The following is a 228,685-nucleotide window of genomic DNA, read 5'->3' on the forward strand; positions in this document are numbered from 1 at the left end:
CAAACCAGAATCGAGCAGCGCGGTGTTTACCGTCGCCTGCCATTCGGCCTGTAGTTCACGCGGATCGACGGCGATCCCTTGCGCAATTAATTCGATCTCCAGCTCATCGGCCAGGAACAGCTCGCCGGTGAAGCGCCACAGGCTGTCCACCGCTTGCTGCATCAGGTTTGCCGAGTGTTCGGTGCCGTTACCCAGACGCTCCAGCCAGCCGCGGCTAAAACGCTGGTGATAGCGCACTTCTTTCAGCCCTTTGGCGGCGATAGCGGCAAGCTGCGCGTCACGGCTGTTCACCAGGCGGCTGAACAGCGCCACGTGCCAGACGTCGATAAAGAACTGACGGGCGAGGGTGTCGGCAAAGTTGCCGTTCGGCTGTTCGACCAGCAGCAGATTGCGGAACTGGCGTTCATCGCGACCAAAGGCCAGCGTGTCTTCGTCGCCGCTGCCGTTGAGTTCGGCGGCATAGCTGAGGAAATTACGCGCCTGACCCAGCAGGTCGAGGCCAATGTTTGCCAGCGCGAGGTCAATCTCCAGCTCCGGCGCATGACCGCACCACGCGCCTAAACGCTGGGCCAGCACCAGGCCGTTATCGCCCAGACGCAGAGCATAGGTGGCAACGGGATTCAGGTTATTCATCGTTGCCTCACATATGTTCCATGCCGTCCGGCACGGTGTAGAACGTCGGGTGACGGTAAACTTTGCTCTCTGCCGGGTCGAAAAACGCACCGCGTTCTTCCGGTTGCGAGGCGACAATTTCGCTCGCCTTCACTACCCAAATCGAACAACCTTCGCTGCGACGGGTGTAGGCATCGCGCGCGTTTTCCAGCGCCATCTGGTCATCGGCGGCGTGCAGGCTACCGACGTGACGGTGAGACAAACCTTGTTTGCTGCGGACAAACACTTCGTATAACGGCCAGTATGTTTTGCTCATCTTTATTCTCCTTAGGCGGCGCTGCGGGCCTGCTGTTTTTCGGCATGCGCCAGCGCGGCTTCGCGCACCCATGCCCCCTCTTCCCAGGCTTTGCGTTTTGCGCCCAGACGCTCGTGGTTACAGATGCCACGCCCGTTGATGACTTCGTTAAGTTCCTGCCAGTCAATTTCGCCGTAGCGGTAGTGACCGGTAGCTTCGTCCAGTTGCAAAGCGACATCCGGCACCTGCATGCCGAGGATTTCCACCTGCGGCACGGTGTTGTCGACAAAGCGCTGACGCAGTTCGTCGTTGGAATGCAGTTTGATTTTCCACGCCATGCTGCGGGCGCTGTTCGGCGAGTTGTCATCGCTCGGGCCGAACATCATCAGCGCTGGCCACCAGAAGCGGTTGATGGCGTCCTGCAACATCTGGCGCTGCGCTTCGCTTCCTGCCGCCAGCGCCATGCATGCCTCAAAACCCTGACGCTGGTGGAAGCTCTCTTCTTTGCAGATTTTGACCATCGCCCGGGCATACGGGCCGTAGGAGGTGCGACACAGCGCCACCTGATTGACGATCGCAGCACCGTCGACCAGCCAACCGATAACGCCGATATCGGCCCAGGTCAGGGTTGGATAGTTAAAAATGGAGGAGTACTTCATCTGCCCGTCGAGCATCTTCTGATACAGATCTTCACGGGCGCAGCCGAGGGTTTCGGCGGCGCTGTAGAGGTACAGGCCATGTCCGGCTTCGTCCTGCACTTTCGCCAGCAGAATCGCTTTGCGACGAAGCGTTGGGGCGCGGGTGATCCAATTACCTTCCGGCAGCATGCCAACAATTTCCGAATGCGCATGCTGACCAATCTGGCGAATCAGCGTTTTGCGGTAGGCATCCGGCATCCAGTCCTGTGGTTCGATGGCGGTATCCTGCGCGATGCGCCGGTCAAAGCTATGTTCTTCTGTCACGTCATCACCTTATGATTCCGATAAATTCAACAAATCATTTTTTGCGAATCACTTTGTTTTATAAAAGTTACATCTTAGTTAAATAAAACCACAAATTTTGTTTGTGAATTTTGTGATGAGTACCGCAAAGGGTTTTAGTAATCCTTTTATAAACAGGCTTGTATCACTATCAGGGATAGTGTCCCCGATCGCATTGTTAACAAATTATTAAAATCAGACTTGCATTTTATGATTCAGAAAAGAACTATTTATAGCGATATTACGTAACACATCTGGAGAATAATCATGCAGCAGTTAGCCAGCTATTTATTCGGCACCTGGCAGACCGGCCGGGGCCGCACCCGCACTATTCATCACGCCATCAGCGGCGAAGCACTGTGGGAAGTCACAAGCGAGGGGCTGGATATGGCGCAGGCGCGCCGCTTCGCCATCGAGCACGGCGGCAAAGCGTTACAGGCGATGACCTTTATTGAACGCAGCGCAATGTTAAAAGCGGTGGCGAAACATCTGCTGGAGCTGAAAGCCGATTTCTATGCCATCTCCGCCGAGACCGGCGCGACGCGTGCGGATAGCTGGGTGGATATTGAAGGCGGTATCGGCACCCTCTTCAACTATGCCGGACTGGGCAGCCGTGAACTGCCGGACGATACCCTGTGGCCGGAAGATGAGCTGATCCCGCTGTCCAAACAAGGTGGCTTTGCCGCGCGTCACGTGCTGACCTCAAAATCCGGCGTGGCGGTGCATATCAACGCCTTTAACTTCCCCTGCTGGGGCATGTTAGAAAAGCTGGCCCCCACCTGGCTTGCCGGGATGCCCGCGATCATCAAACCCGCCACCGCCACCGCGCAGTTAACCCAGGCGATGGTCAAAGCGATTGTCGATAGCGGGCTGGTGCCGGAAGGCGCGATCAGCCTGATTTGCGGCGGCGCGGGCGACCTGCTCGACCAGCTTGATCATCAGGACGTGGTGACCTTTACCGGCTCGGCAAAAACCGGGCAACAGCTGCGCGTGCATCCGAATCTGGTGGCGAAGTCTGTCCCCTTCACCATGGAAGCGGACTCGCTGAACTGCTGCGTGCTGGGTGACGATGTGACGCCGGAACAGCCAGAATTTGCGCTGTTTATCCGTGAAGTGGTGCGTGAGATGACCACCAAAGCCGGGCAAAAATGTACCGCTATTCGCCGGATTATCGTGCCGCAGGCGCAGGTGAAAGCGGTGAGCGAGGCGTTGATTGCCCGTCTGCAAAAAGTGGTGGTCGGCGACCCGGCGCAGGAAGGTGTGAAGATGGGCGCGCTGGTCAATAGCGAACAGCGTCAGGACGTGCAGGATAACGTCAACCGTCTGGTGGAAGCGGGATGTGACGTGCTGCTGGGAGGCAAAGCCGATCTCAATACCGCCGGGGCATTTTTCCCGCCGACGCTGCTGTTCTGCGCGCAGCCGGATGAAGTGGCGGCTGTACACGCAATTGAAGCATTTGGCCCGGTGGCGACGCTGATGCCGTATCAGAATAGCGAGCACGCGATGCAGCTGGCGCGCGCCGGTGAAGGTAGCCTGGCGGGAACGTTAGTGACGGCAGATGGCGCACTGGCGCGTGCGTTTATTCTCGGTGCTGCCCGCGCCCACGGGCGTATTCAGGTGCTGAACGAAGAATCTTCTGTCGAATCCACCGGCCACGGTTCCCCGCTACCGCAGCTGGTACACGGCGGTCCGGGACGCGCGGGTGGCGGCGAAGAACTCGGTGGCCTGCGGGCGGTAAAACACTACATGCAGCGCACCGCGATTCAGGGCAGCCCAACCATGCTTGCGGCTATCGGCCAGCAATGGGTGCGCGGCGCGCAGGTGGCGGAAGACCGCATCCACCCGTTCCGCAAATATTTTGAAGAGATCCAGCCCGGTGACAGCCTGCTGACCCCACGCCGCACGCTGACCGAAGCGGATATCGTCAACTTTGCCTGCCTGAGCGGCGATCACTTCTACGCCCATATGGACAAAATTGCCGCCGCGGAGTCGATTTTTGGCGAGCGTGTGGTGCACGGTTACTTCCTGATTTCTGCCGCCGCCGGGCTGTTTGTTGACGCGGGCGTCGGCCCGGTTATCGCCAACTACGGCATGGAAAACCTGCGCTTTATCGAGCCGGTAAAACCGGGCGATACTATCCAGGTACGCCTGACCTGCAAACGTAAAACGGTGAAACGCCAGCGCAGCGCTGAAGAGAAGGCCACAGGCGTAGTGGAATGGTCAGTGGAGATTTTCAATCAGCATCAGCAAGCTGTGGCGCTGTACTCGATCCTGACGCTGGTCGCGCGCCAGCAGGGGGATTTCCCGGCGTGAACAAACCCGATGGTGCGTTCCAGTCGCACCATCGGGCATTTAACGATTTACTGCTTCGCGCCTTCTACCGCTTCGCGAGCCAGTTTGGTAATGCGATCGTAGTCACCCGCTTCCAGCGCATCCGCCGGAACCAGCCAGGAGCCGCCGATACACAGTACGCTTTTCAGCGCCAGATAGTCACGGTAGTTGGCCGGAGAAATACCGCCGGTTGGGCAGAAACGCACCTGGGAGAACGGACCCGCAATCGCCTGCAGCGCTTTTGTCCCGCCGTTCGCTTCAGCCGGGAAGAATTTGAATTCTTTCAAGCCGTAATCCATGCCCAGCATCAGTTCAGAAACGGTGCTGATGCCTGGGATCAGAGGAATCGTCCCTTCGGTTGCCGCTTTCAGCAGAGGCTCGGTCAGTCCTGGGCTAATAGCAAACTGCGCACCAGCTTCCGTCACTTCCGCGAGCTGCTGCGGGTTCAGTACGGTACCTGCACCGACGATCGCATCCGGCACTTCTTTGGCGATAGCACGAATGGCGTCCATCGCACATGCGGTACGTAAGGTCACTTCCAGAACACGAACACCCCCTGCAACCAGCGCTTTTGCCATCGGCACCGCGTGTTCCAGTTTATTCACCACGATAACCGGTACAACCGGGCCAGTGGTCAGGATTGCTTCTGCACTTGTCTTCCAGTTTTTCATCAGAGTTTCTTCTCTCGCCTGATTACAAAATGAGTCTTAAAAATCGATACAGGTTGCGCCCTGCTCCGCACCGGACAGCTTTTCGCGCAACGCACTGAACATCTCACGCCCTGTTCCTACCCGCGATGCGCTGAGGTCAGGAATGTGGGGCTGACGAGAGGCAAGTTCCTCTTCATCGACCAGCAGCGTCAATTCACCTGTCTGTCCATTCACTCGAATGATGTCGCCATCGCGTACTTTTGCCAGTAGCCCGCCATCATAAGCTTCCGGTGTTACATGGATTGCTGAAGGCACTTTACCTGAAGCACCTGAAAGTCGTCCATCGGTAACTAACGCAATTTTGAAACAACGGTCCAATAATACACCAAGAGGCGGCATGAGTTTATGTAATTCTGGCATGCCGTTCGCTTTTGGCCCCTGATGGCGAACGACCACCACGCAGTCACGGTCAAGCAGGCCCGCATCAAAGGCCGGTAACACATCATGCTGACTCTCAAAGACAATTGCCGGGGCTTCAATGATCTGGTTTTCAACCGGTACCGCGGAAGTTTTCATCACCGCGCGCCCCAGGTTGCCGCTCAGCACTTTGGTACCGCCATGATGCGAGAACGGCTGGTCAAAGGTAGCAATCACGCTGCTATCCAGCGACTTCTCAGCCCCTTCTCGCCAGTCCAGTTCGCCGTTGTTCAGCCACGGTTCCTGGGTATAACGCGACAAGCCAAAGCCCGCGACGGTGTTGACATCTTCATGCAGCAGACCCGCATTGAGCAGCTCACGCATCAACACCGGTACACCGCCCGCGGCCTGGAAGTGGTTAATATCAGCCGGACCGTTAGGGTACAAACGCGCCATCAGCGGCACGATATCGGACAGATCGGAGAAGTCATCCCAGTTGATGAGAATGCCTGCAGCGCGCGCCATCGCCACCAGGTGCATCGTATGGTTGGTTGACCCCCCGGTCGCCAGCAGGGCCACAATACCGTTCACCACCACTTTTTCATCAATCATTTTACCGATAGGCATCCACTCGTTGCCGTTACCGGTCAGGCGTGTGACCTGACGCGCCGCCGCCGCGGTCAGCGCTTCACGCAGGGGGGCATCAGGATGCACGAAAGAGGAGCCCGGCAACTGCATGCCCATAAACTCCACCACCATCTGGTTGGTGTTTGCGGTACCGTAGAAAGTACAGGTTCCCGGCGCGTGATAAGACGCGGCTTCGGATTCCAGTAGCGCCATACGGTCAACTTTGCCTTCGGCATAGAGCTGGCGGATACGGACTTTTTCTTTGTTCGCCAGACCACTCGCCATCGGGCCTGAAGGGATAAAGATGGACGGCAGATGACCAAACGACAGCGCCGCCATCACCAGCCCCGGGACAATTTTGTCACACACGCCGAGGAACAGCGCGCCATCGAACATGTTGTGAGACAAGCCAATAGCCGCCGACATTGCAATCACTTCGCGGCTCAGCAGGGAAAGCTCCATCCCGTCCTGTCCCTGAGTGACGCCATCACACATCGCCGGCACGCCACCCGCAACCTGGCCTACCGCATTGGCTGCATGCAAGGCTTTGCGAATGATATCCGGATAATGCTCATACGGCTGATGCGCAGAAAGCATGTCGTTATAGGAGGTAATGATCGCGATATTGTTACGCAGCATGCTTTTCAGAGATGCTTTATCTTCTGGCTGACAGGCAGCAAAACCGTGGGCCAGATTCCCGCACGCCAGCTGCGAACGATGAACGGTGTTCGTCTTGGCCTGTTCGATACGGGCGAGGTAGGCAGAACGCGTCTTTTGAGAACGTTCAACGATGCGTTGTGTTACGCGTAACAAATTCGGATTCATAGAGGCTCCTAAAATTTATCTGTCAGAGCATCAGGATTAACAATGCGTTTCAGCAAGGTAACACCATACTGAATAGCTTGCTGGCCGTAGCTCAGGGGCAAAATCGTTTCAGGCAGTGTAATAAAAAAAGCCCCGCGGGTGAATCCACGCGAGGCTTAAAAGTGCAAAAATTATTCTACAATCTGTGTTAGATCATGTTACCGGTAAAATAACACCTAATGGCTAGATGGAATTTTACTCGAATTCGTTCCAGGAACGACCGTCACGGGTGATCATGGCCACCGAGGCAACCGGTCCCCAGGTCCCAGCCTGATACGGCTTCGGTGCGTCGTTGTCCATCGCCCAGGCTTCGGTGATGGAGTCCACCCACTTCCATGCTTCTTCGACTTCATCACGGCGCACGAACAGCGCCTGAATGCCGCGCATAGTTTCCAACAGCAAGCGCTCGTAGGCATCTGCCAAGTGCGTTTGATTGAAGGTTTCGGAATAGCTCAGATCCAGCTTGGTTATCTGCAGATTATGCTTGTGGTCCAGACCCGGCACTTTGTTAAGCACCTGGATATCGACACCTTCGTCCGGCTGCAAACGGATGGTCAGCTTGTTCTGCGGCAGATCCTGCCAGGATTCTTTAAACAGGTTAAGTTCAGGCGTTTTGAAGTACACCACCACTTCAGAGCACTTGGTCGGCAGACGCTTACCGGTACGCAGGTAAAACGGCACGCCCGCCCAGCGCCAGTTGTCGATATCCACACGGATAGCGACAAAGGTTTCGGTGTTGCTGCTCTTGTTCGCACCCTCTTCTTCCAGGTATCCCGGTACTTTTTTACCTTGCGCAAAACCGGTGGTGTACTGACCACGCACCGTTTTTTCACGCACGTTCGTACGATCGATACGGCGCAGTGATTTCAGGACCTTCACTTTCTCATCACGGATGCTGTCGGCGCTCAGATCAGACGGCGGCGACATGGCGATCATGCACAGAATCTGCAGCAAGTGGTTCTGGATCATGTCGCGCATCTGACCGGCCTGGTCAAAATAACCCCAACGGCCTTCGATACCCACCTCTTCCGCCACGGTAATTTCGACGTGATCGATGGTGCGGTTATCCCAGTTGTTCACAAACAGGGAGTTGGCAAAGCGCAGTGCCAGCAGGTTTAGTACCGTTTCTTTGCCCAGATAGTGGTCAATACGGTAAACCTGACATTCTTCAAAATATTGACCGACCTGGTCGTTAATTTCGCGGGAGGTTGCCAGCGACGTTCCCAGCGGCTTTTCCATCACCACGCGCGCCGGTTTAGCGTTCAATTTCGCTTCCCCTAAGCCTTTGCAGATCGCGCCAAACGTGCTTGGCGGCATGGCAAAGTAGTTAATCGTGGTGCGTGCTTTTTGATCCAGCATGTCGCCCAGACGGCTAAAGGCAGCGGTATCATTGACGTCCAGGTTACAAAACTCCAGACGACCACTGAGGGTTTCCCACAAACTTTCATCGATTTTTTCTTTCATGAAAGTTTCGAGCGCTTCGCGTACAACCTTGGTATAGGCTGCTTTGTCCCAGTCAGCGCGGCCAACTCCAATAATGCGGGTGTCCGGGTTAATCTGGCCGGCTTTTTCCAGCTGATACAGGGAAGGCAGCAATTTTCGACGTGCAAGGTCGCCCTTCGCGCCGAAAATGACCAGGTCACATGCCTGGGCTGTTTGCGTTACCGCCATGTCATTCTCCTCAGTTGAGTGTCGGGTATTCATGCCCGACACTGAATGTAATTTTATTACAGTGCACTGTACTGCTTTTACGTGATTCCGTGAACCGTAAACGCTTATCCAGCCGTGCTGTTACCGTGAACAGCGGCGTTATTGACGTTTACCGCCGCAAAATGGATAAAAAAGTCGCTTTTTTACGTGACCATGAAGACGTAAGAAAACCCGACTCCGATCATGTATTGAAAAAAAACAACAACTTTTCTGTCCATTTTGCCCCGAATGTGGGTTCACAGGGGTAATATCTACCAGAGTTACCGCTCGATTTCCCCATATCGCTGAAATCGTTTTTGCCCATGGCCGATGAGTCTACTCACATCATGAATATGCTGGAAAAAATCCAGTTAAAACTGGAACATCTGAGCAAGTCAGAACGTAAGGTCGCCGATGTTATTCTGACCTCACCTGACCGGGCTATCCATTCAAGTATTGCCACGCTGGCTCTGGAAGCCAACGTCAGTGAGCCGACCGTGAATCGCTTCTGTCGCAGCATGGACACACGAGGCTTCCCTGATTTTAAACTGCATTTGGCACAAAGTCTGGCTAATGGTACCCCGTATGTTAATCGTAATGTCGATGAGGATGATAGCGTCGAGTCCTACACCGGGAAAATCTTCGAATCTGCCATGGCAAGCCTGGACCACGTCCGTCAGTCGCTGGATAACGCGGCGGTCAATCGGGCGGTAGATTTATTAACCCAGGCAAAGAAAATCGCCTTTTTCGGTCTGGGTTCGTCCGCTGCCGTGGCGCACGACGCCATGAATAAATTTTTCCGCTTTAACGTACCGGTTATCTATTCCGACGATATTGTACTGCAACGTATGAGCTGTATGAATTGTAGCGATGACGACGTCATTGTCCTTATTTCACATACCGGCAGAACAAAGAGTCTGGTTGAACTGGCGCAGCTGGCGCGGGAAAACGATGCCATGGTGATCGCCCTTACTTCCCCCGGAACGCCGCTGGCGCGTGAAGCCACGCTGGCAATTACCCTGGATGTACCGGAAGATACTGACATTTATATGCCTATGGTCTCTCGACTTGCTCAACTGACCGTGATAGATGTGCTGGCTACGGGATTTACTTTGCGCCGTGGTGCAAAATTTAGAGATAACTTGAAGCGTGTCAAGGAAGCGCTCAAGGAATCGCGTTTTGATAAAGAATTACTCATCAAGAGTGATGACCGCTAAAAGCAATAACGATGTTCTACCCTTTTATCATCCGGGTCGTTCATTTCTACCGTTATGTTTCAGAACGGCCGGATCAATGTTCACACGCAACACCTAGTTGTTTCAGTCAACGGAGTATTACATGTCCAGAAGGCTTCGCAGAACCAAAATCGTTACCACGTTAGGCCCAGCAACTGACCGCGATAACAACCTTGAAAAAATTATCGCCGCGGGCGCAAACGTTGTACGTATGAACTTTTCGCACGGCTCTCCAGAAGATCACAAACTGCGGGCGGATAAAGTCCGTGAAATTGCCGCCAAACTGGGACGTCATGTCGCTATTTTGGGTGACCTGCAGGGACCTAAAATACGCGTATCAACCTTCAAAGAAGGCAAAGTATTCCTCAATATTGGCGACAAGTTCCTGTTAGATGCCAACCTGGGTAAAGGCGAAGGCGATAAAGAAAAAGTCGGTATTGACTATAAAGGCCTACCTGCTGACGTAGTGCCGGGCGACATCCTGCTGCTGGATGACGGTCGCGTACAGCTCAAAGTACTGGAAGTTCAGGGCATGAAGGTCTTCACCGAAGTGACCGTCGGTGGCCCGCTTTCCAATAACAAAGGCATCAACAAACTGGGCGGCGGTCTCTCTGCAGAAGCACTGACCGAAAAAGACAAAGCTGACATCATCACCGCGGCGCAAATCAGCGTTGACTATCTGGCCGTCTCCTTCCCGCGCTGCGGCGAAGATCTGAACTATGCCCGCCGTCTGGCGCGCGATGCAGGCTGCGATGCGAAAATTGTTGCCAAGGTGGAGCGTGCAGAAGCCGTGTGCGACCAGAATGCGATGGATGACATCATCCTGGCCTCTGACGTCGTGATGGTTGCTCGTGGCGACCTGGGCGTTGAAATTGGCGATCCAGAGCTGGTCGGTATTCAGAAAGCCCTGATCCGTCGTGCGCGTCAGCTGAACCGTGCGGTCATTACCGCCACACAGATGATGGAGTCGATGATCACCAACCCGATGCCGACCCGTGCAGAAGTGATGGACGTGGCGAACGCCGTACTCGACGGCACCGACGCCGTTATGCTGTCGGCAGAAACCGCCGCAGGCCAGTATCCGGCTGAAACCGTTGCCGCCATGGCGCGTGTCTGCCTGGGCGCGGAAAAAATCCCGAGTATTAATGTCTCCAAACACCGCCTCGACGTGCAGTTTGATAACGTTGAAGAAGCGATTGCCATGTCCGCAATGTATGCAGCGAACCACCTGAAAGGGGTCACCGCCATCATCGCGATGACAGAATCCGGTCGTACCGCGCTGATGACGTCCCGTATCAGCTCCGGCCTGCCGATTTTCGCCATGTCGCGTCATGAGCGTACGCTGAACCTGACCTCCCTGTACCGCGGCGTTACTCCGGTTCACTTTGACAGCGAAACCGACGGTGTGGTTGCCGCCAGCGAAGCGGTGAACCTGCTGCGTGATAAAGGCTATCTGGTTTCTGGCGATCTGGTGATTGTCACCCAAGGCGACGTCATGAGCACCATTGGCTCCACCAACACCACGCGTATTCTGACCGTAGAATAATAACCTCGCTGAATGCCTGATGTTGCTTTGCTCATCAGGCCTACAGGTGGTACCTGATACAGAAAGCCTCTCAAGTGAGAGGCTTTTTTTATTTCTTCTTTTTATTTCTTCGGGTAGAGATCTTTACGTTTATACGGCTCAATCTCACCGGGTTTGCGGGTTTTCAGCAGTTTTAAAATCCAGGTGTACTGCTCGAGGTGCGGCGCGACAAAAATCTCCACCTCTTCATTCATGCGTCTGGCAATGGTGTGGTCATCTGCGGTCAGGATGTCATCCATCGGCGGGCGGACCTGAATCGTCAGGCGATGTGTTTTCCCGTCATACACCGGGAACAGCGGCACAACACGCGCATGGCAAACCTTCATCAGGCGACCAATCGCCGGCAATGTTGCTTTGTAGGTGGCAAAAAAATCAACAAATTCGCTGTGCTCGGGACCATGATCCTGATCCGGCAAATAGTATCCCCAATAGCCCTGACGCACGGACTGAATAAAGGGTTTGATGCCATCATTACGCGCATGCAAACGACCACCAAAACGACGGCGTACCGTGTTCCAGACGTAATCAAAAACAGGATTACCCTGGTTATGGAACATCGCGGCCATTTTCTGGCCCTGCGAGGCCATCAGCATAGCTGGAATGTCGACACCCCAACCGTGCGGGACGAGAAAAATGACCTTTTCCTCGTTGCGCCGCATCTCTTCTATGATCTCCAGACCTTGCCAGTCAACCCGGTTTTGGATTTTCTCCGGGCCACGCAGGGCAAGCTCTGCCATCATCACCATCGCCTGCGGAGCCGTTGCAAACATCTCATCGACGATGGCTTCGCGCTCGGCTTCACTGCGCTCTGGAAAACACAGGGATAAATTAATCAGCGCTCTGCGGCGCGAACTTTTCCCCAACCTTCCGGCAAGACGTCCCAGCTTCGCCAGCACAGGATCGCGAAACGATGCGGGCGTTAACGCAATCCCTGCTATCGCCGCCACACCCAGCCAGGCACCCCAGTAGCGCGGATGGCGGAATGATTTATGAAATTCAGGGATATATTCAATATTCTTTTTTTTCGTTTCCATGCTCTTCCAGTGTCTGGTACCGCGAAAAATAAATCTGTTGATAGTGTAGCGGCGCGTCGTGCCCCGTACAAAATAAAAAAGCCGGCACGCATCGCGTACCGGCTTTGTCAGTATGCTGATTAATCGAAGCGCAACTGAGGCAGAACCTCTTTCACCTGCGCCAGGTACTCGGTACGATCCGAGCCGGTCAGCCCTTCTGTACGCGGCAGCTTCGCCGTTAACGGGTTCACGGCCTGCTGGTTAACCCAGACTTCATAATGCAAGTGTGGTCCAGTTGAACGTCCGGTGTTACCTGACAGCGCAATACGATCGCCGCGTTTTACTTTTTGTCCTGGTTTGACTAACAGTTTACGCAGGTGCATGTAGCGGGTGGTGTAGGTACGACCATGACGCACCGCGACATAGTAGCCTGCAGCGCCGCTGCGCTTCGCAACAACGACTTCACCATCACCTACCGACAGTACCGGCGTACCCTGCGGCATCGCGAAGTCGACGCCTTTGTGCGGCGCCACACGTCCGGTTACCGGATTCAGGCGACGCGGATTAAAGTTAGACGAGATGCGGAACTGTTTCGCTGTCGGGAAACGCATAAACCCTTTCGCCAACCCGGTACCGTTACGGTCATAGAACTTACCGTCTTCGGCACGGATCGCGTAATAGTCTTTACCTTCAGAGCGCAAACGAACGCCCAGCAGTTGGCTTTGCTCACGTTTGCCGTCCAACATTTCGCGAGACATCAGCACCGAGAACTCATCGCCTTTTTTCAGTTTGCGGAAGTCCATCTGCCACTGCATAGCCTTAATCACCGCACTGATTTCAGAACTGGTCAGCCCGGCCTCTTTGGCGCTGGCGACGAAACTGCCGCCGACGGTGCCCTTGATACGGCTGTTAACCCAGTCGCCCTGCTGCATTTCACTGCTCATTTTGAAGCCCGTCGCAGTACGATCGTACGTGCGGGTTTCACGGCGAGAAACTTCCCAGGTCAGGCGCTGCAAATCACCGTCAGAGGTCAGCGTCCAGGAAAGCTGTTGGCCAATCTTCAGGTTACGCAACTCTTTGTCCGAGGCGGCAAGCTGGCTGATATCGCCCATATCGATACCATACTGGTTCAGGATGCTGCTCAGCGTATCACCGGTCGAGACTACATATTCGTGAACGCCCACCTCACCGGAGGTTTTGTCATCCAGTTCATCCTGAGGAATCGCTTCATCTTCCTGAGCAGCCTGATCGATAGGTTCACTGGCCTCAGGCAACAGCGAACGAATCTCGCTTTTTTCAAGTTCGATGGTTTTGACAATCGGTGCAGCATCGGGATGGTAAACGTAAGGCCGCCAAACGGCGACGGCCAATGTAAGAACGGTCAGCGACCCCAGCATAACGCGATGGGGTCGGGGCAGATTATTAAATGCCAGAGCGACAGAGCGGGCTATCTGTTGCACGTATTCACTTCCTCATTAATCTCCTTTCAGGCAGCTCGCATACTGGTTGGCTAATTGGTTCAGAAACGCAGAATAGCTTGTTTTACCCAGTTTGATGTTTGTTCCGAGGGGATCCAACGTTCCCATTCGAACGGATGTCCCTCTCGCAACGGCTTCAACGACCGCTGGCCTGAACTGTGGCTCAGCAAAAACGCAGGTTGCTTTTTGCTCAACCAACTGTGTTCTTATTTCATGTAAACGCTGCGCACCAGGTTGAATCTCAGGGTTCACGGTAAAGTGACCAAGCGGTGTTAGTCCGTAATGTTTTTCGTAGTAGCCGTAGGCGTCATGAAAAACGAAATACCCTTTCCCCTTGAGCGGTGCGAGCTCGTTACCTACCTGCTTATCGGTTGCGGCTAATTGTGCCTCAAAATCCTTCAGGTTGGCGTCAAGTTTGGCTCGACTTTGCGGCATAAGTTCCACTAATTTTTCATGGATTGCAACCGCTGAGGCCCGCGCTATCTCTGGGGAAAGCCAAAGATGCATGTTGTAGTCGCCATGATGGTGATGTTCGTCACTTTTTTCACCGTGGGCGTCATTGTGTCCATGATCGTCATCATCATCGTCGCCCCCTTTCATGAGCAACGGCTTCACGTCATTGAGTTGCGCAATCGTTACCTGTTTCGCGTTAGGAATATTCTTGACAGATTTTTCCATAAACGCTTCCATCTCGGGGCCAATCCAAACAACTAAGTCCGCGCCCTGTAAGCGTTTTACGTCTGACGGACGCAATGAGTAATCATGTTCGGATGCGCCATCAGGCAGGAGAACCTCGGTATCCGTAACCCCATCAGCAATCGCTGAAGCGATAAACCCTAACGGCTTAAGCGAGGCAACGACGGCGGCATTTGCTGCCTGTGTTGCACTCCCCCAAAGAGCAGCGGATAATGCTGCGAAAAGAAGCGTATTTTTATGTAACATAATGCGACCAATCATCGTAATGAATGTAAGAAATGTGATATTATAACATTCTATAACTTCTGCAAGACTAAAATTGATATGACGACTTTGGTTTCACTGGAAAATGTCTCGGTCTCTTATGGTCAACGCCGCGTCCTTTCTGACGTTTCGCTTGAACTACGGCCCGGCAAAATTTTAACGCTTCTTGGTCCGAACGGTGCCGGGAAGTCTACGCTGGTGCGCGTTGTCCTCGGGCTGGTAGCAGCAGATGCAGGCGTTATCAAGCGTAACGGACAGCTGCGGATTGGCTATGTCCCGCAAAAACTGTATCTCGATACCACGCTGCCCCTGACGGTCAGCCGCTTTTTGCGCTTACGTCCGGATACAAAGAAGGACGATATTCTCCCGGCGCTCAAGCGCGTTCAGGCCGGACATCTGATGGATGCGCCGATGCAAAAACTGTCCGGCGGGGAAACGCAGCGCGTCCTGCTGGCTCGCGCATTGCTGAATAAACCACAGCTGCTGGTGCTGGATGAACCCACTCAGGGTGTGGATGTCAATGGTCAGGTCGCATTGTATGACCTTATCGACCAGCTTCGCCGTGAACTCGATTGCGCCGTACTGATGGTCTCGCATGATTTGCATCTGGTGATGGCGAAGACCGACGAAGTGCTGTGCCTCAACCACCATATTTGCTGCTCCGGCACGCCGGAAGTGGTCTCTATGCACCCGGAATTTATCTCTATGTTCGGACAACGCGGTGCCGAGCAACTCGGAATTTACCGTCACAATCATAATCATCGCCATGATTTACAGGGTCGTATCGTATTACGCCGGGGAAATGGTCACTCATGATTGAATTGTTATTACCCGGTTGGTTAGCCGGGATCATGCTGGCCTGCGCCGCTGGCCCGCTGGGATCGTTTGTGGTCTGGCGTCGGATGTCTTATTTTGGCGACACGCTGGCGCACGCGTCACTGCTGGGTGTGGCCTTTGGTCTGCTGTTAGATGTAAACCCGTTCTATGCGGTTATCGCAGTCACTCTGATGCTGGCAGCGGGTCTGGTGTGGCTGGAGAAGCGCCCTCACCTCGCCATAGACACCTTGCTCGGCATTATGGCGCACAGCGCTCTGTCACTGGGCCTGGTGGTCGTCAGCCTGATGTCGAATATCCGTGTGGATTTGATGGCCTATCTGTTCGGTGACCTGCTTGCCGTGACGCCGGAAGATCTGATCTCCATCGCCATTGGTGTTGTCATTGTGCTAGCCATTCTCTTCTGGCAATGGCGCAACCTGCTGTCAATGACCATCAGCCCGGATCTCGCCTTTGTCGATGGCGTGAAGCTGCAACGCGTGAAGCTGCTGCTGATGCTGGTCACTGCGTTAACAATTGGTGTGGCGATGAAGTTTGTCGGCGCGCTCATTATTACGTCGCTGCTGATTATTCCTGCTGCCACCGCACGCCGTTTTGCGCGTACGCCTGAGCAGATGGCCGGTGTTGCCGTGGGCGTGGGGATGATAGCGGTGACGGGCGGCCTGACGTTCTCAGCGTTCTATGATACGCCAGCAGGGCCCTCCGTGGTGCTGTGTGCCGCGCTGATGTTTATTTTCAGCATGATGAAAAAGCAAGCGAGCTAAGAGTGTGTTGCCTGATGGCGCTTCGCGTATCAGGCCTACGTTCACAGGTAGGCCTGATTAGGCAAGCTGCCATCCGGCATAAAAAACTTAAGGCATTTGCGGCGGCGTAATACCAAAATGATTCCAGGCGCGCACCGTCGCCATACGTCCGCGCGGCGTACGCTGCAGGAAGCCCTGCTGGATCAAATATGGCTCCAGCACGTCCTCAATCGTTTCACGCTCTTCACCAATAGCGGCGGCCAGGTTATCCAGCCCTACCGGCCCACCGAAGAATTTATCGATCACCGCCAGCAGCAGCTTACGGTCCATGTAATCGAACCCTTCAGCGTCCACATTGAGCATATCCAGCGCCTGGGCGGCAATGTCTGCCGAGATAGTGCCATCATGCTTCACCTCGGCGAAGTCACGCACGCGACGCAGCAGACGGTTGGCAATACGCGGCGTTCCGCGCGCACGGCGAGCAACTTCCAGCGCGCCCTCCTCGCTCATCTCCAGCCCCATATAACGCGCACTGCGCCCTACAATATGCTGAAGATCGGCAACCTGATAAAACTCCAGTCGCTGCACGATACCAAAACGGTCACGCAGCGGAGAGGTTAACGACCCGGCACGGGTTGTCGCGCCAATCAGCGTAAACGGCGGCAGATCAATCTTGATCGAACGTGCAGCAGGCCCTTCGCCGATCATGATATCCAGCTGATAGTCTTCCATCGCTGGATACAATACCTCTTCCACGACCGGCGATAAGCGATGGATCTCATCGATAAACAGCACGTCGTGCGGCTCGAGGTTCGTCAGCATTGCCGCCAAATCGCCCGCTTTCTCCAGCACCGGGCCGGAGGTGGTACGCAGGTTTACGCCCATTTCATTGGCGACAATATTGGCAAGCGTGGTTTTTCCAAGACCCGGAGGACCAAAGATCAGCAGGTGGTCGAGGGCATCACCGCGCAACTTCGCCGCCTGGATAAAAATCTCCATTTGCGAACGGACCTGAGGCTGACCGATATACTCATCGAGCAACTTGGGGCGGATCGCACGATCCACAATGTCTTCAGGTATCGTGCTGGCAGCTGAAATCAGGCGGTCTGCTTCAATCATCCTTTACCTCACAATGCAGCGCGGAGCGCTTCACGAATCAGGGTTTCACTGCTGGCATCAGGGCGGGCTATTTTGCTCACCATGCGGCTGGCTTCCTGTGGTTTATAGCCCAGCGCCACCAGCGCAGCAACCGCTTCCTGTTCGGCGTCATCCGTTACCGGACCCGCAGGTGACGTCAGCACCAGATCGGCCGCCGGTGTGAACAGATCGCCATGCAGGCCTTTAAAGCGGTCTTTCATTTCAACAATCAGGCGCTCAGCGGTTTTCTTACCGATACCCGGCAGTTTCACCAGCGCCCCGAGCTCTTCACGTTCAACCGCGTTAACGAACTGCTGCGCCGACATGCCGGAGAGGATCGCCAGCGCCAGCTTCGGTCCAACGCCGTTGGTTTTAATCAGCTCTTTAAACAGCGTGCGTTCCTGCTTGTTGTTAAACCCGTACAGCAGCTGCGCATCTTCACGCACCACAAAATGGGTGAAAACAATCGCTTCCTGCCCGGCTTCCGGCAGCTCGTAAAAACAGGTCATCGGCATATGCACTTCATAGCCTACGCCACCCGTTTCCAGAAGAACCAACGGGGGTTGTTTTTCGAGAATGATGCCTCTGAGTCTGCCTATCACGTGACGCTCCTGCGTTAAGGGCTAAAAAGGTAATGCGCTATCATAAAAAAAGGCTGGATAGATATCCAGCCTCATTTGTCATTAACGTAGTCGACCACGCGCTAAATTCAGCCGGGTATCGCTCATTTGCATGGCGTTCTGACTGACGTGGCAGTGGGTAATGGCGATGGCCAGCGCATCCGCGGCATCGGCCTGGGGATTTGCCGGGAGTTTTAGCAATGTGCGCACCATGTGCTGCACCTGACTTTTCTCCGCACTGCCTATCCCGACGACGGTTTGCTTCACCTGACGTGCCGCATATTCAAACACCGGAAGGTCCTGGTTTACGGCAGCAACAATCGCCACGCCGCGCGCCTGCCCCAGCTTAAGCGCCGAATCGGCGTTTTTTGCCATAAATACTTGCTCAATGGCAAAGTAGTCTGGCTGAAACTGGGTAATGATTTCCGACACGCCGGCATAAATTAGCTTCAGGCGCGACGGTAAATCATCTACTTTGGTACGAATACATCCACTGCCCAGATAGGTCAACTGTCGACCGACCTGGCGGATCACGCCATAGCCGGTGATGCGCGAGCCCGGGTCAATGCCGAGAATAATGGACATCACGCATCTCCTGTTATTTTACCGCTCAACCACGTCATTCTAACGTAGCAGCAACCTCATCGGAGATTTCGCCGTTGTGGTAAACTTCCTGCACGTCATCGCAGTCTTCCAGCATATCGATCAGACGCATCAGCTTCGGTGCTGTTTCTGCATCCATGTCCGCTTTGGTGGACGGGATCATCGTAACTTCAGCGCTGTCCGCTTTCAGACCAGCGGCTTCCAGTGCATCACGCACTTTGCCCATCTCTTCCCATGCGGTGTAGACGTCAATCGCACCGTCATCATAGGTCACAACGTCTTCAGCACCGGCTTCCAACGCGGCTTCCATGATGGTGTCTTCGTCGCCTTGCTCAAAGGAGATAACGCCTTTTTTGCTAAACAGGTACGCAACTGAACCGTCAGTGCCCAGGTTACCACCGGTTTTAGTGAACGCATGGCGCACTTCCGCAACAGTACGGTTACGGTTGTCAGACAGGCATTCAATCATGACCGCTGTCCCGCCAGGACCGTAACCTTCATAAATGATGGTTTCCATGTTTGCGTCTTCGTCACCGCCCACACCGCGCGCGATGGCACGGTTCAGGGTGTCACGCGTCATGTTGTTGGACAGCGCTTTATCGACAGCCGCACGCAGGCGCGGGTTCGCGTCCGGATCGCCACCACCAAGCTTAGCGGCCGTAACCAGCTCGCGAATGATTTTGGTGAAGATCTTGCCGCGCTTGGAATCCTGCGCTGCTTTACGGTGTCTGGTGTTGGCCCATTTACTATGACCTGCCATAAATAATATCTCCAAAAAGCGCGCCTTCTCAGGCGACGTTAATTACAAATTCTTCAATCGCCTGCCGGTTACTCCACGATTTGGTTAACTGTGCAGCTTCCGCCGCATCAACCCAACGATAGGTCAGATGTTCAGTGAACACGATCTCTCGTTCCGAGGGGAGTGCCAGGCAAAACCAGGATTCCGTATTCCGTTCGATTCCCGGTGCGTAGCGATGTCGTAAATGGCTAAAAATCTCGAACTCCACCGTGCGCTGACAGTCAATTAAGGTCAGTTGCTCGCGGGCAACGTCAATGGTGACCTCTTCCTTTACTTCGCGCATGGCGGCTTGCGACGCGGTTTCACCCTCTTCAAGGCTGCCGGTGACCGACTGCCAGAAATCAGGATCGTCGCGTCGCTGTAACATCAGCACTCTTCCGGTGTCCTTTGCATAAATCACGACTAACACCGAGACAGGCTGTTTGTATGTCATATCAGTTATTCTCGGCCTTCTTCACAACCTGAATGCTCAGTTCCGCCAGGGCAGCGTCGTTGGCAAAACTTGGCGCTTCGGTCATCAGGCACGCTGCAGCCGTGGTTTTCGGGAAGGCAATAACGTCACGAATGTTATCGGTACCGGTCAGCAGCATAGTCAGACGATCCAGACCAAACGCCAGGCCAGCGTGCGGCGGAGTACCGTATTTCAGCGCGTCCAGCAGGAAGCCGAACTTCTCACGCTGTTCTTGCTCGTTGATACCCAGAATACCAAACACGGTTTGCTGCATGTCGCCGTTATGGATACGCACGGAACCGCCGCCCACTTCGTAACCGTTGATGACCATATCGTACGCATTGGCAACGGCCTCTTCCGGCGCGGCTTTCAGCTCAGCGGCCGTCATGTCTTTCGGCGCGGTAAACGGATGGTGCATCGCGGTCAGGCCACCTTCACCGTCGTCTTCAAACATTGGGAAGTCGATAACCCACAGCGGCGCCCATTTGGTTTCGTCGGTCAGGCTCAGATCTTTACCCAGTTTCAGACGCAGTGCGCCCATTGAGTCAGCAACCACTTTCTTGTTGTCTGCGCCGAAGAAAATCATGTCGCCATCTTGTGCGCCGGTGCGCTCAAGAATCGCGTCAACGATATCGGCATTCAGGAACTTAGCAACTGGGCTGGTTACCCCTTCCAGACCTTTCGCACGCTCGGTGACCTTAATGTAAGCCAGGCCTTTCGCGCCGTAGATCTTGATGAAATTACCGTAATCGTCGATCTGCTTACGGCTTAAGCTTGCTCCACCCGGTACACGCAGCGCAGCCACGCGACCTTTGGCATCGTTAGCCGGGCCGGAGAAGACGGCGAAATCAACGGACTTCAGCAGGTCAGCAACGTCAACCAGCTCCATCGGGTTACGCAGGTCCGGTTTATCAGAGCCGTAGCGACGTTCGGCTTCCGCAAAGGTCATGATCGGGAAATCACCCAGATCCACACCTTTTACTTCCAGCCACAGAGTACGCACTAACGCTTCCATCACTTCGCGCACCTGCGGTGCGGTCATGAAGGAGGTCTCAACATCGATCTGGGTAAATTCAGGTTGACGGTCAGCACGTAAGTCTTCGTCACGGAAGCATTTTACGATCTGATAGTAACGATCAAAGCCAGACATCATCAGCAGCTGCTTGAACAGCTGTGGAGACTGCGGCAGGGCGTAGAATTTGCCTTTATGGACGCGGGAAGGCACCAGATAGTCACGTGCGCCTTCCGGGGTCGCTTTGGTCAGCATCGGCGTTTCGATGTCGAGGAAGCCGTGATCGTCCATAAAACGACGCACCAGGCTGGTGATTTTGGCACGGGTTTTCAGACGCTGCGCCATTTCCGGACGACGCAGGTCCAGATAGCGATACTTCAGGCGTGCTTCTTCGGTGTTTACGTGGTTAGAGTCCAGCGGCAGCGAGTCTGAACGGTTGATGATGGTCAGATCGGACGCCAGTACTTCAATTTCGCCGGTCGCCATGTCGGCGTTGACGTTTTTCGCGTCACGCGCACGCACGGTGCCCGTAACCTGGATGCAGAACTCATTACGCAGTTCGGAGGCCAGCTTTAACGCATCCGCACGGTCCGGATCGAAAAATACCTGCACGATACCTTCGCGGTCGCGCATATCGATGAAGATCAGGCTACCAAGATCACGACGACGGTTGACCCAACCACACAGAGTCACCTGCTGCCCCTCGTGGGACAGACGTAGCTGTCCGCAATATTCTGTACGCATGAGATATCCCTTAACTTTGCCGCAGGCGGATTGTCACCTGCCTTGCAGATGACGAAGTCGCAGCTTTAGCTGAATGTCACAACTGAATGAAAAAAGGCGGCTATTATACTGGAAATTCTGCCGCACGATAAGTCCGGTACTGACTGTACGCGTGTTTCCTACGCGGGTATTGCGTAATCTCACAAAAAATAACAAAAATTGTCGCCCCTTTCACACACAATCGCGATTAAGGTGTAACGGAATTCTTTTTTGACTGGAGTCACCATGCTGGAACTGAACGCTAAAACCACCGCCCTTGTCGTGATTGACCTACAGGAAGGGATCCTGCCCTTCGCCGGCGGCCCCCATTTGGCAAGCGATGTCGTGACCCGCGCCGCACGCCTTGCGGCACATTTCCGCGCTCACGGTTCACCGGTAGTGATGGTTCGCGTTGGCTGGTCTGACGACTACGCAGAAGCCCTGAAACAGCCGGTAGATGCCCAGGCACCGGCTAAAGCACTCCCTGCAAACTGGTGGGACTATCCGACAGCGCTGGGCAAAAACGCCAGTGACATCGAAGTGATCAAACGCCAGTGGGGTGCCTTTTACGGCACCGACCTCGAACTCCAACTGCGCCGCCGGGGCGTTGACACTATCGTGTTATGCGGGATCTCCACCAACATCGGCGTTGAGTCAACGGCGCGTAATGCCTGGGAACTGGGTTTTAACCTGGTGATTGCCGAAGATGCCTGTAGCGCAGCCAGTGCCGATCAGCATCAAGGCAGCATGACGCATATCTTCCCGCGCATTGCACGCGTGCGCAGCGTGGACGAGATCCTGCAAGCGTTATGATCTATATCGGCCTGCCGCAGTGGTCGCATCCGAAGTGGGTGCGCCTGGGGATCACCAGCCTTGAAGAGTATGCCCGCCACTTTAACTGTGTTGAGGGCAATACCACACTCTACGCGCTGCCAAAAGCCGAGATTGTTATGCGTTGGCAGGCGCAGACTACCGATGACTTTCGCTTCTGCTTTAAGTTTCCGGCGACCATTTCGCATCAAGCTGCACTGCGAAACTGTGATGATTTGGTGCAAGAATTTTTCACCCGCATGTCACCGCTGGAAGCGCGAATCGGGCAATATTGGTTGCAGTTACCCGCCACCTTTTCTCCTCGCGATCTCCCTGCTCTGTGGGCGTTTCTTGATGCGTTACCCGCATCGTTTACCTACGGGGTGGAAGTTCGCCATCCTGAATTTTTTACCAAAGGTGAAGACGAGAAACGGTTCAATCGCGGCTTACACGAGCGAGGGGTCAATCGGGTAATTTTAGATAGTCGGCCGGTACACGCCGCGGTTCCTCACAGTGAAGCGATTCGCGATGCGCAGCGCAAAAAACCGAAAGTTCCGGTCCATGCAGTGGTTACCGCGAACAATCCCATGGTGCGCTTTATCGGCAGCGATAATATGGAGCAAAACCGAACGTTATTTAACGTATGGCTGGCCAAACTGTCTCTCTGGAAGCAGACCACAACACCCTATCTGTTTTTACATACGCCAGACATCGCGCAGGCCCCGGAGCTTGTAGATACGCTATGGGCAGATTTACGCAGCGCTCTGCCAGAGATCGGATCAGCACCGTCTATTCCACAGCAATCTTCTCTTTTCTGAAAATGCCACCTATCATAGTCAATGCCAGCAGCCATTTTAAAAGGGAGTTTGTATGGTAAGCGCGCTATATGCCGTACTGGGTGCGTTATTGTTGATTAAGTTCTCCTTTGACGTTGTCCGCCTGCGTATGCAGTATCGCGTGGCTTATGGCGACGGCGGTTTTAGCGAACTACAAAGTGCGATTCGCATTCACGGTAATGCGGTGGAATATATCCCCGTCGCATTAGTGTTGCTGTTATTTATGGAAATGAACGGCGCGGAAACGTGGATGGTGCATATTTGCGGGCTGATGTTAATTGCTGGTCGGCTGATGCATTATTACGGATTCCACCACCGTCTGTTCCGCTGGCGTCGTTCCGGCATGAGCGCCACCTGGTGCTCGCTGGTGCTAATGGTGCTGGCGAATCTCTGGTATATGCCCTGGGAGTTGGTTTTCTCCCTGCATTAGCGCACAATACGCCACTTTATTTTTCCCGGATTTTTACGTTATGTCTCACCGCGACACGCTTTTTTCTGCGCCTATCGCCAGTCTGGGTGACTGGACCTTTGATGAACGGGTAGCTGAAGTCTTCCCGGATATGATCCAGCGCTCCGTTCCCGGCTACTCCAACATCATTTCGATGATTGGTATGCTGGCCGAACGTTTCGTGCAACCCAACACGCAGGTCTACGATCTGGGCTGTTCATTGGGCGCCGCGACGCTCTCGGTGCGTCGCAGTATTCAGCATGACAATTGTAAAATTATTGCCGTCGACAACTCCCTGGCCATGGTTGAACGCTGCCGCCGTCATATTGACGCCTATAAAGCCCCTATTCCGGTCGAAGTTGTCGAAGGGGATATTCGCAACATTACTATCGAAAACGCCTCAATGGTGGTGCTGAATTTTACCCTGCAATTCCTTGAGCCAGCGGAGCGCCAGGCATTGTTGGATAAGATTTATCAGGGGCTGAATCCTGGCGGCGCGCTGGTGCTGTCGGAGAAATTCAGTTTCGAAGATGCAAAAGTGGGTGAGCTGTTGTTCAACATGCACCACGATTTCAAGCGGGCAAATGGCTACAGCGAACTGGAAATCAGCCAAAAGCGCAGCATGCTGGAAAACGTCATGCTGACCGACTCGGTCGAAACCCATAAAGCGCGCCTGCATCAGGCTGGTTTTGAACACAGCGAACTGTGGTTCCAGTGCTTTAACTTTGGTTCTCTGGTGGCACTAAAAGCTGAGGTTGCGGCATGATCGACTTTGGTAACTTTTATCAGCTGATTGCCAAAAATCATCTTTCTCATTGGCTGGAAACGCTCCCGGCGCAAATTGCGAGCTGGCAGCGCGATCAGCATGGCCTGTTTAAGCAGTGGTCGAACGCGGTAGAGTTTTTGCCCGAACTGACACCGCACCGTCTGGACTTGCTGCACAGTGTCACCGCTGAAAGCGAAGAGCCGCTCAGCGACGGTCAGCTTAAACGCATTGATACATTAATGCGCAATTTGATGCCGTGGCGTAAAGGGCCATACTCACTGTATGGCGTCAATATCGACACCGAATGGCGTTCTGACTGGAAATGGGATCGCGTTCTGCCGCATTTATCCGATCTGACCGGACGGACGATCCTGGATGTCGGCTGCGGCAGCGGGTATCACATGTGGCGCATGATCGGTGCAGGCGCGCACCTGGCCGTTGGGATTGATCCGACCCAGTTATTCCTGTGTCAGTTCGAAGCGGTGCGAAAACTGCTGGGCAACGACCAGCGCGCGCATCTGCTGCCGCTGGGTATTGAACAGCTTCCGGCGTTGAACGCGTTTGATACCGTTTTCTCAATGGGCGTGCTCTATCACCGTCGTTCTCCGCTGGAACATCTCTGGCAGTTGAAAGATCAACTGGTACAAGACGGTGAACTGGTACTGGAAACGCTGGTGGTTGAAGGGGACGAAAATACCGTGCTGGTGCCGGGTGACCGCTACGCACAAATGCGCAACGTCTACTTTATTCCGTCTGCACTGGCGTTGAAAAACTGGCTGGAGAAGTGCGGTTTTGTCGATGTCCGCATTGCCGACGTGTGTGTGACCACTACCGAAGAACAGCGCCGCACCGAGTGGATGATTACCGAATCGCTGGCTGATTTCCTCGACCCGAACGACAGCAGTAAAACGGTAGAAGGGTACCCTGCCCCGCTGCGCGCGGTCTTGATTGCGCGTAAGCCGTGATGGATTGCCGGATGACCGTTACGTATAGCACCGTTTCTCCAAAATAGTTCAAGTTGCAGCAAGGCGGCAACACAGCAAATCCCCGGGAGCGTAGATAACTACGTGACCGGGGTGAGCAAGGCGGCCAACGCGGCTGCGGCTTGAAATATGAAGGAGAAAAAAAGGCCCCTGTAATTGCAGGGGCCTGGTACGAGCAAGCATCATATTGGGCGACATGATGCAACGGTAAAAATCAGCTGGCCCGATGGTGCGCAATAATCGCTTTCATTTCAGCAACCGCCGCCCCGTCTACCGCATAGCGGGAATATTCATCCGCTTGCGCATCCGAAGACATCGACAACCCCGTATTGCGATAACGCATGGGAGAAGCCAGCCATACTCCGGCAGAACTGTGGACTTCCTGCACACCGGCGTCGAGGAATAGAGACAAATTCGCAGCGCGAACCCCCGCTCCGGCCATAATGATTGGAGCACCGGGCTGTGCAATAAGTTCCATTATTTTTGTTAAACCTTGCGCAGCATCTGATTTTTGCCCGGAAGTCAGCACTCGGGCGACACCCAAATCAGATAAACTTTTCAGCGCATTTAAGGGGTTGGCACACATATCAAAGGCCCGATGAAACGTGACATTTAGCGTACCGGCTGCCCGCATAATTTTTTCCATGCGCGACATATCGACGTTGCCATCAACATCTAATAACCCGGTTACCAGCCCGGAGAATCCGAGATCTCTGACCATGGCGATATCATCCAGCATGGCGGCGAATTCACCGTCGGTATAGCAAAAATCCCCGCCGCGCGGGCGGATAATCGGATTGACGGGAATATCAATATGCTGACGAACGGTACGTAATACACCCAGTGATGGGGTTAAGCCCCCTTCTTTGGGTGCCGAACACAGTTCAATACGATCCGCGCCATTTTTTTGTGCCGTCAGCGCACACTCCATGCTGTAACAGCAGATTTCCAGCAGTGCCATGGTTACTCCTGTTGCTCGCTTGCCACAATCGTTTCAATTGACCATGGATGAAACTTGATAGTCACGCTGCCGTCGCTGACCGCCAGCGTCGGGTTCGGTAACCGCTCACGCTCGCCTTGTGGTGAACTGGTTTTCACAAAGATACCCGGCTGACTCAATCCTTCATCAGAAAGCAACGCCAGCGCTCGCGCATTCAACGTTTCCGGCTCGCCCGGCAGAACAATCTCAATATGCTCCCAACCCTCATGTGGGTAGCGTTTTTCACCCGGCCACGGCAACTCCACAATAGAAAACTGCCAGTGCGCCACGCACACCGGCTCATCCAGTTTGAACAGGCAAATCGGTCTGCCATTGATGATATTTTCCGACAACAGTTGGCCGCACTGTTCAAACCCGCGACGCCAGCGCTCTGCGGTAGTGTTTTGATGACAGCGCAGAGAGATGTGATCGGCTTCAAGCGGAGCAATATTCAAACCCAGACGGGTGGAAAGTTCAGTTAACGCCTGAGTGAAATGCCCTAAATCTGCGGAAATATCATGCAGTTCTGCAACGGTTTGCCAGTTCGCCATATTGAAAGCTCATATCCATGTTCAAAGCCGCTAATTTACTCTGTTGCGCAGTACCATCCAACCGCTGATTTTTTCAGAGACAAAATGAATGATTATGCGTCATTGCACTGCGTCTATTTTAGGCCGCGCGCGGCACGCACAATGCTGACGGCAACGGGCATTTGCAGTATACTCCCGGCCTAAATTCTTAATCTGGCGCGGTGTATAGTAAAGCGCTTCATAAATGTAAGGTATTCCGGTGAATATTCAGGCTCTTCTCTCAGAAAAAGTCCGTCAGGCCATGATTGCTGCAGGTGCGCCTGCAGATTGCGAACCTCAGGTTCGTCAGTCAGCAAAAGTACAGTTCGGCGACTATCAGGCCAACGGCATGATGGCAGTCGCTAAAAAACTGGGTATGGCGCCGCGACAACTGGCAGAGCAGGCGCTGACTCATCTGGATCTCAACGGGATTGCCAGCAAGGTTGAAATTGCGGGCCCGGGCTTTATCAATATTTTCCTCGATCCAGCATTCCTGGCGCAGCACGTGCAGCAGGCGCTGGCCTCCGATCGTCTGGGCGTTGCACAGCCAGAAAAGCAAACCGTTGTTGTTGACTACTCTGCGCCAAACGTGGCGAAAGAGATGCACGTAGGCCACCTGCGTTCCACCATCATCGGTGATGCGGCTGTCCGTACGCTGGAGTTTCTCGGCCATAAAGTCATCCGCGCAAACCACGTTGGCGACTGGGGAACCCAGTTCGGTATGCTCATCGCGTGGCTGGAAAAGCAGCAGCAGGAAAACGCGGGTGAAATGGCGCTGGCTGACCTTGAAGGTTTCTATCGTGACGCGAAAAAACATTACGACGAAGATGAAGAATTCGCCGAGCGCGCACGTAGCTACGTGGTGAAGTTGCAGGGTGGTGATGCTTACTTCCGCGAAATGTGGCGCAAACTGGTCGACATTACCATGTCGCAGAACCAGTTAACCTACGATCGTCTGAACGTGACGCTGACCCGCGACGACGTGATGGGTGAAAGCCTGTACAACCCGATGCTGCCAGGCATTGTTGCGGATCTCAAAGCCAAAGGCCTGGCCGTTGAAAGCGAAGGCGCGACTGTCGTATTCCTTGATGAGTATAAAAACAAGGAAGGCGAACCGATGGGCGTTATCATCCAGAAGAAAGATGGTGGTTATCTGTACACCACCACTGATATCGCCTGCGCCAAGTACCGTTACGAAACACTGCATGCCGATCGCGTGCTGTATTACATCGACTCCCGCCAGCATCAGCATTTAATGCAGGCATGGACCATCGTGCGTAAAGCCGGTTACGTGCCGGATTCCGTACCACTGGAACACCACATGTTCGGCATGATGCTCGGCAAAGACGGTAAACCGTTCAAGACCCGCGCGGGTGGCACAGTTAAACTGGCCGATCTGTTGGATGAAGCGCTGGAGCGTGCACGTCGTCTGGTGGCAGAGAAGAACCCGGACATGCCTGCCGACGAGCTGGAAAAACTGGCGAATGCGGTCGGTATCGGCGCCGTGAAGTATGCAGATCTGTCGAAAAACCGTACCACGGATTACATCTTCGACTGGGATAATATGCTGGCCTTCGAAGGCAATACCGCACCGTACATGCAGTATGCCTACACCCGCGTACTGTCCGTGTTCCGTAAGGCAGATATCGACGAAAGTGCGCTGGCCAGCGCGAAGGTCATCATCAGTGAAGATCGTGAAGCCCAACTGGCGGCGCGTCTGCTGCAGTTTGAAGAAACGCTCACCGTCGTTGCACGTGAAGGTACACCGCACGTGATGTGCGCCTATCTATACGATCTTGCCGGTTTGTTCTCTGGTTTCTACGAACATTGCCCAATCCTCAGCGCCGAGAGCGAAGAGATTCGTAACAGCCGCCTGAAGCTGGCACAGTTGACGGCGAAAACGCTGAAGCTGGGTCTGGATACGCTGGGTATCGAAACCGTAGAACGTATGTAATCACCACGAGTGATGTGAAAGCCCGCGCTATGTCGCGGGCTTTTTTATTTTCCCGAATGATCGCCCCCGTAGGTCTGATAAGCGAAGCGGCATCAGGCCTACGAGAAACGGCTACGTTCACTGTAATTTGTTACAACTCACAAGGAATGACACATTTCCGTAGAGGGATGGAACATCTTTTACCTGTTATCCCATTTACACCTCCGTATCATTAGGCGGCGAATTAATCAGGTGTGGGTCCATGACATTCAGAGATTTTGAGGCGGAAGAGAAACTCTTTCAGCGACGGGTAATAGTGGCCTTTGGCCTGGTGGTCATCTGTTTTGGCATCCTGATTTATAACCTCTACAACTTACAAATTCGCGAGCATCAGTATTACACCACCCGCTCAAATGCCAATGACATCAAAATGCTGCCAGTTGCCCCAACGCGCGGCATCATTTACGATCGCAACGGTATCCCGCTGGTGCGCAACGTCACCTGGTACGATATTTCCGTCACTCCTTATAAAATCAACGATATGGATGCCTTGCTAAAGCAGCTAACGCCTATTGTTGACCTGACCCCTGATGAGATTGACCAGTTTCGCCACGATCTGAAATCCAGTAGTCGCTATCGCCCGGTGGTGCTCAAAAATGCGCTGACCGACGTGGAGATCGCCCGTTTCTCGGTTAATCAGTTTCATTTCAGCGGCGTCACCATCAACAGCTATGAAGATCGCCAATATCCGTATGGCGCAGAGTTGGCGCATGTGCTCGGCTATGTCTCTAAAATCAATGACAGCGACCTGAAAGCGTTGGATAAAAAGGGGCTGGCAGAAAACTACGCCGCCGATCACAACATTGGCAAGCAGGGGATCGAACACTATTACGAAAACGATCTGCACGGCAAAACGGGTTATCAAGAAGTCGAAGTCGATAACCACGGACGCATCGTACGCCTGATAAAAGATGTACCGCCTGTTGCCGGAAAGGACATCCACCTGACGCTGGATTTACACTTACAGGAATATATAGAGAGCCTGCTGGTCGGTCAGCGCGCCGCAGTACTGGTTGAAGATCCGCACGATGGCTCGGTGCTGGCGATGGTCTCTAACCCCAGCTATGATCCGAATCCGTTCGTCAAAGGTATCAGCTACCAGGACTACAACACGCTGCTGCAGGATAAAGACCTGCCGTTGATTAACCGCGTCACGCAAGGTTTGTACCCTCCCGCCTCCACGGTCAAGCCGTACATGGCGATGTCAGCATTGCTCAATGGCGTTATCACCCCGCAGACCAGCTTCTTTGGCGCGCCAACATGGACATTGCCCGGCACTGAGCGACATTATCGCGACTGGAAAAAAACCGGTCATGGCATGTTGGACGTGACCAAAGCAATTGAAGAGTCCGCTGATACGTTCTTCTATCAGGTGGCGTATATGATGGGCATTGACCGAATCAATAGCATGCTTAGCCAGTTTGGTTACGGTAAACCCACCGGCATTGATCTTGATGAAGAGTACAACGGGCTGTTACCGAGCCGCGACTGGAAACAACGGGTGCATAAAAAAGCCTGGTATCAGGGAGACACCATTTCGGTTGGTATCGGTCAGGGATACTGGATCGCCACGCCAATCCAGATGGTGAAAGCAATGGTGGCACTGATTAACAACGGGAAAGTGATTGCCCCTCACCTGTTGCAGGCTGAAGAGAGTGGTAAATCTGTTACGCCTTATCATGCCGCCACGGTACCGTCACAGATTGCCTCTCCCTCCTCGCCCTATTGGGGACTGGTGCGCGAGGCGATGTTTGGCATGGCCAATGCGCCGAACGGGACAGGTTATAAATTTTTCCATACTGCACCTTACGGAATTGCGGCGAAAAGCGGAACCTCACAGGTTTTCAGCCTGAAAGAAAACCAGACTTACAATGCGAAGATGATCCCCATCCGCCTGCGTGACCACGTGTTCTACACCGCATTTGCACCCTACAAAAACCCGAAAGTCGCCGTGGCGTTGATTCTGGAAAACGGCGGCAGCGACGGCATTACCGCCGCGCCGGTTATGCGACAAATTATGGATCATCTGTTTGTGCCGCAGGACAACACCGCACAAACAGAGGTAACTCAACAAACAGCGCCGACAGCGACAGCGCCGTCGGACACCGATATTAAAAATACTTACGCAAGTATTCGGTGAGACACAGCATCGCCATCGCCTGGCCGTAAGGCATGGAGGTCAGCGGAATGTTGCGATAGAACTCGAGATTGTGCCCCATTCCGGTACCAAATGAGGTTTGCAGCAGCTCCCCTTCTGGTGAGATATGCTGCACAATGCCTTTGATGGCGAGTTCTGCTACCGCCGCATATTCCTGCCCGACATAACGCTTACGCACCGCTTTCAAAATCCCATAAGCAAATCCGGCGGTGGCTGACGCTTCAAGGTAAGAATGCGGATCGTCCAGCAACGTGTGCCACAGACCACTCTCATCCTGACACTTCGCCAGGGCCGCAATTTGCGCATTCAGTACCTGTACCAGATAGCGACGAACGGCATTATTCTCCGGTAAATCGACCAGTTCGAGGAACTCCGGAATAACAATAGTTAGCCAGCTGTTACCGCGCGCCCAGCGGGCGTTGGCAAAGTTATGATTTCCCTCATAGCTCCAGCCGTGGAACCACAGACCGGTTTCTTTATCCATCAGGTTTTGCACATGTAACAGGAACTGATACGTCGCCTCTTCAACGTACTCGGGGCGGTTGAGCAGTTTGCCAATCTTCGCCAGCGGTAACACCGTCATCATCAACGTGTCGTCCCACATCTGCTGATGATTCTCTTCCGCCAGCGTGATGTGCTGCATACCACCAAAATCGGTACGCGGCATGTCGTGCATCGCCCACTCAGCCCAGGAATCAAGCCACGGCAGATACGCCGGATTGCGCGTTTCTTCATAGCGATACGCCAGCGTCAGAAACGGCGCCATGGTATTGACGTTTTTAGTCGTCGCGCCTTCTGCAAAGCGGTCGGCAAACCAGCCATCGATGATATCGCGCATCGTTTCATCACCGGTTTGCTGGTAATACTGGTACATCCCGTACAGGCCGACGCCGTGCGTCCACTCCCATCCAGCCCACCCTTTGGTGTCAATAACGCGTCCGTCGTCCAGTCGCAGCAAGAACTCACCGCTCTCATCATGAATATTGACCAGATTATGCGTCACCTTCTTGATAAGCGTTTTTAACTCATCTCTGGCAATAAAATGTTCAGGTTGACGTAACAACGGGCTGTGTTTAACCGGATAAACAATCATTTACTTAACCTCTGTGCAATGTCGAATTCAATGCTGAGCCATGTTGCAGTGATGGCGCAGCAGGTTTATTACGATTCAGGTAACCAATATTGTTGTTACCCCAAAGTGATTCATACGGCATGCCTGACAGCATCTCTACCGTTGCACGTCCTTCAGGAGTAAGCCCTTCTGGCATGGGGCAACCTGACTCACGCATTTTTGCAGTCTCTTCACGCAAGGTACTATGTGTTTGCAGATTCAGTTTGAAACGTAGAGACACCAGGAATCCCAACGCCAGTACAATCAACGTACCGCAACTCAGAATGAACAGAATGGTATGGCTGACCGCAGCAGGTTGTTCACTCTGCCCGGAGACAAAACCCGATAACTGCATAACAATGCCGACCAGCATGACGGCCCCCGCCTGCGAGGCTTTGCGCGTTAAGGTCATGATGCCGGCAAAGATCCCTTCCCGACGCTGGCCTGTGATCACCTCGTCGACATCGGCGATATAGGTGTAGGTATTCCACGGAACATAATTGATGCCACCACGTCCCAGGCCCGCAACGGCGGAAACCAGCAGCAATAAGGCGTACACATCACTCAGCCCGGCGTAATACAACACCGCATAAGAGAGAGAACTCAGGCCAAACAGCACCACCACCATCCGGTAAGACGGGGCCGGTCCAAAGCGAATGCACAGCGGGATCATGGCGATAACCGCAATAAACTGGAAGATAGCCATGGTGCCCAGCAGGTTCGACGCCATAGAGGCTTCCTGCATCAACACAAACACCACATAGTAGGTAAAGACCGCGTTGAACACGTCCTGCGCGATATAACCACCAAGATACATGCCCAAATGTTGACGGAAAATGCGGATGCGCATCGTCGAACTTAGCTCAGTGAAAAGACGACTCATGCTCTGACGAAAGGTCAGGCTTTTCTTCTCTTCTTCAGCGCGAAGTGCCGCTTCGCTCCATTCTTCACGCGGGCGTTCCCAGGTAAAAAACCACACAAAGGTCAGCATCAGCGCGCACAGCACCGAAAACACCAGGCTGGCATAGAAAAATGAAACAGGATTGTGTTTACCAAACAGCGTCAACAGTACGCCAGGTAAGAACGAGGCCAGTATGGCTGACATCTGGGCCATAGAAATACGCGCGCCAGAAAACTTGGTTTTCTGTTTAAAATCATCGGTCATTTCCGGTACCAGCGTTTCATAGGGCACCAGAATCATGGTGTAAACCACATCAAACACCAGGTAGGTCAGCAGGTAGTACCAGAATCCCATGTCGCCGACCCACATCAGGGAGTAGCTAAAGACACAGGGAATCCCCAGCAGAATAAAAAACTTACGTCGGCCAAAGCGTTTACCAAGCCAGGTCGATCCAAAATTATCCGTTAAAAAGCCCATTAATGGGCTAACCACCGCATCCAGCACCCTGGCCGTTGCAAAAATAAACGTCGCCTCAATAGGCGTCAGGCCACAAAAAGTGGTGTAGAAATAGAGCAACCATGCGGCGGTCAGCGCCGTGGTCCCTGCGCCTAAAAAGTCACCTGCCCCATAGGCAAAATAATTTACCAACCCAATTTTACGTGTTCTCATTGCCGTTACCCCTGCACATTATTGGGAGGCCCCGCAATCCTCACTTCGATGCAGGACGTCCTTACACGGCCACAGTAAAAGTTAACCGCAAGGGAAACCTTTTTATTTCTGCCAGGGATAATCGCGAAATGGCAACAGCACAAAGAGTCCGGCAACGTAAGTCACCTATTTTATAAAACAGCGTTTCTTTTAAATCAAAGTGGCGGGTCAAAAAATGCGAGACAGCCAGCAGTTTCATCTGCCAGCTGCGATGAAGAAGAGAGAATTAACGGTAGTTGACGATGACCTGATTACTTTGCACCTGTAAGGCCGGGATCAGGCGACCGCCGCCGGGCACCTCCCAGACAAAATGCATCGGCTCCACGGCAGGTACGTTATTAAATCCGTGAGTGGTGCCGCTTTGCCCGTCCAGCTCAACGCAGCGCGACTGCGAACATAAACGTACCCGCAGCCCCGCAGGCGTAGGGCCATTCAGCTCATAGCGCCAGGCTACCAGCGTCATCAACCCCGAGACGGGCTGGCCGGGAACCAAAGGCGCAGACGAGGCAGACTGCCCGCGGTGATTTAACGTAATGCCCATGCCACTAGCCTGCCAGGCGCCTTCTCCGGCGGCCTGCACTGCCAGAGGAAACAATAACAGCCACAGAAACTTACGCATTATTTACCTCCGATGGTCGCGGTCATGCGGATATGGCGGTTATCGGAAAGCTCCATGTTCGACAACACCACCAGCTGCGGTATGCTGCGGCGTAAAAAACGCGCCAGCAGAGGCCTCAATGCATGATTAACCAACAGCACCGGCGGCGCGCCCAACATTTCCTGGCGCGATAACGCTTCCTGAGTTTGCGCCAACAGTCGGTCTGCCAGCCCCGGCTCCAGGCCGCCGCCCCCTTGTAAGGCCTGCAGCAGCAAGCGCTCAAGCGGCGTATCCAGGCCAATAACCTGAACTTCGTCGTTCCCCGGGAACCATTGCTGGGTAATCGCCCTTCCCAACGCCACGCGGACCACGGCGGTGAGTTCATGCGGATCGTTTTGCAGCGGCGCATGTTCAGCCAGCGTTTCGAGGATGGTGCGCATATCGCGAATCGGCACTTTTTCATCCAATAAATTCTGCAACACTTTATGTAGCGTGGTCAGCGTCACCACGCCAGGCACCAGATCCTCAGTCAGTTTCGGCATTTCCTGCGACACGCGGTCCAGCAATTGTTGCGCCTCCTGACGTCCAAACAGTTCGGCGGCAAACTGGCCAATCAGGTGATTCAGATGCGTGGCGACGACGGTACTGGCTTCCACCACCGTGAAGCCCTGGATTTGCGCCTGTTCTTTTAGCGCACTTTCAATCCAGATAGCGTCCAGACCAAAAGCCGGATCAACCGTTTTCTCACCCGGCAGCGATCCCGCTGCCGTACCAGGGTTGATGGCCAGCCAGCGTCCCGGATAGGCATCCCCGCTGCCAATTTCTACCCCTTTCATCAGGATGCGATAGCGCGCAGGCTGCAGATCCATATTGTCGCGGATGTGCACCACCGGCGGCAGGAAGCCCATATCCTGGGCAAATTTCTTACGAATACTGCGAATTCGTCCCAGCAACTCGCCATCTTGCTGAAAATCCACCATTGGGATCAGGCGATACCCCACTTCCATTCCCAGCGAGTCTTCCAGTTGGACATCGTTCCAGGTCGCTTCCACCACCGCATTATTTTCCGGCATTTTGATCGACTGAGGTTCCGCAGGGGCTTTTGTCTCGCGACCGCGCAACCACCAGGCCAAACCCAATAGCGCTGCGGTAAACATCAGAAATACCAGGTTTGGCATGCCTGGTACCAGGCCCAGTAAACCGAGCACCGCCGCACTGAGCACCATCACGCTGGGGTTACTGAACAGCTGGGTGACCATCTGTTCGCCGACATCCTGATCGGTACTGACGCGCGTCACGATAACGCCCGCCGCGGTGGAGATAACCAGCGCCGGGATTTGGGCGACCAGACCGTCACCGATGGTCAGCAAGGTGTAGCTTTCAGCCGCACTGCCCATACTCATACCGTGTTGTAATACGCCTACCAGCAGGCCGCCAACCACGTTAATCACCATGATCAGAATACCGGCAACGGCGTCCCCGCGAACGAATTTACTCGCACCGTCCATAGAGCCGTAAAAATCAGCTTCCTGGGTCACTTCTGAACGACGTTTTTTGGCTTCATCTTCCCCAATCAGTCCGGCATTGAGATCGGCATCAATCGCCATCTGTTTACCGGGCATACCGTCCAGCACAAAGCGTGCGCCAACTTCGGCAATACGACCGGCACCTTTGGTGATAACCATAAAGTTGATGATGACAAGAATGACGAAAACCACGATACCGATGGCAAAGTTACCGCCCACCAGGAAGTGACCAAACGCTTCAACCACCTTCCCCGCCGCCGCCGAACCGGTATGCCCTTCCATCAAAATAATACGCGTCGAGGCAACGTTCAGCGCCAGGCGTAATAATGTGGTGAACAGCAAAATGGTCGGGAAGGCAGCGAATTCGAGCGTGCGCTGGGTGAACATCGCCACCAGCAACACCATGATCGACAACGCAATATTAAAGGTAAACAGTAAATCAAGGATGAACGCTGGCAGCGGCAGCACCATCATCGACAAGATAAGCAGGATGAGGATCGGCCCGGCAAGAATCTGCCATTGTGTGGATTTCAGGTTGCCGGGCAGGCGCAGCATCGCGACCAGATTAGCCATCAGTATTCTTCTCGTTCATAAAATCCAGTGCTTCAGGCACCGGAAGGTTTCCAGGTTGCGGTGGCGGCTTGCCGCCCGCCAGACGCCAGCGTTTTAATTGCCATACCCACGCCAGCACTTCTGCGACGGCAGCATACAGCTGGCCGGGTATTTGCTGACCAATCTCAGCATGGCGATATAACGCACGGGCCAGCGGTGGTGCTTCTAAGGTTGGGACTCGATGTTCCGCGCCAATTTCGCGAATACGCAACGCGACCAGCCCCGCCCCTTTGGCGACGACGCGTGGCGCACTCATTTTGTTTTCGTCATATTGCAAGGCGACCGAATAGTGTGTGGGGTTAGTCACAATGACGTCGGCTTTCGGCACATCCGCCATCATGCGTCGCTGCGCTACCGCACGCTGCATCTGGCGAATTTTGCCCTTAACGTGCGGGTCACCTTCGCTTTGTTTATATTCATCGCGGATATCCTGGCGTGACATGCGCAGCTTTTTCACATGGCTGTAAATTTGGAAAAAAACGTCAAACCCCACCATCGGGATCACCCCGAGCACCACCAGCAGCGCACACATGCCAACTAAATCAAGGGCATTACCCATTGCGGTAATCGGCGATTCGGCCATCAACCGCATCATCTCCGGCCACTTGTGCCAGAGATAGAATCCAGCCACGCTGCCAACCAGCGTAGATTTCAGGATGGCTTTCAGCAGTTCAGCACCGGTTTGCGCAGAAAACATGCGCTTGATACCCGGCAGCGGATTCAGTTTCGAAAATTTGGGTTGCAGCGATTTACCGCTGAAGATCAAACCGCCCAACATCACCGGCGAGATCAATGCCACCAGCACCACGCCAGTAATCAGCGGTAACAGCGCAATCATGGCGTCTTTAATCAGCAGAATGATTTGGCTGAGGATCAGATTAGGGTCGTTGACCATACTGTGGTCAAAACGTAGCCCGGCCGACAGCATACCCGCCAATCTGCGGGCCAGCGACTCCCCGCCGATCCAGATAATGCACACGCCCACCAGCAAAATAAGCAGTGAGGTCAGCTCTTTGGAACGGGGGATCTGCCCATCTTCCCGCGCTTTTTCAAGTCGGTGGGGTGTGGGGGCTTCTGTTTTGTCGTCGTCGCTTTCTTCTGCCACGCATCAGACCCTGGATAGAGACACAGGCGAGAATGATGCCAGAACAGCGACACAGCAATGGCGAGAGTAAGCGGTAAAAAAGACGGGGTTTATGACGTTAACCCCTACAGACGGTAGAGAGTATGCAGACCGGAAGAGAAGCGGTTGCCCCTACATCCGGCCTGCACGAGTCAGAACCCGAGACTGTCCAGCAGGTCGTCAACCTGATCCTGACTTGCCACAACGCCGGCTTTCGAGGTATCAACCTGCGGGCCGTTCAGCAAACTTTCGTTTTCACGTTTTGGACGGGCGCCCTGCTCAGGGATGTTCTCCAGCAGCACCATTAACAGCTGGCGCTCAATTTCCTGAATAACGTCCATCATGCGCTTGATAACCTGGCCGGTAAGGTCCTGGAAATCCTGCGCCATCATAATGTCGAGCAGCTGAGCATTGGTAAAACTGGTGTGTCCAGGGACATCACCGAGGAACTGACGGGTGTCGGTCACCAGTTCACGGGCATCAGACAGTTCAATCGGATTCTCGAACCATTCGTCCCAGCGTTTACTCAGGGTTTTGGCCCCTTTTTCCATTGCGTCCTGGTGTGGCTGCGAGGCTTCAACGCTGTTCAGCGCACGCTCTGCTGCCTGTGCGGTCATCTGCACAACGTAATCCAGACGATCGCGCGCATCCGGGATCGCTTCCGCCGCTTCAGCTATGGCTTGATCCAGCCCCAGTTCACGCAGGCTGTCGCGCAGCATTCGGGTCAGACTACCGATGCGCGCGATGATATCCCCTGCTGAATGTTCATCAACAGGTTTAATTTGTGGTTGCATCATCATCATCACACCCTCACATGCCCAGTTTCTCAAAGATTTTATTGAGTTTCTCTTCCAACGTCGCCGCCGTGAAAGGCTTCACCACGTAACCACTGGCACCGGCTTGCGCGGCGGCAATAATGTTCTCTTTCTTCGCCTCCGCGGTCACCATCAGCACCGGCAGAGAAGACATACCGCCGTCGGCACGAATGGTTTTCAGCAATTCCAGTCCGTCCATGTTTGGCATGTTCCAGTCAGAAATGACAAAACCAAATCCCCCTGCCTGCAGCTTATTCAGGGCATCCACACCGTCTTCGGCTTCTTCAACATTGTTGAATCCCAGCTCCTTTAACAGGTTGCGCACGATGCGACGCATGGTGGAAAAGTCATCCACAACCAGAAATCTCAGCTCTTTATCCGCCATAAAATACTGCTCCTCATTAAATACGTATTGCCTGTCCGGCACTGATTTTCGCCAGCATCTGCTGGCTTACCTGGCTAAGATCGACCACTTCGCTCACACCACCCATATTGATGGCCTCGCGCGGCATGCCGAACACCACACAACTTGCTTCGTTTTGCGCAATGGTCCAGGCGCCTGCCTGGTGCATCGCTAACATTCCGGCGGCACCATCGTTGCCCATGCCCGTGAGGATCACGCCCACGGCGTTGCGCCCCGCCTGTTTTGCCACCGAATGAAACAGCACATCCACAGAAGGCCGATGCCGGTTAACCGGCGGCCCATCATGAATTTTGATCACATAGTTCGCCCCGCTGCGGGCCAACTCCATATGTTTGTCACCAGGGGCGATATACGCATGTCCCGGCAATACACGTTCGCCGTCTTCCGCCTCTTTCACGCTGATCTGACACAGTTTGTTCAGGCGCTCGGCAAATGAGCGAGTAAAACCTGGAGGCATATGTTGGGTGATGATGACCGCCGGACTGGAAAGCGGTAGCGGCTGTAGCACATGGCGTATCGCCTCCGTTCCCCCGGTCGACGCGCCAATAGCGATCAGTTTTTCAGAACTGAGTAACGGCACCGCTTTCAGCGTCTTCGGCGCGGCAATTGGTTTATGCGCCGCCAGACGCGCGCGGGATGCCGTACGCACTTTCTCGGCAATCATCTCGCTGTAGGCCAGCATCCCTTCGCGGATCCCCAGTTGCGGTTTGGTGACGAAATCAATCGCCCCCAACTCCAGCGCCCGCAGCGTGACTTCAGAGCCTTTTCCGGTCAGAGAAGAGACCATCACCACCGGCATAGGACGTAAACGCATCAACTTCTCAAGAAAATCGAGGCCGTCCATACGCGGCATTTCTACATCCAGCGTCAGGACATCAGGATTAAATTTTTTGATCAAATCCCGCGCAACCAACGGATCGGGTGCCGTCGCGACCATCTCCATATCGCTGTGGCTGTTAATAATTTCAGTCATGATTTGACGCATCAATGCGGAATCGTCGACCGACAAAACCCTGATTTTACTCATGATTTATCCTTACCCGGCGCATGCGCATACACCGTTTGTCCGCGCAGGCTAAACTCGCGCACGAGGTTGCTAAAGTTTTCTGAGTGACCGGCAAACAACAGCCCATCCGGCTTCAGGAGTGGAACAAAACGGTGCAAAATGTCCTGCTGCGTCGTTTTATCAAAATAGATCATGACGTTACGACAAAATATGGCGTCGAACGGGCCGGGCACGTTGTATTTTTTATCCAGTAAATTCACGCTGGAGAATTCAACATGGCTCGCCAGTTCCTGACGCACACGCACCAGTCCTTCATGCGGTCCGGTACCACGCATGAAATAACGCTGTAACTGTTGTGGCGACAGCGTTTTCAGTTCATCGAGGCGGTAAATGCCGTTTCTGGCTTTTTCCAGCACTTCGGTATCAATATCGCTGGCAAAAACGCGCCAGCGTCCAGGTGCCATACCCAACGTATCTGCCAGCGTGATCGCGATACTGTAGGGTTCTTCACCGGTAGAGGCCGCGGCGCTCCAGACACGGTATTCGCCGCTGCGTCGACGCGCGTGGTCAGTCAGCACCGGAAAATGATGTCCTTCGCGGAAAAAAGCGGTCAGGTTGGTGGTCAGGGAATTAATAAACGCCTGCCACTCAGCGCTGTTCTGGTTGGCTTCCAGCATGCTGAGATAGCGACCAAAGTCGTCCAACTCCAGGGTACGCAAGCGACGCACCAGGCGGTTATACACCATGTCCCGCTTGTGGTCGGCCAGCACGATACCCGCGCGCTGGTAGATTAATTGACATATCCGACGAAAATGCGCGTCAGACAGCGCGAGGCGCTGTGTCATCTGTAACAATAATGACGTTTGCCCGGAGGGCAGAGATGATGTCATAGCGCCTTCTCAATCACATTCAGGATACAACGGGCACAGCCTGTGCTGCGCCAATTCGTGTTGTGTTACGGTTTGCTCTTCATGCTTAAAAACACGATGCAGGCAGAAAGAGACTCTGCCCGCTCGACTTACTATCCGGTGTTAGCTCCCGGTTAAAATGTTTCCCAATTGCTATCGGGTTCAGTACTTTGCTGGCGCGGGTATGACGCAGGGGCCGCTGTTGAAGATGGCCGTACATCGCGAGATTTAGCCGACAGTGGGCGTGCAGCCAGGCGGAAAGCCGATACCGACTGGGTCAGACGGCTGGCCTGTTCTTCGAGTGCAGCAGCAGCAGCAGCCGACTCCTGCACCAGCGAGGCGTTCTGCTGCGTCACACGATCCATCTCGGATACGGCGAGCGCAACCTGGTCGATACCACGGCTTTGTTCGTCAGACGCTGAGGCGATTTCTCCCATGATGTCGGTGACACGGGTTACCGCATTGACGATGTCATTCATGGTTTCCCCGGCACTCTCTACCAATACCGAGCCGGTATCGACCCGAGAAACGGAGTCTTCGATCAGGGCTTTGATCTCTTTCGCCGCCTGCGCGCTGCGGCTTGCCAGATTACGCACTTCTCCCGCCACCACGGCGAAACCACGGCCCTGTTCACCGGCGCGTGCGGCCTCAACCGCCGCGTTCAGCGCAAGAATATTGGTCTGGAAGGCAATACCGTCGATTACGCTGATGATGTCAGCAATTTTCTTCGAGCTATCCGCGATTTCGTGCATGGTGTTTACCACGCCATCGACTACCTTGCCGCCATGCTGTGCGGTATCGGAAGCGCTTTTCGCCAGTTGCGAAGCCTGACGCGCGTTGTCCGCATTTTGCTTCACCGTCGCCGTTAGTTGTTCCATGCTGGCCGCCGTCTCTTCCAACGCAGAAGCCTGCTGCTCGGTGCGCGACGAAAGGTCGGTATTACCGCTGGCAATTTCGCTGGTGCCGGAATAGATCGCATCGGAACCTTCCCGCACCAGGGTCACCGTTTCAATAAGCGATCGCTGCATATGATCAACCGTGCTGGCCAACTCACCAATTTCATTGCGCCCGCTAACGGTTAATGACGTGGTTAAGTTGCCGCTGGCTATTTCGCGGATATGGGCAATAACGCGGGCCAGGGGGTTAAGCAAGGTATGACGGATGCCGTACCACACCACCATCAGGATCAGCACCAGCACTACGGCCAGAACGCCGAGCTGCCATTGGGCAAACTGGTAATCCTGCGCGCTTTCATCAAACGCCTGCAGATAGAGTTTTTCACTGACGCCAGCATATTTCACGAGCGCCTCACCCAGTGCGTTTTGCATACCCTGGGTCGGCTGAGCAAAAAAACCATCCATGTTGCCGGTTTCCAGAAACTGCACCAGCTCCGTTAATGCTGCGTGATACTGCTGATATTTCTCATCAACGTTACCGCTGGCTTCTGCCATCTCTGGTAATGGCGTGATGCTTTTGAATTTTGCGTAATGCGTTTCTGCCTGCGCCAACGTACCTTTCGCATTCTTCAACAGATCGTTCTTCACACTGCTCTGTTGGTTAGAAGCATCCATCATCATGCGCGCAGAGGATCGGCTCAGGTTAATGCGCGTTTGCAGCATTAAGTCCCATGTTGAGGTGAGTTCACTTTGCTGTTGACGTAAATCGTTAGAAATAACAAAACTTTGCTGATTCTGCTGCAATGAGGAAAACAACAGACCACCGGAAACAAGCTGTAGCAGTGCGAAAACCCCCAGCACCATCATCAGCATTGTGACAACGCGGATACGGTTAAACATAAGGCACCTTCCTGAAAACGAGTTATCAACATTATCGGCACCCGCCCGAATAACTTTACGTTTGCAAAAAGGAAATCCTGCAGGAAAAAGAGGCGTGAAAACGCAGATGCTCAAACACCACAACAAAATGGATAAAAAATTAAAAAAAGTTGTACCGATCCTGACTTTGATTTATATGATGAATGCTTTGCTACCACTTAATAAGTACAAAAAATGTGTAGCAGGGGAATAACTATTACATCATCACAGAGGGATTTTTAGTGGCAAATGCAAACAAACTCACGTTGTTCATCGTGGTCTTTATGCTGGCGGGCATCCTGTCAGGCGCGGTGATCCACTCCTGGGCCTCACCGGGCGTAGTAACCGCCTGGGCTGATAATATTACGCTGCTCACCGACATTTTCTTGCGGCTCATTAAAATGGTCATTGCGCCGTTAGTCTTCAGTACGCTAACCGTCGGCATTATGCGACTGGGAGAGACATCCACCATTGGTCGCGTCGGGGGCAAAGCCATGCTCTGGTTTATCAGTTCCTCCGTGCTGTCTATTTTGGTGGGCCTTTTTGTCGTCTCCCTTGAACAACCGGGGAGCGGGCTGAACCTGGCCATTCCACTGGAAGCTACCGATACAGGCCTCGCCGTTAGCGGCATGAGCCTGAAAGGTTTTCTCACTCACACGATCCCGACCAGCATTGCCGAAGCCATGGCCAATAATGAGATCCTGCAAATCGTGGTGTTCTCGATGTTCTTCGGTATTGGCGGGGCCTCACTCGGTGAGAAATTTAACGCGCCGCTGGTTGCCGCACTGGATGTGGTTTCCCACATTATGTTGAAGGTAACCGGTTATGTAATGTACGTGGCTCCGCTGGCAATTTTTGCCGCCATCTCCTCCGTCATCGCCACCCAAGGGCTGGGAATTCTGCTCAACTATGCCTCGTTCATCGGCGGCTATTACCTGGCGATTGTGCTGACCTGCCTGGTGCTGCTCGCGGTCGGCTACGTGGTGTTGAAAAAAGAGGTATTTCGTCTGGTCAGCATGCTGAAAGATCCAGTGCTGGTGGCCTTCACCACCAGTAGCTCTGAAGCCGCGTATCCCAAAACGCTCGAGCAACTGACGAAATTTGGCTGCTCACGCAACATCGTGTCATTCGTGCTGCCGATCGGCTACTCGTTTAACCTGGTCGGCTCAATGGTGTACTGCTCCTTTGCATCAATGTTCATTGCGCAGGCCTATAATGTTCACCTTTCTTTCGCCGAAATCACCGTGCTGATGCTAACGCTGATGTTAGCCTCAAAAGGGATTGCCGGCGTGCCGCGTTCGGCGCTGGTGGTGCTGGCGGCAACAATTCCCAGTTTTAATATTCCGGTTGCAGGCATTCTGTTACTGATGGGTATCGACCACTTCCTCGATATGGGGCGCTCGGCGATTAACGTGTTAGGCAACGGGATTGCCACCGCAATGCTTGCGCGGAATGAAGGGTTACTGGAAGAAGAACCTGAACTGGTTGAGCAGGAAGCGTAACGGTTGAGGGAGCCGGATGGCGATAGGCATATCCGGCCTACAACGACGATCGTTGTAGGCCGGAGGCGGTTAGGCGACGTGACTTGCAGCAATATCCAGCAATGCCATTTCATCGCTGTTCAGCAACTTCTCGATATTAACCAAAATCAGCATCCGATCGCCCAGTGCGCCCAGCCCCGTCAGGTATTCCGTTGACAGCGTAACCGCAAATTCTGGTGCCGGACGAATCTGATCGGTCGTCAGCGACAACACATCCGACACACCATCCACCACGATCCCCACCACGCGTTGACCCAGATTCAGCACAATCACCACGGTGTTCTCGTTATAGTCAACGTCGCTCTGGCTGAACTTCACGCGCAGGTCAACGATAGGCACAATCACACCGCGCAGGTTGGTCACCCCTTTAATAAAAGACGGTGTATTAGCGATACGCGTGACCTGATCATAACCACGAATTTCCTGCACTTTCAGAATATCGATACCGTACTCTTCATCCCCTAGCGTAAACACGAGGAATTCCTGACCTGACGGTTCGCCGGCCAGTTTAGTTACATTACTCATACCGGTCATATTATTCCCTTTCTCACTCAATCAATCAGGCGGCGGTGATCGCCACACGTTGTTCGCGGTTTAACCCCTGCAATGCAGAGACATCGACAATCAGCGCGACGCTACCGTCGCCAAGGATTGTTGCGGCAGAAATGCCTGGCACTTTGCGGTAATTGCTTTCCAGGTTTTTCACCACCACCTGGTGTTGGCCAATAAGCTGATCGACCAGCAGCGCATAGCGACGTCCCGCACTTTGTAAAATCACCACGATGCCCTGAGTTGCTTCGGTTTTTGCGCCGTCAACCTCGAAGACTTTCCACAATTCAACCAGCGGCAAATATTCACCACGCACTTCAAGCACGCGTTCTCCCCCGGCCAGCGGGTGCAGATCTTCTTCACGGGGTTGCAGCGATTCCATCACCGCATTCAGTGGCAGAATAAACACCTCATCTGCCACGCGCACGGACATGCCGTCCAGAATCGCCAGCGTCAGCGGCAGCAAAATTCGGATGGTTGTGCCCTGGCCCTGCTTCGATTGGATCTCAACATGCCCGCCCATTTCCTGAATGTTACGCTTCACCACATCCATCCCGACACCGCGACCAGAGACATCCGTCACCTGCTCGGCGGTCGAGAATCCCGGCGCGAAAATCAGCATGCCGACTTCGTCATCGCTCATGTTTTCATGGATCGGCATGCCCTGTGAGATGGCTTTGGCCAGGATGCGCTCACGGTTGAGGCCCGCGCCATCATCGGTGACTTCGATGCAGATGTTCCCGCCCTGGTGTTCAGCAGACAGCGTCAGGTTACCGACTGGATTTTTCCCGGATTCAAGTCGTTTTTCCGGCAATTCGATACCGTGGTCCAGGCTGTTACGCACCAGGTGGGTCAGCGGATCGATAATGCGTTCAATCAGGCTCTTATCGAGTTCGGTGGAGCTACCAATTTGCGTCAGCTCAACCTGTTTGCCCAACTTGCCCGCCAGGTCACGAACCAGACGCGGGAAGCGGCTGAAGACATACTCCATTGGCATCATACGAATCGACATCACCGATTCTTGCAAATCACGGGCGTTACGTTGTAACTGACCCATGCTGGTGATGAGATCGCCATGGTTTACCGGATCCAGTTCATTCGAACGCTGGGCCAGCATCGACTGCGTGATCACCAGTTCGCCGACCAGGTTAATCAACTGATCGACCTTCTCAACCGCCACGCGGATGCTGGTAGATTCACTGGCACGCGCGGGTTTTTCACGCTCAACGCGCCCCTGCGGCGGTTCGCTGACGGCGGCTTTAACCAGCGGAACAACGGCAACCGGCAGCGGTTCGTCCATCACGGTCACCGACTCAACGGGGGTAGCCACAACGGGAGTAAACTCAATCTGGTCGGCTTCGATAACAAAACAAAGTACCGCGATGATGTCATCTTCCGCGAGGTCACCGTCAATCGTAGCCGACAGCGTATCGCTGCTTTTGACCACATCCGTTAAGGTCGCCAGGTTCCCCAACTCTTCTTCCAGTAAATCCACTTCTCCAGCTTTCAGACGTGACAGAACGATCCGTTTTTTAACCTCTTCAGCAGCAACAGTTTCCTGCGCCATCGTCTCTTCCTGTATCGCCGTGCCGTCAACAACACTCAATTTTGCAGTGTTGACGACCGCGGGTGCGGTTTCACCTTTTGCTTCGAGCGCTAACTGTCGTAGCGCATGACAAATATACTCAAAGCTGGCAGCATCCGGCTCTTCTGAGCTTTTATAGGCGTCGAGCTGTTCTTGCATAATATCTTTTGTTTCCAAAAACAGGTTGATAATGTCGGCATTGAGCTGCATCTCGCCACGCCGCGCTTCATCCAGCAGGTTCTCCATTAAATGGGTCGTTTCCTGCAAAATAGTAAAGCCGAAGGTGCCCGCCCCGCCTTTAATCGAGTGCGCCGCACGAAAAATGGCATTCAGTTGTTCTGAATCCGGAGATTCAGGGACCAAATCAAGCAGGTGCTGCTCCATGTCAGCCAACAGTTCGTCAGCTTCATCAAAAAAGGTCTGATAAAAATCGCTAATATCCATGCTCACGCTATCACCTCGGATTGGCTGGTGGCGATGTGGGAACGCTTGCCGGCGGAACGACCGCTGGCGGTTGTAAGACACTTACCGGCTCATTCTGGCTTTCAGCGTTTTCATGCAAAATGGCCTCTTCCGCCTGCTTATTCAGCACCAGCAGACTTATACGGCGGTTGATGGCGTCCTCAGGACCGCGATCGCTCAGACGCATCGTGGCGGCCATACCTACCACCCGTAATACTTTCCCCGTGTCCAGACCACCACTGACCAGTTCACGGCGTGAGGCGTTTGCGCGATCAGCTGACAGTTCCCAGTTGCTGTAGCCTTTCTCACCGTTGGCGTATGGAAAATCATCCGTATGACCGGACAAACTAACGCGGTTGGGGATACCATTCAAAACCGGCGCAATCGCCCGCAGGATATCGCGCATGTAAGGTTCAACCTCGGCACTGCCGGTCTTAAACATCGGGCGGTTCTGACTATCGATAATCTGAATACGCAGCCCTTCCTGCACCAGGTCGATTTTCAAATGCGGGCGCAGCGCGCGTAGCTTCGGATCGGACTCAATAAGCTGGTCCAGGTCGCCACGTAATTTGCTCAGGCGGCTTTGTTCCATGCGCTTTCTCAGCTCATCAATATTCGGCTGCCGGTTCACTTCCCCTTGCTGTTGGGTGTAATCATCCCCCCCACCAGGTATCGGGCTTTGGCTGTTTGAAATACGATTTCCACCGGTTACCGCGGTGGCCAGAGGCGTACGGAAGTATTCGGCAATCTGGATCAGTTCTTTCGGACTGGAGATGGAAATGAGCCACATCACCAGAAAGAACGCCATCATCGCAGTCATAAAGTCGGCGTAGGCAATTTTCCATGAACCATGCGCCCCACCACCGTGACCTTTATGTTTTCGTCGCTTGACGACGATAATGGGATGGGCCTGATTTTTCATGCTTCCTCAGTCGTCTGCTGTGCCGTTGGATTTCTCACCGCACGAACATGTTCTTCCAGTTCGATAAACGACGGACGTTCGCTGGAATACAGTGTCTTACGACCAAATTCGACGGCAATCGGTGGAGCGTAGCCGTTCAGGTTGGACAGCAGTGTGATCTTCACGCACTGCATCATTTTGGTCGTTTCGGCACTTTTCTGACGCAACACGCTGGCGAGCGGTGAAATAAAACCATAGGCCAGTAAAATCCCGAGGAAGGTCCCCACCATAGCATGTGCGATAAGCGCCCCCAGTTCAGCCGCCGGACGGTCGGCCGAGGCCAGCGCATGTACTACCCCCATCACCGCCGCGACGATACCGAAAGCCGGTAATGAGTCGCCGACCATCGCCAGGCTGTTAGCTGGGACTTCCGACTCACTTTCATGCGTTTCAATTTCTTCGTCCATCAACGCTTCAATTTCAAACGTATTCATATTGCCGCTGATAATCAGACGCAAATAATCGACGATAAAATCAAGCATTACGGCATCCGCGATAATGCGCGGGTAGCTGGCAAAAATTTCACTTTCTTTGGGGTTTTCGATGTCGCGCTCAAGCGAGAACATACCCTGCTGGCGCGACTTGGCCATCAGGCGATACAACAGCGCCAGCAGATCCATATACATGGCTTTGGTGTATTTTGAGCGACGAAAGAGCAACGGGATCGCTTTCATCGTCCCCTTAATGGCTTTGCCGTTATTACCGACAATGAATGCCCCGATACCCGCGCCACCAATGATCACCAGCTCAGCCGGTTGATAGAGTGCCCCAAGGTGTCCGCCGGTCATCATATAGCCGCCGAAAACTGTACCAATAACAACCAGGTAACCTATTAAGATCAGCACGATATCATCCTTTCGCAATTGACTATGACAGGATGCGCAGTCGGGCAGTTAACTCAAAGGTCGGGACAAAAAAAAGCAGCGGTAATGGCTTACCGCTGCTGGAGTGTCTATCCACACCGTATCAGTTAAACAGCTTGTTCGATCTGTTCATCCAGCAGTTGTGGAATAATATCGGCAGCATTCTGGGAAAGTTTACGTCTTTTTACGGCACGTGATGGCGGCTGGCATAAACTGCAGGCAAAGCTGCCCACGGGTTGGTGCGCGTGAGTAATAAAATTACCGCCGCAGCAGTTGCAGGTAGACAGTTCCAGCAACCCGCTGTCAACAAAACGGACCAGTGTCCATGCGCGGGTTAACGCCAACAACGGCCCTTCAGCTGGCTGTGGGCACTGCTCAAGATACAGGCGATACGCTTTAATGACGGCATCGACACCGCTACACAGGCCCGTTTTGAGCAAAAATTGCCATGCGTTGCAGAACATAGAAGCATGGATATTTTGCTCCCACGTCATAAACCAATCGGTAGAAAAAGGAAGCATCCCTTTCGGCGGAGGGCTACCGCGTAATTCTTTATACAGCTTGATAAGGCGGCCACGGCTGAGTTGCGTTTCGCTTTCCAGCATTTGCAAACGGGCGCCCAGTGTGATTAATTCCATGGCTAACTGGATATCACGTGCTTCCTGAACGATGCTTTTTTCGCTCATCATCACGCCCTTTTCTTACGCGCCGCATCATTGATGTCGCTTAACAGACGCGTTGAAAGCATGATACCTGTGTGAATTTGCTGAAGATCGTCGACACGAGAGTCTTGCGTCAGGCGAGTAACTGTTTGATGATCGTCGAAACGGAAATGGCAGACCAGTTGGTTTGTTTCCGCCAATTTGACCATTTGAGGAAGGGTTAAGGTTCCCAATGTGTCCGCCATCTCTTCGCTGATACCAAGGCGAAACATCGCGGAAGCCTTGTCCTGAACGATTAGACGCTGTGCAAGCAATAAATATGACAAATTTATGTCATAAATGTGTTTGAGCAACTCGGATGTATGCATTATTTGCATCCATAATAACCAACATTATTTTTATGCGGCGTAACCGCACCCCGTGATGTCGCCGGGAAGGCCCGGTAAAAAAAAAGCAAAAGGTCAAATACATAGCAGCGTTACGGCTTACGCGTTGTGTAAACATCCCTTTTTAAGAAGGCCGCGTTCCTTACAAGCTCACATCAATTCTTACAAATGCCTAAGATTTTTCCTAATTCGACGCAACTCTACCCGCCGCCAGTTACACATACAACGGAACCCTGCTGCGAATTTAAAGAATATGTGACGCAGATCACATAAACCAACTAAACGTTTAACATAAATCCATCAGCACAGCTTTTATTTTGGTTATTTTATAGCCAACAACTCACTTTATCGATTCCATACACCCGAATATTCTTGCAATAAAAGCGAATAGTCTTTTGTTTACGACAGTTAATATCACCGCGCGAAATAACGAGCGAGATCACAGATTTACAATAAACTGCTTTCTCATTTTATATCTTTATAAACAATGAGTTAAATATTTAACCTAATTAATTAATACCGTCAGGTAACGATATGCAAAATGTTAATTTATGTTTGTTTTTTATTAACATATTGTTTTCATTAGCCGAGAATTTCACTTAAATTGATTGAACAGATTTTCAGCTTTTGTGATCTGATTATTCTATTTATAAGAATAATTAATGAATAATCATGATGACATTCACACTATTACAGTATGAAAAATTGCAGTATGAAAGAAGCGAGAGTAACGCTTAAAGTCCTCTCATAATTCTTGTATTTAAGGAGCGAGTTATGAGCTACATGCACATTCTTGTCGCTGTTGCCGCCACCCCCGAAAGTCACCAGTTGTTAGCAAAAGCCGTTTCAATTGCGCGCCCTGTCAATGCGCGCATTAGCCTGGTCACCCTGGTCTCCGATCCCGAACTGTATAACCAGTTTGCGGCCCCCATGCTGGAAGACCTGCGTGAGGTAATGCAAGAAGAGACGCTGAATTTTATCGATAAACTCACCCAGCAGGCGCAGTACCCCATTGAGCATACCTTTATTACCTATGGGGCACTCAACGAACATATACTGGATATCTGCCGCAAACACGCCGTCGATCTCGTCATTTATGGCAACCATAATCACAGCTTCTTTTCGCGAGCATCCTGCTCGGCGAAAAGCGTGGTCAGCGCCAGCCAGGTCGATGTGCTGTTGGTGCCGCTGGCAGGCGATTAATGACCGTATCCTCGTCGTCAGGCCAATTTAGGAAAGTCAGCTACGGTGTCATGCGGTTGGCTTTCAGCATGACGTGGCGTGATCTTTTTTAAATCGCGGATAAAGTGAGCCTGCCAGTTGTCGATATCGTTTTTAACGATAATGTCCAGCATCTCAGCGTGGCGGGAAATACGCTCAGCAAGCGGCATGGTTAGCGCGCGGTTTAATGCACCCGCAACATCATCTCTGTCATAGGGATTAACGATCAACGCCGAGGTCAGTTCATGTGCTGCCCCGGCAAATTGTGAGAGCACCAGCACGCCGGGATTGGCGGGATCTTGCGCTGCCACAAACTCCTTAGCGACCAGATTCATGCCATCGCGCAGTGGCGTCACTAACCCAACATCCGAGTAGCGGAAAATTTTCATCAGCAATTTACGATCAAAATACTGATTCAGATAATAAAGCGGCGTCCAGCCCAGCTGCCCATACTTGCCATTGATGCGCCCGGCTTCAGTCTCCAACTGGTGGCGAATATCCTGATAGGCCTGCACTTCTTCACGCGACGTCGGCGCGATTTGGGTATAGCGAATTTTACCGTGGTGCTGAGGGTAATGCTCCAAAAGGGCCTCGTAGGCCTGAAAACGCTCCGGCAAGCCTTTGGAGTAGTCCAGTCGCTCAACCGAAAAAATATTCTGCACATTTTTTAGCTCGGCCTTGAGCTGCGCCATTTTCGGCGGCAGTGGCCCCGCCGCCTGGCGGGCAATTTCATCGGGTTCAATGCCGATAGGATAAACCTGGGTACGGAACGCCTTTTTCCATGCCTGATGATGATTGTCGCCCCGCGAGGTGACTCGGGTTTGTGCACTCAGCGCATCAAGAAACGCCTGACGGTCGTTTTCGGTCTGGAACCCCAGTAAGTCAAAATCGCACAGTTGCTCAAGCAGCACATCATGCGGGGGCAATGCGTTGAATATCTCCGGCGTCGGGAACGGAATATGCAGGAAAAAACCGATACGATTGTTCACGCCGCGTTTCCGCAGCTCGCTGGCAAACGGTAATAAATGGTAATCATGAACCCAGATGATGTCGTCATCATTCAGTAAGGGCCGCAGTTTCTCAGCCAATAATGTATTGACCCGCTGATAGCCTTCCCAAGCCGGGCGCTGAAATTGCACCAGATCCAGGCGATAGTGGAAAGCAGGCCATAAAACGGCATTCGAAAACTGGCAGTAATACTCTTCGTAATCCTGCTCACTCAGATTAAACGATGCCCAGGTGATATTGCCGCGGGTGACTTTTTTTAGTGGTTGGTCTTCATTACCCGTCTCACCGCTCCAGCCAAACCACAGCCCCCCCGCCGTTTTCAATGCCCCCAGCACACCGACCGCCAGGCCGCCAGCACTGCCTTTGTCATCCGGTGAGGCAATTCGATTAGAGACTACGACTAAACGACTCATGGCCATCTCTCCTGTCATTCGTTGCTTTTTGGTCTTGCTGCGGACAGTTGATCTGCTCCAGCCAGCGCCAGACATCTGTTACGCCCGCCAGACGCCACATCGCCTGGGTCGCGCCGCTCCCCACCTTCACGGAAATGCCGTCAGCGCGGTTTACCACAGCGAAACCCGCCTCATCGGTTAAATCATCACCAACAAAAACAGGGGTGCGCCCGGCAAAAGGGGCTTCCTGCATAAATGCAGCAATCGCTTCCCCTTTGTTAGTCCCCTTTGGTTTTATCTCAACCACACATTTTCCGGGCTGCAGGGCGAGCTGGGGCCATCGGCGCGTGATGCGTTCAGCCAGCGCCAGCAGCGCCGCCTCATGCTGTGGGGCCTGTCGATAATGCAAAGCAAACGCCATGCCTTTTGTTTCTAACGTCGTACCGGGCATATTCGCCAGTGCAGCATGCAATAGCACGCTAATGTCGTGTTCGACGTCCTGAGGAAGACGGACAATGTGGGTGTGACCCTTGATGTCGCGGCGCTCAGCCCCGTGCACGCCGGCAAGCGGAAAACGAATGGGATGAGTGAGTGCGTCAAGCTCAGTCATTGAGCGCCCTGAAATCAATGCCAGTGCTCCCGCATTGTGCGTCGCCAGGCGATGTAGTAATTGCAGGATCGTCTGCGGGACGGTGACCTGATCGGGATGCGGTTTTATCTCAGCTAATGTTCCGTCGAGATCAAAAAAATAAGCACAGTTTGCGGATAGTTCAGGGGGTACGGTTCGCGATACTGTCACCCGGTGCTCCTCCTTATCTTTATGCAGCTTGAGGTATGACGGGTATAAGTATAGACAGTGTGACCAGGCTCGCCATTTGCAAAAACAATCGCCAACCGGTATAGCGGCTGGCGATTGGGAGGAGCTAAACTGAAAAGTTGGCCGTTAAATCATCAAATAGTACGCTTCGCTTTTTGCTTGTAGCGGTCGAAGATCACCGCCGCCAGCAGGATTAGGCCACGGACAACGTACTGGGCGAACGGCGAAATGTTCAGCAGGTTCATCGCGTTTTCAACCGTCCCGAGGATCAGCACCCCGGCTACCACATATGAGATTTTTCCGATGCCACCTTTCAGCGAAACGCCCCCCAGCACGCACGCTGAAATCACAATCAGTTCATAGCCAATAGACGTCATTGGCTGACCGCTGGTCATACGCGACGCCAGGATAATCCCCGCAACGGCCGATACCAGGCCGGAAAGAATGAAGATAATAATCTTCGTACGGACTACCGGAACACCTGCCAGACGCGCCGCTTCTTCATTACCGCCAATAGCCAGCGTGTTACGCCCAAAGGTGGTTTTATTCAGCAGTAAGCCAAAAATAATGAAGCAGCCAACGGTTAACCAAATAGGCGCAGGCAGACCCAGCCAGTTCGCATAGCCGAGGGCGAAGAAGCGCTCATCTTCGATTCCAACCGCTTTACCGTCAGAGATAATGTAGGCCAGACCGCGCACAATCTGCATGGTCGCTAGCGTGGTAATCAGTGCGTTTATTTTTAAACGGGCAATCACGAAGCCGTTCACCAGGCCGCAAAGAACCCCCAGCAGCAACCCGGCGGCGACGCCTATCCACAGACTTTCGGTCATGTTGATGACCACCGCGGTGGTAACCCCGGCACAGGCAATTACAGACGCAACGGAGAGGTCAAAGTCGCCGGAGGCCAGGCAAAACAGCATCCCACACGCGACCATTCCCGACATGGAAACCGCCAGGCCCAGCCCCTTCATATTAATAAAGGAGGCAAAGTTCGGCACAAAGAGGGCGCACACCAGAAACAGCACGGCGAACACCACCAGCATCCCGTACTGATCCCAAATTCTGCCAAGATTAAGCGCTGATTTGGTTGCGCCATAACCCGATGTAGAAACGGAAGACATCATACTCTCCTTATTCAGGCTACAGCCTGGCTGACTTTAGGCATAGCAAGGCTCAACGCCTGACGCTCATCCGCCTGTTCGTGGAGCAACACACCGGCAATTTCACCTTCTCTCATCACCACAATACGGTCGGCGACGCCAAGAACTTCCGGCAAGTCACTGGAGGCAAACAGCACGGCAACACCGCGCGCCGCCAGGGCATAAATAACGTTATAAATTTCATGCTTCGCGCCCACATCGATGCCGCGCGTCGGTTCATCGAGCAAAATCACCTTCATATCTTCCGATAACCAGCGGCCGAGAATCGCCTTCTGCTGGTTACCGCCAGAGAGGTTCATGATCAGCTGCTCTGCTCCCGGCGTTTTAATATTGAGTGAGCGGATATGGTGGTCAGCGTTAGTCTCTTCCCAACCGTTGTTAATCAGGCATCCGCCCAGAACATGTTTACGCCGGGCGCTAATATTGATGTTGTTACGAACCGAATGGACCGGAATAATTCCTTCGGCTTTGCGGTCTTCCGGGCACAGCATCATGCCGGCCTCAATCGCGTGGCTGGGTTTACGGATATCAATCGGCTTTTCATCAATAAACACCTGACCTTCGGTGATTCGTGTTCCGCCAAACAGCCCTTTCATCAGTTCGCTACGCCCGGCTCCGACCAGACCAAACAGCCCAACGATTTCACCACTGCGCACCGATAAACTGATCGGCGTACGCACGCCTGGCGCTTTAACCTCATGCAAGCGCAGGCGTTCTGTGCCATACGGTCGAGATTTCCAGCCGTAGATATCGCCGAGGTCACGCCCCACCATGGCCTGCACCAGCGCCTCGTGATCGACCTGCTGCATATCGGTAAATGTCTTAACGTACTGCCCATCTTTAAACACGGTAATCGCATCGCTGAGGGCGAAGATCTCTTCCATACGGTGCGAGACATACAGAATGATGCGCCCTTCGTTGCGCAGTTCGCGAATAACGCGGAACAGATTCTCTATCTCCCTGGCGGAAAGCGAGCTGGTCGGCTCGTCAAATGCGATGATTTTGGCGTTACGCGCCAGCGCTTTGGCAATTTCCACCATTTGCCACTGGCCAATGGAGAGATATTTCAACGGCGTGGCCGGATCGATATCCATCCCCAAATGTTTTAGCTGTAAACCGGCTTCGTAGTTCAGCAGCGAGCGGTTCACAATCCCACCCTTGTGGGGCAGTTGGCCTAAGTAAATATTCTCGGCGACGGTCATTTCCGGCACCAGATGCAGTTCCTGGTAAATAATGGCGACACCGGCGTTCAGCGCGGTGGTGGTGTCCGCAAACGAAACCTCCTCGCCGCGGATCACCAAAGAACCCGTCGTTGGCGCATAGTTACCGCTGAGAATTTTTAATAATGTTGATTTCCCGGCGCCATTTTCACCCATCAGTGCATGCACCTGACCGGCATAGCAGTCAAAGCTAATATCCGTTAGCGCCTTAACGCCAGGGAAGGTTTTGCCAATGCCGCGAAATGAGAGATACGGGGTAGACTGTTGCATAACGTCTCCGTGAATCTAATCTGTTGCCGGATAGCGGCGTTGCCTTATCCGGCCTACTGAGGGCGTAATGTGTTGGCCGGATAAGAGACATTTTGTCTTATCCGGCATGACGTATTACTTGCCGCCTAACCCTTTTTTCGCCAGCTCTTCTTTGAAGTTATCGCGGGTGATCAGCACCACATCTGTCACTTCAGTAAATGCCGGCGGCTCAGCCCCTTTGGTCACCCAGTTGTAAAGCATTTCACTGGATTTATAGCCGTGTACGTCCGGGCTTGGCAGCAGTGAGCCGTAGAAGCCGGTCGCTTCACCTTTAGACAGTTCGCTAATCGCATCGACGCCGTTGATGCCGATACCAATCACGTTTGGTGCTTTAAAGCCCTGCCCTTCGGTCGCACGCACGCCACCCAGCACGGTGTTGTCATTCATGCCGACAATCAACCAGTGTTTAACTTCAGGATGCTGAACCAGCATGGAGTTCGCGGCGTCGAATGCGCCGGGGATATCGTTAGATTTGGTCGGAACCTGATAGATCTGTTTTTCCGGGAAGCCAGCCGCTTTGAGCGCGTCCATTGAACCGGACGTACGACGACGCGCGGTATCAAGTTCGTTGGCGGTTATCGCCATCACGGCAGAAGATTTCACATCCCAGCCGCGTTTTTGCATTTCTTTGTACAATTCCTCGCCCTGACGCTCACCAATTTTAGTGGCCGCCATCATCACCAGCGGCACGGTGTCCATCGGCTTACCTTTGGCGTTGGCAAACTGGTCATCGACAGCGATCACTTTCATGTCATAGCCACGCGCCTTTGCCATAATCGCAGGCCCGAGCTTGGGATCCGGCGTACAAATAACAAAGCCTTTTGCGCCACTTGCCGCAAGGCTGTCGATGGCATTCAGGGTTTTCTCACCATCCGGGACGGCAATCTTAATCACTTCAAAACCAAGGTCTTTACCGGCTTTATCCGCAAATTTCCATTCAGTCTGGAACCAGGGTTCTTCCGGCTGCTTGACCAGGAAACCGAGCTTCATGGATTCAGCGATAGCGGATTGTGACATAACGGCAGCCAAACCGATGGCCGCCAGCGCTTTAGTGAATTTGTGCATGGTTAACTCCAGCTTTAACGTTCTTTTATGTAGGGTAAAATCAGACGATTTTTTGTAATTCGGACGTAAAACAAGGCATTACCTTTTATTGATAAGATCAATGCCAGTGCTGAGAGTAGTTGTAGCGGGAAATTGATTCTCCATAAGAGAGCGGCATCACACCACAGAATTACAGTAATTGCGTACATAAATTCAGTGGGAAATGACATAAAAAAACGCGGTTTTTTTGGTGGGAAAAATGAGGTGTAGCAGATTAATCCATAACGTCAGTCAGTGAATCCTTGTTCCCGAATGCACACATTCGGGAACGCAATGATTACCAGGGGTAATAAATATGTTCGGCATGGTCGCGAACAGGGGCATCATCTTCCAGCAGACGAGCAGAAACGGCAAAAGCAAAATCAAAAATATGACCTAAGCCTTTGCCGCTGATCAGATTGCCATCTTCGACTACCGGCGCGTCGATGTATTCACCCTCCGTGACGTTTTGCCACAAATCCCCTGAGCACACGTAGCGACGGCCCTTCAGCAGGCCGTTGCCTCCCAGAACCCGGGCGGCGGCCGAGCACACCGGACAAATCAGTTTTCCGGCGGCATCATGACGCGCAATAAACTGGACAACCGCATCGCTGGCGGCAAGATTCACGCTGCCCTGCGGCCCACCGGGTAACACGACGGCGTCATACATCGTCTCCAGGCGGGCAGCCAGGGTGCTGTCAGTGACCATCGGAATATCGTGATAGCTCACTACCGCACGGGACTCGGCGCAGGCCAGCGTCTCAACATCAATATGCAGACGGCGAAGAATATCGATGGTGACAATGGCTTCAGCCTCTTCAAAACCGGGTGCCAGCAGCACCGCGACCTTTTTCATACTTAACTCCTCGATTTATCCACATCAATCAAACCATAAATATCGAATTATTAATGTCATTTGATTAATGAAATTCAGTAAAATTGATCAGGCGCAAAAAAAACGTCAAATATTGAGAACTCGCACCGAGGATACCTTGTCGGAAAATTTAATTTTGTGATATGAAACGCCATTTCATTATCTTTATTTAACTTTAACAACTTTAAAATCAGTTCGTTACATTCACTCCCGCTATACATCAAAATATTAAGAGCAAGAATATTCTTATAACAATATGTAAAAAAACATAAATACGAAGATTTAAGGATTTTCTTATGCGTGAGCAGGCGCTATGCTTATTTTCGATCGGCATAGAATTGCCTCAGTGATCATATAAAGGACCGGCAGAACGGATTTATTCTGCTAACAGTATTACGTGTACGTAGATGTAAAGTGCAACGGCAGCCCGTTGTACTGACGTGAGTAACGTACATTTTCCTTTCTGGAAATAAGGATATTGATATGGCTGCAGTTGGAATTGTTCACAAACTCAACACCCAAATGAATCTTGAGTTTTATGCATCAAACCTCTACCTTCACCTTAGTGAATGGTGCTACGAGCACAGTCTGACTGGCACAGCAACGTTTCTGCGTACGCAGGCACAGAGCAACGTCACGCAAATGATGCGCGTGTTTAATTTTATGAAAAGCGCGGGTGCCAACCCCATTGTCAAAGCCATCGACGTGCCAGGCGATGAGTTGACATCTCTTGAAGACTTATTTCAAAAAACGCTGGATGAATATCAACAGCGAGCCAACACACTGTCACGCTTAACAAATGAAGCAGAAGCATTGAACGATGTGCCAACCGTTGATTTTCTTCACGATCTGGAAAAAGAGCAGCAGCAGGATGGTGTGCTGTTGCAAACGATTCTTGATGAGGTTCGTAGCGCCAAACGCGCCGGACTGTGTATGGCGCAAACGGATAAGCATCTGCTAAACGTCGTTAACCACCAGCATCACTGATACTCGGCACTACCCTGTCAGCGCCTCTGTATCCAAGAGGCGCAAAAAAACCTTTCTAAAACCTGAAACAACGGTTTATTTTAGTGAGACTCACTTTGCGGCGTGAACTTCAGTTCGATCAACGCAACGGCTTTTTGAATAGCGCGCATCGTAACCGGATCGCCACCTGCGGGATGACTGGAAAAATCGATGCTTTTCAGCTGGCTGGACATTTTTTCCCGTACTTCGACCGGGGCAATGACATCAATAACATCCAGAATTTGCTTAATAACCAGCTGGCAGGCAACAACGTCCGAGAGCAGTTCCTGATCGGCATTCAGTGTTTGGGACATAATGAGCTCCTTATAGAAAGGTTGTCATAGTACCCATTCAGGGTGCGAAACGATAGCAGTGCGGAGAGTACAGCTGCACTGAAAATAAAAAGATCCCGTGAATTTCATTTGAGATGGCAAGCACAACATGAGTAACGATGTAGCGGTTGAGAATAAACGTGGCCTCTCCCCGGCGGCCTTGCTCGTTGCCGGGGCTTTTTTTATGGAGTTTATCGATGGCACGGTCATCGCCACCGCCCTACCCGATATGGCAAAAAGCTTTGGCGTTGAGGCGGTCGATCTCAACATTGGCATCAGCGCTTATCTGATCACCCTGGCGGTTCTGATCCCTGCCAGCGGCTGGATTGCCGATCGCTTCGGCGCGCGTAAGGTATTTAGTCTGGCGCTGACCATCTTTACCCTCGCCTCAGTGCTGTGCGGGTTATCTACCAGCCTCGAAAGCTTTGTAGCGATGCGTATCCTACAGGGAGTGGGCGGTGCACTGATGGTGCCGGTTGGTCGCCTCGCGGTGCTGCGCACCACGCCAAAGCACCAGTTAATCACTGCCATTGCCACCCTGACCTGGCCGGCATTAGTCGCCCCTATCATCGGTCCCCCTCTCGGCGGGTTTATCACCAGCTATGCCAACTGGCGCTGGATCTTCTTTATTAATGTCCCGTTGGGATTACTGGCGATAGCCCTGGCGTTACGCTTCATCCCCGATATCCATGATGATGAACGCCGCCCCTTCGACATCCCCGGCTTTATTGCCACCTCGGTTGCCATGGTTAGTCTGGTGTATGCCATGGAGTTATTGGGCGCACAACAGCCTCAAGGCTGGCTAACTGCTGGCCTACTTACGCTTGGGGTCGTCACCTTTTTGTTCGCTTTGCGCCATTTTCGCCATGCTGCCTGGCCGATGATTCGTCTCGATGCCCTGCAGGTCCCGACGTTTCGCGTCACGATGTACGGCGGGTCGCTGTTTCGTGCGTCTATCAGTGCGGTACCCTTTTTGCTGCCGTTGATGTTTCAGGTCGGCTTTGGCATGAACGCCTTTCATGCCGGCTCATTAGTGCTGGCGGTGTTTGTCGGCAATCTGACGATCAAACCTGCGACCACGCCGTTGATTCGCTGGCTGGGCTTTAAAAAGCTGCTGTTGATTAACGGTGCGCTGAACGTACTGGCGCTGCTGGCCTGCGCGTTGATTACCCCGCAAACGCCAGTGTGGGTGATTTTACTGGTGCTGTATCTGGGCGGCGTGTTCCGCTCGATCCAGTTTACCGGTGTCAGCACGCTGGCCTTCGCTGATGTTCCCGCCTCGCAGATGAGCTACGCCAATACGCTGTTCAGCACGGCCACGCAATTAGCGGTAGGGTTAGGGATTTCGCTGGCGGCAATTGGCATCAGAATGGGTGATGAAGTCAGCAAGTGGCTGGCGCTGAGCCATGTGCCCGGCATTAACTTCCGTCTGGCCTTTGTGGTAATTGCTATTATTTGCCTGATCGGCATGGTGGATACGTTGCGACTCACTCGCGACGCAGGCTGTGCGGTGTCAAACAAGAACCGATAAGCCCGGACAGCGTGCGCCGCCGGGCCAACAACATTTAGCCAATGATTTCACGGACAAACGCTTCAATCGCTTTGTCCTGGCAGTTTTCAAAGAAGCACTGCTGGAAACGCGGGCCGGATACAGCCGTTTTCACCAATTCAGGATCGATAGCGCGCAGAGTATCAAGATAGTTTTCTTTGACGACCGCCGCTTTAACCTGATTCAGAATACCGGCGTTACGCACCTGTGGCTCTTTACGCTCCGGCGGATAACCCTCGCCGTTACGCCCCGTGAAGGCTTTTTCGAACATATAGCGTACGTTCAGCTCTGCGCCCCAGCCGAAACCTTTCGCAAACGCCAGGGAGAGCGCATTACCGTTGTTGATTTGTGCGAACAGGAACGCATCTGCCGGGTCGAGGCAATAGCCGCACACGACGCCCGGATGGATATTCAGCGACATCATGGCGCCCTGACCCGTACCGCAACCGGTGACGACAAAATCGACAGCTTTAGAATTGAGCAGAATGCTGGCCATAATGCCAAGATGAATATAGGTCAGATGATGGTCATTTTCATCGCTCATCCCAACGTTAAACACCGGGAAACCTTTCTCATCAGCAACGGCTTTAAGCTCGTTATGAATGATCGCGTTTTTGCTTGCCTGGCTGTTTTCCATCATCAATGCAATTTTCATTGTGTCTTCTCCTGAATACGTCGCGGGGGTTCCGCCATGAGTCATAACATGCAGGCCACATTACTATTTTGCAAACTCACTTTCAAATTTAATGAAATTTAGTTTTAAAAAGTAATGATGTGCTCACATTTTTCCTTTGAAACAACCGACTTGCCTCATGCCGAAGACGCCGTTGTGATTACTTGCAGGTGATCGTTAAGTTATTCAGGCCATTGTCAGGCCGCAGTGTATGCAAGGATAGCCTATCACCGAACTTTCAGAGCGATATCATGAAGACCCTAATCCTAACCCTATTGCCGCTCGTGCTGACGGGATGCACTATCACTAAACAGGCACAGGTCAGCGAAGCCAGCCCTATCACCGGTGTAGTGCGCTTGACTTACAACCAGGCCATGCTGCAGACGGCTCGTACCGACGATTATGTTGCCCAGGGTACGGCGACAAAGGAATGTCAGCGGATGGGATACGCCAGCGCGGTGGCGTTTGGCCAACCGGTTGCCACCTGCAGCGTTTATGCCGGTTCCTTGTGCATGAATACCACCATCACGCTCGCCTGGCAGTGCCACGGCGTCGCCGTCCCACAATCCCCCTCTTTTAATTACTAATATGCAGACCAGCATATTGCTGCTGGTCTTTTATTACGCCGGGTTTATTTTTACGATCCAATATCGTTAATGCGTTTTATTCCCATTCGCATTTTTAATAATTAAAATTATTATTTTACCTTTTGCAAATAAATAAATAACAAATTATAGTGATGCCACATCAATATATAATTACCGTTCGTGGAGCAGAACCATGCTGAAAACAGAAATGATCGACCAACTGAATGAGCAAATGAATCTTGAATTATATTCATCCCTGCTCTACCAACAGATGAGTGCGTGGTGCAGCTATCACAGCTTTGAAGGCGCCGCCGCGTTCCTGCGTCGCCATGCGCAGGAAGAGATGACGCATATGCAGCGTCTGTTTGACTACCTGACCGACACCGGCAGCTTGCCGTGCATTAATACCGTGCCATCACCGTTTGCTGAATACGCGTCACTGGATGAACTGTTCCGCGTTACCTATGAACACGAACAGCTGATCACCCAGAAAATTAATGAACTGGCGCATGCGGCAATGACCCATCAGGATTATCCGACCTTTAATTTCCTGCAATGGTATGTTGCCGAGCAGCACGAAGAAGAGAAATTATTTAAATCGGTTATTGATAAATTAACGCTGGCAGGCAAAAGCGGTGAAGGTCTTTATTTCATCGACAGAGAACTGGCCACGCTTGATACACAGAATTAATTCTGTTGGCTAACGGTGGCGCTATACTACCGTTAGCCAGGAATATTAATGGCGGCAGATCTTACTTTCGTGCGTAGAGAAGCCGTCGTCTCTGGCAATAAACTTCCCCTTCGCTGCTAAGAACGCCACCAGCTCAGCCGCCGTCATGCCCTCAGCAGAACAGGTATGAAAACGTGCCTGCTCGCCAAAACGTGCTGTAATTGCCGCTTCAAGGCTGGCATTTGAATACTGTTCGCCAGACTCAATCATCATGTTGAGTACTTCGTGGCCGTGAATAGATTCCATACATTCTCCTCAATAAAGCCCATAGCCTAATGTGAACGGCTTTATGCTGCTTTGCGCTAACGCAGAAAAATGTCATCTGGAATACATCTTAACCACTCACCAAGTGTAAATATAATTATACACGTATTGTAACGGTCATTTGACGAAAATAGCGTTATGCCTTACTCTGCGCCGCAGATACAACTGTTGACTATCTCTGGGACAGAGGAAAGCGTGAAGAATAGAACTCTGGGTAGTGTTTTTATCGTGGCGGGAACCACGATTGGCGCCGGTATGCTGGCGATGCCATTGGCTGCGGCGGGCGTGGGATTTAGCGTCACGCTGGTGTTGTTAGTTGGGCTATGGGCACTGATGTGCTACACCGCGCTGTTGCTGCTCGAAGTGTATCAGCATGTCCCGGCAGACACCGGACTCGGCACGCTGGCAAAACGCTATCTCGGTCGCTACGGACAGTGGATCACCGGCTTTAGCATGATGTTTTTGATGTATGCGCTCACAGCGGCGTACATCAGCGGTGCGGGTGAACTTTTGGCCTCGAGCATCAGTGATTGGACCGGCACCAGCATATCCCCAACGATGGGCGTATTACTGTTCACCTTTGTTGCCGGGGGGGTGGTATGTGTAGGCACTTCACTGGTTGATCTGTTCAACCGCCTGCTGTTCAGCGCCAAAATTATTTTTCTGGTCGTTATGCTGGCGTTGCTGATGCCGCACGTCCATAAAGTCAATCTCCTCACGCTACCGCTGCAGCAGGGTCTGGCGCTTTCTGCCATTCCGGTTATCTTCACTTCATTCGGTTTTCACGGCAGCGTTCCCAGCATTGTCAGCTATATGAACGGCAATATCCGTAAATTACGCTGGGTATTTATTACCGGTAGCGCCATCCCGCTGGTCGCCTATATTTTCTGGCAGTTGGCCACACTCGGCAGTATCAACTCATCAACCTTTATGGGGCTGCTCGCCGATCATGCGGGCTTAAACGGTTTATTACAGGCGTTACGTGAAGTGGTGGCCTCACCGCACGTTGAGCTGGCAGTGCATCTGTTTGCCGACCTCGCACTGGCGACCTCCTTCCTGGGTGTGGCGCTGGGCTTATTTGATTATCTGGCTGACCTCTTCCAGCGCCGTAATACTGCAGCCGGAAGACTGCAGACCGGCATAGTGACATTCCTGCCGCCGTTGGCCTTCGCCCTCTTCTACCCGCGCGGGTTTGTCATGGCACTGGGATACGCAGGCGTGGCCCTCGCGGTGCTGGCGCTGCTGATCCCGTCGATGCTGGTCTGGCAGAGCAGAAAACACAATCCTCAGGCGACGTATCGCGTTGCCGGCGGCGCTCCGGCACTGGCACTGGTGTTTATTTGCGGGATTGTGGTGATAGCGGTGCAGTTTTCAATTGCGGCAGGACTGCTGCCAGAAGTGGGTTAAAAAAAGGGGGCTTAATGCCCCCATTGTCTTAGTGCAGACAGCACTGCTTATATTTTTTACCGCTGCCGCACGGGCACGGATCGTTACGTCCTACCTTGGCATCGACTTTAACCGGTACCTTCGCCGGGGCTTCCTGCGGGTGCGCCATCCAATACGCGTGTAGATCCAGCGCCGCCAGACGGATAGCCTCAACGCTCTCTTCAAACGCCTCTGGGGTCAGTTTTTCCACCACCTCGAAGTTTTCTTCCGTCCCGTGCAGCGCAATCGCCTCAAGCGCGGGTTTTAACGAATCCGGTAATGTGGACCAGTCAGACAACGCCACACCGCGCATATAGCCAAAGCACCACTCTTCCACAATCGTCAGCTCATGGCCTTCAATTTCGCGCAGGCCAAACAACGGTTCAAACTGCTCCGGGAATTCATCCAGACGATCGGCGGTATCCGCCATGTGCTGAAACGCCAGGTTCATAAAACGCGCCATTTCTTTTTCGGATGACCAGCGAGGGACATACTGCGCGCCGCCCCATATCGCGACCAGCCACTGCTCTGGCTCAATTTCAAAAGGTGAACTGAGCACTGCCGTCAGCAAGCCGTCCAGCTCTGAGACATCCAGAATCGCTTTGTCGGTATTGTACTTGGTCAGTACATCATCCAGCCATTCCAGCTCGCTCTCGTTTAACGGTCCCGTTTTCATAACGCTTTTCCTTAGTCAATAATTCCTGCCTGTGAGTATCTTACATGGCTGGCAGAATAACTGATACCAATAGGCATAAACGGCTTACTGTTGCTCAATACGGTTTAGCGTGGCCGTGTATCCGGTTTTCGCCACTGCGTTCAGCAGCGTATCAGTAGAAAAACCGTGGGGCACGATGGCTTCGGCCTGTCGAGTCTTAAGCGAAGATTTGGCTTTGATCACGCCGTCGGTTTCGCGCAGCGCCTGGTTCACCGAAATAACGCACAGCGAGCAGGTCATATTTTGGATATCCAGCACCACTTTTTGATTGGCGGCCTGTACCCATAACGGCAGTAATAACCATCCCAGCAGCATTATTTTTTTCATTCAAACACCTCATAAAACCAGGCCACCAGCGTGGGGTAGAATAACACCGGCAAAATCAGCGCCACGGCGAACCAGTATAGAACGCGCATCTGCGTCAAGGTTAACCGCCCGGTGCACCACAGCCGTTTAGAAAAATAGAGTCGCCAGAAGACCCGTAATAATAACCCTAACGTCAGCACCATCAGGGGGATACGTAAAAATTCAGCCTGGGTGAATACCGCAAAGCCCGCCGCGGAAATACCAAACAGCAGATATAACAGCGGCCCGACGCAGCACAGACCGGCAGTGACAGCCGCCGCAGCGGCCGTCAGCAGGGTTAATCCCGCCCCCTTAGCGTTGTTCTGTTGCGACATAGCGGTAAGAGAACGCTTTAGGGTCATAGAAATTGATCGGATCGCCGTCCACTTCAGCATAAGGGTAACCAAAGTTGTTCATCGCACCCTGCTCGGTTGCCGGATACAGTTCAAAATCGCGTCCGTAGTTGAAACCCACCCAGTTCATTTCCCAGTTACCAAACAGGTAAGCGTTAACGGCCTGGACATCGGCATCCTGATGGGCTTTTTTCTCTGCCAGACGCATTTTGGTCACGTCTGCCGGGTCGCACGGCAACCAGCCGTAGCCGGCCAGGTAGAACTCAGCACGACAGTGCTGTCCACCACTAACATCGGCAACCCCTGCGCTGTCAGCTTTGCCAAACGCGCTTTTCGAATAGCGTTCCAGCTTAACGGCTTTCCCCAGGCGGATGCCAAACAGTTCTCGCGCAGGAATGCCGCTAGCCCGAGCCAGGGCCACAAAAACGGAACTCATGTCGGTACATTTTCCCTTAAGCTTGCCGCTTTTCAGGATCTCTGCGACATCGCCTGTCCCGCAGCCAATCACGTCATTATCACGCTCCATATAGCGACTCACCCACTCATAAATCAGGCGTACTTTTTTCAGTGGATCCTGCTCCGTCCCGGTAATTTTACGCGCGGTTTCCTGAACCAGGCCATCGATGGGCGTATGCGCTGTCGGCAGCAGATACGGTTTGACATCCAGCGGATAAATAATCTGCGCCGGCGCTTGCCAGGTTTTTAGCGCGTCATGTTTCAGCGGTTCCCAGTCGGTCGTTTCAATCTCAATATCGACCTTTATCAGCAACTCACCCTGCGAATCGGGCCAACTGGCAAACAGCGTTTTGGCGCCGTAGGTGTTATTAGTGGTGACGTACGCCTGCTTATAATTGCCGGTAAAGACAAGGTTTGTCATCTGCTGAAACGCGGTGTCTACCGGCAGCGGTATCCACAGCTTCACCACGCCACGCGATCCCTGAGGTGGATTGAGCTGATAGGTTTGTGATAACACAAAACGTCGACGCGCCACCGGCGCTGCTAACGGCTCTGCGGCTTGTACTGTCTGGCTAACTATCGAAGGGCCGACGAATCCGGCGGCAGAAAGGAGTACGCTATTTTTAAGAAACTGGCGACGTTGCATTGCTGTCTGTCCATATTATGAGAGTTGAGCCACGGCGAGCGTAGGCGATCATCACAGCAGACAGACGCTGACGTAAAAAGGTGAGTCGATGGGGATTATTCATCAATAACAGACCTGTTAACTGTGAATGAAAAGAGAACCGATTAAGCCACTTTCGACCACAAGAGTACAGGCGCAATAAGAAAAAAGGCAAAGAATGCATAAAATATGCGAGTCCCTTTATCTGGCTCGCCATTAAATTAAAACATATACACAGGAGCGCCTAATTTGCGGGCCAGTCCTCTTGCGCCCTCGCGCATAACCGTATCGTGATTCCAGCGAAATACGGGGGCTGCCAGCGGGGCAAGATAGTTCATCCAGCGAAGCGTGGTGCGAATGTTCCAGTCGTATCTGACGAGTGTCTCCTTACCTAATTCGACAAAAGACCATACCCCACGACCTTCAACCTCACCGCAGGCTTCTCCTTCGAGCAGAGAACACGGCTGAATATTCAGTACATTAATATCAAAGGTTAAACGATACGGCAGCGCCCCTTTCCAGGTATAGCGGTGCAACGCGCCGATACCCAGCCCATCACCTTTCTTAATTTCGGTGACTCGCTCCAGACTTACCCACCACTCTGGCCACTGGTCCGGATGCGAGAACACCTCCCAGACCTCCGGGAGTGAAGCCTCAACCCGCCAGACGGTAGAAAACTGATATTCGGCCATTACGCTGGCTCCTTCAAGGCGTGAAGAAATTGGCAGGAAAACGGACGTTAACGATCAGTGAGTCCATAAGCACCGTTTCCAGCAGTTTTCCCTCCAGCGTGTAGCTCATCACTTTGGCAGGCAGCCCATAATAGTTATCTAACCAAAGGTCATAGCGATGAACACCATCAACAACCATTGCCTTCGGCCCCACCACCGAGACATAGGTGACCGAGCGCCCGGATAGATTCTCCACGCCAAGTGTGGTGGTGGTTCCCTCACGCTGCAGACGGCGAATATTCCCCAGCAAAACGCCGATGTCAGACCGGTCCACACGATGACCGCGCTCATCCTGAATCAGTGAATTAGTGGGCGACAGCGTCAAAACAGGCAACGTTCCTAACCCAAATGGCCACAACGTCACCTTCCCACTATCGGGGTTATAGGTCAGTACCGCACCAGCATGCGGTTGGGTGAAGTCCATTCGTACATAGCCGGGTTTTTTATAGCTATAGCGAATAATTTTGCTCGCCTCTGTCGTGGACGAGGAACGCATAACAACCTGATAGGATTGTATTTGATCAAACCTTTGTTGATAACGACTGATGGGGTCTTGCGACGGCACAGACTCCACAGCAACGCTCACTGCTACTGGATACGCTATCGCGCTAAAAACGAGTAACGTTGCAGACATCATCGTCAAAGAGAGTAAGCCTCTCATGATCGTCTCCTGCATCAGTAGGGTCTGCAAACAGGAGCTATCACCTGTTACCTGCTTTCATTATAGGGGGGAATTCAGCGGTGCTGACTGGCTGGATAATCATTATTTTCACAGACACAGCGGTAAAATTAATCATACCTACGTCGGGTACCAACGCAGCCAAACGCTATACTTGAATAGCCGCATTTTTATCAGGTATTCATCATGAAACGGCCACGGGTACGTTCATACTTCGCCTTCACCGTACTGTTGATGACGTCATTCTGTGCTATTGCCAGCACCTTACAGGACCAGGCCGCAAGAGAGCGTGAATTAAGTGCGGCGCTGTCTACCGGCAACAGCGTCATCATCGTTGGAGGAACGGAGGATTTCGGTTTCACGCTCAGGTCCCGCAATAAAATCCATCGGCCATTTGCGATTCAGGATGGCATTGGCGATCCCATTATGTTTAACCGTTTTCAGAACCAGAGTTACAATCCCGCCCGAGATGGGTTCAGTAGTAACCCGGCCCGCGGAGGATTTATGATGGGTGCACCGATTCGCAGGTAGATGCCTATTGAAACCTTGCCCTTAGAAACGATACCGATGCGGGTCAACAAATTACAGGCACAACAAAACCACCCGTAGGTGGTTTCACGACACGGCTTATTGATTTAATTATTCAATTAGAATGGGACTTGAATCCACACAAGCCGAACACCAAGGCGAGGTTTTACTGATACAAAACGGAGAACGTAAAGCATGTCGCAAGCGCTACCTCAACTGGATTGCGGTTGGCCGGATGAGTACGGGCATTTAGCACTTTCTAAAAGTGCCTCATCTTGCGCTAGTAGGGTAATCACGTCTCCAGCAATATCAGCCCTGATTCCAAGAGATTTGTGTGCAACATAGGCAGCAACAGCCAACGGCCTCCATTTAAAGCAAGCTGCAATACGCCTGATCTCTTCAATAACCTTGAATGTGTCACATTCTAAGGCCAAGCTTGCACGCGCTGTGTCAAAAGATATTCGCTGAGCATTGGTCAGCGGGGGAAGCCTTTTAAGCTCTGCTGTGATTATTCGCTGAGCTTCAACACCTATAGAAGATCCGCCTTCGACTATCCCCGTCAATCCAACAAGTTTTCCACCATCACTACGGCTATTATCATCTTTGACCTGGAGCGGAACAGTCTGGGCCATCAGCTCGACATCCTGCTGAAGGAGATCGAGCAATTCGGGCATAATTTCAGGGTTAATTACACCTTTCAAAGCATCTACTCGTTTTGCCAAGGTCACAGGAGAGCAACCCAATCGAGTTGACATAGAAATAAGGCGATTTGCTATCATGAAAATGTCATTCAAGCCAATTAAAGGCTCACACTCGCTGCGGAGTATCATATCTTCACGTTGGGCATAATTTTGCTTAATGGGTTTCCTGACCTTAGGTTTTGCTTTTTGACTCGTATAGCCACGCAAAGCATCCTGCGTGCTTTCTATTAGCATGTTAATACTGTTTGTCAGATCTTCACTTCCTTTCAGACTGGAGGTGATCTGATGCATTTTATGAAGCCTTGCCAGCATTTCAGGCGTTGCGCTCCCTGACGCTATACTCTGGCTTATCTCATGCATATTTTTGATAATTCCAGTGGCAATTTGCGATGGATCAGACGCAATCTCTTTAACTTGGTGGCTATTTTGTATTGTACGCTCCATCAGTTTGAGCACGTCTTTCCAATCGGTTTTTACACCACATTTTAGGGCTTCAAGCCTGGAAATCGTATTACGAAGGCTGTGACATTTCGCCAAAGGGATGGCCTCGCCTACGTTTTTACCCATTCTCAGCCAATTAATAAGGGCAATAAAATCGTTTGCTGCAGAATCATTCAACCCTTCAACGACACGTTTTCTCACATCGGGATCAGAAAAGTTCGTTCTTGGCTTCGGAAGGCGATCATTTTTATGGTCGCTTGGTTTCTTCATACCGTTTACTCAGAATATTTTAAAAAATCAAGCGTTGCTCGATATCAGTAGAATAAGGGGTTAAAACAATACAACTCAATCAAATATAAGGATATTTCCCTCATTGAGCAATATTGAAAACGGTCTTTCTCGTACTCTTTCACGGAGCGGTCATCACACATTGCCGTTCTTCAGGTTGGTCAGGTATGGATTCGGGTGAGCCCGTCATCGCTCAGTCCGGACTTCAGTGACCATTGCACATCTCAGTCGCAACTGAAGGAATGCCCACGTTAACGCCCTCTTGAATAGTGGATAAAAACACAGTATAAATACTGTATATTCATCCACCAGAAAGGCAGTGTGCAATGTTTGTGGAACTCGTTTATGACAAAAGAAATTTTGAGGGTTTGCCGGGTGCAAAGGAGATTATTTTAGGTGAGTTGAGTAAGAGGGTTCACCGACTCTTCCCGGATGCGGATGTTCGAGTTAAACCGATGATGACACTACCGGGGATCAACACAGATGCCAGTAAGCACGAGAAAGAACAGATAAGCCGAACCGTTCAGGAAATGTTTGAAGAGGCTGAGTTCTGGCTGGTGTCAGATTAAACATCTCTGATTCATCATACTGGGTAAGTACAACCCGCCGCGAGTAGCAGTCATTCAAGACTCACACTTCAAACATTCGCCAGTCAACCGCTGCCATATCTTTACATACAGTGTGGTGGCGGCAAATTTCCCGACTTTGATTTCCAATTCACTTTTCTCGTTCTGAAAGCAAAAGAGCATTTTGTTGTTATGTTTGCGGTGAGGCAGTAATGCCCTCTTTTTATGGCGAACCTGAATGACGAAACAATGGTCAAAGCAAATTACAAAAACAAAAAACCCACCCGTAGGTGGTTTCACGACACTGCTTATTGCTTTGATTATTCTTTTCTTTCCCATGGTGCCCGGAGTGGGACTTGAACCCACACAGCCTTACAGCCGAGGGATTTTAAATTCTACGCAGATACTGTACGTGCCATCGATATTCATTGCTAATGTTAGCTGATATTGACTAACCATGTTTGCTGTAATTGGCCGGAAATAGATAGTCGTGGATAGATTTGAGCACAGAAACAACACAGACACTCGATAAGGCCTCGCCATGAGGAGAAAAATTGTCTACCAGAGTGTAAACTCAAAAATTGCCGGTACTGAACGTACTACCAGACGACTACTATGGCGGAAAGGAAGCCAATCCCGCACCTGTCCGCGTATCCGGACCCGGCAGGCCTATGTCGCAGCAAGCCGCGACAAGCTTAGTTCTGATATCGGTAACCCCTAATTCAGGTTGCCTTTCTAGCATCATGGCAATCATGCCAGTAACGTGAGGTGCAGCCATGGATGTTCCAGATAGCAGTCGCTGCCCCCCACCGCTATTAGCCGCACATATCTTTATACCAGGGGCACATAACGTCGGAAATGTGACGGATTCGCCCGATGCCCAATTTGCAATACCTGAAGCACTTCCCCCCCAAACATTTAGAACTTCATCAATGGCCCCCACAGATATCACCCCTACTACAGATGAAGGACTCGTAATCGTGCCTATTCCGTTGTTGCCTGCGGCACAAACTACAATTTTCCCTGTTTCGGTTAGACGCGCGATTGCTCTTTGAAGTTTGTCATTCATCCCAGGCAATTCGATAGAGAGATTTATAATCTTTATGTTGTCCATTCCTGCAACATAGTTAAGAGCCACGAGGAGCTGAGCAAGCGTGCACGTGTTATTCGCATCAAGGACTTCGACAGATAAAATACGCACTCCAGGCGCGACCCCCATTGATAGTTCGGGTCTTTTCCCACCTATAATAGAGGCAACATGTGTACCATGAAAATTTTTGTCAGTAGGTAACCCATCCTGGACATTTAACTCACAATCCTCACCGACCGAAATCCGGGTAGGAATTAAACTTTCCTTGAGCCACGGATGATTACCATCAACTCCAGAATCGACTACTGCAACTCCAACACCCTTCCCAGTCAATGCCTGGTACTCAAGTACCCCAATCGCACTAATCCCCCAGTTTGCAATCGGCTGATCGTCAGCCGCGATAGCATATTCAATAGGGTGAACTGACAGTATCTGATCATCGTCGGATCGATCTTCATTCCTAATAAGTGATAAAATTCCCTCTAGATCTGCTAATAATACTAAACCAAGCTTTTCTAATCGGATTATGCGCCTGAGACTTATTGTATTAATTATTGTCGATTCATCCTCTAAATATTTAATGCACCACATTATATCCTCCAGACATAAAATAATTTACAGAAGCGAAAAGGGAACTCTTCTAATACAGACCCTGCTTAATAGCAAAGTACCGATTTAGTATTTTTACTATCAGTGAGTTCTAATTGTATTAGGGTCCCCATAAATCCTGTCCATAAATCGGGTGAACAGGCGTTGAAGGTATCCGATACCCACAGAGACCACGAGGGACTGGTCTTAAACAAGACTAGTAAACGAATTAGACGTTGCAGTCGCAAACGGGCGATAGGTGCATAGTTTTCAATCGCCAATGCCATACGACAAACCTCAATCTGCCCTGCCATTCCATGACACATGCTAAAATCAGCCAAAATATCTTCTTTTTCGAACACTCGAAACAAACTGTCGCGAAAGTCGTTGAGTTGTAATCTCTCACAATCAAGTTGAAGCAGCGCCCAAAGTATTCCCATAGCACCATGGCACCACATATTGGATTTTACTCGCTTTGAGTTTTGGCTAAAATCTAATGGAAATCGCTCATCGTCCGTATACCTAGTGACTAATCCGAACGTTTTGGCTATAATTACCTCGCTTGTCAATTCTCCAATTGAATCATCATATCGTGATAATGCAAAAGCGATCCCAACAGCACCGTGCGCTAATCCAATCTGTGGAAAGCATGCGGGTTCAAGTTTTTCCGCAGACTCCCAGCCACTCGAAGGATCAAATTCGTCTTTAATCGAGCGCACGATTTCAGATACTACTTCAAGGGGTACTTGACTCTCCGTTAACTCACTAATTAGCACTCCAGCATATATAATACCTGCCCGACCTGAGAATAAATCTGCATGCTCAGGAAAATTCTCAACTGAGATCTTAAGTAATTGATGTGCTCTAACCAAATGTCTCGGATCGCGGCTTACCCTAAATGCTGCTGCTAACGCTACAGCGGCCCCAGCATTACCAGTGAAAAGACCCGAATTCTTTGACACAGGACAGTTAAGCAATGACTCAACAGTTGGATTCAATAAGGAGCGAGCTATGGGGTTATTTGAAACTGCGAGAGACAGTAACGTTCCGGCTATTCCAGAATTGATCCCCCCAGATTCTGTTGGCAACCATCCAGTCGAGTATTTCCAGTAAGCATAACCGTTGTGTACATTGACAAATGTAGGCACATTCTGCCAAGCGGAATTCACAACCCCAGATATCTGATCAGAATATTCTGAATATACTATGTCCGTCTCTTTAAACTCTATGGCATCCAAAAATTTGTTAAGATTTGTTGGATTTATTTGCTCGCAGGTTTGCGCCAATTGAATTTCTTTAGTGATAATTTTTGTCGATTCTGATCCAAATATTGCGGTCAATACTTCTAAAACGATTTGTAGAGAGGATTGGAATCGAGACAAATCGGTACCAAGGACAGTACTGATAATTGTCATAAGGAGCGAAAAATGATCTCTCCCCTTAGAAACTTCCCGTGAAAAGTCATCAATATTGCTATAGAAGGGGCTGCCAAATTTTTGTTTTTCTCCGAAGTGGGTACCATGTTCAAAGTCCACAAGGAATATTTCGTCATTTTTTCCGATGATCACATTTGATGGTTTTATATCATTGTGGCTGAAGCCAAGCAGAGACAAATCAAGAACTGCGTCAATAAGTCTTCTCAAAGCCCCAACCCTTCTGGAAGGTAATAGTGTGAGCAGATTTGATGATCCGACATCCGAAAAAAGAGCTAACGTTAGATTATCTTCGGGGATGCTTGCTGTACGGATTACTCTGGGTGCGAATCGATATCCAGCATCCATAAGAGTCTTGCAGAACTTGACCTCGTTCATTGCAAATTCTTTCAGAGTATTTTTCCGGGATTTGAGAATACCCACCTCTCCGCACACTGTATCAATCGCAATAGCAACATCGTTTGCCTCATTCGAGGTTAGTCTTGCTAGCTGAAGAATCCCTGTCGATGCATATATTTTTTCTGCCAAACTTTTTGAAGGAGAAATGAGATGTAATGGTGGAGGTGGTGCCCAATCTGGAGAGGGGGCTCCACGGAAATCAATCACACACTGTCCATCAGGACCATTTAAAACTGCACCTCGGCGGCCTAGTTGATCAACTAAAAATAGGTCTGGTGAAATTGCACCAAAACGTAGGTAAAGGTTCGGATACTCTTTTGATTGCAACTCATCTGGAACTTTCGGGCCACGTGGGAAATCCGCTATCTCACCAATTATCTTCCTCACGCATTGCCATTGTTCATCTTGAGGATAAAGAACTAGTACTTTCCCAACCTGAGTGCGTCCAGCCAAACCACTGTTAATGGCCGCTGCGTCATCTATTGACGCTGCTATTTTAAAAGCTATTTCAAATCTAGCGAGTTCTGGGATAAGATTTTGAAAAATAGTTCCAAAACTATCTGAGGAAATACTAACATGCCCTTTCCACCCCTGCAGAGGCAGGGCAGATTGTGGTGGTATACAAGAAATATACCGCGCTATATAGCAAGGGTTTGAACACGTCAATCGCCAGCCCAACAGCAGCTGCGTCAGGCGTGTCCTTACAGCAACACGACTCAATTTCATATTGATGTTTGTAATATCCATAGGACACTCTTATTTTATAAGCTAAATATAGAAAACAATTATAAAGGCCTCATTGATGAGGCCCTTACAATAAGTTCCAAATTTATTGGGGACCGAAACTTTATCAATTAATCTCAGTAACACAGCAACCTGTGCACAGACAAGTTTCCATACACCCCGCAGCCTCAACAGTACCTATGTCCGAAAGCAATTCATTTTGGAGATCATGGCAAAGTCCACGTCGTGCAAGAAACTCGCGTGGAAAGGACTTAAATGCAGCATCCTTCGCTGGATCCGCTTTTAACTCATCGAGTAACTGTTTAGCAAACTCCTTGACAGCATCCACAGATGGTATAATTGTAGCATTTTGAATATTAACGGAAATATCAGTCATCTTAGTCTTCCTTCTTTAGGTAGGAGCACTTTGTATAGGTAAGTTCGGAGACTACCGTCACGTTGACGACACTTGCAGTTATATTCAAGCATCTTTTTTCGCATCGCGCCTATACGAAATTCTCATGAATTTCCTTTTTATGTGGTTATCCTTCTAAATTTTCGAAGAGGAATTTTCCATTCCCAAATGCTTATAAAGACATAGTTGCTGGTAGTTGCAGCTTTTATTACGTAAGAGTGTGATTGAGATTCATACCGTCCAACCCACCGCTGGCCACTTATCGGTGATAAAAAGCTCTTGCAGATAGTTATTCTGCATCTGTTGCTTTTTCCCGCCGCAACCTTGGGCATTTCCGCGAGGTAAAGAAATTTACTAACGGGATAGCGAACAGCTGTCGCTTTCTACATCGCGGCCAGAAGATATACAGTTGCTGTATTCAGCTGGATGATCTCGTCTTGGAAAATGCTTTTATCTATTAACAGACTTCTTTTTTACAGGAAGGGAACTAAGGGTAGATCTTAGAAGTTTATCCAAATCATTAGCAAATTTAGTCGCCATTACCTTAAAGCCATCTGGGTAGGGGTGGAGTTCGTTTGCCCAGTCTTCTGGTTTAAAGGTACCCTGAGTTTCCACAAGATGAAAATTGTTTTTTGGATTTGATTCTAATCTTTTTAACATATTTCTAAACTCAGCTAATGCTTCGTGAACAATTTTCGTTCCATCAGTAACTGACCAATTACAAAAATCAAGCGAGGGTTTTAACCATGGTCCAGCACATATCGGGTGGGAGCCATTGGGGATAGGGAAGTCATAACAATGACCAATGATTAGAACCCCCGGCACAATACGATCTCGAATTGTGAATAAATTAAGATAACACGCCTCAACCATACCTAACGCTTTTGTAAACCTCTCCATATTCAGACCGACTGATTTTCCATCGTTAAAATCAAGGAAAATGCAAAACTCTTCTCCAGCAATATCATTTCCACCTGCTGAGAAAAGAATTGCATCAGGCTGACCGTCAATCCAGTTCGATTTATCACTGAGTTGTTTTATAATTTCGGTTTGCCGTTTTAACGACATCTCACTTACTGAAGTATCACCAGCAACAGCCAAATTTAAGATAGTTGGCGGCATTGAGCCAATCTTTCTTAGTTGTGCTATGATATCCGTATCACCAAGTAATGGGCCATTGCCATGTAAAGGATAGTCAAACCAGGAATCCCCACAAGCAAACAAAACCAGAGGCTTATTTTTTATCTCCACGGCAAAATTTTGTGCTCCCACTTTTGCAGATTGGAGCCTGGAGATATTTTCTTTATGAATTGCAACCCTTTCCCTAATATCTTGAGTCACGCTTTCTTGAAGTTGTTGACGTGCAGCTAGTTGTTTATCCATGACAGCCTCTTTTGACTATTCAAAAAACATTTAAAATTAGATTTTATTATTCCCTATACATAAACAACTTTGATACCGTATTAATATCAACAAAACTATTTCGTAATTCATACTTATAGATTTTATAGATTCTGATGCACCCCAAGTGCGTTTACATCTCGATCTTAAGTAGTTTAATTCCATGCAAGCAATATAAAGATAGTGCATCTTGGTATAATTGCAAGATATGATTTTACGAATTACACACCTAGTATTTCAACACTCCTTGGGTTTAATTGCATAAATGGAATTTTAGTTGTTATCAAGACTCAGCTTATGGTGACTACATTTCAGATGATACTCAGGGGTAATCCTCTCATTTTGACGGATGTGATAAGTAGTTAACGTGTCCCGAAAGGTATCACATGCGGCCCACAGGGCTTTGATGATTGTATCCTGACTGATTTTGTCGTTCATTAATCATCCTGGTATGAAGAAAAGTCAGCGATACAGGGCGTTGCATCGTAAAAAATTGCGATAGATGGTAATCCCCCCATTTTTAACGGTGGCAATAAGTAGAGTCAGGCCATGCGTTGTATATGCTGCATCGGTGTGTAGCCATTCAACGCCATATTTGGTCGTTCGTGATTATAAAACCATTGCCACTGCGTGGCATAGCTCTGCAATTCATCCAGCGATGAAAACAGATGCTGCCCCAGCCAGTCATAACGCACTGTCCGGTTATATCACTCAATATAGCCATTCTGCTGAGGTTTGTCGGGCTGAATAAAACGAAGGCTTATATTCTGCTGTGCGGCCCATGACATCAGTATCCTCCCTGTATATTCCGGTCCGTTATCACACCGAATGGCTGCGGGTTTTCCCTTCCATGCGATGAGTTGCTCAAGTGTTCTGACTACCCGACTGGCCGGCAGAGAAAAATCGACCTCAATCGCCAGTGCCTCACGGTTAAAATCATCGATAACATTCAGCAGACGGACTGAGCGACCATCCGATCACTGGTCGTGCATGAAGTCCATCGACCAGCATTCGTTGCTGCTTTCAGGCACTGCCAGCGGTTCAGGTTTATCCCGTTTCAATCTTTTTTTCGGCTTGATGCGCATGTTCAGCAATAGCTCGCAGTAAATCCGGTACACCCTTTTGTGGTTGAAGCGGAAGCCTTTTACGTTGCGCAGGTACAAAAAACACAGGCCAAATCCCCAGTTGCGCTGACTGCCCGTAATGCGCAGTAGCCAGTCGGCAATGACCTCATTTTCCTCATTCAGTTGAGGCTGATAGCGATAGCAACTTTCGCTGACAACAAACAGCTGGCAGGCAAAACGTATGCTGACATTCCGGCTCCTGACCGCATCCTACGCCATCAGCTTTCGACGCGATGGCTTCACCACTTTTTTGCCATGGCTTCCTGAATGATTTCGGCTTTGAGGCGCTCTTCAGCATACATTTTTTTGAGGCGGCGGTTTTCGTCTTCCAGCTCTTTCAGACGAGTCATCATGGAGGCATCCATCCCGCCAAAACGCGAACGCCACTTATAGAAACTGGCGTTGCTCATGCCATGTTCACGACACAGTTCCGCCACCGGTGTTCCGGCCTCGGCTTGCTTCAGAATGGACATGATCTGGCTGTCAGTAAAACGTGATTTTTTCATAGAGATCTCCCCGGTTCAGATTACGAGAAAATTCTACTTATGAACACACCGGTTTTTCGGGGGGATTACCGTAGTATCGGGGCTCAACAATCACTTCTTGGCTAATGCGACGATAAGTACTCTGACAGTGATAGATTAAGTGCTATAGGATTTTGTGCGTTATTGAATAATTCTATGGAATGAGACCGAGGAGGGAAGATGACGAATGACTTTGAGATATCCAAATCAAGCAACGTGGGCTTGAGTAGTAAAGAAAGTTACATAGTGACTAGGCATAATATCAGCTACTTACGCATTCTTGGCGCTGATCCGCAATGGACATTAATGACCGCAACAGCGGATGAAGATCATGGGCGCGTCAGGGTATGTACTGAACAATTACGCTTAGCTGGAGCTGCACTACGCCTTGGAGCTGAGCTAGAAACATCCCCTTCAGTCGAAAAGGACTGGGCTGAGCGCGAATATGTGAAGATTTGTTCGTTCTATCAAACTCCAGATCAAAGTGACCAAGATTTAACAAACGAGCTCAATGTCGTTTTACGCCGATTTTTTGAATTCTATGATTCTTGGTCAAATTTAAGTTCCTGTACCTGTGATGAAATGATGGATCTTTACGATGCCCTCGCAACCGATGATATTGGCAGTGACGTATATCTCAGCGATGGAATTTGGCTGAGTAATAATGGCACTCTCAGTGACCGTGGTCGATGACCTGCCTCTATTGCAGACTGGATTAATCTAGAAGCGTGATCCTCCCCGATTTTTACTCCAGTACAGGAGATACGAAAGTAAGGCGCTATTAATTATGCTGCAGACAGTTTTGGTGTTACGTGTGGACGTGATAACTCATTTCACGTATCGACCGTGGTAACCCTATTACTGATAATCAGAAGAATATGACGACCTTCCGGAAAGAGTCTTTCGGGACCACATGATGCACTGACTGTAGCAGAGATATTTTTGGCATCCCTGCCCGGATCCAGACAGGAAGAACCGGGAAAGAGTCATTATGGGAATGCTGGAGATAAAGAAGGGAGTTTTGCATCAGCAGGAAGCACGTTGCACTTCATTGCACCCCGTGAGCACAGGATATGCACAGGGCGTGAATTTCAGGCACAAAAAAACCACCCGTAGGTGGTTTCACGACACTGCTTATTGCTTTGATTATTCTTTTCTTTCCCATGGTGCCCGGAGTGGGACTTGAACCCACACAGCCTTACAGCCGAGGGATTTTAAATCCCTTGTGTCTACCGATTTCACCATCCGGGCTCGGGAAGAAATTGGAGGCGCGTTCCGGAGTCGAACCGGACTAGACGGATTTGCAATCCGCTACATAACCGCTTTGCTAACGCGCCGAAATCTTCAGGCTTTTCAGCCAACACCCGCATATTGCCGATGTTTTAAATTTGGAGCGGGAAACGAGACTCGAACTCGCGACCCCGACCTTGGCAAGGTCGTGCTCTACCAACTGAGCTATTCCCGCATCACCAAGTAATTTTGTTAATCACTTGATTTTACTATCGTCTGGCAATCTGTGCTGCCGTTCGATGCGTTGCATTCTACTTACCTGACGCACTGAGTCAACGATATTTTTCACCACTTTCGATCGTTTGCTGAAATTTGCGTCGAAACGATCACTGATCAAGCAAATCTCCACGTGCAGCTCTCAAATACTGGAACATTGACCACAATGTCAGTATCGCAGCAACGAAGAAAAGCGCGATCCCGGCGTATTCAACCCAGATATTTGGCCGCCACAGTAACCACGCCAGAGCCGCCATTTGTGAGGCGGTTTTGACTTTACCGATCCATGACACGGCTACGCTGTTGCGTTTCCCCAGCTCGGCCATCCATTCGCGCAGTGCTGAAATGATAATTTCACGGGCGATCATCGTCGCAGCAGGTAATGTTACCCACCAGCTGTGGTAGTGCTCCGCCACCAGCACCATGGCGATAGCCACCAGCACTTTATCGGCGACCGGATCGAGGAAGGCACCAAAACGCGTACTTTGGTTCCAGCGGCGTGCCAGAAATCCGTCAAACCAGTCGGTAACCGCCGCGATACAGAAGATCAGCGCACTAACAAAGGGAGCCCAGGTAAATGGCAGATAAAACGCCAATACAAAGAATGGGATCAGAATGACGCGAAACAGCGTGAGCAATGTAGGGATATTAAATTGCATATGACGGATAACTATCTGTTGTCAGTGAAATTACCCCTATGTTGCTACAGAGGGCCTAATGTTTCAACGAGTAGAAGATCTTTTCTGCCAGACCTTGCGAAATACCCGGCACTTTTGCAATTTCTTCGACACTTGCGTTACGAAGCCCTTGCAAACCGCCCATGTACTTTAGCAGCATCTGTCGACGTTTTGGTCCAACGCCCTCAATGGTTTCCAGGGTACTGGTGCTTTTCACCTTCGCCCGTTTTTTACGGTGTCCGCTGATAGCGTGATCGTGTGATTCATCGCGAATATGTTGAATCACGTGCAGCGCAGGCGAATCTGGCGGCAAGCTGAACCCCTCACCTTCCGGTTCAAAGAACAACGTTTCCAGGCCAGCTTTACGATCCGCCCCTTTTGCCACGCCAAGCAGGAGCGGATGGCTTTTATCCCAGGGCACATCCAATTCAGCAAATACCGCTTTCGCCTGCCCCAGTTGACCTTTGCCACCGTCGATCAAAATAACGTCCGGGATCTTACTTGCTTCAATCGCCTTGCCATAACGGCGGCGCAGCACCTGATTCATCGCCGCGTAATCATCGCCGGGGGTAATGCCGGTAATATTATAGCGGCGGTATTCAGCACGTAGCGGTCCATTAGCATCGAAAACCACGCAGGAGGCTACCGTCTGCTCGCCCATGGTATGGCTGATGTCGAAGCACTCCATACGTTTAACCGCCGGTAGCTTCAGTACCGATGCCAGCGCCGTCAAACGTTGTGTAATGGTGGACTGCTGAGACAGTTTGGTGGTCAGCGCCGTTGCAGCATTGGTACGAGCCAGCTTCAGGTAGCGCGCGCGATCGCCGCGCGGCTTCGTCTGGACGTTAATCCGTCGCCCGGCGAGCTCAGACAACGAGTCGGCCAGCAGCGTTTTATCGCTCAGATTAAAATCGAGCAGGATCTCACCGGGCAAAGTGCGCATCTGGCTGCCCTGTAAATAAAACTGTCCGACAAAGGTCTCGACCACTTCGCCCAGTTCCGTTCCCCCCGGTACTTTAGGAAAATAGCTGCGGCTACCCAGCACTTTTCCCTGACGGATAAACAAAACATGCACGCAGGCCATCCCGGCATCAAACGCCACGCCGATAACGTCAAGGTCATCCCCGGTGTTGGAAACAAACTGTTTTTCGGTGACACGACGGACGGCCTGAATTTGGTCGCGAATACGCGCGGCCTCTTCAAATTCCAGATTCTGACTGGCCTTTTCCATCCGGGCGATCAATTGCGTTAACACCTGATCATCTTTGCCGGACAAGAACAAGCGGACGTAGTCAACCTGCTGCGCGTACTCGTCTTCGCTCACCAGACCGGCGACGCAGGGACCGAGACAGCGGCCAATCTGATATTGCAGACAAGGGCGCGAGCGGTTGCGGTAGACACTGTTTTCGCACTGACGAATTGGGAAAATTTTCTGCAGCAGTGCCAACGTTTCACGCACGGCATAGCCGTTAGGGAATGGACCGAAGTATTCGCCTTTGGCATGCTTCGCCCCACGATGCATCGCCAGGCGCGGGTGGGTATCACCGCTAAGAAAGATAAAGGGGTAAGACTTATCATCGCGTAACAGCACGTTGTAGCGCGGCTGGTACAGCTTGATGTAGTTATGCTCAAGCAACAACGCTTCGGTTTCAGTATGCGTCACCGTCACATCAATCTGCTGAATAAGCGCCACCAGCGCTTCGGTTTTACGCGACGCGAGGTTGCTGCGGAAGTAGCTGGAAAGCCGCTTTTTCAGATCCTTCGCTTTACCGACATAGATAACCGTCCCGGCGGCATCGTACATACGATAAACGCCGGGCTGGCTGGTGACGGTTTTCAGGAACGCTTTGGCATCAAACTGTTCGGTCACTGGCTTGTTAACGTCTCCGCATTACACAGGCCATGGCGAATTGCCAGGTGAGTCAGCTCTACGTCGCCGTGAATGTTTAATTTACTGAACATTCGATAGCGATAGCTGTTCACCGTTTTCGGACTGAGATTCAGCTGCTCCGAGATCTCATTGACCTTCTGGCCTTTGGTGATCATCAGCATAATCTGCAACTCGCGTTCAGACAAACTGGCAAACGGTGTTTCCGTTTTCTCCGGCTCAATTTGGCTGAGCGCCATCTGTTGAGCGATATCAGAAGCAATATAGCGCTGTCCGGAATAGACGGAGCGAATGGCGCTAACCACTTCCTGAGGTGCAGCGCCCTTGCTCAGATAACCTGCGGCCCCGGCCTGCATGACTTTTGCGGGCAATGGGTTTTCAGTATGAACGGTCAACATGATCACTTTTATGTCAGCCGTAGAACGCGCAATTTTACGTGTTGCTTCAAGCCCACCAATACCGGGCATATTCATGTCCATCAGCACGACGTCGGCGGAATTTGAGCGACACCATTTCACAGCATCTTCGCCGCAGCACGCTTCGCCGACAACTTTAATGCCTTTTATATCTTCAAGAATGCGTCGTATCCCTGCGCGCACCAGTTCATGGTCATCAACAAGAAAAACGTTGATCAAAGGAATATCTCCAGAATAGGGATAACGCTACCGATAGTTAATCGGTCCTATGTTAACGGGTTTTATCTCAACTTTGAAATGTAAAAAACATCCGTCTTCCGATTTTGCTCTCGTTTTTGGAAATTAGATTGTACGCCGCGTGGAAACATTCACTGCTGACGGCGTTCTGCCGGGGTTATATACGAATCGCTGTTTCAAAATGGTGACAAAAAAATCATATTCTTCAGTTGAATGCTAAATAGGCGGGCAAAGTTGTAACAACAATTAACGAGTAAAAAACTCGAAATATACAAAGAATGGAGAAAATATATGCACTGCAACATCTTGTTTATTTTAATGTCGCGGTTAATGTTTGTGCGAAAAACAGCCACTGATATTTTTAGCCGCGCTTATGGTATACTCCGCCGCCTTAACATTTGCCATCGCACTTTTTCATAGAGACATAACGAGGAAAATAAATGAGTACGCCTGATTTTTCCACTGCTGAGAATAATCAAGAACTGGCTAACGAAGTCACCTGCCTGAAAGCCATGTTAACGCTGATGCTGCAGGCAATGGGACAAGCCGATGCAGGCCGCGTGATTCTTAAGATGGAAAAACAGATCGCGCAGATTGAAGATCAATCCCAGGCTGCGGTATTTTCCAACACTGTTAAACAAATTAAACAGGCCTACCGCCAGTAATAAGAAACCGGCTGATAGCATTGCAATCAGCCGGTTTTGCGTCTGACACTCAGAACGACAACTTATTCAGATAAGCCCGGTCGCTGCAGCATAGCAGGCAATCTGCGTTTTGTTTGGTGCGTTAAACTTCTTCTGCATATTCTTCTGATGGAAGTTCACGGTATTTTCAGAAATCGACAGGATCATCGCTATTTCTGCCGACGTTTTTCCCTCTGCGGTCCATTTCAGTATTTCTTTCTCCCGCTTACTAAACCGCATCTCTGGCGCCATGACCATATCATCTTCCAGTCGCGTCAGAACGGAGAGACTCTCCCTTACCAGCAATTGCATTCTGAGTTCCACCTCATCCTGCGCAAAGCGGCCATTACGCACGCTCGCACACGAGACAGAAAGAAAGCCCAGCGCCCGGTTCGGCAGCATTAAGCATTGCGTCATCCCCTTGCGTAAACCATGATTACGCGCCGCATCCCACAGGGGTTGTGCATCGCTAAATAAGGTATCGTCCCAGGGAAGATGGCCCTGTCTGAAGTTTTCTGGTTTAAGCACGGGGTCAATCGCGAGATAATTTTCGGACTGATAATGTGCCACCCACGCTTTGGGGTAGGTTGTATGAAGCGCCGTCTTAGGTCGGGTAAACGGCACGGGGTGACGAACACAGAGAGCGTAAAAATCAAACTCCAGATGCTGTGTCTGATGTTGTAATTCGGTATAGACGTCATCTGCCGTCGCCATTTCCTGAAAGCGTAACAGCATGCTCCGTCGCCAGGTGAAGAAATCGTGATCCTGCATACTAAGTGGTCATGTCCCTGAGATTGATAATCATCACAAATGAGAATGAAACAAACTAACACATAAATGTATTTTATATATGCAGATTATCGGACAAGAATGGATTTACTTGAGTATTACGCATAATCAGAGCAGGTTGATGCGACGCAGCGTTAATAATAAAGCAGTAATAATAAATAGTTATGCGGCTTGTGCTCACCAAAAATCTATTTCGGTGAGCACCGTAGGGTTATTATTGCATTAAGAATTTTTCCAGAAACTGACGCGTTCTCGGTTGTTGGGGCGCGGTAAACAGCGATTTTGCGGGTCCCTGCTCGACAATGCGCCCCTGATCCATAAATATCGCCCGGTCAGCAACGTCGCGCGCAAAGCTCATTTCATGCGTCACAATCACCATGGTGCGTTTTTCCTGCGCCAGTTGACGAATGGTATTCAGCACCTCGCCAACCAGTTCAGGATCGAGTGCTGACGTTGGTTCATCAAACAGGATCACCTCCGGGCGCATGGCCAACGCCCGGGCAATTGCCACGCGCTGCTGCTGTCCACCGGATAACCGACGCGGATAGCTGGTCTCTTTGCCCGCCAGGCCCACCTTTGCCAGCAACTCACGTGCGCGCGCCGTTGCTTCGGCTTTCGGCTCTCCCTTCACAATCACCGGACCTTCAATAATGTTTTCCAGCACCGTACGGTGAGGAAACAAATTAAAGTTCTGGAACACAAACCCCACATGCTGGCGCAGCTGACGAATCAACCCTTTCTGCTGATTGAGTGAACGCGCCGTATCAATGGTAATGTCACCGACTTTAATCGTGCCCGCCTCAGGCTGTTCCAGCAGATTAATACTGCGCAACAACGTGGTTTTCCCTGAGCCGCTAGGCCCGATAATCGCCACAACTTCACCGGGTTTTACCTCAAGATCGATACCGTGCAGCACCGTTTGCCCGTGAAATTTTTTCACCAGGTTTCTTACTTCGATCGCACTCATTTCGGCTCTCTCTCCTGGCGGTTCAGTTGTTCTTCAAAATAGTTCTGCAGTGCGGACAACACTGTCGCCATTACCCAGTAAATCAGCGAGGCCGCCAGATACATGGTGAACACTTCCAGCGTGCGTGAGGTGATCAGCTGCGCCTGACGGAACAGTTCCGGTACCTGGATTGTCGCCGCCAGCGAGGTGTCTTTCACCAGGCTGATAAAGCTGTTGCTCAACGGCGGCAAAGCCACGCGCGCCGCCTGCGGCAGGATCGCCCGCCGCATGGTCTGCCAGCGCGTCATACCAATACTGGCGCCCGCCTCCCACTGACCTTTATCAATCGAGGAGATGGCCGCACGCAGCGTTTCAGCCGCATACGCTGCGGTGTTCAGCGACAAACCAATCATCGCCGCCGGGATCGGGTCCAGCTCAATGCCAAACTGCGGCAGACCGTAGTAGATCATAAACAGTTGGGCGATAAGCGGTGTGCCGCGAAAAATAGAAATATAGACGCGCGCCAGCCAGCGCACCGGCAGCAGCGGCGACAGGCGCATCAGAGCGAGGATAAACCCCAGCACCAGACCAAAGAACATCCCACCGATACTCAGCTGCAGCGTAAATACCGCGCCTTTAAGCAGGAAGGGCAGTGAATCAATCACCAGTTGGATACTTTCTTGCATTAGCGTTTTTCTACCTTGCCATTACACGTGAGGATGGTAGGCAAACAGCGCAGGTGCCCCACCGGTATGAATAAACAGAACCGGACCTTCATCCTTAAAGCGCTTCTGGCTGATACCGTCGATCAGGCCCGCCATCGCTTTGCCGGTATATACCGGATCCAGCAAGATGCCTTCCAGACGCGCCAGCAGTTTCACCGCTTCCATGCCCTCTTCATTTGGCGTGCCGTAACCCGGCGCATAATAGTCATCCCATAACAGAATATCCGCCGAGGCGGTCAGTTCCAGTTCACGAGCCACGTCCTGCTGCAGGGTCACCACTTTTGGCTTTTGATCGGCGACGCTGCGCGAAACGGTCACCCCTATCAGCTCGACGTTGGGCATCAGCTGTTCCAGCCCTACCGCCAGACCCGCATGGGTGCCCGCGCTGCCTGAAGCAACCACCACAGAGGACAGCGCTACCGCGCCCTCGCACTGCTGGGCAATTTCCAGCGCACTTTCAACATAGCCCAACGCACCCAGCACATTCGACCCGCCGACCGGGATCACATACGGTCGGAACCCTTGCGCTTCAATCCGTGTGGCCAGCGCCTGAAGTTGTGCATTCGGGTCGGTCAGCGCGTCGCACATTTCAACCTGGGTATTAAACAGATCTAACAATAGACGGTTACCGTTGCTGAGATAGTTTTCTGCCGTGGTGCCAATCGGGTTTTCCAGCAGCGCCACGCAGTGCAGCCCGAGCTTTGCCGCCACCGCCGCCGTCTGGCGCACGTGGTTCGACTGAATGGCCCCGGCGGTAATCAGCGTGTCGGCCCCTTCGCGCAGCGCATCTGCCGCCAGGAACTCCAGCTTGCGCAGCTTATTGCCGCCCATCGCCAATGGCGTGACATCATCGCGTTTAATAAAAATGTCGCGTCCGAGATAATCAGAGAAGCGCGGGAGATATTCGAGCGGCGTTGGCGCGCCAATAAATTCCAGACGTGGAAAGCGCGTTAAATTATGCAGCGGCATACAGCCTCCGGTATTCGTTGTTGTGATGTTCTTTTTATTATGCACGTTCAGGCGCAATGAAATAAAAAAAGGCGCTGTTAAAGGCGCCTTTTTTATTCGGATGACGATTATTTCGTCACATCCGCCCCAAACCATTTTTCAGACAGGGCTTTCAGGGTACCGTCTTTCTGCATCTCTGCAATGGCGGCATCGACCGCTTTCAGCAGATCGTCATTACCTTTACGCAGCGCCACGCCGGATGCCTGGCGGGAGAAGGCTTCACCGGTCACGGCCAGCGTGTCTTTGGTTTTCTTCACCAGATCCAACGCGGCCAGACGATCAACCAGAATCGCATCGATACGACCGACGCGCAGATCCTGATATTTGGTCGGGTCATCATCATAGGTACGAATATCAACGCCCTGCACGTTCTGGCGCAGCCACTCTTCGTAGTTAGTACCCAGACCGACACCGACTTTTTTACCTTTCAGGTCTGCCGCGGTTTTAATCACGCCTTCGTTGCCTTTTTTCACCAGCGCCTGGATACCAGAGACCGTATACGGGGTAGAGAAATCGTATTTTTTCTGACGTTCGTCAGAGATGGTTACCTGGTTAATCACCACATCAATACGTTTGGAGTCTAAAGAGGCCAGCATGCCATCCCACTTGGTCGGCTTCAGCGTCGCTTTCACTCCAAGATGTTTGGCCAGTTCTTCGGCAAATTCGACTTCAAAACCGGTCAGCTTGCCATCATCACCCTGAAAACTAAACGGGGGATAGGTCCCTTCGAGACCAACCAACAGCGTACCGCGCTCTTTCACTTTATTTAACAGACCTTCGTCCGCAAAGGTTTTTGCGCTCATACCGGCGACAAGTGCCACAGCCATTACACCCATCAGAGCCTGACGTCCCAGACGTGCTAATTTCATAGTTACCCCGAATATTGTCATTAGTGACTATCATTTATGACAGTAGTGTAGAGCGTTTACCGCTATTTACAAACACGACTCCGTTACACCTTATTCGTTTTTAATATATATCAGAACTGGCTGTCCAGGAGGATTTCTGCATCTGGCCGACAGGTGCATGCGCTTTAAACTGCTCATACTTGCGCAGCGCAATGCGGTAATTATTGGTGCTGGTCTCCGGCAGCCACGGGGCGAGGTTTTCGTCGAGGAAGCCTTCCTGCAGCAGGTCATGGGAGATGTTCTGTTCGGTCAGATGATTACCGAGGCGGCGCAGGCGAACCACATATTCGCGCACCGTGCCGTGGCTCATTTCGGTTTGTTCAAACAAAAACTGTTTAAACCCGATAATGTCAAAAAAGTCGCTCTGTTCCTTGCAGTGTAAATCACCGCAAAAACGGCATAACGCCACCCACTCTTTTTTCTCCTGCTCCCAGGCAGCGGCGTCCAGCAACATATCGAGCCGGGCAATAGCGATTTTATTCACAATCTGGCCGCGGCGGACCAGCGTGATCCTGTCGAGCAACTTATAGCAATGGGCGCAATGCGTCTGGCTGTGTTTGAAATCTTTGAGGTAGCGGCTTAGAGGCCGTCTTTTTGATTGCTGCACCGTCATGAGAACTCCTGGTAGTCAATTCGTTATGCGGCATTGTTCAGGGGCAATGATTACCCCCTATAGCTTACCCAGCTTGGTGCGTAGACGTTTGATGGCCTGACTGTGCAACTGGCTAACCCGTGATTCACCGACTTCCAGAACAGCACCAATCTCTTTCAGATTCAGCTCTTCCTGGTAATACAGCGTCAGCACCAGCTTTTCACGCTCCGGCAATGCGTCAATCGCATCCATCACGCGCTGGCGTAAATTGCCATCAAGCAGTTGCTGTAACGGGTTTTCTTGCTGGTTTTCTTCCGTCACCAGCTCAATACTATCGCCATGCTCTTCCCGCCACTCGTCGTAGGAGAAGAGTTGGCTGTTATTGGTATCAAGCAACATCTGACGATATTCTTGCACAGGAATAGCCAGACGCTCCGCCACTTCGGTTTCCGTCGCGTTGCGCCCGAGTTCCTGCTCCAGTTGTCCCATCGCCTGTGCCACTTCGCGGGCATTGCGCCGAACGCTACGCGGCACCCAATCCCGGCTGCGTAGTTCATCCAGCATAGCCCCACGAATACGCTGCACTGCGTAAGTGGTAAATGCCGTTCCTTGCAAAGCGTCATATCGGTCAACTGCATTCAATAACCCGATGCCGCCCGCTTGTAGCAGGTCATCCAGTTCTACGCTCGCCGGCAAGCGCACCTGAAGGCGCAATGCTTCGTGACGCACCAACGGTACATAACGCTGCCACAGCGAGTGTTTATCCATTACACCTTCAGCGGTATACAGTGAATTCACGATAAACAGCCCTGCGTTAAATGAGTTATCGGCATGATTATCCGTTTCTGCAGGGGTTTTAATCGGGTGAATAGTGGGTGAAATGAGGGGTTATTTGAGGGTTACGGGTAAAGCCGAATGTAAAAAACCCCGCCGGAGCGGGGTTTGCGCGATAAGTGTAAATTAACGCAGCAGAGACAGAACGTTCTGCGTGGTCTGGTTAGCCTGCGCCAGAACAGAAGTCCCCGCCTGCTGCAGGATCTGCGCACGAGACATGTTAGACACTTCGGTCGCGTAGTCAGCATCTTCGATACGGCTACGAGCAGAAGACAGGTTGTTGACGGTGTTGCCCAGGTTGGTGATCGTAGAATCGAAACGGTTCTGTACCGCACCCAAGTCAGAACGCAGTGCATCAACCTGTGCCAGGGCTTTATCCAGAGCTTTCAACGGATCTTTGGTTTTATCAGTCGCAGTTTGAGCTTCAGCTGTGATTTTACCATTAGCATCTTTATAAGCAGATTTACCGGAACCATTGGTGATTGCGCCATCAGTTTGCACATAATATGTTGCAGTATTGTCAATTGTGAAGCTATTACCATTGACATAAACATCAGCACCGTTTTGCTTGGCATTTGCCCCGCCACCAGCAGCAGCAGCAACACTAAACCCAGTGCTCGTAGTGAAACCGGCCACATCTGCTTTAGCTAAAAGATCAGCGCTGCTAATTTTCACATTACTAGCGGAAATTGCCCCTTTCGCTGTGCCATCAGCACTACCAGCGAAGTTAATAACTGTTCCAGATTCGGTAGTTACTTTGGAGGCGACTACGCCAGCACCATCCCAGTTTTTTTCTAATAGGTCTAAGGTCGCTGCGGTACCACCATTAGCATCATTTTTGGTCAGATTACCTGACTTATCAAGATAAAGTACCGCATTATCGTCCGCTGCAGTCAAGTTTCCAGCTTTATCAATAATGACTGCTTGAGATGACCCCTTGATTTCAACTGTTGCTTTAGTGGTATCCCCAGCGTTCGGGTTTAAATAACCTGCGATTTGAGCAGGTGTTGCATTATCGGCGGCACCTACATCAAATGAGTAAGAATTACTTGATTTGTCATATTTATAAACTGTGCTTGCTGGAGCTGCCCCAAAACCATTATCAATGGTTGAGGTTACAGTACCTGTATCAACCATTTTACCAAATACATCTGCAGCTTTTGCATTAGCAAAACCAGCTGTACCAGTATAAGTCTTCCCGCCATCCGCAGTGGTGAAACCTGCAGCAGTTAAGTCTGTTGTTTTAGCTAAAGTATTCGCTAAGCCACCCTTACCATTGACGTTAAAACCGTCCAGACCCAGAGTAGAAGAAGTAATTTCTTTCAGGTCGATGGTGATGGTTTCGCCGTCGTTCGCGCCAACTTGAATTTTCATGGAGCTGTCGGACGCCAGTACTTTCACGCCGTTAAACTGAGTCTGACCGGAAACACGGTCAATTTCGCTCAGACGCTGGGTGATTTCGTTCTGGATTGAATCCAGGTCAGACTGGGAGTTGGTACCGTTGGTTGCCTGAACAGACAGTTCACGCACACGCTGCAGGTTGTTGTTGATTTCGGACAGTGCACCTTCAGTGGTCTGCGCGATGGAGATACCGTCGTTGGCGTTACGAGATGCCTGAGTCAGGCCTTTTACGTTAGCAGTAAAACGGTTAGCGATCGCCTGACCAGCAGCATCGTCTTTTGCGCTGTTGATACGCAGACCGGAAGACAGACGCTCGATAGCGGAGCTCAGGGAAGACTGAGATTTGTTCAGGTTGTTCTGGGTCAACAGCGACAGGCTGTTTGTATTGATGACTTGTGCCATGATCTTTTCCTTATCAATTACAACTTGATGTTATTGGGCCGTTGCCCACGGTTTCTGACCGTAACCCATGTATCGGCACGTTAATTTCGAACTTTAGAAAATTTTTACTTTCCGTCCTCTTTTTTCTTAGCCCGCGAAATACCCGCAATATGCCCCACTATTCCGCGCATTATTTTCGCAAAACTATCATTAAACTTTGTGCGCAGATTGCCGATAACCCGCTTAACTACTGTTTGCAATCAAAAGGAATTAGGCATGGCTTCATTTACATCTCTCGGCGTCGGTTCAAACCTGCCGCTGGATACGTTGCTAAACAATCTGACCATCGCGGAAAAAAAACGCTTAAACCCGATTACTCAGCAACAGAGTGACAATACCGCGCGTCTGACGGCCTACGGCACATTAAAAAGTGCACTGGAAAAATTTCAGACTGCGAACACAGCGTTAAATAAAGCCGATCTATTCAAAAGCACGACTGTTACCAGCAGTAGTGAAGACCTTAAAGTGTCCACTGAAGCCGGTGCGGCACCAGGTATCTATACCATTAGCGTCAGCCAACTGGCGCAGGCACAATCTTTAAGGACTGACTCAGCAACAAAGATTGCATCGACAAAAGATGCGCTAGGTGATGAGGCATCAGAAACACGCACAATAAAAATTACGCAAGAAGGCCGTACAGAGCCGCTGGAAATTAAACTTAATAAAGATCAGACCTCTCTGGATGAAATCAGCAAAGCCATTAACGATGCTGATAGCGGGATCTCAGCCAGTATCGTTAAGGTTAAAGACGGTGATTATCAATTAGTGCTGACCGCCAGTGAAGGTCTGGCCAATAAAATGACGATCTCCGTCAACGGAGACAGTAAGTTAAATGACCTACTGGCGTATGACAGTGAGACCAACACCGGGAAGATGAAAGAACAGGTTAGCGCGCAAAATGCGTTGCTGACCGTTAACGGTATCAATATTGAACGATCCGGCAATAAAATTACCGATGCTCCGCAAGGCATTACGCTTGATCTGACTAAAAAAGTCACAGACGTCCGGATTACGGTAACAAAAAATAATGACAAAGCCACCGAAGCGATTAAAGGTTGGGTGGATTCTTACAATTCGCTTATCGACACCTTTAATACGCTGACTAAATATAAAGAAGTTGATCCTGGTGCTGAGGAACAAGATAAAAATAATGGCGCACTACTGGGTGACAGTGTTGTTCGTACCATTCAGAGCGGCATCCGTGCGCAATTCGCTAACGGTGCCAGTGAAGGGACATTCAAGACATTAAATGAAATTGGTATTAAGCAGGACGGAGCAACCGGCAAACTCAAAATTGACGATGATAAGCTGAAAAAAGTCCTGAACGAGAATACGGCATCAGTTCGTGAACTTCTGGTGGGTGACGGTAAAGAAACCGGGATCACCACCAAAATCGCCACTGAAGTTAAAGGGTATCTGGCCGATGACGGCATTATCGACAGCGCCCAGGACAGCATTAACTCAACGCTAAAAAAACTAACCAAACAGTATTTGTCCGTCAGTGCCAGCATTGACGATACCGTCGCGCGTTACACGGCGCAATTTACTCAGTTGGACACAATGATGAGTAAACTGAATAACACCAGTAACTATCTGAGCCAACAATTTACTGCGATGAATAAATCCTGATAACAGAGGTAAGCATGTATACCGCGAGCGGTACCAAAGCCTATGCACAAGTCGGCATAGAGAGTGGCGTGATGAGCGCCAGTCCGCATCAGCTGATCGAAATGTTGTTTGATGGCGCGCACAGCGCCCTGGTGCGCGCTCGCCTGTTTATGCAGCAGGGTGATATCGTCGCCAAAGGCGAGGCCATAAGCAAGGCCATTAATATCATCGATAATGGCCTTAAGGCGGGTCTGGATCAGGATAATGGCGGCGAAATCGCCACCAATCTGTCAGCACTTTATGACTATATGGTCCGCCGTCTGCTGCAAGCGAATTTGCGCAATGATAGTCAGGCCATTGAAGAAGTCGAAGGGTTGCTCGGCAACATTGCGGAAGCCTGGAAACAGATCTCACCCAAAGCATCGTCCCAGGAGTCTCGTTAATGACCTCAGCCGTGGAGTTTATCAACCGTTGGCAGCGCATTGCGCTACTCAGCCACTCGCTGCTGGAACTGGCGCAGCGCGGTGAATGGGACCTTTTACTGGAACAGGAAGTTAGCTATCTGCAAAGTATTGAAGTGGTCATGGAAGACGAAACTCCACCGGGCATAACGCGAAGCGTTCAGGACATCGTGGCCGGGTATATTAAACAGACGCTGGATAACGAACAATTACTCAAGGCGTTGCTGCAACAGCGGCTGGATGAGCTCAGCGGGCTTATTGGTCAGTCGACCCGTCAGAAGACGTTGAATAATGCCTATGGCCGTCTTTCCGGCATGCTGCTGGTACCCGACGCCCCCACCACGCCGTAATTTTTTCCCGCCTCGCCTGAATAATCTTCCATACTCCAGAGGTCAGCCAAACGGCGTCTGGAGCACGGAAGATGAAAAATCCCACGTTATTGCAGTACTTCCACTGGTATTACCCTGAGGGCGGTCAGCTGTGGCCCGAACTTGCCGCACGCGCAGGCGGCCTCAACGATATCGGCATTAATATGGTGTGGTTGCCTCCTGCCTATAAAGGCGCGTCCGGTGGCTACTCGGTTGGCTACGACTCCTACGATCTGTTTGATTTAGGCGAATTCGACCAAAAAGGCACCGTCGCCACCAAATACGGTGATAAAAACCAGCTGCTGGCGGCCATTGATGCACTGAAACACAACGACATTGCGGTACTGCTGGACGTGGTGGTCAACCACAAAATGGGGGCTGATGAGAAAGAACACATTCGCGTCCAGCGCGTGAACGCCGATGATCGCACGCAGATTGACGACGAAATCATCGAATGTGAGGCCTGGACGCGCTACACCTTCCCGGCCCGCGCTGGTCAGTACTCGCAGTTTGTCTGGGACTTCAAATGCTTCAGCGGCATCGACCATATCGAGAACCCCACCGAAGACGGTATTTTCAAAATCGTCAACGATTACACCGGCGAAGGCTGGAACGATCAGGTGGATGACGAACTCGGCAACTTTGACTACCTGATGGGCGAAAATATCGATTTTCGTAACCACGCCGTCACCGAAGAGCTCAAATACTGGGCGCGCTGGGTAATGGAACAAACCCAGTGCGACGGCTTTCGCCTCGATGCCGTCAAGCACATCCCGGCCTGGTTTTATAAAGAGTGGATTGAGCACGTACAGGAGGTGGCACCCAAACCGCTGTTTATCGTCGCTGAATACTGGTCCCACGAGGTCGACAAACTGCAAAACTACATCGACCAGGTGGAGGGGAAAACCATGCTGTTCGATGCCCCCCTGCAGATGAAGTTTCACGAGGCTTCACGTCAGGGACGCGATTATGACATGCGCCAGATCTTCACCGATACGCTGGTGGAAGCCGATCCGTTCCATGCGGTGACGCTGGTCGCCAATCACGACACCCAACCGCTACAGGCGCTGGAGGCCCCGGTCGAGCCGTGGTTTAAGCCGCTGGCCTACGCGCTAATCCTGCTGCGCGAAAACGGCGTGCCGTCGGTGTTCTACCCCGATCTGTACGGCGCGCACTATGAAGATACCGGCGGGGATGGACAAACCTATCCCATCGACATGCCGATCATTGAACAGCTTGATGAACTGATTCTGGCCCGCCAGCGTTTCGCCCACGGCGTACAAACGCTGTATTTTGATCATCCGAATTGTATCGCCTTTAGCCGCAGCGGCACCGACGACGACCCCGGCTGTGTGGTGGTGTTGTCCAACGGTGACGACGGCGAGAAGAGCATTACGCTTGGCGCGAACTATGGCAATAAAACCTGGCGTGACTATCTGGGAAACCGCGAGGAAAGCGTGGTCACCGATGAAAACGGCGAAGCGACATTTTTCTGCAACGGCGGCAGCGTCAGCGTGTGGGTGATTGAAGAGGTGTTGTAATGGACTTCCCCGGTAGCAGCGGGCTACCGGGGTTTAACGCTTACGGCAGCGGCGTCGCCAACGGCGTTTTCTGTAACACTTCGGCGCATTCCTGCGTTGGGCGATCGACCCGTTGCAGCGTCATCCCGTCATATTCCAGCGTATTACCTTCGCGCTCAATCTCATACAGCTCACGCTTCACCGTCACGTTGGTGAGATCGCCGGAGAGCATCGTCAGTTTCCCCGGTAGCGCAATCACCCGCTGCCACTGGCGACAATCCAGCGTATCGCCCTCTTTGGTCACCACCAGCGAGGCGATAGCTTCCGGACTCACCAGCTTGCGCTGCGGACCTTTCGACTGCCAGTAGCCTTCCAGACCGGCGGGCGCGGGCGTTTTTACCACTTCGTTATAATTTTCAACTTCGGCGCATCCGCTAAGAAGCAGAAATGCACCAACGATTGCTAATTTTTTCATCATTCATCCTGCATGCGAAGAAAAGGGGATTGTGGCATTAAACCCCTGATGTCGCCAGCCTTTCGCGGCGGCGGATAAAGATTGATCCCGTCGGGATTACTTCTTATTACTGATAGGCAAAAATGTGGATCGGTGTAATATCCACACTTCTTGTTACATACCTTCTGAGTTCAGAGGCAAAACGCATGTCATGGCAACACTTCAAACAGGCCTGGTTAATTAAATTTTGGGCCCCTGCCCCTGCGGTCATCGCGGCGGGTATTCTCTCCACTTACTATTTCGGCATTACGGGAACCTTCTGGGCGGTAACCGGCGAATTTACTCGCTGGGGCGGTCAAGTCCTGCAGCTGTTTGGCGTTCACGCCGAAGAGTGGGGTTACTACAAACTGATCCACCTCGAAGGCTCCCCGCTGACCCGCATCGACGGCATGATGATCCTCGGCATGTTCGGCGGCTGCTTTGCGGCGGCACTGTGGGCCAACAACGTGAAACTACGTATGCCACGTAGCCGGGTGCGCATTATGCAAGCCATTATCGGCGGGATGATCGCCGGTTTCGGCGCGCGTCTGGCGATGGGCTGTAACCTCGCGGCGTTCTTTACCGGGATCCCACAGTTCTCCCTGCATGCGTGGTTCTTTGCGCTGGCCACCGCAATTGGCTCATGGTTTGGCGCACGCTTCACCCTGCTGCCGATGTTCCGTATTCCGGTCAAAATGCAGAAAGTCTCTGCCGCCTCGCCGCTGACGCAAAAACCAGAGCAGGCGCGTCGGCGTTTTCGCCTCGGCATGCTGGTGTTTATCGGCATGATCGGCTGGGCGCTGCTCACCGCCATGGATAAACCCAAGCTCGGGTTAGCCATGCTGTTCGGCGTGGGATTCGGTCTGTTGATTGAACGGGCGCAAATCTGTTTTACCTCGGCATTTCGCGATCTGTGGATTTCCGGGCGCACCCATATGGCAAAAGCCATTATCTTCGGCATGGCGGTCAGCGCCATCGGGATCTTCAGCTATGTGCAACTGGGCGTGGAGGCGAAGATCATGTGGGCCGGTCCCAACGCGGTGATCGGCGGCTTGCTGTTTGGCTTCGGCATCGTGCTGGCGGGCGGGTGTGAAACCGGCTGGATGTACCGCGCGGTGGAAGGCCAGGTGCATTACTGGTGGGTCGGTCTGGGCAACGTAATCGGCTCGACCATCCTGGCCTACTACTGGGATGACTTCGCCCCGGCGCTTGCCACCAGCTGGGATAAAGTGAACCTGCTCAACACCTTCGGTCCGCTCGGCGGCCTGCTGGTGACCTATCTGCTGTTGTTTGCCGCACTGATGCTCATCATTGGCTGGGAAAAACGTTTCTTCCGCCGTGCAGGGCTAACACCTGCTAAGGAATCCGCATGAAAAATATCGTCCCTGATTACCGTCTGGACATGGTGGGTGAACCGTGTCCCTACCCGGCTGTCGCCACGCTGGAAGCGATGCCGCAGCTGAAGAAAGGTGAAATTCTGGAAGTGGTGAGTGACTGCCCGCAGTCGATCAATAATATTCCGCTGGATGCGCGTAATCACGGTTATACGGTGCTGGATATTCAGCAGGATGGGCCAACCATTCGTTATTTGATTCAGAAGTAACAGTTCGCCGGATAGCGTTGCGCTTATCCGGCCTACATTTTCTGCACGTTGTCCCTACACCTGCATCGACATCACTTCCTGATACGCCGACACCAGCTTGTTACGCACCTGAATCCCCATCTGCATAGAGACCGAGGCTTTTTGCATATCGGTCATCACATCATTCAGCGCAATGCCCGGCTCACCCAGGGTAAATTTTTCTGCCTGCACGCGAGATGCGGTTTGCACATCACTGATGCGGTCCAACGCCGCATGCAGCTGACCGGCAAAGCTCACGGTCGGTTGTGGCTGCATATCCTGCATCTTTGCTGACGTCGCCGTGGCCTGTAGCTGGCTGATGACCCCTTCAATCCCCTGTATTGCCGACATTCTGATCCCCTGGATGATTTTTTACGTAGCAGAGATTACCAGCTCGTCAATAAGATAAAGGCGCTAAATAACGATAAAAACCCCCGGTTTTTGGCGCATAGAAAAATTTAAAACCGCAAATAATGTGACGGTCAATTTTTCGAGTTTGCTGACCCGGGAGTGAGTCTTGTTCCACTTTGCAAAAAACGCCGTCCACGATAATCCACGAGGTGCGAGATGAGTGCGACAGCATCGACTGCAACCCCACTGAAACCTCTCGAGTGGTTAAATCGCCTGCGTGCGAATCCCAGAATCCCTCTGATTGTGGCGGGCGCGGCTGCCGTCGCGATCGTCGTAGCGATGGTCCTGTGGGCCAAAGCGCCAGATTACCGCACGCTGTTCAGCAACCTCTCCGATCAGGACGGGGGCGCCATCGTCACCCAACTGACGCAGATGAACGTGCCCTATCGTTTCACCGAGGGAAGCGGCGCCATCGAAGTTCCCGCGGATAAAGTACATGAACTGCGTTTGCGTCTAGCCCAGCAAGGTCTGCCGAAAGGCGGCGCGGTGGGCTTTGAACTGCTGGACCAGGAAAAGTTTGGTATCAGCCAGTTTAGCGAACAGGTGAATTACCAGCGTGCACTGGAAGGCGAACTGGCCCGCACCATTGAAACGCTCGGACCGGTTAAACGCGCCCGCGTCCATCTGGCCATGCCGAAACCTTCATTATTCGTCCGTGAGCAAAAATCCCCTTCCGCCTCCGTTACCGTAAATCTGGAACCGGGTCGGGCGCTGGATGAAGGTCAAATTAGTGCGGTTACCCATCTGGTCTCCAGCGCCGTGGCCGGTTTACCGCCGGGTAACGTCACGCTGGTCGATCAGGCCGGTCATCTGTTAACCCAGTCGAACACCAGCAGCCGTGACCTGAACGATGCGCAGCTGAAATACGCCAGCGACGTCGAAGGCCGCGTTCAGCGTCGTATCGAATCGATCCTGTCACCGATCGTCGGTAACGGTAACGTCCACGCGCAGGTCACCGCACAGCTGGATTTTGCCAATAAAGAGCAAACCGAAGAACAGTACAGCCCGAATGGTGATGAATCGCAGGCTGTACTGCGTTCGCGCCAGCTCAACGTCAGCGAGCAGATAGGAAGCGGCGCACCGGGCGGCGTACCGGGCGCCCTGTCGAATCAGCCTGCACCGGCGAATACTGCGCCTATCAATACACCACCGGCTAATCAGCAAAATGCGCAAACCACGCAGACAGCCAATAACGCGAATGCCGGCCCACGTAGTACTCAGCGCAATGAAACCAGCAACTATGAAGTCGACCGCACCATTCGTCATACCAAAATGAACGTCGGCGACGTGCAGCGTCTCTCCGTGGCGGTGGTGATCAACTATAAAACCTTGCCGGACGGTAAACCGCTGCCGCTGAGCGCCGATCAGATGAAGCAAATTGAGGATCTGACCCGCGAAGCCATGGGCTTCTCCGACAAGCGCGGCGATACCCTGAACGTGGTGAACTCACCCTTCACGGCAACCGACGACGCGGGCGGCGAGCTGCCATTCTGGCAACAGCAGTCCTTTATTGAGCAGTTGATGATTGCCGGACGCTGGTTACTGGTACTGCTGGTGGCCTGGATACTGTGGCGTAAAGCCGTTCGTCCGCAACTGGTCCGCCGTAGCGAAGAGGCGAAAGTCGCGCAGGAACAAACGCGCGTTCGTCAGGAAACCGAAGAAGCGGTAGAAGTTCGTCTCAGCAAAGACGAGCAGACCCAGCAGCGTCGTACGAACCAGCGCTTGGGCGCAGAAGTCATGAGCCAGCGTATTCGTGAAATGTCAGATAACGATCCGCGCGTTGTGGCGCTGGTCATCCGCCAGTGGATGAATAACGAACATGAGTAATCTTAGCGGCACCGATAAAAGCGTCATTTTACTGATGACCATTGGCGAAGATCGCGCGGCGGAGGTGTTTAAACATCTTTCCACGCGTGAAGTGCAGGCCCTCAGTACGGCGATGGCCAACGTGCGCCAGATTTCCAACAAGCAACTCACCGAGGTGCTGGCCGAGTTTGAACAAGAAGCCGAGCAGTTTGCGGCGCTGAACATTAACGCCAACGAATATCTGCGCTCGGTGCTGGTGAAAGCGCTGGGTGAAGAGCGCGCCTCCAGCCTGCTGGAAGATATTCTGGAAACCCGCGATACCACCAGCGGCATCGAAACGCTCAACTTTATGGAGCCGCAAAGCGCCGCCGACCTTATTCGCGACGAGCACCCGCAGATCATCGCCACCATTCTGGTACACCTCAAACGGGGCCAGGCGGCCGATATTCTGGCGCTGTTCGACGAGCGTTTACGCCACGATGTGATGTTACGTATTGCCACCTTCGGCGGCGTGCAGCCGGCCGCGCTGGCGGAGCTGACCGAAGTGCTGAACGGCCTGCTCGACGGCCAGAACCTGAAGCGCAGCAAAATGGGCGGCGTGAGAACGGCAGCAGAGATTATCAACCTGATGAAAACGCAGCAGGAAGAAGCGGTCATTACCGCCGTGCGCGAATTCGACGGCGAACTGGCACAGAAAATTATCGACGAGATGTTCCTGTTCGAAAACCTGGTGGACGTCGACGACCGCAGTATCCAGCGCCTGCTGCAGGAAGTGGATTCCGAGTCGCTGCTGATCGCCCTGAAAGGTGCCGAACAGCCGCTGCGCGAGAAGTTCCTGCGCAATATGTCGCAACGTGCCGCCGATATTCTGCGCGACGACCTCGCCAACCGTGGTCCGGTACGTCTGTCGCAGGTAGAAAACGAACAGAAAGCGATTCTGCTGATTGTGCGTCGCCTGGCGGAAACCGGCGAGATGGTGATCGGCAGCGGCGAGGATACCTATGTCTAACGACCTGCCGTGGAAAGTCTGGACCCCGGACGACCTCGCGCCACCGATGGCGGCGTTCGTGCTGGCCGATGACAGCAGCCCCTTGCCGACGGACGACACAGAAGAACCACAGCTGTCCGCTGAACAACAGCTTGAACAAAAGCTGGCACAACTGCAGTTGCAGGCGCATGAACAAGGCTATAACGCCGGCCTGGCTGAAGGTCGGCAAAAAGGCCATGAGCAGGGTTATCAGGATGGGTTAGCGCAGGGGCTGGAGCAAGGTCAGACGCAGGCCCGGGCGCAGCATGCGCCGATTCACGCCCGCATGCAGCAACTGGTGAGCGAGTTTCAAAATACGCTGGATGCGCTGGACAGCGTGATTGCCTCGCGCCTGATGCAAATGGCGCTGGAAGCCGCTCGTCAGGTGATTGGCCAGACGCCGATCGTCGATAACGCCGCGCTGATTAAACAAATCCAACAGCTGCTGCAGCAGGAACCGCTGTTTAGCGGCAAACCCCAACTGCGTGTGCATCCGGACGATCTCCAACGCGTGGAAGAGATGCTCGGCGCCACCCTCAGCCTGCACGGCTGGCGACTGCGCGGCGACCCAACCCTGCATCATGGCGGGTGTAAAGTCTCGGCCGACGAAGGCGATTTGGATGCCAGCGTCGCTACGCGCTGGCAGGAACTCTGCCGTCTGGCCGCACCGGGAGTCGTGTAATGACCACCCGTCTGACCCGCTGGCTCACCTCGCTGGATAACTTCGAAGAGAAAATGTCGCTGCTACCGTCGGTACGACGCTACGGGCGTTTGACCCGCGCCACCGGCCTGGTGCTGGAAGCCACGGGCTTACAGCTGCCGCTGGGCGCCACCTGCGTGATTGAGCGTCAAAACGGCAACGACACTCAGGAAGTCGAAAGCGAAGTGGTCGGTTTTAACGGCCAGCGTCTGTTTTTGATGCCGCTCGAAGAAGTCGAAGGCGTTCTGCCTGGCGCACGTGTTTACGCAAAAAACATTGCCGGTGAAGGCCTGCAAAGTGGCAAGCAGTTGCCGCTGGGCCCCGCCCTGCTTGGGCGCGTGCTCGACGGCAGCGGAAAACCCCTCGACGGTCTGCCTGCGCCCGACACCACGGAAACCGGGGCGTTAATTACACCACCGTTTAACCCGCTACAACGTACCGCCATTGAGCACGTGCTGGATACCGGTGTGCGGCCCATCAATGCGCTGCTTACCGTCGGTCGCGGCCAGCGTATGGGCCTGTTCGCCGGTTCCGGTGTGGGTAAAAGCGTCCTGCTCGGCATGATGGCGCGCTATACCCAAGCCGATGTCATTGTCGTTGGGCTGATTGGCGAACGTGGTCGTGAAGTAAAAGATTTTATCGAAAATATTCTCGGTGCCGACGGTCGCGCACGCTCGGTGGTGATTGCCGCCCCTGCGGACGTCTCCCCATTATTACGTATGCAGGGCGCCGCCTATGCCACGCGTATTGCCGAAGATTTTCGCGATCGCGGGCAGCACGTCCTGCTGATTATGGACTCCCTCACCCGCTACGCGATGGCACAGCGTGAAATCGCGCTGGCTATCGGTGAACCGCCCGCCACCAAAGGCTATCCGCCCTCGGTGTTCGCCAAATTACCGGCGCTGGTGGAACGTGCCGGGAACGGTATTCACGGCGGCGGTTCGGTTACCGCATTTTATACCGTGCTGACCGAGGGCGATGACCAGCAGGATCCGATTGCCGATTCCGCTCGTGCGATCCTAGACGGACACATCGTGCTGTCCCGTCACCTGGCGGAGGCGGGTCATTATCCGGCCATTGATATCGAAGCCTCAATCAGCCGTGCAATGACCTCGCTCATCAGCGAAAAACACTATGCGCGGGTGCGTAATTTTAAACAGCTGCTGTCCAGTTTCCAGCGTAACCGTGATTTAGTCAGCGTGGGCGCATATGCAAAAGGCAGCGACCCGATGCTGGATAAAGCCATCACCTTATGGCCGCAGCTGGAGGCATTTTTACAGCAAGGGATCTTTGAACGGGCCGACTGGGAAGATTCCCTGCAGGCGCTGGATCTGATTTTCCCTGGGGTGTGATTAAGCAGGAGAGCATAGGTCATGGCACAACATGGTGCACTGGCAACACTAAAAGATCTGGCTGAAAAAGAGGTCGATGACGCCGCTATCTTATTAGGCGAAATGCGGCGCGGCTGTCAGCAGGCAGAAGAACAGTTAAAGATGCTGATCGACTACCAGCACGAGTATCGCACCAATCTTAATAGCGATATGGGTCAGGGGATCACCAGTAACCGCTGGATCAACTACCAGCAATTTATTCAGACGCTGGAAAAAGCAATAGACCAGCATCGCCAACAGCTGAATCAGTGGACGCAGAAAGTTGACCTGGCGCTGAGCAGCTGGCGCGATAAAAAACAACGACTGCAGGCCTGGAAAACTCTACAGGACCGACAGACCACGGCGGCTTTACTGGCTGAAAACCGCCTGGATCAGAAAAAAATGGATGAATTTGCTCAGCGCGCAGCTATGAGGAAACCCGAATGATTACGTTACCCCAACTGATTACTACCGACACCGACGTCACCGCAGGGCTTCAATCAGGAAAGGCGGTTGATTCACCCGAGAATTTTTTAGCCCTACTGGCTGGCGCATTAGGCGCGGGCGACGCGCAGGGAAAAGATGCCCCGCTGTCGCTGGCCGATCTTCAGGCTGCGGGTGGCAAACTGCAAAAAGGGTTGCTGCAAGCACAGGGCGATAACGGCCAGGCGGCGAAAATTACGGATCTGCTGGCACAAAAAGGCGGGATCACGGACGCGACACTTGCCGACCTGACCGATGCCCAGCAATTGCTGTCGGCACTCACGCCGTCGCTGAAGGTGAATGCCCTGACGGCGACAGGCAAAGCCGCGCCACACGATGATAAGACCACCACGCTCAGCGATGAGGATCTGGCGAACCTGAGCGCGCTATTTGCGATGCTGCCGGGCCAGCCCATCACCACGCCCGTCGGTGAAACCGCATCTGCCCCGGCAGACTCCACCCTGGCCACACTGTTGCGCGGCAATTCGTCCGGCGGGGCGGCGGATAACCGCGTCGAACTGACTTCGGGTGAGGTGAAAAAAGGCAAAGCGGATGGCGCGATGCACGCCGCTGGCGTTGACCAGACACGTAATCCTACTTTAACCCCACAGACGGCGGCGGCAACCGCCCACGCAGAGATGGAAAGCACTCCGACCCTGGTAAGCGTTGGCGCGGCAATTACGCCACCGGCTGGGGCGCAAACGCACGCGCAGCCGCTCCCTGCAGCCGCACCGGTGCTGAGCGCCCCGCTGGGTAGCCACGAATGGCAGCAATCGCTAAGTCAGCACGTCACGCTGTTCACCCGTCAGGGACAACAAAGCGCGGAACTGCGCTTACATCCACAGGACCTGGGCCAGGTGCAAATCTCCCTCAAGCTGGATGACAACCAGGCGCAATTGCAAATGGTGTCACCACATAGCCACGTACGTGCCGCGCTGGAAGCCGCGTTGCCGATGCTGCGGACTCAGCTGGCTGAAAGTGGGATCCAACTGGGGCAAAGCAGCATCAGCAGCGAAAGCTTCGCTGGCCAGCAGCAGTCTTCTGCTCAGCAGCAACAGGCGGGACGCACTCAGGGACAAGACATTTTTACCAGCGAAGATGACGCCGCTCTGGCCGCCCCGGCCTCGCTGCAAGCCGCCGCGCGCGGTGACGGCGCAGTAGACATCTTCGCCTAACGCCAGAGGTAGCATGATTATCCGCGTCTTTTCCACGCTTTGTCGGGGACAGGACACGGGATAATCAGCCCATAAGCTGTACCGAAACAGGAAGCCCGTATCTGATGACTGACTCCGCGATTAACAAAAAGAGTAAACGCGCTATTTGGATCCCTCTGCTGGTGTTAATTACCCTCGCCGCCTGCGCAACTGCGGGGTATAGCTACTGGCGTATGCAGCAGCAGCCGTCCGCCAGCGTTAGCGCGGAACCGGCCCCACCGCCAGCCCCGGTGTTTTTTGCGCTGGATACATTTACCGTCAATCTGGGTGATGCGGATCGCGTGCTGTATATCGGGGTCACGCTGCGTATGAAAGACGAAGCGACGCGCGCGCGTCTGAGCGAATATCTGCCGGAAGTACGCAGCCGCCTGCTGCTGCTGTTTTCGCGTCAGAATGCCGCCACGCTCGCCACCGAGCAAGGTAAACAGCAGTTGATCGCCGCCATCAAAGAGACGCTCGCGACTCCGCTCGTTGTCGGGCAGCCGAAACAGGTTGTCACCGACGTTCTTTATACAGCTTTTATTCTGCGGTAAAGACATGGGCGACAGTATTCTTTCTCAGGCTGAAATTGACGCATTGCTTAACGGCGATAGCGACACCAAAGACGAACCTATTTCCGGTATTGCAAACGAAAGCAATATTCGTCCGTACGATCCCAACACCCAACGCCGCGTTGTTCGCGAGCGTTTGCAAGCGCTGGAGATCATCAACGAACGCTTCGCGCGCCAGTTCCGGATGGGATTATTTAACCTGTTGCGCCGTAGCCCGGATATTACCGTGGGCGCGATCCGCATCCAGCCGTATCACGAGTTTGCGCGTAACTTACCGGTACCAACCAACCTGAACTTGATCCACCTGAAACCGCTCCGCGGTACGGGCCTGGTGGTGTTCTCGCCGAGTCTGGTGTTTATCGCCGTCGATAACCTGTTTGGCGGTGATGGACGCTTCCCGACGAAGGTGGAAGGTCGCGAATTTACGCATACCGAGCAGCGCGTGATCAACCGCATGCTGAAGCTGGCGCTGGAAAGCTACAGCGACGCCTGGAAAGCGATCAATCCGCTGGAAGTGGAGTACGTGCGCTCGGAAATGCAGGTGAAATTTACCAATATCACCACCTCACCAAACGACATTGTGGTGAACACGCCGTTCCACGTTGAAATTGGCAACCTGACCGGTGAATTTAACATCTGTCTGCCCTTCAGCATGATTGAACCGTTGCGCGAGCTGCTGGTTAACCCGCCGCTGGAAAACTCGCGCAACGAGGATCAGAACTGGCGTAATAACCTGGTGCGTCAGGTTCAGCATTCAGAGCTGGAGCTGGTGGCGAACTTTGCCGACATTCCGCTGCGTCTGTCGCAGATTTTAAAGCTCAAACCCGGCGATGTGCTGCCGATTGAAAAACCCGACCGCATTATTGCTCATGTGGACGGCGTGCCTGTGCTGACCAGCCAATATGGCACCGTAAACGGTCAGTATGCGTTACGCGTAGAACATTTGATCAACCCGATTTTGAATTCGCTGAATGAGGAACAGCCCAAATGAGTGACATGAATAATCCGTCCGATGAGAACACTGGTGCATTGGACGATCTGTGGGCTGACGCGTTAAACGAGCAAACAACGACCACGGCTAAAAGTTCGGTAGATGCGGTATTCCAGCAGTTAGGCGGCGGGGACGTCAGCGGTACACTGCAGGACATCGACCTGATCATGGACATTCCGGTCAAGCTGACCGTCGAACTGGGCCGCACTCGCATGACCATCAAAGAGCTGTTGCGCCTGACGCAAGGCTCCGTCGTCGCACTGGACGGTCTGGCGGGCGAGCCGCTGGATATTCTGATCAACGGTTACCTGATTGCTCAGGGCGAAGTGGTTGTCGTCGCAGATAAATACGGCGTGCGTATCACTGACATTATTACGCCGTCTGAACGTATGCGCCGCCTGAGCCGTTAATGATGAACACCCAGGCTACCGTCTCTCAGCCCGCCGCCGTTCCCGGCTCACCGCTGGTGCAGGTCAGCGGCGCGCTGCTGGGCATAATCCTGTTGATCCTCGCCGCGGCCTGGGTCATTAAACGCCTGGGTTTTGCCCCGAAAGGGGCCGGTACACGCGGACTGAAAGTCACGGCCAGCACCTCATTGGGACCGCGCGAACGGGTGGTAATTGTTGAGGTTGAGGACGCACGTCTGGTGCTGGGTGTGACCGCATCGCAGATTAACGTGCTGCATACCCTGCCCCCTACGTCCTTGGTGCCCGACGAGAACCCGGCCCCCCCGGCGGATTTCCAGTCCATGATGAAGAGTTTGCTTAAGCGTCCTGGGAGATCCTGATGCGCCGTTTGTTATCCCTCACGCTGCTCGGCTTGTGGTTGTTTAGCCCAGTGGCCGCGGCCCAGCTTCCCGGTCTGGTTAGCCAGCCACTGCCCGGCGGCGGACAAAGCTGGACGTTACCGGTACAAACACTGGTATTTATCACCTCGCTGACGTTCCTGCCCGCCATTTTGCTGATGATGACCAGCTTCACCCGCATCATCATCGTTTTCGGTCTGTTACGTAACGCGCTGGGAACACCGTCCGCCCCGCCAAACCAGGTGTTACTTGGACTGGCGCTATTTTTGACTTTTTTCATCATGTCCCCGGTGATCGACAAAATCTACGTTGACGCATATCAGCCGTTCAGCGAAGAGAAGATCTCCATGCAGGAAGCGATAGAGAAAGGCGCACAGCCGCTGCGTGAGTTTATGTTGCGCCAGACCCGCGAAGCCGATCTGGCACTGTTTGCGCGTCTGGCAAACAGCGGACCGTTGCAGGGACCGGAAGCAGTGCCGATGCGAATTCTGCTGCCAGCCTATGTCACCAGCGAACTGAAAACCGCCTTCCAGATAGGTTTTACGATTTTCATTCCTTTCCTGATAATCGACCTGGTGATCGCCAGCGTATTGATGGCACTCGGGATGATGATGGTACCGCCCGCCACCATCGCGCTGCCGTTTAAGCTGATGCTGTTTGTGCTGGTTGACGGCTGGCAACTGCTTGTCGGTTCGCTGGCGCAAAGTTTTTACAGTTAGAGGCGCGAAATGACACCTGAATCGGTCATGATGATGGGCACCGAGGCGATGAAAGTTGCTCTTGCCCTCGCCGCACCGTTGTTACTGGTTGCACTGGTGACGGGGCTGATTATCAGCATCCTGCAGGCGGCAACCCAAATTAACGAAATGACGCTATCGTTCATTCCGAAAATTGTCGCGGTCTTTGTCGCTATTATTGTGGCCGGGCCGTGGATGCTTAACCTGTTGCTGGACTATGTGCGTACGCTGTTCAGCAATATCCCCTATATCATCGGGTAGACGCCGCCATGCTGCAGGTGACGAGCGATCAATGGCTTTACTGGTTGAACCTGTATTTCTGGCCACTGCTGCGTGTATTGGCACTCATTTCTACGGCACCGATCCTCAGTGAGCGTGCGATACCTAAGCGGGTAAAGCTGGGGTTGGGCCTGATGATAACGGTGGTTATCGCCCCGTCCCTACCTGCCAATGACGTGCCAATTTTCTCCATCGCAGCATTATGGTTGGCGATGCAGCAAATCCTGATCGGTATTGCGTTAGGCTTCACCATGCAATTTGCATTTGCTGCTGTGCGTACGGCCGGTGAGTTAATTGGCCTGCAAATGGGGCTTTCTTTCGCCACATTCTTTGACCCCGGCAGTCGACTGAACATGCCCGTGCTGGCACGACTGATGGATTTACTTGCCATGCTGCTGTTTTTGACCTTTAACGGTCACCTATGGTTGATCTCACTGCTGGTAGACACGTTTCATACCCTGCCGATCGGCGGTCACCCGGTAAACAGTAATGCCTTCCTCGCCCTTGCTCGCGCGGGCAGCTTAATATTTCTCAACGGGCTGATGCTGGCGCTGCCGGTGATGACGCTGCTGCTCACGCTCAACCTCGCGCTCGGATTGTTAAATCGTATGGCTCCCCAGCTCTCCGTTTTTGTCATTGGCTTTCCGCTGACCCTGACGGTAGGTATTTCTTTAATGGCCGCATTAATGCCATTAATTGCCCCATTCTGCGAACGATTATTCAGCGAAATTTTTAATTTACTTGCCGATATCATCAGTGAAATGCCCACAAATAATAACCCATAGTATTTATCCTGTTTTACTAAGGATTGTCCGAAATTAAAAAATAGACCACATCTACCAGGATAACGCTGCCGCGGCTTATTTGTTTTTGCCTTACTCACAGAACGCAACATTTACTTTACTTTAAGAAGTTTCCTGGCAAATTATACGCAACTTTACGGGATAGTAAATCCGCCTGAAAACAAGCAGTAAAAGCGTCATCTTGGGTTGTTATTATTCCGTTTAGTTGTGCAGAAATAATCAGGTAAGGGGAATTATCGTTACGCATTGAGTGAGGGTATGCCATGTCAACGATTATTATGGATTTATGCAGTTACACCCGGTTAGGGTTGACCGGGTATCTGGTAAGCCGGGGGGTGAAAAAAAAGGAAATCAACGGTATTTCAACCGTTGACGAACTCAGTATCGCCTGTGACGCACATCAACCTGCTGTGGTGTTTATTAATGAAGACTGTTTCATCCACGATCCGGCTAACAGTCAGCAAATAAAGCAGATCATTAATCAGCATCCCAGTACATTATTTATCGTATTTATGGCTATTGCCAACGTCCATTTTGATGAATATCTCCTGGTCAGAAAAAATTTATTAATCAGCTCAAAGTCGATTAAACCGGATTCACTGGACGAATTGCTTGGCGATATTCTTAAAAAGGATGCGGATATTGTTGTCGATGTCAATCTGCCGACACTGTCATTAAGCCGCACCGAGTCCAGCATGTTACGCATGTGGATGGAGGGTCAGGGAACCATTCAGATTTCCGATCAAATGAATATCAAAGCAAAAACCGTCTCATCCCATAAGGGGAATATAAAACGAAAGATCAAAACGCATAATAAACAGGTGATCTATCACGTCGTTCGACTCACCGATAACGTCACCAACGGTATCTTTGTGAATATGCGCTAGTATGTGCTGACTGGTGGGAATGTCACCAGTCAGCATCAAGACACAAGCGGTATGATTAGTCTACCTTCTCCACAAAAATACCATCCTGATGACCTGACTCGTTAAAGAACCAGATACCGAGCGGGTAGTCTTCCAGCGAAACCAGGTACATGGTGCCTTCACTAAACTCCTCGATTGCCAGTACCCGGCCAGGCCGACGAGGACCGCCGTCCGTTTTGACTGTAACCCGATCATTCACCTTCATCATTTTCCTCCTGTGGCTTTGTGCCAGTGTAGAACAAATTCTATTTTCTGGCAGCGCCTGGCGCGCGCGATTGCGGGTTTTCTCGACGGTCTATACTTAGAAAGTGTGCGTCAGCGATTTTGCTGCATACACCCGGTATCCGTAACGGTTGAGAGGTAGGTGAATGAAAACCGCGAAAGAGTACAGCGAGACGGCCAAACGTGAGGTCAGCGTTGATGTAGACGCGCTGCTGGAGGCAATCAACGAAATCTGCGAGAGCGAGATTCATCGCAGCCGCGATGACCCGGATCGCGTCAGTGTTGACGGTCGTGATTACCATACATGGCATGAGTTAGCCGAAGCGTTTGAGTTGGATATCCACGATTTTAGCGTGACGGAGATCAATCGCTGACTTCAGGCGAAAAAAATCCCGGCCCTCAGTGGGTCGGGATCAAGCTTGCTTATGCAAGAAGCACTTGAAAATTCGTTACACCAGGAAATCTGATGTGAGGCCAACCTTATCTACAATTTTTTTGCCTGACAAGTAAATAATTCTCACCAAAATGATAAATATAACTAATGGTTGAGAGATCACTCACTTACGCCTGAACGTAATGTTCAGGCATCCTGCCGTTGTTGCCCTTTACCGGACGTCAGTTCATCTTCACGGAATGCTTCCCGTTTGACGCCAAAGCCATCGTACCAGCGACACTCGACCATGCCGCTAGCGTATCCGGTGACAATCATGCGTGGGCCACCCTGTTTCACGGTGACTTCCTCACTGACAGAAAAGACCATACCTGCCTCCTGTATCAAGAGAAACCTTTTCACCTTAGACGACAAGCAGCCTTTTTGCATAATCAGGTAAACAAAAATTAGTGTGAAACACCGCGCAGTTTTGCCACCATTTTCACCAGCAGTACCACAATGCCACCAATGATAAAGCCCAATACAAGGTTTAACAGGGTCGGAATCATCATTGAAATGAATGAATTCTGTTGCTGGGCGAACTGCTCGATCGCATGATGCAACGGCGCGATCCCATGGACGACAATGCCGCCCCCTACCAAAAACATCGCCAGAGTTCCTACCACCGACAGCGTTTTCATCAGCCAGGGCGCCACCACCAGCAAGCCTTTACCCAGCGCCTGAGCGACCGCGCTGCGCTTTTCAGCCAGCCAGAAGCCGATGTCGTCCAACTTGACGATAATGCCAACCAGGCCGTATACGCCAACGGTCACCGCTAAAGCGATCCCTGACAGCACCAGAACCTGATTGAGCAACGGCGCATCGGCCACAATTCCCAGCGTAATCGCCACAATCTCCGCAGATAAAATAAAATCGGTACGTACGGCCCCTTTGATTTTATCTTTCTCAAAGGTCAGTGGGTCCTGCGCCGCCAGCTCTGCCAGACGCTGCTGGCGTTCTTCCGGCGTTTCCTGATGTTTGCGCGCCTGCAGCGTATGCAGGACTTTTTCCACGCCTTCAAAACAGAGGAACGCCCCACCAATCATTAATAACGGGGTAATCGCCCAGGGAATAAAGGCACTGATCAGTAACGCCAACGGCACAAGAATAACTTTGTTGACGAAAGATCCTTTTGCCACGCTCCAGACGACCGGAAGTTCACGGTTTGCCCGTACGCCCGATACCTGCTGCGCGTTAAGCGACAGGTCATCTCCCAGAACGCCCGCGGTTTTTTTTGCGGCCAATTTTCCCATCATGGAGACATCGTCAAGCAGCGTGGCGATGTCATCGAGTAAGGTCAGTAAGCTACTTCCTGCCAAAATTTTCACCCTCAATATTATTTTTTTCCGTCATTAGTATGAAGTAAAAAACGTGATGCTGAAACTCACCTTTATGGTCAACAAATTTTTAACAACAACGGGCAATTATAAATCTCGCCAGCACGATAGTTTTGACGTTTACTATGTTGCGCCTTTTTATTTCCACCGTGAGGGATTATGCGTTTCAGGCAATTGTTACCGCTTTTCAGTGCGCTGTTCGCGCTGTACATCATTTGGGGTTCCACCTACTTCGTTATCCGCATTGGCGTTGAGAGCTGGCCGCCGCTCATGATGGCCGGCGTGCGTTTTCTGTCTGCGGGGATTTTGTTAACCGCATTTTTACTTCTGCGCGGCCACAAACTGCCGCCATTACGCCCGCTGCTCAATGCCGCACTGATCGGTATTCTGCTGCTGGCAGTGGGAAATGGGTTGGTCACCGTCGCCGAACACCAGAACGTCCCTTCCGGCATCGCTGCCGTGGTGGTCGCCACCGTCCCACTGTTTACGCTGTGCTTCAGCTATTTCTTTGGCATTAAAACCCGCAAGCTGGAGTGGATGGGCATCGCTATCGGACTGGCCGGGATCATTATGCTTAACAGCGGCGGGAATTTGAGTGGCAACCCCTGGGGTGCAGTGTTGATCCTGATTGGCTCAATGAGCTGGGCATTCGGTTCCGTGTACGGTTCCCGCATTACCTTACCCGTGGGTATGATGGCTGGGGCAATTGAAATGCTCGCCGCCGGTATCGTGCTGATGGGGGCCTCGCTTATCTCCGGGGAAAAGCTGACTACAATGCCATCTTTTTCTGGGTTTTTGGCGGTCGCTTACCTGGCGCTGTTCGGCTCCATTATCGCCATCAACGCATATATGTACCTGATCCGTAACGTGAGCCCGGCGCTGGCAACCAGCTATGCCTACGTCAACCCGGTTGTTGCCGTCTTATTAGGTACCGGTCTGGGAGGTGAAAGCCTGGCGTTCATCGAGTGGCTGGCACTCGGAGTGATTGTTTTTGCCGTGGTGCTGGTGACGCTGGGTAAATACCTGTTCCCGGTCAAAGCAGACGCGGTCGCCGCACCGTCGGAAAAGTCGTTACAGTAAATGAATACCCTGGGTGTCGATCTGCGCGGTAGCGCCACCGCTGCAGATCCACTCGACCACGCGCTCGGACAGCGCCTCATCGCTGAGTTTTTTTCGCCCTCGTATGGCGCACTCCCAGATAATGAGTACCCGCCAGCCAAGTGCCTGCAGTCTCTCGCGATCCCGCGCATCGCGTTCGACGTTTTTGCCTATTTTAGCCAGCCAGAATTGCGTGCGCGTCGCAGGGGTCTTAAATAAATAACACTCGTGGTGATGCCAGAAACAACCATGGGTAAAAATAACACACTGATAGTCATCCACCACAAAATCAGGGCGGCCAGGTAACGCCGCATCCTGCACGCGAAACGTTACCCCCTGCTCCGTCAATACGCTGGCCAGACGTTTCTCAATCGCCGTATCGCGGGTCGCGATTGCCCGCATATTTTTACTGCGCGTGGCCTTATCGTGAACGTCTGCCATGCAGACTCTCTTTCTCACGCAGCGCGACGGCCTGTTTGATTTTTGGCTCCAGCAGTCGGGCTACCGCCGCAAATGCCGGGACCACCACCGAATTGCCGAACTGGCGATAGGCCTGGGTATCAGACACCGGAATACGGAACTGATAACCCTGAGGCGACTCAAATCCCATCAGGCGCGCGCACTCTCGAGGTGTAAGTCTACGTGGTCGGTGCAACTGGTTGTGCGGATCGTCAAAATCCTGTTCACCCAGCGCCATATCCCAGCCACGGTCGATTAATATTTCTGCCCCGTCCTTGTAATAGCGCGCAGATAACGTGCGCGTTACGCTGTGCGGATTGCCAGGATATACCATGCCGTAGCCAAAGCCGTTCCCCCGCGCCTGATGCTTTTTCGCGTAGCGATATAAATATTTCCACAACACCGGCGTCAGGATGTATTTCACGTCAACGGTCGGTTCAAGCAGCTCGGCCAGCGTAATACGCCGCTGCGGGTAGCGGGTGACAATATCCCGTAGCGTAAAGTCATTTTTAAGATTCAGATCGCGTCGAAAGCCCACGAGGACAATACGTTCGCGATGCTGCGGTAAAAAGTGTTTTCCATCGATAATTTTAGGATCGTCCGGCCCGTTTTCCGCCGCATCCGCCACGTCATACCCTAACTCATCCAGCGTTTGCATAATGATGCGAAACGTTTTCCCCTGGTCATGGCTCTTCAGATTTTTGACGTTTTCCAGCACAAAGATTGCCGGACGGCGGGCATCAATGATTCTGACCACGTCGAAAAATAGCGTACCTTGCGTATCACAGGCAAAACCGTGCGCACGACCTAAGGCATTTTTCTTGGAGACGCCTGCCAGCGAAAACGGCTGACAGGGAAAGCCGGCCAGCAGCACATCATGCTGAGGGACATGCTGGCGGATATGTTCAGCCGCCTCCTCATCGCTCACCCCGGCACGATGGCTTAACGTAATATCGCGAATATCTTCATTAAAATGGTGCTGGTCAGGATCGCAATAGTAATTCGCTTTGTAAGTCCGCACCGCATGCTTGTTCCACTCGCTGGTAAACACGCACTGTCCACCGATCGCTTCGAAGCCGCGGCGAATACCGCCAATTCCGGCGAAAAGATCGATAAAACGAAAAGCATACTGCGGATGATGCACCGGCGGCGTCGGTAGCAAGGTCTTCAGGTGGGAATATTCACGATCGCTCAGGCGGTGCCATGTCTCGTTCGCAACCACACGTTTAAAGATGGCCGGGCTCCAGTGATGCTCACCGACGCCATTAAGGTGAGCCACCAGCGTTTTCACGTCGTAAATCTCAAGCAGCTTAGCCAACATCACCTGCACGGCGATCCCGGTATCCTCTGTCATCAGGTTTATGGTGCCTGTTACTGAAAAATTATCCTGCATACATTTAACCGGCCAAAATGGATTAGCGACAGGTTAACATAAAACAGAGGTGTTTACGTTTCAGCTGTGCAGGCTACCGATGCGCCTTAAAGGGCTGAATCGCGGTGAGATCCAGCTCCTCATACTCCCCTTTTAACTCGGCGCTTAATTTCGCCATATAGGTCAGCAAAAAATCAGCGTTATGCTGCGCTAAATACCGTCCCTGTGCCGTTTGCATCGTCATCGGCAGTTGCAATAATTTGGTCTGGAAATGATCGAGTGCATACTGCTTGTCGTTGAGCTCGCGCCGTTGTGCAAAAGGGTCTTCCGCATCAAACAGGGCCACCCCCAGCGCGCCAGAAACCGCAAATACGCGAGCTAAGCCAATGGCCCCCAACGCCTCAAGTCTGTCAGCATCCTGAACAATTTTGGCCTCGATCGTGGTTGGCGAAATTTTTGCGCTAAAACTGTGTGCTTCAATGGCATGACTTACCGCCGGCAGCCGGTCTTCTGGAAATGTGGGGAAAAACTGCGTCAATACGCGGCAGGTTTCCTGCGCCGCCAGTACCGACGAGCGATGTCGGTCAGGATGGTTTTTCGGCAAGCTGATAAGGTCATGAAAATAGCAGGCTGTCAGCACCACCAGCCAGTCGATGGTTGCATCAGCACCCAGCTGTTGTGACGTCATCCACACACGACGAAAATGAAAGATGTCATGGGCTGCATCCTGCCCAAGGTGATTTTCACGTAACCATGCTTCAAATTGCGACTGCCAGTACTGTAAATCCATGCTATTCCTCGCGAGCGCTACGGCCATATATACACCGTATAAATTAACCCACCCATTCTATAACATCAAATGATTAATCATTATGGGCCAGGACCAGAATCTACAAATTATAAATACAATCAACATAAACATATTAAATTTATATAAAATCAAAATTCAATATAATTAACACAAAACTCATAACCTGATGATAAATAAATCATTTATATGGTAAATATGAAACACGCAAACATATTAAATAAATAACAAAAATCCAAACAGAAATATTTTGAAATCTTTTAAATAGATTTGTTACACGTTATATTTTAAAATAAATGAACTTCATAGAATAGTATCAAAACGTAGTCTTTTGGATAGAACTACATATTCACATCAATTATTATCATAAGGGAATACATAATGAAAAGAAAAGCTCTGGCACTTCTTCTCCCGGCATTATTAGCTGCAGGCGCAGCAAATGCGGCAGAAATCTATAATAAAGATGGCAACAAACTGGATCTGTACGGCAAAGTCGATGGCCTGCGTTATTTTTCTGATGACGCTGGCAGCGACGGCGATCAGACCTATGCGCGTCTGGGCTTTAAAGGCGAAACCCAGATTAACGATATGCTCACCGGCTACGGTCAGTGGGAATATCAGGTTATGGCCAACAATGCTGAAGGCGAAGGCGCAAACTCCTGGACTCGTCTGGGCTTTGCCGGCTTAGGCTTTGGTGAAAACGGTACCTTCGACTACGGCCGTAATTACGGCGTGGTCTACGACGTAGAAGCCTGGACCGATATGCTGCCAGAATTTGGTGGCGATACCTACACTCAGACCGACGTATATATGACCGGCCGCACCAACGGCGTGGCAACCTACCGTAACAAAGGTTTCTTTGGTCAGGTAGAAGGTCTGAACTTTGCTCTGCAGTATCAAGGTAACAACGAAAGCGCGGGCTCCGGCGAAGGTACCGGCAATGGTGAGAACCGTAAATTGGCGCGTGAAAATGGCGACGGTTTCGGTATGTCCACCTCTTACGATTTCGACTTCGGTTTAAGCCTGGGTGCTGCATATTCCAGTTCCGATCGTACTGACAACCAGGTTGCACGTGGCCGTGGCGACAGTAGTCATGCCAATAGCTATGCTGGCGGTGAAACCGCTGATGCGTGGACCATCGGTGCAAAATATGACGCTAATAACATTTACCTGGCGGCCATGTATGCTGAAACTCGCAATATGACTGCATATGGTAAAGGAGATGGATTAGAAGGCGGTATTGCCAACAAAACCCAGAACTTTGAAGTAACCGCTCAGTACCAGTTCGACTTTGGTTTGCGTCCTGCGGTTTCCTTCCTGCAATCTAAAGGTGTTGACTTAGGCGGCTGGGATCACAATAGCAATGGCACCCCTCGTTACACCGACAAAGATCTGGTCAAATATGTGGATGTTGGCGTGACTTACTACTTCAACAAAAACATGTCCACCTATGTTGATTACAAAATCAACCTGCTGGACGAAGACGACAACTTCTATGCAAGTAATGGCATCGCAACTGATGACATCGTTGCCCTTGGTTTAGTCTACCAGTTCTAATTCTGCTCAATACGCAGCAAGCCCGCTTCATATGAAGCGGGCTTTTTGTTTATACGAAGCGTATTTTCGCGCCAGGCGCGCAATACAGAGACAAACTTGTGAGGATATTCAAAGAAAAAAACATCGGTGAGAACTGTCGTTGAAAGCAAGGCCTGCAAGTGCTTGAATAGTGGCGGAGAGAGGGGGATTTGAACCCCCGGTAGAGTTGCCCCTACTCCGGTTTTCGAGACCGATTTCATTAGTAATATTTTCAATAACTTAACTTTTCTTGCTGGTATATCCACAATATTTCCACTTCATAAAATTCAACTAGTTACGCGTTTATCCATACTTAATATACCAACACTTTCTGAGCTAAAACCTATAGTTCAAAGTACAACCTAGAGGTGAGACTGTGTGGAAGATATTCCCAGTCAATGACGCGTGAAGCCTAACTCGGCCAGCTCTCTGATGAAGCCGAACATGACATTACATACAATTTTGAACCAACTCGCAGATTGAATGCGGCAAGATATCAAAATCCTTCTGCAGTTAAATTTATATAGCTCGCGGTTACACGTGTTATATAGAATGCGAAAACAATGAAAATAAAGTGTTAAATGTTAAGGCAAATTGGCATCCTCGACTAATTTTGTCAATTTATCTATAGATAGTGGCTTTGAGTAATACCACCCTTGGACACCGCACTCAGGGAACATTTCAGTTAAATATTTCACCTGAGTTGATGTTTCTACACCTTCGAAAACGACTTTGTGAGTTATATCTTTAAAAATCTCCACCAACCCTGACAATACATTATTATTTATAGAGCATTCATCGATAGAATCTGTAATTGACTTATCAATTTTAATTTCATCTATTTGTAAATTTGATAGCCAGTTTAAATTTGAATGACCAGTCCCGAAATCATCAATAGCTATTGATATACCTTTATTATTAAATAAAGAAATAACCTTTTGGAGGGAATTTATTTCCGCGCTCTGCCTTTCTGTTAACTCCATCATTATCATACCTGGTTTTATATTTGATTCATCAATCATCTGAAACACTTTTTCTTGAAATGATTCCGACAGAAGGTCTTGAGAACTAACATTAATGCTTATAAAAATATCAAATTCCTCAGAAAGAGACATGGTTTGCTTTACTACCATTCGAAATACAAAATCACTTATCCCCTGGATTAAACCATGCTTCTCTGCAATAGGGATAAAAATATCAGGAGGAATGCTACCAATATCATGATCATCCCATCTAATTAGTGCTTCCACACCAACAATTTTTCCGGTTTTTATTTTATAAATAGGTTGATACACAAGATATAATGATTCGCTTCTTATCGCATTTTTTAATCTTGAAACTAATGATTGCTTACGTGCAACTCTTTGATTATAAAAACCACCCAGAAGAACACCAGTTACAATAGATGTAAAGGAAATCAACAACATCGTTAACCAACTATCGAAACTCATCCACGGAAATTTAACTCCCCCCATGACACAGATATTATTATTTTTATTACAGCTTTGCGTGGTAATAAGTCCTAGTTGGTAGGATTTATCATGCTGAGCCTCTTCAAGAAGATCGACCTGCTCACCAAGTTTGAACAAATGAAGCGAATGATCTCTGTCACCTACAATTGCAGAAAACCCCTTCTCTTCATGGTCTGTAACAAATCTATTAAATGCAAATGGTGAAATCGTTATGGCTAATTTTTGATTGCTTAGCAAATCAGCTTTTACATTATTTTCCAGTAACACACCAAAAAACCAAGTTACATTGTCCTTTTCAACTTTTCTATCATAGATATTGAGAAGCAATGGTGCTGGCAACACTCCCCATAAAGCACTACATATGACTGCACCATTTGAAATAAATGATATATCTTTTATAAGAGCATAGGGCCATAAGGCCACTCTTAGAGCATGAAGTTGTAGTTCACTACAAGGACTATAAGCATTAAATATTTCATAACTATCATTTATTTTATCAATCTGTTGAATGAGACTAACACTTCTATTCAAAACTCGTTCTGTATATGATGCAATCCTCTCCTTGTATATATAATACATTGAAATCTCAGACAATGAGAAAAAAATAAAAAATGAAAACGTGATTGATATCACATAAGGCTTAATTCGTTTTAAATTGTGGTTATTCTTCACACCGACCTCTTTATATGCCTGACCCTATGTAACAACATACATTCTACTATCTGTCGTGAATCAAATACATACAGTTAAAACAGATTATCGGCTAAAACAAATATATCTTTATGTTTTTTATTAGAAAAGAACGTTATAAAATAACGCAAAACCACATCCAAGTTAGATTTGTGTTTGCATTTTAGCCAAATAAGTGGCACTTCATCTTGTATTCATAGGTCTAATGTAAAGGATGTAATTCTAAGGGAAATAAGTGTGAAACCGCGCCTTTTCCCGATACTGGTACTTGGGTAAAACCGATGATGACACTGCCGGCGATCAACACTGACACCAGCAAGCACGAGAAGGAACAGATTAGCCGTACTGTTCAGGAAATGTTTGAAGAAGCTGATATGTGGATGGTTTCAGATTAAACGCCTTGAACCTTGATATTGCTTAAGTACAATCCGCCGTGACTGGCAATCATTCAATACTCGCACTATCGAACGTTCGCCAGTCCGCCGCAGCCCGTTCTTGCATACGACGACGCGGTGGCGTCTTCTCAACACCGCGCAGGAAATTTTTTGTATAGCGTTGACACCCCTACATCATAAATTATAGCCACACGTTTTCGTGACTCTCCAGCAGCAATCAACCTTCCAGCCTGAGCCCACTCTTCAGCAGTTAACTTTGGCCGTCTGCCGCCGATCCGACCATCTTCGCGCGCAGCTGCTAAACCAGCCCGTGTTCGCTCAACAATAAGCTCTCTCTCCATCTCCGCAAGCGCTCCCATGACATGAAAGAAAAAGCGTCCCATCGGTGTGGAGGTATCTATACTGTCGGTCAGGCTACGGAAGTTTATGCCGCGTTCCCTCATTTCTTCGACCAACACGACAAGATGCCGCATACTACGACCGAGACGATCCAGCTTCCAGACCACCAGCGTGTCACCTTCTGATAATGTTCTGAGCACCTTTTTTAAGCCTGGTCGGTCTGACGTTTTTCCACTTATCTTGTCTTCGAATATCAGCTCACATCCTGCACACTCAAGCGCGTTTCTCTGCAATGCTGTGTTCTGGTCATTTGTTGAAACCCGTACATAGCCTATCAGCATGATTAATCCCTTCGCTAAAAGCCTGGATCATGCCATTTGCACCTGAAATATTCATTTTTGTAAACGTTGGTTTAGTAGAAACCATAAATCGCGCTGCCGGGGCACTGCAAAAATCTGGCGATCACATGACTGGTGGTCTGACATTCGATAATGACTCTATCCTTGCCTGGGTTAGAAACACGGATTTTGCGAAGATCGGGTTCAAAAATGAATCGGATTCAGACGCTGATTCTTATATGTGGTTTGAAACAGGTGATAATGGGGACGAGTATTTCAAATGGCGTACTGTTGCAGGTAATACAACCAAAGACCTTATGACGCTTAAATTGGGTCTTTTGAATGTTCTCGTTGGCGCTGTTATTAATGGGAGCCTGGGAATTGGAACAACGAACGCCCTCGGCGGTAACTCAATTGCTTTGGGCGACAACGACACCGGTTTTAAACAGAATGGTGACGGCGTTCTTGATGCTTATTCCAATAGTCGTCAGGTGATGAGAATTGTTCCTGGTGCTGTGCAGATATTTGGCTCAACGGGAAGCTGGATTTACATGCGCGAGCAGATTTGTTTTTCCAGCGTTACACCTGTTGATAAGGACGGTGCATCGGCAATTGTCAGGCAGGAACACCCTGACAGACATTTTATTCTTGGCGGGTTGGGTAATCATCAGTTCGGCATTTACATGATAAATAAATCCCGTACAGAAAATGGAACTGATGGGCAAGCTTATCTGGATGAAAATGGGCACTGGCAATGTGGGGGGCAGATATTTCCTGGCAGCTACGCAAACTTTGATGCTCGTTACCAGTCAAGGGATAATTACGCAACACAAGCCTGGGTATTACAAAACTTTGTCCAGAATATCGACCTGACTGCACCGGCTGAAGTTGGATTCCGGGATGGTTGGGGATATCCACGTGGGACGGATGGCGCAGCTATGTACAACTTTAATATGGTTGGTGGGAGCAGCAACGTCGGTAATTTCATCGTTCGTTATACACGAAAACAGGTGAATAACACCTGGTATGTGATTAATTAAAGGTAAATAAAAATGCAACGCTTCGGCAAATTCACCCCATATACACCAGACACTACGGACAGGCCAAAAATTATAGATGGTCAGAACGTAATGTTTTTACGTGATGAAAAGGGCAACGACTGGTATGACGTTATTGAGTTATTTGATGAATCCACAACGCTAAAAATCGGCTATGACGATGATGGTCGCGTGAGAACATTTTCGACGAATATTCATGCTCTTTTCCCGGTTAATCTGAGCGTAGTAGAACTTCCGGCGACAGAAGCTAATCTGCGCGTCAAATTGGGTGCTGACTGGTTTTATCAGGACGGTAAATTGCAGCAAATCTGTGATTATCTGGCTCAAGCAGAAGCGGAACGCGACCGCCACATGGCTGAGATGACAGCACGTATTGACTGGCTGGAAGCTGCGCAAAAAGATGGAGATATCTCAGCCGAAGAGGAAACAGAACTGGCGGCGTTACGGGCCAGTCGCACTAAATTGCGCCGCCTTGATTTGTCTTCAGCTCCGGATATTAACTGGCCTTAATATCCGGGAGCAGAGGCCACTCAGGTTTTGACGTATCAATACGCATAACCTTCACCCTGTATTTTTTCCATTCTGACAGTGCGGCGGTTTCTTCTTCCGTCGCCATTCCTTCATCGACAGCATCTTGCAGTGGCGCAATAGCGACAGCAGCGGCAGACAATAGCTCGGTCTTCTTCGCTTCAGCCTGTGCGCGTAATTCCTCTTGCGAATATTGGCGTGGCTTAATTTCTCCGTTGTCGAATACCCACCCACCAAAAATATCTACATTCTTGTTCTCTTCTGTAATATCAACTTCAACGATGCTAAAATCACGCGGGTAAATGCTTGAAACATCCTTACTAATACTGCGAATAATACCTGTTTCATCATAAGCAATTTTCAACGTATCAGGTGAGAAATCAGCCTGGGATTTATACCAATCCCTTCCATCTTCTGAAATGTAAAACTCAACATTATGTTCCTTGATAAGAAACAGGCTATCTTCATCATCTGGTATGTATTTTTTAAGGTTTTTAAGATGCTGCATTTTATTTTTGCCTTTTATTCAGTGATATTATACCAATTGTTGTTAATCTGTTTTTGAACATATCGGACAAGCAGGCCACCAACGTTAGAACTCCCCCCAACCATCCATATAGCTGTCGCAAATGCGCTGTCATTGCCGGACCATCCGTTCCCGTCCCAAAACTTGCGTTCTTGCGCTGCACTGACACGAATATTCTGAACAAAGTTCTGTAATACCCACTGCTGCGTGGCATAAGCCGATAAATCTGTGGCTGGCGGCGGGTTTGCCGTACTGTAGTCGATAACCCACGGAGTCTGTTCTGACATGTCTCCATTCCATGTCTGGCGATGGGCACTTGCCCCTGTATGCGTGAAATATTGCTGCAGCCATATATTCCCTGAACGTGCAACGAACATAAACCCATAGCTATATAGCCTGTTACCATTTGGGTATTTGGGAAAATCAGCTACCGTTTCAGGTTTATCAAGACTCACCAACCACCACCCCGGCGTGGATGCAGAAGCCATTGTGCCGTTATTTACAATTTTTCCAATGGGATCTTTGGGAATGGCACCAATATCTGCGGCGGTTGCCGGGATTTTTCGAACCTGCCATGTTCTTGAAGCGCCTTCCTGTATCCTCCACACCAAATAACTTACATTCGCGTTATATCTGGAAAATAAAAGTGTGCAGTCGTTATTTGAATCACGGATACCGACAACATTCACATAAACATATGTATTAGCAAATTCAGGCATTCCCGAAGGGAAATTAATCGCTGAGTTGGTTTCAATAAACAGAGTTTCCCCGGCAGTAAACCAATACTGATTAAAATCAAATCCTCGAAGGGCGGGAATAGTTCCTTTACCTAACCCTCGATCCCCTACTTTCAGTACGCGCCCGGTAGTATCGTCAGTTGTTGACGTTGTTAGTGTTGCGGTTGCTGCTGTAGATGACCGTAATCAGCCACGCTAAGCGAGATATCCACGGTCGATGTCGGGAATCACCCCGACGGTAAAACATCAGGGTCAGCACTACCCCAGCGCAAAGCAGCGCGTTGATTGTTGCCGATGGGTCATTTAGTACCACCTGAACCTCCCCGGCGCGTTATCAGCGCCACCAGCGAGCCGACATCCTGGTTATTCAGAAACGTCAGGATTTTGACAGCTAAAGCAGAAACGATTACGGCTCCGATAGCGTCCAGAGGCTTATCACTGTAACCAGTCCAGTCAGCCAGCTTTGAACCAACCAGCCCTGAGCAGATGATCCCTGCAATGTAGGACACGACAAAATACGCCAGCCGACGTGCTGCGCTAAGGTCCGCAGCCGTTGCTATATAAAATACAGCCCCGGCAAATGCGCCAAATACCACGCCGTAATCGGTTCCGGAAAGAAATCCATAGACGCTGGCCCCCGTCAGGACACCACCAGCCAGCCCAGTACCGGAAATCGGATCGGACATTTAGCCCCCTCTTAATTGCTGTGAGTCCTCTCAGGAATGAGGGGAAATAGGTTCAGGCTTCACGGGCTGGATTTGTCAACAAAGCACGTAGCGGATGATTCCCGTGAGCCTGATATGAAAAAGGCCGCCATGCGACAGCCTCGAAATGAATACGGTTGTTACATTGATGGAGTAAGTGGAGTCTTAAGCAACTCTGATACTTGAACAATACCTACATAATGAATCCTGCCCCCCAGAATCATTAGATTGAAAGCGCAAATAGTATGAAGGTACCAATTCGTAAGTTTTGCCAGCCAGGACACATTTTTTTTGTCCCAGATACTAAACTTCCTGCCGAACAAAAAACAAACAGGATGGCTAAAATGTACAACTCTATTTTAGTACCAATTGATGTTTCTGAGACTGACTTAACACGGCAAGTTATCCCCTATGTTCAGGCTCATTCTGTATTAAATACTGCTAAAGTACATTTTCTAACAGTAGTTCCCACATTGCCTTATTACTCATCTTTAGGTCTGGCATATTCAGCAGAAATGCCAAAATTAAAAGACATTCAGCACGCTGCATTATTGAAACTGGATGAAATCGTGAAGCAATTCAAAATCCCTGCGGGAAAAACCCAAACACATGCAGCCGCTGGGTCACCAAAGGATCAAATACTTAATCTCGCTAAATCAATCGATGCTGACTTAATCATTATTGCCTCACATCGTCCAGACATTTCAACCTACCTCTTAGGATCGAATGCAGCCGCCGTTGTCCGACACGCTGGTTGCCCTGTACTTGTAGTTCGATAAGAAATGAATCGCCACGCGCTTAGATGACATTCCGTTAGCTAGAATTACACTATCAAAATGCAAGAAAAAGGCCCATTCCATGGAGTGGGCCTGAAAAGAAGTGTTTTGATTAACGTGATGCCGGGTGCCTCCAGGTGTATCTTTGGCTGACAAACCATGACCCGTGTGCACTAAGCGTGTCATTCCATGACTTTGTTTACTGTCAGTTTCACCCCTCCGCTTAGGGGGATTCATCACAATTACGTCAAAACGAGAGCTTTTACTAGATGCTCTATAACTTTAGAACCAATAAGAAAAACCTGCAATCAAACAACACTATTATTCTAAAAGGATCAGACTTCACGGGCTTGATTTATCAACAAAGCACGTAGAGAGTGATACCCGTGAGCCCGAAATGGAAAAGGCCACCATGCGGCAGCCTCGAAGTAAGTGCGGTTGTTTATATAGGTGGAGTAAGAGGACCTTCTAACACTTCTGCTTCACCGTTATGGCAAATGTCGTCTCCTCTTGTCAGATGCCAGACTCCTGTGATTGTTTTACCCGTCTCGAGATCATCAACAGTGTCATTCGTGTAGTATGCCACCTGTACAACACCGACATGCTGAATCCAGTAGTACCCTTCTTTCATAAGCTCCTCCGCGATACTCAGCAGATAGTATAGAGCGGTACAAATAATGCTGTGGTGCAGGAAGCCACAACTTAACCTTTGCTAATAAAGTAATTTCGAAAGATGACGATAATGGGTAATAAATGTAAGGCCGGAGGAACCACCATGAGCATGACAGTTAGCAATTTGGGTCAGGACATACTGCAAAGCACAGTAAAACAAGCACCTTCAAGTACTGGCAACTCTGTTTCACAACAAATTCAAAACCTGAAAAAACAAATTGGTGAGTTGACAAAAGAACTCAGCGCCATGGGTTCAAAAATAAATGAAGTAACCTCCGAAGATGAGGCAAAACTACTTAAACAGCAGATGGAGATGATTCAAAGGCAAATCGAGTCTATATACGCAAAAATTGCTCAATTACAAAAGCAAGAAGCAGAAAAAAACCAAATGGTATCGGAAGCATTACCTACGGTAAGTGACAAATCAAGTTCGAACGTTGCAGGGAATAATACTAAAAATATTGATGTCTACGTTTAGCAGTTGCCCCCTCTCATTTTTCCTCTGAGCTAGAAACGACAAAGCATTGAGCATTGTGAGAACTTGTTTTCAAGTTAACGATTTCAGCTCGGCGATATGACAGGGGTACTGGTGCAATGCACCTCGCGAATACCCCTGTCGTATCGCCGGAAAGCAAAAACCCCGCACTGGCGGGGTTCTCGTTATATTCAAATTGTTCGCTTTTCGTCGCTGCCATCGTGGCGCAGCTCTGCCAAGCATGAATAGATTATTCACTTTACTGGCCCGTTTTCAAACGTTTTTACATCAAAAAGCACTTAAAGCTAACTCTAACCGACATTTTGTGCAAATATCACTCAACAAATGAGTTATTCGTTACAAAACGATCGTTTTGAACGATCGATAAATAAGAATCGATCTGTAATACCAATTTTAATTGTGTGGTTATCGCACGTAGACTCAGGGCCAAACCTAATAAATGGAATTATCATGAGCCTTTATCACTACTTGGCCATATATATCGCGGGCTTCATCATAATGTTTGCTTTGTTAGTTCGTGGGGATCAGGTACACGGCCTCGAGTTTGACCTGGCTGATACGTTGATAACCTCCTTTCTGTGGCCCTTCTACTCTGTTGCTATTATCTGTATTGAGATCTATGAGCGGTTTAAACAGAATCGTCACTAATAACCTTTTACCCCGGCTTAACCGGGGTTTTTGTTTCGAATTACAGACTCATCAGCCTCCCGGTCAGTTCCTCCTTTGGTATGACCAACCATCCTCTAACCCGGCTCTCATCTGGTTACGAACCGCAAGAAATGTTTTTGCTCTGAATATTTCCAGGCACCATCGCACGCGCTTTCTCGCCTCCCCGTCGGTTAACCATGGCGCAATCGCCTGCAGTTCCCGGGTAATGTCTGAGATTTTTTTTCGGGTGGTGTAATACTGAAGACCAACGACATAAACCGGATCGTTTATATCCAGTGCCTGCAGTACGCATTGTTCAACAAAATCGACATCATCATTATGCAAAGCTTCATCAATCACACTGGCAGTTGACTGTGGCCAGAGAATGCTATGTGCCCTGTTCATCGCCTGCTGTCCACGGAATCCCTCTTCACGAGCCTGGTTCAACGCTGCGGTGAAGCGTTCTAACGCCTTATCTGACCAGTTCCGTCCCTTAAGCACATTCCAGCACGCGTGTCCTCGCGGCATACGTGGTGCCGTTTTTCCTCCCACCCCTTCCCCCCAGGTAGTGAGCAAGGATTTAATCCATCCGGACTGAATCCCCGTCAGGAGAATGCATTTACCCAGCCAGCTTTTACGCGGCGCAGCTGCTGCTTTTTCAAATGCTGACTGCTTTAGTCTGCGTTGGCGTGGCGTCATGCTTTTAGATCCTCAATAATTATTCTCCCGGTTTCTCCCCATAATTTTGATACCCGCACATCCCATATATGAGCATCATTTTCGTAAATGGCATCCATCAGGGCTTTCATCATATTGTCAAAATCAGGTTTTATCTGGTGTGGTTTACCGTTGAAATCAGCCCGTTTCTTTTTGATCCAGCTCGCTGGCATCGGCAAGATGAAGGTGACATGCGCACCGCTTTCCGGCAGCTCAACACCCTGCAGACGAACTTCATCACAGAAAGCCCGGTAGCGCAGAACCTCGGGGCGTTTTTTCCATTTGTCAGCGCGCGTCATTCTGGGCTTGCCGACAGGCGTGATTTTATATTCAGGCATGAGTCGATTTCCCCAGTTCGTAGAGAACCTGCACCAGTAGCTCTGTTTCAGTACCGAAGTTATTTTCCCAGGACTGGCGACCGGCATGAATGGCCACACCGTGACCGCCGGTTCGATGATGGGTATGACAGAGAGGAATTACGTGAAAATTGTCTGCACGAACAGACATCCCGGTACCGGAGCTACAATGATGGATTTCTGCGGGAGAATCTCCCAGCCCTTCGTTGCGGCAGACAATGCAGCGCAATTCAGCTACACGGGAAAGATGAAATTTTTCAGCTTTATTTTTTGATTTGCTCATGCCGTACCACCAGCACGAACAAAGGCACCGTTTGTGAAGAAACGGCGTGATTGGGGTAATTCATTTCTTTGCGCCATCGTGATTTCCCGGTTGGCGCAGTGTTACTCAGCGGGCTGTTCAGACCCGTTTTCATTATAACCCAACTTGTCAGGCATCTGAAACAGGTAGACCAGCTTTCTTCCTGACCTCTTCCAGTGCCCGTAAAGACGTTACAAACTCATCTTTACGTAATGCAAACCCCCTCACCACGCGCCCCTTCACAAAATAAATCAGAACCGGGCCAGTGTGCTCCGGCAACCCTGGGATTAAATCATCCGGAATTTGCATGAGATGCCCCTTGCAAAGATTCCCACATCTGAATCGACCTGTATTACCTGATAATAATTGTGCGAGGCGATGCGGAAACTCGATCTAAAAAATGGCAGCAGGTGCCACCAGCTTAAGGGGGTTAACTAACCAACCACTCGTCTGTACTTCCACAGGTATCCAGGAGAATTGATTCAATTTTCTTTATGTCGTCCTTGTCACCGCCAAGAACGCTGAAACCGTCAGCCCCAGCTCCACGAATGCTCTGGCTACAGTTTTCATCCTGATGCCCCAATCTTTTCAGCAACTTTTTTTCCAGTGCTGGTACCGTGCCATTTGGAAGTTCTTTAGTGCGATCAATGGCTAATTCAACTCTCATAATTGCCTCCAATGCATATACTGTGTTTTTGTACAGTATACCTGTAAGCAGAAATGGTCAACGATTTAAGAGCACAAATTGTTAATTTTTGTCAGGACACAAAAGTGGAAATTCGCTGTAGCGGATTGAATTAGCGATATTTTATTAAGCTGCTATTTTTTCTACTGGCAATACCTAAACAAATTAACCCTGGCCAGCGTCTCATCGAACAGCGTAGGTAGAACCATGAAGTAACACCTGACCACCTACAAGTCGTATTTTTCAATCAACATGGAGTCTGGCTCGCGCCATGAGCAAACGTTTTACGTTTCTATTGAGGTGGACAAATCCCGGAAGCTACTTCCCCCCTGAAACCAGGATATTAAGGTTTCGTTAATCATTTTCTTTCAGCTTGACCACCGAAATTATGACTACCCATTTACGTAATGTATTTCCACATCAGGACATTGCGTTTTTTCGGGTCCTACACATCTTTGTCGCGGTATTGGATTTAAATTACCTGGCTCATGCTCAACTTAATGTTGACATAATGTTAACTCGCCATACTGGTAAGACGCTAAAAGAGGTCTTCCTATGCGAATCTTATCTCCTTATACGTTGCGCTGGCTTCCTGGTGAACGTGAACAGAATGATATTTCAGTATTTATTCGTGAAAGTTATTCTCAGTTTTATCGTGCTTCTCTTCCACGCTGCATGCCATGGTTACTTGGAATGTTCGATGCAAACGGAGAATTAAAAGCAGCCTGTGGCGTCCAGCCAGCCTCAATGGGCAAGATATACCTCGAACACTATCTTGATTTCCCGGTTGAAGCAGTGCTGTCTGCACGATTGTCACATCCCGTTTCACGCGACTCGATTGTTGAAATTGGTAATTTTGCCGCGAGCGACGGGGCAAGCGCCCGAATAATGTATGCGGCTCTATGCCTGCTTCTCAATCAATACTGCTATTCGTGGATTGTCTTTACCGGAACAAAAAAAATACGCAATACCTTTTTCCGCCTGAATCTGCAACCAGTCACATTGATGTCTGCTGACCCGACAAGGCTTGGCGAAGCTGCGCGTGAATGGGGGAGCTATTACGAACATGACCCACAAATTATGGCGGGGGAGTTACATGGTGGGCAAACCACACTGAGTCAGACCAGCCTGTTGCTGGGAATGTTTGCTGATCCGCCTTCTGCTCCCTGGATAACCCCTTCCGGAGGATCTTATGCTTCTGAACATGCTTGAGAATCAGGCTGCGCTTCAGCCAAATGCCATCGCCCTGCAGGGCGATTCTCGCTCGTGGAGCTGGCAGCAATATCATGAAGCCGTTAAGGCAGTAGCCGAACAATTATCTTCCCTCAAGGTAAAACGGCTGGCACTTGAAATGGAAAACAGCCCTGAATGGGCCATCATCGATCTGGCATGCCTGGTAAGTGGAGTGGTGATCATCCCTGTCCCCTCCTTTTTCAGCGGGCAACAAAAAGCCTGGGTACGATCATCAGCCTCTGTGGATGCACAAATCGGTGGAGAAATCCTGGCGGATTGGCAGGAACACGATTTTGTACTCGGAAGGCTGCAAATCCGTGCAGTAGAAGACCCCGTGACTCTGCCGGCAGGAACGGCAAAGATAACGTATACCTCCGGTACAACCGGAGAGCCAAAAGGCGTCTGTCTGAGTCTTGATGGTATGGAATGGATGGCTCAAACCTTAGCGGCCGCATTGCACCCCCTGAATCTGGAAAAACACATGGTGACACTGCCCCTCAGTATCCTGCTAGAGAATCTGTGCGGCGTTTACATCCCTCTGCTACTTGGCGCTGAGACGGTGATTCTCCCACCCTCCCGGATTGGGTTTGAAGGTTCGAGCCGCTTTAATCCCGCCCAGTTTCTTCTGGCGCTGACCACCTGGTGCCCACAAAGTCTGGTGCTGGTACCGGAGTTGCTACGTGTGTTACTGCAGCTGCACAAGCAGGTACCGGGCAGTACGCAATCTTTACGGTTTGTCGCCGCAGGCGGCGGCAAGGTTCCGGCTTCGTTGCTAACAATGGCGATAACGAGTGGTTTACCAGTATATGAAGGGTATGGCCTCTCCGAATGTGGCTCTGTCGTTGCTCTAAATCTGCCCGACGCAATAAAAGAGAACAGCGTTGGTCGGCCGTTACCGGGTATCCGGATCCATGTTGATGACCAGCAGCAATTGTGTGTCACCAGCCCGGCCAACGCTCTGGGCTATCTGGGAGACGCGCCTGCCTCACCCACGGTTGCCACCGGCGATCTTGGCAGTGTCGATGAACACGGCTTTGTTCGTATTCAGGGACGCCTGAAGAATGTGCAGATAAATGCCTTTGGTCGTAATTTTTCACCTGAATGGCCTGAGGCAGAGGCCATGACCTGTCCGGCTGTACGCCGGATAGTGATTTTTGGAGAAGGCTTAAGGCATAACGTTGCACTTGTTGATGCCGTCGACGGGCAACAGATGCAGGCCCGCGAACAGCTGCTGGCCCTTTCCGCGCGCCTGCCTGATTATGCGCAGTTCCATCGCTTATTATTCACTTCAGCTATATCAGAGCCTGGCATGCTCACTACAAATGGCCGCCCACGCCGAGAACTCATCCGGCAATCCTTCTGGCAACACATTCTCACCTGTAGTGAAAAGGAGTCATCATGAGCTTTTATAACAAATTACAACAACAGACTGAGGACGAACGCCGGAGTTTACTCTCCTCACCTGTCATCGCGCGCTGCCAGGCTGGTGATATCTCGCGCGACCTGTATATCGCTTTTCTGACACAGGCTTACTATCACGTCAGCCATACCGTCCCCCTGTTGATGAGTGCGGGCAGCCGCTTGCCAGCCTCACATGAAGCCGTTCGGGGCGCAATTGCTGAATATATTGACGAAGAGTACGGGCATCAGGAATGGATCCTGAACGATATTCAGGCTTGCGGCGGTGATGCGGAAAGCGTTCGCAATGGCACCCCGGGGATACCGATAGAAATGATGGTTGCCTGGCTCTACTACCGCATTGAACGGGTCAACCCTATGAGTATTTTTGGCATGGTACAGGTACTGGAGGGAACCAGCGTGTCTATTGCTACCGCGATTGCAGCCCAGGTGGAACGGACACTGGGGCTGCCAGAACAGGCGACAACCTACCTGCGTTCACACGGTGAACTTGATCAGGGGCATCTTAAATTTTTCGCCTCACTTATGGACACCGTAACTGATGAAGCCGATCAGGCAGCCATTATCTATGCTGCTCGTCGCGTCTATCACCTGTACACAGAGATGCTTAACCAACTGGGGCAGACCACGTATGAACCTGCATGATAAAACCGTTCTTCTGACTGGCGCCAGCGGTGGTATCGGACAAGAGCTGGCGCAAAGGCTGGCGCACAAAGGAGCCAGACTCTACCTGGTTGGACGAAATGCACAGGCGATGACGCTTCTGAAAGAGATGCTTCCCAATCCGGGACGGCATCATATTGCGCTGATGAGCAGTTATACTGATGACGAAATCGTCGCGCTGGCCAGCAGATTCAAAGATGAGAACAAACTGGATATCCTGATCAACAATGCCGGAACCAGCCGTTTTGCACTGTTTGAACAACAGTCTTTTGACGATATTCGGGAACAGATTAGAACCAATATCGAAATCCCCACCCTGTTGACCCGCGCCTTGCTGGATAAGTTTAATCCGCAGGGCATCATCCTGAACATTGGTTCGATATTTGGTGAAATTGGCCATCCAGCCTGGAGCGTGTATAGCGCCACCAAAGCGGCTACGCACCGTTTGTCGGAAGCGCTGGGGCGCGAGTTAAAGGGGAATGGTATCAGCGTACTATATGCTGCGCCGCGTGCCACCGAAACGGCGCTCAACAGTGACGAGGTTTACGCGCTTAACCGCAAACTGGGTAACAGCAGTGATTCCCCGCAAGTTGTCGCCATACGTCTGGTACAACTCCTTGAGACAGAGCAGAAACTCTACCGCTTCGGCGCGATGGAACGTCTGTTCGTTAAAATCAATGCCTGGTTTCCCGGTTTAGTGGACAAAGCGCTGGGTAAAAAATTACCAGTGATCCAGTCCTATACCCAGGGCACATTCAAAGGTGAAGACAAATGAAAATTATGAAAACGTTGCTCCTGACAGCAGCTTTTCCCGCCTCTGCCATGGCGACTACCACGCTGGAAAACCTCCAGCACGACTGGTCCGTTTGTCAGTATCAGACTCTAGAAGCAAAAAAAGAGAGCTGCTTTACTACACTGAGTCAGCGGGCCCATAGTGCGAGCCAGGCGAAAAATAATGCTGATGCGGCATTGCTTATCTGGTCGGCGATTATCGACAGTAGCTGGGCGGGGGCTAAAGGAGGGCTGGGTGCATTGAGTCTGGTCAAACAGGCCCGTAGCGATCTGGAAAAAGCGATCAGCATCGACCCCAATGCTTTACAAGGTTCAGCCTGGACCAGCCTTGGGGCGCTATATTATCAGGTTCCCGGCTGGCCGATTGGGTTTGGTGATAAAAACAAAGCCGAAGAAATGCTGAAAAAAGCACTGGCGATAAATCCTGATGGCATCGATCCAAACTATTTTTACGGTGACTTTTTGCTGAAAGAGAAAAAGACTGACGAAGGGAAACGCTATCTCGAAAAGGCTCTTAAAGCACCGGCTCGCCAGGGGCGTGAAATTGCCGACCAGGGACGCCATCGCGATATAGCAAAAGACCTGGAAAGTATTCAGTAAAATATTCAACCCCCTGCGTTGTTATAACGCCTGGGGTTGTTAGTTTGTAAATCCGTGTCACCTTTCCTCAATTGGCGAAATCTCCGTGTTCGTACTGGTACCTCAAGGTAGTTTCTTACATAAATTGAGAGTCTGCCCCTGAACAAAGTGGGTGGATGGACAGCGTGGTAATTCGCTCTGTTTCATTGCGCCAGCTCCTGCATCAGTGCGCCATGTTTGCGAATGCTGAGAACGGCTTCACGAAGTTTTTCCAGGTTGGCCAGCTTCACTTTTGTGCGGCGAATTTCATTTGAGATACCGCGTACCGTTGGGATCAGCAGATCATCAGGACGGCTGACGAAAGCGGGGATTTCCTCAACAATTTCGGTGACAGATTTTTCTAGTACTGGTGGAGTTGATGTCTCCGGTTCCCGTGGTGCAGAGCTTTTGTTTTTCACTGACGCAGTGGCCGACACCGAATAAACAAACTTACTGCCCACTTTTTCGCGGATGATCCGCCCTTTTGTCATGTGGTGGGTCAGCATTGGCGCCACACGTTTGGATTCAATACCTGCCAGTGTTGCAAGCTCAAGGGATGTCTGCGGTCCATGTTCCGCCAGTATTGCGATGACGTCGCTGACTGATACACTTGCCGGTGTTTTGCTGACAGAGCTGGCCGCCGTGGGCTGTGATTTAACTTCCCCGGTAGCAACTTTCCAGTACCCGTTAACCTGAATAACCTCGTTACGTTCTTCAAGCTCACGAAGCATCCCGATCACCGCCGCAGGCTCAATTTTCATGCGCGCCGCAATTTCACGGGCGGTCGCTTTTTCCATCGCTTTCAGTACGTCTAAAATGGTTTCCATAAATTCTCCAGGTTAATTTTTTAGCCCCTGAAACCTTCAGGGATGGTGTTGTCTGGCACTGAAATGGCGTTAACATCCCGTTGTTGCGTGCTACCGCCAAGGCGGATAATTAATTCATCCCACTTTTCCCTCAGCTTTGACGGACTCAGGACATTGCGACACCAGAACGGATCGCGTTGTACGCGTTTGAATAAATCGCAAATCTGGCGATGGGTGCGCCCGTCTATGCAACGCATCAGGCGTATTTCGTTTGCCCAGGCATTCCAGTTAGGGTCTTTTGGGCGTGACAGTTCGCCGTCTGTCTCGGCGGCCTTCTCGTAAAGTTTTTTGATGCGGGAAAAAATCCACTCAGCGCACTGATGATCTTCTGGTGTGCCCCATTTGCCCCTTTGCTGTTCAGAGGATGATTTTTTTTCTTCGCCTGTGGATAAGTCGGCTTCCGGGGACGCAGTTCCCGGACAAGAAGAGATCTGTATGTATTTATCTGTTTTAAGATCTGTATAGAGAATAGATTCGGCTTGAGAGCCGTTTCCAGGATTCGGCTTATGGGCCGTTTCCTTTCGGCTCAAGAGCCGTTTGGGTTCGGCTTGAGAGCCGTTTCCATTCGACTTAAGAGCCGAATCCAGAGCTGGCGGGAATATCAGGGCAATTAATGCCTCTTCATTGATGCGATAATGCATCTTTGGCGTACCATTTACCTTGCGTTTCTTCTCTTCGATAACACCGGGCAAATACTGGCTGATTATTTTGCTCATTGCCTTGCGAATCACGTCCTCGCTGGACGCACGAACTTCCGCAGCAATTACCGCATGCTCTTTGTAAAACCAGCCATTTTCGAGGTGGGATTTACCTGACCAGAACACCAGTTGATTCAGGATCGCCGCGAGTAAATGCTGCTGGCGGTCACCGGCGAAAAAATCCAGATAGGGACAAGGGATCGTGATGCTGTTCCCCTGACCGGACATCGACTGGACAATCTCAAAAATTCTACTCACACAAAACTCCGTACCTGCTGTGCACTCTGTCATGACTGCACCTTCCTGAACTTGAGTTCAAACTCTCTCCGGCCTGTCTCGCAGATGTCCTGATAACCTTCGTATCGGTACATAACCCGAAGATGAGAAACTCTCATTACCGTCACCATGCGCCCGCGTTCGTTGCGGTATTTCATCCCCGGAATCAGTTCAGCGCTGCGATCGACTGTCTCCGTCGGTAATCTGTGCTTCATCGCATTTTTCATACGGTCTACTAATTCCTGGGCAAGCATGGGAGCCTCCTGTTACACCGAGCGGTGACCAATTTGGTTGAACTGGATGCTGACGCCGGGAATGAGATCGGCCAGCGCCTGAATTGCCTCTGCCGTTTCTTTGCGGATTATCTGCATTGGCTTACCAGTCAGCACCGCGCTGGTCGCCTCGATGCACTCACGGTTCGCAATGGCCACCAGGTTATGTAAGTCATGCTGACCAGCCAGCTCTGCATCCATCGCAGCTCTGATTGCTGGCGCCAGCGCAGCTGCCTGACCACGATAGTGCGCCGTGTCATTTCGAAATGCCCGCTGGATGATCTGCGTGTTGTTATGCAGGCGGCGCGCATACTCTGACGGGTCGACGATATCCGCCAGGCTGTCCAGCAAATCACCGTAGTGATGCGCTGTAATCTGCGGGACTATCTTTTTCCAGCCCCCTTTCCTGCCATCCTTCATCGCCCACTCTTCCAGCTCAATGGCCAGCAATTTAATCTCGTTGATTTTCATCAATCAGATTCCTTCTTGGTTGTGCAGGTATTCTGTTTTCCAAGGCGTTTGGCCTGGCGGTAACGGTCATAAACGTCTTTGTCGTAGATGAGTACGCCACCCGAGGCTTCCTCCAGGCGGCGGGCCCGACCTTCGGGAACAAGAGTTCCCCATTTGTAAAGAGACTGAAGTTCAACACCGGCGGCTTTCGCGAGTTTTGTTTTGGTGTCAAAAAAAGCAAGTGCTTCACATGTGAGCATGTGACCTCCATTTTGTTAGGTATATCTAACACTAGCTTGCGCGGGATATCTAAGTCAATAAAATTTAGAATTGTCTAACTATGAAAAATTTAAACAGCCTTGGACAAAGAGCTCTTGCCAGACGTAAAGAGCTCAAGCTGACTCAGCGTGAGGCAGCCAAACTTGCTGGTGTTGCGCACGTGACCATTTCGCAATGGGAGCGTGATGAAACGCAACCTGTCGGCACTCGTCTGTTTTCGCTCGCAAAAGCCCTATCATGTACACCGACTTGGCTGTTGTTTGGAGATGAACAGCAAAATCCTGTCCCTGCCAATGAATTACCATCCACCACTCAGTTGACTGACAAGCATCGGGAGTTGATAGATCTCTTTGATTCTTTGCCTGAATCAGAGCAAGAAGCCCAGCTTCAGGAAATGCGAGCGAGAGTGCAGAACTTTAATAAATTGTTCGAAGAGCTTCTCCAAGCCAGACAACGCCAAACCAAAAAATAATTTACTATTTATCAGTAAGTTAATTTAAATTCGCTCATTTTGTTAGTTTTACCTAACAAAATATCTTGCCTATTCCGTTAGACATATCTAATCTAAATCCCATCAAGTAACCACACGCAGTGATTACTCAGAATCAAAATGTTCCGCTTACCCTGGCGATACAGGGCCAGAAACAAAAAAAAGCGCCCTACTGGACGCTTAGCTCTTTAACAATCTGGATATCCCTAACATCACCAATTAATTGGTGGCGATCTATCTGTATCAAAAACGTTTTTACAGGAGGGACAATGACTTTTTTGAAAGACATCATACAACCCCACAACCTGAGGCTGAAGCATAGATACTTGCTTTTTAATAAAACAATGTGGGCAAAGATGCACTGTTATTTCCGCTTCACCCACGAGCTGCTGCTTGGAGTAAACAAGCGAACCAGAATCAAGCTTTTTAAGGGCATAACCTTCAGTTTGGCTTTTAAAATCTTCAAACTCTGCAATTTTTGCTTTGAGAAGTACTGCATCTTCATCACGAAGGCGGATCACATCGCCAAGAGCGAAGCACTCCGCCTGAAGCGTAATTAATTTGCTCTGCAGTTCAATAGTTGCAGCTTTTACTTCAGCATCCGTTTTCGCGTCATTGATAACTTTAGCGAGACCTGCAGTCTCCTTTATAGCGGACATAGCCGCCGATAGTTCCGCAATCACTTTGAATACTCTGCTTATTGTTGGGGATATCCAGATTAACTGAATCCTTGTTGTTGGGGAATAACAGGATCCACCGCGCCTGATGTGGTTAAAAGCAGGCCAAAGCAATAACAAGTAGAACCCGTTCTGGCGGCCCGGTGTTTTCCCGTATGTATCCGGCCACCGCCAGCTTTTTCAGGGAACAACATGCAAGCGCACTCCTTCACTTACCAGTTAGGTGACAGGTATGAAACAGGCGGAGTGCGCTTGCAGATGTGATTAATTGCTGTGTGTGCCGCGTGGTCTTTGCCCATCTTCCACGATGGGCACCTTTTTTACCGGAGGGTTTATGAAAAATTCACAGCCAGTTATACCGGACGGGGATCCTGATGTGGAAAGCTCAGTTAAAAATTTTATTTACCAGTTAAGCGTTCCTGCTTTTCGCGACCGCCTTACAGCTGAACTCGAGGCACTGTACGAACAACAGAAGGAAGCTCTCGATCACACAGAATCTTTACTCAGGATGGTGCGTGCCAATGGTTAAATTTACCAGCGAAGATATTGCCCAACGTACAGCTGAAGCTGAATATAAAAAAACTGTGGCTGATATAACCGGTGTTCAAAAATACAAAGATGAGGCGGTGCTGGATATGTGCTTCATCAAAGTAATGGCAAAAATAGTTAACGACCAGAGGGTTAATATTAGCGAATTTTTACGCTGAACTTTTATTTACCCCCTTCGATAACTTCAAACAATTAAGAGATTTTTTATTTATGCCTTAACTGGCAGGGCTAACTATATCCATCAATGATGGCCCTGTCATAGCCAGCCATGCAGGGAGGGTAAGTGACACTTGAGTGCTGTCCGTATTGCAAAAAATGGAGTTCTGTTGACTCCATGTATAAATCAACAAAAAGAATGCATAAGAGAGTAGTGACTTCTTATTTCTGTAGCCTTGAGCATGCTATCTCCTACAAACAAATTCATGAACCGCGGCACTGCAATTTAAGCAGAAGCAATATGCGCCATTCACATAAATATTATTGAGGTTATTATGACAATTGGATTAAAAAAATTTGGCGGGAGATTCGAACCAAAAAAAAGCGCACTTGAAAAAGATAGTACGCTTCCGGTTTATGTTGCTTTTAAACAAGCCAAGAATAAAACAATAGCAAAAACATTACTGCATGCGGATTTTATACAGTTCGCGCCAGATTATGCTGATGATTATTTTGCTCCCAAGGTATGGGAAGTAGAGGAAGGAATGTTCTGCACTGTTGAAGGGCAGTTCTATACCGACCTTTTCACTGGTGAAATTGTCTGGAATGCTGAGAAAGGCGAACCAGAGCGCATCATAGTTGAGCCAGAGCTTGCTGGCGGAAATGAACAACTTAATGCTGACGCGACAGAAGAAAAAATGAAACCGGTGAAAGAGCTGGATGTGCTGGCCCGCGCATACTGCCTTGCGGTGTTTGGTGCCATTGAGGAAATCACCCCTTCTCAGTATGGCCAGTTAATCGACATGCTGAATGATGATGAATTTAGCCCTTTACGCGAACAGGCAGAGGGTCTTGCCAAAGACCCCCGCATTCTTGCCATGTCTCCTGAAAAACAGACCGAATGCCTGACCTGGGTGCGTCAGAAGGCGCGCGACAATGCTAAATGGCCAGACTATAAAAACCTGTTTACCCAATGGGCTGATACCCCGCCCGATAAACGCGAGCCAGTAAAGTGTGTTCAGACTGGCACCAGGAGCAGTGACAAGCCGACCATGAACGAACTTGCTACCAGACTGCGCTATCGCACAGCCATGGGAAAATTATCCCGATCCATGGATTTCGACGTGTGCAGCCCTCCAGTTGGCATTGAAATGCGCATCAATACCATGCTGTGCAGTAAAGATGTCGAGATTGATGACTGGTGTGCGCCATTTTCACGAACACCGGGTATTCATGATTATCACCCGGCGTCCATCGTGGCCATCATCAAAACCGCAGATGAAAAACTTCATATTTACCCTGGCGAACTTCGCCAATACATCGATAGCTTCATTGCGGGTTTTGACTGCGTTAATCCACCACAACTGGTCATTGATATTGCCTGCGGACGTACGTCTGCCCCGCTGCCACAAAAAAAAGATGGAGCAAAGTCTGATGGTGAAACCGAACAGACGTTACAGGACGAAAATTTACCACCAGTTGTCTGCCCGGCTCGCACTGCAGAACTCGACAGGGAACTGGATGCAGCATTTGCCAATAGCGCCTCAAATGAGGGCGAAAAAACGGAAGTGACCGAACTGGAAGACTACCGGCAACTTCTGGATGCTCATGAAATTGAGATTGCCCACGCGCTGAACGATCTGCTTTCCGGACGAACCGACATTATGGGTAAAGAAGAAGCGGAAGGCGTTGTGACATGTACTGGTCATTTTATCGCTGACATTCTTCCTCTGCTGATCATCGATATTGCCACCACTGAATTTTGTCTGTCGCCCAATTTCAGCGACGAAGAAGTTCACGATGTCGCAACGACAATTCTTGATAGCTGGTCTGATGATGCTGCCGTACGTCAGAAAATCGCCCTAGATGCGATCGTGGAATATCGTCGCCCGGAACCGCCAAAACCGGTGGAGATGGATCCTCCCGTGGTTACCGTTAAGCCGAAAAAGGACCCAGAAACAGTATTTGCGCCAAAACCTGCCCCGATGGCCCTCACATACCGCCAGAAACTGACGCTCGCAGCTCTGCAGGGGATGTGTGCAAACCCGGCATACCGCGGCGATTTTGAAGAATTGCCGCACATGGCCGCAGCGTTGGCCGCTGGGGTTATAAGCGCGGAGGCGGAGCAGTGACAGAAAGTTTAACCGGCGATGAAGCCCTGATCCGTTCTCTGCACGTCTGTGATGATGGATGTGACTGGACTGTCTGGCATGTATGGCGAATCGGAGAACGGCGGCGCATAAGCGAACATGTTTTCACGCGACCGCCAGTTCGTCAGCGTGCTTTACCGCAGAGCATAAAACCCAAGAAAAAACGGCGCCAAAAAAGAAAGGCAAAACCAACTGCTGATTTTTGATCATCAATCTTCGCCAGCTGTTTCACGTACTGTAATGGCTGGCTATCGGGAGAATAGCCGATGCATGAACTTACACTGTCTCCTCAGGAAATTGCAGAAATTACTGGCTATCAGCGCTACACCCACCAGCAGCGACAACTGCGGTGTCACGGCATACCGTTCACCACTGATGGGCGGAACCGTCCAATTGTATTGCGCAGAAGTATTGATCCCGGAGTTTCTGAATTACCTAAGGTCGATGAATATGTTGCACTTGAGCCAAATTACGACGCAATCAATGGGCAGACCAAGAAAAGATCCTAAAGACAAGCACCTCCCTCCACGCGTAACTAAAAACCGTTATAGCTATGTGTGGAAGCCAAAAGGAACAAAACAAAGTGTAACTCTTGCACCTATTACCGGGACAAGTATGTCCCGGTTATGGGCGCGCTATGAGGAAGAAAAAGCCAAGCGTTCAGACGTAATGACATTTTCTAAATTATGGAAGTTATTCACCAGCAGCCCAGCTTTTGCTGAACTGGCTCCGCGAACACAGACTGATTACAGGTCATATGAAAAAAACCTGGTCCCAGTGTTCGGGAATATGCGAGCAGATGACATAAAAATTGAGATGGTCAGGATCTATTTGGATAAACGTGGCCAACGCAGTATTAACCAGGCAAACCAGGAACTCGGCGGGATGTCGCGTGTTTTCTCATGGGGATATGAACGAGGATACGTGAAAGGAAATCCATGCAAAGGAGTGCGCAAGTTCTCTTTAAAAGCCCGTGACGTGTACGTGACAGACGAAGAATATCAGGCAATTTATGAAGAGGCGGCACCAGCTCTCCGGGTTGGCATGGAGATATCTTACTTATGTGCGGCTCGCGTTTCGGATGTTCTTTCTCTCAAATGGTCGCAAGTAAGCGAGGAAGGCATTTTTATCCAGCAGGGAAAGACCGGCACTAAACAAATAAAAGTCTGGACTGAACGGCTTCATAACGCCATCGAACTTGCAAAAACCCTGGGTGGGCGGGAAACGGTTATCTGTAGCAGCAAAAAAACTAAATACTCGAAAAGTGGGTTTAACGATCTGTGGGAAACTGCAAGGGAAGCAGCAGGAAAAAAACTAGATAGAAAACTGCCGTGTACATTTCATGATCTCAAAGCCAAGGGAATATCTGATTACGAAGGCTCGAGTAAGGACAAACAACTATTCTCAGGTCACAAAACTGAAAGCCAAGTTGTGGTTTATGACAGAAAAGTGAAAATTTCTCCCACATTGGATCTTCCAGTATTGGGTAAATCAGAAGATGATGATGGCGAGTTTTATACCAAGTGAATATACCAACACTATACCAAGTGTGACATGAGTCGTTGAAAGGAATTGAGCTAAGTGTTTGAATAGTGGCGGAGAGAGGGGGATTTGAACCCCCGGTAGAGTTGCCCCTACTCCGGTTTTCGAGACCGGTCCATTCAGCCGCTCTGGCATCTCTCCGTTCTGGCGGTTGCCATGATGCCAGGTAATTTGGCATTTTAACAGACCCCGTTCCGTCAATTTCGTTCAAGTGACGAGTTTGCGAGCAAAACGATGATTAAGTGGCCCTGGAAAGAGCAAGAAACAACCCGGAATGATGACTGGCCGTGGGATGACGCCCTGGCAATTCCTCTTCTGGTGAATCTCACTGAGCAAGAACACGCCAGACTTATCGCGCTGGCTGAGCGTTTTTTACAGCAAAAAAGGTTAGTTGCACTGCAGGGACTTGAACTGGATCCGCTAAAAAGTGCGCGCATTGCTCTGCTTTTCTGTTTACCCATTCTGGAATTGGGTATCGAGTGGCTCGATGGTTTTCATGAAGTTCTGATCTACCCTGCCCCGTTTGTCGTGGATGATGAATGGGAGGATGACATTGGATTGGTGCATAACCAACGCGTCGTTCAATCCGGGCAAAGCTGGCAGCAGGGGCCGATTATCCTGAACTGGCTCGATATTCAGGACTCCTTCGATGCCTCCGGTTTTAATCTGATTATCCATGAAGTGGCGCACAAACTGGATATGCGCAATGGCGATCGGGCCAGCGGTATTCCGGCGATCCCGCTGCGGGATATCGCTGGCTGGGAACACGATTTGCATGCAGCAATGAATAATATTCAGGATGAAGTTGACCTGGTGGGTGAAACCGCTTGCAGTATAGACGCCTATGCTGCGACCGATCCTGCCGAATGTTTTGCCGTGTTATCGGAATATTACTTCAGCGCACCCGAATTATTTGCACCTCGTTTTCCTGCACTATGGCAGCGTTTTTCCCAGTTTTATCGGCAGAATCCCCTGCAACGACTACGCGATAACCGGGAAGATGAGAATAATCGCTCATCGAATGTGCATTAATACTGCATTTTGAGGATTAATTAACCAATTGAAATGACGTGCTAATTTTACTGTTGACACGTCATGGTGAGGTCAGTAATATGCGCCTCGTTCACACGATTCCTCTGTAGTTCAGTCGGTAGAACGGCGGACTGTTAATCCGTATGTCACTGGTTCGAGTCCAGTCAGAGGAGCCAAATTCTTGTTTTCGTGCAGCTTCATTAATACCTGTATGGTTTTAATACAACAGCTTAGCGTGAAAACTTTTCCTGATGCATTTTGATTTTATCCTCCGCATCGGGAAAAATTGGTGGTCAAATCTGGGGTCCGGTTCGTTCTATTATGGAGTGACCCCATATGTCTCTTACCGACACCAAAATCCGCAGTCTCAAACCATCTGATAAACCCTTTAAGATTTCTGACTCTCACGATCTGTATCTTCTGATTAAACCGGGCCGACTCACGTCACTGGTATCTCAAGTATCGTAGTGACGGCAAAGTGAAAAGAGAAAAAGCAGTGCGAAGAGATCCATGCGGCGATTGTGATCAGTGCTCACAATCGCCGGACCGCTTTTCGGCAGTCTCTCACGAGATTTAACAAGCAGACCCAGCCACCGCCACAGCCAGACAGCTCTATTCGAAAATGAAACGTTACCAGAAACGTTTTCTGAGTGCGGTTTCAATCTCGATATCAACGCAGTAGAACTGCAAAATCACCCACACGGCATCGACCAACGCCTCGGTCAACGCCGGATAATCATCATTAATGATGGTGTTGATTTGCTCGACGGATTCATCAAGATATTCCTGAATACTCTCTTCAAATTCCTCTTTGGTCGCTTGATTGCGAAAAAAGCTGAAGGTATCCAGTTTTTCAATTAACAGATCGAGTTGTTCTTCAATACCGTTTAACTGCGCAGGCGTGACGTCAGGATCACGGGCGATCAGTGTAAAAAAGCTCTGCACTTTGGCTTTAAGTTCGATAATCGTCGGAAGATGAAGTTTATCCGATGCCGCACTGCTGGCCTCTGGTCCGGTTTTTGTTACGAACGGCTGTGGTTCTCCTGCCCCGACGCCAGCTTTAACTTCGGTATGGGGTAAGGCTGGCTCGACTACTTCGCTTTCTTCTTCAGTTGGGAGTGGCGTAACCTCTTGCGCCGTTTCGCCGTTGATATGTTGGCGTAGACGACGGTGGAAATAGCTCTCCGGCTCTGCAAAGACAAGCGCGTGTTCACGTTGTGCCTGGCTATACGGCACCATCTGGAGAAGTGCTTCAAATATCTCTTTATGATCCAATTCGATTGCCGCCACGAGTGGACTGTTACCACGGCAATTCTTTACGGCCAGGTCAGCACCATACTGCTGTAATAACTTCAGGATCCGCACAGCCGTGGATTCAAAACGGGGAAATTCATTTGAGACACCGCCGGTGACGGCGCACAGGGCAGGAGTGAAACCCTCACCATTCTTCACATGCGGGTTTGCCCCTTGCTCCAGGAGCAGTTCGACACAGGATTGAGCACCGTAGTAACAGGCGCACATCAACGGTGTAAATCGTTCATCGACTGAAAACTCTTCGAGTTTTGCGCCATGTTGTAACAGCAACTGAACGGTTTGACGCCGTATTGGGCCGGTTATTGCGTCTATAGAGTAGGTAGAAATCGCTTTATGTAATATCGGCGAGTTATCGAAACCACAATGGGTATGAATATCGCCCCCTTGGTTAATCAGCCATTCAAGGAGTTGACTGCGGCAAGAAATAGCAGCGGCTGAGACAAAGTTAGTATCGTAAATATTGGTCAGGTTTAAATCGAGTCCCTTAGGTAGCAAATACTCCATCACCTGAATGATCGTTTCTTGATCTTCTTTCCATGAACCACGCTGGGTGATAGTCAGTAAGGTCGGTTCTTCCACAGCACCAAATTTCTTATTGATATCGAGACCATACTGTAAAAAGAGATCGAGAAACTGGGGTAAAAACGTTCTGTTTTTTACCATGGGGAAGACCAGTAATCGTAAATTTGACCAAATCAACATCTCATAGGATTCACCTGTATTGACAAATTCACTATTGGGGTCAGCGCCATATTTAAGTAACAGCTCAAGAGCCTGATAGATGTAGTCACGTTGATCGGGGTCAGTATATTTGTCATTGTCCAGGTACTGGCTGATCAACGGTGCCTGGTAAGATTCTGGTGGCGTCATCTTATAGATGCGATTGATATCGACGGTCACCTTAAGCAGTTTCTCGACAATTCTCAAATCAAACTTAGATTTCAGTGCCGCATAGACCAGACTTTTGGCGCGTGAATCGGCTTTCAGTTGTGGCAAATTGTCGAGTAAATATTCGCAGAAGTCCTGTGCGTTGGCATAAACGCACAATTCCAACAAATTGGCGTCATCCCAAAAACTGCTATCATTGGCCATAATGTAGCGTTCTTTTTTAAAGTCAGGAAACCGTTTCACCAACGGCGCAAAGGTTTCAAGCCCCCAAAACTCACTCGCAAAAATAATATTTTCGATTAGCGCAGACGCTTCGATATCCAGCGCAATATCTTTATTTATGATATGTATAAAAAGGTCTTTACTTCTTTCAGAATATAATATCTCCAGCGGAAGATTAAATTCACCATTGGTCCAAAAACTCACAGGCTTATTGATATCTACATGAGCGTCAAGCAGAAGGTCAATCATATCTCTGCGTTGATAATCCTGGTAGGTATACTGTGGCTCGGGGTGATAAAGGTAATTAAGCCAACAATTATTGTAGCGATTTTGATAATAAAGATCGGCACCTAAAGTGAGGTAAAACCTCACCAACGCCGTATTATTAAACTCAATAGCTGAATGAAAGGCGCTAAAACCATTGCACTCAATTTTCGCCCCTTTATCGAATAAGTATTGTACCAGGGAGATATCTGACTCGGGACTGCGTGAGAGAGGAACCAGAACGTTACAAGGGGAAATATCGGGATCAATAAAATTGATATCCCCTCCATTAGCAAGGTACGTCTCAATTTTTTGTATCTTTTTAGAGGTGGATAGTTTGCTGTCTAAGCAAATTTTCCGTAGCGTGAGTTTACTATCCTTAAAAATCCAGTTCAGCATAAAATTCCTTATCAGGGGCTAATAATCGCAGACGTTCACACACTTTAGTCAATCGTAATTCAGGTCAATCTCGTTGAATTTATTGTCGCGATTCTGAATCACGCGCATCAACCAACGCCATTAACAACGGTCCCGCCTTTTCCAGTCCTTTTAATCCATCCTTAATCCAGACCCCTTTCCCACGCCAGGCCAACCGCGCAGCATGATCAAACTGGTCATAGTCCACCGGATACACCAGCGCCGGAATATTCTTTTGCAAGCAATGCCACATTATTCCTGCACCACCATGGTGAATGACCGCATCATAGTGCGTTAGCCAGTCATCGTAGTTCACCCAGGATACACGGTAGACATTGTCCTGCCGCTGCGATTCCGCTGCACAATGATGCCCATCAGTGAAATGAAAAAACCACTCGGGCAACGTACTTGCCAGCGCGATAACGGCTTGCATTACCGCATCTTTATGCCAGTCCAGATGTGTACCGAGCGTCACCAGCACATGGCGTTTATTTACTTCAAAGGGCGGTGCAACGCCTTGCGATGGCGGCGTGTAGAGCGCCGGGCCGATAAAACTAACCGCAGCGGGCCAGCGTTTTACCGTGAATGGCGTAACACATACCGTTCAGCGTCAGTGGCGGCGAAAACGGTAACAGCGGCAAATAGGTCAGGGCTGAGTTGTCGTTAACAAACTGCGCCAGCAAACGGGAAGGCAGGTTATCCGCCGCACGATACCAGGGAAGCGCTGTCACCAGCGTGCTCTCCGTCAGAGCATCCAGCATGTTGCACAATGACTCCGCGCTCAATACTGCATCATCGTCCAGCACCAGAATCACATCACGCGTTACCTGCACCTTCGCCTGTTCCAGCTTAAACAGCTTGGGATTAACGCCCTCTGGCGCCTGAGGAAAGGAGAGAACATTAATATGCTGCTGGGGATAGCGTACTTGCAAACGCTGCGTGACCCGCGCAACTTCCGCATCGTCATCGTCAATCAGCCAAAGAAATGCCGCACCACGCAACTGCCCCACCGTCGAGACCAGTACACTTTCCAGTGCAGGATCGCCGCTGAGGATGGGCTGCATGACCATGACCGTATGCAGATCGCCGCCACGCGGCAAACGCAACACCCCACCACCGCGCTGCAGTTGCTGCAATATGCGTGGAACGATGGTGTTATCGTGCGGACCAAACAAACCACGAGGGCGCAGTAGCACAAAGGTAGTGGCGGGGAAACGGGTGACGGCACCGCTAATTTCCTGCTCCGCCTGAAATTTGCTGTTGGAGTAATGGCTGGAAAAAGCGCGCGCACGGTAGCTTTCCGGCAGAACGTAATGATGCTGAAAATCAAAGTAGACCGCAGGGGTCGAAATATGGATAAAGCGCGGTATCTGGGCATGTCCGGCGGCCTGCGCCAACACGCGGGTTGCCAGCACATTGGCGAGGAAAAATTCCGCCTGTTTGCCCCAGGGCGAGGATTTGGCGGCGCAGTGCCACACCGCGTCACAGCCAGTCATTAACCGAATACAGTCATTTTGACGGGCTTGCGTCAGATCCAGCGGGATAAAATGCGCACCGACCTGCGCCAGTTGTTCGCCCACTCGTTGATTACGTCCCGTCGCCACGACCTGATGGCCGTTTTCCAGCAAATATTGCGCCGCGTTGCGTCCGAGGCCGCTGGTTGCACCAGTCACCAGAACTTTCATGGCAGTAATACCAAGCCAGCCAACGTCAGACCGGCTGCTGTGCCTATCAGCATCACCGGGTTGCCCGGCGTAAACCGACCGCTGTTAACGGCTTCATGCAGCGCCATTGGGATCGAAGCGGCAACCTGATTACCATAATGACGATAAATATCTACCATTGTCGCGGCCGGGACATGCAGACGTTTGCGCATATGTTCAAGGGAAAGATGGCTTGCCTGATGCGGCACTACAGTCGCAACATCTGCCAGCGTCAGGCCGCTTTTTTGCAACAGCCGGGCGAAATAGTCTTCAATTAGCGAAGAGGCGTAACGAAACAAGGGATAGCCCTGCATATGAAACAAGAAATCGTTTTCAGCCATACCTGCACGCGGATTACAGCGTGTGCCACCTGCGCGAATTTCACATAACTCGCTGCCATCGGGGTACATCTCAATCAGACTGGCGACAATACCGCTACGCCCGTTGCCACGTTCGACAATCGCACATGCCGCGCCATCGCCGAAAATAAGTGAAGATTCTTCGTGATTCCAGTCGATGCCGCGCGACGCCAGTTCGGCAGAGGTGACGCACGTTGACGGTAAGGCAATTCCTGTCGCGATAATCTTGCACTTTGTGACAGACGAGTCAGAGTGTGTTTTTTCCATAAAACCAACTGTTGTCTTATTCCATAGAACATTATTACTTAATCAATTCCAAATTACCCGGGCTGATTTTACTGACTCAAGCGCGGAAGAACCGGAGCGTACACGTAGTACGTGAGGATTCTGAGCACTGCCCAGGTTCGAAATGGCAAGCAAAATAGTCCTAATGGAATAGGCTCTAAGCGGGCTTTTTTTTATATCTGATAATCAATCATTACTTCATCATCTGGCTCCATCGCTTGTCGCTTGATCTCCTCCACGGATAACCCTGCATTGCATAACTCGATGAATCGCCAAACGTAATTACGTTGTAATTGACCGCGTTTCAAGCCAAGCCAGACAGTATTGGCATCGAATAAATGCCGGGTATCCAGACGGGTGAGCGTCCCCTCTTCCTGTTCACCGCTGGATTGCTCCGCCACCAGCCCAATGCCCAGTCCCAGCGCCACATAGGTCTTGATCACATCAGAGTCCTGCGCGCTGAGGATAATATCTGGCAGTAATCCTTTGCGGGCAAATGCCTCATCAATACGTGAACGCCCGGTGATGCCCTGGCGGTAAGTAATAAGCGGCCAGCGAGCAATGGCCTCCAGCGTCAGCGGGGACGTCAGGACTAGCGGATGATCGTGAGGTACGAGCAGGCTGTGATGCCAACGAAACCATGGAAAAGCCACCAATAGGGGATCGCTGCTTAACCGCTCGCTGGCAATACCGATATCTGCCCCACCATTTTGCAATAGTGCGTCGATTTCCTGCGGCGTGCCCTGAATTAACTCCAGGCGAACTTCAGGGAAGAGTTCGCGAAACGCTTTAATCACCGCAGGCAGGCTATAACGTGCCTGCGTATGGGTAGTGGCAATCGTCAGCACTCCGGAAGTGTCATTGGTAAACAGATCGGCAAGTCGGCGAACATTGCTGGCTTCATTGAGAATACGTTCAGCGATAACCAGCAGGGCTTTACCCGGTTCGGTCATACCAAGTAGGCGTTTACCACGGCGGATAAATATTTCGATACCCAGTTCATCTTCAAGCTCGCGAATATGGCGGCTTACCCCCGATTGCGAGGTATAAAGGATATTCGCGACCTCCGTCAGGTTGTAATCCTGACGTGCCGCTTCACGGATGATTTTAAGTTGCTGGAAATTCACTCTACACTCCGGATACATCAGACATTACGCTATTGTTAAAGTCTGATGACCGGCATAACAAATAATAAAAACCTGCATCTTATTCCTGCACGGAATAAGGTTTAACTCACTAACTGCAGTTCACGGTTTTCCAGTGCCGGGCTACCGACAAGCGACAACAGGATCTCTTTCACCGCCTGAGCCTGAGGCGATAAACTCCCCCTGGCCGACACGTTCAACGATAACGGCAAACTCATCGATGGGGTGGTAATACGCGCCATCCAGCCATTTGCCGCATTGCAGAGTGAACGAGCAGCGGACTCCGGTAAAACAGTCACCCCCATGCCACTGGCAATCGCTGCGGTTAAGGTGGAAATAGACTCAATTTCCCCAATCACTTTGGCCGTTAAACGGCGTAATGAAAATGCTTCATCTACACGTAAACGCACCGCGCTGTAATCCCGGGGAAGAAACAGATTCATCTGGGCTACAGCGGCTAAATCAACACTTTGCCCTGGACAATCTCGTGTGCCGACAAGGAAAAGATCCTCTTTTAGCAATGGCTGGCTAGTAATACCTGCGATCGGAGAACGTTCGTAGAGTACGGCCATGTCGAGCTGACCACTGAGCAACTTTTCGTTTAGCGCCGCTCCACTGTTCTCATGCAGGTAGATCAACACCTCTGGCAGTTCGGCGCGCACGGTCTGTAATAACGGCATGGTGATAGATGACGCTGCCGTCCCGGGGGCAAGGCCAATAGACACCTGGCCGCTCAAGGTCTGTCCGATATTACTGACGGCAAGCTGCGCCTGCTCGCACTGCCGCAAAATCGTGCGGGCGTGGGTATAAAGCACCTTTCCAGCGTCAGTCGGTGTCACGCCGCGCTTAGTACGAATCAGCAACTGTTGATCCAGTTCGCCTTCCAGCGTAGCAACCTGTTGGCTCAACGCGGGTTGCGCAATATGCAACACTTCCGCTGCCTGGGTCAGGCTACCAATATCGACGATTTTTACGAAATATTTCAGCCGTCTGAAGTTCATTTTGCCTCCTGTCGGAATACCAGAACCCGTGCTGGCAGTCATGTTCATCAGGTTTGCAAAATGCTTGCCAGTTTCGAGTGAGTACGGGCCACAGCGCTCAGTGCCCGTAAAACAAGGCCTGGAGGTCAATGATAAATATTCTTTACCCTGGCAGCCGTCTTTTCCTCTGCCCCACCACATGCTGTGGCGCACCAGAATAGGGCAACAATCTAAAAAGCGGGAAAGATCGCCGCTTTGTTGATTTTGTCAGCAAACAAACTCGCAATTGCATTTACCCCTTTGACAACACCCGCGCCCCTCGCTAATATGCGCCTCGTTCACACGATTCCTCTGTAGTTCAGTCGGTAGAACGGCGGACTGTTAATCCGTATGTCACTGGTTCGAGTCCAGTCAGAGGAGCCAAATTTAAGAAGCCTGCTTAGGAAACTAAGCAGGCTTTTTGTTTTTCTACTTTCTCTTTCGTCCTATTTGTCATCTTACTCCGTTGTAACAGATAAAATCGTTTTCTCTTCCCGCCTGTCGCGGTAGTCTCATCACAGTCGCTAATATATCGACTGCAATGTGCGTAACCTTATTCCAATACTAATAACAAAAAATCAGTACAGACAGGATAGCTATGGATTCCACCCTCATCTCCGCGAGTCCTCAGGAGGACTCCTCTTTACATCATCGCGATCGCGCTCGACGTGCCGCACTGGGCAGCTTCGCCGGTGCCGTGGTCGATTGGTATGATTTTCTTCTGTATGGCATCACCGCCGCGTTAGTCTTTAACCGCGAGTTTTTCCCGCAAGTCAGCCCGGCGATGGGCACGCTCGCGGCCTTTGCCACCTTTGGTGTCGGATTTTTATTCCGCCCATTAGGCGGAGTTATCTTCGGTCACTTCGGCGATCGTCTTGGCCGCAAACGTATGCTGATGCTTACCGTCTGGGTGATGGGTATTGCCACGGCGTTGATTGGCATCATCCCCTCTTTTGACACTATCGGTTGGTGGGCTCCAGTACTGCTGGTAACACTACGCGCCATTCAGGGTTTTGCCGTCGGCGGCGAATGGGGCGGCGCGGCGTTACTCTCTGTCGAAAGCGCGCCAAAAAATAAAAAAGCCTTCTACAGCAGCGGCGTGCAGGTGGGTTATGGCGTTGGCCTATTGCTCTCGACCGGATTGGTTTCGCTGATCAGTTCGCAAACAACCGATGAGCAGTTCCTGAGTTGGGGCTGGCGCATCCCATTCCTGTTCAGCATCGTGCTGGTACTTGGTGCATTATGGATGCGTAACCGCATGGATGAATCAGCTGAGTTCGAGCAGCAAAAACAGGAACCTCTGCCCGAGAAAAAGCGGCTGCCGGTCGTTGAGGCGTTAATCCGCCATCCGGGCGCATTTTTAAAGATAATCGCCCTGCGCCTGTGTGAGCTGCTGACCATGTATATCGTCACCGCGTTTGCACTCAACTATTCCACGCAAAATCTGGGTCTACCGCGCGAGCTATTTCTGAATATCGGTCTGTTAGTTGGTGGGTTGAGCTGTCTGACCATCCCCTGTTTCGCCTGGCTTGCTGACCGCTTCGGCCGCCGACGGGTCTACATTACCGGCGCTCTGGTCGGCACGCTCTGTGCCTTTCCGTTCTTTATGGCCCTTGAGGCACAGTCTATCTTTTGGATTGTATTCTTCGCCATTATGCTGGCAAACATCGCCCACGACATGGTGGTCTGCGTGCAACAGCCAATGTTTACCGGGTTGTTTGGCGCCAGTTACCGTTACAGCGGTGCTGGCGTTGGCTATCAGGTAGCCAGCGTCGTTGGCGGCGGCTTTACCCCGTTTATTGCCGCGGCACTGGTGACCTTCTCGGGCGGAAACTGGCACAGCGTAGCCATATACCTAATGGCGGGGTGTCTTATTTCTGCCGCGACCGCAATTCTGATGAAAGATAAACCACACGGCTAAGCCGTTCTGCGAAGGCCGTTCGGCCTTCGCAGATTCTTCCTTAACGTCTGACTTTTGTTTCACATTCCTGTGACATACTATCGGGAGAGCAGCACATCTGTGGAACAAGGAGACAGACATGAACAATAAGGGCTCCAGCCTGACCCCGGCTCAGGCACTGGATAAACTGGACGCATTGTATGAGCAATCAGTTAAGGCTCTGCGTAGCGCCATTGGCAAGTACATTGAAACCGGGACGCTTCCTGACATCATCGCCCGAGATAAAGGTCTTTTTGTTTACCCTTCACTTTCTGTGACCTGGGATGGCAGCGCAACGAATCCTCCAAAAACACGCGCCTATGGCCGTTTTACCCATGCTGGCTGCTATACCACGACCATTACTCGCCCGTCTCTGTTCCGACCTTATCTTGAAGAACAGCTCACCCTGCTGTACCAGGATTACGATGCGCATATCTCTGTCGAACCGTCCCAGCACGAGATCCCCTACCCCTACGTGATAGACGGTTCTGAGTTGACGCTCGACCGCTCCATGAGCGCCGGATTAACGCGCCATTTCCCCACTACCGAACTGTCGCAGATTGGCGATGAAACCGCGGATGGAACATTTCACCCGGCAGAATTTTCTCCCCTGTCGCACTTCGACGCCCGACGCGTTGATTTTTCACTTGCACGCCTGCGCCATTACACCGGCACACCGGTAGAACATTTTCAGCCCTTCGTACTGTTCACCAACTACACTCGCTATGTCGATGAGTTTGTGCGCTGGGGCTGTAGCCAGATCCTCGACCCGGACAGTCCGTATATTGCGCTGTCATGCGCAGGTGGAATTTGGATTACCGCAGAAACTGAGGCACCGGAAGAGGCTATTTCCGATCTTGCCTGGAAGAAGCACCAGATGCCCGCCTGGCATTTAATCACCGCCGACGGTCAGGGGATCACACTGGTGAATATCGGCGTTGGCCCGTCAAACGCCAAAACCATTTGCGATCACCTGGCGGTCCTGCGTCCTGACGTCTGGCTAATGATTGGGCACTGTGGTGGCCTGCGTGAGAGCCAGGCCATAGGTGATTACGTTCTCGCCCACGCCTACCTACGCGACGACCACGTGCTGGATGCCGTACTGCCGCCAGATATTCCGATTCCGAGCATCGCCGAAGTCCAGCGCGCGCTGTATGACGCGACCAAAGAGGTCAGCGGCATGCCCGGTGAAGAGGTCAAACAGCGACTGCGTACCGGCACCGTCGTCACCACTGACGACCGTAACTGGGAGCTACGCTATTCTGCCTCTGCGCTGCGTTTTAACCTCAGTCGTGCCGTCGCTATCGATATGGAGAGCGCCACGATTGCCGCGCAGGGTTACCGTTTCCGCGTACCTTACGGCACCCTGCTTTGCGTCTCCGATAAACCGCTGCACGGAGAGATTAAACTGCCAGGCCAGGCCAACCGTTTTTATGAAGGTGCAATTTCCGAGCATCTGCAAATCGGTATTCGGGCAATCGATCGGCTTCGCGCCGAAGGCGATCGCCTGCATTCCCGCAAACTACGTACGTTCAACGAACCGCCGTTCCGTTAAGGCCTGAAGGTAACTATGCATAACTCAACGCCCCTTTCCGCCCTGCGCAATCTCCTGTTAGCACAGGGACTGGATGGTATGATTGTTCCACGCGCCGATGCTCATCAGAGTGAGGATTGCACACCACACGACAATAAACTGGCCTGGCTTACCGGCTTTAGCGGCTCAGCCGGTCTGGCACTGGTGCTTCGCGATCGCGCATTGATGTTTGTCGATGGACGTTACCAGGTCCAGGTCCGTAACGAAGTCTCCCTGGACGATTTCGAGATTCATCATTTACACGACGAGCCGCTAGCCGATTATTTGCAGACGCATGTGCCAGCAGGTACCCGCATTGGCTTTGAGCCTCTGCTGATGGTCAACAGCCAGTTTGAGGCGCTTTCGGCCACTCATTGCGAACTGGTCGCGCTGGAAACCGACCCCTTCGATACAGTTTGGCTCGACCGTCCGGCTGCCCCCTGCGGCATCATCCGCGAAATGCCCATTGAGATCAGCGGCGAAAGCAGTGCGCAGAAACGCGCACGGATCGTCGAGCAACTTGCTCAGCATCAGGCTGACTTCCTGGCAATCACCCTGCCCGATAACATCGCCTGGCTGCTCAATGTGCGCGGTTCAGATCTCAATATGGTTCCGGTGCCTTTTTCGTTTGCCTTGCTGCATCGCAGTGGTGAACTGGAGTGGTTCGTGGATGCCAACAAAACGCAGCAGTTACCCGAAGCGCTACTGAACGCATTAACGATTTCGCCACAAGAGGATTTTCTGTCTCGCTGCCAGCAACTTGCCCACGGGAAACGCTTCCTGGTCGATAAAGACTATGCACCAGTTGCACTGCGATTCGCCATTGAACAGCACGGCGGCGAACTCCTCTGGGCACCCGATCCCATAACGCTTATCAAAGCACATAAAAATGACACAGAACTAGCGGGTTATCGCGAATGTCATGAGCAGGATGGTGTCGCTTGGGTGAACTTCCTCGCCTGGCTGGCGCATGAAGTCCCCTTACGTGAGGCGGCGGGTAATCCGGTAACCGAACTGGAAGCCCAGGAAAAACAGTTGGCGTTTCGCCAGCAGCAGCCTGGGTTTATTGAACAAAGTTTTGGTACGATCTCAGCATCAGCCAGCAATGCGGCAATGTGTCATTATCATTCCAGCGAAAAAACCAATACCCCCATCACCTCTCAGGCGATGTATTTAAATGATTCTGGTGGTCAGTATCAGAACGGCACTACGGATACAACGCGCACCCTCGCCTTTGGCCCGCAGGATCCACAGCGTCGACTGCATTACACTGCAGTGCTGAAAGGCTTTTTATCGCTGATCACGTTGCAATTCCCGAGCGGTACTCAGGGGCATCAACTGGATGCGTTTAGCCGTCGGGCACTTTGGGCGCTGGGCCTGGATTACGATCATGGCACCGGCCACGGTGTCGGACATCAGTTGTTGATCCACGAGCAGCCGCACCGCATTGCGAAGAAAGTGAATCCCTGGCCTCTGGTTGCGGGCAACATTATCACCATCGAACCAGGATATTATCTGGCCGGACAATACGGTATCCGCATTGAGAATCAGGTGGAAATTATCGACAGTCGCCCTGGCTTTTGCCGCTTCTCCACGTTGACGCTGGTGCCTATTGATTTGAATCTGGTTGAGTTGCATCTGCTGAGCGAGAGCGAAAAGCAGTGGATTGATGATTACCATCAGCAAGTCAGAGAAACCTTGTCACCGCGCGTAAACAGTGATGCTCGTCCATGGCTATTTGCTGCCACCGCGCCGATTCGTGTTCAGGCCAATTAATGCATTAAAAAAGGCAGCCCGCAGGCTGCCTTAGTTCTCCCCAACATCTTACGGCTTAACTGTTACGGATGTATTCATCCATTTCAGTTTTCAGGTTATCGGACTTGGTGCCGAAAATAGCCTGAACACCAGAACCCGCAACCACCACGCCTGCTGCACCCAGTTTCTTCAGGCCAGCCTGATCCACTTTGGCGACATCAGCCACGCTGACACGCAGACGCGTAATGCACGCATCGAGGTTAGTGATGTTTTCTTTTCCGCCGAAAGCAGCAACTAAGGCCGGAGCCATTTCACCCGTTGCGCCCGCTTTGCTGTCTTCAGTCGCGTCTTCACGACCCGGGGTTTTCAGGTCCAGCGCTTTGATCAGCACACGGAAGATGGTGTAGTAGGCGATAGCATAGCCAGCACCGACAATTGGGAACAGCCACAGTTTACTGCTGTTACCGGACAGAACGATAAAGTCGATCAGACCATGAGAGAACGACGTACCGTCACGCATACCCAGCAGGATACAGATCGGGAATGCCAGGCCTGCCAGAATCGCGTGGATGATGTACAGGATCGGCGCCACGAACATGAAGGAGAACTCGATCGGCTCGGTAATACCGGTCAGGAACGAGGTCAGCGCCGCGGAGATCATGATACCGCCCACTTTCGCGCGGTTTTCTGGTTTTGCAGAATGCCAGATAGCAATAGCGGCAGCCGGCAGACCGTACATTTTGAACAGGAAGCCACCAGACAGCATGCCCGCAGTCGGGTCACCCGCCATATAGCGAGGGATATCGCCGTGGAACACCTGGCCCGCAGCGTTGGTGTATTCGCCAATCTGCATCTGGAATGGAACGTTCCAGATATGGTGCAGACCAAACGGTACCAGGCAGCGTTCAATGAAGCCGTAGATACCGAACGCCACAACCGGGTTCTGGTATGCAGCCCATTGGGAGAATGTCTGGATAGCAGTACCGATCGGCGGCCAAATAAAGGACAGGACCACACCCGTAAAGATGGCAGCCAGACCAGAAATAATTGGAACGAAGCGCTTACCGGCAAAGAAGCCAAGATACTCAGGCAGTTTGATACGGTAGAAACGGTTGAACATATACGCTGCTATCGCACCGGAGATAATCCCCCCGAGAACACCCGTATCAGCAAGGTGTTTAGCTGCGATCTCTTCAGCAGGTAAATGCAGAACCAGCGGCGCAACCACAGCCATGGTCTTGACCATGATGCCGTAGGCAACCACTGAAGCCAGTGCGGAAACACCGTCATTGTTGGTGAAGCCTAACGCGACACCGATGGCAAAAATCAACGGCATGTTTGCAAAAACAGAACCGCCTGCTTCTGCCATAACGTGCGATACAACGGCTGGCAGCCAGCTGAAGTTAGCGGAACCGACGCCCAGCAGGATACCTGCGATCGGGAGTACGGATACCGGCAGCATCAGCGATTTACCGACCTTTTGCAGGTTAGCAAATGCATTCTTAAACATAATTAGGAGTGCTCCTGAGTATTTGTGCTTATACACTTTATCCTTCAAACCGCCTCAGCGTTGGCTGCGCTCGTTCATCCCAGTCACTTACTTAAGTAAGCTCCTGCAATTCACTCACTTGCCGCCTTGATGCTGCTTGAATGATTTTGCGTATTCTACGTTCTCACGCATTGGCGAGGGGGGAGAACCTCGCCGTGAACAGGGCATCTAAGTACCCTTTATTTATTACACAGAGTAAAATAATTCAGCTTATTTTTGTTTGACGGCTATCACAATTCAGCTGTGGATAGCCGTAAAATTCGCACAATCCGATAAAATGAGTATCTGAATGTGTCTAACTGGTTATTCACCGCCCATTTTATGGCGGTGAACTTTACTCGGTTTACTTATTAATTACGAGCTTTAAAAAAACTCAATTAACGGATAGATTGCAGGCGCGAAGCGTTGATGTGAAACAGGCGGGCAAAGTTATCAGTGGTGATTTGCGCCAGTTCTTCAACGGCAACACCTTTCAATACGGCCATATACTCTGCGACATCACGAACCATGGCGGGCTGGTTCTCTTTACCACGATGCGGTACCGGCGCAAGGTACGGAGAGTCAGTCTCAACTAACAAGCGATCCAAAGGAACATAGCGCGCGGCGTCGCGTAACTGTTCGGCGTTACGGAACGTGACGATGCCGGAAAAAGAGATATAGAATCCGAGATCCAGCAATTTGCCCGCAGTTTCCCTGTCCTCTGTAAAACAGTGTAGTACGCCGCCACAATCCGTCACGTTTTCTTCTCGCAGAATCGATAGCGTATCGGCTCGCGCATCACGGGTATGGACGATCACTGGTTTTTGCAGTTCGCGGCCAATCTGAATGTGATGAATGAACGACTCCTGCTGACGCACTTTGGTTTCCGGGGTGTAGAAATAGTCCAGCCCGGTTTCCCCCATCGCCACCACGCCGTCTTCCGCGGCAAAGCGACGCAGGTCTTCTACATCATAGGTTTCATCCTGATTTAACGGATGTACACCGCAGGAGAACACCACATTATCGCGCTCGCCAACCAGGTCGCGCATATTGCGGTATCCGGGTAAGGTGGTCGCTACGGCAAGACAAAACTTCACATCACGCGCTGCCGCTTTCGCCAGCACGTCATCCACGTCCTTATGCAGAGATTGATAATCCAGGCCATCAAGATGGCAGTGTGAGTCGACTAAAAACATAATGTCTCTCTCAAAGATGGGGAACAGGCAGTACGGCGCCTGGTTGCAGGTAATGCTCAATACGCAGGATAAGATCGGTTAATACCAGTTCACGATTGACACCCGTCACGTTGAGCAGTTGCTGACGGCAGTGGCATACATCACCCAGCATCGCCTGAATCTGCGCCACGGAGAACCGTTCAGCAATGGATGAAATCAACGCCAGTGCATCAGGGTTAGTTAAATGGGCAGCACCATACGGACGTTTGAGCGCATCCGTAAACAGCGTTGCCAGCCAGTGTAAGCGGGCTGCAGCTTGTTCATGGTTGAGCGCCGCCAGCAGCTGATACCAGTCGCCGGAATGCAAGGTGTTCGCCAGTGCCGCGCAAAAATCGCTACGGTGCGCCCAGCTTTCTGCCTGAAGCAACATTAGTGCCGCCCCAGGAGACCCGGCGCTCAGGCGTAGTGCGCTAAGAAGTGCATCCTGCGGGGCAGTCACTTCGCGGGCCAACCAGGAAACCGCATACGATTCCTCCGGGGGAGCAAGGTGATGCAATCGACAACGGCTGCGTAATGTGGCAAGTAAGCGTGCCGGCTCGGTAGTAGCCAGGAAAAACCACGTTTGCGCCGGCGGCTCTTCTAACGTCTTTAGCAGGGCATTGGCTGCCGCATCCGTTAACTGGGCAGCATCGGGGATCCACACCACTTTGGCACCGCCCAGACGCGAATGTTCGTACAGCTTTTCAGTGACTTCACGCACCGCGTCAACACCCAGCGTGTTCTTTCCTTTTTCCGGCAGCAGAGAATAATAGTCAGGATGCGTTCCTGCCTGCATCAACTGGCAACCACGGCAACGTCCGCAGCTTTTATGCCCTTCCGGCTGCTGGCACATCAGATAGCGACTCAGGGCGTAAATCAGCGCGTCGTCACCCATACCGGGTAACGCCTGAATCAGTAACGCATGGTGACCGCGACCCGCCTGGTAACTGGCGACAAGTTTTTCAAAATCGGGTCGTAACCATGGATACCATTTCATGCGCCCTGCTCCTGTACCCAGTGGGTAATGGTGCTACGGATATCATTCATGACAGCTTCAAGCGGCTGCGTGGCATCTATGGTACGGATACTGGGATCTATCGCCGCCAGTTCCAGATAGCGGGCACGGGTGCGATTAAAGAAGTCAAAAGACTCCTGTTCAATGCGGTCCAGCTCACCACGAGCACGGGCACGCTTTAAACCCACTTCAGGCGTCACATCCAGATAGAGCGTCAGGTCCGGGCGAAAATCACCGAGTACCGCATCACGCAGAGTGGCCAGCATCGTTTGGTCGATGCCACGGCCACCGCCCTGATAGGCCTGGGTCGACAGATCGTGACGGTCGCCAATCACCCAGGCACCTTTTGCCAACGCAGGCTTAATGACGGTTTCGACCAGCTGAACACGTGCGGCGTAGAACATCAGCACTTCCGCTTTATCGGTAATCACTTCGTCACCGACCGACTTGATGTCCAGCACCAGGCTTCTTAATTTCTCTGCCAGCTGGGTCCCACCTGGCTCGCGGGTAAACACCATGTCGCGGATACCGAGTTGCTCAAGTGTCTCCACCACTACATCCCGCGCGGTAGTTTTTCCGGCGCCTTCCAGGCCCTCGATGACGATATAATTACTGCCCATTTTTTTCCTTAAGCACTTTCAGATAATCCTGCACAGATCGGTTGTGGCTGGCAAGATTGGTATTAAACGTGTGACCACCTTTACCGTCAGCCACGAAATAGAGATACGGTGTTTTTGCCGGATGCGCGGCGGCCTGCAATGAGGCTTCGCCCGGCATAGCAATCGGGCCTGGCGGCAGCCCGGTAATGGTGTAGGTGTTATACGCAGTCGGCGTTTCCAGGTCGGCGCGCGACAATTTACCATTATACCGTGTGCCCATCCCGTAAATCACGGTCGGATCGGTCTGTAAGCGCATGCCAATACGTAAACGGTTTATAAACACCGAGGCCACCTGATCGCGCTCGCTGGCCACAGCGGTTTCTTTTTCAATAATAGAGGCCATGGTCACCAGCTGATTTTTGTCGGTATACGGTAGACCTTCGGCACGCCCTTCCCAGGCAGTATCAACAGCTTTGACCATTTTCTGGTGCGCACGCTTCAGCAGCGCCACATCCGAGGTGTTGGCGGTATACATCCAGGTATCCGGCCAGAACCAGCCTTCCACCCATTCCGGGTTCTCCAGCTTCAGCGCCTCGGCAACGGTAGCATAGTTGTCGTCGCTCAATGTGTGCTTGATATAGGGCGCATCGCGCAGCTGTTTAAGGTAATCACTCAGGCGCATGCCCTCAACCAGACGTAATGGGAACTGTGCTTCTTTTCCGCTTTCCAGCAGTTGCAACATTTCCCGTACGGTCATATCAGGCGTCAACCGGTAGGTCCCGGCTTTAAAATGCGAAAGGTCGGGTTCAATACGCAGTAACCACTGGAATACGCGTGGACGATTAATCACCTTATCTGCATACAGCTGCTCACCCAGAGCCAGACGACCCGTGCCCGCTTTCAGCGTAAAAATCGTTTCATCTTTAATCAATAATTTACTGTCCGCCAGATGGCGAACTTTCCACATTCCCACACCCGTGGCAATGCCCAGCACAACCAGCAATAAAAGAACAACGCGTAACAATTTTTTCATGACTAATTTGGGTGCTCACAAAGTGGGGCTAAAAAATCGAATAACAAACGTGAAGACAACATCCTGTCACCACAGGCACGCACGGGAACCACCGGCATTAATGCATTACAGACAACCATCTCATCCGCCTGCATCACGTCCTCTTCCCGCGCATACACGTCGACAATCTTGAACGGTGATTGTGCCAGCATCCGCATACAGAATTGTCGCATAATGCCGTTCACGCCAGCCTGATCCAGTCGAGGGGTATAAACGACATCGTCTTTACGCCAGAACACATTAGCCGCACAGCATTCCGTAACCCATCCCTCACTGTCAAGAACCAGCGCTTCATCGGCGTCTGTCTGCTCAAGATGAGAACGAATCAGCACCTGCTCCAGTCGGTTCAAGTGTTTAATTCCGGCAAGCATCGGATTGCGCCCCAGACGCACAGGACTTACAGCCAGAACAATCCCATCGTTCTGCCAACGAGCGTAATGTGTGGGAAAGGCAGAAGTAGAGAGAATACGCGTAGGCGAATGACAGTTCGCGCCACTATAGCCCCTGCCCCCGCTACCACGACTGATGATCACTTTCAGTACACCACGTGTATGCCCGACCGCCAGCATTTGCATTTCATCTTGCAGTTCTGACCACTTATCGAAGGGGATCAGCAATTTTTTGCATGCGTCGTCTAAACGCTGGAGATGCGCCGAAAGAAAACACACATTACCATCGACAATTCGCGCAGTGGTAAAACATCCGTCACCAAACTGCGTCGCACGATCGCTTGCAACCAACGTGCCCTGCTCACGGCCATTAATTAAGAACATGGTGGCTCCTTATTCGTGGTCCGCTAGTTTGGCAGGATGCCAAAGCCAGGACAAGGTCGAAAAATCGAATAAAAAAAGGCCCGCAAGCGGACCTTTTTTATGACGCCAGGTAAGTTACCTGCGGGACTTAGATCTTTTTAAAGATCACCGAACCGTTAGTACCACCAAAGCCGAAGGAGTTACAAAGAGCATATTCCATGCCGCTGACCTGACGTGCTTCGTGCGGAACAAAGTCCAGGTCACAACCTTCATCCGGGTTATCCAGGTTGATGGTTGGTGGAACCGCCTGATCGCGCAGCGCCAGAATAGAGAAAATAGACTCTACCGCGCCCGCCGCACCCAACAGGTGTCCGGTCATGGATTTGGTCGAACTGACCATCACGCTACGTGCCGCATCACCAAAGACAGATTTCACTGCCTGAGTTTCCGCTTTATCGCCTGCTGGTGTAGACGTGCCATGTGCGTTGACATAGGCAATCTGACCGGGTTCGATAGCCGCGTCACGTAATGCGTTGACCATCGCCAGTGCAGCACCCGCGCCGTTTTCCGGCGGCGAAGTCATATGGTAAGCATCGCTGCTCATCCCAAAACCGACCACTTCAGCGTAAATTTTTGCACCACGCGCTTTTGCATGCTCGTACTCTTCCAGTACCACCATACCTGCGCCGTCGCCCAGCACAAAACCGTCACGCTCTTTGTCCCACGGGCGGCTTGCCGCTTGCGGGTTATCATTACGCGTAGACAGCGCACGTGCTGCGCCAAAACCACCCACACCCAGCGGTGTACTGGCTTTTTCAGCACCACCCGCAACCATCGCGTCTGCGTCGCCGTATGCAATGATACGCGCGGCATGACCGATGTTATGCACGCCTGAAGTGCAGGCGGTAGCGATGGAGATGCTTGGCCCTTGCAGGCCGTACATGATGGTCAAGTGACCGGCCACCATGTTAACAATCGTCGACGGAACGAAGAATGGACTGATCTTACGTGGTCCACCGTTTACCAGCGAGGTATGGTTTTCTTCGATAAGACCGAGACCACCAATACCGGAGCCAATAGCGGCGCCAACACGGTGAGCGTTCTCTTCCGTAATTTCGAGACCAGAATCCTGCATGGCCTGAACGCCAGCGACAATTCCATATTGAATGAAGGCATCCATCTTGCGCTGTTCTTTGCGCGAGATAATGTCATCACAGTTAAAATCCTTTACTAAGCCAGCAAATTTCGTTGCATAGGCGCTAGTATCGAAATGGTCGATCAGGCTGATGCCACTCTGACCGGCAAGGAGAGCTTTCCAGGTAGACTCTACGGTATTGCCGACAGGAGACAACATGCCCAGTCCGGTCACAACTACACGACGCTTAGACACGGTTGTCCTCCAGGGAGGGAAAATAATTCAAGTGGGATAAAAAGATAAAACTCAGGCGGTCGAATGACCGCCTGGAGATGTTCACTTACGCCTGGTGACCGTTGATGTAATCAATGGCAGCCTGAACGGTAGTGATTTTCTCAGCTTCTTCGTCCGGAATCTCAGTATCAAACTCTTCTTCCAGAGCCATTACCAGCTCAACGGTGTCAAGAGAATCTGCGCCCAGGTCTTCAACGAAGGAAGCATTGTTGGTTACTTCTTCCTGCTTAACGCCCAGCTGTTCGCCGATAATTTTCTTAACGCGTTCTTCGATAGTGCTCATACTCTTAAATTTCCTATCAAAACTCGCTTTCGCGATGGTTTTCGTAGTGTATAAAATGTTGAAAAATTTGCAACTAAATCCCGGCAGGTCTTACCACGATTTTGCGTTATTTTGAGGGCATTCACCCTAATAACGCAAATTTTTTTATCTCGTGGTTAAACCATGTACATCCCGCCGTTGACATGCAAAGTCTCACCTGTGATGTAACTTGCTTCGTCAGAAGCTAAAAATGCAACCGCATTGGCGATTTCATTTGGGGAGCCAAGGCGCCCCGCAGGAACTGCCGCCAGCGTACCCGCACGCTGCTCATCAGTCAGCGCACGCGTCATGTCCGTTTCAATAAAGCCCGGAGCAACAACGTTTACAGTAATGCCACGAGACGCAACTTCACGTGCCAGTGATTTACTGAAGCCGATCAAACCCGCTTTCGCCGCAGCGTAGTTGGCCTGACCCGCATTTCCCATGGTACCAACCACAGAACCAATAGTGATAATACGACCATGACGCTTTTTCATCATAGCGCGCATTACCGCTTTTGACAGACGGAAAACAGATGACAGGTTGGTTTCGATGATATCGTTCCACTCGTCATCTTTCATGCGCATTAACAGGTTATCACGAGTAATCCCGGCATTATTAACCAGAATATCGACTTCCCCAAATTCTGCGCGAATATTTCCCAGAACAGATTCGATAGATGCAGGATCGGTCACATTCAACACCAGACCTTTACCATTTGCACCTAAGTAATCGCTAATGGCCTGCGCACCGCTTTCGCTGGTTGCAGTGCCGATCACTTTCGCGCCACGGGCAACGAGTGTTTCAGCAATTGCGCGGCCAATGCCACGGCTTGCACCGGTAACCAGCGCGATTTTTCCTTCAAAACTCATGGTTTTCCTCTTTTATTGCGCAAGCGCCGCAGTCAGCGCCGCCGGCTCATTCAATGCCGAAGCAGTCAGGGTATCAACAATACGTTTTGTCAGACCCGTGAGGACTTTACCCGGCCCCACTTCATACAGATGCTCTACGCCCTGGGACGCCATAAACTCGACGGTTTTGGTCCACTGAACCGGGCTGTACAGTTGGCGAACCAGCGCATCGCGGATCGCGTCTGCGTGGGTTTCGCACTTCACATCGACATTGTTCACAACCGGAACGGTCGGTGCATTAAAAGTGATCTTCTGCAGTTCAACGGCCAGTTTTTCTGCTGCTGGTTTCATCAACGCGCAGTGAGACGGCACGCTAACCGGCAGCGGCAGAGCACGTTTCGCACCTGCAGCTTTACATGCTGCACCTGCACGTTCTACGGCTTCTTTATGCCCGGCAATCACCACCTGGCCCGGTGAGTTAAAGTTAACCGGTGATACAACCTGACCTTCTGCTGACTCTTCACAGGCTTTCGCGATGGACGCATCGTCCAGGCCGATGATAGCAGACATGCCGCCCGTACCTTCCGGCACCGCTTCCTGCATGAATTTGCCACGCAGTTCAACCAGGCGTACGGCATCAGCAAAGTTGATGACACCCGCGCATACCAACGCGGAGTATTCACCCAGGCTATGCCCGGCCATCAGCGCAGGCGTTGCGCCACCCTGCTGCTGCCACACGCGGTACAATGCAACAGAGGCCGTTAACAGCGCTGGCTGCGTTTGCCAGGTTTTATTCAGTTCTTCTGCTGGTCCCTGCTGGGTAAGTGCCCACAGATCATAGCCCAGCGCAGCTGAAGCTTCAGCAAAAGTTTCTTCAACAATGGGGTAGGCTGCAGCCATTTCAGACAACATCCCAACGGTTTGAGATCCCTGACCCGGGAACACAAATGCAAATTGCGTCATGTTAAAATCCTTATACTAGAAACGAACCAGCGCCGAGCCCCAAGTGAATCCACCCCCGAAGGCCTCAAGCAATATCAGCTGACCGGCTTTAATTCGCCCGTCGCGGACGGCTTCGTCCAACGCACATGGAACGGAAGCGGCTGACGTATTGCCATGTCTGTCCAGCGTAACCACGACATTATCCATCGACATGCCCAGCTTTTTCGCCGTCGCGCTGATAATGCGCAAGTTTGCCTGGTGCGGTACCAACCAGTCCAGGGCAGAACGGTCGAGATTATTCGCTGCCAGCGTTTCATCAACGATGTGTGCAAGCTCGGTAACCGCCACTTTAAAGACTTCGTTACCCGCCATGGTCAGATGAATCGGATTCTCCGGATTCACACGATCGGCATTCGGCAGTGTCAACAGTTCGCCATAGCGACCATCAGCATGCAAATGAGTGGAGAGAATGCCTGGCTCTTCTGAGGCACTCAGTACCACCGCGCCAGCACCATCACCAAAAATAATGATCGTCCCGCGATCGGTCGGATCACAAGTACGCGCCAGCACATCAGACCCGATCACCAGCGCGTGCTTCACTGCGCCGGACTTAACGTACAGGTCAGCCACGCTCAGGGCATAAGTAAAACCGGCGCAGGCAGCCGCGACGTCAAACGCCGGGCAGCCTTTAATTTCCAGCATACTTTGGATCTGGCACGCCGCACTCGGAAAAGCGTGCGTTGATGATGTGGTCGCAACCACAATCAGACCAATTTGATCTTTATCGATGCCAGCCATTTCAAGTGCGCGGTTTGCGGCGGCAAAGCCCATCGTCGCAACGGTTTCATTGGGCGCGGCAATATGGCGTTCACGGATACCTGTACGAGTGACAATCCACTCATCAGATGTCTCGACCATTTTTTCCAAATCGGCGTTAGTACGCACTTGTTCAGGCAGATAGCTGCCAGTACCAATAATCTTCGTATACATGTACGCTCAGTCACTTTTTGGTTATATACCGCTACGAACAAATCACGGGTAGGTAGGCTACGCTCTCGACCGCACTATCATCTGCGCGCCCGCGAGCGTGTCGTTTCGCCACCATCCAGCAGTTCGAATCCAGCTGGGTATACAGATTCCAGGCGAGCGGCAATTCGCTGAGGAACTTGTCGCTGCACCGCCTGCACTGCCTGTTCAATCGCGACTTCAAATGCTCGCTGATTGGCCGCACCATGACTTTTTATCACTGTGCCGCGCAATCCTAACAGACAGGCGCCATTATACTGGTCGGGGTTGAGGTGACTGAATCGCCTCGTTAGGCTTTTTTGTAACCAACGTTTTAATAACAGCAGCCACCACGACCGTTTTTTGCCCTCACCCTGAGATTTCAGCAGTGAAAGGAACATTCTTACAACACCTTCCATCGTCTTTAATGTGACATTGCCTGTAAAGCCGTCACAAACCAACACATCGGTTTTGCCAGTCAACAACTCATTGGCTTCAAGATAGCCGATATAGTTAATGGAAGGGATTGTTTTTAGCACAGCAGAAGCATCCCGAATACTGTCGAGACCCTTAGTTTCTTCTTCACCGATATTAAGCAATGCAACGCGAGGGCTGGCAATCCCAACCACCTCTTCTGCCAGCACGGAACCCATGACGGCAAATTGCACCAACATCGTACTGTCGCAATCAACGTTAGCGCCGAGATCCAGCACCACCGTTTTGCCCTTCTGCTGATGCGGCAACACCGTCACCAACGCAGGTCGCTCAATCCCCTCAAGGGGTTTGAGTAATAACTTCGCCAGTCCCATTAGCGCGCCCGTATTACCGGCGCTCACACAGGCTTCTGCACGACCTTCTTTCACGAGCTCCAGGGCAACACGCATAGAGCTACCACGACTGGCGCGGATAGCCTGCGAGGGCCGGGCATCACTGGCAATAACTGACTGAGCAGGGATAATCTGCAGACGTGAACGTTGTTCGAAGTCAGCTTTGGCAAGTAATGGCGTGATTGTATCGGGATCCCCGACTAAAAGAAGTGTGAGTTGCGAATTAGAATTCAGTGCCTGCAGTGCTGCAGGCACTGTCACGGTAGGGCCAAAATCTCCCCCCATGACATCTAACGCCAGGGTTAGACGTGTCAAGGTATCGTCGCTGCTCGGCTAGGTGTTTCCCCAGTTACCCGGGGAAAGCCTCACTAAGCTTCATCACGCTGGTTCTCTTTGTCTTTCTCACCGAGGTGGGAAATTCATTGAGCCATGCGTGATTACTTAGCGATTACCTTACGGCCGCGGTAGAAACCATCGGCAGTGATGTGGTGACGCAGGTGTTGTTCACCAGAAGTTTTGTCTACAGACAGGCTGGTGACTGCGGTCAGAGCGTCATGAGAACGACGCATGCCACGTTTGGAACGGGTTGGTTTATTCTGTTGTACGGCCATGGACCTTACTCCTCAATTACTTACGCTTTAAGCTGGCTAATACGGCAAATGGATTTGGTTTTTGCGCTTCATCAGGCAATTCACCAAAGACCATGTCCGCCTCGGACACTTCACAGTGTTCAGAATCATGCACCGGAACTACCGGCAAGGAGAGGATAATCTCATCTTCAACCATTGCAAGCAGATCGATTTCACCGAATTCGTTAACCTCAATCGGTTCATACGCTTCCGGCAGTGCTTCAGCCTGCTCGTCAGAACGGACAGGACTAAAACAATATGTTGTGTGGACATGGAGTGGGAACGGTTTCCCGCAACGCTGGCATGCGAGCGTAACCGAGACCTTCGCATCACCGGTAATAACGGCAAGACGTTGGTTATCGATCGCGAACGACATGGAGCATTCCACATCACTGTCCACACTGACTACAAAATCGGTGACGCGCTCTAACAGATCAGAAGTATAGATACCTTCATAATCGAGGCGTTTTTGAGCCGTACGAACCGGATCAAGAGTCAGGGGTAATTTTACCTTTTGCATAGGGCGCGCATATTAACTTTGTAACGTCATAGAGTCAAAGAAAAAGGCAGCCTGAGGTTGCCTTTTGCCAATAATTCGCACACATTGCGGGTCATCGACTTAAAATCACTCAAGTCTGGCCATAGCAGCCAACTTGAAGGTCGAGAGCCCTAGTTTAAAATGGCTCTCATCATTACGCTATATGCGAGGGAAAAAATATGCCTCAACTCATTCTTGCGTCTACCTCTCCCTGGCGTCGCGCCTTGCTTGAAAAACTGGCCATCCCGTTCGAATGTGCAGCACCTGAGGTTGATGAAACACCGCAGCCTGGCGAAACACCTCGGCATTTGGTGTTACGTCTGGCCCAGGAAAAAGCGCAATCTCTTGCCCACCGCTACACATCACACCTCATTATTGGATCCGATCAAATCTGTGTACTTGATGGAGAAATAACCGGAAAACCGTTAACAGAAGAAAAGGCCAGACAACAATTAACCAAAGCCAGCGGCAATATTGTGACGTTTTACACCGGACTGGCGCTGTATAATTCTGCAAACGGACATTTACAAACCGAAGTCGAACCGTTCGATGTTCATTTCCGTCATTTAAGCGAGACGGAAATTGACGATTACGTACGCAAAGAACGTCCGTTACATTGTGCCGGCAGTTTTAAAAGCGAGGGATTAGGTATTGCGCTCTTTGAGCGTCTGGAGGGTCGCGATCCTAATACGTTGGTTGGCCTGCCGCTGATTGCGTTGTGTCAAATGCTACGCCGGGAAGAGATGAATCCGCTGAAAGCCTGATTAATCTTCCTGATGGCGACGCGGTGCGTCTTATCAGGCCTACGGCGCATAACGCAATGGTAGGCCTGATAAGCAACGCGCATCAGGCTTTGCTGCGTAATATTTCAAGGCAGCGTTTCAGCTGATTATCCATCGGGGCTTCAACACGCATGACCTCACCGGTCCCCGGATGGGTAAACTTCAATGCTGCGGCATGCAGAAACAGTCGGTTCAGCCCCGTACCGGCCAACTGCTTGTCGAACTCACGGTCGCCATAGCGATCGTCAAAAGCAATAGGATGTCCAGCATACTGGGTATGCACGCGAATCTGGTGGGTCCGCCCGGTTACCGGACTACAGCGCACAAGCGTGGAAAACGCATAGCGCTCTTCCACTTTAAATCGCGTCTCCGACGGTTTACCTTCCTGATTTACCCGCACGATTCGCTCACCGCTTTGCAGAATATTCTTTAACAGCGGCGCCTGTACGGTTTTGACATGCGACTGCCACTGACCTCTTACCAGCGCCAGGTAATCTTTTTGCATTCCCTTTTCGCGCAACTGTTCATGCAGCGAACGCAGTGCGGAACGTTTTTTTGCAACCAACAGCACGCCAGACGTGTCACGGTCGAGGCGATGCACCAATTCAAGGAAACGTGCCTCCGGGCGTAACGCTCGCAGACCTTCAATTACCCCAAAGCTTAATCCACTGCCGCCATGCACGGCCGTGCCTGACGGTTTGTTGAGCACCAGAATATGGTCATCTTCATACAGAATAACATCGGCCAGCGCGGCGACCTTCTGCAGATGCGGTGAAATAGCTTCTTCTTCGCGCTCAGCGACACGCACTGGCGGAATACGCACAATATCTCCGTCTTCGAGCTTGTACTCGGGTTTGATGCGTTTTTTATTCACACGCACTTCGCCCTTACGCAAAATGCGATAAATCATACTTTTTGGCACGCCTTTGAGCTGGGTGCGCAGAAAGTTGTCGATGCGTTGCCCTGCTTCGTCGGCAGTAATGGCAACAATTTTTACGGCTGGAGTCTCTGTTTTCATGGGTGCCGATTTTAAATAGCCATCAAGATTCGCGCCACACATTTTTCTATGCTTATATTAACTGCTATACCCTATTACACAGGTTTGACAGTTTCGATTTGGTGGTTATTAAACCAATCACTGTACGGAAGTGTAAAAACTGTGAGTAACCGGGTGGTAAATGGCAAAAGTCATCTTGCTATAACAAGGTTAGCAGTGGAATAATGAGGTCGTCTCCGTGTTGAATCTTGTTAAAACAAGAACTTTTCCGGAATGACCCAATTTTGCCCGACCGATCATCAACGCAGCAATGGCGTAAGACGTATTGATCTTTCAGGCAGTTAGCGGGCTGCGGGTTGCAGTCCTTACCGGTAAGTGCTCTATGAATTTCGCGTTGTAGGAAGACGGCAAGTCTGGGAACCCCCAAGAATTTACTCCGGTGAGTGACTGGGGTGAGTAGATGAAGCCAACGCACCGATAGCGTGAAAGACGACGAGCATAATGGAAGCGTTTCTGGAGAGTAACACCCAGACTGTTCCCCTGATAATTGCGCTGTGTTTCCGTATGAAATACAGGCAACCGACACTCTGCGCCTCTTTGAGCTGACGATAACCGTGAGGTTGGCGACGCGAATAGACACGAGGCCATCGGTTCACACCCGGAAAGGCATTACTCTGCCCGCAGCTTAGTCGTCAATGTAAGAATAATGAGTAAGTTACGATGAAAAGAATGTTAATTAACGCGACTCAGCAGGAAGAGTTGCGTGTCGCCCTTGTAGATGGGCAGCGTCTGTACGATCTGGATATCGAAAGTCCTGGACACGAGCAGAAAAAAGCCAACATCTATAAAGGTAAAATTACCCGTATTGAACCGAGTCTGGAAGCCGCTTTTGTTGATTATGGCGCTGAACGTCACGGTTTCCTCCCGTTAAAAGAAATTGCCCGCGAATACTTCCCCGCTAACTACAACTCCCATGGCCGTCCCAACATTAAAGATGTGTTGCGCGAAGGTCAGGAAGTGATTGTTCAGATTGATAAAGAAGAACGCGGCAACAAAGGTGCTGCACTGACCACCTTTATCAGCCTGGCGGGTAGTTATTTGGTTCTGATGCCTAACAACCCGCGTGCGGGTGGTATCTCTCGTCGCATCGAAGGCGATGACCGGACAGAACTCAAAGAAGCGCTGGCAAGCCTGGAACTGCCTGATGGCATGGGGCTCATCGTACGCACTGCGGGTGTTGGTAAATCCGCAGAAGCGCTGCAGTGGGACCTGAGTTTCCGTCTGAAGCACTGGGAAGCGATTAAAAAGGCCGCTGACAGCCGCCCTGCTCCGTTCCTGATCCATCAGGAAAGTAATGTCATCGTTCGCGCATTCCGCGACTATTTACGTCAGGATATCGGCGAAATCCTCATTGATAACCCAAAAGTCATGGAGATGGCGCGTCAGCACATCGCCGCGTTGGGTCGTCCGGATTTCAGCAGCAAAATTAAGCTCTACACCGGTGAAATCCCGCTGTTCAGCCACTATCAAATCGAGTCTCAGATTGAGTCTGCGTTCCAGCGTGAAGTACGTCTGCCCTCTGGGGGTTCTATCGTTATCGATAGCACCGAAGCACTGACCGCAATTGATATCAACTCCGCACGTGCCACGCGCGGCGGCGATATCGAAGAGACCGCATTTAATACCAACCTTGAAGCGGCCGATGAAATCGCTCGCCAGCTGCGTCTTCGTGACCTCGGCGGCCTGATTGTTATCGACTTCATCGACATGACGCCGGTTCGTCACCAACGTGCCGTTGAGAACCGTCTGCGTGAAGCCGTTCGTCAGGACCGTGCGCGTATCCAGATTAGCCATATTTCTCGCTTCGGCTTGCTGGAGATGTCCCGTCAGCGTCTTAGCCCGTCATTAGGCGAATCCAGCCATCACGTCTGCCCGCGTTGCTCCGGCACAGGTACAGTGCGTGATAACGAATCGCTGTCGCTGTCTATTCTGCGCCTGATTGAAGAAGAAGCGCTGAAGGAAAACACCCAGGAAGTCCATGCGATTGTCCCGGTGCCGATTGCGTCTTATCTGCTTAACGAAAAACGTACTGCGGTCAATGCCATTGAAACCCGACAGAACGGCGTACGCTGTGTGATCGTGCCCAACGATCAAATGGAAACACCGCACTACTCTGTTCTGCGTGTTCGCAAAGGTGAAGAGACATCGACCCTGAGCTATCTGCTGCCGAAACTGCACGAAGAAGAGATGGCGTTACCGACGGAAGAAGAGTACGTCGAACGTAAACAGCCTGAACAGCCTGCGCTGGCGACCTTCGCCATGCCAGACGTACCGCCAGAACCTGCTCTGCAGGAGCCTGCCGTTACAGCCGTTGCTGCCGCACCAAAAGCAGCTGCAGTCGCAGCAGGATCCGAACAGCCTGGTTTGTTTGGTCGTTTCCTCGGCGCACTGAAGTCCATCTTTGGTGGCAATGAAGAAGCCAAGCCGGTTGAGCAGCCAGCACCGAAAGCGGAAGAGAAATCTTCTGAACGCCAGCAGGATCGTCGTAAGCCTCGTCAGAACAATCGCCGTGACCGCAACGATCGTAACGATCGTCGTGATAATCGCGATAACCGTGGCGAACGTGATAACCGCGATCGTGACAACCGTAATGAACGTTCTGATAGCAGCGAAAACCGCGATGAAAATCGCCGTAACCGTCGCCAGCCGCAGAATGCCGAAGCGCGCGATACCCGCCAGCAATCCACTGATGTTGCTGATAAAGCGAAGTCAGGTGACGAGCAGCAGGCTCCGCGTCGTGAACGCAACCGCCGTCGTAACGACGACAAGCGTCAGGCACCGCAGGAAGTTAAAGAACTGAACCTGGTTGAACAACCGGCACAGGATACGGATCAGGAAGAGCGCGTTCGCCAGCCTCAGACTCGCCGTAAACAGCGTCAGTTGAACCAGAAGGTTCGTTACACCGATAGCGCAACCGTCGAAACCGAAGCCGTAACCGCTGCCGTGGTTACCGAAACGGTTGTGGCTGAGCCTGTGGTTCAGGCCGCTGTTGCCCAGCGAACTGAACTGGCGAAAGTCGACCTGCCTGCCGTTGTCACTACCGAGCATGAAGATAACAACGATGCGCGTGATAACAACGATGCACGTGATAGCAACGGTATGCCGCGTCGTTCTCGCCGCTCGCCTCGCCATCTGCGCGTAAGCGGACAGCGTCGTCGTCGCTATCGTGACGAACGTTACCCGACGCAGTCGCCAATGCCGATTACTGTCGCCTGTGCATCTCCAGAATTAGCCTCTGGTAAAGTCTGGATCCGTTACCCTGTTGCCCGTGCACAGGAACTGCAGGTTGAAGAGCAGCATCAGCAGGAAGTGGCCCAGGTGCAGCCGGTTATCGCCGAGCAGCAAAGCATTGCAGCGGTCGTTGCACCAGCAGTGGAAACCGTAGCGGCATCTGTCGCGGTCACAGAAGCGCCGGTAGTCACCGAAACCGTCGTTGTCGAACCTCAGGTTGTGGCGGTTGAAACCACACATCCGGAGGTTATCGAGACGGCTGTTGAGGAACAACCGCAGTTCATCGTTGACGCTGACGTCCCGGTTGCAGAAGAGGTTGTTGCTGAAGCTGAGCCCGTAGCAAACGTGGTAGAAGCACCGATTACCGAAGAACCTGTCCAGGTTGACGTCGCTGTCGCCCAGCCAGACGTTGCTGAACCGGTTATCGAGGCCGCGCCAATTGCCCCGGTTACGCAGGAAGAAGTCGCACCGGTTGCACCAGTCGTTGTCGCTGAAGCTGTGGTAGAACCTGCGTCTGTTGCCGCTGTACCCGTAACGGTTCACAGCCACGCAACCGCACCGATGACCCGCGCACCTGCGCCGGACTACGAACCAGAAGCGCCGCGTCAGAGCGACTGGCAGCGCCCTGCTTTCGACTTCGAAGGCAAAGGTGCCGCAGGCGGTCACAGCGCCACGCATCAGGCTACTGCCCCAGCCACACGCCCGCAGCCTGTTGAGTAAGCCGTAATCAACATCAAAGCCGACCTTCGGGTCGGCTTTTTTATTTCTTATCGATTTGTTTCATTCCCGTCAGCTGCGGCATCACATCCTTCATCAGCGCCAGAAATTTACGCAGTCGGACCGGATAATAACGCGCCCAGGGATACACCAGATGCACCGGCAGCGATGCCGCAGGCCAGTCTGCGAATAACTCGACTAAACGCCCGTGAACAATATCTTCTTCCACCATCCAGCTTGACACAATGGCTACCCCCAGCCCTGCCAGAGCCGCATTTCTGGCAACATAAATACTGTCCGTGCTTAATCGGGGAGAGATATTTATCGTGATGGGTTCATTTCGCTGTTGATGGCGCAGCGACACACTATGCTGATAAAACGTGTTTACAGCAATCCACGGCAGCGTTGATAACTGTTCGGGATGCGTAGTATCGCCATACTGCGCCAGCAATGCCGGGCTGGCCACAATGCTTCGGGGCACTTCGGCCAGCAGAACGGAGACCGTTGCCGGATCAACTTCCGCACCCACTCGGATCGCGCAATCAATATTGTCGCTAAGGAAATCCACCGTTTTGTCATTGAGCATCCACTCCACCGATAACTGCGGATAACGGGCCAGAAATTGCAGCAGCGGTTCAAGCAGTTGTTGCTGACCAAACGCATGAGGCGCTCGTACCCGCAGCGTACCGACGGGTTCATCCTCCGTGATATTCAGCCCATCTTCCAGCGCTAACCAGGCATCGATAATATGCTTAGCATGCTGATATCCCCGCTCTCCGTCATCGGTCAATTTCATCGCGTGGGTGGTGCGTAAAATCAGTTTCACACCCAGCAGCGTTTCAAGGGATTGCAGTCTCCGACTGACGGTCGCCTGGGTGGTCCCCATCTGTTTTGCCGCCGCAGAGAGCGATCCTGCCTCAACGATGCGCACAAACGTCCGCATCAGCTCCACTCTGTCTATACGCTCATTTTTCAAGATAACCACTTTCATCATACGTCAAACGTATAACTGTTTTACCACCACGCCCGCTACCGTGCCAATGAGCGAAAGATAAAAATAGCCGTACATCCTGTGATTGAGGAATCATTTGTGAACACATCTACCGCACTTTCCCGTTGGGTCATCTTTGTACTGGCACTTGGCGCCGGTTTCAGCGTGGCGGCTATCTACTATGCCCAGCCTCTTCTGCCGCTGATCGGTCAGGACCTGACCTTAAGTCTCACCGGTATGGGGCTGGTGCCGACGCTTACCCAGGCCGGGTACGCGCTGGGGATTTTGTTTCTCTTGCCGCTTGGCGACCGCTATGACCGCCGGACTTTAATCTTGCTGAAAAGCATCTCACTTGCCGTGCTGCTTCTGGCCTGCAGCTTTAGCGGGCAACTGCATTCACTGCTGTTGATTAGCTTGCTGATGGGAATGGCGGCAACCATGGCACAGGACATCGTTCCCGCAGCAGCCATACTCGCCCCCGCGGGGAAACAGGGAAAAACGGTCGGTGCGGTGATGACCGGCCTGTTGCTGGGCATTTTGCTCTCCCGCACCGTCAGTGGTCTGGTGGGCGAAGCGTTTGGCTGGCGCGAGATGTATCAACTCGCCGCCATCAGTATTGCCATTATTACTGTGGTGATGTGGAAAATGCTGCCTCACTTTGCGGCCAATTCCACGCTGAGCTATCCGTCGTTAATGCTCTCAATGGCCAAACTCTGGCAACGGTATCCTGTACTGCGCCGGGCGGCGCTGGCACAGGGATTCCTGTCAATTGCCTTCAGTGCCTTCTGGTCAACACTGGCGGTGATGTTATCCGAGCATTATCACATGGGCAGCGCAGTAGCCGGGGGTTTTGGTATTGCAGGAGCAGCAGGTGCACTTGCCGCACCGCTAGCTGGACATCTTGCAGACAGAATTGGCGGCGAAAAGGTTACGCAACTGGGGGCATTATTAGTGACGCTTTCTTTCGCGCTGATGTTTTTACTGCCCGCCCTGCCGGTTGAGGGACAGTGGCTGCTAATAGCCCTTTCTGCGGTCGGCTTTGATCTTGGGCTACAATCCAGCCTGGTGGCTCACCAGAATCTGGTCTATAGCCTTGAGCCTCAGGCGCGGGGCCGCCTGAACGCCCTACTGTTTACCCTGGTGTTCATTGGCATGGCGTTGGGTTCAGTTCTCGGCACCCAAGTTTACGCCCTGGCAAACTGGCAAGGCGTTGTCGGGTTGGCAACCGTCAGCGGTGCGATTGCTCTGATGATCAGACTGACGGGTAACACCGTGGTGAGTCGGACAAAAACGGCCTAAAAAAATGCCCGCGCCGGGGTGTAAGTGGCGCGGGCAGACAAACATATCCAGTTTCATGATATGTTTCAAAAAAAGGCGTTAACGATTTAACTGGAACAACGACATTCCCTGCATATCGGTAAACGCTTTATAGGATGCCTGCAGCGCAGCCTGCTGCATAACATAGGACGAAATCGCTGCGTTCCAGTCGACATCCACCAGGTTACTCATCTGCTGAGTTTGCCCTAATGCGCGATCGGTACCCAGTGAATCCAGCGAGCTCAACTCACTGAGCTGTGTGCCTAATTCAGCACGCACAGACAGGACGTTATTAAGCGAGTTCTTCAGGCCACGGCTGGTTTTATCAATAGCGGCTGCCGCTTTATCTTTTGCCACATCATCCCCAGCAACCGGCGTTTTGAGGGCATCAATAGCGGTATCCAGCATTTTGAACAGGCTCTTTTCCTGGGTTCCACCCGCGGGTTCCGGCACCGCATTACTGGTCAATTCGGCAAATATTTTATCCCCGGTATGGCCAATCACCATGGTACGGGCAGCATCGACCTGCTGGGTCACGTTTTGGGTTCCGCCAGTATAGGTACCATCAGCCTGGGCAAATGGTGCACTTTCTGTTTTATATCCACCGAAAATATAGCGCCCGTTGCCATCGGTGCTGTTCGCCAGGTTCATCAGCTGATCGCGGATCCCCTGTAAATCAGTTGCCAACGATGCACGGTCATCATCACTTAACGTCCCGTTAGCAGCATGGACAATTTTTTCCTGCGCGCTCTGAATAGCCGTCGTTACCTGCCCCAACACGTTTTCTTCCAGTGAGACTTTTTGCGTGGCGAAAGAGCGCGCCAGCGTGTACTGGCTGTTTTGTGCCTGAGCCTGAGACAGCACCACGGCCTGTGAGGCGGCAATCGGATCGTCAGACGGATTAATGACCCGTTTACCCGTCGACATTTGCTCGCCGAATTTCATCCATTCCGCCTGAGAGTTGGTGATGCCCCGCATGTTCTGCTGGTACATCATCTGGGTACTGATACGCATTGATTCCCTCTCCCTTAGCGAATATTAATCAGTGCATCAAACAACGCATTCGCGGTTTGCAGCACCTGGGCGTTAGCCAGGTAGTACTGCTGATAGCGCTGCAAATTGCCGTACTCTTCGTCGAGATTCACCCCGGAGATGGACTGCTGCTGATTAGAGAGCTGCGTGACCACGTTGTTTTGCGTGGTGCTGCTGGTTTTCAGCGTCGCGGTTTTGTTACCGACATCGCTTACCAGCGTGGCATAGGCATCGTTGAAGGTTTTATTCCCGACGGTGGCCTTATTTTGTAGATCCAACAGTTTCTGACCGTTACGGTTGTCGCTTGCGCCCGTCTCCGCAGCAGGATCGGTCTTTTTCTCTGACGCCATGGCAATTTTTGACTCGTCGGTCACCATCACTTTCATATTGACGATGGCGTCGCTAACCGGCTTCAGAATAAAACTGTCATTATCGTTAGCTCCGGTGGGATTATCCGTTACCGTCACTTTCAGACCATCAATATCCAGTTTACCGCTGGCATCCGGTTTTGCTTCAAACGTCGTATTATCCGCCAGGCGCGTGACTTGCCATTTACCACCGTTAAACACAACTTTATAGTCAGTCGCCTGCACTTTCGAACTATCATCAACTTCAGCGGTTAACTCCGCTTTGCCGGTGTTTTTAGCATTACTGGTCACCGACGGATCGCCGATGGCAAAGAAATCCTTACCCGCAACACCATCAGTATCAAAACCGGCTTTATGCTGTGTGTTAAAGGCGTCGGCAAAAGCCAGTGCCAATTGGCCCAGCGTATTACGCGTCTGGTCCAGTTCCTGAGAGCGAAACGTCAGCAACCCACCCAGTGAGCCGGTATTGAGCAGTTTTTCTGGAATTTCAATATTACCCGCAACCCCATCGACATAGGCCACGGTGGTGCGGGTGGTATCGGCACTGGACGGTACGGCAGCAAGCTGACGTGCGCTACTGCCCTGCACCAGCGAATAGCCATTCGCCATGGTGACGTTATAGGTGCCGCCGTCTTGAACGCTGACTTCAACGCCGACAATCTTGTTTAATTCGCTCACCAACTGGTCGCGCTGGTCCAGCAGATCGTTCGGTGAAGCGCCCGCGCCGACGCCGGTCAGACGAGAGATTTGATCGTTGAGACTGGCAATTTGCTTCGAGTAGTTATTGATCTGGTCAACACTGGCGGAAATCGCGGTATTAACCTGTTTATCCTGATCGCGCAGATACTGATCGGTGGTTTTAAACTGGTTGACTAAGCCGTCTGCTTTGCCAATCAATGCCTGACGCGCCGCCGGGTCTTCTGCGTTACTGACCAACGTTTGTAAGCTGGTGAAAAAGCCCTGCATCGAGGTAGAAATAGAGCTGGTCTTGCTGGCGAGCAGGTTATCGATTTTCGACATTTGCTCATAACGCGTTGTCAGACCGCTGCTTTGGTTCTGCGCAGCGCGTAACTGATTACTGATAAATGAATCATACTCACGCTGCACGCCAGAAACATAGACGCCATTGCCAACCCAGCCCCCCGCACCCAGCGTGCTGTTTGCTTGCGCCATAATGGTCGTCTGGCGGGTATACCCTGCCACGTTATAGCTGGAGATGTTATTACTGGCTGTGTTCAACGCGGCCTGCGCTGCGCTAAGACCACTCATGGCGTTGTTAATCAAGCTGGACATGGAGGTTCCTTGTAATCCTTCAATACTCGTTATTATCGGCAGCAGATGGGTAGACTTGAGTTATTTAAAACAGATTGTCGAGATTGCTACTGTAAGTTTTACTCACTTTCTCGCTCATCGACTTCAGCTGCTGGATCATGGTGGTTAATTTACGCGCATAGTGCGGATCGGTGGCGTAGCCTGCATTCTGCAAGGCCTGCGCACCCTGTTCGGCAGTCGCCGCACCGGTTACCGCGGCGTAGCGCGGATTACGCGATATCAGCCCGACATAATCCGACAGCGCCTCAAGGTACGAGCTATAGACACGGAATCGGGCTTTCACTTTTTTCGCCTCACCGTTTTCATATTCGGTAGTGGTGATTTCGGTGGTCGGCCCTTTCCAGCTCCCCGAAGCCTTCACGCCGAAAATGTTAAAGCTCGGCTCACCGTTCTCACGGCGGATTTGGCGTTGCCCCCAGCCGGATTCCAGCGCCGCCTGTGCCAGGATCAGATGATGCGGTACCCCGCTTTGTTGACTCGCCAGTTTTGCTGGTAGCGATAGCTGAGCAAGGAAGTCTTTACTGTCGCCCGACAGCGGTTCATCGTTCCCTTCCGTCGCTTTCGGTAGCGCTTTACGCACCATCTGCGTCAGTGCCTGGTTTTGATAGCTGGTCACCGTTTCCAGTGAAAACTTCATCGGTACCTGCGGCGCATCATCCGCAGGCGTCCCCTGGCCTTCGGTCATCTGCTTAACCATCATTTCAGCCAGCCCCAGACCTTTGCCTGCTGTCATCTGCTGGGCTACCTGCTGGTCATACATGCTGGTGTACAAGCGCGTCGAGTCGCTGCTAAAGACGCCATCTTTTGGCAGCGCTTCACGCATGCTTTTCAGCATCATCTGGACAAACATCCCTTCAACCTGGCGGGCGACCGGGCGGATATTTGCCGCCGGATCCTGACCCGCCTTCGCTTTCAGTTCGTTCAGCGATTGCGCATCCCAGGCGGCGCTGGTCAGCAGTTTGCTGTCGCCAATCATCAGATAATTTCCAGTTTGGCGCGTAAACAACCCGCACTTTGCATGGATTGCAGAATTGACATCAAATCCATTGGCGTGGCACCGAGCGCATTGAGGGCGCGAACCACATTGTTCAGATTGGCGCTGGAGCGCACGCTCTGCAATGAGCCGCCGCTTTGACGCATATCGATTTGGGTTTGCGGGGTAACCACGGTTTGCCCACCGCCAAACGGCGTATCGGGCTGACTAACGTTGGCCTGGCGATTCACCGTGATAGACAAGTTGCCCTGCGCGACCGCGCAACTGTCCAACGTAACTTCGCGGTTCATCACTACCGATCCCGTACGGGAGTTGATAATCACCTTCGCATCCTGCGGCGTTACGTTCACTTCTATATTCTGGATATCAGCGAGGAAGCGCACCTGTGAGCTATTGCCGCTAGGCACACGCACCTGAATCGTACGCGCATCCAGCGCCGTGGCGCTGCCAAACCCACGCGAACGGTTAATGGTGTCGGTTATCTGCTGTGCCAGGGTAAAGTCTTCATTATTCAGCTGCAGATTGAGGGTGTTTCCGCCACCAAACTGGCTAGGAAGTTCGCGTTCAATAGTGGCCCCGTTGGTGATCCGCCCACCGTTGAGCTGGTTCACCTGAACGCTACTGCCGCCCGCTGCCGCACCGGCGCCGCCGACTAAAATATTGCCCTGCGCCAGCGCATACACCTGGCTATCAACCCCTTTCATCGGGGTCATCAGCAGCGTCCCGCCGCGCAGGCTTTTGGCATTACCCATTGAAGAGACCACAACGTCAATGGTTTGTCCCTGACGTCCAAACGCCGGAAAGGATGCAGTCACCATCACCGCCGCCACGTTTTTCAACTGCATATTGGTGCCGGTCGGCACGGTGATCCCCAGTTGAGAGAGCATGTTATTGAGCGTTTGGGTGGTGAACGGCGTCTGGGTGGTCTGGTCACCCGTGCCGTCCAGCCCCACCACCAGCCCGTAGCCAATCAGCGAGTTTTCACGCACACCCTGAACGCTGGTCAGATCGCGAATACGATCGGCATGGGCCAATGTAGTTGCCAGCATCAGGACCATTGCAACAAGAGTTTTAAACACAGAAAGCCTCGCTTACATCGGTGACAAATTAAGGAAGAAACGCTGCAACCAGCCCATATTCTGCGCTTCGTTGATATAGCCGTTACCGACATACTCAATACGTGCATCCGCCACCTGGGTTGACGGAACAGAGTTGCTGCCGCTGATGGTGCGCGGGTTAACCACCCCGGAGAAGCGGATAAATTCAGTGCCCTGGTTTATGGCGATCTGCTTTTCACCCACAACGTGTAAATTGCCGTTGACCAGAACCTGATCGACGGTCACGGTCAGCGTACCGCTAAAGGTGTTACGGGCATTGGCGCCACCTTTACCATTAAAGGAGTTCCCACCGGACGCTTCTACGTCAGCACGCTCGTTGCCAAACAGTCCCTGCAGGTAGCGCGGCACCGTGTCGAAACCAAAGTTTGTTTTGCCATCACGGCTGGCGTTAGCAGAAGAGCTTTTGCTCGCACTGACGTTTTCCTGTAATACGATAGTTAGCGTATCGCCAACATTGCGCGGACGGCGGTCTTCAAATAGCGGCTGGTAGCCATAGTTAACTGGCTGCGCAGACTGAAAAATTGATCCATTCGCCACCGGCGTTGGGCCAGGTATCGGCTGGGCAGAGGTCGCCCCCTGAACCAGCGGCGTGGCCGGGATCCAGGCACATCCTGTCAGTGACACCACCAGCAGGGCCGTAATCGGATATGGGTGAAGCGCGTTTTTTCGCATTGCCTTCATCTTCTACATCAGTGTGCCGGTGAGGTTTTCACCCCACCGGACAACACGTTAGAGTTGCGTCAGTTTTTGCAGCATCTGATCGGTAGTCGACACCGCTTTGCTGTTGATTTCGTAAGCACGTTGAACCTGGATCATATTCACCAGCTCTTCCGCCACGTTGACGTTAGAGGTTTCAACATAGCCCTGATACAGCAGACCCGCACCGTTAAGCCCTGGCGTGCTCTCGTTCGGCGCACCTGAAGATTGCGTCTCGGTGTACAGGTTCTCACCAATGCTTTCCAGTCCGGTATCGTTCATAAAGGTGGTCAGGTTGAGCTGGCCTACCTGTACCGGCGCCGCCTGTCCTTGCTGGGTTACGCTGACGATGCCATCACGCCCGATAGTGATGCTGAGCGAGTTCGCTGGAATGGTGATCGCTGGCTGAACCTGAAAACCGCCTGCCGTCACCAGTTGGCCGTTCTGATCCACCTGGAAAGAACCGTCACGCGTATAAGCAGAGGTACCATCCGGCAACATGACCTGGAAAAAACCCTGGCCTTTAATCGCCACATCTTTGCTGTTATTGGTCTGTGACAGGTTGCCCTGACTGTGTAAACGCTCGGTCGCCACCGGACGCACACCGGTACCGATTTGCAAACCCGAAGGCAGTACGGTCTGTTCAGAAGACTGCGCGCCCGGTTGACGAATCGTCTGGTACAACAGATCTTCAAACACCGCACGCTGACGCTTGAAACCATTGGTGCTGACGTTTGCCAGGTTGTTGGCAATCACATCCATGTTGGTTTGCTGTGCATCCAGGCCGGTTTTGGCGATCCATAATGAACTGATCATAAAATGTCCTGTATTAACTCATCGACAGCAGTTGGTTGGCGCGACCCGCGTTATCATCCACGCTACTGATAATCTTCATCTGCATTTCGAAGCGACGGGCGCTGGCGATCATGTCGCTCATCGCGGCAACTGGTTTGACGTTGCTGCCCTCCAGCACACCCGACATCACGCGGATGCTGGGATCGGCCGGAAGCGTCGGGCCACGGGTCGCCTGTGCCGCCGCGCTCAGACGGAACATACCGTCATCACCACGCTGTACTTCACTTCCCGTCGCCTTCACCAGCTTCAGACGCCCGACAGGCGCCACGGTGTTCGCCGGATCGCCTGGGTTCAGCGCAGAAATCGTCCCGTCAGCAGCAATGGTGATTTCTGAACCTTCCGGTACCGCTATTGGCCCGGCTTCGCCAATCACCGGGTGTCCCTGAATGGTCAGTTCACCGGTGGGGCTTACCTGAATTGCGCCATTACGGGTGTACCCTTCACTGCCGTTAGCGGTCTGAACCGCCAGCCAGCCGTCCTGTTGCAGCGCAACGTCCAGCGGGCGGGAGGTGTAGTCCATCTGACCTGGCGTCATATCAGCCCCTGGCGTGGAGGCCACCACCAGCGTACGCGTCGGTAAAGAGAGCCCTTCAACCGGCACCGCACGTAGCGCATTAAGCTGCGCGCGGAAACCCGGCGTTGAGGCGTTTGCCAGATTGCTGGCCGTCACCGCCTGTTGGTTCAGCGTCTGACTGGCCGCGCCCATGGCGGTATAAATTGCGTGATCCATTAAGCCATCCCGTCAAGCGCTTAGCGCAGGTTGACCAGCGTGTTGAGGATCTGATCCTGGGTTTTGATGGTCTGCGCGTTCGACTGATAGTTACGCTGGGCGACGATCATGTTCACCAGTTCTTTACTCAAATCCACGTTCGATGCTTCCAGCGCGCCGTTCGTCAGCTTGCCGAAGTTACCGGTGCCCGCGGTGCCCAGCAGCGCGACGCCAGAAGACTGTGTCGCGGCCCAGACGTTATCGCCCTGAGAAGCCAGACCTTCGTTGTTGGCAAAGTTAGCCAGCACGATCTGCCCCAGAAGTTGCTTCTGTTCGTTGGAGTAGTTACCCACCACCGTGCCGTCATCGTTAATCTGGTAGCTCACCAGATCGCCCGGTTTGTAGCCGTTCTGATTCGTCGCAACGATGTTATTGGCGCCGGTATTCTGCTGCATGGAATTGAGGAAACTCAGAGAGAAACCCGCAGGGACCGCGCCATTGATAGCACCAGTGGTTATCTGAATTTGCGGCTGGGCATTGGCGGGGCCTTCAACAAGAATTTTGGGGCCAGTCGGATCTAACGGATCCACAGGTACCGTACCCGGAATATAGTTATTCACTGAGGCCAGCGTGCCATTAGCGCTGAAGTTCATCACCGCATTTTTAGTCGCGGGAGAGCCCGCCACGCTGGCATCCTGGGTGTAAACATCCCATTTGTTATCCGTCGTTTTGACATAAAAAACATTCATGTCATGGGCATTACCCTGGCTATCGAAAACGGTAACGCTGCCTTTTTTGTTGTAGGAGTCCGCATCGCTTGGGTTAAACGGGGTCTTGGTTGGAACCTTGTCAGTGGAGTTCAGGTTGATCTGCATAGACGCGGTGGTCGTGGATTTCGCCGCCATCAGCGTATTCGGAATCGTGATCGGTGCCGGGTTTGCGCCCTGCTGTACCGTCGGCGGTGTGCCGGTGGCCGGATAGCCCGTCAACTGCAGCCCCTGCATGTTGACGATATTACGGTTTTCATCGAGCTTGAACTGACCGTTTCGGCTGAAGAAAACAGACCCATTGCTGTCGACCATACGGAAGAATCCGTTCTGGCTAATGGCAACGTCCAGCCCACGGCCGGTGTTGGTGGTAGTGCCATCGGTAAAGTCCTGGGTAATACCCGCAACTTTAACGCCCAGACCCACTTTGGAACCGGCAAACATATCCGCAAAGGAAGCGGTACCGGACTTAAACCCGTAGGTCGCGGAGTTGGCGATGTTGTTACCAATGACATCGAGGTTGGTCGCTGCAGCGTTCAGACCGCTGACCGCTTGAGAAAAGGCCATGACTTACTCCTGATAAGTGTGAAGGCTTAGATGATCTGCCGTACTTCGTCGAGGGTGGTGGTTCCATAGGTGCCGAGGTCCAGCGTGTTACCGCCGTTGCTGCGAATAACCCCCTGCACCAACGCAAACTGAAGTGGCTGCGCCACAAGCTGCGTCCCCCCATTGCTGGCGGATATCGCCACGTTGTAGGAACCACTTGGGGCCGCTGTGCCATCCGTCATGGTGCCGTCCCAGGTGAAGGTGTGAACCCCCGCCTTCAGCTCACCAATATCGATCGTGCGCACGACCTTGCCGTCTTTATCGGTAATGGTGGCAGTGACCTTATCGGCTGGCTGCTGCAGCTCAACGCCAAACGGTGTCGTGGTGGTGGTCGCCCCCTCTTCCGTCCCTTTCCCGGTCAGGATCATGGTACCTGGAATCATCACGCCATGACCAATCAAGGTACTGGCCTGCAGCGACTGACTGTTGTCTATCTGTCCAGAAATCGACCCCAGCGTAGTATTCAGCTTTTCAATCCCGCTGACAGTACTGATTTGCGCCAGCTGGGTGGTGAGTTCGTTGTTTTGCAAGGGGTTGGTCGGATCCTGGTTTTTCAGCTGCGCGACTAACAGCGTCAGAAAGCTGCTTTGCAGATCGGCGGCATTGCTGCCCGTCAGTGAACTGTTGTTACTGGCTGCATTCACGCCCGTGCTGCTCGGGTCATTCATTTTTACCGAAATTGACATGTGCGGCTCCTTTACTGGCCTAGCGTCAGCGTTTTAAGCATCAAACTTTTTACGGTATTGAGCACTTCGACGTTTGCCTGATAGCTGCGTGAGGCTGACATGGTGTTGACCATCTCTCCGACCACATCCACATTGGGCATTTTGACGTAACCGTTCGCATCGGCCAGCGGATTACCCGGTTCATAAACCAGCTTGTCCGGCGCCTGGCTCTCAATCACATCAGCGACTTTTACGCCACCGGTAGCCGCACCCGGCGCGGCGTTAACCTGAAAAACAACCTGCTTCGCGCGATACGGTTGACCGTCAGGTCCCGTCACGCTGTCCGCATTCGCCATATTGCTCGCCGCCACGTTCAGGCGCTGGGATTGCGCGGTCAGCGCCGAACCTGCGATATCAAAAATATTTAACAACGCCACGAATTAGTTCCCTCCTTGCAGCACGGTCATCATGCCCTTGATTTGTCCACCCAATGCGGTGAGCCCCATCTGATACTTCAGACTGTTATCGGCAAACTGCGTACGCTCGCGGTCCATATCCACCGTATTGCCATCCAGCGACGGTTGGTCCGGAATGCGATAAAGCAACTCCGTCGAAGGTGCAGAAAGTGTCTGGGCCGGAATATGTTGTGCAGAGGTCAGCGTCAACGAGACACCGCCGGTTTCTTCCCGTCCACGCACCATGACTTTTTTTAATTCACTGGCGAAATCCAGGTCGCGCGCCTGATACCCCGGCGTGTCGGCGTTGGCAATGTTGGCCGCTAATACTTCCTGGCGTTGGGCGCGCAGATTCAGCGCTTCCTGTTGAAAACGTAAGGCGGCGTCGAGCTTATCGAGCATATCTCCTCCGCAAATGACAAAATTCAGCCGACAGCTTAAATCCCATTACGCGCGCGTTATCGCTGGAATAAGCGCAAAATGCGTCGCTATTTGTTGCGTTGATGGCGGCGTCACACAGGTAAAATCCAGCCACAGCCTGAAAAAGCGAGAGGTATTGATGCAAACGTTCAAACGCGGAATAGCGGTGGTCGCACTGCTGTTCAGCCCCCTGACGCTGGCGCAAGACCTGAATTCGCAGCTTACGGCGTGGTTTTCCGAGCGACTGGCAGGGTTCAGTGACGAGGTGATCGTTACCCTCCGGACCCCACCCAACCTGCTGCCTGCCTGTGAGCAACCGGCACTCAGCGTGGCCGGTAGCGCGAAGTTATGGGGCAATGTGAATGTGCTGGCGAGATGCGGTAATGAAAAACGTTACCTACAGGTGAACGTGCAGGCCACGGGCGACTACGTGGTTGCCGCTACCCCCATCGCCCGGGGAAGCGCGCTTAACTCAGCCAGCGTAACGCTAAAACGCGGTCGTCTGGACCAACTGCCGCCACGTACCGTGCTGGACATTAACCAGGTGCAGGAAACGGTGAGTCTGCGTGATGTGGTCGCTGGCCAGCCGATCCAGCTCACCATGCTGCGTCAAGCATGGCGGATAAAAGCGGGTCAGCGCGTGTTGGTTATCGCCAATGGAGACGGTTTTCGCGTGAATGCGGAAGGTAAGGCGCTGAATAATGCGGCGGTTGCCCAGAACGCCAGGGTACGGATGCTTTCAGGCCAGGTCGTCAGCGGCGTCGTCGATTCTGATGGGAATATTCTTATTAACCTATAATAGGTTAAAGATTTTTTTGCGGATGCCGATAGATAATCAACCAATGATTAAAGCGGGCCGCTATAGCGTAACCCCTCGATGAGGATAAAAAAAATGAGTATTGATCGTACCTCACCATTGAAGCCAGTTAGTACTGTCCAACCGCGCGAAGCCAGCGACACGTTGGTCCAAAAAACGCGTAAGGAAAAAACGTCCACGACCAACAGCACTAGCGTCATGTTGAGCGACGCGCAGGCAAAGCTGATGCAACCCGGCACCAACGACATCAATATGGAGCGCGTCGAAGCACTGAAAACCGCCATCCGTAACGGTGAGTTGAAAATGGATACCGGAAAAATTGCCGACTCGCTGATCCGCGAGGCGCAGAGCTACTTACAGAGTAAATAAAGTATGACGCGTTTGTCAGAAATACTTGATCAGATGACGACTGTCCTGAATGACCTGAAAACGGTGATGGATGCTGAGCAGCAGCAACTTTCCGCAGGCCACATTCACGGTAGCCAGCTACAGCGTATTACAGAAGAAAAAAGTTCTTTGCTGGCAACCCTGGATTACCTGGAGCAGCAGCGACGTCTTGAGCACGACGCGACGCGCAGCGCTAATGATGATATTGCCCAACGCTGGCAGACGATTACCACTAAAACGCAGCATTTACGCGATCTCAACCAGCATAATGGTTGGCTGTTGGAAGGACAAATCGAGCGCAATCAACAGGCGCTCGAGGTGCTTAAACCGCATCAGGAACCCACGCTGTATGGCGCTAACGGCCAAACATCTTCAGCCCATCGCGGCGGAAAGAAGTTCTCAATTTGACGAATGCCTGACGGCTCGTAGCTTTCAGGCCTGCGTGTTTTGCAGGCCGGATAAGGTGCTCCCCTCATCCGGCAGTATGTTCATTATGCCGTTCGGCGCACAAACTCTTTCACTTTAAAGCCCAGCACGGCCAGCGCGGCAAAGTAAGCAGTAATGCCGACCAACACCACCGCCATTAAGCGCAGCAGACGCCACAGCATCGTCCCCTGAGACCACTCCGGCATAATGTACAGCATCCCCACCAGCGCCGCAGACATCACCAGCACAGAGATCACCAGACGCGCCAGGAACCAGGCCCAACCCGGCTGTGGCGTGAATATTTTCTGTTTACGCAACTGCCAGTACAGCAGCGAGGCGTTCAGACAGGCCGCCAGACCGATCGACAGCGACAGCCCGGCATGTTTCAACGGACCGATAAACGCCAGGTTCATCACCTGGGTCATAATCAGCGTCACGATGGCAATTTTCACCGGCGTTTTAATGTCCTGACGGGAATAAAATCCGGGGGCCAATACTTTCACCACGATCAGGCCAATCAGGCCGACCGAATACGCTACCAGCGCGCGCTGGGTCATGGACGCATCAAAAGCGGTAAACTTACCGTACTGGAACAATGAAACCGTCAGCGGCTTTGCCAGGATCCCCAATGCCACCGCACTGGGCAAAGCAAGCAGGAAGCACAGGCGTAAACCCCAGTCCATCAGGCGACAATATTCATCATGGTTACCGCTGGAAAAACTTTTTGACAGCGAGGGCAGCAGAATAGTGCCCAGCGCGACGCCCAGAACACCTGACGGGAACTCCATCAAACGGTCAGCGTAGTACATCCAGGAAACCGAACCTGAAGCCAGAAATGACGCGAAAATCGTGTTGATAATCAGGGAAATCTGGCTGACGGAAACGCCGAGGATCGCCGGCCCCATCTGCTTCACTACGCGCATCGCGCCCGCATCACGAAAATTCACGCGCGGCAGCACCAGCATGCCAATTTTCTTCAAGTGCGGAAGTTGATATACCAGTTGCAGCACACCACCGACGGTCACGGCCCACGCCAGCGCCAGCACCGGCGGATTAAAATACGGCGCGGCAAACAGCGCAAAACCGATCATGCTGATGTTGAGAAACGTCGGCGCAAACGCCGGAATAGAGAAACGGTTCCAGGTATTCAGAATCGCACCCGCCAACGAGGCCAGCGAAATCAACAGAATATAAGGAAAGGTTATCTGCAACAGCTGGGTAGTCAGCGTAAATTTGTCAGCAGTATCGGCAAAGCCTGGCGCGGTGACCATGATCACCCACGGCGCGGCAAACATCCCGGCAACCGTCACAACGGCCAACGCCAGCGTCAGCAAGCCAGACACGTAGGAAACAAACACGCGGGTGGCGTCTTCGCCCTGCTTACTTTTGTATTCAGCCAGAATAGGGACAAATGCCTGAGAAAATGCGCCTTCAGCAAAAATTCGACGCAGCAGGTTAGGAAGTTTGAAGGCCACAAAAAAGGCATCGGTCGCCATCCCTGCACCAAAGATTCTGGCGACGATCGCATCACGCGCAAAACCCAGCACGCGTGAGAACATCGTCATTGAGCTGACGGCTGCCAGTGACTTTAATAAATTCATCTATGTTGTATTCCAGACTCTGAGGCAAAACCCCGTATAACCAACATCGCCATCCGGCAATGTCACTGTGCCTGATGGCGACGCCGCAGCGTCTTATCAGGCCTACAAGCCAGCCTATGGTTGAAAAGAGGTGTTATTTTGAGTGGGCATATATACCCGTCATACTTCAAGCTGCATGTGCGTTGGCTGCGCTCGCTCACCCGAATCACTTACCTGAGTAAGCTAACGGGATTCACTCCCTTGCCGCCTGCCTGCAACTCGAATTATTTTGGGTATAGTACCTGGATTATGCTGAATTACTACCGCCAGATGTTACAGGGGGTTATTCGTCCATCGCATCCCGCCACAGCTTTTCCACCACGCGCTGCGCCAGAATAGCCTGCTCACCCGCTGTCTCAGGAACTGTCTGATTTTGCACGCATTCAATAAAATGGCGCGCACATCCGGTAAAGCCTCTCTGCTCCAGCGTCGTTTGCCAGCCGGGTATCGGTTGCTGAACGACACCGTGTCCGCGCTCCTCACGCCATTCACGCATATCCGTGATATCAATTAACCCACCGTCGATAACCGCCTGCACGCTCTCGCGCTGACTGCCCGCACGGCGATGCATACTGGTCGTTATCTGCAGCCGGTCGACGCAGAAATGGTGTTCTGCATACAGCATTGCTCCGGACTCGTTGGTTAACAGCGTGCCGCTATTTAGCTGTGCCTTTCCCCCTGCCAGCCACAGCGCGGTGTCCACCACATGCAGATAGTCATCCAGCAGCGTAAAACGCAGATCGTGTGGCCCGACGCTATCGCTGCGATGCTTATCCATGCGGATGGAGGCTGGCTGGCTTAACTGCGACTTTAACTCGCGATACAGCGGCGCAAACCGGCGGTTAAATCCGACCATCAACGTCAGTTTTTTTCGCGCCGCCAGCTCCACCAGTTGTTCCGCATCACGCAGGTTTTCCGCCAGCGGTTTATCCACGCAAACGTGGACCCCGGCATGAAGCAATTCGCTGACTACCGCATGGTGCGTCGCAGTACTGGAGTGTACGAAAACCGCATCACAGGTTGCCGCCAGGTTTTGTAATGAATCAACATACGGCATGCGCCAGGCTGCACAAATCCGTTCTGCTTTCTCACGCGAAGGTGACCAGGCCCCCTGTAACGTCCAGTCCGCAGCGGCGCCCAACACGGGTAGCCAGGCCTTTTGCGCGATGCCGCCCAACCCGACGACACCGATACGAAGTTTTTTCACGTTACTCTCCCAGATGCGCCAGCAAGGATTCGAGCCGCTGTTTTAACTCAGCGACTTCGCTTTCCAGCACCTCAACGCGCGCCTGCAAATCGCTGGATGCCGCCTGAGGCTCATCGGCGGTTGTCACCATCGTCAGATCGACGTCGCCACAGAACAGATGCATATAGCGGCTTTCGCGTTTTCCCGGTTCACGCGCCAGACGGACCACGTAAGGACCATCTTCGCGGGTGGCCAGCTGTTCCAGTGTTGACTCCACTTCCGCCACATCGCTGAATTCATACATGCGGGATGCGCGACTACGCAGTTCGCCCGGCGTCTGCGCACCGCGCAGTAACAGCGTGGTGATCAAGGCCACCTCACCGGCGCTGAGCTTAAGGTTACCAAACTCTGAATTGCAGAAGCGCTGTTCGTACTTGGTCACACGATTGCCGAATCCGCTCACCGTACGCAAGAAATGGCGTTTCACCAGATTATCGAGCTGATCCTGCACCTCCGATTCCGACAGATTCATCACCGGTTCACGATTGGTTTTTTGGTTACAGGCGGTCACGACACCATTCACGGAGAGCGGATATTGTTCCGGCGTAGTCACCTGTTTTTCCAGCAAACAGCCAATCACGCGTGCTTCGGTAGCGGTTAATTCATATTTCATCGTCTTCTCCATTCATCAGCCAATACAGCTGAAACTTAGCGACCGGGGGTCCATTCTGATGTTGTTAACGCCGTCAGCACATGATCGCGCCACTGCCCATCTATCAGCAGATAGTCTTTGGCATAACCTTCTTTTTCAAATCCAAGCCGCGCCAGCAAATCGCCGCTACGTTTATTGTGTGGCATATAGTTCGCCATAATGCGATGAATATGCTGCGTACGCTGCATATAGCGAATGGCTGCAACCAATGCCTCATACATCAATCCCTGCCCTTGCCACTTTTGCGCAATGGAATAGCCGAGATAGCAGGCGTGAAACGATCCACGCACAACGTTGGAGAAATTTGCAACACCGATAATCTCTTTCTCTTCCGGGTCGAGCAGCGCAAAGTAATAGGCAGAGCCTTGTTTATGAAACTCGGTGATCATACTCAGACGCGCCTGCCAGCCAGAGGGATAGCAGTGGCTTTCATCGCGAATAGGCTCCCATGGCTTTAAGAAATGACGATTCTCTGCGTAATAATCTGCCAGACGCCAGGCATCACGCTCATGCACTAAACGCACGACCAGGCGGTCCGTGGTTAAGCGCACTTTTGGCACGTTACTGCGATAGCCAAACATTCTATACCTACTCCTTCCCGCACCGTTTTCAATACGCTATTCGCGATACTATACCTGTACAAATATGCCCGATGAAAAGAGCAAAACACCATTTCTTGAATTATTCACACATTTTGATGAAAACTCTCTATCAAGACCGACTTTTGATAAAAAAATATTGTCCCGCCGAGGGTGGGAAAAGGTCAGACAACCCCGCAGAATAGACAGGCTTACCGTTAAAACTCTAAACAGAGTGACGAGTTTTTCCCTGGAGGGGAAATGTCGCAAGTCTCGCAGGCGAGGAACCTGGGTAAATATTTCCTGCTTATCGATAATATGCTGGTCGTGCTGGGCTTCTTCGTCGTCTTCCCGCTGATCTCGATTCGTTTCGTCGACCAAATGGGTTGGGCCGCCGTGATGGTCGGCATCGCGCTCGGGTTACGTCAATTTATTCAGCAGGGTTTGGGAATTTTTGGCGGGGCCATTGCCGACCGTTTTGGCGCAAAACCGATGATTGTCACCGGCATGCTGATGCGCGCCGCCGGGTTTGCGACGATGGGAATCGCCCATGAACCCTGGCTTCTGTGGTTTTCCTGTTTTCTCTCCGGGCTGGGCGGCACGCTGTTCGATCCCCCCCGTTCGGCGCTGGTGGTCAAACTGATCCGCCCGGAAAAGCGCGGACGCTTCTTCTCCATCCTGATGATGCAGGACAGCGCCGGGGCGGTCATTGGGGCATTACTGGGAAGCTGGCTGTTACAGTATGACTTCAGGCTGGTCTGCGCCACCGGGGCCATTATCTTCATCCTGTGCGCCGCCTTTAACGCCTGGTTGCTTCCTGCGTGGAAACTATCGACAGTGAAAATTCCGGTGCGTGAAGGGATGAACCACGTGATGCGTGACAAGCGATTTGTCACTTACGTGCTGACGCTGGCAGGTTACTACATGCTGGCAGTCCAGGTGATGCTGATGCTGCCGATTATGGTTAACGACATTGCAGGATCCCCGGCGGCCGTCAAATGGATGTATGCCATCGAGGCGTGCCTCTCGTTAACGTTGCTCTACCCGATTGCCCGCTGGAGCGAAAAACGTTTTCGCCTTGAACACCGTCTGATGGCCGGTCTGTTAATCATGTCACTCAGCATGATGCCTATTGGGTTGGTCGGAAACCTACAGCAGCTCTTCACCCTGATCTGCACGTTCTATATCGGCTCCATTATTGCTGAGCCAGCACGTGAAACGCTCAGCGCCTCGCTGGCGAGCGCACGGGCCCGGGGGAGCTATATGGGCTTTAGTCGGCTGGGACTCGCCATCGGCGGCGCCATAGGCTACATCGGCGGCGGCTGGCTGTTTGATATGGGTAAGGCACTGTCGCAGCCCGAGTTACCGTGGATGATGCTGGGTGTTATCGGCATTATCACCTTCCTGGCGCTGGGCTGGCAGTTCAGCCACAAACGCACGACGCGTGGAATGCTGGAGCCTGATGCCTGACGCGTAACCCTCAGCCCGGACACCTTTTCAGTTTTTTCTGCTGGTGTCCGGGGCGCTGGTACTGGATGCTGCTTTGTGTCACGATTACGCCATAAGCATCATGTTGAGGAACCCCATGAAAAAGTTTTTTTTTGCTGCTGCACTCATTGTCAGCGGCCTGTTGGTTGGTTGTAATCAACTCACACAATACACGGTAAGCGAGCAAGAAATTAACCAGGCGCTGGCAAAGCATAATAATTTTTCGAAAGATATCGGTTTGCCCGGCGTTGCTGAAGCCCACATCGTGCTGAGCAATCTGACCAGCCAGATCGGTCGTGAAGAACCCAATAAAGTGACCCTGACCGGCGATGCCAACCTGGACATGAACTCACTATTTGGCAGCCAGAAAGCGACAATGAAGCTGAAGTTAAAAGCATTACCGGTGTTCAATAAAGAAAAAGGCGCGATTTATCTGCAAGAGATGGAAGTGGTTGATGCGACCGTCACGCCAGAAAAAATGCAGTCGGTTTTGCAAACCCTGATGCCATATTTAAACCAGTCGCTGCGCAATTATTTCAACCAGCAACCGGCATACGTCCTGCGTGAAGACAGCAGTGAAGGCGAAGCGCTGGCGAAAAAGCTGGCAAAAGGAATTGAAGTAAAACCGGGTGAAATCATCATCCCGTTCACCGATTAACACACCAAAGGGCGCATCAGCGCCCTTTTTTTCGTGCAAACGAAAACGTTTCCGCTTATCCTTTGTTTCCGGCAAAAAAGACTATCCTCAGCCGGAGCATATTGATGACTGCACCATCCCAGGTATTAAAGATCCGCCGCCCAGACGACTGGCATCTTCACTTTCGCGATGGCGACATGTTGAAAACTGTCGTGCCCTATACCAGTGAAATTTATGGACGCGCAATTGTCATGCCGAACCTGGCACAGCCCGTCACTACTGTTGACGCAGCCATCGCTTACCGTCAGCGTATACTGGACGCCGTACCTGCCGGACACGATTTCACCCCGTTAATGACCTGCTATCTGACGGACACGCTGGATCCCAACGAACTGGAGCGCGGGTTCAACGAAGGTGTTTTCACCGCCGCCAAACTCTACCCGGCTAACGCCACCACCAACTCTACTCACGGCGTGACCTCTATTGATGCCATCATGCCGGTTCTGGAACGGATGGAAAAACTCGGCATGCCTTTGCTGGTGCACGGTGAAGTCACGCATGCGGAGATTGATATATTCGATCGCGAAGCACGCTTTATTGACACGGTGATGGAGCCATTGCGGTCGCGTCTGACCGCGCTGAAAGTGGTGTTTGAACATATCACCACTAAAGACGCCGCCGACTACGTGCGTGACGGCAATGATCTGCTGGCAGCGACCATTACCCCGCAGCATTTGATGTTTAACCGTAACCATATGCTGGTCGGGGGCATTCGTCCGCATCTGTATTGCCTGCCTATTCTCAAGCGAAACATCCACCAGCAGGCGCTGCGTGAACTGGTCGCCAGTGGTTTCAGCCGGGCGTTCCTCGGCACTGACTCGGCGCCGCATGCGCGTCATCGTAAAGAATCCAGCTGCGGCTGCGCGGGGTGTTTTAATGCCCCTACCGCACTCGCCAGTTATGCCACCGTCTTCGAAGAGATGAACGCCCTGGCCCATTTCGAGGCCTTCTGCTCGCTTAACGGTCCTCGCTTCTACGGACTGCCGGTTAACGACACCTTTATTGAACTGGTTAAAGAAGAGCAGCAGATACCGGAAAGTATCGCTCTGGAGGGAGACACGCTGGTGCCTTTCCTCGGCGGTGAAACCGTACGCTGGTCAGTGAAACGCTAAAAAAAAGTCGCAACCTGTTGTCAACTGGCGAAGTTAACTGTATAAATAACCAGTATATTCAACAGGGGGCTATTATGCGTATTGAAGTCACTATTGCCAAAACTTCACCTTTGCCTGCTGGCGCCATTGACGCGTTGTCAGGTGAACTCTCCCGTCGTATTCACCATCATTTTCCGGATAACGACGGTAACGTCACCGTTCGTTATGCCGGCACAAACAATCTATCGGTCATTGGCGCGACAAAAGAGGACAAAGAACGCATCAGCGAGATCCTGCAAGAGACATGGGAAAGCGCGGATGACTGGTTCATTAATGAATAAAAAATGATATGCAGTGATGTTTTTTTGCCGGGTCGCCCCGGCTTTTTTTATTTTCCCGTATCATAAAGATTTCGAGCAATCTCTCTCAACAAAACAGTTAATGTTTATTTACATGCTGATTATCTTTTAGTCAAAACCACAAAATAACTGCACAACATGCTAAAAAAATATGAATGACATGCCGGTTTATCGTTCAGATAACACTTAAAACAAAAAAATCATGCCCTGTTCTCTTTAAATTTTCAGTGAATACCCTTATTTATTGATATACTGAACTTGCTTCAGAAAAAAACGCATTGAACCTCGAAAACCGTTGTCTAGTAACACGAATTAGGGGGCATGATGGAAAAGAATAATGAAGTCATTCAGACTCATCCGCTTGTAGGATGGGACATCAGCACCGTTGATAGCTATGATGCGCTGATGCTGCGTTTGCACTACCAGACCCCGAATCGTCCAGACCCAAATGGGACTGAAGTTGGTCAAACGCTCTGGTTAACCACTGATGTTGCCAGGCAATTTATTTCAATATTAGAAGCCGGAATCGCCAAAATTGAATCAGGTGATTTCCCCGCTAATGAGTATCAGCGTCATTAAATCTGATGCACCCAACCTTCAAAAGGCACCTTAACGGTGCCTTTCTTATTTGATAGTTGAATAATGCGGGTCAGTTATTTACCCTGCTACTATCGCGATTGCAGAGAGAAGCGGATGAAATACGACTTAATCATTATTGGCAGCGGTTCCGTAGGCGCCGCCGCCGGATACTATGCCACGCGCGCCGGTCTGAATGTACTGATGATCGATGCACATATGCCGCCGCACCAACAGGGTAGCCATCACGGCGATACACGCTTAATTCGTCATGCCTATGGCGAAGGTGAAAAATACGTTCCGTTGGTCCTGCGTGCGCAGACATTGTGGGATGAACTCGCCCAGCATAATGAAGAACCTGTGTTTGTCCGTTCTGGCGTTGTCAACCTCGGCCCGGCAGATTCCACGTTCTTATCTAACGTGGCGCAAAGCGCAAAACAGTGGCAGCTCAACGTTGAACAGTTGGATGCCGCTGCCATCATGGCCCGTTGGCCCGAAATTCGTGTCCCGGAAAACTATATCGGCCTGTTTGAGGCCGATTCAGGTTTTCTGCGCAGTGAGTTGGCCATTAAGACCTGGATTCGCCTGGCTGAGGAAGCAGGCTGCGCTCAGCTGTTTAAATGCCCGGTTACCGCGATTCACCATCATGATGATCGCGTAACGGTTGAGACCGCAGACGGCGACTATCACGCGGAAAAAGCGCTGGTGAGTGCCGGCACCTGGGTACAGGCATTAGTACCGGAATTGCCGATACAGCCAGTGCGCAAAGTGTTCGCGTGGTATCAGGCTGACGGGCGCTACAGCGTTAAAAACAATTTCCCGGCCTTCACCGGCGAATTGCCTAATGGCGATCAGTATTACGGTTTCCCGGCCGAGAACGACGAACTGAAGATTGGTAAACATAACGGCGGGCAGGTTATTCGCTCAGCCGAAGAGCGCAAAGCGTTTGCCGCTGTCGCCAGCGATGGTTCAGAGGCTTTCCCGTTCCTGCGTTCTGTTCTGCCCGGCGTGGGATGTTGTCTGCACGGTGCGTCGTGCACCTACGATAACTCTCCGGATGAAGACTTTATTATTGATACGCTACCCGGACATGATAATACGCTTATTATTACCGGGCTAAGCGGTCACGGCTTTAAGTTTGCCTCGGTACTGGGGGAAATTGCGGCTGATTTTGCCCAGGACAAGCCGTCGGCCTTCGACCTGGCACCGTTCAAACTGAGCCGTTTTAAACGATAACCATGATATGGCCTCGCCACTGGGGCCATTTTATTGAAGGAATAATAGTGATGCGCCGCATCGTTGACTATCTGGTGAATAATATACGCGAGCATTTTATGCTCTACATTATTTTATGGTCGCTGCTGGCAATCATGGATGTAATATATATTATGTTTTTCTGATCTTAGCCTGCTGACAATAATTGACAGCAATTGAGATTTCTTTAATTTTTATTGTGATTAATTGAATAATCAGAAACCCTGCAAAGTACCTCACATCAGGCTCTACCCGCCCATCTTTCTCTAAACACCTGATGATCAACTCATCATCACATCAAATTTATTGAATTAAGAATAAATATCATCACTATTGTTATTTATTAGTTGCATTAATGTCTTTTACAGGCCATTTTCATTCACTTCTGAAATATCTATCGGTGTATTTATGCAATTCAATAATAGTCCACAGCGCTATGGTGTGGTGTCAGCCGTTTTACACTGGCTGGTCGCGCTTGCCGTGTATGGCATGTTTGCGTTGGGTTTATGGATGGTCACACTCAGCTATTACGATGGCTGGTACCACCAGGCACCTGAACTGCATAAAAGCATCGGCGTATTGCTGATGATGGGGCTTGTGATTCGCGTGGTCTGGCGGCTGTTCTCTCCTCCTCCTGCGGCATTGAAAAGCTATTCTCGCTTAACTCGTCTGGCTGCGGCCCTGGGCCACCTCAGTTTATATCTGCTGCTGTTCTCCATTGTCATCAGTGGGTATTTAATTTCGACCGCAGACGGCAAACCCATCAGCGTCTTTGGCTGGTTTGAGATCCCCGCCACGCTCGCCAACGCCGGGGCGCAGGCCGATCTCGCCGGAAGCCTGCACCTGTGGCTTGCCTGGAGCGTTGTGGTCCTCTCTCTTTTACATGGGCTGATGGCCCTGAAACACCACTTTATCGACAACGACGATACCCTTAATCGCATGTTGGGAAAATCGTCATCTGACTATGGAGCTTAAAATGAAAAAAAACCTGCTGGGACTGACTCTCGCATCTTTACTGTTTACCACCGGTTCGGCCATCGCGGCAGATTACAAAATCGACAAAGAAGGACAACATGCCTTTGTTAATTTTCGTATTCAGCATCTGGGATACAGCTGGCTATACGGCACCTTTAAAGACTTCGACGGATCGTTTACCTTCGATGAAAAAAATCCAGCCGCCGATAAAGTGAACGTCACCATTAACACCAACAGCGTTGACACTAATCATGCCGAGCGTGACAAGCATCTGCGCAGCGCAGATTTCCTTAACGTCGCCAAATTCCCGCAGGCGACCTTCACCTCCACCAGCGTGAAGAAAGCGGGTAACGACCTGGATATTACCGGGGATCTGACGCTGAACGGCGTCACCAAACCGGTCACGCTGGACGCGAAGCTTATTGGTCAGGGTGGCGATCCGTGGGGTGGCACCCGTGCAGGCTTTGAAGCGCAAGGGAAGATTAAGCTGAAGGACTTTAACATCACCACCGACCTGGGGCCTGCTTCACAGGAAGTAGACTTAATCATCTCGGTAGAAGGTGTTCAGCAGAAATAGCATCTCAATGCTGCCAAAATGGAAGCCGGATGAGGCTGTAGCCCTCATCCGGCATCATTTTATTGCGCAGGGTCCGGAATACCCAGTTTAGTATTCAGACGGCCACGGGACTTATTAAAAATTTTATTGCCATTCTCACGACCTGCGCGACGGCGACGTTGTTCCTCTTCAGGCAACGTACTCTCTTCACAACACAGATCGCTGCAGCACCCTTTGTACTTCTCGGCGCAGGCCGGGCACTGGATAAACAGCAGATGGCAGCCGTCATTTTTGCAGTTGGTATGGCTGTCGCACGCCACACCACACTGGTGACAATGTGCGATAACATCTTCGGAGATCCGCTCCCCCATCCGCTCATCAAAAACAAAGTTTTTACCGATGAAGCGTACCGGAAGTCCCTGTTCTCGAGCTTTACGGGCATATTCAATAATGCCGCCCTCAATGTGCCAGACTTTACTGAACCCGTTGTATTTCATCCAGGCGCTGGCCTTCTCACAGCGAATACCGCCCGTGCAGTACATTACGATTTTTTTATCTTTATGTTCCTGCATCATTTCAACGGCTTTCGGCAACTGATCGCGGAACGTATCTGCCGGGATCTCCATGGCGTTCTCGAAGTGCCCCACCTCATACTCATAGTGGTTGCGCATATCGATAAACACCGCGTCAGGATCGTCAAGCATGGCGTTCACTTCTGCCGCCTTCAGGTAATCACCAACGTTGCTGGCATCAAAAGCAGGATCATCGATGCCATCTGCCACAATACGTTCACGGACTTTCATGCGCAGTACCCAGAACGATTTTCCGTCATCGTCCAGCGCAATGTTAAGTCTCAGCCCGGCAAACGCAGGATCAAACGCGTACAGCTGCTGACGGAATGCCTCGACCTTGCTTTGCGGCACGCTGATTTGTGCGTTAATGCCTTCGTGCGCCAGATATACGCGCCCGAAAACGTTCAGCTCGGTGAACAGTTGGTACAGCGCATCACGCGTATCCTGAGGATTAACGAGGTTGAAATATTTATAAAATGAAATCGTGGTGCGCGGCTCAGATTCCGCCAACATTTTAGCTTTGAGCGCGTCATTCGAAATGCGGTTGTGTAACACTGGCATGGTGTACGTTTCCTGCAGTCAGTAAAAAGATGAAAATCGGCCGGTATCATAAAGCAAACATCGCCAATTTACATCCACACATTTTACGCTACATTTCATACTTCATGATAAAAGCGTCACAACAATTGACGAAAAACCAGCCATTCTCCCGTCACAAATTTTTGATACGCGCGAAAAAATGCGACAATACAGGGCATTGGTCGTTTAATGACAGGATAGACATGACGAATTTACCCAAGTTCTCGGCTGCACTTTTGCATCCACGTTATTGGTTAACCTGGCTAGGTATTGGCATCCTTTGGTTGATCGTGCAGTTACCCTATCCGTTCCTCTATAAGCTGGGCTGTACATTAGGTCGGCTGGCGTTACATGTGATGAGACGCCGGGCAAAGATTGTTTCGCGTAATCTGGAGCTGTGCTTCCCACAGATGAGCGAACAAGAGCGTCAGCAGATGGTGGTAAAAAACTTTGAGTCCGTCGGCATGGGCGTAGTGGAAACCGGCATGGCCTGGTTTTGGTCCGACCGTCGTATTACGCGCTGGACCGAAGTAATCGGCATGGAGCATATTCGTGATGTTCAGGCACAGCAGCGTGGGATCCTGTTAGTGGGTCTGCACTTTCTGACGCTTGAATTAGGCGCGCGTCAGTTTGGTTTACAGGAACCCGGTATCGGGGTGTATCGCCCCAACGACAATCCGCTGCTCGACTGGCTGCAAACCTGGGGGCGTATGCGCTCCAATAAATCAATGCTCGATCGTAAAGATCTAAAAGGGATGGTCAAGGCTCTGAAGAAAGGTGAAGTGGTCTGGTATGCCCCGGATCACGACTACGGCCCACGCTCCAGCGTCTTTGTGCCGCTGTTTGCTGTAGAGCAGGCTGCAACCACCTCTGGGACGTGGATGCTGTCGCGGATGTCCAATGCGTGTCTGGTGCCGTTTGTCCCTCGTCGTAAACCTGACGGCAAAGGGTATCAGTTGATTATGCTGCCGCCGGAATGTTCGCCGCCGCTGGACGATGCTGAAACCACCGCCGCGTGGATGAACAAAATTATTGAGAAATGCATCATGATGGCGCCGGAGCAATATATGTGGCTACATCGCCGGTTCAAAACACGCCCTGAAGGCGCACCTTCCTTGTACTGACCCTTTGTTGCAGCCCGCGGGCTGCAACATCTCGCCCCCCTGTTTAGGTTTTACTGCTCTGCACATTGCAGCGACTATCAACCAGGCGCATAATTAGTCTGCTTACTTATTTTTACACGATAGCGCAAACAGCGCGCCACACTGCGGATCGCTATGTCACCCTCAGATGTCTCCATCAACTGGAAGCGTAATCTCACGGTTGCCTGGCTCGGTTGCTTTTTAACCGGTGCAGCATTTAGCCTGGTGATGCCTTTCTTACCCCTGTATGTCGAAAGCCTCGGCGTGACGGGACACGGTGCCCTAAACATGTGGTCGGGTCTGGTGTTCAGCATTACGTTTCTTTTTTCAGCTATCGCTTCACCTTTCTGGGGCGGCCTTGCAGATCGCAAAGGCAGGAAAATCATGCTCCTGCGCTCAGCGCTGGGGATGGCTGTCGTGATGCTGCTAATGGGGCTGGCGCAAAATATCTGGCAGTTTTTGATCCTGCGTGCGCTGCTGGGACTGCTTGGGGGGTTCATTCCCAATGCGAATGCGCTGATCGCCACCCAGGTGCCGCGCAATAAAAGCGGCTGGGCGCTGGGAACACTTTCAACCGGCGGCGTCAGTGGCGCACTGCTGGGCCCACTGGCGGGAGGCTTGCTTGCCGACCAATACGGATTGCGCCCCGTTTTCTTTATTACCGCCAGCGTGCTGCTGCTCTGTTTTATGCTGACGTTATTTTTTATTCGTGAGCATTTTCAATCGGTCAGCAAAAAAGAGATGTTGCACATTCGGGAGGTCGTCGGATCCTTAAAAAATCCAAAGCTGGTACTGAGTCTGTTCGTCACCACACTGATCATTCAGGTCGCAACCGGATCCATCGCACCTATCTTGACGCTGTATGTGCGGGAACTGGCGGGTAACGTCGGCAATATCGCTTTTATCAGCGGCATGATCGCTTCCGTTCCCGGCGTGGCCGCTTTACTCAGCGCGCCAAGGCTGGGCAAATTAGGCGACCGCATAGGCCCGGAGAAGATCCTGATTGTCGCCCTGGTCATTTCCGTATTGCTGCTCATCCCCATGTCATTCGTCCAGACGCCCTGGCAGCTCGGCGTCCTGCGCTTTTTGCTGGGAGCCGCCGACGGCGCACTGCTCCCTGCCGTACAAACGCTGCTGGTCTATAACTCAACCAACCAAATAGCCGGGCGTATTTTCAGCTACAACCAGTCATTTCGTGATATTGGCAACGTGACGGGGCCACTGATGGGCGCAGCTATTTCAGCCAACTATGGTTTTCGCGCGGTCTTCTGCGTGACCGCGGGAGTGGTCTTATTTAACGCGCTCTACTCCTGGAACAGCCTGCGCCGACGTCGCGAAACCCAGCGCACGCAATGATTTTTGTGCATTCATACTTGCACTAGCGGAGAATCAACTATTATTTCCCTGAATACCTCATTAAATCAAAGGGAGACGCTGATGACCATGTATGCCACGCTGGAAGAAGCCATTGATGCTGCCCGTGAAGAGTTTCTGGCTGATAACCCCGACCTAGATGCGGACGACGCCAGTGTTCAGCAGTTGAACGTACAAAAGTATGTGCTACAGGATGGTGACATCATGTGGCAGGCTGAGTTTTTCGCCGACGAAGATGAGGAAGGCGAATGTCTGCCGATGCTGAGCGGTGAAGCGGCACAAAGCGTCTTTGATGGCGATTATGATGAGATTGAAATTCGCCAGGAGTGGCTGGAGGAAAATACCCTCCACGAGTGGGATGAAGGCGAATTCCAGCTTGAACCACCTCTGGATACCGAGGAAGGTCAGACGGCAGCCGACGAATGGGATGAGCGGTAATTACTCGTAGGGACCATGATGGATGTCAAGGGGCAACAGCAGCGTATCAAACACCAGTGAAAAAGGCAGATCGATCAGGGTGACATAGCGCCATGCTGAATCCCGGACATCCCACTGCACGCCGGGATAGTATTGATTTCCGTGACCTTGCCCCGGGATCGTGCGGCTAATAATACTGCCGCACCCACTCAGCAAGATGACCATGATTCCAACCGCAAGTATTCGCACCTGAACCCTCATTAACAACATTGCCATCCGCATAAAAAAATACCGGCACCAGGCCGGTATTTTCACATTTCAGGTGTTCTATTTCTTCCTGAGTGCCAGCGGGTTCAGGGTTATCCCCTGATAATAATTAACCCACGACGAATACTTATCCGGCGAGTTCCAGACGCGATAATGTAAACGCGCCATGGTCACCGGATCGCTCAACAGCACAAGGCGGCGATCGCGATTCAGTTTCTCAGGTGTATCGTTCAGCGCCTGCTCGACATGACGGTCACGGGCAATCTCCAGCACGTTACTGGCGCGGTGACGCGCGGTCGCCATCGCCGTAGCCAGTGCGTTAAATGACGGGTTAAACACCGCGTGCATAAAGCCGTCATCCAGCGAGCGATTGCGATTCATCACCAGGTAGTTATCCGTATCCACCAGCACCTGCGGAGGAGAATACTCTTCCGGGATCAGGAACAGCTTCCAGCGCTTGGTACGTAACCCTATCGTTGAACGGCTGGAAATCACCGACACAAACGGCGACAGGATCAGGGAGAAGACAATCGGTGCCAGCCAGAACAGGAAGCGCAGATCCAGCCAAGCCATACCGACCGCCCAGACCAGACCCAGCAGCAGCTGGGAGCCGTGACGCATAAACGCTTCACCCCACGGAGTGGAGTCATCATCACGCTGCGGCGAGTTCCAGACGACTTCCCACCCGAGGAAAGCACTGACCACGAAGACGGTATGGAACAGCATACGCACCGGCGCCAGCAGCACGGAGAACAGCACCTCCAGCAGCAGCGACAGCGTCACGCGGACAAAACCGCCGTACTCTTTCGTCCCTTTGCACCAGATGAGCAAAATACTCAGCAGCTTCGGCAGGAACAGCAGCACCATGGTTGAGGCAAACAGTGCAATCGCCAGTTCAGGACGCCACTGCGGCCACACCGGGAACAGCTGACGCGGCTGCAGGAAGTATTGCGGCTCCGTCAGCGCATGCACCACCTGCAATGCGGTTGAAAGCGCGAGGAACATAAACCACAGCGGGGCAGACAGATAAGACATCACGCCCGTCAGGAACACCGCACGGTGAACCGGATGCATCCCTTTGACCAGGAACAGACGGAAGTTCATCAGGTTGCCGTGACACCAACGACGGTCACGCTTCAGTTCATCAAGCAGGTTTGGCGGCAGCTCTTCATAAGAACCCGGCAGATCGTAGGCAATCCACACCCCCCAGCCTGCACGACGCATTAACGCCGCTTCCACGAAGTCATGGGAGAGGATCGAACCCGCAAACGAGCCTTCACCCGGTAGCGGTGCGAGCGCACAATGCTCAATAAACGGCTTCACGCGAATAATCGCGTTGTGACCCCAGTAGTGCGACTCCCCGAGCTGCCAGAAGTGAAGCCCGGCGGTAAACAGCGGCCCATACACGCGCGTAGCAAACTGCTGGCAGCGTGCATACAGCGTGTCCATACCGGACGCTTTTGGCGACGACTGAATAATACCGGCATTCGGGTTCGCTTCCATCAGACGCACCAGGCCGGTCAGGCAATCGCCGCTCATTACCGAGTCAGCGTCCAGGACGACCATGTAGCTGTACTGATTCCCCCAGCGACGGCAGAAGTCATCAATGTTACCGCTTTTACGCTTCACACGACGACGACGACGGCGGTAGAAAATCTGTCCTTCGCCCTGCACTTCAGCGATCAGCTCCATCCAAGCTTTTTGTTCCGCCACGCAGATATCAGGGTTGTAGCTGTCGCTCAGGATGTAGACATCGAAATGCGCAGCATTACCCGTGGCTTTCACCGATTCCCACGTGGCGCGCAGCCCCGCGAATACGCGGTCAACGTCCTCGTTACAGATAGGCATGATCAACGCGGTGCGGTGCTCAGGGTTTAATGCTTCATCCCCCACCGTTGACGCGGAAATACTGTACTTATCGCGGCCAATCAGCAGTTGCAAGAACCCCATCAGCGCGGTCCAGAACCCTGCCGATACCCAGCAGAACAACACCGCAAACAGAATCAGGATACCGGTCTGGAGCACATAGGGCAGCAATTGCATAAAGGAGACCCACAGGTCCTGCCCCATCATGTCTGCCGGATTAATGAACGCCCAGCCCTGGTACGGAAGAATGGTCTTCATATACCAGGTCGCAACGACCGTTTGCGCCAGCGTTAAGATAAGCAGCGTATAGCGGCGAATCGTCCCGACGGTACGCCATTTCTGTTCACTTTCTTGTTCTTCTTTCGTCAAACGAGAAAGATAACGCGGCGTAACATCGCGTCCACGCAGACGATCCCAAAAACGGCCTACCGGGTTGGTACGCCAGGGATCGGGAAACATAGATGTACGCGTAGCCTTCGGCATAGCCTGCAGCTGGTCGCGTCCTTCATCGTCTTTGATTAACTGCTCTTTGGCCAGAGAATCCGGCCAGGCTTGCTCAAGGCGAGCTTTAACAGACCCCTGCGGTGAATCGTCTTCGCGCGAGTAAGTACGATGCTCAGCATCCAGCGCCTGATGAACGGCGCGGATGTCAGTTTTCGGCAGTGCCGCTTTCTCGATATCCGAAAGCGGCATTGCGTCAATATACTCAGTTGTCTTATTCATTGGCAGGTAACTGGTAGCTCCAGGTTTCACTCAACGGCTGATCGGCATTGACCAACGCAGCACGCATTTCAGTGGTTTTCTTCGCATCTTTCACTTTCACGCGCAGCATCAGACGCCAACCCTTAGTGACCGGGTTATAACGCACCGTACTCTCAACGATTTCACCGTTATCACCAATGCTGGTTTGCGCGGTGACTGGGGTATCCTGCGGCAGTTTTTTCATATCTGCGCCGGCAAAATCGACGATAAATGCAATCGTGCCGTCAGGCTGACGAATGAGGTTCGATTGTTTGACATCACCGGTAGAACGACGTGTCTGCTGTACCCAGGCATTATCCGGCGCATGAAGTTTGTCTTCATCGCGGGTAAAGGTCAGCGTGTACTTGAAGTTCATCTCTTTGCCTGCTTCAGGCAGTTGGTCCGGCGTCCAGTAAGCGACGATGTTGTCGTTGGTTTCATCGTTGGTTGGGATTTCAACTAACTCAAGTTTCCCCTTGCCCCAGTCACCTTTCGGCGTTACCCAGGCACTCGGACGCAGGTCGTAGCGGTCGTCGATATCTTCAAAACGCGAGAACTGGCGGCCACGTTGCAGCAGACCAAATCCCTGCGGGTTTTCCATCGCAAAACTGCTCACCGCGAGGTGTTTCGGGTTATTCAGCGGACGCCAAATCCACTCGCCGTTGCCAGCATGGATAGACAAACCGTTAGAGTCGTGCAGCTCCGGACGATAGTTGGTCGCCGGAGACGGTTGGTTCGGCCCGAACAGGAACATACTGGTCAGCGGCGCAACGCCCAGTTTGCCTACTTTGTCGCGCAGGTAAACTTTGGACTGAACGTCCACCACCGTGTCACGGCCTGGCATAATCACAAAACGATAGGCCCCGGTGGCGCGTGGGGAGTCCAGCAATGCATAGATGGTTAAACGTTTGTCAGTCGGTTTTGGACGCTCGATCCAAAACTCGCGAAAACGGGGAAATTCTTCACCGGAAGGCAGTGCGGTATCAATAGCGAGGCCGCGTGCAGACAGGCCATAAACCTGACCGGCTCCCAGGACGCGGAAATAGCTGGCACCGAGCATGCTGACGATTTCATCGTTTTTATCTTTGCTGTTGATCGGGTACAGCACCTTGAACCCGGCGAAACCGAGATCTTTTACCGTGTCTTTATCATGCTGAACATCGCCGAAATTAAAATAATCCGGGTTGTATTTGATTCTCTTTACCGCTGTGGCGGTAACTTCGTTGATCTTGACCGGCGTGTCGAAGTACATACCCTGGTGGTAGAACTCGAGCTTAAATGGGGTCTTGAGATTGCTCCAGTAGGCTTTATCGTGATTGAACTGGATCTGCTGATAATCCGCATACTTCATGTCGCGGAAAACGGAGGGCAAGTTACTTTTAGGCGCCTCATAGCCTTTATCGGCTAAGGATTGAGCTTGCTTTGCCACATCATCAATACTGAATGCCCAGCTCGAAGATGTGTACAGCGTTAACATGACTGCTGCACCCAACCAACGCATTTTCATCATTTGTAGTTTATGTTTCATAATTAGTAAGCACTTCCCCCTTTGTGTGCTTATATTGATCCGATCCATTTTAATGGATAATCGGGTATTCCGACAACTGAATCCCTGTATTGTTCGCGCGCTGGCTCATGGTTTAATCAGGTTCATCTGCCTGTTTTCACTTTGCGTGCTTATCCTGGAGACAGGTTGTTGGACTTCGTGTAGGGTTGCCCTCGAATGTAACCATTATTCGTCTTAGGGATAAGACGAAAAGTCTGAGAATACGTAACTGTTTATGAGCTCTGTATCCCCTCCGCGTGAATATTTTCTTGACTCCATCCGCGCCTGGCTGATGTTGTTGGGGATCCCATTCCATATCTCATTGATCTATTCCACACACACCTGGCACGTGAACAGTGCTGAACCGTCGTGGTGGCTAACCTTGTTTAACGACTTCATCCATGCGTTTCGCATGCAGGTGTTTTTTGTTATTTCGGGTTATTTTTCCTACATGTTGTTTTTACGCTATCCATTAAAACGCTGGTGGAAAGTGCGTGTTGAGCGCGTGGGGATCCCGATGTTGACCGCGATTCCCTTGCTCACACTGCCGCAATTTATCATGCTGCAATATGTAAAAGGGAAAGCAGAGAGTTGGCACACGCTCAGCGGGTACGATAAATATAACGCCCTTGCCTGGGAGCTCATTTCTCATCTGTGGTTTTTGCTGGTCCTTGTGGTGTTAACGACCGTGAGCATGTGGGTATTTACCCAAATTAAGAAGCGTCAGGAAAGCCAGCAGGGAACGCCCCCTGCCCCAGCGTCAATGGTAAAGTTAACGCTAATTTTTGCCTTGCTTGGTGTGGGCTACGCCGTCGTCAGACGAACCATTTTTATTCTCTACCCTTCGATCCTCAGCGACGGCATGTTTAATTTTGTCGTCATGCAAACGCTGTTTTATGTGCCTTTCTTTATGCTCGGCGCGCTGGCATTCATTAATCCCAATCTGAAGGCGCTGTTCACCACCCCCTCGCGTGGTTGCACTCTCGGTGCAGGAGCGGCCTTTGTGGCGTACCTACTCAACCAACGTTACGGCAACGGCGACGCCTGGATGTATGAAACTGAATACGTGGTAACCATGGTTCTGGGGCTGTTGATGGTTAACGTGGTCTTTTCGCTCGGCTATCGTTTATTGAATTTTCAGTCAGCGCGCGTAACCTATTTTGTCAATGCATCGCTGTTTATTTATCTGGTGCATCATCCGTTAACGCTGTTTTTCGGCGCCTATATCACACCGCACATCTCATCCAATCTGCTGGGCTTTCTCTGTGGACTGCTGTTTGTGGTCGGGATCGCGGTGATACTGTACGAAATTCATCTCCGGATCCCGGTACTGAAGTTTTTGTTTTCAGGAAAACCGCCGGTTAAGCAGGACAAAAACAAGGCCGTCACTGGTTAGCTTGGGTTACGTCGTTCAGAGCAACCATTCAATCGGTAATATCGAGGCCAGCTTCACCAATACCCGCTTCCAGAATCCGGTGGCGGGTTCTTTTTTCAGCACCTGCTCATGACCCTGCTGGCGGTCAACCCAGTTAATCCGTCCCCAGCGATCGAGACGCAATTGCCAGGCAACATCATGCTGACTCTGCATAAAACGGTTATGAATTAGTGCGGCCAGGCTTTCACTTTCAATCACAAATCCCATTTCCGTGTTGAGCAATGTGGAGCGCGGATCAAAATTAAGCGAGCCGATAAACACCTTACGCCCGTCAATACTGAAAGTTTTAGCGTGCAAACTCGAGCCCGAATTACCGGTTAATCCGCGATCGTGCACAGCCGTGGCGCGATCGCGTGTCGGTTTAAGCTCATATAATTCCACACCATAGCGCAGCAGTTTTTTTCGCCAGCGCGCGTAGCCGGCATGAACAATTGCCACATCATTCGCCGCCAGCGAATTGGTTAGAATGGCAATTTTGACCCCTTTTCTCACCAAACGCAGCAGTTGGGCCACGCCCGCCCGTGTAGGCACAAAATAGGCGGAAATAATATCAATACGCTCGGTAGGTGAGCCCATAATATCGAACAAGCGCTGAGGTAATAGCGAATGGCGCGGAGCCTTCCCCTCACCTTTTAGCGGGTCGTCGCTGAGCAGGCGTGTTTTGGCCCAAATCAGCGGCAACGCCCCCCGATCGAGACTGGCCATAAACTGGCTGGTTTCCAGCTTATTCAGGTAACGGCGAGTTATATCATCGTTATACCAGGACTCCGGCAGGTCAATACGCTGGGTAGGTTCAGGCTCTGACAGTGAGAGCACTTTTTTGAGTGTTGAAACGGACTGACACTGCCAGTAACGTTCAAAATCATCCGCAACCTCGGTCACCACCGGCCCTACGGCCATTACATCCAAATCAGAAAATAGCGGCTGTTCGCCTGCGCCAAAATAGGCGTCACCGATATTGCGCCCGCCAACCAACGTGACCACCCCGTCGGCGGTATAACTTTTATTGTGCATACGGCGGTTAAGTCGGGCGAAATCGGTTAAATAGCCCACCGCACGCAAGATGCGAAAAGAGAAAGGATTAAACAGGCGGACTTCGATATTCGGGTGGTTATCCAGTAATTGCAGCGTATCATCCAGACCCGGCGTGTTGTTGTCGTCCAGCAACAAACGGACCCGCACGCCACGTTTCGCTGCGGCCAGCAGTACCGAAAACAATAGCAGCCCGGACATGTCGTTCTCCCAGATGTAATACTGCACATCCAGGGAGCGTTCTGCCATTTCAGTGAGTCGATAGCGAGCGGCAAACGCATCCAGACTGTCACCCAGCGCAAGGATGCCGCATTGTTCAGGATGGCTGGCGCAAAGCGGAGTAATTGCGCGCTCGAGCCGCGTCATATCAGGCTGGGTTATCATCGCCTTGCTGGGTGAGTAATCTGTTATAAAGTTGGGCCGTTTCGTCATCAAAACACACGAAGTAAATCTGCTCAGGTAGCGCCCGGCGGGTCGTGAACCTCAACACCGTGTTGACGGCGATTTCCGCTGCTGCTGCGCGCGGATAACCATACACTCCCGTGCTAATCGCCGGAAAAGCAATGGATTGATAGCCATTGGCTAAGGCCAGTTGCAGCGTGTTCAAATAGGCCTCTTCGAGACGTTCAGCTTCATGATGATCGCCCCCCTGCCACACAGGCCCCACGGTATGAATAACCGCTTTCGCAGGAAGATTGCCTGCCAGAGTGATGACCGCATGACCCGTTGGACATTCTCCCTGCTGTTGGATAACCTGTTTGCAGGCCTCCAACAATGCCGGTCCGGCAGCGCGATGAATTGCCCCATCCACACCACCGCCTCCCAATAGGGACGAATTGGCAGCATTGACGATCACATCAACAGCCATCGTCGTAATGTCGCCCTGTACCACATGAACACGCGATTGCATAAACTTCCCCTGACGAAACACCTTCTCTTCAGTGTACAGCAGGGTTTTCCAGGAAATCTCACTTTTTAACGAAACGGCTGCATATCTACGCCAGAACGACTTATTTATATTCAATGTTAAGAATAGCGAGGGTTTTCTGCTCATTGAGGTAGTGCATGTTAGCGCTCGCAATTTGCTTAACATTCTGCGGCACCAGAGTGACCTGTTGCGCATTAAAACGGCTACTTTGCATCTTGCCGTCGCGTATACATGACATTTCTATCTGTTGTTGCTGGGTGCTAACTTCACAAGGCGGTTCCACTATTTCACCGCGAAAATGAATAATCCCACCCGCTGAGATTTGTTGAGCACTTACGGATACTGTAAAAAGAGAAAAAACGCCAATGCCAATACTCAGAATTCTGTTCGCTAAAGTACACATAAAGGTTCCTCAATGATTAGTCCTCTTGAGGGATCGGTATGATCCTTCACCGCTGCGATTAACGACCCGATAAAAACATCTTCACGTTTCTATATTCATAGAACAGCAATGCGCTCCCAGCCACACCCGACCTGCAAATACTTCAGTCCCTCAAGAATGACCGGATGAGTCTGTCCATTGTTGTGAGAGATGCAGCGATTGCCCATCCGAAACGGTGACAATAATTTTTACTGAGTCCTCAGCGGAAATATTAAAGCTCAGCTTAGTTAAATCAATCGGCCGATTAGCAGGGACCGAAAGGCTTGTTTTCTGCTGCGTTTGGCTTTGCCCCCCCTTCCCTTCACGTATCGCGAAGACTTGTACCTGACATTCACAGGGTTGCGTTAACGTTACCTGAGGAATAATGGTGTACATTTCGCCTTGCTGGGTTGTATTAAAGGTGATTTGATTTGACAGCGCGGCAATAAGTAATAGCGTATGCATACTATTCTCCCGAAAAAAAACAGGGCTTTCGCCCTGTTTATTCTCAGTCAGCAGACTGAATTAATGTTGGTTAGCCGTGACGTTGTTGCCAAAACCAACCTGACGAACCAGAACGTTGGAGTCAGACGCAGTCTGATTAACCACCGCACCGTTGCGACCACCGTATTGGGTCACGTTAATGTCCGCACGTTTAGCATTCCACTGATTGATGTCAGCGCTGTTGCTGAAGCCTGACTGTTTCAGACTAATGGTACTGTCATCAGCACCTTGTCCGACGGTTGCCCCGTTACCACGCCCATGCTGGGTGATGGTCACATCGGATTTACGTGCATCACTTTGCAGCGCATTCGCAATGTTGCCAGAACCATACTGGTAAATACTCATTGATGATTCTGGACCAAAATTATTACCACCACCATGGTGATTGCCGCTGCCGCCCCATTGCGGAACAACACCAGCCAGAGCACTGCCAGAAACTACGATTGCTGCGAATGCTGCCACTTTTAAAAGTTTCATGGTAAACCCCCATCGGATTGATTTAAAAGTCGTTCATGGATTAGCGTTGAGTCACGCGAATGGCCATTTGCGACTGTCTCTGCACCACAACTGCTGTTTTTTGTGTACCGTACTGGGTAATATTTGCTTTATTACCCGAACCTTTCTGGATAATAACGGCCGTATTACCGTAAGAACCTTGTTTTATACTCGCATCATTGGAACTACCCGCCTGATCTATATATGCAAGATTATATGATCCTGCCTGATCTATTTTCGCTCGGTTACTTGAACCATCCTGCGAAATGACCGACAATAGCTTCGAGCCCGACTGGCGTGTATTGGCACTGTTCCCAGCGCCTACTTGACCAATAATGGCTGCCTGATTAAATGAAGACTTACTTAATTCATTTACCGCAAAGTTATATTCTGCATTAGCCATGTCATAACTTGTTGCGGACACAATTCCAGGCACACCCAGCATTGTAAACATCATAAATAACAACTTGTTTTTCATGTTGTCACCCTGGACCTGGTCGTACATGAAGTTGAATTATTTACCACTCAAGTTTTGTTGTTAACATGACTTAAACTTGTTAATGCCACGTTACGATGAAGAGTATGTCCGTTGAAACATTTTAAATAACTCACCCGCGAGTGGTATTTTTATATTCAGATTCACCCCAAAGTACTAATTAACAGCCAATAACGCTGTTATCTGTATACATTTTATTTTGGCTTTAGCGTGAGATGTGCATTTCTATGCAGAAGCATAAAAAACCAATCTTCAGCGACTTCAGGCCCTCGCAGCGCGAGGTGTTGATTGGCCCTGGCGCAAGTCGTGACAAACATCATTTTTTTCTGTCGAAAATTACTCAACGTAAAGTGAGACAAAAACTTCAGAATTCATTAGAAAGCTAAAACGAAAGAACTATAAATAAACTTCTTATTTATCATGTTATTAATATAATTTGTATGATTTTTTAAATCTATGCAATAACAGTAAAGTGTACAACTTTCCTATCAAATCTAAACTCAATAAAAACCTTAAAATCACATTTTAATATATAAATTTACATTCTGTAACAAGTTTAACACTTGCTTTAAGATTTGTAATAGCTAGATTGAAATCAGTTGAAGTCCATTTGTTTTAATATTTTCACCCCTTTGGGTCGATATTTTATTTCTACACAGCAGTGCAGCATCTGTCAGTACTTCTGGTGCCTCTATTTTAGTAGAGGCAGCTGTCAGGTGTGCGACTATAAAAGTGGAGTTTCATCATGTTTAATGAAGTCCATAGTATTCATGGTCATACATTATTGTTGATCACTAAACCGTCCCTGCAGGCAACTGCATTATTACAACATTTAAAGCAATCGCTGGCGCTCACCGGAAAACTGCATAATATTCAACGTTCTCTGGACGATATTTCCTCCAGCTGCATTGTTTTACTGGATATGATGGAGGCAGATAAAAAGCTGATCCATTACTGGCAAGATAACTTAAGTAGAAAAAACAACAGTATAAAGACGTTATTGTTGAATACACCCGATGATTATCCGTACCGGGATATTGAAAACTGGCCGCATATCAATGGTGTATTTTACGTAGCAGAAGATGAACAGCGTGTGGTGGCCGGGTTACAAGGCGTTTTACGCGGTGAATGCTACTTCTCGCAAAAGCTCGCCAGCTACCTGATCACACATTCTGGAAACTATCGTTATAACAGTACAGAGTCAGCACTACTCACACATCGTGAAAAAGAGATCCTTAATAAACTGCGTATCGGCGCCTCAAATATTGAAATCGCACGCTCACTGTTTATCAGTGAAAATACGGTAAAAACGCATCTTTATAATCTTTTCAAAAAGATAGCTGTGAAGAACCGTACGCAGGCGGTCTCGTGGGCCAATGATAACCTCAGGCGATAATGCCATGAAACGCTATTTGAACTGGATTGTGGCAGCAAATTTATTCCTTGCTGCCGGGAATCTACACGCCGCTGTAGAAGTGGAGGTTCCCGGACTGTTAACCGACCACACTGTCTCTTCAATCGGCCATGATTTTTATCGTGCGTTTAGCGACAAGTGGGAAAGTGAGTACACAGGAAACTTAACCATCAATGAAAGGCCCAGTGCACGTTGGGGAAGTTGGATCACCATAACGATCAATCAGGACGTTATCTTCCAGACTTTTTTATTCCCGACGAAAAGAGACTTCGACAAAATAGTCGTCTTCGCTCTGGCTGAAACAGAAGATGCATTAAATCGTCGGCAAATAGATCAAACACTATTAAGCACAAGCGATTTAGCGCGTGATGAATTCTAAAACATGATTTTGTCCGGAGGCTTTCATGCGTGTCAAACATGCAGTGGTTTTGCTCATGCTAATTTCACCATTAAGTTGGGCCGGAAACATGACGTTCCAGTTCCGCAATCCAAACTTTGGTGGCAACCCAAATAACGGCGCTTTTTTGCTGAACAGTGCGCAGGCGCAAAACTCGTATAAAGATCCAAGTGGTGACGATTTCGGTTTTGAAACCCCATCGGCCCTGGACAACTTTACCCAGGCCATCCAGTCACAAATTCTCGGCGGTCTGCTTACCAATATTAATACCGGTAAGCCGGGCAGGATGGTAACCAATGATTTTATCATTGATATCGCCAACCGGGATGGGCAGCTGCAACTCAATGTCACAGACAGGAAAACGGGCAAAACATCGACGATAGAAGTGTCGGGTTTACAAACACAGTCAGCCGATTTCTAAGCTATAGCTACGAAAGGAAAAAATCATGCAGCGCTTACTTATTTTGGTTGCAATATTCTTACTCAGCGGATGCTTAACAGCCCCGCCACAAGAAGCCGCTAAACCGACATTAATGCCGCGTGCCCAAAGCTATAAAGACTTGACGCACCTGCCAATGCCTACGGGCAAGATTTTTGTCTCGGTTTACAACATTCAAGATGAAACGGGTCAATTTAAGCCTTACCCGGCAAGTAACTTCTCAACGGCTGTCCCGCAAAGTGCCACGGCGATGCTGGTCACCGCATTGAAGGATTCTCGCTGGTTTGTACCGCTGGAGCGTCAGGGATTACAGAACTTGCTTAACGAACGAAAAATTATTCGTGCTGCGCAAGAAAACGGTACCGTTGCTGTAAATAACCGTATTCCGCTTCAGTCACTGACCGCCGCAAACGTAATGGTGGAAGGGTCTATCATCGGTTATGAAAGCAACGTTAAGTCTGGTGGGGTTGGCGCGCGTTATTTCGGTATTGGCGCAGACACGCAATACCAACTTGATCAGATTGCGGTCAACCTGCGTGTGGTCAACGTCAGCACGGGTGAAATCCTTTCTTCGGTGAACACCAGCAAAACCATTCTCTCCTATGAAGTCCAGGCTGGGGTATTCCGCTTCATTGATTACCAACGTCTGCTGGAAGGTGAAATCGGTTATACCTCTAACGAACCCGTTATGCTGTGCCTGATGTCAGCCATTGAAACTGGGGTTATTTTCCTGATTAACGACGGGATTGATCGCGGATTATGGGACTTGCAGGATAAGAAACAGGTCGATAACGATATTCTGGTTAAATACCGTCATTTGTCGGTACCGCCGGAATCCTGATACTGAATATGAAAAGACAACGACAAGCGTGAGGGTAACCTCACGCTTTTTATTATTTACTGGTCAACGAAGGTGATTCTCGGTTTTCACGGCGGGACGCCAGCCACAATCCGCTGTTCTTCATTGCATAGCCAAACACCAGTCCCACTGCTAACGAAGGCAGAACCAGACGCCAGTCCCCCTGCCCTGCAAATGTTGCACATGCACCAATAAACGTACCCGGCACAAATGAAAGCAACCATTGCTTAGCCTGAATGCACATCAAGAAGGCAACAATCCCCGTAATGACATAGCCGATGATGTCCATATGCGGGGCAAGCGCACTACCGTTAATAATCACCAACGCCCACACCACACCGCTTAACAGCGTACACGCTGAGATCCACAGCCCTTTCAGCCCACTCTGCGGACAGGCAAAATAGGCTGTACAACCCAAAAAACCTGCCCAACTGAGTAAACCAAGAGAAACGGCCACCCATCCCCAGATACCGGAGAGAATGCCCGTTGTGATTGCAATTGAAAGAAGTATGTTCATGCCGCGCATCTTAGCAGAAAAACGGCATGATAATGAGATCGTGCACACAATTTATGCAAGCTGATAAATTGCGTTGCAGAATAAAGTGACTTAAATCACATTTACTCTTCTGTATCTTCCTGCAACTCGTCCCACATCGCGCCAATCGCATCGCGCGTCAGCGGCGCCATGGTACGCCAGAATGGGGAACTGGCATGCGCTTCCACTTTGCCAAGGAACGCGTCACACCACGGGAGCAGATAGTCAACGAATAACGTTTCCAGCGCTTCACTTTCATCTTCAGCAGACTGATCTTCAAGCCATGACGCAGCCAGCAGCAATGTGCCGATATGATCAGCAGGAGTATCCGACAACGGCATGCCGCGCGCAGAAAGGAATGCGCGAACATCGGATTCCTTAGCACCTTCGACCCAAGCGCTGCGATAAGGTGGCACCGCACACTCTTCACCGACAAACAGCGCGTTATAATCTGCAGCCACCTGCGGCATATCACAGCTTTTCTGTAAGCGAGCTAGCAGTTCATCTTGCTCCAGTGGCCAACTTGCTGACAGTTTACCCTCACCGATCACGGTAAAAAGAGGAACCAGTAACGGGTCCTGCGGTTGGCGGTAAAACAGCGATCCCAGGACGCGACACAGGATAGAAAACTCGTTCATTGTTGTATTCCAGTTAGTTCACAATTAAAGTTCAGCAAATTCCGCGATAGGCTCCATGCCGCGCGATTCCAAAAACGCCAGTAGGCGTTTTGGCGATACGTTTAAAATTCTGTCCTCCGGGAAGTTCACATCATCCAGGATTTTACGGCATTCACCAAATTCCCCCAGCGTGAAGGCGGTATGGGAATCCGATCCTAACGCCACCCATCCACCGGCATCACGTACCGCTGCGGCGACTGCGCGACAGTTGTCTTCACTGCCCTTACGTGAATGCAGGAATGAGGAGTTATTGATTTCCAGTGCTACCTGGTATTTCGCTGCCGCCTGTGCGACGGCGGTAAAGTCTAACTCATACTTTGGATTTCCTGGATGACTGATAATGTGCACATTACCACTCGCCATTGTGGCAATCATCGCCTGGGTATGCGTGTCTTTATCAACAGGTGCGAAAACCGGCTCATGGAAGCCTGCAATGATTAAATCCAGGGAAGTAAACATCGGACCGGAGCAGTCGATCTCGCCGTCAATATTTTTAATATTCGCTTCAATACCGCGGAGAATTCCCACCCCGTCCACCAACCTTGGCCAAATGCGCATATTAATAAAATGCCAGTGATGCGGGGCATCTGCCATGTCCGGCCCGTGATCGGTGATCGCAAACAGCTTGATACCTTTGCGTTTGGCTTCGGCGATGTAATCACTCAGGGTACTGTAGGCGTGGGTGCTGGCGACGGTATGCATATGCAGGTCAACGGGATACATAATTCTCTCCTGTAGTCATTTTTCGTCAAGGATAGCAGGTATCTCCACCATTAATACCCTAAATAATTAGAGCTGTAGGACGGTGTTTAGACGAAACCCGGCGGCTGGCCGGGTTGTTATCAATATCCCCTAACGCGATCGACTTGACCCGTTACGGCTTTCCCACTCTCAAGGTTTAAAATGGTGCGTGAGATATAGTCTACGGCCTCTGCAGGACGCGTCACGGCGGCAATATGCGGCGTCATCGCCACGCGCGGATGTTTCCATAGAGGGTTATTTTCCGGTAGCGGCTCGCTGCTGTAGACGTCCAGCATCGCGCCCTTCAACTTTCCGGTATTCAGCGCAGCCAGCAGATCGTCTTCCTTCAGATGAACCCCGCGTGCCAGGTTAAGCACGTACGCCCCATCCTGCAATTGATTCAGCAGCCCGGTGTTAATAATACCTACCGTTTCTGCCGTATTTGGCAGAAGATTAATCAGCACCCGCGTTTGGCTCAGGAACGCCGCCAGCTCTGCGGTACCGGCAAAGCTTTCCACACCGGGCCAGGATTTACGCGTCCGACTCCAGCAACGCAGCGGGAAGCCCCATGCTTGCAGGCTCTCAGCCACTTTAGCCCCTAATACCCCTGCCCCCATAATCCCGACAGTAAACTCTTCGCGGGTATACTCTTGCAGCGGTTGCCATTTCGCCTGACTTTTTAGCGCCTGATAGTCATCAAAGCGTCGAAACCAGTGCAGCACCTGACTCACCGCATATTCCTGCATTTGCAGACCCATACCGGTATCTTCCAGACGGAAAAGCGGGATTGACGCATCCAGCATTTCAGGGTGGGCTTTTAGCTTGCTGAGGATAGAGTCCACGCCGGCGCCCAACGCGAAAACAGCTTTTAACTTGCGACCTGCCAGCATATCAACCGGTGGATGCCAGACGAGGGCATAGTCAGCATGCGCATTATCACCCCGCTTCCATTCACGGACATTTGCGCCTGGGATTGCCTTAGCTAGTGCCTTCAGCCACCAGGCCGTATCGAATGTCGGGTGATAGAAAAGTATTTCCATATTAACTCCTGAGCAGTGTTATGCGGAACTTTCTCGCACTTATCATCATTTTCCAAGGAATATCAGAATAGCAAATTTTAGGATGCTGGCAAAAAAAGCAATTCTTGCTTATTTACGCCCCATGTTGCTTGAAGTTTGTGTAAATGCACGTTTTTTTTAAAAAGTAGATTGACGTCGGGGCGGTGTTTCCCCTACATTAGCGCCCGTTCCGCTAACGCAGGAACAACAATACGGTGAGGTGTCCGAGTGGCTGAAGGAGCACGCCTGGAAAGTGTGTATACGGCAACGTATCGAGGGTTCGAACCCCTCTCTCACCGCCATATTTGAAGAAGAGCTCGTACGCAAGTACGGGCTTTTTTTTCGTCTGTTGCAATATAGCGGATGCGATACGAGCATCTTATCCGGCCGACAACGAAATCCCCGTAGGCCGGATAAGCGAAGCGCCATCAGGCATCCTGCAAAGAAGCGTGTCTGTGTTTTTTATATGCATATAAACGATTATCCCTGCTTATAAAAAAACAAAGCCCGGTTCCCCGGGCCTTGAAGACGCAGAACCTATCAGCTGTAAGCGTTAAGCGTCCGCTGACAAAGCGCCGAGCGAACGCAATCATCTTTATTGAAACGAACGATTCCAATCATGTCATCTTCTTCGAAGCGGGCCAGCGCATCGTTTAGTCCGGATCGAACATGCGCCGGTAAATCGCACTGGGTAATATCCCCGTTCACAATTACCGTCACATTCTCCCCGAGGCGCGTCAAAAACATCTTCATCTGCGCAGCAGTGACATTCTGAGCCTCGTCGAGAATGACAACGGCATTTTCAAATGTCCGTCCGCGCATATACGCGAACGGCGCGATTTCTACCTTCCCAATCTCAGGTCGCAGGCAATATTGCATAAAGGAGGCACCCAGACGTTTTACCAGCACGTCATACACCGGGCGAAAATAGGGAGCAAACTTCTCGGAAACATCTCCAGGTAAGAAGCCGAGATCTTCATCAGCTTGCAGAACTGGACGGGTGACAATGATCCGGTCCACATCTTTGTGGATCAGAGCCTCTGCTGCTTTTGCCGCGCTGATCCAGGTTTTACCACACCCGGCTTCACCGGTGGCGAAGATCAGCTGTTTACTCTCAATAGCATTCAGGTAGTGCGCCTGAGCCTCATTTCGCGCCGTGATAGGTGTGGCATCGCGACTGTCACGCGCCATACCAATCGCTTCTACGCCGCCCATCTGCACAAGCGAGGTGACCGATTCATCTTCACGTTGTTTATGGCTACGCGAATCCCGTCTCAGCACACGTTTTGCTTCACGACGAGCTTTGATCACTGCTTTTTGTCTTCCCATGGATAGCACCTTGAGTTGTAGGTATACATCACACGCGCCATCTTCGGCACGATTATGCGCACGAACATCTGAGGGTTGGCTTCCTTGTAAGCCATTGCTTGCCTACGAATAAGACACCACACACGGCTACGCGCACCGTATAAGGCGTCAGTAACAAGGATAAGATGTGGAAGAGAGAGGAATTTAGCGGTGACGAGATGGCTACCGGAAGAGAAACGTCCGCGTAAGGTGGTGATAATGTAAGAAACCTGTCCAATACAGGACGTTACCATTCGCGATCTCCATAGTGAATGACTATCACTGCCGGGAACTACCGCTGTTACATATAAGTACAACAGAATTTATTCTCAATGCAACAATATTTTTACTTATTGTTAACTAAATTCCATCTTATCGTTGGCAACAGTCTCTTACAGAGAGATGACAGAATTATTTCACTGCAGCACGTATCACAAAAATTAATTTTTTCGTTCATCGCTGTATCAGGTCAACATGTGAGGAATTGCCCCGCACAGGCGCGGGGCACGGGAATCAGGCTTGTAGCAGAGATTGTCCGAGGTAGTGGTCCGGTGTTTTTACGCCCGGTAAAGCAAAGAAGTAACCGCCGCCAATCGGCTTAACGTACTCCTCCAACGCTTCACCGTTCAGGCGTTTCTGTACGGCCAAAAAACCTTTCTGCAGATCGTGTTGATAGCATACGAACAGCAGCCCCATATCCAGCTGTCCAGATTGCGTCACACCGAGCGAATAGCTGTAGCCACGACGCATCATCAGGCTGGATTCGGTCTCTTTGGTCCGCGGGTTCGCCAGCCGGATATGGCTGTCGAGCGCAATCACCTCACCTTCAGGATCATTGGCATAGTCCGGTACATCATGCTCATGCTGCATTCCCAGCGGAGCGCCGGTCTGTTTATCGCGCCCAAAAATGGTTTGCTGCTCTTTAAGCGGCGTGCGATCCCAGAACTCCACGCGAAACTGAATAAGTCTCACCGCCTGATAGCTGCCCCCTACCGCCCATGCAGGCTCGCCCTGATCGGCCGTGACCCACACCACGTTTTGCATCAGCTTTTCATCAGTACCATCCGGGTTCGCGGTCCCGTCTTTAAAACCGAGTAAATTTACCGGGGTTTCTTTGCCTTTACTGCGTGCAGCATGATCGGAGATAAATCCCTCTCGCTTCCAGCGCACGCTGAGCAAATCCGGCGTGTGCTTGATGATATCGCGCAACGCGTGAATAACGGTGTCCTGCGTGTTGGCGCAAATCTGTAACAGCACATCCCCGTGGCACAGCGCCGCATCCAGCGAATCATTCGGGAAGCGCGTCATTTTTTGCAGTGTTTTTGGCATTTGTGCTTTCAGGCCATAGCGCTCATCAAACAGTGAATGGCCGACCGACAGCGTCATCGTCAGGTTGTCCGGGGCAATGTAAGCCCCCAGAATGCCGGAGTCCATTGGCGGCAAGCGCGGATTCGGCGTTTCTGGGGCCGGGCCGCCGGTGGTCAGGAACGCAAAGCGATGGGTCAGTAAACGGAACAGACGTTCAAGATCTGCTTTGTCGCTGGCGAGGACATCAAATGCCACCAGCATCATCGAGGCCTGCTGCGGCGTCAGGATCCCCGCCTGATGCGGTCCATAAAAGGGCTGTACATCATCGCGCGCATTGGGTGACAGAGTGCCCGGCGCACTGTGCGGTTTTTGCGCATGCGCAACCGGACAGCCGCCCGCCAGTGCCAGCGCGCCACCCAATGCTCCCATGCCCTTCAACAGACGTCGGCGTGAGGGTTCACTCACGCCGTTTTCATTATCTTGTTGCATTATGCTTAATCCAGACCCAGTACGCCGCGTAATTGCGACAAATCTTCTGCCAGCGTCGTAATCGGTCCTTTCAGCGCGTTGCGGTCAGCATCGGTCAGTTTGTCGTAAGTTTCAAACCCGTCTTTGGTGCGATACTTGCTCAGGATGCTATCGACTTTTTTGAAGTTCGCATCCACTTTTGCCAGCAGTTCAGCATTGGATTTTTGCAGTTGAGGACGCAGGAGATCGACAATTTTCTGCGCGCCATCGACGTTGGCCTGGAAATCCCACAGGTCGGTGTGGCTGTAGCGATCTTCTTCGCCGCTAATTTTACTGGCGGCCACTTCTTCAATCAGACCCGCCGCTCCGCCAACCACTTTAGACGGTGGGAAGGCCAGTTCACTGATGCGCGTTTGCAGGTCGATAACATCGGTGTTCAACTGGTCGGCGTATTTATCCATCCCCTTGGTGGTATTGTCGCCAAACAGCGCTTTTTCCAGACGGTGGAAGCCGGTGAATTTAGGATCGGCGGCCTTTTGCTCGTAATCATCTTCACGTGCATCGATGCTGCCATCGAGGTCAGAGAACAGCTCGGCAATCGGTTCAATACGTTCATAATGCTGGCGCGTCGGCGCATACAGGGATTTAGCCTTCCCGATATCCCCAGCTTTAATGGCATCTGTAAATGCTTTGGTCCCCGCCACCAGCTGTGCGGTTTCTGCGGTTACATAGGCTTTGTATTCGGTAATTGCACCGCTCAGGCTCAGCAGGGCGTCACTCTGTGCCGCATCTGCCGTTGCGCTGCCCTTGACGATCAGCTTCCCTTTCGGGTTCGTCAGCAGGCCGCAGGTCATATCATATTCGCCAGGTTGCAGGTTGGCGGTCATTTTCTGGCTAAAGCCCGGCGCAATATTTTCACGCTCTTCCACCACCATCACGCCTTTGAGGATTTCCCACTCCAGCGCTTTCTGACTGTGGTTCTGAATAATGAACTGGGTTTTTCCGGCATTAACCGTGATTGTCATCGGTTCACACTGTTTGTCGTTAACCGTGACATTGACCTTGGGAATATCTGCGGCGTGTGAGGCAAAAGCAGAAGTAAACAGCGCAGCCATACCCAGCGGCAGCGCACTACGGCGAAAGTTAATCGTCATGACCTATCCCTATAAATAAGTATGTTGTAACTAAATGATATTCTGCGTCGCGTTGTTATCAGGGTGCAGTACGAGACGCCGTAGAGCCTGAACGAGGCGGTAATGCAAACATAATCAGTGCCGGGATCAGGTAGATAAACCAGACGGCAACCTCACTGACACTTGGCGCTTCCTGGTAACCAAAAATCCCTTCCATCAGCGTGCCAAACAACGAGTGCGTCGACAGCACGCTGCTCAGATCAAATGCCACATCCTGGAAATGATTCCATAACCCAGCTTCGTGAAACGCGCGAATGGCTCCGGCGGCAAGACCTGCGGCCACCAGCAAAATGAACAAGCTGGTCCATTTGAAGAAGGCCCCGAGATTCAGTCTGATCCCGCCGAGATATATCAGGTAGCCCAGAACGACGGCCGTTGCCAGTCCCAGCATCGCCCCAACCGGTGGCCAGATCCCCACATCCTGCTGAAAGGCGGCCAGCAGAAAGAAAACCGACTCCAGGCCTTCACGAGCGACGGCAAAAAAGACCATCATCACCAGCGCCCATCCGTGATGATTGCCACGCTGTAACGCGTTATCGACCGCCTGCTCCAGTTGAACTTTGACGTTGCGCGAAACTTTACGCATCCAGAAGACCATCCATGTGAGGATCACCACGGCAATCACTGCCACAATCCCTTCAAACAGCTCCTGCTCTTTTTGCGGAAATTCACCGGTAGTTTCATTGATGAAAATCCCCAGCGCCAGGCATAGCGCCGCCGCCAGTAGAACACCAATCCACATTACGCCAATCCAGCGACCGCGCTGAGTCCGTTTCAGGTAACTGGCTATCAGGCTGACAATCAGCGCGGCCTCTAGGCCTTCGCGCAACATAATCAGAAATGGAACAAACATGCGAAGCACCCTTAAACGTTATTCTCAGTCAACTCGTGAAAAGAAAAGTAAATTACAGTGATAGTGATTATCATTACAGAAAATAAAAACTCAAGAAGAATGTTTTGAGAATGATGACTTAATGTAAACAGTTAGTCTGATAATGGTTACTGTGATTTTGCGAAGCGGCATAAAAAGCCCGCACGCGGCGCTATGTTATTCAGTTAACGACACGTTTTCAGAAGGTATCAACATGTGCTGCCGGAGGTAATGAACATGCTATCTCAGAGAAAGTTCCGTTCACCTCATGTTCATCGTTTTTCTATGCCTTGAAGGCCTGTGAACGTGTCAAGGGTGCTATCGCCGCACCCTTGACAATCCCGGCTCCCGGCACGGAAAATTGTTGCTTCGCAATCCCCTCCGCTTATTCCTCCAGGCTATCGGGCCGGGCGCGAGGTAGCGTCCCTGCAAAACGCGCCCTGAGCCAGCATCCATGCTGGCTCTCCCGGCCTTACGGAAACACGTCGGCAATTTTCAGCCGGACCAGCCCACACCTGTCCACCTGTGCTTTTACTTGAATATCTCTGAACAGCAAAACGGATATAGCTGAAAGCCAGAGCGCTGAAGCGACACCCTGGTCCGGCTGAAAATTGATGAGGTGTTGACGGCTGACCGGGTCTGCCCGCAGGGATGCGGGCAGAGGGGACGGCCTGCTGGGACGCAGGCTCGGCCCCGACCCGACAGGCAGACGGAATAAGACGAATGAATCGCGCAGCGACGATTTTCCCGCCGGGAGCCTGGGTTGCAAGGGAGGCGGCGGTGAGCCTCCCTTGCACGTTCACGGGTATCTGCGCTTCAGAGAAATGACACTGCTGAGGTGAACGGAAACCTGAGCAAGAATCACATGTTCACCCTACATGCTTAACTGAACCGCATTGCCCGCACGCGGCGGGCTGTAGAAGCAGTAAGCAGATTACTCAACCTGTAAACGTGACGGCGGTGCAGAATGATAATGCGCATCAGCTTCAGCAAAGCGTTTTTGCATTGCGGCTGAAGGTGCTTTACCCAGCAAGCTGAACACCACGATACCAATACTGCCGAACACAAAGCCCGGGATGATTTCATACAGGCCCAGCCAGGCGAACTGTTTCCAGACGATAACCGTGACCGCACCAATGATCATCCCCGCCAGCGCACCGTTACGGGTCATACGCGACCACAGTACGGAGAACAGCACTACCGGTCCGAATGCCGCACCAAAGCCAGCCCAGGCGTAGCTCACCAGACCGAGAACGCGGTTTTCCGGGTTAGCCGCCAGAGCAATAGAGATCAGCGCGACTACCAGTACCATGACGCGGCCAATCCACACCAGTTCTTTCTGGCTGGCATTTTTACGCAGGAACGCTTTGTACAAATCTTCCGTAATGGCACTGGAACACACCAGCAGCTGGCAGCTCAGCGTCGACATCACCGCCGCAAGGATAGCCGACAGCAGAATACCGGCAATCCACGGGTTGAACAGGATTTGCGCCAGTTCAATAAACACCCGCTCAGCGTTCTGGTTCACTGCACCGGCCAGTGCCGGATTGTTATTGAAGTAGGCGATACCGAAGAAACCAACGGCCACCGCGCCCGCCAGACACAGGATCATCCATGCCATGCTGATGCGACGTGCATGCACGATGCTATGGTGAGAATCTGCCGCCATAAAGCGCGCCAGGATGTGCGGCTGACCGAAGTAACCCAGCCCCCAGCCCATCAGGGAAATAATGGCGACAAAGTTCAGGCCTTTGAGCATGTCCACGTTCTCAATGCTCTTTTGTTTGATCACTTCCAGCGAGTCTTCAAAGCCGCCGACACCAATAATCACCATCACCGGCGTCAGGATCAGAGCAAAAATCATCAGGCTGGCCTGCACGGTATCGGTCCAGCTGACGGCCAGGAAACCACCAATAAAGGTATAGATAATCGTCGCTGCCGCACCCGCCCACAGCGCTGTTTCATAACTCATGCCGAAGGTGCTTTCGAACAGACGCGCCCCTGCAACAATCCCTGAAGCACAATAGATGGTGAAAAACAGCAGAATAACCAGCGCGGAAATAATACGCAGCACGCGGCTTTTATCTTCAAAACGACCGGTAAAGTAATCCGGTAGCGTCAGAGCATTATTATTGAACTCGGTGTGTACGCGTAAACGTCCGGCCACCAGCTTCCAGTTGATCCATGCGCCTAATGTCAGGCCGATGGCGATCCAGCTTTCTGAAATCCCCGACAAGAAAATCGCCCCCGGCAGCCCCATCAGCAGCCAGCCGCTCATGTCGGATGCCCCGGCGGAAAGCGCGGTGACAAACGGCCCCAGGCTGCGTCCACCCAGAATGTAATCATCAAAGTTTTTGGTTGAACGCCATGCAATAAACCCAATCAACAACATGCCAAAAATATAGACACAGAATGTCACTAACATCGGTGTGCTAATAGCCATCAAAACTCTCCAAAATTATGTATCGACAATGCCGTGGCTTGCCGTTTTATTACCCTGCCGGAACGTGGCAAAGATATCTATGTTGACCTGGGCGACCGTATCCTGCCGGAAGCAAGGATCATTCACAATCGATTTAACACACCATTTACATCAATTTTGATCTCGAGTAGATAGCATTTTTCTGGAGGTTGCACTCTCTCACACTTTTCGCGGTTGCACCTTTAAAAAGTGTTAACTGCCGCAGAGAAAAAGCGCTCGTATTTTTTACAGACATCCCAACAAATACCACATTTATTAACATTTCATTCATTTTCAAGCTTGCAAACCAAGTCACATTTAACACGGTTGCACAAAGTTGCAACATAGTGGATATTTCTCAGTAACTATCAGTCCCGTATTTCAGCACAACAGGAGTAAACGGCATGGGAACCACCACGATGGGGGTTAAGCTGGACGACGCCACACGCGAGCGTATTAAAACAGCCGCAACACGAATCGATCGCACGCCGCATTGGCTGATCAAACAAGCCATCTTTAATTATCTCGAAAGACTGGAAAATGACGATGCCCTGCCTGAGCTGCCTGCCCTACTGGCGGGTGCAGCCAATGAAGGTGATGACGCCTCGGCATACCAGAATGAAACTCACCAGCCTTTCCTCGAGTTTGCCGAGCAGATCCTGCCGCAGTCTGTTTCCCGGGCGGCGATCACCGCCGCGTATCGTCGTGCAGAAACCGACGCCGTACCGATGCTGATGGAACAGGCGCGCCTGCCGCAACCGATCGCTGAACAGGCTCATAAGCTGGCATATCAGTTAGCCGACAAACTACGTAACCAGAAAACCGCCAGCGGTCGCGCCGGCATGGTACAGGGACTCTTGCAAGAGTTCTCGCTATCCTCTCAGGAAGGTGTTGCGCTGATGTGCCTGGCGGAAGCCCTGCTGCGTATTCCCGACAAAGCCACGCGCGATGCGCTGATCCGCGACAAAATTAGCAACGGTAACTGGCAGTCGCACATTGGACGCAGCCCGTCGTTATTCGTCAATGCGGCAACCTGGGGACTGCTGTTTACCGGACGCCTGGTCTCCACACATAACGAAGCCAGCCTCTCGCGCTCGTTGAACCGCATCATCGGTAAGAGCGGCGAGCCGCTGGTCCGCAAAGGCGTCGATATGGCGATGCGCTTGATGGGGGAGCAGTTCGTCACCGGGGAAACCATCGCCGAAGCACTGGCTAACGCACGGAAGCTGGAAGACAAAGGTTTCCGCTACTCCTACGACATGTTGGGAGAAGCCGCACTGACCGCCGCTGACGCGCAGGCCTATATGGTGTCTTACCAGCAGGCTATCCACGCGATTGGTAAAGCGTCTAATGGACGCGGCATTTATGAAGGGCCGGGGATTTCGATCAAGCTGTCGGCGCTGCACCCACGCTACAGCCGCGCGCAGTACGATCGCGTAATGGACGAGCTTTATCCACGCCTGAAGTCGCTCACCCTGCTGGCGCGTCAGTACGACATTGGCATCAATATTGACGCCGAAGAAGCAGACCGCCTGGAAATCTCCCTCGATCTGCTGGAAAAACTGTGCTTCGAACCTGAGCTGGCGGGTTGGAACGGGATTGGTTTTGTCATCCAGGCCTACCAGAAACGCTGTCCGTACGTGATTGATTATCTGATTGATCTGGCCACGCGCAGCCGCCGTCGCCTGATGATCCGCCTGGTAAAAGGCGCATACTGGGACAGCGAAATTAAACGCGCCCAGATGGACGGTCTGGAAGGGTATCCAGTGTATACCCGTAAGGTCTACACCGACGTTTCCTATCTGGCCTGCGCCAAAAAACTGCTTGCCGTGCCGAATCTGATCTACCCGCAATTTGCCACCCATAACGCCCATACGCTGGCGGCCATTTATCAGTTAGCGGGTCAGAACTATTATCCCGGACAGTACGA

General features: G+C 51.4%; 234 protein-coding genes, 8 tRNA genes and 8 pseudogenes (2 of these 250 cut by a window edge). 96 read left to right on the top strand and 154 right to left on the bottom strand.

Annotation, left to right across the window (positions count from 1 at the left end; translation table 11 throughout):
* The 3 genes in view from paaC to paaA are tightly spaced (at most 11 nt apart) and all read right to left on the bottom strand, a layout consistent with a single transcriptional unit that may run on beyond the window.
* On the bottom strand, positions 1–633 hold the 5' portion of the coding sequence (paaC, locus tag AC3ITF_RS12980; RefSeq protein WP_489175725.1) for a 1,2-phenylacetyl-CoA epoxidase subunit PaaC. The gene continues 123 nt to the left of window position 1, outside the view; only the first 633 of its 756 coding nucleotides appear in the window; its start codon is at positions 631–633; the stop codon falls past the left edge of the window.
* 7 nt (positions 634–640) lie between these two features.
* Complete coding sequence (gene paaB, locus AC3ITF_RS12985) at positions 641–928, bottom strand: 1,2-phenylacetyl-CoA epoxidase subunit PaaB (protein ID WP_062773507.1); 288 nt, start codon at positions 926–928, stop codon at positions 641–643.
* An 11-nt stretch (positions 929–939) separates the two neighbouring features.
* Complete coding sequence (paaA, locus tag AC3ITF_RS12990; RefSeq protein ID WP_489175726.1) at positions 940–1,869, bottom strand: 1,2-phenylacetyl-CoA epoxidase subunit PaaA; 930 nt, start codon at positions 1,867–1,869, stop codon at positions 940–942.
* Between the two features lie 285 nt (positions 1,870–2,154).
* Here paaA and paaZ point away from each other — a divergent pair, with 285 nt between their 5' ends.
* A complete protein-coding gene (gene paaZ / locus AC3ITF_RS12995) occupies positions 2,155–4,200 on the top strand; it encodes a phenylacetic acid degradation bifunctional protein PaaZ (protein WP_489175727.1) in 2,046 nt (681 codons plus the stop codon).
* A 47-nt stretch (positions 4,201–4,247) separates the two neighbouring features.
* On the opposite strand, the gene kdgA is transcribed toward paaZ, so the two are convergent.
* The 3 genes from kdgA to zwf all read right to left on the bottom strand — a co-directional run bounded on the left by kdgA (position 4,248) and on the right by zwf (position 8,447).
* The gene (gene kdgA, locus AC3ITF_RS13000) at positions 4,248–4,889 is read right to left on the bottom strand and encodes a bifunctional 4-hydroxy-2-oxoglutarate aldolase/2-dehydro-3-deoxy-phosphogluconate aldolase (RefSeq protein ID WP_003034901.1); all 642 of its coding nucleotides are present in this window, start codon (positions 4,887–4,889) and stop codon (positions 4,248–4,250) included.
* Positions 4,890–4,925: 36 nt separating this feature from the next.
* On the bottom strand, positions 4,926–6,737 hold the full coding sequence (gene edd, locus AC3ITF_RS13005; protein WP_115258762.1) for a phosphogluconate dehydratase: 1,812 nt from the start codon (positions 6,735–6,737) through the stop codon (positions 4,926–4,928).
* 234 nt (positions 6,738–6,971) lie between these two features.
* On the bottom strand, positions 6,972–8,447 hold the full coding sequence (zwf, locus tag AC3ITF_RS13010; protein WP_096757426.1) for a glucose-6-phosphate dehydrogenase: 1,476 nt from the start codon (positions 8,445–8,447) through the stop codon (positions 6,972–6,974).
* A 365-nt stretch (positions 8,448–8,812) separates the two neighbouring features.
* Between zwf and AC3ITF_RS13015 the strand changes: the two genes are divergently transcribed.
* Together AC3ITF_RS13015 and pyk are read left to right on the top strand one after the other, a co-directional pair.
* Entirely contained in the window at positions 8,813–9,682 is an 870-nt protein-coding gene (locus AC3ITF_RS13015) for a MurR/RpiR family transcriptional regulator (RefSeq protein WP_096759428.1), read from the top strand.
* Positions 9,683–9,803: 121 nt separating this feature from the next.
* Positions 9,804–11,246, top strand: a complete 1,443-nt coding sequence (pyk, locus tag AC3ITF_RS13020; protein WP_096757427.1) for a pyruvate kinase — start codon at positions 9,804–9,806, stop codon at positions 11,244–11,246.
* Between the two features lie 101 nt (positions 11,247–11,347).
* Here pyk and lpxM read toward each other — a convergent pair whose 3' ends face one another.
* From lpxM to znuA, 3 genes are all read right to left on the bottom strand, one after another.
* Entirely contained in the window at positions 11,348–12,319 is a 972-nt protein-coding gene (lpxM, locus tag AC3ITF_RS13025; protein WP_115258765.1) for a lauroyl-Kdo(2)-lipid IV(A) myristoyltransferase, read from the bottom strand.
* A 119-nt stretch (positions 12,320–12,438) separates the two neighbouring features.
* The gene (mepM, locus tag AC3ITF_RS13030) at positions 12,439–13,758 is read right to left on the bottom strand and encodes a murein DD-endopeptidase MepM (protein WP_096757429.1); all 1,320 of its coding nucleotides are present in this window, start codon (positions 13,756–13,758) and stop codon (positions 12,439–12,441) included.
* Positions 13,759–13,773: 15 nt separating this feature from the next.
* The gene (znuA, locus tag AC3ITF_RS13035) at positions 13,774–14,718 is read right to left on the bottom strand and encodes a zinc ABC transporter substrate-binding protein ZnuA (RefSeq protein ID WP_135912207.1); all 945 of its coding nucleotides are present in this window, start codon (positions 14,716–14,718) and stop codon (positions 13,774–13,776) included.
* Between the two features lie 78 nt (positions 14,719–14,796).
* On the opposite strand from znuA, the gene znuC reads away from it, so the two are divergent.
* Both znuC and znuB read left to right on the top strand, forming a co-directional pair.
* On the top strand, positions 14,797–15,552 hold the full coding sequence (znuC, locus tag AC3ITF_RS13040) for a zinc ABC transporter ATP-binding protein ZnuC (protein ID WP_096757431.1): 756 nt from the start codon (positions 14,797–14,799) through the stop codon (positions 15,550–15,552).
* Complete coding sequence (gene znuB / locus AC3ITF_RS13045) at positions 15,549–16,334, top strand: zinc ABC transporter permease subunit ZnuB (RefSeq protein ID WP_135912208.1); 786 nt, start codon at positions 15,549–15,551, stop codon at positions 16,332–16,334. Before znuC ends, znuB begins: the two co-directional genes overlap by 4 nt.
* Before the next feature lie 87 nt (positions 16,335–16,421).
* On the opposite strand, the gene ruvB is transcribed toward znuB, so the two are convergent.
* The 6 genes from ruvB to aspS all read right to left on the bottom strand — a co-directional run bounded on the left by ruvB (position 16,422) and on the right by aspS (position 21,679).
* Positions 16,422–17,432, bottom strand: coding sequence for a Holliday junction branch migration DNA helicase RuvB (gene ruvB / locus AC3ITF_RS13050; RefSeq protein WP_115258769.1), 1,011 nt, complete (start codon positions 17,430–17,432; stop codon positions 16,422–16,424).
* Positions 17,433–17,440: 8 nt separating this feature from the next.
* The gene (gene ruvA, locus AC3ITF_RS13055; RefSeq protein ID WP_096757434.1) at positions 17,441–18,052 is read right to left on the bottom strand and encodes a Holliday junction branch migration protein RuvA; all 612 of its coding nucleotides are present in this window, start codon (positions 18,050–18,052) and stop codon (positions 17,441–17,443) included.
* An 81-nt stretch (positions 18,053–18,133) separates the two neighbouring features.
* Positions 18,134–18,655, bottom strand: a complete 522-nt coding sequence (gene ruvC / locus AC3ITF_RS13060) for a crossover junction endodeoxyribonuclease RuvC (protein WP_045444124.1) — start codon at positions 18,653–18,655, stop codon at positions 18,134–18,136.
* 34 nt (positions 18,656–18,689) lie between these two features.
* Positions 18,690–19,433 (bottom strand): YebC/PmpR family DNA-binding transcriptional regulator, encoded by a 744-nt coding sequence (locus tag AC3ITF_RS13065; RefSeq protein WP_096757435.1) that lies wholly within the window; start codon positions 19,431–19,433, stop codon positions 18,690–18,692.
* A gap of 28 nt (positions 19,434–19,461) precedes the next feature.
* Positions 19,462–19,905: a dihydroneopterin triphosphate diphosphatase gene (gene nudB / locus AC3ITF_RS13070; RefSeq protein ID WP_096757436.1), complete on the bottom strand. Its 444-nt coding sequence runs from the start codon at positions 19,903–19,905 to the stop codon at positions 19,462–19,464.
* A gap of 1 nt (position 19,906) precedes the next feature.
* Entirely contained in the window at positions 19,907–21,679 is a 1,773-nt protein-coding gene (gene aspS / locus AC3ITF_RS13075; RefSeq protein ID WP_115258772.1) for an aspartate--tRNA ligase, read from the bottom strand.
* Between the two features lie 264 nt (positions 21,680–21,943).
* Here aspS and AC3ITF_RS13080 point away from each other — a divergent pair, with 264 nt between their 5' ends.
* From AC3ITF_RS13080 to cmoB, 5 genes are read left to right on the top strand one after another with little or no spacing between them, the layout of a single operon-like run.
* Positions 21,944–22,510, top strand: a complete 567-nt coding sequence (locus AC3ITF_RS13080) for a hydrolase (RefSeq protein ID WP_489175728.1) — start codon at positions 21,944–21,946, stop codon at positions 22,508–22,510.
* On the top strand, positions 22,507–23,325 hold the full coding sequence (locus AC3ITF_RS13085) for a DUF72 domain-containing protein (RefSeq protein WP_489175729.1): 819 nt from the start codon (positions 22,507–22,509) through the stop codon (positions 23,323–23,325). Before AC3ITF_RS13080 ends, AC3ITF_RS13085 begins: the two co-directional genes overlap by 4 nt.
* 52 nt (positions 23,326–23,377) lie before the next feature.
* Positions 23,378–23,773 (top strand): MAPEG family protein, encoded by a 396-nt coding sequence (locus tag AC3ITF_RS13090; protein WP_096757440.1) that lies wholly within the window; start codon positions 23,378–23,380, stop codon positions 23,771–23,773.
* A 40-nt stretch (positions 23,774–23,813) separates the two neighbouring features.
* Positions 23,814–24,557: a carboxy-S-adenosyl-L-methionine synthase CmoA gene (gene cmoA / locus AC3ITF_RS13095; RefSeq protein ID WP_489175730.1), complete on the top strand. Its 744-nt coding sequence runs from the start codon at positions 23,814–23,816 to the stop codon at positions 24,555–24,557.
* Positions 24,554–25,522: a tRNA 5-methoxyuridine(34)/uridine 5-oxyacetic acid(34) synthase CmoB gene (gene cmoB / locus AC3ITF_RS13100; protein WP_115258776.1), complete on the top strand. Its 969-nt coding sequence runs from the start codon at positions 24,554–24,556 to the stop codon at positions 25,520–25,522. Before cmoA ends, cmoB begins: the two co-directional genes overlap by 4 nt.
* A 232-nt stretch (positions 25,523–25,754) precedes the next feature.
* Here cmoB and cutC read toward each other — a convergent pair whose 3' ends face one another.
* The gene (gene cutC, locus AC3ITF_RS13105) at positions 25,755–26,501 is read right to left on the bottom strand and encodes a copper homeostasis protein CutC (RefSeq protein ID WP_137362886.1); all 747 of its coding nucleotides are present in this window, start codon (positions 26,499–26,501) and stop codon (positions 25,755–25,757) included.
* A 2-nt stretch (positions 26,502–26,503) separates the two neighbouring features.
* A complete protein-coding gene (locus AC3ITF_RS13110) occupies positions 26,504–27,070 on the bottom strand; it encodes a VOC family protein (RefSeq protein WP_135912213.1) in 567 nt (188 codons plus the stop codon).
* A 238-nt stretch (positions 27,071–27,308) separates the two neighbouring features.
* Here AC3ITF_RS13110 and argS point away from each other — a divergent pair, with 238 nt between their 5' ends.
* Complete coding sequence (argS, locus tag AC3ITF_RS13115; protein ID WP_489175731.1) at positions 27,309–29,042, top strand: arginine--tRNA ligase; 1,734 nt, start codon at positions 27,309–27,311, stop codon at positions 29,040–29,042.
* A gap of 241 nt (positions 29,043–29,283) precedes the next feature.
* On the top strand, positions 29,284–31,221 hold the full coding sequence (gene mrdA / locus AC3ITF_RS13120; protein WP_115258782.1) for a penicillin-binding protein 2: 1,938 nt from the start codon (positions 29,284–29,286) through the stop codon (positions 31,219–31,221).
* On the opposite strand, the gene bglB is transcribed toward mrdA, so the two are convergent.
* The 10 genes from bglB to tar form a co-directional block, all read right to left on the bottom strand.
* The gene (bglB, locus tag AC3ITF_RS13125; protein ID WP_117341926.1) at positions 31,193–32,332 is read right to left on the bottom strand and encodes a beta-galactosidase BglB; all 1,140 of its coding nucleotides are present in this window, start codon (positions 32,330–32,332) and stop codon (positions 31,193–31,195) included. The genes mrdA and bglB overlap by 29 nt on opposite strands.
* 4 nt (positions 32,333–32,336) lie before the next feature.
* Positions 32,337–33,920, bottom strand: a complete 1,584-nt coding sequence (locus AC3ITF_RS13130; RefSeq protein ID WP_489175732.1) for an MFS transporter — start codon at positions 33,918–33,920, stop codon at positions 32,337–32,339.
* A 265-nt stretch (positions 33,921–34,185) separates the two neighbouring features.
* A complete protein-coding gene (flhE, locus tag AC3ITF_RS13135; protein ID WP_115258784.1) occupies positions 34,186–34,578 on the bottom strand; it encodes a flagellar protein FlhE in 393 nt (130 codons plus the stop codon).
* Positions 34,578–36,656: a flagellar biosynthesis protein FlhA gene (gene flhA / locus AC3ITF_RS13140; RefSeq protein WP_115258785.1), complete on the bottom strand. Its 2,079-nt coding sequence runs from the start codon at positions 36,654–36,656 to the stop codon at positions 34,578–34,580. Before flhA ends, flhE begins: the two co-directional genes overlap by 1 nt.
* Positions 36,649–37,800 (bottom strand): flagellar biosynthesis protein FlhB, encoded by a 1,152-nt coding sequence (gene flhB, locus AC3ITF_RS13145; protein WP_115258786.1) that lies wholly within the window; start codon positions 37,798–37,800, stop codon positions 36,649–36,651. The genes flhA and flhB overlap by 8 nt, the downstream gene beginning before the upstream one ends.
* A gap of 170 nt (positions 37,801–37,970) precedes the next feature.
* Positions 37,971–38,615: a protein phosphatase CheZ gene (cheZ, locus tag AC3ITF_RS13150; RefSeq protein WP_096759429.1), complete on the bottom strand. Its 645-nt coding sequence runs from the start codon at positions 38,613–38,615 to the stop codon at positions 37,971–37,973.
* 13 nt (positions 38,616–38,628) lie between these two features.
* A complete protein-coding gene (cheY, locus tag AC3ITF_RS13155; protein WP_045444172.1) occupies positions 38,629–39,018 on the bottom strand; it encodes a chemotaxis response regulator CheY in 390 nt (129 codons plus the stop codon).
* A gap of 16 nt (positions 39,019–39,034) precedes the next feature.
* The gene (gene cheB, locus AC3ITF_RS13160; RefSeq protein WP_115258787.1) at positions 39,035–40,084 is read right to left on the bottom strand and encodes a protein-glutamate methylesterase/protein glutamine deamidase; all 1,050 of its coding nucleotides are present in this window, start codon (positions 40,082–40,084) and stop codon (positions 39,035–39,037) included.
* The gene (gene cheR, locus AC3ITF_RS13165; protein WP_181595546.1) at positions 40,081–40,953 is read right to left on the bottom strand and encodes a protein-glutamate O-methyltransferase CheR; all 873 of its coding nucleotides are present in this window, start codon (positions 40,951–40,953) and stop codon (positions 40,081–40,083) included. Before cheR ends, cheB begins: the two co-directional genes overlap by 4 nt.
* A gap of 152 nt (positions 40,954–41,105) precedes the next feature.
* Positions 41,106–42,767 carry a methyl-accepting chemotaxis protein II gene (tar, locus tag AC3ITF_RS13170; RefSeq protein ID WP_137362883.1) on the bottom strand — a complete coding sequence of 554 codons (1,662 nt, stop codon included), beginning with the start codon at positions 42,765–42,767 and terminating at the stop codon, positions 41,106–41,108.
* A gap of 260 nt (positions 42,768–43,027) precedes the next feature.
* Here tar and AC3ITF_RS13175 point away from each other — a divergent pair, with 260 nt between their 5' ends.
* The gene (locus AC3ITF_RS13175; RefSeq protein ID WP_489175733.1) at positions 43,028–44,287 is read left to right on the top strand and encodes a dicarboxylate/amino acid:cation symporter; all 1,260 of its coding nucleotides are present in this window, start codon (positions 43,028–43,030) and stop codon (positions 44,285–44,287) included.
* Positions 44,288–44,356: 69 nt separating this feature from the next.
* On the opposite strand, the gene cheW is transcribed toward AC3ITF_RS13175, so the two are convergent.
* The 6 genes from cheW to flhD all read right to left on the bottom strand — a co-directional run bounded on the left by cheW (position 44,357) and on the right by flhD (position 49,776).
* Positions 44,357–44,860 carry a chemotaxis protein CheW gene (cheW, locus tag AC3ITF_RS13180; RefSeq protein ID WP_115258791.1) on the bottom strand — a complete coding sequence of 168 codons (504 nt, stop codon included), beginning with the start codon at positions 44,858–44,860 and terminating at the stop codon, positions 44,357–44,359.
* 25 nt (positions 44,861–44,885) lie between these two features.
* Positions 44,886–46,910, bottom strand: coding sequence for a chemotaxis protein CheA (cheA, locus tag AC3ITF_RS13185; protein WP_489175734.1), 2,025 nt, complete (start codon positions 46,908–46,910; stop codon positions 44,886–44,888).
* A gap of 4 nt (positions 46,911–46,914) precedes the next feature.
* The gene (motB, locus tag AC3ITF_RS13190) at positions 46,915–47,844 is read right to left on the bottom strand and encodes a flagellar motor protein MotB (RefSeq protein WP_115258793.1); all 930 of its coding nucleotides are present in this window, start codon (positions 47,842–47,844) and stop codon (positions 46,915–46,917) included.
* Entirely contained in the window at positions 47,841–48,728 is an 888-nt protein-coding gene (motA, locus tag AC3ITF_RS13195; protein WP_096757462.1) for a flagellar motor stator protein MotA, read from the bottom strand. The genes motB and motA overlap by 4 nt, the downstream gene beginning before the upstream one ends.
* A 125-nt stretch (positions 48,729–48,853) precedes the next feature.
* Positions 48,854–49,432: a flagellar transcriptional regulator FlhC gene (flhC, locus tag AC3ITF_RS13200; protein ID WP_161959006.1), complete on the bottom strand. Its 579-nt coding sequence runs from the start codon at positions 49,430–49,432 to the stop codon at positions 48,854–48,856.
* A gap of 2 nt (positions 49,433–49,434) precedes the next feature.
* Complete coding sequence (gene flhD / locus AC3ITF_RS13205; RefSeq protein ID WP_137399382.1) at positions 49,435–49,776, bottom strand: flagellar transcriptional regulator FlhD; 342 nt, start codon at positions 49,774–49,776, stop codon at positions 49,435–49,437.
* Between the two features lie 792 nt (positions 49,777–50,568).
* Here flhD and uspC point away from each other — a divergent pair.
* Positions 50,569–50,997 (top strand): universal stress protein UspC, encoded by a 429-nt coding sequence (gene uspC, locus AC3ITF_RS13210; protein ID WP_096757465.1) that lies wholly within the window; start codon positions 50,569–50,571, stop codon positions 50,995–50,997.
* A 17-nt stretch (positions 50,998–51,014) separates the two neighbouring features.
* Here uspC and otsA read toward each other — a convergent pair whose 3' ends face one another.
* From otsA to AC3ITF_RS13240, 6 genes are all read right to left on the bottom strand, one after another.
* Positions 51,015–52,436, bottom strand: a complete 1,422-nt coding sequence (gene otsA / locus AC3ITF_RS13215) for an alpha,alpha-trehalose-phosphate synthase (RefSeq protein ID WP_096757466.1) — start codon at positions 52,434–52,436, stop codon at positions 51,015–51,017.
* Positions 52,411–53,214: a trehalose-phosphatase gene (gene otsB / locus AC3ITF_RS13220; RefSeq protein ID WP_117341920.1), complete on the bottom strand. Its 804-nt coding sequence runs from the start codon at positions 53,212–53,214 to the stop codon at positions 52,411–52,413. Before otsB ends, otsA begins: the two co-directional genes overlap by 26 nt.
* Before the next feature lie 152 nt (positions 53,215–53,366).
* Positions 53,367–54,353 (bottom strand): L-arabinose ABC transporter permease AraH, encoded by a 987-nt coding sequence (araH, locus tag AC3ITF_RS13225; protein WP_489176445.1) that lies wholly within the window; start codon positions 54,351–54,353, stop codon positions 53,367–53,369.
* 14 nt (positions 54,354–54,367) lie between these two features.
* Complete coding sequence (gene araG / locus AC3ITF_RS13230; protein ID WP_115258797.1) at positions 54,368–55,882, bottom strand: L-arabinose ABC transporter ATP-binding protein AraG; 1,515 nt, start codon at positions 55,880–55,882, stop codon at positions 54,368–54,370.
* A 114-nt stretch (positions 55,883–55,996) separates the two neighbouring features.
* Complete coding sequence (locus tag AC3ITF_RS13235) at positions 55,997–56,986, bottom strand: arabinose ABC transporter substrate-binding protein (RefSeq protein ID WP_115258798.1); 990 nt, start codon at positions 56,984–56,986, stop codon at positions 55,997–55,999.
* A gap of 316 nt (positions 56,987–57,302) precedes the next feature.
* A complete protein-coding gene (locus tag AC3ITF_RS13240) occupies positions 57,303–57,860 on the bottom strand; it encodes a DJ-1/PfpI family protein (protein WP_115258799.1) in 558 nt (185 codons plus the stop codon).
* Between the two features lie 501 nt (positions 57,861–58,361).
* On the opposite strand from AC3ITF_RS13240, the gene AC3ITF_RS13245 reads away from it, so the two are divergent.
* The gene (locus tag AC3ITF_RS13245; RefSeq protein ID WP_137399682.1) at positions 58,362–58,865 is read left to right on the top strand and encodes a non-heme ferritin-like protein; all 504 of its coding nucleotides are present in this window, start codon (positions 58,362–58,364) and stop codon (positions 58,863–58,865) included.
* An 80-nt stretch (positions 58,866–58,945) separates the two neighbouring features.
* Here the strand turns inward: AC3ITF_RS13245 and AC3ITF_RS13250 are convergent, their stop codons facing one another.
* A complete protein-coding gene (locus tag AC3ITF_RS13250; RefSeq protein ID WP_096757473.1) occupies positions 58,946–59,197 on the bottom strand; it encodes a DUF2766 family protein in 252 nt (83 codons plus the stop codon).
* A 127-nt stretch (positions 59,198–59,324) separates the two neighbouring features.
* Here AC3ITF_RS13250 and AC3ITF_RS13255 point away from each other — a divergent pair, with 127 nt between their 5' ends.
* Positions 59,325–60,746, top strand: a complete 1,422-nt coding sequence (locus tag AC3ITF_RS13255; RefSeq protein WP_489175735.1) for an MFS transporter — start codon at positions 59,325–59,327, stop codon at positions 60,744–60,746.
* A gap of 34 nt (positions 60,747–60,780) precedes the next feature.
* Here AC3ITF_RS13255 and AC3ITF_RS13260 read toward each other — a convergent pair whose 3' ends face one another.
* Complete coding sequence (locus AC3ITF_RS13260) at positions 60,781–61,419, bottom strand: RpiB/LacA/LacB family sugar-phosphate isomerase (protein ID WP_115258802.1); 639 nt, start codon at positions 61,417–61,419, stop codon at positions 60,781–60,783.
* Between the two features lie 269 nt (positions 61,420–61,688).
* Between AC3ITF_RS13260 and AC3ITF_RS13265 the strand changes: the two genes are divergently transcribed.
* Positions 61,689–62,024: a YecR-like family lipoprotein gene (locus AC3ITF_RS13265; RefSeq protein WP_117341916.1), complete on the top strand. Its 336-nt coding sequence runs from the start codon at positions 61,689–61,691 to the stop codon at positions 62,022–62,024.
* Between the two features lie 193 nt (positions 62,025–62,217).
* Complete coding sequence (gene ftnA / locus AC3ITF_RS13270; RefSeq protein ID WP_096757477.1) at positions 62,218–62,715, top strand: non-heme ferritin; 498 nt, start codon at positions 62,218–62,220, stop codon at positions 62,713–62,715.
* A 45-nt stretch (positions 62,716–62,760) separates the two neighbouring features.
* Here the strand turns inward: ftnA and AC3ITF_RS13275 are convergent, their stop codons facing one another.
* The gene (locus AC3ITF_RS13275) at positions 62,761–63,000 is read right to left on the bottom strand and encodes a YecH family metal-binding protein (RefSeq protein WP_096757478.1); all 240 of its coding nucleotides are present in this window, start codon (positions 62,998–63,000) and stop codon (positions 62,761–62,763) included.
* 213 nt (positions 63,001–63,213) lie between these two features.
* On the opposite strand from AC3ITF_RS13275, the gene tyrP reads away from it, so the two are divergent.
* The gene (tyrP, locus tag AC3ITF_RS13280) at positions 63,214–64,425 is read left to right on the top strand and encodes a tyrosine transporter TyrP (protein WP_115258804.1); all 1,212 of its coding nucleotides are present in this window, start codon (positions 63,214–63,216) and stop codon (positions 64,423–64,425) included.
* Positions 64,426–64,453: 28 nt separating this feature from the next.
* Here tyrP and AC3ITF_RS13285 read toward each other — a convergent pair whose 3' ends face one another.
* From AC3ITF_RS13285 to AC3ITF_RS13310, 6 genes are all read right to left on the bottom strand, one after another.
* On the bottom strand, positions 64,454–65,119 hold the full coding sequence (locus tag AC3ITF_RS13285) for a YecA/YgfB family protein (RefSeq protein WP_096757479.1): 666 nt from the start codon (positions 65,117–65,119) through the stop codon (positions 64,454–64,456).
* A gap of 84 nt (positions 65,120–65,203) precedes the next feature.
* Positions 65,204–65,485 carry a heavy-metal-associated domain-containing protein gene (locus tag AC3ITF_RS13290; RefSeq protein ID WP_174360999.1) on the bottom strand — a complete coding sequence of 94 codons (282 nt, stop codon included), beginning with the start codon at positions 65,483–65,485 and terminating at the stop codon, positions 65,204–65,206.
* Entirely contained in the window at positions 65,482–65,838 is a 357-nt protein-coding gene (locus tag AC3ITF_RS13295) for a mercuric transporter MerT family protein (RefSeq protein ID WP_137399679.1), read from the bottom strand. Before AC3ITF_RS13295 ends, AC3ITF_RS13290 begins: the two co-directional genes overlap by 4 nt.
* Positions 65,816–66,958, bottom strand: a complete 1,143-nt coding sequence (locus AC3ITF_RS13300; protein WP_489175736.1) for a transglutaminase-like domain-containing protein — start codon at positions 66,956–66,958, stop codon at positions 65,816–65,818. Before AC3ITF_RS13300 ends, AC3ITF_RS13295 begins: the two co-directional genes overlap by 23 nt.
* Positions 66,959–67,197: 239 nt before the next feature.
* Entirely contained in the window at positions 67,198–67,668 is a 471-nt protein-coding gene (locus AC3ITF_RS13305) for an SRPBCC family protein (RefSeq protein WP_489175737.1), read from the bottom strand.
* Positions 67,669–67,681: 13 nt separating this feature from the next.
* A complete protein-coding gene (locus tag AC3ITF_RS13310) occupies positions 67,682–68,203 on the bottom strand; it encodes a LolA-like protein (RefSeq protein WP_249415746.1) in 522 nt (173 codons plus the stop codon).
* Positions 68,204–68,572: 369 nt separating this feature from the next.
* On the opposite strand from AC3ITF_RS13310, the gene AC3ITF_RS13315 reads away from it, so the two are divergent.
* Positions 68,573–68,917 carry a hypothetical protein gene (locus AC3ITF_RS13315; RefSeq protein ID WP_411508961.1) on the top strand — a complete coding sequence of 115 codons (345 nt, stop codon included), beginning with the start codon at positions 68,573–68,575 and terminating at the stop codon, positions 68,915–68,917.
* Positions 68,918–69,126: 209 nt separating this feature from the next.
* On the opposite strand, the gene AC3ITF_RS13320 is transcribed toward AC3ITF_RS13315, so the two are convergent.
* On the bottom strand, positions 69,127–70,326 hold the full coding sequence (locus AC3ITF_RS13320) for a hypothetical protein (protein WP_181595551.1): 1,200 nt from the start codon (positions 70,324–70,326) through the stop codon (positions 69,127–69,129).
* Positions 70,327–70,670: 344 nt separating this feature from the next.
* On the opposite strand from AC3ITF_RS13320, the gene AC3ITF_RS13325 reads away from it, so the two are divergent.
* On the top strand, positions 70,671–70,913 hold the full coding sequence (locus AC3ITF_RS13325) for a DinI family protein (RefSeq protein WP_096757486.1): 243 nt from the start codon (positions 70,671–70,673) through the stop codon (positions 70,911–70,913).
* Positions 70,914–71,523: 610 nt separating this feature from the next.
* On the opposite strand, the gene AC3ITF_RS13330 is transcribed toward AC3ITF_RS13325, so the two are convergent.
* The 5 genes from AC3ITF_RS13330 to AC3ITF_RS13350 all read right to left on the bottom strand — a co-directional run bounded on the left by AC3ITF_RS13330 (position 71,524) and on the right by AC3ITF_RS13350 (position 77,654).
* Positions 71,524–72,591 (bottom strand): S8 family peptidase, encoded by a 1,068-nt coding sequence (locus AC3ITF_RS13330; protein WP_181219446.1) that lies wholly within the window; start codon positions 72,589–72,591, stop codon positions 71,524–71,526.
* Between the two features lie 65 nt (positions 72,592–72,656).
* Positions 72,657–75,167, bottom strand: a complete 2,511-nt coding sequence (locus AC3ITF_RS13335) for a lanthionine synthetase LanC family protein (RefSeq protein WP_489175738.1) — start codon at positions 75,165–75,167, stop codon at positions 72,657–72,659.
* A gap of 103 nt (positions 75,168–75,270) precedes the next feature.
* On the bottom strand, positions 75,271–75,540 hold the full coding sequence (locus AC3ITF_RS13340) for a hypothetical protein (protein ID WP_181219442.1): 270 nt from the start codon (positions 75,538–75,540) through the stop codon (positions 75,271–75,273).
* A 468-nt stretch (positions 75,541–76,008) separates the two neighbouring features.
* Positions 76,009–76,941 carry an SGNH/GDSL hydrolase family protein gene (locus AC3ITF_RS13345; protein ID WP_181219440.1) on the bottom strand — a complete coding sequence of 311 codons (933 nt, stop codon included), beginning with the start codon at positions 76,939–76,941 and terminating at the stop codon, positions 76,009–76,011.
* Between the two features lie 560 nt (positions 76,942–77,501).
* On the bottom strand, positions 77,502–77,654 hold the full coding sequence (locus AC3ITF_RS13350) for an integrase core domain-containing protein (protein WP_489175739.1): 153 nt from the start codon (positions 77,652–77,654) through the stop codon (positions 77,502–77,504).
* Between AC3ITF_RS13350 and AC3ITF_RS13355 the strand changes: the two genes are divergently transcribed.
* Positions 77,618–77,710, top strand: coding sequence for a hypothetical protein (locus AC3ITF_RS13355; protein ID WP_489175740.1), 93 nt, complete (start codon positions 77,618–77,620; stop codon positions 77,708–77,710). The genes AC3ITF_RS13350 and AC3ITF_RS13355 overlap by 37 nt on opposite strands.
* Here AC3ITF_RS13355 and AC3ITF_RS13360 read toward each other — a convergent pair.
* On the bottom strand, positions 77,667–77,915 hold the full coding sequence (locus AC3ITF_RS13360) for a DDE-type integrase/transposase/recombinase (protein ID WP_489176446.1): 249 nt from the start codon (positions 77,913–77,915) through the stop codon (positions 77,667–77,669). The genes AC3ITF_RS13355 and AC3ITF_RS13360 overlap by 44 nt on opposite strands.
* Before the next feature lie 407 nt (positions 77,916–78,322).
* Positions 78,323–78,589, bottom strand: coding sequence for a transposase (locus AC3ITF_RS13365; RefSeq protein WP_039488170.1), 267 nt, complete (start codon positions 78,587–78,589; stop codon positions 78,323–78,325).
* A gap of 198 nt (positions 78,590–78,787) precedes the next feature.
* Here AC3ITF_RS13365 and AC3ITF_RS13370 point away from each other — a divergent pair, with 198 nt between their 5' ends.
* Positions 78,788–79,300: a hypothetical protein gene (locus AC3ITF_RS13370; protein ID WP_181219438.1), complete on the top strand. Its 513-nt coding sequence runs from the start codon at positions 78,788–78,790 to the stop codon at positions 79,298–79,300.
* Positions 79,301–79,771: 471 nt separating this feature from the next.
* Here the strand turns inward: AC3ITF_RS13370 and AC3ITF_RS13375 are convergent.
* The 6 genes from AC3ITF_RS13375 to uvrY all read right to left on the bottom strand — a co-directional run bounded on the left by AC3ITF_RS13375 (position 79,772) and on the right by uvrY (position 83,313).
* A tRNA-Leu gene (locus AC3ITF_RS13375) sits at positions 79,772–79,858 on the bottom strand.
* Between the two features lie 12 nt (positions 79,859–79,870).
* Positions 79,871–79,944 (bottom strand) — tRNA-Cys (locus tag AC3ITF_RS13380).
* 52 nt (positions 79,945–79,996) lie between these two features.
* Positions 79,997–80,072 (bottom strand) — tRNA-Gly (locus AC3ITF_RS13385).
* A 151-nt stretch (positions 80,073–80,223) separates the two neighbouring features.
* Positions 80,224–80,772 (bottom strand): CDP-diacylglycerol--glycerol-3-phosphate 3-phosphatidyltransferase, encoded by a 549-nt coding sequence (pgsA, locus tag AC3ITF_RS13390; RefSeq protein WP_096757488.1) that lies wholly within the window; start codon positions 80,770–80,772, stop codon positions 80,224–80,226.
* Positions 80,773–80,827: 55 nt separating this feature from the next.
* Complete coding sequence (uvrC, locus tag AC3ITF_RS13395; protein WP_096757489.1) at positions 80,828–82,660, bottom strand: excinuclease ABC subunit UvrC; 1,833 nt, start codon at positions 82,658–82,660, stop codon at positions 80,828–80,830.
* Positions 82,657–83,313, bottom strand: coding sequence for a UvrY/SirA/GacA family response regulator transcription factor (uvrY, locus tag AC3ITF_RS13400; protein WP_096757490.1), 657 nt, complete (start codon positions 83,311–83,313; stop codon positions 82,657–82,659). Before uvrY ends, uvrC begins: the two co-directional genes overlap by 4 nt.
* Positions 83,314–83,671: 358 nt before the next feature.
* Here uvrY and AC3ITF_RS13405 point away from each other — a divergent pair.
* Together AC3ITF_RS13405 and AC3ITF_RS13410 are read left to right on the top strand one after the other, a co-directional pair.
* Positions 83,672–83,785, top strand: a pseudogene (locus AC3ITF_RS13405) (hypothetical protein); the annotation flags it as partial.
* Complete coding sequence (locus AC3ITF_RS13410) at positions 83,772–83,996, top strand: DUF2594 family protein (protein WP_096757491.1); 225 nt, start codon at positions 83,772–83,774, stop codon at positions 83,994–83,996. The pseudogene AC3ITF_RS13405 and the gene AC3ITF_RS13410, both read left to right, overlap by 14 nt.
* A 66-nt stretch (positions 83,997–84,062) precedes the next feature.
* Here AC3ITF_RS13410 and sdiA read toward each other — a convergent pair whose 3' ends face one another.
* From sdiA to AC3ITF_RS13450, 8 genes are all read right to left on the bottom strand, one after another.
* Positions 84,063–84,785, bottom strand: a complete 723-nt coding sequence (sdiA, locus tag AC3ITF_RS13415; protein WP_115258811.1) for a quorum-sensing transcriptional regulator SdiA — start codon at positions 84,783–84,785, stop codon at positions 84,063–84,065.
* 232 nt (positions 84,786–85,017) lie between these two features.
* Complete coding sequence (gene tcyN, locus AC3ITF_RS13420; RefSeq protein ID WP_096757493.1) at positions 85,018–85,770, bottom strand: L-cystine ABC transporter ATP-binding protein TcyN; 753 nt, start codon at positions 85,768–85,770, stop codon at positions 85,018–85,020.
* The gene (tcyL, locus tag AC3ITF_RS13425) at positions 85,767–86,435 is read right to left on the bottom strand and encodes a cystine ABC transporter permease (RefSeq protein WP_115258812.1); all 669 of its coding nucleotides are present in this window, start codon (positions 86,433–86,435) and stop codon (positions 85,767–85,769) included. Before tcyL ends, tcyN begins: the two co-directional genes overlap by 4 nt.
* 21 nt (positions 86,436–86,456) lie before the next feature.
* The gene (dcyD, locus tag AC3ITF_RS13430) at positions 86,457–87,443 is read right to left on the bottom strand and encodes a D-cysteine desulfhydrase (RefSeq protein ID WP_489175741.1); all 987 of its coding nucleotides are present in this window, start codon (positions 87,441–87,443) and stop codon (positions 86,457–86,459) included.
* A 107-nt stretch (positions 87,444–87,550) separates the two neighbouring features.
* Positions 87,551–88,351: a cystine ABC transporter substrate-binding protein gene (gene tcyJ, locus AC3ITF_RS13435; RefSeq protein ID WP_096757496.1), complete on the bottom strand. Its 801-nt coding sequence runs from the start codon at positions 88,349–88,351 to the stop codon at positions 87,551–87,553.
* Positions 88,352–88,451: 100 nt separating this feature from the next.
* Positions 88,452–89,003 carry a flagella biosynthesis regulatory protein FliZ gene (gene fliZ, locus AC3ITF_RS13440; protein ID WP_096757497.1) on the bottom strand — a complete coding sequence of 184 codons (552 nt, stop codon included), beginning with the start codon at positions 89,001–89,003 and terminating at the stop codon, positions 88,452–88,454.
* Between the two features lie 57 nt (positions 89,004–89,060).
* The gene (locus AC3ITF_RS13445) at positions 89,061–89,780 is read right to left on the bottom strand and encodes an RNA polymerase sigma factor FliA (protein WP_096757498.1); all 720 of its coding nucleotides are present in this window, start codon (positions 89,778–89,780) and stop codon (positions 89,061–89,063) included.
* A 162-nt stretch (positions 89,781–89,942) separates the two neighbouring features.
* The gene (locus tag AC3ITF_RS13450) at positions 89,943–91,619 is read right to left on the bottom strand and encodes a FliC/FljB family flagellin (protein ID WP_489175742.1); all 1,677 of its coding nucleotides are present in this window, start codon (positions 91,617–91,619) and stop codon (positions 89,943–89,945) included.
* A 255-nt stretch (positions 91,620–91,874) separates the two neighbouring features.
* On the opposite strand from AC3ITF_RS13450, the gene fliD reads away from it, so the two are divergent.
* The 4 genes from fliD to amyA all read left to right on the top strand — a co-directional run bounded on the left by fliD (position 91,875) and on the right by amyA (position 95,636).
* Complete coding sequence (fliD, locus tag AC3ITF_RS13455) at positions 91,875–93,287, top strand: flagellar filament capping protein FliD (RefSeq protein WP_489175743.1); 1,413 nt, start codon at positions 91,875–91,877, stop codon at positions 93,285–93,287.
* 14 nt (positions 93,288–93,301) lie between these two features.
* Positions 93,302–93,709, top strand: coding sequence for a flagellar export chaperone FliS (gene fliS / locus AC3ITF_RS13460; RefSeq protein ID WP_117341904.1), 408 nt, complete (start codon positions 93,302–93,304; stop codon positions 93,707–93,709).
* Positions 93,709–94,077: a flagella biosynthesis regulatory protein FliT gene (gene fliT, locus AC3ITF_RS13465; protein WP_117341903.1), complete on the top strand. Its 369-nt coding sequence runs from the start codon at positions 93,709–93,711 to the stop codon at positions 94,075–94,077. Before fliS ends, fliT begins: the two co-directional genes overlap by 1 nt.
* 71 nt (positions 94,078–94,148) lie before the next feature.
* Positions 94,149–95,636: an alpha-amylase gene (amyA, locus tag AC3ITF_RS13470; RefSeq protein WP_489175744.1), complete on the top strand. Its 1,488-nt coding sequence runs from the start codon at positions 94,149–94,151 to the stop codon at positions 95,634–95,636.
* Between the two features lie 40 nt (positions 95,637–95,676).
* Here the strand turns inward: amyA and yedD are convergent, their stop codons facing one another.
* Complete coding sequence (gene yedD / locus AC3ITF_RS13475) at positions 95,677–96,090, bottom strand: lipoprotein YedD (RefSeq protein ID WP_096757505.1); 414 nt, start codon at positions 96,088–96,090, stop codon at positions 95,677–95,679.
* Positions 96,091–96,275: 185 nt separating this feature from the next.
* Here yedD and yedE point away from each other — a divergent pair, with 185 nt between their 5' ends.
* Both yedE and yedF read left to right on the top strand, forming a co-directional pair.
* On the top strand, positions 96,276–97,481 hold the full coding sequence (yedE, locus tag AC3ITF_RS13480) for a selenium metabolism membrane protein YedE/FdhT (protein WP_115258823.1): 1,206 nt from the start codon (positions 96,276–96,278) through the stop codon (positions 97,479–97,481).
* Positions 97,478–97,711 (top strand): sulfurtransferase-like selenium metabolism protein YedF, encoded by a 234-nt coding sequence (gene yedF / locus AC3ITF_RS13485; RefSeq protein WP_000790504.1) that lies wholly within the window; start codon positions 97,478–97,480, stop codon positions 97,709–97,711. Before yedE ends, yedF begins: the two co-directional genes overlap by 4 nt.
* 54 nt (positions 97,712–97,765) lie before the next feature.
* Here the strand turns inward: yedF and fliE are convergent, their stop codons facing one another.
* Complete coding sequence (gene fliE, locus AC3ITF_RS13490) at positions 97,766–98,080, bottom strand: flagellar hook-basal body complex protein FliE (protein WP_045444321.1); 315 nt, start codon at positions 98,078–98,080, stop codon at positions 97,766–97,768.
* Positions 98,081–98,296: 216 nt separating this feature from the next.
* On the opposite strand from fliE, the gene fliF reads away from it, so the two are divergent.
* From fliF to rcsA, 14 genes are all read left to right on the top strand, one after another.
* Positions 98,297–99,967: a flagellar basal-body MS-ring/collar protein FliF gene (gene fliF, locus AC3ITF_RS13495; protein WP_489175745.1), complete on the top strand. Its 1,671-nt coding sequence runs from the start codon at positions 98,297–98,299 to the stop codon at positions 99,965–99,967.
* Complete coding sequence (fliG, locus tag AC3ITF_RS13500) at positions 99,960–100,955, top strand: flagellar motor switch protein FliG (RefSeq protein WP_048211311.1); 996 nt, start codon at positions 99,960–99,962, stop codon at positions 100,953–100,955. The genes fliF and fliG overlap by 8 nt, the downstream gene beginning before the upstream one ends.
* Positions 100,948–101,655, top strand: coding sequence for a flagellar assembly protein FliH (gene fliH / locus AC3ITF_RS13505; RefSeq protein ID WP_115258825.1), 708 nt, complete (start codon positions 100,948–100,950; stop codon positions 101,653–101,655). The genes fliG and fliH overlap by 8 nt, the downstream gene beginning before the upstream one ends.
* Positions 101,655–103,025 (top strand): flagellar protein export ATPase FliI, encoded by a 1,371-nt coding sequence (gene fliI, locus AC3ITF_RS13510; protein WP_115258826.1) that lies wholly within the window; start codon positions 101,655–101,657, stop codon positions 103,023–103,025. The genes fliH and fliI overlap by 1 nt, the downstream gene beginning before the upstream one ends.
* 21 nt (positions 103,026–103,046) lie before the next feature.
* On the top strand, positions 103,047–103,490 hold the full coding sequence (gene fliJ, locus AC3ITF_RS13515) for a flagellar export protein FliJ (RefSeq protein WP_115258827.1): 444 nt from the start codon (positions 103,047–103,049) through the stop codon (positions 103,488–103,490).
* Entirely contained in the window at positions 103,487–104,701 is a 1,215-nt protein-coding gene (gene fliK, locus AC3ITF_RS13520) for a flagellar hook length control protein FliK (RefSeq protein WP_489175746.1), read from the top strand. The genes fliJ and fliK overlap by 4 nt, the downstream gene beginning before the upstream one ends.
* 104 nt (positions 104,702–104,805) lie before the next feature.
* Positions 104,806–105,273 carry a flagellar basal body-associated protein FliL gene (fliL, locus tag AC3ITF_RS13525; RefSeq protein ID WP_115258829.1) on the top strand — a complete coding sequence of 156 codons (468 nt, stop codon included), beginning with the start codon at positions 104,806–104,808 and terminating at the stop codon, positions 105,271–105,273.
* A gap of 4 nt (positions 105,274–105,277) precedes the next feature.
* Positions 105,278–106,282 (top strand): flagellar motor switch protein FliM, encoded by a 1,005-nt coding sequence (gene fliM, locus AC3ITF_RS13530; protein WP_115258830.1) that lies wholly within the window; start codon positions 105,278–105,280, stop codon positions 106,280–106,282.
* On the top strand, positions 106,279–106,692 hold the full coding sequence (fliN, locus tag AC3ITF_RS13535; RefSeq protein WP_096757515.1) for a flagellar motor switch protein FliN: 414 nt from the start codon (positions 106,279–106,281) through the stop codon (positions 106,690–106,692). Before fliM ends, fliN begins: the two co-directional genes overlap by 4 nt.
* A complete protein-coding gene (fliO, locus tag AC3ITF_RS13540; RefSeq protein WP_181625221.1) occupies positions 106,692–107,069 on the top strand; it encodes a flagellar biosynthetic protein FliO in 378 nt (125 codons plus the stop codon). Before fliN ends, fliO begins: the two co-directional genes overlap by 1 nt.
* Positions 107,069–107,806, top strand: coding sequence for a flagellar type III secretion system pore protein FliP (gene fliP / locus AC3ITF_RS13545; RefSeq protein ID WP_115258832.1), 738 nt, complete (start codon positions 107,069–107,071; stop codon positions 107,804–107,806). Before fliO ends, fliP begins: the two co-directional genes overlap by 1 nt.
* A gap of 9 nt (positions 107,807–107,815) precedes the next feature.
* Positions 107,816–108,085 (top strand): flagellar biosynthesis protein FliQ, encoded by a 270-nt coding sequence (fliQ, locus tag AC3ITF_RS13550; RefSeq protein WP_115258833.1) that lies wholly within the window; start codon positions 107,816–107,818, stop codon positions 108,083–108,085.
* 8 nt (positions 108,086–108,093) lie between these two features.
* Positions 108,094–108,888, top strand: a complete 795-nt coding sequence (gene fliR / locus AC3ITF_RS13555) for a flagellar biosynthetic protein FliR (protein ID WP_115258834.1) — start codon at positions 108,094–108,096, stop codon at positions 108,886–108,888.
* Between the two features lie 281 nt (positions 108,889–109,169).
* On the top strand, positions 109,170–109,793 hold the full coding sequence (gene rcsA, locus AC3ITF_RS13560) for a transcriptional regulator RcsA (protein ID WP_115258835.1): 624 nt from the start codon (positions 109,170–109,172) through the stop codon (positions 109,791–109,793).
* A gap of 55 nt (positions 109,794–109,848) precedes the next feature.
* On the opposite strand, the gene dsrB is transcribed toward rcsA, so the two are convergent.
* Positions 109,849–110,037, bottom strand: coding sequence for a protein DsrB (dsrB, locus tag AC3ITF_RS13565; protein ID WP_170974186.1), 189 nt, complete (start codon positions 110,035–110,037; stop codon positions 109,849–109,851).
* Between the two features lie 163 nt (positions 110,038–110,200).
* Here dsrB and yodD point away from each other — a divergent pair, with 163 nt between their 5' ends.
* On the top strand, positions 110,201–110,428 hold the full coding sequence (gene yodD / locus AC3ITF_RS13570; RefSeq protein ID WP_096757522.1) for a YodD family peroxide/acid resistance protein: 228 nt from the start codon (positions 110,201–110,203) through the stop codon (positions 110,426–110,428).
* 206 nt (positions 110,429–110,634) lie between these two features.
* Here the strand turns inward: yodD and AC3ITF_RS13575 are convergent, their stop codons facing one another.
* Both AC3ITF_RS13575 and AC3ITF_RS13580 read right to left on the bottom strand, forming a co-directional pair.
* On the bottom strand, positions 110,635–110,814 hold the full coding sequence (locus AC3ITF_RS13575; protein WP_170973029.1) for a YodC family protein: 180 nt from the start codon (positions 110,812–110,814) through the stop codon (positions 110,635–110,637).
* Between the two features lie 77 nt (positions 110,815–110,891).
* Positions 110,892–111,803: a DUF808 domain-containing protein gene (locus tag AC3ITF_RS13580; protein ID WP_115259966.1), complete on the bottom strand. Its 912-nt coding sequence runs from the start codon at positions 111,801–111,803 to the stop codon at positions 110,892–110,894.
* A 177-nt stretch (positions 111,804–111,980) separates the two neighbouring features.
* On the opposite strand from AC3ITF_RS13580, the gene yedA reads away from it, so the two are divergent.
* Positions 111,981–112,901 (top strand): drug/metabolite exporter YedA, encoded by a 921-nt coding sequence (gene yedA, locus AC3ITF_RS13585; protein WP_489175747.1) that lies wholly within the window; start codon positions 111,981–111,983, stop codon positions 112,899–112,901.
* Here yedA and AC3ITF_RS13590 read toward each other — a convergent pair.
* The 3 genes from AC3ITF_RS13590 to AC3ITF_RS13600 all read right to left on the bottom strand — a co-directional run bounded on the left by AC3ITF_RS13590 (position 112,893) and on the right by AC3ITF_RS13600 (position 115,540).
* A complete protein-coding gene (locus AC3ITF_RS13590) occupies positions 112,893–113,360 on the bottom strand; it encodes a very short patch repair endonuclease (RefSeq protein ID WP_096757526.1) in 468 nt (155 codons plus the stop codon). The two genes, yedA and AC3ITF_RS13590, sit on opposite strands and share 9 nt — an antisense overlap.
* A complete protein-coding gene (locus tag AC3ITF_RS13595) occupies positions 113,341–114,771 on the bottom strand; it encodes a DNA cytosine methyltransferase (protein WP_181596855.1) in 1,431 nt (476 codons plus the stop codon). The genes AC3ITF_RS13590 and AC3ITF_RS13595 overlap by 20 nt, the downstream gene beginning before the upstream one ends.
* Positions 114,772–114,844: 73 nt before the next feature.
* Positions 114,845–115,540: a phosphohydrolase gene (locus tag AC3ITF_RS13600; RefSeq protein WP_115258839.1), complete on the bottom strand. Its 696-nt coding sequence runs from the start codon at positions 115,538–115,540 to the stop codon at positions 114,845–114,847.
* A 399-nt stretch (positions 115,541–115,939) separates the two neighbouring features.
* Here AC3ITF_RS13600 and ompC point away from each other — a divergent pair, with 399 nt between their 5' ends.
* Positions 115,940–117,115 (top strand): porin OmpC, encoded by a 1,176-nt coding sequence (gene ompC / locus AC3ITF_RS13605; protein WP_117341893.1) that lies wholly within the window; start codon positions 115,940–115,942, stop codon positions 117,113–117,115.
* A 170-nt stretch (positions 117,116–117,285) separates the two neighbouring features.
* Here ompC and AC3ITF_RS13610 read toward each other — a convergent pair.
* Positions 117,286–117,408, bottom strand: a tRNA-OTHER gene (locus AC3ITF_RS13610).
* Positions 117,409–117,717: 309 nt separating this feature from the next.
* A complete protein-coding gene (locus tag AC3ITF_RS13615) occupies positions 117,718–119,277 on the bottom strand; it encodes an EAL domain-containing protein (protein ID WP_137399402.1) in 1,560 nt (519 codons plus the stop codon).
* Positions 119,278–119,546: 269 nt separating this feature from the next.
* Between AC3ITF_RS13615 and AC3ITF_RS13620 the strand changes: the two are divergent.
* Positions 119,547–119,690 (top strand): annotated as a pseudogene (locus tag AC3ITF_RS13620) (DinI-like family protein); the annotation flags it as partial.
* Positions 119,691–119,818: 128 nt separating this feature from the next.
* On the opposite strand, the gene AC3ITF_RS13625 reads toward AC3ITF_RS13620, so the two are convergent.
* Positions 119,819–120,370, bottom strand: a complete 552-nt coding sequence (locus tag AC3ITF_RS13625; RefSeq protein WP_053390079.1) for a recombinase family protein — start codon at positions 120,368–120,370, stop codon at positions 119,819–119,821.
* 65 nt (positions 120,371–120,435) lie between these two features.
* On the opposite strand from AC3ITF_RS13625, the pseudogene AC3ITF_RS13630 reads away from it, so the two are divergent.
* Both AC3ITF_RS13630 and AC3ITF_RS13635 read left to right on the top strand, forming a co-directional pair.
* Positions 120,436–120,768 (top strand): annotated as a pseudogene (locus AC3ITF_RS13630) (phage tail fiber protein); the annotation flags it as partial.
* A 651-nt stretch (positions 120,769–121,419) separates the two neighbouring features.
* The gene (locus AC3ITF_RS13635) at positions 121,420–121,935 is read left to right on the top strand and encodes a tail fiber assembly protein (RefSeq protein WP_489175748.1); all 516 of its coding nucleotides are present in this window, start codon (positions 121,420–121,422) and stop codon (positions 121,933–121,935) included.
* Here AC3ITF_RS13635 and AC3ITF_RS13640 read toward each other — a convergent pair.
* The 4 genes and pseudogenes from AC3ITF_RS13640 to AC3ITF_RS13655 form a co-directional block, all read right to left on the bottom strand.
* Positions 121,922–122,461 (bottom strand): tail fiber assembly protein, encoded by a 540-nt coding sequence (locus tag AC3ITF_RS13640; RefSeq protein WP_137399400.1) that lies wholly within the window; start codon positions 122,459–122,461, stop codon positions 121,922–121,924. The genes AC3ITF_RS13635 and AC3ITF_RS13640 overlap by 14 nt on opposite strands.
* 14 nt (positions 122,462–122,475) lie before the next feature.
* The gene (locus AC3ITF_RS13645; protein ID WP_489175749.1) at positions 122,476–123,198 is read right to left on the bottom strand and encodes a hypothetical protein; all 723 of its coding nucleotides are present in this window, start codon (positions 123,196–123,198) and stop codon (positions 122,476–122,478) included.
* A 184-nt stretch (positions 123,199–123,382) separates the two neighbouring features.
* Positions 123,383–123,529, bottom strand: a pseudogene (locus AC3ITF_RS13650) (phage holin family protein); the annotation flags it as partial.
* Entirely contained in the window at positions 123,516–123,902 is a 387-nt protein-coding gene (locus tag AC3ITF_RS13655) for a phage holin family protein (RefSeq protein WP_003833974.1), read from the bottom strand. The pseudogene AC3ITF_RS13650 and the gene AC3ITF_RS13655, both read right to left, overlap by 14 nt.
* A 362-nt stretch (positions 123,903–124,264) precedes the next feature.
* Here AC3ITF_RS13655 and uspF point away from each other — a divergent pair, with 362 nt between their 5' ends.
* Positions 124,265–124,699, top strand: a complete 435-nt coding sequence (gene uspF / locus AC3ITF_RS13660; protein ID WP_048221179.1) for a universal stress protein UspF — start codon at positions 124,265–124,267, stop codon at positions 124,697–124,699.
* 439 nt (positions 124,700–125,138) lie between these two features.
* On the opposite strand, the gene AC3ITF_RS13665 is transcribed toward uspF, so the two are convergent.
* Positions 125,139–125,327 (bottom strand): hypothetical protein, encoded by a 189-nt coding sequence (locus AC3ITF_RS13665; RefSeq protein ID WP_191219858.1) that lies wholly within the window; start codon positions 125,325–125,327, stop codon positions 125,139–125,141.
* Positions 125,328–125,471: 144 nt separating this feature from the next.
* Between AC3ITF_RS13665 and AC3ITF_RS13670 the strand changes: the two genes are divergently transcribed.
* Entirely contained in the window at positions 125,472–125,846 is a 375-nt protein-coding gene (locus AC3ITF_RS13670; protein WP_489175750.1) for a FlxA-like family protein, read from the top strand.
* Positions 125,847–126,575: 729 nt separating this feature from the next.
* Here AC3ITF_RS13670 and AC3ITF_RS13675 read toward each other — a convergent pair.
* The 5 genes from AC3ITF_RS13675 to AC3ITF_RS13695 form a co-directional block, all read right to left on the bottom strand.
* The gene (locus AC3ITF_RS13675) at positions 126,576–127,211 is read right to left on the bottom strand and encodes a hypothetical protein (protein WP_489175751.1); all 636 of its coding nucleotides are present in this window, start codon (positions 127,209–127,211) and stop codon (positions 126,576–126,578) included.
* Entirely contained in the window at positions 127,208–127,567 is a 360-nt protein-coding gene (locus AC3ITF_RS13680) for a RusA family crossover junction endodeoxyribonuclease (protein WP_489175752.1), read from the bottom strand. The genes AC3ITF_RS13675 and AC3ITF_RS13680 overlap by 4 nt, the downstream gene beginning before the upstream one ends.
* Positions 127,560–127,868, bottom strand: a complete 309-nt coding sequence (locus AC3ITF_RS13685) for a Ref family recombination enhancement nuclease (RefSeq protein WP_286605532.1) — start codon at positions 127,866–127,868, stop codon at positions 127,560–127,562. The genes AC3ITF_RS13680 and AC3ITF_RS13685 overlap by 8 nt, the downstream gene beginning before the upstream one ends.
* A gap of 147 nt (positions 127,869–128,015) precedes the next feature.
* Positions 128,016–128,195, bottom strand: coding sequence for a hypothetical protein (locus tag AC3ITF_RS13690; RefSeq protein WP_044711856.1), 180 nt, complete (start codon positions 128,193–128,195; stop codon positions 128,016–128,018).
* Positions 128,196–128,316: 121 nt separating this feature from the next.
* The gene (locus AC3ITF_RS13695) at positions 128,317–128,553 is read right to left on the bottom strand and encodes a DinI-like family protein (RefSeq protein ID WP_191236184.1); all 237 of its coding nucleotides are present in this window, start codon (positions 128,551–128,553) and stop codon (positions 128,317–128,319) included.
* A 573-nt stretch (positions 128,554–129,126) separates the two neighbouring features.
* On the opposite strand from AC3ITF_RS13695, the gene AC3ITF_RS13700 reads away from it, so the two are divergent.
* Genes AC3ITF_RS13700 through AC3ITF_RS13720 form a run of 5 tightly spaced genes read left to right on the top strand, consistent with a single transcriptional unit; the run spans position 129,127 to position 133,278 of the window.
* The gene (locus AC3ITF_RS13700) at positions 129,127–129,783 is read left to right on the top strand and encodes a thermostable hemolysin (protein WP_195994547.1); all 657 of its coding nucleotides are present in this window, start codon (positions 129,127–129,129) and stop codon (positions 129,781–129,783) included.
* Positions 129,764–131,206, top strand: a complete 1,443-nt coding sequence (locus AC3ITF_RS13705) for an AMP-dependent synthetase/ligase (RefSeq protein ID WP_489175753.1) — start codon at positions 129,764–129,766, stop codon at positions 131,204–131,206. Before AC3ITF_RS13700 ends, AC3ITF_RS13705 begins: the two co-directional genes overlap by 20 nt.
* A complete protein-coding gene (locus AC3ITF_RS13710) occupies positions 131,203–131,868 on the top strand; it encodes an iron-containing redox enzyme family protein (RefSeq protein ID WP_286605540.1) in 666 nt (221 codons plus the stop codon). Before AC3ITF_RS13705 ends, AC3ITF_RS13710 begins: the two co-directional genes overlap by 4 nt.
* Positions 131,855–132,661, top strand: a complete 807-nt coding sequence (locus AC3ITF_RS13715) for an SDR family oxidoreductase (RefSeq protein ID WP_191236180.1) — start codon at positions 131,855–131,857, stop codon at positions 132,659–132,661. The genes AC3ITF_RS13710 and AC3ITF_RS13715 overlap by 14 nt, the downstream gene beginning before the upstream one ends.
* Positions 132,658–133,278, top strand: coding sequence for a tetratricopeptide repeat protein (locus AC3ITF_RS13720; protein ID WP_191236179.1), 621 nt, complete (start codon positions 132,658–132,660; stop codon positions 133,276–133,278). Before AC3ITF_RS13715 ends, AC3ITF_RS13720 begins: the two co-directional genes overlap by 4 nt.
* A gap of 182 nt (positions 133,279–133,460) precedes the next feature.
* On the opposite strand, the gene AC3ITF_RS13725 is transcribed toward AC3ITF_RS13720, so the two are convergent.
* The 5 genes from AC3ITF_RS13725 to AC3ITF_RS13745 are packed head-to-tail and all read right to left on the bottom strand — an operon-like array spanning position 133,461 to position 136,118.
* Complete coding sequence (locus AC3ITF_RS13725) at positions 133,461–134,123, bottom strand: DUF1627 domain-containing protein (RefSeq protein ID WP_489175754.1); 663 nt, start codon at positions 134,121–134,123, stop codon at positions 133,461–133,463.
* A 20-nt stretch (positions 134,124–134,143) separates the two neighbouring features.
* A complete protein-coding gene (locus AC3ITF_RS13730) occupies positions 134,144–135,088 on the bottom strand; it encodes a hypothetical protein (RefSeq protein WP_489176447.1) in 945 nt (314 codons plus the stop codon).
* 59 nt (positions 135,089–135,147) lie between these two features.
* On the bottom strand, positions 135,148–135,390 hold the full coding sequence (locus AC3ITF_RS13735; RefSeq protein ID WP_087052717.1) for a DUF4222 domain-containing protein: 243 nt from the start codon (positions 135,388–135,390) through the stop codon (positions 135,148–135,150).
* Positions 135,391–135,402: 12 nt separating this feature from the next.
* Positions 135,403–135,879 carry a toxin YdaT family protein gene (locus AC3ITF_RS13740; protein ID WP_489175755.1) on the bottom strand — a complete coding sequence of 159 codons (477 nt, stop codon included), beginning with the start codon at positions 135,877–135,879 and terminating at the stop codon, positions 135,403–135,405.
* Positions 135,879–136,118 (bottom strand): Cro/CI family transcriptional regulator, encoded by a 240-nt coding sequence (locus tag AC3ITF_RS13745; RefSeq protein ID WP_016152706.1) that lies wholly within the window; start codon positions 136,116–136,118, stop codon positions 135,879–135,881. Before AC3ITF_RS13745 ends, AC3ITF_RS13740 begins: the two co-directional genes overlap by 1 nt.
* An 80-nt stretch (positions 136,119–136,198) precedes the next feature.
* On the opposite strand from AC3ITF_RS13745, the gene AC3ITF_RS13750 reads away from it, so the two are divergent.
* On the top strand, positions 136,199–136,609 hold the full coding sequence (locus AC3ITF_RS13750) for a helix-turn-helix domain-containing protein (RefSeq protein ID WP_016150004.1): 411 nt from the start codon (positions 136,199–136,201) through the stop codon (positions 136,607–136,609).
* Between the two features lie 230 nt (positions 136,610–136,839).
* Here AC3ITF_RS13750 and AC3ITF_RS13755 read toward each other — a convergent pair whose 3' ends face one another.
* Positions 136,840–137,310 carry a hypothetical protein gene (locus AC3ITF_RS13755; RefSeq protein ID WP_048216330.1) on the bottom strand — a complete coding sequence of 157 codons (471 nt, stop codon included), beginning with the start codon at positions 137,308–137,310 and terminating at the stop codon, positions 136,840–136,842.
* Positions 137,311–137,638: 328 nt separating this feature from the next.
* Between AC3ITF_RS13755 and AC3ITF_RS13760 the strand changes: the two genes are divergently transcribed.
* From AC3ITF_RS13760 to AC3ITF_RS13780, 5 genes are all read left to right on the top strand, one after another.
* Complete coding sequence (locus AC3ITF_RS13760) at positions 137,639–137,833, top strand: hypothetical protein (protein WP_489175756.1); 195 nt, start codon at positions 137,639–137,641, stop codon at positions 137,831–137,833.
* The gene (locus tag AC3ITF_RS13765; protein WP_279267600.1) at positions 137,826–138,011 is read left to right on the top strand and encodes a hypothetical protein; all 186 of its coding nucleotides are present in this window, start codon (positions 137,826–137,828) and stop codon (positions 138,009–138,011) included. The genes AC3ITF_RS13760 and AC3ITF_RS13765 overlap by 8 nt, the downstream gene beginning before the upstream one ends.
* Before the next feature lie 333 nt (positions 138,012–138,344).
* Positions 138,345–140,141 carry a hypothetical protein gene (locus AC3ITF_RS13770; RefSeq protein WP_489175757.1) on the top strand — a complete coding sequence of 599 codons (1,797 nt, stop codon included), beginning with the start codon at positions 138,345–138,347 and terminating at the stop codon, positions 140,139–140,141.
* Between the two features lie 284 nt (positions 140,142–140,425).
* Positions 140,426–140,668 carry a DUF4224 domain-containing protein gene (locus AC3ITF_RS13775; protein ID WP_071667664.1) on the top strand — a complete coding sequence of 81 codons (243 nt, stop codon included), beginning with the start codon at positions 140,426–140,428 and terminating at the stop codon, positions 140,666–140,668.
* Positions 140,643–141,686, top strand: coding sequence for a tyrosine-type recombinase/integrase (locus AC3ITF_RS13780; protein WP_489175758.1), 1,044 nt, complete (start codon positions 140,643–140,645; stop codon positions 141,684–141,686). The genes AC3ITF_RS13775 and AC3ITF_RS13780 overlap by 26 nt, the downstream gene beginning before the upstream one ends.
* 66 nt (positions 141,687–141,752) lie before the next feature.
* On the opposite strand, the gene AC3ITF_RS13785 is transcribed toward AC3ITF_RS13780, so the two are convergent.
* A tRNA-Ser gene (locus tag AC3ITF_RS13785) sits at positions 141,753–141,842 on the bottom strand.
* Between the two features lie 93 nt (positions 141,843–141,935).
* On the opposite strand from AC3ITF_RS13785, the gene mtfA reads away from it, so the two are divergent.
* From mtfA to AC3ITF_RS13800, 3 genes and pseudogenes are all read left to right on the top strand, one after another.
* Positions 141,936–142,733 carry a DgsA anti-repressor MtfA gene (gene mtfA / locus AC3ITF_RS13790; protein WP_115258844.1) on the top strand — a complete coding sequence of 266 codons (798 nt, stop codon included), beginning with the start codon at positions 141,936–141,938 and terminating at the stop codon, positions 142,731–142,733.
* A 100-nt stretch (positions 142,734–142,833) separates the two neighbouring features.
* Positions 142,834–142,909, top strand: a tRNA-Asn gene (locus tag AC3ITF_RS13795).
* Between the two features lie 160 nt (positions 142,910–143,069).
* Positions 143,070–143,220: pseudogene (locus AC3ITF_RS13800) on the top strand (Arm DNA-binding domain-containing protein); the annotation flags it as partial.
* Positions 143,221–143,363: 143 nt separating this feature from the next.
* Here AC3ITF_RS13800 and AC3ITF_RS13805 read toward each other — a convergent pair.
* The 6 genes and pseudogenes from AC3ITF_RS13805 to nac form a co-directional block, all read right to left on the bottom strand.
* On the bottom strand, positions 143,364–145,820 hold the full coding sequence (locus AC3ITF_RS13805; protein WP_489175759.1) for an ankyrin repeat domain-containing protein: 2,457 nt from the start codon (positions 145,818–145,820) through the stop codon (positions 143,364–143,366).
* 79 nt (positions 145,821–145,899) lie between these two features.
* Positions 145,900–146,415: pseudogene (locus tag AC3ITF_RS13810) on the bottom strand (glycosyltransferase); the annotation flags it as partial.
* A 118-nt stretch (positions 146,416–146,533) separates the two neighbouring features.
* Positions 146,534–147,523: pseudogene (locus AC3ITF_RS13815) on the bottom strand (SDR family NAD(P)-dependent oxidoreductase); the annotation flags it as partial.
* Positions 147,520–148,089: pseudogene (locus tag AC3ITF_RS13820) on the bottom strand (3-oxoacyl-[acyl-carrier-protein] synthase III C-terminal domain-containing protein); the annotation flags it as partial. The pseudogenes AC3ITF_RS13815 and AC3ITF_RS13820, both read right to left, overlap by 4 nt.
* Positions 148,090–148,358: 269 nt before the next feature.
* Positions 148,359–149,312 carry an HTH-type transcriptional regulator Cbl gene (gene cbl / locus AC3ITF_RS13825; RefSeq protein ID WP_115258849.1) on the bottom strand — a complete coding sequence of 318 codons (954 nt, stop codon included), beginning with the start codon at positions 149,310–149,312 and terminating at the stop codon, positions 148,359–148,361.
* A gap of 101 nt (positions 149,313–149,413) precedes the next feature.
* Positions 149,414–150,331 (bottom strand): nitrogen assimilation transcriptional regulator NAC, encoded by a 918-nt coding sequence (gene nac / locus AC3ITF_RS13830; RefSeq protein ID WP_115258850.1) that lies wholly within the window; start codon positions 150,329–150,331, stop codon positions 149,414–149,416.
* 326 nt (positions 150,332–150,657) lie between these two features.
* Here nac and AC3ITF_RS13835 point away from each other — a divergent pair.
* The 4 genes from AC3ITF_RS13835 to AC3ITF_RS13850 all read left to right on the top strand — a co-directional run bounded on the left by AC3ITF_RS13835 (position 150,658) and on the right by AC3ITF_RS13850 (position 155,637).
* Positions 150,658–150,733 (top strand) — tRNA-Asn (locus tag AC3ITF_RS13835).
* A gap of 214 nt (positions 150,734–150,947) precedes the next feature.
* Positions 150,948–152,270, top strand: a complete 1,323-nt coding sequence (gene shiA, locus AC3ITF_RS13840) for a shikimate transporter (protein WP_096757535.1) — start codon at positions 150,948–150,950, stop codon at positions 152,268–152,270.
* Between the two features lie 118 nt (positions 152,271–152,388).
* Positions 152,389–153,843, top strand: coding sequence for an AMP nucleosidase (locus tag AC3ITF_RS13845; RefSeq protein WP_115258852.1), 1,455 nt, complete (start codon positions 152,389–152,391; stop codon positions 153,841–153,843).
* Positions 153,844–153,858: 15 nt separating this feature from the next.
* The gene (locus AC3ITF_RS13850) at positions 153,859–155,637 is read left to right on the top strand and encodes an aminopeptidase P family protein (RefSeq protein ID WP_489175760.1); all 1,779 of its coding nucleotides are present in this window, start codon (positions 153,859–153,861) and stop codon (positions 155,635–155,637) included.
* Positions 155,638–155,692: 55 nt separating this feature from the next.
* On the opposite strand, the gene ptsG is transcribed toward AC3ITF_RS13850, so the two are convergent.
* From ptsG to yceD, 14 genes are all read right to left on the bottom strand, one after another.
* The gene (gene ptsG, locus AC3ITF_RS13855) at positions 155,693–157,126 is read right to left on the bottom strand and encodes a PTS glucose transporter subunit IIBC (RefSeq protein ID WP_096757538.1); all 1,434 of its coding nucleotides are present in this window, start codon (positions 157,124–157,126) and stop codon (positions 155,693–155,695) included.
* 416 nt (positions 157,127–157,542) lie between these two features.
* Positions 157,543–158,340, bottom strand: coding sequence for a metal-dependent hydrolase (locus AC3ITF_RS13860; protein WP_135912250.1), 798 nt, complete (start codon positions 158,338–158,340; stop codon positions 157,543–157,545).
* Between the two features lie 10 nt (positions 158,341–158,350).
* On the bottom strand, positions 158,351–159,355 hold the full coding sequence (holB, locus tag AC3ITF_RS13865) for a DNA polymerase III subunit delta' (RefSeq protein WP_115258855.1): 1,005 nt from the start codon (positions 159,353–159,355) through the stop codon (positions 158,351–158,353).
* The gene (gene tmk, locus AC3ITF_RS13870) at positions 159,352–159,993 is read right to left on the bottom strand and encodes a dTMP kinase (RefSeq protein ID WP_115258856.1); all 642 of its coding nucleotides are present in this window, start codon (positions 159,991–159,993) and stop codon (positions 159,352–159,354) included. The genes holB and tmk overlap by 4 nt, the downstream gene beginning before the upstream one ends.
* On the bottom strand, positions 159,983–161,005 hold the full coding sequence (gene yceG, locus AC3ITF_RS13875; protein ID WP_489175761.1) for a cell division protein YceG: 1,023 nt from the start codon (positions 161,003–161,005) through the stop codon (positions 159,983–159,985). Before yceG ends, tmk begins: the two co-directional genes overlap by 11 nt.
* Before the next feature lie 2 nt (positions 161,006–161,007).
* Positions 161,008–161,817, bottom strand: coding sequence for an aminodeoxychorismate lyase (pabC, locus tag AC3ITF_RS13880; protein WP_096757543.1), 810 nt, complete (start codon positions 161,815–161,817; stop codon positions 161,008–161,010).
* A gap of 127 nt (positions 161,818–161,944) precedes the next feature.
* Positions 161,945–163,186: a beta-ketoacyl-ACP synthase II gene (gene fabF, locus AC3ITF_RS13885; RefSeq protein ID WP_115258859.1), complete on the bottom strand. Its 1,242-nt coding sequence runs from the start codon at positions 163,184–163,186 to the stop codon at positions 161,945–161,947.
* Positions 163,187–163,271: 85 nt separating this feature from the next.
* Positions 163,272–163,508: an acyl carrier protein gene (gene acpP / locus AC3ITF_RS13890; RefSeq protein ID WP_000103754.1), complete on the bottom strand. Its 237-nt coding sequence runs from the start codon at positions 163,506–163,508 to the stop codon at positions 163,272–163,274.
* A 155-nt stretch (positions 163,509–163,663) separates the two neighbouring features.
* Positions 163,664–164,398 (bottom strand): 3-oxoacyl-ACP reductase FabG, encoded by a 735-nt coding sequence (gene fabG, locus AC3ITF_RS13895; protein WP_096757545.1) that lies wholly within the window; start codon positions 164,396–164,398, stop codon positions 163,664–163,666.
* A gap of 12 nt (positions 164,399–164,410) precedes the next feature.
* On the bottom strand, positions 164,411–165,340 hold the full coding sequence (fabD, locus tag AC3ITF_RS13900; protein WP_096757546.1) for an ACP S-malonyltransferase: 930 nt from the start codon (positions 165,338–165,340) through the stop codon (positions 164,411–164,413).
* A gap of 15 nt (positions 165,341–165,355) precedes the next feature.
* A complete protein-coding gene (fabH, locus tag AC3ITF_RS13905) occupies positions 165,356–166,309 on the bottom strand; it encodes a beta-ketoacyl-ACP synthase III (RefSeq protein ID WP_096757547.1) in 954 nt (317 codons plus the stop codon).
* Positions 166,310–166,386: 77 nt separating this feature from the next.
* Positions 166,387–167,466 carry a phosphate acyltransferase PlsX gene (plsX, locus tag AC3ITF_RS13910; protein ID WP_096759432.1) on the bottom strand — a complete coding sequence of 360 codons (1,080 nt, stop codon included), beginning with the start codon at positions 167,464–167,466 and terminating at the stop codon, positions 166,387–166,389.
* A 122-nt stretch (positions 167,467–167,588) separates the two neighbouring features.
* Positions 167,589–167,762: a 50S ribosomal protein L32 gene (rpmF, locus tag AC3ITF_RS13915; RefSeq protein ID WP_003036242.1), complete on the bottom strand. Its 174-nt coding sequence runs from the start codon at positions 167,760–167,762 to the stop codon at positions 167,589–167,591.
* A 16-nt stretch (positions 167,763–167,778) separates the two neighbouring features.
* Positions 167,779–168,300 (bottom strand): 23S rRNA accumulation protein YceD, encoded by a 522-nt coding sequence (gene yceD, locus AC3ITF_RS13920; protein ID WP_115258860.1) that lies wholly within the window; start codon positions 168,298–168,300, stop codon positions 167,779–167,781.
* 197 nt (positions 168,301–168,497) lie between these two features.
* On the opposite strand from yceD, the gene AC3ITF_RS13925 reads away from it, so the two are divergent.
* Positions 168,498–169,082 carry a Maf family protein gene (locus tag AC3ITF_RS13925; protein ID WP_096757549.1) on the top strand — a complete coding sequence of 195 codons (585 nt, stop codon included), beginning with the start codon at positions 168,498–168,500 and terminating at the stop codon, positions 169,080–169,082.
* Positions 169,083–169,164: 82 nt separating this feature from the next.
* On the opposite strand, the gene rluC is transcribed toward AC3ITF_RS13925, so the two are convergent.
* The gene (gene rluC / locus AC3ITF_RS13930; RefSeq protein WP_168246964.1) at positions 169,165–170,118 is read right to left on the bottom strand and encodes a 23S rRNA pseudouridine(955/2504/2580) synthase RluC; all 954 of its coding nucleotides are present in this window, start codon (positions 170,116–170,118) and stop codon (positions 169,165–169,167) included.
* A 699-nt stretch (positions 170,119–170,817) separates the two neighbouring features.
* On the opposite strand from rluC, the gene rne reads away from it, so the two are divergent.
* Positions 170,818–174,108, top strand: coding sequence for a ribonuclease E (gene rne / locus AC3ITF_RS13935; protein WP_181625505.1), 3,291 nt, complete (start codon positions 170,818–170,820; stop codon positions 174,106–174,108).
* Between the two features lie 40 nt (positions 174,109–174,148).
* Here rne and AC3ITF_RS13940 read toward each other — a convergent pair whose 3' ends face one another.
* Positions 174,149–175,084 (bottom strand): LysR family transcriptional regulator, encoded by a 936-nt coding sequence (locus AC3ITF_RS13940; protein WP_164496610.1) that lies wholly within the window; start codon positions 175,082–175,084, stop codon positions 174,149–174,151.
* Between the two features lie 111 nt (positions 175,085–175,195).
* Here AC3ITF_RS13940 and AC3ITF_RS13945 point away from each other — a divergent pair, with 111 nt between their 5' ends.
* Entirely contained in the window at positions 175,196–176,395 is a 1,200-nt protein-coding gene (locus AC3ITF_RS13945) for an MFS transporter (protein WP_181631358.1), read from the top strand.
* A gap of 78 nt (positions 176,396–176,473) precedes the next feature.
* On the opposite strand, the gene flgL is transcribed toward AC3ITF_RS13945, so the two are convergent.
* From flgL to flgB, 11 genes are all read right to left on the bottom strand, one after another.
* A complete protein-coding gene (gene flgL, locus AC3ITF_RS13950) occupies positions 176,474–177,427 on the bottom strand; it encodes a flagellar hook-associated protein FlgL (protein ID WP_115258863.1) in 954 nt (317 codons plus the stop codon).
* A gap of 14 nt (positions 177,428–177,441) precedes the next feature.
* On the bottom strand, positions 177,442–179,106 hold the full coding sequence (flgK, locus tag AC3ITF_RS13955) for a flagellar hook-associated protein FlgK (protein ID WP_181637863.1): 1,665 nt from the start codon (positions 179,104–179,106) through the stop codon (positions 177,442–177,444).
* A gap of 64 nt (positions 179,107–179,170) precedes the next feature.
* Positions 179,171–180,121 (bottom strand): flagellar assembly peptidoglycan hydrolase FlgJ, encoded by a 951-nt coding sequence (flgJ, locus tag AC3ITF_RS13960; RefSeq protein WP_117341764.1) that lies wholly within the window; start codon positions 180,119–180,121, stop codon positions 179,171–179,173.
* Positions 180,121–181,218, bottom strand: coding sequence for a flagellar basal body P-ring protein FlgI (locus tag AC3ITF_RS13965; RefSeq protein WP_096757557.1), 1,098 nt, complete (start codon positions 181,216–181,218; stop codon positions 180,121–180,123). Before AC3ITF_RS13965 ends, flgJ begins: the two co-directional genes overlap by 1 nt.
* A 12-nt stretch (positions 181,219–181,230) precedes the next feature.
* Positions 181,231–181,929 (bottom strand): flagellar basal body L-ring protein FlgH, encoded by a 699-nt coding sequence (locus AC3ITF_RS13970; protein ID WP_096757558.1) that lies wholly within the window; start codon positions 181,927–181,929, stop codon positions 181,231–181,233.
* A 57-nt stretch (positions 181,930–181,986) separates the two neighbouring features.
* Entirely contained in the window at positions 181,987–182,769 is a 783-nt protein-coding gene (gene flgG / locus AC3ITF_RS13975) for a flagellar basal-body rod protein FlgG (protein ID WP_045441663.1), read from the bottom strand.
* Positions 182,770–182,782: 13 nt separating this feature from the next.
* Positions 182,783–183,538: a flagellar basal body rod protein FlgF gene (locus AC3ITF_RS13980; protein WP_096757559.1), complete on the bottom strand. Its 756-nt coding sequence runs from the start codon at positions 183,536–183,538 to the stop codon at positions 182,783–182,785.
* A gap of 20 nt (positions 183,539–183,558) precedes the next feature.
* Positions 183,559–184,851: a flagellar hook protein FlgE gene (gene flgE, locus AC3ITF_RS13985; RefSeq protein WP_489175762.1), complete on the bottom strand. Its 1,293-nt coding sequence runs from the start codon at positions 184,849–184,851 to the stop codon at positions 183,559–183,561.
* A 26-nt stretch (positions 184,852–184,877) separates the two neighbouring features.
* Entirely contained in the window at positions 184,878–185,576 is a 699-nt protein-coding gene (flgD, locus tag AC3ITF_RS13990; protein ID WP_489175763.1) for a flagellar hook assembly protein FlgD, read from the bottom strand.
* An 11-nt stretch (positions 185,577–185,587) separates the two neighbouring features.
* Positions 185,588–185,992 carry a flagellar basal body rod protein FlgC gene (flgC, locus tag AC3ITF_RS13995; protein ID WP_096757562.1) on the bottom strand — a complete coding sequence of 135 codons (405 nt, stop codon included), beginning with the start codon at positions 185,990–185,992 and terminating at the stop codon, positions 185,588–185,590.
* 3 nt (positions 185,993–185,995) lie between these two features.
* Complete coding sequence (gene flgB, locus AC3ITF_RS14000; RefSeq protein ID WP_096757563.1) at positions 185,996–186,412, bottom strand: flagellar basal body rod protein FlgB; 417 nt, start codon at positions 186,410–186,412, stop codon at positions 185,996–185,998.
* A 157-nt stretch (positions 186,413–186,569) separates the two neighbouring features.
* Here flgB and flgA point away from each other — a divergent pair, with 157 nt between their 5' ends.
* The 3 genes from flgA (at position 186,570) to flgN (ending at position 188,042) form a co-directional block, all read left to right on the top strand.
* A complete protein-coding gene (gene flgA, locus AC3ITF_RS14005; protein ID WP_181490355.1) occupies positions 186,570–187,229 on the top strand; it encodes a flagellar basal body P-ring formation chaperone FlgA in 660 nt (219 codons plus the stop codon).
* Between the two features lie 93 nt (positions 187,230–187,322).
* Positions 187,323–187,616, top strand: coding sequence for a flagellar biosynthesis anti-sigma factor FlgM (gene flgM / locus AC3ITF_RS14010; protein ID WP_096757564.1), 294 nt, complete (start codon positions 187,323–187,325; stop codon positions 187,614–187,616).
* Positions 187,617–187,619: 3 nt separating this feature from the next.
* Positions 187,620–188,042 carry a flagella biosynthesis chaperone FlgN gene (flgN, locus tag AC3ITF_RS14015; protein ID WP_115258870.1) on the top strand — a complete coding sequence of 141 codons (423 nt, stop codon included), beginning with the start codon at positions 187,620–187,622 and terminating at the stop codon, positions 188,040–188,042.
* Positions 188,043–188,125: 83 nt separating this feature from the next.
* Here flgN and murJ read toward each other — a convergent pair whose 3' ends face one another.
* The 4 genes from murJ to rimJ all read right to left on the bottom strand — a co-directional run bounded on the left by murJ (position 188,126) and on the right by rimJ (position 192,179).
* Positions 188,126–189,661, bottom strand: a complete 1,536-nt coding sequence (gene murJ, locus AC3ITF_RS14020) for a murein biosynthesis integral membrane protein MurJ (protein ID WP_489175764.1) — start codon at positions 189,659–189,661, stop codon at positions 188,126–188,128.
* Positions 189,662–189,983: 322 nt separating this feature from the next.
* Complete coding sequence (locus tag AC3ITF_RS14025; protein WP_489175765.1) at positions 189,984–190,907, bottom strand: Gfo/Idh/MocA family protein; 924 nt, start codon at positions 190,905–190,907, stop codon at positions 189,984–189,986.
* 1 nt (position 190,908) lies between these two features.
* A complete protein-coding gene (locus AC3ITF_RS14030; RefSeq protein WP_096757568.1) occupies positions 190,909–191,559 on the bottom strand; it encodes a YceH family protein in 651 nt (216 codons plus the stop codon).
* A gap of 35 nt (positions 191,560–191,594) precedes the next feature.
* Positions 191,595–192,179, bottom strand: a complete 585-nt coding sequence (rimJ, locus tag AC3ITF_RS14035) for a ribosomal protein S5-alanine N-acetyltransferase (RefSeq protein WP_115258871.1) — start codon at positions 192,177–192,179, stop codon at positions 191,595–191,597.
* Between the two features lie 258 nt (positions 192,180–192,437).
* Between rimJ and mdtH the strand changes: the two genes are divergently transcribed.
* The 9 genes from mdtH to AC3ITF_RS14080 all read left to right on the top strand — a co-directional run bounded on the left by mdtH (position 192,438) and on the right by AC3ITF_RS14080 (position 199,193).
* Positions 192,438–193,646, top strand: coding sequence for a multidrug efflux MFS transporter MdtH (gene mdtH / locus AC3ITF_RS14040; protein ID WP_096757570.1), 1,209 nt, complete (start codon positions 192,438–192,440; stop codon positions 193,644–193,646).
* A gap of 115 nt (positions 193,647–193,761) precedes the next feature.
* Complete coding sequence (locus AC3ITF_RS14045; protein ID WP_096757571.1) at positions 193,762–194,322, top strand: lipoprotein; 561 nt, start codon at positions 193,762–193,764, stop codon at positions 194,320–194,322.
* A gap of 104 nt (positions 194,323–194,426) precedes the next feature.
* Entirely contained in the window at positions 194,427–195,473 is a 1,047-nt protein-coding gene (gene pyrC, locus AC3ITF_RS14050) for a dihydroorotase (RefSeq protein WP_489175766.1), read from the top strand.
* Positions 195,474–195,547: 74 nt separating this feature from the next.
* Positions 195,548–195,793 (top strand): DNA damage-inducible protein I, encoded by a 246-nt coding sequence (gene dinI / locus AC3ITF_RS14055; RefSeq protein ID WP_137400361.1) that lies wholly within the window; start codon positions 195,548–195,550, stop codon positions 195,791–195,793.
* Between the two features lie 342 nt (positions 195,794–196,135).
* Positions 196,136–196,390: a biofilm formation regulator BssS gene (gene bssS, locus AC3ITF_RS14060; protein WP_096757575.1), complete on the top strand. Its 255-nt coding sequence runs from the start codon at positions 196,136–196,138 to the stop codon at positions 196,388–196,390.
* Positions 196,391–196,504: 114 nt separating this feature from the next.
* On the top strand, positions 196,505–197,623 hold the full coding sequence (gene solA / locus AC3ITF_RS14065; protein WP_489175767.1) for an N-methyl-L-tryptophan oxidase: 1,119 nt from the start codon (positions 196,505–196,507) through the stop codon (positions 197,621–197,623).
* A 50-nt stretch (positions 197,624–197,673) separates the two neighbouring features.
* Positions 197,674–197,787: a YceO family protein gene (locus tag AC3ITF_RS14070; RefSeq protein ID WP_096757577.1), complete on the top strand. Its 114-nt coding sequence runs from the start codon at positions 197,674–197,676 to the stop codon at positions 197,785–197,787.
* A gap of 262 nt (positions 197,788–198,049) precedes the next feature.
* Complete coding sequence (locus AC3ITF_RS14075; RefSeq protein WP_115258876.1) at positions 198,050–198,616, top strand: cytochrome b; 567 nt, start codon at positions 198,050–198,052, stop codon at positions 198,614–198,616.
* 1 nt (position 198,617) lies between these two features.
* Entirely contained in the window at positions 198,618–199,193 is a 576-nt protein-coding gene (locus AC3ITF_RS14080) for a YceI family protein (RefSeq protein ID WP_096757579.1), read from the top strand.
* 59 nt (positions 199,194–199,252) lie between these two features.
* Here the strand turns inward: AC3ITF_RS14080 and trhO are convergent, their stop codons facing one another.
* Positions 199,253–200,305 (bottom strand): oxygen-dependent tRNA uridine(34) hydroxylase TrhO, encoded by a 1,053-nt coding sequence (gene trhO, locus AC3ITF_RS14085; protein ID WP_137362093.1) that lies wholly within the window; start codon positions 200,303–200,305, stop codon positions 199,253–199,255.
* Positions 200,306–200,526: 221 nt separating this feature from the next.
* On the opposite strand from trhO, the gene AC3ITF_RS14090 reads away from it, so the two are divergent.
* From AC3ITF_RS14090 to AC3ITF_RS14100, 3 genes are all read left to right on the top strand, one after another.
* The gene (locus AC3ITF_RS14090) at positions 200,527–201,447 is read left to right on the top strand and encodes a Kdo(2)-lipid IV(A) acyltransferase (RefSeq protein WP_117341757.1); all 921 of its coding nucleotides are present in this window, start codon (positions 200,527–200,529) and stop codon (positions 201,445–201,447) included.
* A 153-nt stretch (positions 201,448–201,600) separates the two neighbouring features.
* Complete coding sequence (gene mdtG / locus AC3ITF_RS14095; protein ID WP_135912261.1) at positions 201,601–202,821, top strand: multidrug efflux MFS transporter MdtG; 1,221 nt, start codon at positions 201,601–201,603, stop codon at positions 202,819–202,821.
* Positions 202,822–202,902: 81 nt separating this feature from the next.
* Positions 202,903–203,277 carry a MysB family protein gene (locus AC3ITF_RS14100; protein WP_096757583.1) on the top strand — a complete coding sequence of 125 codons (375 nt, stop codon included), beginning with the start codon at positions 202,903–202,905 and terminating at the stop codon, positions 203,275–203,277.
* On the opposite strand, the gene AC3ITF_RS14105 is transcribed toward AC3ITF_RS14100, so the two are convergent.
* The 3 genes from AC3ITF_RS14105 to mdoG all read right to left on the bottom strand — a co-directional run bounded on the left by AC3ITF_RS14105 (position 203,278) and on the right by mdoG (position 207,640).
* On the bottom strand, positions 203,278–203,517 hold the full coding sequence (locus AC3ITF_RS14105) for a YceK/YidQ family lipoprotein (RefSeq protein WP_217439126.1): 240 nt from the start codon (positions 203,515–203,517) through the stop codon (positions 203,278–203,280).
* 66 nt (positions 203,518–203,583) lie between these two features.
* Positions 203,584–206,112, bottom strand: coding sequence for a glucans biosynthesis glucosyltransferase MdoH (gene mdoH / locus AC3ITF_RS14110; protein ID WP_115258879.1), 2,529 nt, complete (start codon positions 206,110–206,112; stop codon positions 203,584–203,586).
* Positions 206,105–207,640, bottom strand: coding sequence for a glucans biosynthesis protein MdoG (gene mdoG / locus AC3ITF_RS14115; protein ID WP_096759435.1), 1,536 nt, complete (start codon positions 207,638–207,640; stop codon positions 206,105–206,107). The genes mdoH and mdoG overlap by 8 nt, the downstream gene beginning before the upstream one ends.
* Before the next feature lie 271 nt (positions 207,641–207,911).
* Between mdoG and mdoC the strand changes: the two genes are divergently transcribed.
* Positions 207,912–209,072, top strand: coding sequence for a glucans biosynthesis protein MdoC (mdoC, locus tag AC3ITF_RS14120; protein ID WP_115258880.1), 1,161 nt, complete (start codon positions 207,912–207,914; stop codon positions 209,070–209,072).
* A 15-nt stretch (positions 209,073–209,087) separates the two neighbouring features.
* On the opposite strand, the gene AC3ITF_RS14125 is transcribed toward mdoC, so the two are convergent.
* From AC3ITF_RS14125 to csgB, 6 genes are all read right to left on the bottom strand, one after another.
* Positions 209,088–210,575, bottom strand: a complete 1,488-nt coding sequence (locus tag AC3ITF_RS14125) for a phospholipase D family protein (RefSeq protein WP_489175768.1) — start codon at positions 210,573–210,575, stop codon at positions 209,088–209,090.
* Positions 210,511–211,053: an O-acetyl-ADP-ribose deacetylase gene (ymdB, locus tag AC3ITF_RS14130; protein WP_117341753.1), complete on the bottom strand. Its 543-nt coding sequence runs from the start codon at positions 211,051–211,053 to the stop codon at positions 210,511–210,513. Before ymdB ends, AC3ITF_RS14125 begins: the two co-directional genes overlap by 65 nt.
* A gap of 100 nt (positions 211,054–211,153) precedes the next feature.
* A complete protein-coding gene (locus tag AC3ITF_RS14135) occupies positions 211,154–211,474 on the bottom strand; it encodes a fimbrial protein (protein WP_115258883.1) in 321 nt (106 codons plus the stop codon).
* A gap of 150 nt (positions 211,475–211,624) precedes the next feature.
* On the bottom strand, positions 211,625–211,957 hold the full coding sequence (csgC, locus tag AC3ITF_RS14140) for a curli assembly chaperone CsgC (protein WP_096757589.1): 333 nt from the start codon (positions 211,955–211,957) through the stop codon (positions 211,625–211,627).
* Positions 211,958–212,017: 60 nt separating this feature from the next.
* Entirely contained in the window at positions 212,018–212,473 is a 456-nt protein-coding gene (gene csgA / locus AC3ITF_RS14145; RefSeq protein WP_181219365.1) for a curli major subunit CsgA, read from the bottom strand.
* Between the two features lie 40 nt (positions 212,474–212,513).
* Entirely contained in the window at positions 212,514–212,969 is a 456-nt protein-coding gene (gene csgB / locus AC3ITF_RS14150) for a curli minor subunit CsgB (protein ID WP_115258885.1), read from the bottom strand.
* Between the two features lie 763 nt (positions 212,970–213,732).
* On the opposite strand from csgB, the gene csgD reads away from it, so the two are divergent.
* From csgD to csgG, 4 genes are read left to right on the top strand one after another with little or no spacing between them, the layout of a single operon-like run.
* Positions 213,733–214,383: a biofilm master transcriptional regulator CsgD gene (csgD, locus tag AC3ITF_RS14155; protein ID WP_115258886.1), complete on the top strand. Its 651-nt coding sequence runs from the start codon at positions 213,733–213,735 to the stop codon at positions 214,381–214,383.
* A gap of 4 nt (positions 214,384–214,387) precedes the next feature.
* Positions 214,388–214,780 carry a curli production assembly/transport protein CsgE gene (csgE, locus tag AC3ITF_RS14160; protein ID WP_115258887.1) on the top strand — a complete coding sequence of 131 codons (393 nt, stop codon included), beginning with the start codon at positions 214,388–214,390 and terminating at the stop codon, positions 214,778–214,780.
* A 25-nt stretch (positions 214,781–214,805) separates the two neighbouring features.
* A complete protein-coding gene (csgF, locus tag AC3ITF_RS14165) occupies positions 214,806–215,219 on the top strand; it encodes a curli production assembly/transport protein CsgF (protein ID WP_096757594.1) in 414 nt (137 codons plus the stop codon).
* Positions 215,220–215,244: 25 nt separating this feature from the next.
* Positions 215,245–216,078, top strand: a complete 834-nt coding sequence (csgG, locus tag AC3ITF_RS14170) for a curli production assembly/transport protein CsgG (RefSeq protein WP_096757595.1) — start codon at positions 215,245–215,247, stop codon at positions 216,076–216,078.
* Positions 216,079–216,130: 52 nt separating this feature from the next.
* On the opposite strand, the gene AC3ITF_RS14175 is transcribed toward csgG, so the two are convergent.
* From AC3ITF_RS14175 to ghrA, 4 genes are all read right to left on the bottom strand, one after another.
* The gene (locus AC3ITF_RS14175; RefSeq protein WP_135912264.1) at positions 216,131–216,613 is read right to left on the bottom strand and encodes a DUF1097 domain-containing protein; all 483 of its coding nucleotides are present in this window, start codon (positions 216,611–216,613) and stop codon (positions 216,131–216,133) included.
* Positions 216,614–216,714: 101 nt separating this feature from the next.
* Positions 216,715–217,269, bottom strand: a complete 555-nt coding sequence (locus tag AC3ITF_RS14180; protein WP_096757597.1) for a TorD/DmsD family molecular chaperone — start codon at positions 217,267–217,269, stop codon at positions 216,715–216,717.
* A 24-nt stretch (positions 217,270–217,293) separates the two neighbouring features.
* Positions 217,294–218,031 (bottom strand): phosphatase, encoded by a 738-nt coding sequence (locus AC3ITF_RS14185; RefSeq protein ID WP_115258890.1) that lies wholly within the window; start codon positions 218,029–218,031, stop codon positions 217,294–217,296.
* Between the two features lie 119 nt (positions 218,032–218,150).
* The gene (gene ghrA, locus AC3ITF_RS14190; RefSeq protein WP_096757599.1) at positions 218,151–219,089 is read right to left on the bottom strand and encodes a glyoxylate/hydroxypyruvate reductase GhrA; all 939 of its coding nucleotides are present in this window, start codon (positions 219,087–219,089) and stop codon (positions 218,151–218,153) included.
* Positions 219,090–219,321: 232 nt separating this feature from the next.
* Here ghrA and AC3ITF_RS14195 point away from each other — a divergent pair.
* A tRNA-Ser gene (locus tag AC3ITF_RS14195) sits at positions 219,322–219,409 on the top strand.
* 238 nt (positions 219,410–219,647) lie between these two features.
* Here AC3ITF_RS14195 and phoH read toward each other — a convergent pair.
* The 5 genes from phoH to putP all read right to left on the bottom strand — a co-directional run bounded on the left by phoH (position 219,648) and on the right by putP (position 226,737).
* Complete coding sequence (gene phoH, locus AC3ITF_RS14200; RefSeq protein ID WP_168246965.1) at positions 219,648–220,436, bottom strand: phosphate starvation-inducible protein PhoH; 789 nt, start codon at positions 220,434–220,436, stop codon at positions 219,648–219,650.
* A 531-nt stretch (positions 220,437–220,967) separates the two neighbouring features.
* The gene (efeB, locus tag AC3ITF_RS14205; RefSeq protein WP_181820160.1) at positions 220,968–222,251 is read right to left on the bottom strand and encodes an iron uptake transporter deferrochelatase/peroxidase subunit; all 1,284 of its coding nucleotides are present in this window, start codon (positions 222,249–222,251) and stop codon (positions 220,968–220,970) included.
* 5 nt (positions 222,252–222,256) lie between these two features.
* Complete coding sequence (efeO, locus tag AC3ITF_RS14210; RefSeq protein ID WP_489175769.1) at positions 222,257–223,384, bottom strand: iron uptake system protein EfeO; 1,128 nt, start codon at positions 223,382–223,384, stop codon at positions 222,257–222,259.
* Between the two features lie 58 nt (positions 223,385–223,442).
* Entirely contained in the window at positions 223,443–224,276 is an 834-nt protein-coding gene (gene efeU / locus AC3ITF_RS14215; RefSeq protein ID WP_096757602.1) for an iron uptake transporter permease EfeU, read from the bottom strand.
* Positions 224,277–225,228: 952 nt separating this feature from the next.
* Positions 225,229–226,737, bottom strand: a complete 1,509-nt coding sequence (gene putP, locus AC3ITF_RS14220) for a sodium/proline symporter PutP (RefSeq protein WP_096757603.1) — start codon at positions 226,735–226,737, stop codon at positions 225,229–225,231.
* Positions 226,738–227,159: 422 nt separating this feature from the next.
* Here putP and putA point away from each other — a divergent pair, with 422 nt between their 5' ends.
* Positions 227,160–228,685 carry the 5' end (the start) of a trifunctional transcriptional regulator/proline dehydrogenase/L-glutamate gamma-semialdehyde dehydrogenase gene (gene putA / locus AC3ITF_RS14225; protein ID WP_135912267.1) on the top strand. It continues 2,437 nt past the right edge of the window, so the window shows 1,526 of its 3,963 coding nt (coding positions 1–1,526); the start codon lies at positions 227,160–227,162; its stop codon lies beyond the right edge, outside the window.

The sequence above is a fragment of the Citrobacter sp. KH_055_1 genome, from assembly GCF_057838705.1.

Coding starts and splice junctions, on each gene's coding strand:
- paaB (WP_062773507.1), bottom strand. CDS start 928: ATGAGCAAAACATACTGGCCGTTATACGAAGTGTTTGTCCGCAGCAAA.
- paaZ (WP_489175727.1), top strand. CDS start 2,155: ATGCAGCAGTTAGCCAGCTATTTATTCGGCACCTGGCAGACCGGCCGG.
- kdgA (WP_003034901.1), bottom strand. CDS start 4,889: ATGAAAAACTGGAAGACAAGTGCAGAAGCAATCCTGACCACTGGCCCG.
- edd (WP_115258762.1), bottom strand. CDS start 6,737: ATGAATCCGAATTTGTTACGCGTAACACAACGCATCGTTGAACGTTCT.
- zwf (WP_096757426.1), bottom strand. CDS start 8,447: ATGGCGGTAACGCAAACAGCCCAGGCATGTGACCTGGTCATTTTCGGC.
- AC3ITF_RS13015 (WP_096759428.1), top strand. CDS start 8,813: ATGAATATGCTGGAAAAAATCCAGTTAAAACTGGAACATCTGAGCAAG.
- pyk (WP_096757427.1), top strand. CDS start 9,804: ATGTCCAGAAGGCTTCGCAGAACCAAAATCGTTACCACGTTAGGCCCA.
- lpxM (WP_115258765.1), bottom strand. CDS start 12,319: ATGGAAACGAAAAAAAAGAATATTGAATATATCCCTGAATTTCATAAA.
- znuA (WP_135912207.1), bottom strand. CDS start 14,718: ATGTTACATAAAAATACGCTTCTTTTCGCAGCATTATCCGCTGCTCTT.
- znuC (WP_096757431.1), top strand. CDS start 14,797: ATGACGACTTTGGTTTCACTGGAAAATGTCTCGGTCTCTTATGGTCAA.
- znuB (WP_135912208.1), top strand. CDS start 15,549: ATGATTGAATTGTTATTACCCGGTTGGTTAGCCGGGATCATGCTGGCC.
- ruvB (WP_115258769.1), bottom strand. CDS start 17,432: ATGATTGAAGCAGACCGCCTGATTTCAGCTGCCAGCACGATACCTGAA.
- ruvC (WP_045444124.1), bottom strand. CDS start 18,655: ATGTCCATTATTCTCGGCATTGACCCGGGCTCGCGCATCACCGGCTAT.
- AC3ITF_RS13065 (WP_096757435.1), bottom strand. CDS start 19,433: ATGGCAGGTCATAGTAAATGGGCCAACACCAGACACCGTAAAGCAGCG.
- nudB (WP_096757436.1), bottom strand. CDS start 19,905: ATGACATACAAACAGCCTGTCTCGGTGTTAGTCGTGATTTATGCAAAG.
- aspS (WP_115258772.1), bottom strand. CDS start 21,679: ATGCGTACAGAATATTGCGGACAGCTACGTCTGTCCCACGAGGGGCAG.
- AC3ITF_RS13080 (WP_489175728.1), top strand. CDS start 21,944: ATGCTGGAACTGAACGCTAAAACCACCGCCCTTGTCGTGATTGACCTA.
- AC3ITF_RS13085 (WP_489175729.1), top strand. CDS start 22,507: ATGATCTATATCGGCCTGCCGCAGTGGTCGCATCCGAAGTGGGTGCGC.
- AC3ITF_RS13090 (WP_096757440.1), top strand. CDS start 23,378: ATGGTAAGCGCGCTATATGCCGTACTGGGTGCGTTATTGTTGATTAAG.
- cmoA (WP_489175730.1), top strand. CDS start 23,814: ATGTCTCACCGCGACACGCTTTTTTCTGCGCCTATCGCCAGTCTGGGT.
- cmoB (WP_115258776.1), top strand. CDS start 24,554: ATGATCGACTTTGGTAACTTTTATCAGCTGATTGCCAAAAATCATCTT.
- cutC (WP_137362886.1), bottom strand. CDS start 26,501: ATGGCACTGCTGGAAATCTGCTGTTACAGCATGGAGTGTGCGCTGACG.
- AC3ITF_RS13110 (WP_135912213.1), bottom strand. CDS start 27,070: ATGGCGAACTGGCAAACCGTTGCAGAACTGCATGATATTTCCGCAGAT.
- mrdA (WP_115258782.1), top strand. CDS start 29,284: ATGACATTCAGAGATTTTGAGGCGGAAGAGAAACTCTTTCAGCGACGG.
- bglB (WP_117341926.1), bottom strand. CDS start 32,332: ATGATTGTTTATCCGGTTAAACACAGCCCGTTGTTACGTCAACCTGAA.
- AC3ITF_RS13130 (WP_489175732.1), bottom strand. CDS start 33,920: ATGAGAACACGTAAAATTGGGTTGGTAAATTATTTTGCCTATGGGGCA.
- flhE (WP_115258784.1), bottom strand. CDS start 34,578: ATGCGTAAGTTTCTGTGGCTGTTATTGTTTCCTCTGGCAGTGCAGGCC.
- flhA (WP_115258785.1), bottom strand. CDS start 36,656: ATGGCTAATCTGGTCGCGATGCTGCGCCTGCCCGGCAACCTGAAATCC.
- cheZ (WP_096759429.1), bottom strand. CDS start 38,615: ATGATGCAACCACAAATTAAACCTGTTGATGAACATTCAGCAGGGGAT.
- cheY (WP_045444172.1), bottom strand. CDS start 39,018: ATGGCGGATAAAGAGCTGAGATTTCTGGTTGTGGATGACTTTTCCACC.
- cheB (WP_115258787.1), bottom strand. CDS start 40,084: ATGAGTAAAATCAGGGTTTTGTCGGTCGACGATTCCGCATTGATGCGT.
- cheR (WP_181595546.1), bottom strand. CDS start 40,953: ATGACATCATCTCTGCCCTCCGGGCAAACGTCATTATTGTTACAGATG.
- tar (WP_137362883.1), bottom strand. CDS start 42,767: ATGTTTAACCGTATCCGCGTTGTCACAATGCTGATGATGGTGCTGGGG.
- cheW (WP_115258791.1), bottom strand. CDS start 44,860: ATGACCGGTATGAGTAATGTAACTAAACTGGCCGGCGAACCGTCAGGT.
- motB (WP_115258793.1), bottom strand. CDS start 47,844: ATGAAAAATCAGGCCCATCCCATTATCGTCGTCAAGCGACGAAAACAT.
- flhC (WP_161959006.1), bottom strand. CDS start 49,432: ATGAGCGAAAAAAGCATCGTTCAGGAAGCACGTGATATCCAGTTAGCC.
- flhD (WP_137399382.1), bottom strand. CDS start 49,776: ATGCATACATCCGAGTTGCTCAAACACATTTATGACATAAATTTGTCA.
- uspC (WP_096757465.1), top strand. CDS start 50,569: ATGAGCTACATGCACATTCTTGTCGCTGTTGCCGCCACCCCCGAAAGT.
- otsA (WP_096757466.1), bottom strand. CDS start 52,436: ATGAGTCGTTTAGTCGTAGTCTCTAATCGAATTGCCTCACCGGATGAC.
- araH (WP_489176445.1), bottom strand. CDS start 54,353: ATGTCTTCCGTTTCTACATCGGGTTATGGCGCAACCAAATCAGCGCTT.
- araG (WP_115258797.1), bottom strand. CDS start 55,882: ATGCAACAGTCTACCCCGTATCTCTCATTTCGCGGCATTGGCAAAACC.
- AC3ITF_RS13235 (WP_115258798.1), bottom strand. CDS start 56,986: ATGCACAAATTCACTAAAGCGCTGGCGGCCATCGGTTTGGCTGCCGTT.
- AC3ITF_RS13240 (WP_115258799.1), bottom strand. CDS start 57,860: ATGAAAAAGGTCGCGGTGCTGCTGGCACCCGGTTTTGAAGAGGCTGAA.
- AC3ITF_RS13245 (WP_137399682.1), top strand. CDS start 58,362: ATGGCTGCAGTTGGAATTGTTCACAAACTCAACACCCAAATGAATCTT.
- AC3ITF_RS13250 (WP_096757473.1), bottom strand. CDS start 59,197: ATGTCCCAAACACTGAATGCCGATCAGGAACTGCTCTCGGACGTTGTT.
- AC3ITF_RS13255 (WP_489175735.1), top strand. CDS start 59,325: ATGAGTAACGATGTAGCGGTTGAGAATAAACGTGGCCTCTCCCCGGCG.
- AC3ITF_RS13260 (WP_115258802.1), bottom strand. CDS start 61,419: ATGAAAATTGCATTGATGATGGAAAACAGCCAGGCAAGCAAAAACGCG.
- AC3ITF_RS13265 (WP_117341916.1), top strand. CDS start 61,689: ATGAAGACCCTAATCCTAACCCTATTGCCGCTCGTGCTGACGGGATGC.
- ftnA (WP_096757477.1), top strand. CDS start 62,218: ATGCTGAAAACAGAAATGATCGACCAACTGAATGAGCAAATGAATCTT.
- AC3ITF_RS13275 (WP_096757478.1), bottom strand. CDS start 63,000: ATGGAATCTATTCACGGCCACGAAGTACTCAACATGATGATTGAGTCT.
- AC3ITF_RS13285 (WP_096757479.1), bottom strand. CDS start 65,119: ATGAAAACGGGACCGTTAAACGAGAGCGAGCTGGAATGGCTGGATGAT.
- AC3ITF_RS13290 (WP_174360999.1), bottom strand. CDS start 65,485: ATGAAAAAAATAATGCTGCTGGGATGGTTATTACTGCCGTTATGGGTA.
- AC3ITF_RS13295 (WP_137399679.1), bottom strand. CDS start 65,838: ATGTCGCAACAGAACAACGCTAAGGGGGCGGGATTAACCCTGCTGACG.
- AC3ITF_RS13300 (WP_489175736.1), bottom strand. CDS start 66,958: ATGCAACGTCGCCAGTTTCTTAAAAATAGCGTACTCCTTTCTGCCGCC.
- AC3ITF_RS13305 (WP_489175737.1), bottom strand. CDS start 67,668: ATGGCCGAATATCAGTTTTCTACCGTCTGGCGGGTTGAGGCTTCACTC.
- AC3ITF_RS13310 (WP_249415746.1), bottom strand. CDS start 68,203: ATGCGTTCCTCGTCCACGACAGAGGCGAGCAAAATTATTCGCTATAGC.
- AC3ITF_RS13315 (WP_411508961.1), top strand. CDS start 68,573: ATGAAACGGCCACGGGTACGTTCATACTTCGCCTTCACCGTACTGTTG.
- AC3ITF_RS13320 (WP_181595551.1), bottom strand. CDS start 70,326: ATGAAGAAACCAAGCGACCATAAAAATGATCGCCTTCCGAAGCCAAGA.
- AC3ITF_RS13325 (WP_096757486.1), top strand. CDS start 70,671: ATGTTTGTGGAACTCGTTTATGACAAAAGAAATTTTGAGGGTTTGCCG.
- AC3ITF_RS13330 (WP_181219446.1), bottom strand. CDS start 72,591: ATGTGGTGCATTAAATATTTAGAGGATGAATCGACAATAATTAATACA.
- AC3ITF_RS13335 (WP_489175738.1), bottom strand. CDS start 75,167: ATGGATATTACAAACATCAATATGAAATTGAGTCGTGTTGCTGTAAGG.
- AC3ITF_RS13340 (WP_181219442.1), bottom strand. CDS start 75,540: ATGACTGATATTTCCGTTAATATTCAAAATGCTACAATTATACCATCT.
- AC3ITF_RS13345 (WP_181219440.1), bottom strand. CDS start 76,941: ATGGATAAACAACTAGCTGCACGTCAACAACTTCAAGAAAGCGTGACT.
- AC3ITF_RS13355 (WP_489175740.1), top strand. CDS start 77,618: ATGAAAACAGATGCTGCCCCAGCCAGTCATAACGCACTGTCCGGTTAT.
- AC3ITF_RS13365 (WP_039488170.1), bottom strand. CDS start 78,589: ATGAAAAAATCACGTTTTACTGACAGCCAGATCATGTCCATTCTGAAG.
- AC3ITF_RS13370 (WP_181219438.1), top strand. CDS start 78,788: ATGACGAATGACTTTGAGATATCCAAATCAAGCAACGTGGGCTTGAGT.
- pgsA (WP_096757488.1), bottom strand. CDS start 80,772: ATGCAATTTAATATCCCTACATTGCTCACGCTGTTTCGCGTCATTCTG.
- AC3ITF_RS13410 (WP_096757491.1), top strand. CDS start 83,772: ATGAGTACGCCTGATTTTTCCACTGCTGAGAATAATCAAGAACTGGCT.
- sdiA (WP_115258811.1), bottom strand. CDS start 84,785: ATGCAGGATCACGATTTCTTCACCTGGCGACGGAGCATGCTGTTACGC.
- tcyN (WP_096757493.1), bottom strand. CDS start 85,770: ATGAGTGCGATCGAAGTAAGAAACCTGGTGAAAAAATTTCACGGGCAA.
- tcyL (WP_115258812.1), bottom strand. CDS start 86,435: ATGCAAGAAAGTATCCAACTGGTGATTGATTCACTGCCCTTCCTGCTT.
- dcyD (WP_489175741.1), bottom strand. CDS start 87,443: ATGCCGCTGCATAATTTAACGCGCTTTCCACGTCTGGAATTTATTGGC.
- tcyJ (WP_096757496.1), bottom strand. CDS start 88,351: ATGAAATTAGCACGTCTGGGACGTCAGGCTCTGATGGGTGTAATGGCT.
- fliZ (WP_096757497.1), bottom strand. CDS start 89,003: ATGACGGTGCAGCAATCAAAAAGACGGCCTCTAAGCCGCTACCTCAAA.
- AC3ITF_RS13450 (WP_489175742.1), bottom strand. CDS start 91,619: ATGGCACAAGTCATCAATACAAACAGCCTGTCGCTGTTGACCCAGAAC.
- fliD (WP_489175743.1), top strand. CDS start 91,875: ATGGCTTCATTTACATCTCTCGGCGTCGGTTCAAACCTGCCGCTGGAT.
- fliS (WP_117341904.1), top strand. CDS start 93,302: ATGTATACCGCGAGCGGTACCAAAGCCTATGCACAAGTCGGCATAGAG.
- fliT (WP_117341903.1), top strand. CDS start 93,709: ATGACCTCAGCCGTGGAGTTTATCAACCGTTGGCAGCGCATTGCGCTA.
- amyA (WP_489175744.1), top strand. CDS start 94,149: ATGAAAAATCCCACGTTATTGCAGTACTTCCACTGGTATTACCCTGAG.
- yedD (WP_096757505.1), bottom strand. CDS start 96,090: ATGAAAAAATTAGCAATCGTTGGTGCATTTCTGCTTCTTAGCGGATGC.
- yedE (WP_115258823.1), top strand. CDS start 96,276: ATGTCATGGCAACACTTCAAACAGGCCTGGTTAATTAAATTTTGGGCC.
- yedF (WP_000790504.1), top strand. CDS start 97,478: ATGAAAAATATCGTCCCTGATTACCGTCTGGACATGGTGGGTGAACCG.
- fliE (WP_045444321.1), bottom strand. CDS start 98,080: ATGTCGGCAATACAGGGGATTGAAGGGGTCATCAGCCAGCTACAGGCC.
- fliF (WP_489175745.1), top strand. CDS start 98,297: ATGAGTGCGACAGCATCGACTGCAACCCCACTGAAACCTCTCGAGTGG.
- fliG (WP_048211311.1), top strand. CDS start 99,960: ATGAGTAATCTTAGCGGCACCGATAAAAGCGTCATTTTACTGATGACC.
- fliH (WP_115258825.1), top strand. CDS start 100,948: ATGTCTAACGACCTGCCGTGGAAAGTCTGGACCCCGGACGACCTCGCG.
- fliI (WP_115258826.1), top strand. CDS start 101,655: ATGACCACCCGTCTGACCCGCTGGCTCACCTCGCTGGATAACTTCGAA.
- fliJ (WP_115258827.1), top strand. CDS start 103,047: ATGGCACAACATGGTGCACTGGCAACACTAAAAGATCTGGCTGAAAAA.
- fliK (WP_489175746.1), top strand. CDS start 103,487: ATGATTACGTTACCCCAACTGATTACTACCGACACCGACGTCACCGCA.
- fliL (WP_115258829.1), top strand. CDS start 104,806: ATGACTGACTCCGCGATTAACAAAAAGAGTAAACGCGCTATTTGGATC.
- fliM (WP_115258830.1), top strand. CDS start 105,278: ATGGGCGACAGTATTCTTTCTCAGGCTGAAATTGACGCATTGCTTAAC.
- fliN (WP_096757515.1), top strand. CDS start 106,279: ATGAGTGACATGAATAATCCGTCCGATGAGAACACTGGTGCATTGGAC.
- fliO (WP_181625221.1), top strand. CDS start 106,692: ATGATGAACACCCAGGCTACCGTCTCTCAGCCCGCCGCCGTTCCCGGC.
- fliP (WP_115258832.1), top strand. CDS start 107,069: ATGCGCCGTTTGTTATCCCTCACGCTGCTCGGCTTGTGGTTGTTTAGC.
- fliQ (WP_115258833.1), top strand. CDS start 107,816: ATGACACCTGAATCGGTCATGATGATGGGCACCGAGGCGATGAAAGTT.
- fliR (WP_115258834.1), top strand. CDS start 108,094: ATGCTGCAGGTGACGAGCGATCAATGGCTTTACTGGTTGAACCTGTAT.
- rcsA (WP_115258835.1), top strand. CDS start 109,170: ATGTCAACGATTATTATGGATTTATGCAGTTACACCCGGTTAGGGTTG.
- dsrB (WP_170974186.1), bottom strand. CDS start 110,037: ATGAAGGTGAATGATCGGGTTACAGTCAAAACGGACGGCGGTCCTCGT.
- yodD (WP_096757522.1), top strand. CDS start 110,201: ATGAAAACCGCGAAAGAGTACAGCGAGACGGCCAAACGTGAGGTCAGC.
- AC3ITF_RS13575 (WP_170973029.1), bottom strand. CDS start 110,814: ATGGTCTTTTCTGTCAGTGAGGAAGTCACCGTGAAACAGGGTGGCCCA.
- yedA (WP_489175747.1), top strand. CDS start 111,981: ATGCGTTTCAGGCAATTGTTACCGCTTTTCAGTGCGCTGTTCGCGCTG.
- AC3ITF_RS13590 (WP_096757526.1), bottom strand. CDS start 113,360: ATGGCAGACGTTCACGATAAGGCCACGCGCAGTAAAAATATGCGGGCA.
- AC3ITF_RS13595 (WP_181596855.1), bottom strand. CDS start 114,771: ATGCAGGATAATTTTTCAGTAACAGGCACCATAAACCTGATGACAGAG.
- AC3ITF_RS13600 (WP_115258839.1), bottom strand. CDS start 115,540: ATGGATTTACAGTACTGGCAGTCGCAATTTGAAGCATGGTTACGTGAA.
- ompC (WP_117341893.1), top strand. CDS start 115,940: ATGAAAAGAAAAGCTCTGGCACTTCTTCTCCCGGCATTATTAGCTGCA.
- AC3ITF_RS13625 (WP_053390079.1), bottom strand. CDS start 120,370: ATGCTGATAGGCTATGTACGGGTTTCAACAAATGACCAGAACACAGCA.
- AC3ITF_RS13635 (WP_489175748.1), top strand. CDS start 121,420: ATGCAACGCTTCGGCAAATTCACCCCATATACACCAGACACTACGGAC.
- AC3ITF_RS13640 (WP_137399400.1), bottom strand. CDS start 122,461: ATGCAGCATCTTAAAAACCTTAAAAAATACATACCAGATGATGAAGAT.
- AC3ITF_RS13645 (WP_489175749.1), bottom strand. CDS start 123,198: ATGCCTGAATTTGCTAATACATATGTTTATGTGAATGTTGTCGGTATC.
- AC3ITF_RS13655 (WP_003833974.1), bottom strand. CDS start 123,902: ATGTCCGATCCGATTTCCGGTACTGGGCTGGCTGGTGGTGTCCTGACG.
- uspF (WP_048221179.1), top strand. CDS start 124,265: ATGTACAACTCTATTTTAGTACCAATTGATGTTTCTGAGACTGACTTA.
- AC3ITF_RS13665 (WP_191219858.1), bottom strand. CDS start 125,327: ATGAAAGAAGGGTACTACTGGATTCAGCATGTCGGTGTTGTACAGGTG.
- AC3ITF_RS13670 (WP_489175750.1), top strand. CDS start 125,472: ATGAGCATGACAGTTAGCAATTTGGGTCAGGACATACTGCAAAGCACA.
- AC3ITF_RS13675 (WP_489175751.1), bottom strand. CDS start 127,211: ATGACGCCACGCCAACGCAGACTAAAGCAGTCAGCATTTGAAAAAGCA.
- AC3ITF_RS13680 (WP_489175752.1), bottom strand. CDS start 127,567: ATGCCTGAATATAAAATCACGCCTGTCGGCAAGCCCAGAATGACGCGC.
- AC3ITF_RS13685 (WP_286605532.1), bottom strand. CDS start 127,868: ATGAGCAAATCAAAAAATAAAGCTGAAAAATTTCATCTTTCCCGTGTA.
- AC3ITF_RS13690 (WP_044711856.1), bottom strand. CDS start 128,195: ATGCAAATTCCGGATGATTTAATCCCAGGGTTGCCGGAGCACACTGGC.
- AC3ITF_RS13695 (WP_191236184.1), bottom strand. CDS start 128,553: ATGAGAGTTGAATTAGCCATTGATCGCACTAAAGAACTTCCAAATGGC.
- AC3ITF_RS13700 (WP_195994547.1), top strand. CDS start 129,127: ATGCGAATCTTATCTCCTTATACGTTGCGCTGGCTTCCTGGTGAACGT.
- AC3ITF_RS13705 (WP_489175753.1), top strand. CDS start 129,764: ATGCTTCTGAACATGCTTGAGAATCAGGCTGCGCTTCAGCCAAATGCC.
- AC3ITF_RS13710 (WP_286605540.1), top strand. CDS start 131,203: ATGAGCTTTTATAACAAATTACAACAACAGACTGAGGACGAACGCCGG.
- AC3ITF_RS13715 (WP_191236180.1), top strand. CDS start 131,855: ATGAACCTGCATGATAAAACCGTTCTTCTGACTGGCGCCAGCGGTGGT.
- AC3ITF_RS13720 (WP_191236179.1), top strand. CDS start 132,658: ATGAAAATTATGAAAACGTTGCTCCTGACAGCAGCTTTTCCCGCCTCT.
- AC3ITF_RS13725 (WP_489175754.1), bottom strand. CDS start 134,123: ATGGAAACCATTTTAGACGTACTGAAAGCGATGGAAAAAGCGACCGCC.
- AC3ITF_RS13730 (WP_489176447.1), bottom strand. CDS start 135,088: ATGTCCGGTCAGGGGAACAGCATCACGATCCCTTGTCCCTATCTGGAT.
- AC3ITF_RS13735 (WP_087052717.1), bottom strand. CDS start 135,390: ATGCTTGCCCAGGAATTAGTAGACCGTATGAAAAATGCGATGAAGCAC.
- AC3ITF_RS13740 (WP_489175755.1), bottom strand. CDS start 135,879: ATGAAAATCAACGAGATTAAATTGCTGGCCATTGAGCTGGAAGAGTGG.
- AC3ITF_RS13745 (WP_016152706.1), bottom strand. CDS start 136,118: ATGCTCACATGTGAAGCACTTGCTTTTTTTGACACCAAAACAAAACTC.
- AC3ITF_RS13750 (WP_016150004.1), top strand. CDS start 136,199: ATGAAAAATTTAAACAGCCTTGGACAAAGAGCTCTTGCCAGACGTAAA.
- AC3ITF_RS13760 (WP_489175756.1), top strand. CDS start 137,639: ATGAAAAATTCACAGCCAGTTATACCGGACGGGGATCCTGATGTGGAA.
- AC3ITF_RS13765 (WP_279267600.1), top strand. CDS start 137,826: ATGGTTAAATTTACCAGCGAAGATATTGCCCAACGTACAGCTGAAGCT.
- AC3ITF_RS13770 (WP_489175757.1), top strand. CDS start 138,345: ATGACAATTGGATTAAAAAAATTTGGCGGGAGATTCGAACCAAAAAAA.
- AC3ITF_RS13775 (WP_071667664.1), top strand. CDS start 140,426: ATGCATGAACTTACACTGTCTCCTCAGGAAATTGCAGAAATTACTGGC.
- AC3ITF_RS13780 (WP_489175758.1), top strand. CDS start 140,643: ATGGGCAGACCAAGAAAAGATCCTAAAGACAAGCACCTCCCTCCACGC.
- mtfA (WP_115258844.1), top strand. CDS start 141,936: ATGATTAAGTGGCCCTGGAAAGAGCAAGAAACAACCCGGAATGATGAC.
- AC3ITF_RS13805 (WP_489175759.1), bottom strand. CDS start 145,820: ATGCTGAACTGGATTTTTAAGGATAGTAAACTCACGCTACGGAAAATT.
- nac (WP_115258850.1), bottom strand. CDS start 150,331: ATGAACTTCAGACGGCTGAAATATTTCGTAAAAATCGTCGATATTGGT.
- shiA (WP_096757535.1), top strand. CDS start 150,948: ATGGATTCCACCCTCATCTCCGCGAGTCCTCAGGAGGACTCCTCTTTA.
- AC3ITF_RS13845 (WP_115258852.1), top strand. CDS start 152,389: ATGAACAATAAGGGCTCCAGCCTGACCCCGGCTCAGGCACTGGATAAA.
- AC3ITF_RS13850 (WP_489175760.1), top strand. CDS start 153,859: ATGCATAACTCAACGCCCCTTTCCGCCCTGCGCAATCTCCTGTTAGCA.
- ptsG (WP_096757538.1), bottom strand. CDS start 157,126: ATGTTTAAGAATGCATTTGCTAACCTGCAAAAGGTCGGTAAATCGCTG.
- AC3ITF_RS13860 (WP_135912250.1), bottom strand. CDS start 158,340: ATGTTTTTAGTCGACTCACACTGCCATCTTGATGGCCTGGATTATCAA.
- holB (WP_115258855.1), bottom strand. CDS start 159,355: ATGAAATGGTATCCATGGTTACGACCCGATTTTGAAAAACTTGTCGCC.
- tmk (WP_115258856.1), bottom strand. CDS start 159,993: ATGGGCAGTAATTATATCGTCATCGAGGGCCTGGAAGGCGCCGGAAAA.
- yceG (WP_489175761.1), bottom strand. CDS start 161,005: ATGAAAAAATTGTTACGCGTTGTTCTTTTATTGCTGGTTGTGCTGGGC.
- pabC (WP_096757543.1), bottom strand. CDS start 161,817: ATGTTCTTAATTAATGGCCGTGAGCAGGGCACGTTGGTTGCAAGCGAT.
- acpP (WP_000103754.1), bottom strand. CDS start 163,508: ATGAGCACTATCGAAGAACGCGTTAAGAAAATTATCGGCGAACAGCTG.
- fabG (WP_096757545.1), bottom strand. CDS start 164,398: ATGAGTTTTGAAGGAAAAATCGCGCTGGTTACCGGTGCAAGCCGTGGC.
- fabD (WP_096757546.1), bottom strand. CDS start 165,340: ATGACGCAATTTGCATTTGTGTTCCCGGGTCAGGGATCTCAAACCGTT.
- fabH (WP_096757547.1), bottom strand. CDS start 166,309: ATGTATACGAAGATTATTGGTACTGGCAGCTATCTGCCTGAACAAGTG.
- rpmF (WP_003036242.1), bottom strand. CDS start 167,762: ATGGCCGTACAACAGAATAAACCAACCCGTTCCAAACGTGGCATGCGT.
- yceD (WP_115258860.1), bottom strand. CDS start 168,300: ATGCAAAAGGTAAAATTACCCCTGACTCTTGATCCGGTTCGTACGGCT.
- AC3ITF_RS13925 (WP_096757549.1), top strand. CDS start 168,498: ATGCCTCAACTCATTCTTGCGTCTACCTCTCCCTGGCGTCGCGCCTTG.
- rluC (WP_168246964.1), bottom strand. CDS start 170,118: ATGAAAACAGAGACTCCAGCCGTAAAAATTGTTGCCATTACTGCCGAC.
- rne (WP_181625505.1), top strand. CDS start 170,818: ATGAAAAGAATGTTAATTAACGCGACTCAGCAGGAAGAGTTGCGTGTC.
- flgL (WP_115258863.1), bottom strand. CDS start 177,427: ATGCGTATCAGTACCCAGATGATGTACCAGCAGAACATGCGGGGCATC.
- flgK (WP_181637863.1), bottom strand. CDS start 179,106: ATGTCCAGCTTGATTAACAACGCCATGAGTGGTCTTAGCGCAGCGCAG.
- flgJ (WP_117341764.1), bottom strand. CDS start 180,121: ATGATTGGCGACAGCAAACTGCTGACCAGCGCCGCCTGGGATGCGCAA.
- AC3ITF_RS13970 (WP_096757558.1), bottom strand. CDS start 181,929: ATGCGAAAAAACGCGCTTCACCCATATCCGATTACGGCCCTGCTGGTG.
- flgG (WP_045441663.1), bottom strand. CDS start 182,769: ATGATCAGTTCATTATGGATCGCCAAAACCGGCCTGGATGCACAGCAA.
- AC3ITF_RS13980 (WP_096757559.1), bottom strand. CDS start 183,538: ATGGATCACGCAATTTATACCGCCATGGGCGCGGCCAGTCAGACGCTG.
- flgE (WP_489175762.1), bottom strand. CDS start 184,851: ATGGCCTTTTCTCAAGCGGTCAGCGGTCTGAACGCTGCAGCGACCAAC.
- flgD (WP_489175763.1), bottom strand. CDS start 185,576: ATGTCAATTTCGGTAAAAATGAATGACCCGAGCAGCACGGGCGTGAAT.
- flgB (WP_096757563.1), bottom strand. CDS start 186,412: ATGCTCGATAAGCTCGACGCCGCCTTACGTTTTCAACAGGAAGCGCTG.
- flgA (WP_181490355.1), top strand. CDS start 186,570: ATGCAAACGTTCAAACGCGGAATAGCGGTGGTCGCACTGCTGTTCAGC.
- flgM (WP_096757564.1), top strand. CDS start 187,323: ATGAGTATTGATCGTACCTCACCATTGAAGCCAGTTAGTACTGTCCAA.
- flgN (WP_115258870.1), top strand. CDS start 187,620: ATGACGCGTTTGTCAGAAATACTTGATCAGATGACGACTGTCCTGAAT.
- murJ (WP_489175764.1), bottom strand. CDS start 189,661: ATGAATTTATTAAAGTCACTGGCAGCCGTCAGCTCAATGACGATGTTC.
- AC3ITF_RS14030 (WP_096757568.1), bottom strand. CDS start 191,559: ATGAAATATGAATTAACCGCTACCGAAGCACGCGTGATTGGCTGTTTG.
- rimJ (WP_115258871.1), bottom strand. CDS start 192,179: ATGTTTGGCTATCGCAGTAACGTGCCAAAAGTGCGCTTAACCACGGAC.
- mdtH (WP_096757570.1), top strand. CDS start 192,438: ATGTCGCAAGTCTCGCAGGCGAGGAACCTGGGTAAATATTTCCTGCTT.
- AC3ITF_RS14045 (WP_096757571.1), top strand. CDS start 193,762: ATGAAAAAGTTTTTTTTTGCTGCTGCACTCATTGTCAGCGGCCTGTTG.
- pyrC (WP_489175766.1), top strand. CDS start 194,427: ATGACTGCACCATCCCAGGTATTAAAGATCCGCCGCCCAGACGACTGG.
- dinI (WP_137400361.1), top strand. CDS start 195,548: ATGCGTATTGAAGTCACTATTGCCAAAACTTCACCTTTGCCTGCTGGC.
- bssS (WP_096757575.1), top strand. CDS start 196,136: ATGGAAAAGAATAATGAAGTCATTCAGACTCATCCGCTTGTAGGATGG.
- solA (WP_489175767.1), top strand. CDS start 196,505: ATGAAATACGACTTAATCATTATTGGCAGCGGTTCCGTAGGCGCCGCC.
- AC3ITF_RS14070 (WP_096757577.1), top strand. CDS start 197,674: ATGCGCCGCATCGTTGACTATCTGGTGAATAATATACGCGAGCATTTT.
- AC3ITF_RS14075 (WP_115258876.1), top strand. CDS start 198,050: ATGCAATTCAATAATAGTCCACAGCGCTATGGTGTGGTGTCAGCCGTT.
- AC3ITF_RS14080 (WP_096757579.1), top strand. CDS start 198,618: ATGAAAAAAAACCTGCTGGGACTGACTCTCGCATCTTTACTGTTTACC.
- trhO (WP_137362093.1), bottom strand. CDS start 200,305: ATGCCAGTGTTACACAACCGCATTTCGAATGACGCGCTCAAAGCTAAA.
- AC3ITF_RS14090 (WP_117341757.1), top strand. CDS start 200,527: ATGACGAATTTACCCAAGTTCTCGGCTGCACTTTTGCATCCACGTTAT.
- mdtG (WP_135912261.1), top strand. CDS start 201,601: ATGTCACCCTCAGATGTCTCCATCAACTGGAAGCGTAATCTCACGGTT.
- AC3ITF_RS14100 (WP_096757583.1), top strand. CDS start 202,903: ATGACCATGTATGCCACGCTGGAAGAAGCCATTGATGCTGCCCGTGAA.
- AC3ITF_RS14105 (WP_217439126.1), bottom strand. CDS start 203,517: ATGAGGGTTCAGGTGCGAATACTTGCGGTTGGAATCATGGTCATCTTG.
- mdoH (WP_115258879.1), bottom strand. CDS start 206,112: ATGAATAAGACAACTGAGTATATTGACGCAATGCCGCTTTCGGATATC.
- mdoG (WP_096759435.1), bottom strand. CDS start 207,640: ATGATGAAAATGCGTTGGTTGGGTGCAGCAGTCATGTTAACGCTGTAC.
- mdoC (WP_115258880.1), top strand. CDS start 207,912: ATGAGCTCTGTATCCCCTCCGCGTGAATATTTTCTTGACTCCATCCGC.
- AC3ITF_RS14125 (WP_489175768.1), bottom strand. CDS start 210,575: ATGACGAAACGGCCCAACTTTATAACAGATTACTCACCCAGCAAGGCG.
- ymdB (WP_117341753.1), bottom strand. CDS start 211,053: ATGCAATCGCGTGTTCATGTGGTACAGGGCGACATTACGACGATGGCT.
- AC3ITF_RS14135 (WP_115258883.1), bottom strand. CDS start 211,474: ATGTGTACTTTAGCGAACAGAATTCTGAGTATTGGCATTGGCGTTTTT.
- csgC (WP_096757589.1), bottom strand. CDS start 211,957: ATGCATACGCTATTACTTATTGCCGCGCTGTCAAATCAAATCACCTTT.
- csgA (WP_181219365.1), bottom strand. CDS start 212,473: ATGAAACTTTTAAAAGTGGCAGCATTCGCAGCAATCGTAGTTTCTGGC.
- csgB (WP_115258885.1), bottom strand. CDS start 212,969: ATGAAAAACAAGTTGTTATTTATGATGTTTACAATGCTGGGTGTGCCT.
- csgD (WP_115258886.1), top strand. CDS start 213,733: ATGTTTAATGAAGTCCATAGTATTCATGGTCATACATTATTGTTGATC.
- csgE (WP_115258887.1), top strand. CDS start 214,388: ATGAAACGCTATTTGAACTGGATTGTGGCAGCAAATTTATTCCTTGCT.
- csgF (WP_096757594.1), top strand. CDS start 214,806: ATGCGTGTCAAACATGCAGTGGTTTTGCTCATGCTAATTTCACCATTA.
- csgG (WP_096757595.1), top strand. CDS start 215,245: ATGCAGCGCTTACTTATTTTGGTTGCAATATTCTTACTCAGCGGATGC.
- AC3ITF_RS14175 (WP_135912264.1), bottom strand. CDS start 216,613: ATGAACATACTTCTTTCAATTGCAATCACAACGGGCATTCTCTCCGGT.
- AC3ITF_RS14180 (WP_096757597.1), bottom strand. CDS start 217,269: ATGAACGAGTTTTCTATCCTGTGTCGCGTCCTGGGATCGCTGTTTTAC.
- AC3ITF_RS14185 (WP_115258890.1), bottom strand. CDS start 218,031: ATGTATCCCGTTGACCTGCATATGCATACCGTCGCCAGCACCCACGCC.
- ghrA (WP_096757599.1), bottom strand. CDS start 219,089: ATGGAAATACTTTTCTATCACCCGACATTCGATACGGCCTGGTGGCTG.
- phoH (WP_168246965.1), bottom strand. CDS start 220,436: ATGGGAAGACAAAAAGCAGTGATCAAAGCTCGTCGTGAAGCAAAACGT.
- efeB (WP_181820160.1), bottom strand. CDS start 222,251: ATGCAACAAGATAATGAAAACGGCGTGAGTGAACCCTCACGCCGACGT.
- efeO (WP_489175769.1), bottom strand. CDS start 223,384: ATGACGATTAACTTTCGCCGTAGTGCGCTGCCGCTGGGTATGGCTGCG.
- efeU (WP_096757602.1), bottom strand. CDS start 224,276: ATGTTTGTTCCATTTCTGATTATGTTGCGCGAAGGCCTAGAGGCCGCG.
- putP (WP_096757603.1), bottom strand. CDS start 226,737: ATGGCTATTAGCACACCGATGTTAGTGACATTCTGTGTCTATATTTTT.